Origin of the sequence: Winogradskya humida, from assembly GCF_016862215.1 — a bacterium.
GTDB lineage: Bacteria > Actinomycetota > Actinomycetes > Mycobacteriales > Micromonosporaceae > Actinoplanes > Actinoplanes humidus.
In genome coordinates this window covers 115,344-303,009 of sequence record NZ_BOMN01000013.1, presented here as the reverse complement: position 1 = coordinate 303,009, position 187,666 = coordinate 115,344, and the positions used below count along the sequence as shown (strand labels likewise).

The following is a 187,666-nucleotide window of genomic DNA, read 5'->3' as shown; positions in this document are numbered from 1 at the left end:
GGGCTGGGCTGGGCTGGGCTGGGCTGGGCTGGGCTGGGCTGAGCTGAGCTGAGCTGAGGGCTCGCGTTTTGGATGGCGCTTTCGTTTCGGGTGGGCGCTTGCGTTTCGGGCGGGCGGGCGCGGTGGTGGTGAGCGCGTTGTCAGGCGGTGTCGAGTTCGGCGATCGCGGCGCGGTGGTCGCTGCCGGGGGCGCGGACCACCCATGAACGTTCGGTGGCCATGCCGCGCTGCAGGATGTGGTCCGGCCGGATGAGAGGGATCCTGGACGGCCACGTGAAGCCGAAGCCTGAACCCGCCTCTTCCTGCGTGTCCTTCAGCGGCGCGAGCTCGCGGAACTCCCGGTCGGTGGTCGTCGTGTTCAGATCCCCGGCGAGCAGCAACCGCGGACTGTCATCGGCAGCCACGACCTTGGCGAGCGCGACGAGCGTCCGGTCCCGCGCGCTCGTCGCCGCCGGCCGGGCCGAGGCAAGGTGTGCGGCATAGATCCGCACGGGCCCGTCCGCAGTCGGCACCGTGACCCGCAACGCCCGCGTCCACCCGATCCCGATGTCGACGGGCGCGGCATCGGACAGCGGCACCTTGCTCCACACGCCGACCGTGCCGGACACGGTGTAATGAGGCCACACATGCTTGAGCGCCTTCGTAGCCGCAAGCTCGTTGACCCCGGTCAGCTCCTGCAGCACGAGGACGTCAGGATCCGTCGCCGTAACGGCCAGCAGAGTCTCCTCCGGCTCGACGTTACCCGCCCCGAGGTTCAGCGTCGCGACACGCAGATCGTGGTGATCGGCCCCCGACCTTGGCAGGAGCACCGGCCCGAACATGACCACCCACACCACACAAGGAACGAGGCACACCGCGAGCGTCCGCACCGACCTCCGAACCGCCGACACCGCGATCAGCACCGGAACCGCCACCCCGACCCACGGAAGTCCACTGTCGATGGCCGTACCCAGCCACCCCGGCACCAGCCGGTGCAGCCACAGCACACCGGCCACCCCGACAGCCAGCACAGCGGTAAGTGCACTTCCCGTTCGCCACCGCCGCTCCTTCACCACGAAAGCCTAACGAACCCCCTGTGCGCCTCGCCCGGGCCGCCTCGCCCGGGCCGCCTCGCCCGGGCCGCTTCACCCGGGCCGCTTCACCCAGGCCGCGCCGCACGCCCGGGCTTCTCACCCTGACAGCGCCGCACGCCCGGGCGCCTCACCCTGACAGCGCCGCATATCCGGGCCGCCTCGCCCTGGGGCGGCCTCATCCCGCTTGGTCATGTCGTGCGCCCGTGTCGCACCCGCGCTATGGCCAGAGTTCCTCCCGGGTCCACAGGTTGTTGCCGGTCGCGGTGTAGCGCAGGCGGGTGTGTTTGCGGGCCTTGTCGCCCTGCCAGAACTCGACCGTCTTCGCGTCGAGTGTGAAGAGGGTCCACTCCGGCACCACGTAGCCGGGTGTCGCCTCGATGGTGGCGAGTGCCTGTTTGGTCGCTGTCTCCAGGTCGTTACGGTCGGGGAGGGTCTGGCTCTGCTTGCCGAGGGAGGCCTCTGCCCGGGAACCCGCCGGCCGGGCCAGAAAATCGGCGGCGCTGTGCTCGGCCGGTTCGGGGGTGACCGGACCTCGTACCCGGATCTGGCGGGCCTGCAGCGGCCAGTAGAAGGTCAGCGCCGCCGTGGGGGTCGCGGCCAGGTCGCGGCCCTTGGGGCTGTCCGCGTGGGCGGCGAACTGCCAGCCCCGCGCGTCGAGGTTCTTCAGGATCAGCATCCGGGCGTCCGGTATGCCGTGCGAACCGATGGTCGACACGGTCATCGCGTGGGGCTCCCGGACCCCGGCGTCCAGCGCTGCCGCGAGCCACTCGACGAACAGTTCGCCGGGGCGCTCGGGCGCGCTGTCCACCTCGAACGAAGGGAGATCTCCACCGAAGACCGGGATGCCTCGTAGCAACTGTCTGATGTCTTTCACGGTGTCCTCGCTTGTTGTCACAGGAGCCCGGTCAGGGGCAGCAGGTCGGCAGGTGCGCCGGTCGTCCAGCCGTACTCGAGGATGGCGAGAGCGTCAGCCGCAGCGGCACCGGCAAGACTGGCCGGGCGTGCGCCGGGCACCACGATGACGCGGTCACCTTCTGCCACGACCGGGACGAGCCGTGTCACGCCGGGTGTCATCGGGACGTCACCGATCACGGGCAGCCGGAGAAGGGTGGAACCCCGGTTGCCCAGCACCGGATCTGAGGCGTCGGCGTGACCGGTGGTGGCCGGCCGGGTGGGTGAGCCCGCGTGCTCGATGGCGCAGCCGGTCATCGCGCGTAACAGCGGACGGAGCAGGGTCATGGCGGCGACCAGGCCCGCGAACGGGTTGCCCGGGAGCCCGACCAGCCATCGCCCGCCGGGCAGCGATGCGAGGACCTGCGGGTGCCCGGGGCGGCATGCCACCTGGTCGACCAGCAGACGTGCACCGATCTTGTCGAGGACCGGGCGCAGGTGATCTGCCCGGCCCGCCGAGGACGAGCCGCTGACCGCTATGACCTCGGCGTCCGCGGCCAGGAGCGACTCGGCGAGCAGGGCGGGATCGTCGCGCAGGATCCGGTGGTCGGTGACGTCTCCGCCCATCGCGGCGACGAGGGCCGTGACCATCGGGCCGAACACGTCCCGCACCTCGCCGGCGCCCGGAACGCCTGCCGGAACCACCTCATCGCCCGTGACGAGTAACCGCACCCGGGGCTTCCGGTAGACCGGGACCGTGTCGGCGCCACCCTGGGCGAGAAGGCCACAGGCCGCCGGCGTCAGGAGCCTTCCGGCCGGGACGAGCGGGTCGCCCAGCCGGGAATCCTCGCCGGCGCGCCGGATGTGCGTGCGTGTGCTGACCTGCCCCGACACTGTCCGGTGCGCGGCTCCGTCGACGATGCTCTGCTCGTAAGGGATCACCGCGTCGGCTCCTGCCGGCACGGCTGCTCCGGTCATGATCTCCACGCAGTGCCCGTGGACCAGGTCGGGGGCCCATGCTTCTCCACCGGCCATGACCCTGCCGTCGACGCTCCACGGGCCGGGGCCGGCAACCGCGTACCCGTCCATGGCTGCCGTGTCGAATCCAGGCAGGTCCATGCGCGCGGTGATGGCCGCTGCAGTCACCCGGCCTGCCGCATCACGGAGCGCGACGGTCTCAGGAGGCAGTGGGGCCGCGGCTGCGAAGGCGATCGAGACGGCCTCACGCCAGGGGGTTCCGGATACACGGTTGGCAGACATCTCCGCGAGTGTCACATCCATGCGGCGCTGCCGCCGAGCGGGCCTGCTCCCGCCGAGGCGCCCGAGCGCCCCCGAATGCCCCGCCGGTCTCACGAGCGTCCCCGCGCACGGGTGGTCCGTGACGTGGGACAGGACCCGCGTGCTCATGTCAGAACCCACCGGCGATCTCGCCTCAGAACCCACCGGCGATCTCATTTCAGCGCCCGCCGACGATGAGGCGCAGCGAACCGGTGAACTCCGGCTGGGTCCGCAGGTTTCCATGACGCGCGTCCCACGCCCCGGAGGCGAGATCTGCCCGGAGATCACCGACCGCGCGGGCGATCGCCGTTTCGTCGACAAATCCCCACGCGGACTGAGCGGCGCGGACCGCGGGGTCCAGGAGCTGCTCGGGGCGGCCGTAGTACGCCTCGGTGAACCCGTCCACGCAGTCGAGCGGTATGGGAACCTCGATGACGTCGGCGGGGCTCCCGATCGCGTCGGCGATGTCCGCGATCGCGGGATAGCGGCCGCGCTCCACCGCGATCAGCTCGGGTGCGTACTCCGCGAGCCAGAAACGGTCGAGGGCGTCGCCGTCGAAGGTCAGCACCACGACGCGGCCACGGGCAACCCGGCGTAGCTCGGCGAGGCCTCGGAGGGTGTCGGACCACTGATGCACGGTCACCGTCGCCATCGCGGCATCGAAGGAGTCGTCGTCGAACGGTAGTTGCTCTGCTGTCGCGTCCACGGCCGGTGCCGTGCCTGCCGGGCGTTGCGCACGCATCGTCGCTGACGGTTCGACGGCCAGCACGTAGCGGTCGCCGGGCTCGTAGGAGCCGGCCCCTGCGCCCACGTTGAGCACGGTGCGGGCGTCGCCCAGCGCGGTGTGGACCAGTGCGGCGACACGAGGGTCGGGCCGCCGCCTTGTGGCATATCCGTGGCCGCCGGTCTCGTAGTCGACATCGCCGCCGGGAACAGGCCTGCGAACGGGGGTATGGGTGCTGGTCACTTGGTCTCCTTGCGTCGGACGAGCCAGCGCATCACCTCGAGGGCGTGCGATGCCGGCTCCGCGATCGGGTGGAAGACGTGCTCGATGACGTCGTCGAGCACGATCAGGGTGAGGCGCAGGTAGAGCGTCATGTCTCCGGCGGTGAAGGTGGGCAACCCGATGGCGGCGGCCAGGCTCAGGCGAGGGTCCGGCACCAGTGGATACGGCAGGCGCAGCCGATGCACCAGCTCACGCTGATAGCCGGTCGACTGTGCGGACAGTCCGTAGACCCGGGCGGCGCCTGCCCGGAGCAGCTCGCTGTGGTGATCGCGGAACCAGGAAGCCTGCTCGGTGCTGCCCTGAGCACCCGGGATCTCACTCAGGCCGTTCGGCAGGTCGACGCCGGGCCGTCCGGTCAGCGGGTAGATGAAGATGACGGTGCGGCCACTACCCAGCGCGCCGAGATCCAGTGGCCGGCCGTCACTGCCGTAGAAGTGCAGCGACGGCATGCGGGTGCCGACGAGCTGCCCCGGGTCGCTGACGCCCGCGTCGCCGAGTTTGACGACCTGACTGGCAGCGGCGTCCAGGCGGGCGTCGAGCGCATCCCGCTGGGCGGTGAGGGTCCCGATCCGCTTCTGCAGCTCGGTGATCGCGCTGCGGTAGGTGGCCAGAGCCGCCGGGCACACGTCGGGCTCGGTGTTGCCGTCGGCCAGCGACTCCACGAACGGACGTGTCTCCTCGACGCTGAGACCGAGTGCTGTCAGCTCCCGGATCTGAGCGACCATCCGCTCGGCGATCGGTTCGTACTCCCGGTAGCCGTTGTGCAGCCGCCGGGGCACGACCAGGCCCGCCGCCTCGTAATAACGCAATGCGCGCACGGTCGTCCCGGTCCGTCGCGCCAGCTCTCCCACCCGCATGCCGACGACCATAAACCCGCACCTCAGGGTACGGGTCAAGGTGACGAGGCTCGCCTGTGGACAACGTTTTTTCGATCTCCGCCCGGTGCAAGACTTCCGCCATCGAAGTCGGAACCGGATACAGGAGCCAGCAATGATCACGATCGGGCGGCCGGAACGGGCACGGGCAGGCCAGGAACTTTCAGGCGACACCCTGGCGACGCTTGGCGGAACAGTCCGCGAGGTCGTGGCCGCCACCGCCGGATACAGGCGAGAATCCCCCGGTGCATCGGGCCAACGACTATTACGGCCATTCCGCCGTCCTGGCACGCTACTGCGGCGTGCCGGGCGAGCCGCCTCCCCGGATCCATGGCTACCTGCAGCACGGCTGGAACATCGGGGACGGGATGGCGGCCGACCACGAGTATGTCGCGGGGGTCCCGCTGTTCCTGTGGTCCGAGCGGGTCCGTCGCCGGGCCTGGTCCATGGGCCGGCGCGAGACCTACGTGGTGGGGGCGCCCTGGGCCTACCTGCTCCGGCTCCGGCCCGAGCCGCCGGCGGCCCCGGCGCGGGAGGGCACCATCTGGTATCCGTTTCACGGCTGGGAAGGCCAGCACGTGCGCGGCGATCATGCCCGGCTGATCGACCGGATCAAGCACACCGAGCCCGGTCCGGTCACGGTCTGCCTCTACTGGCAGGAGTTCTTTACGGCGGACGTGCGTCGGCGCTACGAACGCGCCGGTTTCCGGGTGATCTGTCACGGTTACCGTGGGAACGCGCACCAGGCGGGGGACCCGGATTTCCTCGACCGTCAGCTCACCGAGCTGCGGCAGCACCGGCGCGTTGCGTCCAACCGGCTCAGCAGCGCCGTCTGGTACGGGATTCTTGCGGGCTGTGAACCGGCCGTTTACGGCGATCCGATGGTTCTTGAGAACGAGGACCCTACGCACGGGGGACAGGCCAGGATCCGCCGGCAGTGGTCCGGGTTGCACGGCGAGCAGATCGACGTCGCAATTGCCTACACCGCCGCGGTGAACGAGCTCGGCGCCGATCGCATGGCGCCCCCGGCTGAGCTGCGGCAGCTGTTCCGGTGGACGCGGGCGGCGGCCAGGGCGAAGGAACACGCGCTGTGACCGGCAGAGCAATGCAACGAACATCGCAGGCAGACGACGACAAGGAGACATCAGTGGAGACCGCAGGCGTCCGGTTCGTCGGCGACGAGATGCTGGTCTGGTCGGACCTCGACGGCGCCCACGGGCCAGGCCCGGCCCGTGGCGCGGTGCTGGCGCCGTTCCTGGCCGCAGCCAGGGGTCGCACCCTGGTCGCCGGCCCGCACGCGGCTGAGCTTCTTGATGCCTTGCCGGAGGTGACGGTGCTGGTCCGAGGCGTGAAGGACGCCGAGCTTCTGGCAGGAAGGGAAGGCCGCACGGTGCTCTGCGGCAGCCCGGCGACGCTGAGCGCCGAGGGGACCTTCGACACGATCATCGCGCTCGCCGGGCTGGAGGTGCTGGATACCGCGGAGACCGACGGACTCACCTGGGCCGAGATACTCGCCATGCTCAAGAACGTGCTCGAACCCGGAGGTGTCCTCGTCGTCGGCGTCGAGAACCCATTGGGCGTGCACCGCCTGGCCGCGCCCCGCAGCCGCCGGACCGACGCCGAATGGACCCCGGTTCCTGACGAGACCCGTCCGGTGAACCCGGACGCCCTCCGGGCAGCAGCCGGGGCAGTGGGCCGCGTCTACTCCGTCTACCCCGGGCTGGAAGCGCCGGAGCTGATCCTCGACGGGAACGACCGGAGCGGCGTCGCTGAGTCGGCGCTGGCGCGGGCGTTCACGGGCACGGACGACATGACAGCCGACCCGGTGGAGCTGGCGATCGAGAGCCTGCGGTGCGGGGTCGGGCCGGTGCTCGCCCCGGGATGGATCGTGGTGGCGGCCCGTGACGAGGAGTCTCTGCCCGATATCAAGGTCGGCCCGCAGCGGGCGGTCTCCGGGCCGACCCTTGAGCGGTGCCTCGTCCACGCGGCGGCCAGGCAGGACCTGCCGGTGCTGCGGGCGCTGCTCGCAGACTGGCAGAGTGGCGAGAACGCGGGAGTCCCGGCGGACCAGATCATCAGCGGGCTGGGTGGGGCGCTCTCACCGCTGGTGGAGCCGGGCGATCCCGGGCAAGCGCTGCGTGCTCTCGCCGTCCGGCTGCTCCGGGGCGGATTTCCCCACCCGTGGCCCGCGGTCACCGGGGTGGACGACCTGACGCGGACCCTCGCCGGGATGGCGGGACGCGACATTGACCCTGCGTCCGGCGCCGGATCTGCCCCCGGCGATATCGACCCGGCATCTGGTGCCGGATTCGCCCCCGGCGACACCTACCCGGCATCTGGTGCCGGATCCCTACCCGGCGGCCTGGACGCACCGGAGCCGCGCCGCCTGCCGTTCGCGGAGCTCGTGGCCTACCGGGAACGCCTCACCCGGGAGCTCTCCGAGGTGCGAGCTCAGGCGGCGTTCTTCGAGACCGAGCTGACCGCGCGGGAGGCTGACCTGCGAGGCGCTCAGCGCATGGTGGAACTGCTCAGCGGGAAAGGTCCGGCACGGGCGGGGCAGGCGTTCGTGGGTGGCGTCCGCGCCGCCCGGCGGGTGCTGCGCCGGCGTGGCTGATGATGTCGTCGTACAGGGTTTCGAGGCGCGCGGTCTGGGCGGCGAGGTCGAAATGGGCCTCGACATGGGCGCGAGCCTGCCGGCCCATCCGCGCCCGCAGCTCCTCGTCGGTCAGCAGGCTGCGCAGGTGGGCGGCGAGCGCGTTCCGGTCGCCTTCGGCGCTCAGCAGGCCGGTTACACCGTGCGATACGGCTTCGGGGATGCCGCTGTGGCGGGTCGACACCACGGGGACGCCGAGTGCCTGCGCCTCCAGGATCGTCGTCGGAAGCCCCTCGGCGTCACCGTCCGCCGCGGTGCGCGACGGCGAGGCGAAGATCCTGGCACCGGCCATGCTCAGGCATGCGGTCGCATGGTCCTGGGCGCCGGCGAACGTGACGTCGACGCCTGAAGCCTCCACCTGTGCACGCAGAGCCGCCTCGCACGGACCATCGCCCACGATCAGCAGGCGGGGCGCCAGATCCTTGAGGGTGGCCGTCGCCGCGATCAGGTCGTCGAGCCCCTTCTTCTCGACGAGGCGCCCGACGAAGACGATGTCCCAGCGTTTCGGCCCGGCCTCGGGCGAGGGAGGAATGGCGACGCCGGTGTGGTGCACACGTATCTTCGCCGGATCCGCACCCAGCTCGATCGCCCTCTCCCGGACCGGTCCCGAGACAGCGAGGACGGCCGCCGCGCGCCGCAGGACAGTCCGGAGGTTGCGGCGGTGCCGGATACCCTTCAACCCCTTCGCGTACGGCTGGCGTGTCACGTCGTGCCCGTGCAATGTGACGATCAACGGCACCCCCAGAGCAGCGGCCGTCGCGCTGATCAGCCACCCGTCACCGCCGAAATGGGCGTGGACGAGATCCGGGCCCAGGTCACGCAGTGCCCGGAGCAGCCGGGGAGACCGGCCGATCAGCCGCAGCCGCAGGAAGCCCGGCGGGAACACGATGACGTCGTCCTCCCGCGCGAGCACGGAGGAGACGCGGAACGCGCCGAGGAAGCGGGACTCCCAGCGTGTGAGCGCCGCGGCCTGGGCGCGTACGAACGTCTCCGAGGCGGGCAGCATCGCGCTGCGCCAGACGACGACCCTGCTCATGCTCGGTTCTGCACCTTTCCGGTCACCGTCGGCCCAGCACCTTGTCCCGCAGCACGTGACGTACGTGCGGGGGGAGTGCCCAGATCTGCAGGTGGGTGAGGTAGTCGACGGCGCCGGGGCGGCCATGCCCCCTGGCTTCGGCGAGCAGTTCCCGGAAGACCGTCATGCTGCGGGTCGGCGCTGCCATCGAGCTCAGGACACTGAGCGTGAAGGCCGCGTAGGCCCGGGGCGTGAAGAGTTCCCTGCTGGCCCGCAACCAGGCGAGCTGGGATTCGTAGGGCATCTGCAGGCTGATGCGCTCGCGGTCCTCGTCCTGGTGCCAGATGACCAGTGCCTCGTCGGCCATGACCAGGCCCGTTCCGTCGGCGCGAATGGCCCGCAGCGTCCAGTCGAGCTCCTGCTGGCGGCGCAGCCCCACGGTGAAGGGCACCTCGCGCAGCAACTCCGTCGGCGCCAGGATGGTCGAGGTCTGGATGAAGCCCTCGCCGTGGAAGAGCCCCTTACGCACGGTGAAGTACTCGCTCAGGTGCTCGCCCTCGGCCGGCAGCCGGCGTGGCATGACGAACTCCGCCCGGGGTGTGCGGTTGAGCAGGCGCGTAGCCACGATCGGGCGCGGCACGTCGGCGTGGGTCGCGAGCGCGAGCTGGACGGCGAGTTTCTGCGGCAGCCACTCGTCGTCGTCGTCGAGCAACGCGACCCAGGGTGCACTGGCAGCCTGGACACCCATGTTCCGGGCGTTCGGCGCGCCCCCCTTCTCCGCCAGGGGGACCGCGCGGACGCGGGGGTCGCCGATCTCGGCGAGCGCTTTGGTGGTGACCTCATCAGGGCCGTCGATGACGACGACGACCTCAAGCTCCGGAACGGTCTGGGCGAGGACGCTGCGGACGGCACGGGTCAGCAGGTCCGGACGGTTGCGGGTCGGAATGACCACGCTCACCTCGGCGGGGGTGTCCATGACGCGGCAACGGTAGGGGCCGCCGGCGACCGTTCTCTGAACAGCAGGCGGCGGTTGGCATGCGCGACGATAAATGTAAGGTCGCTCGAATTCAGGAGGCTCGTGCGTGCCCCCGGTCTCGGCAAGGGCAGCGTCACGGTCCGCGCGGATCTGGTGTCGTCGTCGGCGGACGGGCCTACCTGCTCAGGGGGACGCCCCGGGAGGGAATTCCGGCGAACTCGTGGATTTCGATCACTATCGGGTTTCCCGCACCGGTTTCACGGGCAAGGCGGCTCCGTGAAAGATCGGTTCCAGCTGCGCGAGCGGCTCGGCGTCGGCGGCACCGCCGTCGTCTGGCGCGCCTACGACGAAATTCTGGCGCGTGACGTAGCGGTAAAGGTGCTCTCCGCTGTCGCTGCCCCCGACCCGGCGCATCTCGAACGGATCCGCCTCGAGGCCCGGGCGGCGGCCGGGTTGCAGCATCCGCACATCGTGGAGATATACGACTACGGCGAGGTGCCGGGGCTGCCCGGTGAGCTACCGGTTCCGTACGTCGTGATGGAGCTGGTGGAGGGCCGGACCCTCACCGAGGTCCTCGCGGACGGACCCCTGCCCTGGAACGCGGCAGTGCTGATCGGTGCCCAGGTCGCTGCGGCCCTCGCCGCCGCGCACGCCAGCAACGTCGTCCATCGTGACGTCAAGCCCGGCAACATCATGGTGACCAGCGACGGCATCAAACTCGTCGATTTCGGAATCTCCGCCGCGGTCGGCTCAGCGGACGAGACCGGGGGCGAGCTCCTGGGCACACCGGCCTACCTGGCCCCCGAGCGGCTCGACGGCGGCCCGGTACGCCCCGCCACAGATGTGTACGGGCTCGGACTGCTGCTCTACCGCGCCCTCGCCGGACGTATGCCGTGGCAGGCCACAACCGTGACCGAGATGGTCAGGGCCCACCTCAACGCAGAGCCCGCACCCCTCCCCGCGATCAGTGGCCTTCCCCGGGTTGTCACCGATGTGCTGCGCCGCTGTCTCGCCAAGCTTCCCGACGACCGGCCCACGGCTGACGAGGTCGCACAGGTTCTGGGCGAAGCATGTGGTCTTCTGCCGCGGGTCCCACGCCAGCCTCCCCGGGGCTCGCGCAAGGGCTCGCCGCCCCGCTTCCGCCGGTGGAAGTCTCAGGACGCCTCCGCTGCGGTCGCGATGCCCCGGAGCACGTACGCGATGCATGCCAGATCCACCACCCAGGCGGTCTCCGTGGAGGCCACCGGCGGCGCCGGATCGACGACCACGGTCATGCCCGTTGCAGCCGCTGCATGCGCGCCATCACAGAGGGGGCATCTCGACGAGCTGGATGGCACTCGCGTTCTGAGGGAGCCGGACGGTTCGGGTCCGCACCGGACGCGCGTGTTGCCCGATGCTGAGGCATCCGGTTCGTATGGGACGCATGCGCTGATAGAAGCTGGCCAGCAGAAGCTTTCCGCGATTCCGGCGAAAGCGGCATCCGTTGACCGCGGCGGGCCGGGCGGCCCAGGTCGACACGGTGGGTCGGGCTGGAGACGCGGGTTGGGTGGGCACGCCGGCCCGGGTGGGCACGCCGGCCCGGGTGGGCACGCCGGCCCGGGTGGGCACGCCGGCCGCGGCGGCCTGCGACAGCACGTCGGCTTGGGCGGGCGCGGCGGCCTGCGACAGCACGCCGGCCTGGGTGGGCGCGGCGGCTCGGGACAGCATGTCGGCCTGGGTGGGCATGGCGGCTCGGACGAGCGTGGCGGGGGCCGGTTGCGGGCGGGTTCGGTTCGGCGGGTGGCTGTGGGTGCGGCTGCTGCGAGTTTGGCGCTGGCTGCGGCGCTTTTGTTTGTGCCGTTGGCGAGTTCTGCGGCGGTGGGTGGGGGTGGCCAGGGTGGAACGGTGGGCGAGCTCGGGTCGGTAGGTCGTGCCGGGCGGGTGGACGGGGCGGGCGACGCCAGCTCATGGGTCCAGGAGCCTCGGTCGGCTGCTTGAACAAAATTGGCCGGCCTTCGGTCGGTTGGTTGAACGAATGTGGCCGGCCCTCGGGTCGGTTGCTTGAACGGATTTGGCTGGGACCCGGTCGGCTGCTTTGAACGGATTTGGCCGGCCCCGGTTGGCTGCTTGAACGGATCTGGCCGGCCCGGGTCCGTTGCTTGAACGAATGTGGCCGGCCCCGGTCGGCTGCGCCATGGTGCCCGACGGCGAGATCACCACGGAGGCGTTTGACGCCGACCCGATCCGCTGCTTGAACGAATGTGGCCGGGTGGAGGCGGCGGGGTGGGGGTGCCTCGGGGCTGCTCGTGGGGACTTTTGTTGGGGGTTGCGGAAAGTTCCTTCTCGCGATGGGGAAAGTTTCTATCGATCGAGGGTTTTCTTTTTCCTGGGGGCTGGGTTAGCGTCGCTTCACGTAACACAGGGGACACAAAGTGTTACGTGACTGTGGACCCCGGGAGGATGCTGTATGCGTACCGGAATCTGGTTCATCGGGGCTCGGGGGTCTGTTGCCGTTACCGCGACGGTGGGGGCGGCGGCGTTGCGGGCTCGGTTGGCGGAGCCGGCTGGGTGTGTCACCGAGCTTCCTCAGATGCGGGGGCCCGCGTTCTCCGGGTGGTCCGACGTTGTTATCGGCGGGCATGATGTGGTCACGTTGCCGCTGGTCAAGAAGGCTGACGCGCTTGCCGCCGCCGGGGTGGTGCCCGGACGACTCGTTGCGGCGCTGGGTGGGGAGCTGGCCGGGATCGAGCGGGAGCTGCGGCCGCTTCCGGGTGGTGCCAGTCAGGCTGACGTCGCAGCGCTGATCGGTGCTGATCTGCGGAGCTTTCGTGAACGGCACTCACTCGACCGTGTGGTGGTGGTTGATGTCGCCACGACGGAGCCGATCCTTGAACCGCACCCCGCGCACGCCACGCTCGAGGCGCTGGAAGCGGCTCTGAGCGGCTCGGAGTGCGTGATCCCGGCGAGTGCGCTGGCTGCGTACGCTGCGTTTCGGGCCGGTTGTTCCTTTGTGGACTTTACGCCGTCGACCGGGGCGCGGATACCGGCGCTGGACGAGTTGGCGCGGCGGGAAGGGATTCCCTATGCGGGTAATGACGGGAAGACCGGGGAGACGCTGGTCAAGTCCGTGCTCGCGCCGATGTTCGCGCTGCGGCATCTGCGGGTGACGAGCTGGTCGGGGATCAACCTGCTCGGCGGGGGCGACGGGGCGAACCTTGCCGATCCGGCTGCGAACGCGGCGAAGGTGGCCAGCAAGCAGCGGGTGCTCGGGGACGCGCTCGGGTACGAACCCGAGGGGACCAGCCGGATCGACTACGTCGCGGAGATCGGGGACTTCAAGACGGCGTGGGATCTGGTGACCTTTTCCGGGTTCCTGGGCACCGCGATGCGGATGGAGTTCACCTGGCACGGATGTGACTCCGCCCTGGCAGCCCCGCTCGTGCTCGACCTGGCCCGGCTCACCGCCGCCGCCCATCACGCCGGGCGCGCAGGGGCGCTGCCGGAACTTGGGTTCTTCTTCAAGGACCCGCTCGGTGACGGGCCGTCCGCCCTCTCCGACCAGTACGCCGCCCTCGCGACGTTCGTAGCGGCCCTCCACGAAGCGGCCGTGAGTAAGACGGCCGCGCCCGAAGCCGCTGTGAGCGAGCCGGCCCCGCATAAAGCTGCGATAAGCGAGGCGGCCCTGCACGGAGCAGCCGTGAGTAAGCCGGCTCCACATGAAGCGCGGGTGAGTAAGGCAGCGCCGCATGGAACGGCGGTGAGCGAGGCGGCTCCACATGAAGCGGCCAGAGCCAGAGCGGGTGAGCGGGAGGTAGTCCGGGGCCAGGGTCGGCTGAGTGATTCCGGGCCGCGCGAATGAGTGCCGTGAAGGCGCGATTGCGGGCGCTGGCTGAGTTGGTTCGGGCGCCGGCGGCGTTGTCGGTGCCGGGGGATGTGGTGGCTGGGGCGGCGGCGGCTGGGGTGGTGGGGCGGGGTAGTGCTGGGCTTGCTTCTGCTTCCGTTCTTCTTTACTGGGCCGGGATGGCGGCGAACGACTGGGCGGACCGGGAGCTTGACGCCGTGGAACGTCCCGAGCGGCCGATTCCCTCCGGGCGGATCTCTTCGAGTGCGGCGCTGGGGGTTGCCGTGGGGCTCACCGTGGCTGGGCTGGCAGTTGCGGGACGGGCCGGGGGTGGGCGCGCACTGTCGGTCGCGGGGCCGCTTGCTGCCGCGGTCTGGGCCTATGACCTGCGGTTGAAGAATACCGCGGCCGGGCCGGTGGGCATGGCCGCGTGCCGCGCACTCGATGTGCTGCTCGGGGCGAGCCCCGGTCGCACCGTACGCGCATTGCCCGCCGCCGCAGCGATAGCAGTCCATACGTACACCGTTACGAGCTTGTCCCGCCGTGAGGTGTCGGGGAGCGTTCCGGCCGCCCTGCCCGCGGCGACGCTCGCCACCACGGCGGGGATCACGGTTGCGGCGACGGCCAGGGGTGGCGCTGTGACAGCGATGCTGGCGGGGGAGTACGCCACCACCTACGGTCGCGCTCAGCTCCGGCTCTTCACCGATCCGTCCGCGCCCCGGGTCCGGGCGGCTGTCGGGGCGGGCATCACCGCGTTGCCCGCGCTCCAGGGAGCCCTGATCGCCCGCTCGGGCCGGACCTTCACCGCCCTTGCCGTAGCCGCCGCAGCCCCCGCCGGCCGGCTCCTCGCCCGCAAGATCTCCCCGACATGACCGCGGGTGGAGAAGGGCCGGCCGCAGTCGTCCGGGAGAGTGGAGTGGCGCCTGGGGAGGGCGGCGGGCTGCGGTTCGGGTACGGGACGAATGGGTTCGCCAATCATCGGCTGCGGGATGCGCTGGCGGTGATCGCTGACCTCGGGTACGCGGGAGTGGCGGTGACGCTTGACCACGATCATCTGGATCCGTACCGGGCGGGGCTGGGCCGGGAGGTCGCTCAGGTCGCCGATTTCCTGCGGGAGCGGGAGCTCGGCGTCGTCATCGAGACGGGGGCCCGGTTCCTGCTGGATCCCTGGCGTAAGCATGCACCGACTCTCCTGCACGACGATCGTGAGCACCGGCTGGAGTTTCTGCGGCGGGCGGTGGCGATCGGGGCGGATCTGGGTGCCGAGGCTGTTTCGTTCTGGTCCGGGATTGTGCCGGGCGGGGTTGATGAGCGTACGGCGTGGGAGCGGCTGGTCGACGGATGTGCGGAGATCACGGCGGTTGCGGGCGCTGCCGGCGTACCTGTGGGGTTTGAGCCTGAGCCGGGGATGCTCGTTGCGGATCTGGCGGGGTGGCGCAGGTTGCGGGAGGCGATGGGGGCGCCGGACGGATTCGGGTTGACGCTGGATATCGGGCATTGCCGGGCGAACGAGCCGGAGCCGGTGGCCGATTGTGTCGCTGCTGCCGCGCCTTATCTGGTCAACGTGCAGATTGACGATATGCGGCGCGGGGTGCACGAGCATCTGGAGTTCGGGACCGGTGAGATCGAGTTCCCGCCGGTGCTGCGGGCGTTGCGCGACGGCGGTTATCGGGGGCTGGTCGCGGTGGAGTTGCCGCGGCATTCCCACGCTGCTCCGACGATTGCCCGCGATTCGCTGGCATTTCTGCGCGGCGCCGAGAAGGAGGGCTGGTGATGACTCCCGAAACGCTGCGGACTCTGCTCGGGGGCGTGCCGGAGAACGGCTGGTTCGCCGAGGCCGAGGCCAGGGTGCGCGCCGATCCGGATGCCATCGGACAGCTTTTCGCCCGGGCCGGGCGGATGCTCGGGCGCCGGCCGTTGCCGGATCATCCGTCGTGGACCGCGGGCCAGGCCGGCCGGGTTCTCCTGCTGCTGGCATTGACAGGTGAGCCGCTGGAAGGCCGGGCGCCTGAGGGGGCGGCGTCGACGGTGACCGTGCGGGGGCGGGTTGCTGAGCTCTATTGGCGGGGCGACCCCGCTGAACGGCTGGCGGTGCTGCACGCGCTGGAGCATCTGGGCCTCGGGGAAGCGGGCGTTCCGCTCATCGAGGACGCCCTGCGGACCAACGACAAACGCCTTGTCGCCGCTGCTCTCGGGCCTTGTGCCGCTCTTCTTGACGATGCGGTGTGGCGGCAGGGAGTGGTGAAGTGCGTGTTCATGGAAGTGCCGCTGAGCGTTGTCGACCGGCTCGGGGAACGGGCCGACCAACCGCTCGCGGAGATGCTCGGCGGTCTGGCCAGGGAGCGGGCCGCGGCGGGGCGGCGGATGCCGGGTGACGCACTTGCCCTGCTCAATCGCCAGTCGCTGGCAAAGGGATGGAAGGCCAAGGAGGGCTGATGCGCGTTTTTGATCCGCACATCCACATGACCTCTCGTACGACCGATGATTATCGGCGGATGGCGGCTGCCGGGGTGCGCTCGGTGGTGGAGCCGGCGTTCTGGCTCGGGCAGCCGCGGACGAATCCCGGGTCGTTCGGTGACTATTTCGATTCGCTGCTGGGGTGGGAGCCGTACCGGGCTTCGCAGTACGGGGTGCGGCATCATGCGACGCTCGCGCTGAATCCCAAGGAGGCCAACGATCCGCGCTGCAAGGGTGTGCTGGATCTGCTTCCGCGCTACCTGGAGAAGGACGGGGTCGTCGCGGTCGGGGAGATCGGGTACGACTCGATGACACCCGCGGAGGACGAGGCTTTCGCCGCGCAGCTGGACCTGGCGCGGGAGTTCGGGTTGCCGGCGCTGGTCCACACGCCGCACCGGGACAAGGCTGCGGGGACGCGGCGGACGCTCGATGTGGTTGCGGCGTCGGGGATCGAGCCCGGACGGGTTGCCGTCGATCATCTCAACGAGGTGACCGTGGCGGTGGTGAAGGACAGCGGGTGCTGGACGGGGTTCTCCATCTATCCGGAGACGAAGATGTCGCCGCCGAGAATGGTGGCGATTCTTCAGGAGTACGGCATCGAGCGGGTGCTGGTGAATTCCGCGGCGGACTGGGGGCATTCCGATCCGTTGCTGACCGTGGCGACCGGGGAGGCGATGCTCGATGCCGGGTTCAGCGCCGATGACGTCGACAAGGTGTTGTGGCGCAATCCGATCGAGTTCTACGCACAGTCGGGGCGCCTTGATCTGTCCGAGTTGCCGGAGCCGGAGGCCACGTTCGCGGGGAGTTCGGTCAAGCGGGGTGGTAGCTGATGCGGTTGCGGCATCCGGATGGTCAGGTCGTGCATCTTTCCTACTGCACGAACGTGCATGCCGCCGAGGATCTGGCGGGCATTCTCGAGCAGCTCGACACGTACGCCGTACCGATCAGGGAACGTCTCGGGGCCGATGTTCTGGGTCTGGGATTGTGGCTGGCCGCTCCGGTCGCCGCGGGGCTCGCCTCGGACGGGGCCGCGCGGCAGCGGTTGCGCAGTGCGCTGACGGCGCGGGGGCTCGAGGTGGTGACCCTGAACGGGTTCCCCTATCAGTCCTTCCAGGCGCCCGTGGTGAAGTACGCGGTGTACCAGCCGGATTGGACGACGCCGCAGCGGTTGGCGTACACGATGGATCTGGCTAAGATTTTGACTGATCTGTTGCCTGCGGATGCCGTGCGGGGATCGGTGTCGACCCTGCCGCTGGCCTGGCGTGATCCGTGGGACGCGGCGCGGGCGTCGGCGTGCCGTCGGGCTCTCGACGAGCTGGCCCGGCAGTTGCACCAGCTGCCGCGGCCGGTGCGGGTGGCGTTCGAGCCGGAGCCGGGATGCATCGTCGAGACGACCGCGGAGGCCGTCGCGCTGCTCGGTGAGGCCGACACCGACGTGCTGGGCGTGTGCCTCGACCTGGCCCATCTCGCCTGCGCGTGGGAGGAGCCCGCCGAGGCGGTGGGCCGGTTGCGCGAGGCCGGCATCCCGATCGTGAAGACCCAGATCTCCGCGGCGCTGGTGAGCGAGGATCCGCACCGCGACGCGGTGGTGCTGAGCCAATACGCCGAGCGCCGGTTCCTGCATCAGACCCGGGGGCCGCACGGCCTGTCGGCCGACGATCTGGACGAAGCCTTGTGTACGCCCGGAGCGGACGAACAGCCGTGGCGAATCCATTACCACGTGCCGCTGCACCAGCCACCCGTTCCCCCGCTGCGCACCACCGTCGGGGTCCTGGCCGACGCGTTACGGGAAATCGCCGGCGGTGACACGGCGCTGTGCGACCACTTCGACGTGGAGACGTACACGTGGAATGTCCTGCCGCCCGCCTCGCGGCCGGACGGACCCGCTGAGCTTGCCAACGGGATCGCGTCCGAGCTGTTCTTCGCCCGCGCGCAGCTCACCGCGCTGGGTCTCGCCGTCACGCAGGGGGTGCCGTCATGAAGCCGGTGGTGGTGCTCGACGTCGTCGGCCTGACGCCGCGGCTGCTGCAGCACATGCCGCGGTTGTCGCGTCTCGGCGGGTTCCGGGCCTCGCTGGGCACGGTGCTGCCCGCGGTGACGTGCTCGGTGCAGTCCACGTTCCTGACCGGGGTGCTGCCCGCCGAGCACGGGATCGTCGGCAACGGCTGGTATTTCCGCGAGCTGGGGGAGGTCTTTCTCTGGCGCCAGCACAACGCGCTGGTCGGCGGGGAGAAACTGTGGGATGCGGCCCGGGCGGTCCGGCCCGGCTACACGGTGGCCAACATCTGCTGGTGGTACGCCATGGGCGCGGCCGTCGACTGGACGGTCACCCCACGGCCGATCTACCACGCGGACGGGCGCAAGGACCCGGACTGCTACACGTACCCACCGTCTCTGCATGATGAACTGGTCTCCCGGCTCGGGCCGTTCCCGCTGTTCAGTTACTGGGGCGCGAACGCGGGGATGCCGTCCTCGGAGTGGATCTGCCGGGCAGCCGTGCAGATCATGCAGGACCACAACCCCGATCTCACCCTCGTGTACGTTCCCCACCTCGACTACGACCTGCAGCGCCACGGCCCGTCAGGTCCCGAGGCCGTGGCGGCCGCCACGGCGCTGGACGTTGTCCTCGCTCCGGTGCTGGACGCGGCCGCCGCTCGTGACGCGACCGTTGTCGTTCTGTCGGAGTACGGGATCACGGATGTCAGCCGGCCGGTGGACATCAACCGTGCCCTGCGGCGGTCGGGTCATCTGGAGGTCTACACGCAGGCGGGGATGGAGTACCTCGATCCGTGGGTCTCGCGGGCGTTCGCCGTGGCTGATCACCAGATTGCACACGTCTACGTTCGCGATAAAACGGATATTCCGGAAATCGCCAAACTGTGCGCTGACCTGCCCGGCGTGGAATCCGTCCTGGACAAGTCGGACCAGGGCGGGCTCGGCCATGAGCGGTCGGGGGACCTCGTCCTGATCGCCGAGCCGGACGCCTGGTTCACGTACTACTACTGGCTCGACGACGCTCGCGCACCCGACTTCGCGCGCCTTGTGGAGATCCACCGCAAACCGGGCTACGACCCCGCGGAACTCTTCTTCGACCCGGCCGGGCCCGGCGCGGCCAAGGGGCGTGCCGGTCTCGCCCTGCTCCGCAAGAAGATCGGCCTGCGCTACACGATGAACGTCGTCGGCCTCGACGCCGGTGCCGCAGCGGTCCGTGGCTCGCACGGCCGCCTCCCGGCCGACCCCCTCGACGCACCCGTCCTGCTCTGCACCGACGCGGCCGCCGCCCGCGACTCGTTCGCTGCGACCGACGTGAAAGACCTGCTCCTGCGGCTGGCGGACCTCGCATGACCGATTGCACCGAGCTACGCCGCCCGTCAGCGGCGGACGGCCGTGAGGGTGAGGGCCATGAGGGCATGCGTAAGGAGAGCACAGCATGACCGATTGCACCGAGCTACGCCGCCCGTCAGCGGCGGACGGCCGTGAGGGTGAGGGCCATGAGGGCATGCGTAGGGAGAGCACAGCATGACGGTCGAGATCGCGCCGGAGACCGACGCGGCGGGGCTGGCGCGGAGATGCGAGGCGGCACTCATCGCGTACCTGGACAAACAGCGACCGCACTGGCCTGACGGCACCCCGCGGGGTGTTCTGGACGCCGTGCGCCGCTTCGTGCTCGCCGACGGCAAACGCCTGCGCCCGATGTTCTGCTACTGGGGCTGGCGCGGCGCGGGCCGCCCCGACGGCCAGCAGATCGTCACCGCCGCGGCCGCCCTCGAACTCTTCCACGCCTTCGCCCTCATCCACGACGACATCATGGACGGCAGCAACCTGCGCCGCGGCCACCCGACCGTCCACCGCCACTTCGCCGACGTCCACACCCGCCACTCCTGGAAAGGCGAAGCCGTCCGTTACGGCAACAGCGCCGCCCTGCTCTGCGGCGACCTCTGCGCGGCGTGGGCGGATCACCTGTTCCACGAGTCCGGCCTGCCCATCGAGGGTATCCACCGCGGCTACAAACTCTTCACCGTCATGCGCACCGAAGTCATCGCCGGCCAGTACCTCGACCTGGTCTCCGGCGTCGGCGACGGCTCGGTGGCAGGCGCCCTCACCGTGATCCGCATGAAAGCCGCCCGCTACACCGTCACCCGCCCCCTGCAGATCGGCGCGGCCCTCGCGGACGCCGGCCCGGCCCTGCACACCGCCCTCCAAGCCTTCGGCGACCCCCTCGGCGACGCCTTCCAGCTACGCGACGACGTCCTCGGCGTCTTCGGCGACCCCGCCCGGACCGGCAAACCGGTCATCGACGACCTCCGCGAGGGCAAACCCACCGTCATGGTGGCCATGGCCCGGGACCGAGCTTCGCGTACGCAGGCCGCCCGCATCCGCGAACTCTTCGGCACAGCGTCCCTCGATGACGCCGGCGCCGCGGAGCTCCGCGACATCATCACCGTCACGGGCGCCCGGGAGGACATCGAGGACCTCATCCGCCGCCGGGCCGCCGAGTCGACCGCTGCGCTGGCCGAGGCGCCGCTCACCGACGAGGCCCGTGCGGCCCTGACCGAGCTGGCCTCGTCGGTCATCGCCCGCGACCACTGAAGCAGGAGTTCTGAGCGGGCGGCTGCTCACCGGGCGCTAACCGGTCGGTGTCCACCAGTTACGCCATGACAAAGCAGTACTAGGAAAGCCAGTGGCGTTTGCGTCTGTCGATCGTGAAACTGATGTGGCCCACGGGATCGGTGATGACTACATCGTTGTCGTGAATGTGATTTCTGACGTGCGCCGAACTCTGCTCTCCTGCCCGGTCCCGGCCACGAAAGTGCAGGAAGACGCTGACGATCGCGACGGCGAGGGCCAGGAGGAACCCACCGACGCTTGCGAATTTGTCCGAGCGATCAAGGCCCTGCAGAGCGAAGAAGACGCCCGAGCCGGCCAGCAGGGCCACAGCAACGACGGCGGCGATCCACTTCATCGGCCTGTCCCTCCCTGAGGAAAGACCCGCGTCGGGTATCCCGGCTGTGATTGCCTGGTCCGGGCGGCCCCGGGCGTGTGGCTAGCCAGCTCGTCCAGCCGTGCGCGCACGGTCGCCCGCTTCTGCTCGGCCAGGCGGGCCTGCTCCGCCACCTGGGTCTGCACCGCCGCTTGGGCCCGCCGCGCCGGGTCGGCCTGCCGCGCCTGGTCGATCTGTCCGGCCCGTTCGGTGGCTCGCGCCGCACGCGTCTCCCGCAGGCAACGGTGGAAACGCGCGAGGTTGCCGTCCCGGGTGCGGCCGCGATCGACCTCGCTGATGCGGGTCAAGTGGTTCCCGGCGCCGATCATCACGGCGGCGGCGAGGTCGACCTTGGTGCCGCGGAATTGCTGTCGCACCATGGTGTCCCCGTCGGTTCGGCCGGTGTGCCGCAGGAGGGTGTCGTCCCCGATCTCGCGCAGGGCCTTCAGGATCGGCTGCTGCATGGCCTCGCGGTCCCGCCGGTCGTTGCTCGCGGGACCCCGTCCGGCCAGAGCCCAGATCAGGTCCTCGCGCTCCAGCAACAACTCGGCCAGTGGCACGTTCACCTGCCGTAAGTGATAACGGGTGGTGCCGTGCAGGTCCGTGCCGTCACCGGCGATCACGACATCGCACTCGGCGACCTCGGTACGGGTCCGCTCCGAGAGCTTCTGCCGATAACGCTGTTGACCCGGCTCGGGCATGTTCGCCGCCGTGATCCGCTTGAGGTGCTTCCGGAGAGCTCTGACCGACTGCTCGGAGGGGTTGTCCAGCACCTCCGCCAGTGCCTCGAGCGCGCCTCGGTCGTCGTAGATGCTTGACGCCTCCACCGACAGCCGGTCGATGCGATAGCGGTCCGTCGCCTCGAACTCGCAGTGGTCGGCGATGACCACGGTCCCGGCTCGGCGGGCATCTACGTAATTGGCGTTGAAGCGGCCCCATTTGCGCTCCGCATCGACTGCACCGTGCGATGGGGACGCCACCTCGAGCCAGCGCGGGCCGCGTGCCCGCTCGGTCAGATCCTCGACGTCGGTTCCCAGGAGACCCGCGATACTGTCGAGCCCGGCTTGCATCCGCTCGTGCTGCCCCTCGTGCAGCACACCCAGAGATTCGAGGACGTCCAGCTCCCGGGCCAGGGCGCGACCGGCGGTGAGCAGCCGGACCGCCTGCACCGGCTGAGGCTCACCGCCACGGGCCACAGTGCGGGACTCGGTCAGTTGATCTCTCAGGCGGGTCGCAGCCCCGTGCACTCGATCGAGCCGGTCCTTCTCGGCGATCGCACAGATCTGGCCGGCCGAGCTGATCGCGTTCTGCCACATCGGCGCGTAGCGGGCCTCGGTCTCCAGGGCCGTCGGCTCCGGCACGGACAGTTGCTCGCGAATCGGCGGCTGCGTCGCCTCTGTGGGCATCGTCGCCTCCGGGGGGCGATCAACGTCCTGTGGGAAGGGAAAAGGTGCGACGAGGCCCGGACCCGAGGTGGGCGGTCGCACCCGCCCGGGCAGAGCCGATGGCATTTGCGCGGGCAGGGCCGGCCGGGGGTACTGCTCGGGGAAACGTGGCATGAACATGGTCGGCACCTCCGCCGGATCCACAGTTTTGCCCGAAGCATGACACGCGCAGCGTTTCACCGGGTACCTCGACGGGCACTGTTCAGCATGCGCTGAACAGGGCCCGTCGCCGGTTTCAGGGGGCCGGCACCGCCGCGGTCACCTCGATCTCGAGCACCGCCCCGGTCAGGAAGAGTCGCCCGACCTCGACGGTGGTACTGGCCGGCGGGGGAGTCGCGGTGAAGAGCCGATTCCGAACCTTTGCGTACGCCGGCAGGTCGTCAAGGTCCGTCATGAACGTCCGGATATGCAGTACGCCGTGCAGCTCGGTGCCGTGCGCAGCTAGTAGTTGTGCGATCAGGTCAAAGATCTGCTCCGCCTGGGCTCCCGCGTCCCCGGGTGCGATGATCGCGCCGGTGTCGTCGACGGCTACTTGACCGGAGAGCATGAGCAGTGCCCCGCCGCCGGGCATGTCGACGCGCGCCACGTGCGCGAAGCGATCCCCGAACGGCGCGGCCACGCCAGCCGGATTGTCCAAATCGGTTTTCACTCGGTCTCCCCGGTCTCGGTGGTGAGGGTTGCGATGTCGGCTGCGGGGTTCAGGGCTGAGCGCAGGGCGTTGGCCGTCGCGGCCAGGAGCGGGGCGGAGGGGAGTGCCGTGAGGGCGAGTGCGGTGTCCTTGGCGGCCAGGGCGAGGGGGAAGTCGGCGCCGGTTGCCCGGGCTCGGGGGACCGCGGCGGCTAGGGCGCTGGAGCCGAGGACGTCCCAGGCTGTTTCCCGGTCGACTCCCACGGCTGCCGCGAGCGCCATGACGTCGGCGAGAGCCGCTATCCCGGTCACCAGTGCGGCATTGAGCACAAGCTTCACGGCCGACCCTGCCCCCACCCCGCCACAACGCCGAACCTCCCCAAGCTCAGCCAGCACCACCTGAGCCTCGCCGCCCAGGCCGGGACCGTCCTCGCCGCCCAGGCCCGATCTGTCCTCGCCGAGCAGGATGGTGAGCGAGCCTGACTCGGCGGCGGGGACGCTGCCTTTGACCGGGGCGTCCCACAGCGGGACCGGGCAGCGGGCGGCCAGTGCGCGCACCTCGTCCGGCGAGATCGTGGACATCTGCAGGACGACGCTGCCCGGTCGCAGGCCCGGTGCGGCGTCACGCAGGACCTCGTCGGCCGCGGCCGCGTCCGTCACCATCACGATGACCACCTGGGCATCGCGGACCGCGTCGGCCGGGGACGTGGCGTTGTGGACCCCCGATCTGTTCCACACCGTCACATCGTGGCCGCGGGTGGTGAGGCGGCGGGTGATGGCGGTGCCCATCCGGCCCGCGCCGAGTACGGCTACCGAGATCATGCGGCGACGGTAGCGAGCGCGGCTGCTATGCCACCAGCGAATGTTCTGCATGGATGACATGCGTGACTAGCATGCGTACGGTGCAGACTGACTCGTTGGATGTGTTTCGGACCGTGGCTCGGACGGGGTCGATCACCGCGGCTGCGCGGGCGCTCGGGTTCACGCAGTCGGCGGTGTCGCGGCAGATCGCAGTGCTGGAGGGCGAGGTCGGGGAGCGGTTGTTCGAGCGGGTGGCGCGTGGGGTGGTGCTGACCGATGCGGGAAACAGTCTGCTGCCGCATGCGAACGCCGTGCTGGACCGGCTGGCGACCGCGCGGGCCGATCTTGCCGCGTTGCGGGGGCTGGGTGGTGGGCGGGTGCGGGTCGGGGCGTTTCCCACGGCGGTGGCGGCGCTCGTGCCCCGGGCTCTGGCGGCTCTGCTCCGGGCGTACCCGAAGGTTGAGGTGCAGTTGATCGAAGGCCGGACGCCCGCGTTGCTGGAGCGGTTGCAGTCGGGTGACGCCGATGTTGTGGTGATCAGCGGGCCGGCGCCGGCCTCCACGCGCCTGACCCTGCGCCACCTGCTCGATGAGGAGCTTCTGGTCGCGGTCCCGGCCGGGCATCGGCTTGCCGGGCGTAGGACCGTGCGGCTCGCGGAGCTGAGCGACGAGGCCTTCATCGCCGGCTCGGCCACCGCGGAGGACGAACTGCTGCGCGCGACCCTGCCCGCCGGCTTCCGGCCCCGGACCGGCATCGTCGCCGCGGAATGGACGGGCAAACTAGGGTGCGTCGCCGCCGGTCTGGGGGTCGCTCTGGTCCCCGCTCTGGCGCTGCGCGCCCGTCCCGGCGACATCTCACTGCTGCGGATCCACCGCGATGATGCATCAGTACGCCGGGTGTACGCCGCCACGACGAGAACACCATCCCCGCCCGTAGCCGCAGTGCTGGACCATCTGTCCGAAACAGCCCAGCAACTCGCCCGCTGAGGAGCCGTCATGCCGTACGGAATCGTCCTGCTCCCCGACCCCGCGACCAGCGCGACCCTCGCCGCCCTCGCCCGGACGATCGGCGCCGCCGCGGGCCCGCTCAACCTGGCCGGCCCGAAGGCCCCGCCGCACGTCTCGATCCTGCACATCGACACCGAGGACCGCGCCCCGCTCGACGCCTGGGTCCGCGCCCACCCCGGCCCGCTCACGGTGAAGATCATCGGGTTGTTGTTCGCCGATGTCCCGGCGGGCGACTACTACGTGCCCACCGGTGGCAGCTATTTTGGGCTGGAGATCGTCCGCCGGCCCGACCTGGACGCCCTGCACAGCAGCGCCCTGGACCTGCCGGCCGGCCCACCGCTCGGCAACGTCGGCCCGGACTTCCGGCCGCACATCACCCTCGGCATGGTCTCGGGCGCGCTCCACCTGCCGGACCTGGCCACGGTCCCCGCGGGGGAGCTGACGCTGACCCCGGCGGTCGGGCGCATCGGCCCGTTCGGCAGCTTCCCCGACCTCGGGGTTTAGTGATCGCGCTGCGTGCCGGTGTCGTTGCGTACACCTCGGCCGTCGAGATTGGTCCGTATGCCGGAGTCTCTGGAGGCTGTCGCGGGCAGCCCGTGGGTGCTCGTCCTCGTCCTCGTCGTGTCGGGGCTGGACGCCGTCCTGCCCTTCATGCCCAGCGAGTCGACCGTCGTCGCGACCGGTGTCATGGCAGCGGCAACCGGCCGGCCCCACCTGGCGGCGCTGATCGCCGCCGCGGCCGCCGGTGCGTACGCGGGGGACTGGTGCGCCTACGCGATCGGCCGCCGTAGCACCGCCGCCGTGACCACCCGGCTGGGGCGTCGCCGGCGTTCCCAGCAGCTGCACGAGTGGGCCCGGCGCCTGCTCCACAGCCGCGGCGGGTTGGTCATCGTCTTCGCCCGATACGTCCCCGGTGGGCGCTCCACCACCGCGTTCGCCGCGGGAGTGGTCGGGTATCCGGTTGCCCGGTTTCGCTGGTACACAGCGCTTGCGGTGTCGCTGTGGGCGTGCGAGGCGGCGTTGCTCGGGTATCTCGGTGGGTCGGTGTTCGCCGGGCAGCCGCTGCTCGGGCTGCTGCTGGGAGGAGCGGGTGCGTTCGTGGTGACCGGGTTCGCTGTCGCGGTGGAGCGGTGGAGAACGCGGCGCGACGACCGGGTTCCGCTATCGGGCGCGACCCATCGACAGGACGAGCGCGCCCGAGTCGGTATCGACCACCAGGAGCGTGCCGATACCCGCGAGACCTGTGAGCTCCGCGTCGAGGAGGACTGATCTCACGAGACGCTCTGTCGCGGGGTCCCAGACGATCAACCTTCGCCCCGCCGTGCACAGAACCACCCGGGTGGACCTGTCGGGTGCTTCGACGATCGTGAGCCCTGTGTAGGCGTGGGTACCGCCGAGCTTCACCAGCCGTGGCGGTGTCGCCAGGCTGCCCAGGTCGTGCAGGTGCATCCCGTAACCGGCGATCGAGATGAGGCAATCGGCCTGTGCACCCGGGAGCCGCAGCACTGACAGGCCGGCCACCGGCGACGCCGTCCCCAGCGGCGGAGCGGCGAGCACACCACTGCGAAGATCCCAGTAACGGATGGTGTTGTCAGCGGCCGCAGTGACGAGCAACGGCATCCCGTCCTGTCCTCGTGCGGTGACCGCCGTGGTCACCGCTGAGGTGTGCCCGGAAAGTCGCCGGATGCTTGCCGCGCCCGCTGCGGGGCCGTCCTCCTCGTCCCACAGCAGCACATCTCCGCCGCCGTCACCGGCTACGACGACATCACTTCCGTTCAGCGTTGCACCGATCACCACGCCGTTGTCGCGGTAGAAGTACCCCGGAACCTTCGTCAGATGGTCCCCGGAGAAAGGGTCGATCAAGTCGATGGAACCGGCCACCGGGTCATGCACCGCGACTACATCACGGCGCCGGTACGACGCGACTCCCACCAAGCGCCCGCGCAGAGGAGCAGTGGAGGGAGTCTGCTGCCCGGTGGCCGCGTCGAGAATTTTCATGCCGTCCGGGGCCTGGCACAGCAGGGCGGGGCCTGTGCCGGGGCCGTAGGGCAGGACCATGGTCCTTCGCGCGAAGGTGTCCACCGGCAGGCGAGTCGCCCCGCCCCGTGCCGCCTCTCGCGTGACGCTCGGATCCATCCACAGTCTCAAGGTTCCGTCTGCCCCGCTGGAGGCGAGTACCCGCCGGCCATCGGGAAGTCTCGACCACTCCATCGCGAGGATGGGTCCGGTGTGCCCCGCCAGAGGCTTACCCAGAAGGGCACCGGTAGCGGTGTGTATCAACAGGATCTGCCCGTTGTGGCCCGCTGCGACCGCTACCACATCGGCGTGGTCCCCGAAGGAAGCGGCGGCGGTGATGGGATCGGATGTGCCGAGCCACCGCTGGCGGCTTTCACGCCGGTCGTACCGGAGCCAGGCGATGCTCAAACAGTCCGCCCAGGAGGAAACGAACGCGGATGAGCCGTTGACGGTTGCTCCGACCAGGAAATCCGCATGCCCGTCGCCTACGTGTTCCTGATAATCACCGGATTCCAGATCCCAAGTGAGCAGCCTGCCGTCGCGCCCCCGGGTGCACATCCCCACCGTGCCGTCGGCACCACGCAGAACGGCGACATCAGCGATCTCACTGTGATGTCCGGTGAACGGCGAACCGAAGGGCTGCTCGCGCTCGATGTCCCAGAACCGGACGGTCCCATCGCTGCCCGTGCTGACAAGAAGGGCACCACGAACGCGGGGAAGGAGCGCCAGAGCGGTGACAGCGTCGACGTGGCCGGTGAGCGGCCCACCCGTGGCACGCCCTGTCCGGGTGTCCCACAGGCGGATACTCTCGTCGTCGCCCGCCGAGATGAGCACGTTGCCGGCTTGGACGAGGGCCCGTACCGAACCCTCGTGAGCCTGGATCCGATGGCCGTACGGCAGGCCGGTGTCCGGACTCCACAACCGTAGCGACCCGTCCGCCCCGCCGGTGGCCACGACCCGGTGCCCGCCGGCCGATGCGAACGCCATGGAGGTGACCGGGCCTTGTCCGCAGCTGATCGGGACATGCAGGGCGTCAGGTTCCATCCGCGTCCAGAGCAGATTCCAGAAATCGTTCCTGGCAGGCAACGGGAGCCCGCCGTAGCGGCCTGACGTGACCGAGCGGATCAGTCGCCGATCCTCGGGGCCGGCAGGGGCCAGCACGTGCCTGGAACGCGACGTGGCGAGAATGGCCGGTGGTAAGGACGCGGGGTCGGCCACCCCCAGTACCTCCGTGGCCACCGAATCGGGGTCGATGTGATCGAGCAGAGCGGTAGCCGCGGCCAGTTCCGGCCAGAGGGAGCCTTCGGCGACGTGCGCGGCCAAGTGCCGGATCACGTAGGGGTTCGGTGCGGATCCGTTGCGGCGCTGCGCATGGGCGATCAGCGCGGAGGCGATCCTCCGGTGCGTATCGGGATCCGCCAACGTCAGGAAATATTCCTGAAAGGTGCGGTGAGCCAGCCGGTACACGCTCTGGCCCTTCTCGGCGTCGAGCATGATGTACGGGGCGGCGCGCAGGACCAGCCGGTCGATGTCTTCCTCGCCGATGCTGTCGTGTGAGGAGAGCGAAGCAGCCATGACGGCCCAGACGCGGTCGGCCCGCGGGACACCGCGGCCACGGGTGAAGGCCAGCGCGGCGAGCAGAGGGAACGTACGGGGTTCCTCGGATCGGAGCCGGGTGATCGCCTCGGCGAACAGGCTCCTGTGGTCGAGGCGGAGAAGGCCGGCCAGCTCGGCGCTGCGGTCCGCGCGCATGAGGTACGGCCGGGCGAGCAGCTCGTGAACGGCCAGCCGGGCAAACAGGAACTGCCTCCGCTGGTCCCGGATCAGCCCCGCAACCGTGGTGATGCCCTCATCTCCCACATCGATGACGCGCACTCTCCGCGCTGCCTGCAGGCGCCGCCGGACATAGGTGCCGATGGCTGCGGGGTCACGATCCACGACGACGTCCGGCGCCCGGTCGTGGCTGAGAAGGACCAGCAGGTCGTCGGAGTTCTCGAGCTTATCCGGGTCGGCGTGCGCCGATGCCCTCGTCCCGATGACGATCCGGCAGTTCGGTAGCGCCGCGATCGGGTTGAGCAGCTGCCGGGCAATCTCGTAAGGCTCCTGCGATTCGTCCAGGGCGTCGGCGAGAATGGCGAACGGACGGGCACGCTCGCGCAGCGCTTGGACGAGCCACGTGCTGCCGGAGGCCGAGGAGTCCGCTTCACGCGAAAGGCCGGCGGCCTCGGCGAGCCGTGCCGTGAGCGCACCCGCGGTCATGCCGGTGAGATGGACGACGAGATCGAACGGGTCCTCCGGCGGTAACTCCCATTCCGGCAACGTTTCCAGCTGGTGCGCGGCGATCAGGAGTTCACGCAGCGCCCGGTTGGTGTAGATGAGCACGTTGCCCAGCAGTGCGGACTTGCCCGAGCCAGCCGGGCCTGTCACCACGAGCATCCCGTTCTGCTGTTCGTGCAACCAGGCGGACACCTGATGACGCTCGGCGTGCCGGCCGACGAAGTACCAGGCGAGCTCTCCCTCCTCGGCTCCCTGCGCCTTGGGGATGAAATGGCGGCGCTCGTCGGCGGGCAGACCGGCGAGGAACCCTTGCAGATCTGCATAGATGTCGAGCGGGGCGGTCACAGGTGTGGTGAGGAGGCGATGCCGCCGCAACGGCGTCGCCTGATGGAGTCCGCGGTCTATGACCTCGCCCGGTTCGATGCGGTCCCGAAGCTGGGACACGAAGTCGTCGACCCGGATCCGGGCACCGTCGTTGTCGGTGTAGGAATCGAGCGTGGCCTGCAGGATCTCGCCGAACCGGCCGAGATTGCCGGCGCTGTCGTCGCCGCCGACCCCGAGCAGGGCCAGCCGCTGTGGCCCGTTGGGTGCGGCCATCAGGGCTGCCCCGACCTTGCGTACGAAGGTGGCCGCTCCGCATGCCTCGATGACCATCATGGCCCAGACGCCGGTTCCGGGATGCCGTCGCCGCCACTGGACCATGAGATGGTCGGCGATGGACTGCGGGTTGACGCCACTGCCGGCGATGACGGCGGGGGTCTCGAAGGTGGCCAGCCAGGCGTCGAGCCCGTCAGACGTGCCGTGCCCGAGCCAGAACACCAGCGAGCTCCGGCCCTCGCGATGGGACGCCCAGTCCGCGAGCTGCCCGCGGACATTTGTCTCGGTGCGCTCGCCCGTGATCTCTCCCGCGGTCAGCGCTCCGTCGAGATTGACCGCCAGCAGGTCGGCGATGTGGTGAGCTACTTTCTTTGCCTGATGGAGCGGGGCGTGATGCAGATAGTTGTCGACCACGATAGGGACGATGTCGAACTGTGGCGCGTCGATGTGATCAGACATCGTCGCGAGCCGAACCACGACGGGGTATCGCCATCAGCAGCTGCGTCACCGGTGAGAAGGACTGGCCCTTGGCCGCGATCCGGTACACACCGGGAACGGTCAGCGTGATCCGGGCCTCAAGGCTCCCGTCAGCGGGAGCCAGCAGAGGATGAGCTACTGAGCGCTCGTCCACGGCATCGGTGATCCGGCAGGCGATCGACGCGGGATCGGGAACTCCGGCAAGAGTGATGCGGAATTCTTCCCCGGCGACCGCTACGTCGGGCAGCTGCAGGGAGACAGCGGCGGATTCGCCGAGCCACGCACCCGGTGGATGATCAGTCAGTACGCCTCGAACATGGTCGATGACCTCCGGCGTCCTCGCCAATGCTCCGTGTGTCTGCGTTACGTAGAACGGGTCGGCAGTGCTCGACGCCGCGTCTCGTGCGACGGTCTCGTCCCCTCCTCGGTCAACAGGGCCTGCGACGCTGCTGTCCGATGGGTATGACCATTGCTGTGCGGTTACCACCCCACCGATCAACGTGAATGTCTGGGCCGTCGGCTGCCACAGACCGACCACCGACTGCAGCGTGGGGTTCGTTGTGGCGGCCAGTCTCTGATGCAGTCTCGCCGACTCCTCGGCAAGCCCTGCGTCACCTCCGATGTCAGCCACCTCGGCCGGGGTGATGGGGCGAGCGCCCGCACCGTCGGCCACGCACCTGTAGGACGGCAGCAGCTCGTGCAGACCGGGCATTGTCGCGGTCATTTGCCGCAACCTGCGGTGCGGCAGGGGCGCCGGCGTGCCCACTCCGCTGTTGAGTATCTGGACCGCCTTGACGCTGCCCCGGAACGGCGTGCCAAGTGTGAGGATGATTCGCACCTCGGAGGATCCGCCCAGGAGGGCGGTGAAGTAGCTTGCGATGAGACCGCCCATCGAATGGGCCACCAGAATCAACTTCGCCGAGGTGCTGCCCCGAGGCGATTGTCGCCAGCGGCGGAGATGATCATCGGCAACTTCGGCCAGCCGGGATGCATTGTGAGCGACGGACAGTCTCCAGTCGTACGGGAAAGGGAGCACCGCTTCCGGGGCGGCGACGGTGCGCCGAATACTGCCGAGCAGAGCGGTGTAGGGCTCGAAGCCGCGCAGGAGGGGTGCCACCACTGGAAACCGCAGCAGACGGGAGGGAATGATGCGCCCGGTATGCCCTGCACGTTCCGCGTCGGACACCCGTAACGCTTCCAGCGAAGACCCGCTCGTCCACGCTCGTAAATACCATCGGGGGTCGGCCAGACCCCATAGTGGCCTGTTCGTGGCCGCCTCGATCAATTCGCTTCCCATGATGCCGGGGATTACGATCACGGCGTCCGGACATTTCGCAGTCCCGGGAATCAACACGACTCCATTCCATGATCAATTCCTGCCGTGGACCAGATATGATTCCACAGCACGAAATCGATCTACATCCCAGTTCCGAACGATGCTTTCCGGCTGATTGGCGCCGGGCCGGTCCGCAGGACGTAAGGCGCCTGCAGCAGCGTGTCCGGCCCGTGTTTTGATCTTGCGATGACCTCTGACGCTCCTGGGTGGGACGCCATCGATGCCCGGCTTGCCGAGTTCTATCCCGGGGTTACGCCGAAGCATTTCGGGACGTTGCAGCCGTTTGCGCTGGGCGGCCCGGACCCGCTCGACGGCGTCAGCTTCTATCCGAGGGACGAGCCGGTGCCGCACTGGCACATCGTCGGGTACGGGATGAGTGAGCTGTACTCCACAGAGGCCGAGGAGTCCGACATCTCCGGGTGGGGTTTCGAGTTCACCTTCCGGGTGAGCCGCGCGGCCGACGACGCCGAGCCGCCCATCTGGGCCGCGAACCTGCTGCAGAACCTGGCCCGCTACGTGGTGTCCAGCGGTAACTGGTTCGAGCCGGGCCACCACATGAACGCCAACGGCCCCATCCGGCAGGAGCACCCGACGGCCATGACGGCGCTGGCGTTCGCCGAGGACCCGGAGCTGGGGACGATCGGCACCCCGCGCGGGCGGGTGCAGTTCCTGCAGGTGGTGGGGCTGACCGGCGAGGAGTACGCCGCGGCGCGGCAATGGGACACCACCGGGGTGCTGGATCTGCTCGCGGAGCGGCAGCCGCTGCTCGTCACCGATCTGGACCGGGCGCCGATCACGGACGACCCGGCGGTGCGGGACGCGATCGATGCCGGGCGGGTGCGGGACGGTTCGTCGACCGGGCTGTTGCTGGTGGCCGGGTTCGGGTGGTCCGATGAGGGGGACGTGGTCCGGTTGACCTTCAAGGCTGTCACGGCCGGCACGGTGGCTCAGGCGGTGCGTGACCGGCTGCATCACGGGCGCGATCTGATCATCGACGGGGACGGTGTCCGGGTGCTGCTGCGTGGTGCCGAGGCGTTCGATGTGCAACGGACCGTCGACGGTGGGCTCGAGGTGGATCTGCCCGCGGCGGCGGTGCTCGCGTTGCCCAGTGCGCTGGTGGCGGGGAGCCGGGCGCTGGCGGGGACGAGCGGGCTGGTCGTCGAGGTGGCGGGGCCGCCAACCCTGCCCAACGAAGGGTCCGGGGCGGGGTGACGGGTGGGTGGACAGGCTTGCGCTTTGCGGATATTCAGGCGTACGCCCATTGCTCGTCCGCCGTGCCAGGGGTGACCATCGTGACACCCTGCAAGCGAAGTTCCGGTGAGCGAGAGGACCCGACACCCACGTGCCGCCCACCCCAGAGCCCGACGACGACGACGGGATCGCCACGGCGGATCTCAGTGGCCGGCGTGTCGGAAGCTCGTACGTGCTGATCTGCCCGGTCGGGCGGGGCGCCACCGGCACCGTGTGGCGGGGGCTGGAGAGCTCGACCGGTGATCAGGTCGCGGTGAAGCTGCTGCACGAGGGTCTGCTGCAGCAGCCGAGGCTGGTCAGCCGGTTCGTGCAGGAACGCTCCATCCTCAAGATGGTGCGTCATGAGCACGTGGTGGGGGTGCGTGACCTGTTCAGTGTGGGGGAGTCGTTGGGCCTGGCCATGGACTTCGTCGCCGGGGGGAGCCTGCGGGAGCGGCTGCGGCGCGAGGGCACCCTGGAACCGGGCGAGGCGGCGCGGCTGCTGGCCCAGGTCGCGGCCGCGCTCGCCGTGGCGCACGGGCTCGGGGTGGTGCACCGCGACGTCAAACCGGACAACATCCTGTTGCAGACCGACGGGGAACGCGAGGATGTGCGGCTGACCGATTTCGGTATCGCCCGGGTGCTGGACAGCCCCGGCGTGACCAGCTCGCACGCGGTGGTCGGCACCCCGCACTACATGGCGCCGGAGGCGATCAGCGGTGGTGAGGCCGCCCCGGCCGCCGACGTGTACGCCCTCGGCATCGTCCTGTTCGAACTGGTCTCGGGCCGCACCCCGTACGCGGGGGAGCCGTTCGCCGTGCTGCGCGGCCACCTCGACGAGCGGCCGCGGCGCCCGGTGGGGATGGCCGACGCCGTCTGGGCGGTGATCGCCCGCTGCCTGGACAAGGATCCGTCGCGGCGGCCCGAGGCGACGGCCCTGCGCGACAGTCTCGTGCGCCTGACCCGCGAGATGGAGGGCGTGCCGGCGATGCCCGCCCCGGGCAAGCGCGAACCGGTCCGGCCGCTGGATCCGAAGGACCAGGCCAAGCGCCGCCCCCAGAACCGCCCGCACGACTGGGCGTGGGGCCGCCGCGGTTTCCTGGTGCTCATCCTGACCTGTGGCCTGCTCACCGCGGGCGTCATCGGCTCCCGCGCCCCGAGTGGGAGGGACGCCGCCGGGCCACCACCCACGGCCCAGCCGGCAGTGGTGCCCCGTGCGAAGAAGATCGCCGAGAATGCCCCGGCCACCTGGCACTGCGGCGACAAGTTCACGAGCTGGGAGCTGGGCCACCCGCTCATCGCCCAGCCGTGTCACGCCCTCGGTGTGGTCGTGCGGGTCGCCGCGCACCTCGACGCCCCACCCGGCGTACGAGCCGATGTGGAGCTCAGCGTCCGGGAGGCAGCGTCCGGCGGCGCGGTGGTGGCCGGCCCGCACACCTGCGAGGACGTGACGTTCACCGGCCTCGACCCGCGCCGGGACTGCGGCCCGGCAACGCTCGACGTGCCGCACGGCGGCCGCTACGTCGTCACGCTGTCCTGGCATTACCGCGGCGGCAGGATCCTGACCGGCGCCGGGGCCGGGGGCAACGGCGGGCACACCGAGGGTGTCCCTTTCGACTGGTAATGATTACCGGGAGATTTCGGTGATGTACCGGTAACCATTGCCAGAGGTATTGCAGGGCATCTATGGTTGGCAACCATCCACCGTCATTACCGAGCCCTGCTACCCGTCCGCTTGTCGAAGCGCTTCGACGGCGCCCCACCTGGTCTTACTGTTCACACCCTTTCCCGATAATTCACGGGGAAAGGGTGATTCCGCATGTCCTGGCGAAGGAAAAGATCATGCGAAAAACCCTGGCCGTTCTCGCCACCGCCCTGCTGGCATTGCCGTTCGTCCCGGGGCAGGCATTGGCCGCCCCGGCATATCCGTTCCAGAATCCGCGGCTCAGCATGGAGAGACGCACCGCCGACCTGGTCGGCCGGCTGACCCTCGACGAGAAGATCTCCCTGCTGCACCAGTACCAGCCCGCGATCCCGCGGCTCGGCATCAAGCTGTTCAAGGCCGGCACCGAGGCGCTGCACGGCGTCGCGTGGTCGAACGACATCGACAACAACGGCGCGGTGGTCACGGCGAACGGCACCTCGTTCCCGCAGCCGGTCGGCCTCGCCAGCACCTGGGACCCGGCGCTGCTCGAACGCGTCGGGGACGTGGTCGCCGACGAGGCCCGCGGCTATCACGCGCAGAACGACCGGGTGTGGGGGCTCAACCTCTGGGCGCCGGTCGTCAACCTGCTGCGCGACCCGCGGTGGGGCCGCAACGAGGAGGGTTACTCCGAGGACCCGCTGCTCACGGGCGCGATCTCCACGGCGTACGGAAAAGGTCTCGAGGGTGACGATCCCCGCTACCTGAAGACCGCCCCGACGCTGAAGCACTACCTTGCCTACAACAACGAGAAGGGCCGCGACGTCACGTCGTCGAACGTCCCGCAGCGGGTGCTCAACGAGTACGACCGCGCGGCGTTCAAGCCCGCCCTCGAGGCCGGCGCCGCGACCGGTGTGATGGCGTCCTACAACCTGATCAACGGCCGTCCCGCCACCGTGGACCCCGATCTCGGCACCCTGGTCCGGTCGTGGAGCGATCAGCCGCTGTTCAACGTCAGCGACGCGTACGCGCCGTACAACCTGACCGGCTCGCAGAAGTACTACGCGACCCAGCCCGAGGCGAACGCGGCCGTGATCAAGGCGGGCCTGGACAGCTTCACGATCGACGACGGCAACGGCACCCCGACCGTGACGTCGATCAAGGCTGCGCTCGCGCAGGGCCTGCTGACCGTCAAGGACATCGACGCCGCGGCGGGGCACGCTCTGAGCATCCGCTTCCGGCTCGGCGAGTTCGACCCCGACGGCGGACCGTACGCGAAGATCGGCGCCGACGTCATCAACGCCCCCGCCCACCAGGCCCTGGCACGCGAGACCGCCGCCGACGCCATGGTCCTGCTCAAGAACGACCGCAAGGCGCTCCCGCTCGCGACCGGCAAGGACGTCGCCGTGGTCGGCCCGCTCGGCGATGTGCTCTACAGCGACTGGTACGGCGCCCACCTGCCCTACCAGGTGACCGCCGCCGACGGCATCCGGGAGCGCGCGAAGAGCGTCACGACCAGCGAGGCGTCCGACCGGATCGCGCTCAAGGACGTCGCGACCGGCCGCTACGTGACGTCCACGGGCAGCACCGACACGACCCCCGTCTCGGTCACCGGCACCACAGCCGACGCCGCCGCGCAGTTCGACGCCGTCGACTGGGGACAGGGCGTGAACACCCTGCGCAACGTCGGGACCGGCCGCTACCTCGGCTACAACTGGGGACCGTTCATCACCCGCGACGAGCAGCCCAACGGCTGGTACGTCCAGCAGCAGTTCAAGCTCGAGGCGCAGCCGGACGGCACGTTCGTCATCCACTACGCCGGGTACGAGACGCAGGAGAGCTGGTTCGGCGCGAACACCTACGTGACGGTCGGCGCCGACGGCGCGCTCACGCTGGGCTCACCGGACGCCGCGGGCGCCGCACACTTCACCAAGGAGATCCTGTCCAGCGGCATCGACCAGGCGGTCGCGGCGGCGAAGAAGGCGGACACCGCGGTGGTCGTGGTCGGCAGCATGCCGTTCATCAACGGCCGCGAGGCGCACGACCGGAGCACGACGGCGCTCGGCGAGGGCCAGGAGGCACTCGTACGCGCGGTGCTGAAGGCGAACCCGAACACCGTGGTCGTGCTGCAGACCAGCTACCCGGACTCGATCACGTGGGAGCAGGAGCACGTCCCGGCGATCGTCTGGACGACCCACGCGGGTGCCGAGACCGGGCACGCGATCGCCGACGTGCTGTTCGGCTCGGTCAACCCGGCCGGACGGCTCACCCAGACCTGGCCGCGTAGCGACTCGACGCTCCCGGCCGACCTCAACCAGTACGACATCATCAAGACCGGGCAGACGTACCTGTACAGCAAGGACAAGCCGCTCTACCCGTTCGGCTTCGGGCTCTCCTACACCGATTTCCGCTACTCGAACCTGCGCGTGAACGGCACCACGGCCACCGTCGAGGTGACCAACACGGGCAAGCGTGCCGGCGACGAGGTCGTGCAGCTCTACACCCACCAGCGCACCTCCCGCGACAAGCAACCCCTCCAGCAGCTGCGCGCTTTCGACCGGGTCACTCTCCAGCCCGGACAGAAACGTACGGTCACCTTGCACTTCGATCGCGCTGACCTCGCGCTCTGGGACGTGACCCGGGAGCGCTGGGTCGTCGAGGACGCCACCCACGACGTCCTCGTCGGCTCGTCCTCAGCGGACATCCGCGCCCGCGGCACGCTGCATGTGAACGGCGAGACGATCCCCGTCCGCGACCTGACCCGCACCACCAGGGCGGAAGCGTTCGACGACTACAGCGGCGCGACGCTCGTCGACGAGTCCAAGGCCCGTGGCACGGCCGTCGGCGCGAACACCGACGGCGACTGGGTCTCCTACAAGCGCGCGACGATCGGGTCCACCTTCACCGCGAAGGTCGCCAAGGAGTCCGCGGGCACCGGCACGATCCAGATCCGGCAGGGCTCGGCGACGGGCAAGCTGCTCGGCACGGTCCAGGTCCCGAGCACAGGCAACCGCTACACGTACGCCACCACGTCGGCAAAGGTGACCGGCGCACGTGGCGACATCTACCTCGTGCTCAGCGCCGGGGTCCGCGTCGCCGAGTTCCGGGGGCGCTGACATGCGCAGACTCTTCGCGATGCTGCTCGTGGCGATCCTGGGCATCACCGGCTTGTCGAGCCCCGCGCACGCCGCCGACAAGCACCGGGTCAGCTATGACAACTACTCGATCACGCTCGACGGGAAGCGGGTGCTGCTGCAGGCCGCGGAGTTCCACTACTTCCGGCTGCCCAGCCCCGACCTGTGGCGCGACGTGCTCGAGAAGTACCGGGCGGCGGGGTTCAACGCCGTGTCGATCTACTTCAACTGGGCGTACCACTCGCCCAAGGACGGCGTGTACGACTTCACGGGCGTGCGCGATGTCGAGCGCTTACTGCGTACCGCCGAAGAAGTTGGCCTTTATGTGATCGCCAGGCCGGGGCCCTACATCAATGCCGAGACCACCGGGGGTGGCTTTCCCGCCTGGCTGAAGCGGGTGCCGGGGCGGGCGCGCACGAGTGCTCCCGGCTACACCCGGGCCTACCGGGACTGGCTGAACCACATCAACCCGATCATCGCCCGGCACCAGGTGACCCGTGGCACCGGCTCGGTCCTGCTCTACAACGTGGAGAACGAGTACCAGGCGAACACCGACGCGCAGTACATGGAGGACCTGCAGACGAAGGCGCGCGAGGACGGCATCACCGTGCCGATCACGACGAACGTCTGCTGCGACGCCGGTGACTGGGCGTCGACGTGGGGATCCGGGCAGGGCGCCGTGCAGATCCCGGGCGTCGACGACTACCCGCAGTCGTTCGACTGCGCCAACCCGGACACCGTGTGGGGGCCGTGGGGCGAGGGTGTCACGGAGCGGATCCGCGCGGACGCACCCGTCTTCGCCGCGGAGTACCAGTCCGGGGCGATCGACCTGAACGACGCCGGGTACGACAAGTGCCGGGAGCTGACCGGGCCCGCGTACATGAAGTACTTCCACAAGAACAACCTGATCGAGAGCGGTGCCACGGCTTTCAACTACTACATGGGTTTCGGCGGCACCAACTGGGGCTGGCTCGCGCAGCCCAACGACGTCTACACCTCCTACGACTATGGCGCGGCGATCACCGAGGCCCGCCAGCTGACCGCGAAGTACGACGAGTTCAAGCGGCAGAACTACTTCCTGCGCGCGCTCACGCCGCTGACCAAGACCGATCCGGCCGCGGGGCCCGCGTCCAGCAACCCGGCGCTGCTCGCGAAGACAAGGACCAATCCCGACACGGGTACGCAGTTCGTGCTGCTCCGGCACACCGACCGCGCGGCGCTGACCGATGACTCGGGCACGCTCGACTGGGCCACGCCGGACGGGCGGTTCGCGGTGCCCGTACGCCTCATCGGCCGCGACGCCAAGGTCCTGGTCGCCGGGTACGACCTGGGCGGGCAGCGGCTCGCGTGGTCCACGTCGGAGATCATGACCCACGAGGCGATCGCGGGCCGTGACGTCGCCGTTCTCTACGGCACGGAGGGTACGGCCGGGGCGACCACCCTGCGCTACTCCTCGAAGCCGCGCGTCACCGTGCTGGACGGCTCGGTGTCGTCCACGTTCGACAACGGGAACCTGACGCTCGGCTACACCCACCGCGGACTGGCCCGGGTGCTGATCACCGGGGGCGGCCGGCGACCGGCGTTGCTGCTCATCGGCACCGACGCGACCGCGGCGACGTTCTGGCGGGCGGACACCTCCGCCGGTCCGGTCCTCGTCCGCGGCACCTCGCTGCTGCGGTCGGCGTCCGTATCCCGTGGCCTGCTTTCCCTGCGGGCTGATACGGCTGCGGCATCCTCCGTGGAGGTATTTTCCGGACTTGCCCGGTTTGCGGTCAATGGGACGGTGGTTCCCGCGCGGCCGACCTCGTCGGGTTCGTTGCTCGGCTCGCTTTCGGGACCGGAAAGGGTCACTCTGCCGGCGCTTCGTGGCTGGACGAGCCGCACCGAGGGGTACGAGGCCCAGCCGGGCTTCGACGACTCGGCGTGGAAGATCGCCGACGCCGGGCTCGCGTCCGACGACTACGGCTTCCACAGCGGCGCCGTCTGGTACCGGGGCAGGTTCACCGCGACCGGCACCGAGACCACGATCGACACCAACGCGATCACGGGGCGCCGGGGCACGTACCTCGTCTGGCTCAACGGCCGGTTCCTCGGCTCGGCGGCCGGCGGTGTCGAGGCCGACGCCGAGGCCCCGCAGAACCCCGATCCCGGGCCCGGGCACTTCGCCGTCCCGGCCGGGGCGCTGAAACCCGGCGCGAAGGCGGTCGTGTCGGTGCTCGTGGAGAACATGGGCAACAACGACGACTGGACCGTCGACGACAACCGGTTCCGCCAGCCCCGCGGCCTGATCCGGGCGTCGGTCGGCGACACGCCGGTCACCTGGCGGATCCAGGGCGCACAGGGCGGCGAGGACCTCGTCGACCCGGCCCGCGGCCCGCTCAACACCGGCGGCCTCTACGGCGAGCGCCACGGCTGGACCCTGCCCGGCCGGCTCGACTGGCCGGCGGCGAACCCGGCGGCCGGCCCGGCGGTCAAGCCGGGCGTCACCTGGTTCCGGACCGGCTTCACGCTGGACCTGCCCCGCAAGCAGGACACCTCGGTCGTGCTGCGTTTCCCGGGCACGCCACCGGCCGGGCAGCGCATCCAGCTGTTCCTCAACGGCTGGAACCTCGGGCACTACGGCGGCAGTATCGGCCCGCAGACCGATTTTGTCCTCCCCGCCGGGGTGCTGCTGGAACACGGCGCCAACACCCTCGCGCTCGCGGTGGTCGCCGACCAGCCGGGGACGATCGCCCCACCGGAACTGGTGACCGCGGGCACGCAGCGTGGTGGAGTCACCGTCGCGGCGGTCACCGGTCGTTAGGATGCGGACGAACGGATGGAGCTACGGGGGAGGGACGATGCCGACGATCAGCGACGTCGCCCGCGCCGCCGGCGTGTCGATGAGCACGGTTTCCTACGTGCTCAGCGGCCGCCGGCCCATCTCCGCCGAGACCAGCGCCCGGGTGCGGGCCGCGATCGCCGAGCTGGGCTATCACCCGCACGCCGGGGCGCGGGCCCTGGCCAGCAGCCGGACCAGCGTCCTGGCCCTGGTGGTGCCGCTGCGGGCCGACGTCAACGTCCCGGTCATCATGCAGTTCGTGACCGCCGTCGTGACCGCGGCCCGCCGCTACCACCACGATGTGCTGCTGCTGACCAAGGACGAGGGCACGGCCGGGCTCGAACGCGTCGCCGGGGCCACGATGGTCGACGCGCTGATCGTCATGGACGTCGAGGGCGACGACGTGCGGATCCCGGCGCTCGGCCGGCTCAAACAGCCCTCGGTGCTGATCGGGCTGCCCGACGACCCCGCCGGGATCGCCTGCGTCGACCTCGACTTCGCCGCGACCGCCCGGGAATGCCTGACACACCTCGCCGGGCACGGGCATCGCCGGGTCGCGCTGGTCGGGCCGTCGCCGTCGGTCTACGAGCGGGGCACGACGTACGCCCAGCGCTTCCTCGACGGGTTCACGGACGCGTCGGCCGAGCTGGGCCTGGAGACGGTCGCGCACTCGTGCGAGCCGGGCGCGGACGGCGTACGAGACTGCCTGGCCTGGATCGACTCCGAGCAGCCGGGCACCACCGCGCTGCTGGTGCACAACGAGGATGCCCTGGTCCCGCTGCTCGACGAGCTGCGGGCGCGGGGCCGGTCGGTGCCGGGGGACCTGTCGATCGTGGCGGTCTGCCCGCGGGACGTCGCGACGTCGCTGCCCGTGAAGCTCACCTCCGCCGACATCCCCGCGCACGATGTCGGCACCCTGGCCGTCGAGACCGCGATGGCTCTGCTCGAGGGCCGCAAGGCACCGGGGACGCGGCTGCTGCCTCCGACGATCATCGAACGGGACAGCTGCGGCCCGCTGTCGTAAAGAAACCTTTCATTTCGGGCTGAGAAATGTCTTCGTCACACTGTTGACATCGACGGGACGTGAAACCTAGCGTCTGCCCCAGCCCCAATCGTCGAAGCGCTTCGACGATCACTTCGCGAAGCGCTCCGACGACCCCGGACGCCACCCCCTGGGAGACACGGCATGTTCAGACCACGATTTCTCAGCGCCGCCGGTGCGCTGCTCCTTACCGCCAGCCTTGCCCTGACCGCCTGCGGAAGCGACGGATCGGGCGATGAGGGCGCCGACGCGAAAACCCTGACCCTCTGGCATTACGAGGGTCCCAACAGCGCCATGGGCGTCGCCTGGAACAAGGCCATCGACCTGTTCAAGGCGAGCCACCCCGGTGTCGAGGTGAAGTTCGAGGAGAAGAGCTTCGAGCAGATCCAGCAGAACGCCGGCATGATCCTCAACTCGGACAGCGCCCCCGACATCCTCGAGTACAACAAGGGCAACGCGACCGCGGGCCTGCTGTCCAAGCAGGGGCTGCTCACGGACCTGACCGAGGAGGCCACGTCGCGCGGCTGGGACAAGAAGCTCTCCGCCAGCCTGCAGACCACCGCCAAGTACGACGAAGACGGCATCATGGGCAGCGGCAAGTTCTACGGCGTGCCCAACTACGGCGAGTACGTGATGGTCTACTACAACAAGGACCTGTTCAAGAAGTACAACATCGCCGTCCCGACCACGTACGCCGAGTTCACGGCCGCGATGGACACATTCGTCAAGAACAAGGTCACCCCGCTGAGCGTGGGCGGCGCCGAGTACCCCGCGCAGCAGATCTTTTACGAGCTCGCGCTCTCCAAGGGCGACCGGGCCTTCGTGGACGACTACCAGCTCTACAAGAACAAGGTCGACTTCCACGGCCCGCAGCTCACCTATGGCGCGCAGACGTTCGCCGACTGGGTGAACAAGGGCTACATCGCCAAGAACTCCGCCGGCATCAAGGCCGAGGACATGGGCGTCGCGTTCGAACAGGGCAAGTTCCCGATCCTGTACTCCGGAAGCTGGTGGTACGGCCGCTTCAACGACGAGATCAAGAACTTCGACTGGGGCACGTTCCTGTTCCCGGGCAACACCCTGCACCCCGGTTCCAGCGGCAACCTCTGGGTCGTCCCGGAGAAGAGCAAGGCCAAGAAGCTCGCGTACGACTTCATCGACATCACGATGCAGCCCGAGGTCCAGAACCTGCTCGGCAACAACGGCGGCGTCCCGGTCGCGGCGGACCCCGCGGCGATCACCGACCCGAAGAACAAGGAACTGATCGACAACTTCAACAAGGTGTCGGCCGCCGACGGTCTCGCGTTCTACCCGGACTGGCCCGCCCCCGGCTACTACGACGTCATGGTCTCCGGCGTCCAGGGCCTGATCAACGGGTCGAAGACCCCGGCCGCGTTCCTCGACGAGGTCGCCAAGCCGTACAACGAGAACCTGGCAGATCTCGGAAAATGAGCGTACGCAAGGGAGGCCGGAACTCCGGCTACGGGCTGTATCTGATCCCGGGGGTGCTGGCCTCCCTCGCGGTGATCGTGGTGCCGCTGGTCATGACCGTCGGCGTCAGCTTCACAAAATGGAACGGCGTCGGCGACCCGAAGTGGATCGGCTTCGACAACTACACCCGGCTGTTCCACGACGACCTGTTCTGGGCGTCGTTCGGGCACATCCTGCTGCTGATCGTGGCGATGGCGGTGATCCCGACGTTCGTCGGCCTGGTCCTCGCCGCGGTGTTGTTCGACTACGTCGCGAAGGTCCTCGGCGACCGCTGGGCCAAGCTGTTCCGCTCGGCCTACTACCTGCCGCAGGTGCTGCCGGTCGCGGTCACCGGCATCATCTGGGTCTGGATCCTGCACCCCAGTTTCGGGGCGCTCAACCAGATCCTGGACACCGTCGGCCTCGGCTCGCTGAGCCGCGACTGGCTCGGTGACCCGAAGTACGCCCTGTTCAGCGTCATGGGCGTGATGATCTGGTTCCAGTTCGGCTACCCGATCGTCATGTTCATGTCCGGCCTGCAGCGCGTCGACCCCGAGCTCTACGAGGCCGCCGACCTGGACGGCGCCGGCTGGTGGCAGCGCTTCCGGCACATCACCGTGAAGATGATCCGCCCCGAGCTCTACGTCGTCCTGGTCACCACCACGATCGCCGCGCTGAAGATCTTCGGCCAGGTCTTCGTCCTCACCGGCGGCGGCCCGAGCAACGCCACCATCGTCCCGTCGTACTTCGCCTACAAGAACTTCTTCGAGAAGGCCCAGGTCGGCTATGGCTCGGCGATCTCCACGGTCCTCACCGTCATGATCATCGTCCTGGCGATCATCTTCCTGCGCCTGCAGAACCGGAGCCGGGTATGAGTGTCATCGCTGCTCCTTCGCAGACCGACAGCACTGTGGAACCGCCGGCGGCCACCGCGAAGAAGCACCGCCGGCCCGGCCGGTGGGTGGTGCTGGCCGTGTTGCTGGCGCTGTTGCTGCTGGTCGTCGCGCCGATGCTCGTCATCATGGTGAACGCGTTCAAGACGCCGTCCGATTATGCGAGCAACGGCCCCCTCGCGCTGCCCGAGTCGATCAGCTTCCAGGGCATCATCGATTTCTGGAACCGGATCGACTTCAGCCGCAAACTGCTCAACAGCCTCGTGACGAGCCTGTCGGTCGCGGTGCTCGGCGTGCTGCTGTCGGTGCTCAATGCCTACGCGCTGGGCATCGGGCGGGTCCGCGGCCGGATCTGGTTCCTGGTGTTCTTCCTGGTGGCGAACCTGTTGCCGCAGGAGGTGCTGGTCTACCCGCTCTACTACATCTCCAAGGAGCTGCACCTCTACGACAGCCCGATCTCGGTCATCATCATCTTCACGGTGATCCAGAGCGCGTTCGGCACCTACCTGCTCACCTCGGTGTACGAGGAATTCCCCCGGGAGCTCCTCGACGCCGCCGAGGTCGACGGCGCCGGCCGGTGGCGCACCCTGTGGCGTGTCGTCGTCCCGGTCAGCCGTCCCACGCTCGCCGTGCTGTTCACGTTCTTCTTCATCTGGACGTGGAACGAGTTCTTCCTGCCGCTGATCTTCCTGGTGTCCAACGAGAACCAGACCGTGCCCGTGGCCCTCGGGGTCCTGCAGGGCGACAGGCTGATGGACGCGACCGCCACGAGCGCGTCCGCCCTGGTCGGCATCCTGCCCGCCCTGCTGTTCTTCCTGATCTTCCAGCGCACGCTGACCCGCGGCATCACCGCCGGCGCCATCAAGTAAAGGACCCCCACCTCGATGAAATTCACCGATGGTTACTGGCGTAAGCGGGACGGGCTGACCGTCCTGCACCCGGCCCAGCTGCAGGACTCCCGGGCCGACGGCTCGTCCCTCACCGTTTTCGCCTCGGCCAGACGGGTGCAGACCCGCAGCGACACCCTCGACGCCCCGGTCATCACGATCACCTGCACCGCCCCCGCCCCGGACGTCATCCGCGTGACCATCAACCACTTCGCCGGCGAACGCCCCAAGCTGCCCAACTTCGAGATCGCCTCGATCGACGTCTCGCCCGTCGTCGACGAGAGCTCGTTCACCTCGGGAGCCCTCACCGCGCGGTTCACTCCGGGTGACAAGTGGGGCCTGGACTTCGTCGCGGACGGCAAGCGGCTCACCGGCTCCGGCTGGAAGGGCATGGGCATCGTCGACACCGCTGACGGCGAGCACTATGTGCACGAACAGCTCGACCTGGGCGTCGGTGAGGCGGTCTACGGGCTGGGCGAGCGGTTCGGCCCGCTCGTCAAGAACGGCCAGAGCATCGACATCTGGAACGAGGACGGCGGCACCAGCAGCGAGCAGGCCTACAAGAGCGTCCCGTTCTACCTGACCAACCGTGGGTACGGCGTGCTGGTCGACAACCCGGGCCGGGTCTCCTTCGAGGTCGCCTCCGAGGTCGTGTCCCGCACCCAGTTCAGCGTCGAGGGCCAGTCCCTGTCGTACCTGATCATCTATGGCCCGACCCCGGCCGACGTCCTGCGCAAGTACACCGCGCTCACCGGCCGCCCCGCCCTGCCCCCGTCCTGGTCCTTCGGTCTCTGGCTGACCACGTCGTTCACCACGTCCTACGACGAGGAGACGGTCACCGGCTTCGTCGACGGCATGGCCGAGCGCGACCTGCCCCTGAGCGTCTTCCACTTCGACACGTTCTGGATGCGCGAGTTCAGCTGGTGCGACTTCGAGTGGGACCCGCGGATCTTCCCGGACCCGCCGGGCATGCTCAAGCGCCTCGCCGACCGAGGCCTGCGCACCTGCGTCTGGATCAACCCCTACATCGCCCAGCGCTCGTCGCTGTTCGCCGAGGGCATGGCCAACGGCTACCTGGTCAAGCGCGCCGACGGCGACGTCTGGCAGTGGGACCGCTGGCAGGCCGGCATGGCCCTGGTCGACTTCACCAACCCCGAAGCAGCAGCCTGGTACGCCGGCAAGCTCAGGACCCTGCTCGAGATGGGCGTCGACGCGTTCAAGTCCGACTTCGGCGAACGCATCCCGACGGACGTCGTCTGGCACGACGGTTCGGACCCCTCGCGGATGCACAACTTCTACACGCAGCTCTACAACAAGTGCGTCTTCGATGTGGTCAAGGAGCATCGAGGCGAGGGCGAGGCGGTCCTCTACGCCCGCTCCGCCACGGTCGGCGGCCAGCAGTTCCCGGTCCACTGGGGTGGCGACAACTCCGCCACGTACGAGTCGATGGCCGAGACCCTCCGCGGCGGCCTGTCGCTGGCGGCATCCGGTTTCGGCTTCTGGAGCCACGACATCGGCGGCTTCGAGGGCCTGCCCGACCCGGCCGTCTTCAAGCGCTGGATCCCCTTCGGCCTGCTCTCGTCACACTCCCGCCTGCACGGCAACCACTCCTACCGGGTGCCGTGGCTCTTCGACGAGCAGTCGGTCGACGTCCTGCGCGAATTCACCCACCTCAAGCTCACCCTCATGCCCTACCTCTTCGCCGCCGCCCACCAGGCGCACGAGGAAGGCCTGCCGGTGCTGCGCCCGATGGTCCTCGCCTTCCCGGACGACCCGGCCGCCACCCACCTGGACCGGCAGTACCTGCTCGGCGGTGACCTGCTGGTCGCGCCGGTGTTCAGCACCGAGGGCGACGTGAGCTACTACGTCCCGTCCGGCCGCTGGACGAAATACCTCACCGGCGAGGTGATCGAGGGCCCCCGCTGGGTCCACGAGACCCACGACTTCCACAGCGTGCCGCTCCTCGTCCGCCCGGGCGCGGTGCTGCCCGTCGGCTCCCGCACCGACAAACCCGACTACGACTACCGCGACGGCGTGACCCTGCGCCTCTTCGAACCCGAGAACGGCACTCACCGCGTACGCGTGCCGGGATCTGACGCCACCGAATTCACGGTGACGGTCACGGACGACTCGGTCCACGTCGAAAGATCGGGGGAGTCCCTGCCCTGGGCGATCCAGCTCGGCACCGCCGCCCCGGTCACGGCCGAAGCCGCCACATCATCGCTCGACCTGGCCCGCTGACCGGCTGGCCCGCTGAAAGGCTGACGTGCTGGCCCGCTGACGTGCTGGCCCGCTGACGTGCTGGCCCGCTGGCCGTGGGGAGTGTTGCATCGCGCTCCCCACGGCCGCGGCGCGCTCGGCCGGAACGGTGCTGGGAAGACCACTCCGCTGCGGCATCTTTCGTGTCAGAGCCCGTTCAGGACACGAGCGAGTGCGGACCGGCCGACCGGCCCCCAGTTCGGCTTGCCGCCGGGCAGGCCGCGGTCGCCGTTCTGGCCCATCAGCATCAGGAACAGGCACTTCATGACGGCCAGCCCGCGCGCCCGCCGGATTGTCGCCTCATCCGCGTGGGCGTAGCCGTCGAAGAACCGTGAAGCGCCTCCCCCGGGCAGCAGCAGCCAGGCGGCCCCGAGATCCCACGCGGGATCGCCGGCGAAGAGCGCGCCGAAGTCGACGATGCCCGCCAGCGTGCCACCAGTGACGACGACGTTCGCGGGATGCAGGTCACCGTGCACCCACACCGGCGGTCCCGGCCACTCGGGGGTCGCCGCTGCGTCGTCCCACACGGCCCGGACGTCGTCCTCCGCGAAGCCGTCGAGATCCACGGCCCCCAGGAAATGCTCGAACCCGCCCCGGGAGTCCTTCGGATGGGTGCCGAAGTCCGAGGGGCCCGGCGCGCCGGCGGGAGCCTCCACGTGCAGCGCCCTGAGAAACGCCGCCAGCAGGTCAGCCGCATGGTCACCGCGCACGATCGCGGCGTGGTCCAGGGGTGTGCCCTCGACCCAGGTCATCACCGTCCACATCTTGGGGAAGCGTTCGGAGGGCGCACCACTGCGCACCGGAACCGGGATCGGAAGCGGCAGGCGTGGGGCCAGCACAGGCAGCCAGCGGCGCTCCTTGAGCTGCGGCTCGGGGCTGGTGTCCATCCGCTGCATCCGGACGGCCAGGTCGTCCCCGAGGCGCCACATCTGGTTTCCCCAGCCGCCCGCCACCTCGCGGAGGGGCAGATCAGCCAGGTCCGGATGCTGCTCCCGGAGAACGTCGCGAACCAGATCCTCGCCGACCTCGACGCTCATCATGCTCTCCTCCCGTGCGGGCCGGCCGTCGCGGCGCCTGGTTCCACCTTGCCGTCTCCCCTAAGGGGAGAGTCAAGCCGTCTGGCCAGGGTGGGGATCATCACCGCCGCGGGGACGAGGTGCAGCCCCAGCAGAGCGGTGACGGTCGGGGCGGCCGCCCCGGAGATCAGGGGTGGGACCAGCGATATCACGGTCAGCGACACCGCCGTCCACACGAACCGCGAGGCGGGGCGCGCGCTCCACCGGAGGAACGCGGCGGCGAGGACGACGCCCACGAGTGAGAAGAAGGCGGTCACCACGGCGAACCCGCCCAGCGGGATCGTCTCGCCTCCGTCGGGGATCTCGAAGTCGACGCCGGCGGCCCCGGTGAGCGCGGCGGCGAGGGTGGTGGCGGCCACTGCGGCAAGCGTGGCGACGAGTCCGGTGACGGCGAGTCTCACTTCGTACCGTCCGCGGGCAGGCGGTCCGGCAGGCCCAGGACCGGGAACCGGTCGTTGTGGAAGATGAAAACCTCGGTGATCGCTCCGCCGGAGATGCGCAGGACGTCGATGGTCAGTGGCAGGAAAGCGCCCGACTCTTCCTGCCACAGGTAGAAGGCGACGGCGGGTTGCCGGTTCACCGACGTGGCGACGGCGCGCAGGCGTCCGAGGTCTTCGAAGCCGTCCCCGACCCAGTCGCTGATCACCGCATCGCGGCCGAGGTGCAGGCCCGGCGTCGGTGGCATGGCGGAACGGGCGTCGTCGCGCAGCAGTGCGGTGAGCCCGGCGATGTCCGTTGCCACGCTGGCGTCGGTGAAGCGGCGCACCAGCTCGCGCGTACCGGAGTCCTCGCCGCCGGTCCAGTCCTGGCGCTCGGCGGGCAGGTGTTCGCGCATGCCGGCGCGGGCCCGTTGCAGCGCGCTGTTCACGGAGTTGACGGTGTCGCCGAGCAGGTCCGCGACGTCCTTCGCCGGCCAGCCGAGCACGTCACGCAGGATCAGCACGGCCCGGGGGCGCGGCGCGAGGTGCTGGACCGCGACCACGTACGCCAGCTCGATCGTCTCCCGCGCGACGGCCATGGTCTCCGGCTCGTCCGCGTCCGCCGCGGGCAGCTCGTCGAGCAGGCGGTCCGGGTAGGGCTGCAGCCACAGCACCTCGCCACCGGTCGCGGGTTCCGGGCGCGATCTGGCGAGCAGGTCCAGGCAGGCGTTGGTGGCGATCCGGTACAGCCAGGCCCGCACCGTCGACCGGCCCTCGTACGTCTCCCGCCGCCGCCAGGCCCGCAGGAACGTCTCCTGCACGGTGTCCTCGGCGTCCTCGAACGATCCGAGCATCCGGTAGCAGTGCACGTGCAACTCCCGCCGGTGCCGTTCCGCCAGCCCCGCGAAGGCGGGTTCCTCCAGCAGCATGTCCGCACTCATCACGTCATCCTCGCGTCTCGTCGTGTCCCGTCCCAGGTAAGACGGGCGACGGCGCGAAAACTCATCGGATGCTCCGGGCCAGGCGGCGGACTGCTTCGTCCATGCGGTCGGGTGGGGATGCCGCGTAGGTGAGGCGCAGGTGCGGGGCCGGGGGCTCCGCGGCGTACCAGGGGCGGCCGGGGAAGACCGACACGCCCTCGGTGGCGGCGGTTGTGGCCAGGGCGACGTCGTCCGTGCCGTCGGGGAGCTGAACCCACAGGTGGAGGCCGCCGCGGGGGATCAGCTGCGGGACCAGATCAGGCAGGTGGCGGTGCAGGGCGGTGAGGAGGGCGTCGCGGCGGTCGCGCAGAGCAATCCGGAGGGTACGCAGGTGACGTGCCCAGGCGGGAGCGGTCACGAGTTCCAGGGTGGCCTGTTGCAGGGGGCCGGAGACGTACAGGTCGTCGAGCAGCCGGGCGGAGCGGAGCCGGGCACCCGCCGGGCCGCGTGCGCCGATCGCCGCGATGCGCAGGCCGGGCGCCGCGGACTTGGTCAGCGATCGCAGGTAGATGACGTGGCCGTCCGGGTCGGCGGCGGCCAGCGGGGCGGGGGCGGCGCCGTCGATGGTGAGGTCACGGGCGTAGTCGTCTTCGATCACAAAGGCGCCTGCTTCGCGTACGGTATCCGCGATCTGAATCCGGCGGTGAGCCGCCAGGGTCGCGCCCGTCGGGTTGGCGTGCAGCGGCTGGCAGTAGAAGAGCCGTGCTCCGGTGCGAGTGAAGGCGGCGGCGAGCTGATCCGGGCGTACCCCATCGTGGTCGGCGGGAACCGGGACGACCCGCAGGCCGGCGGCCCGTGCCGTGGCCAGCGCCCCCAGATAGGTCGGGGACTCCACGAGAAGCGTGTCACCGGGGGAGGCGAGCGCCCGCAACGCCGAGGAGAGCGCGGCCTGCCCACCCGGGCAGATCACCATGTCATCGGCCCGCAGCCCGGACCCGGTCTCCCGTGCGAACCAGGCACGCAGGTCGTCGCGGCCCTCAGCCGGCCCACGCTGCCAGGCGCTCGGCTGCCGGGCGGCCCGGGCCAGTGCGGCACCGAGCGCGGCGGTGGGCTGCAGGTCGGCGTCCAGGTAGCCACCGGTCAGCGGAATTGCGCCCGGACGCGGTAACGCCAGTAACGCCTGCATCTCGTCCTCGCCCGGCTTGCGGGCGCCGAGCGCGACGGTCTGCCACGACAGATCGGGGGCGTCACCGGTCGCGGGGCGATCCGCCACGAACGTGCCTCTGCCCGGGCGTGCCTCCACCAGGTCTTGCGCCACGAGCTGCCGGATCGCCTCGGCGACGGTGACCGGCGAGGCGTGATGCCGGGCGGTCAGCTCCCGCACCGAGGGCAGCCGCGCACCAGGAGCCGCCGCGGCCACGAGCCTGCGCAGATCTTGGATAACGCGATCGGCTGCGTTACCGTCATTCATGAGAAGTAAGAGTAGCGCTACAGGCCGGAAAGCGATAACGCTCGGGGCGCTGGGAGTGCTCGCTTTCAGCCTGACGCTCCCCGCCACCCGGGTCGCCGTGCACGACCTCGACCCCTGGTTCGTGGCGTTCGGCAGAGCTGTCGGCGCGGCGGTGCTCGCGGGGGCGTACCTGTATCTCACCCGCGCCCCGCTCCCTCGGCACTGGAGGCGCCTGGCGATTGTCGCGCTGGGTGTCATCATCGGGTTCCCACTGTTCACGTCGCTCGCGCTGACCACCCAGACCGCCGCCCACGGCGCGGTCGTCGTCACCGTCCTGCCCGCCATGACCGCTGTCTTCGCCGTCCTGCGCGCCGGGGAACGCCCGCCGCCGCTCTTCTGGGTCGCCGGCCTGAGCGGTCTCCTGCTGGTGCTCACGTTCCTGATCGCCACCGGCACCGTCCACGGCGGCCTCAACCCCGCGGATTTCTTCCTCCTGGCGGCGGTCGTCCTGTGCGGACTCGGGTACGCCGAGGGTGGCGCCCTCGCCCGTGACCTCGGCGGTGCCCGGACGATCTGCTGGGCGCTGCTCCTCGCCCTCCCGGTCACACTGCCCGTCACCGTTGTCGCCGCGGTGTCCCATCCGCCGCACACGGGTGCCGCGGGGTGGTCGGCGTTCGCGTACCTGACGACGGTCTCGATGTTCCTGGGCTTCTTCGCCTGGTACGCCGGCCTGGCCCTCGGTGGCATCGCCCGCGTCGGCCAGCTCCAACTCGCCCAGCCGATCCTCACCCTGCTCTGGTCGGCATTGCTCCTCGCCGAACCCGTCACCCCGGCCACGATCGCCACGGCGGTGCTGGTCCTCGCCTGCGTGGTCGCGATTCAGCGCGCCCGCACCCGGCGCGTCCTGACAGACTCGCTGCCGTGACGGCGCTGGTATTGCCCGAGGGGCAGTGGTGGGACTGGGAGATCATGACGTGGACGGCGGGGACGCTGACGCTGGCCGCGAGCACGGATCTCACGTACCACCATGGGCTTGAGGTCATCGTCAGTGACGTGGGGTTCGTGCAGTGCCCGTCTTTGTTTCATCACGCGGTGTTCCGGGAGCCCACCGCCGCCGAGCGGGACTTCGTGCTGCGGCAGTCGGCCGGGGACGCACCGCTGATCGTCGCGTTCGACCACAACGAGCACGACGCCGCAGGGCGGGCGATGTCCGGGCTCATCGGTGCTGCGGACGTGCGGGTCGTGACGGGTACTGCGTACCGTTATCTCAGGCCCGGCCTTCGGCCAGGGGAACGCCTGGCGAGCGAGGTCATCGGCGGTGGTGGAAACGAGTGATGGCGGCTGCCACAAGGGCGGCGAGCAGTGCCCAGACCGCCGTGCTGAGCAAGTTGTTGGACATGCTCGCGCGATCGATGCCGAGCACGCGGCCGGCACGTACCACGAATCTGAGCGTGACCGGCAGCAGTTCCCTGGCGACCAGGATCCCCAGCACGATCACGACCGCGTTCCGGCGAAAAAGGGTGAAGCCGTGCGCGAGCGTCTCGCTGAGTTGGCGGCCCGGTGACCGCGAATCATGCTGAGCCCAGGTACGCCTCCACGAGTGCAGCGCCACCACAATCTGAGCGGTCAGCCATACGTGGCGGTTGCTTTCGTAGTCCTCGAATCGCCAGGCACCGTCGGCTGACTGCATGTCGACAAGATGGCGCACCGCCTGGCGGCACGCACGGCGGGCAGCTGGGTCATGGCCCGCGGAATGCATAAGGGCAAGCAGTGCCCGCCAGGCCGAGTAATTGAGGCAACGTTGCGGCCTTCGAGGGCTGCCGACCGTGAACCACTCGTCGTAACTGTTCGGCCAGCTGCCGTTATCGCTCTGCCGCGAAATGATGAAGGCGGTGGCCCCACGGACCACGTCCTCGCGTGGTGAGACCCCCGCTTCACAGAGCGCGAACACTACCTGAGCGGTGGTGGCCACATTGGGCACGGCGCCGTGCGACACGCCCCACGCCCGGCTGTCCGGATCCTGTGCCAGCTTCAGATGCTCGACGATCTTTTCGATGACACCTTCCTCGCCGCGACGACGCAGGCTCTCCCGGTATTTTGCGAACGCCCAGAGCGCGAGCGCCGTCGGCATTGTCCGCTGATCCTGGATGTCCGCCGGCGTGGTCATGACCCCGCCGCCGGGCGCGACGCAATCGAGCAGATAGGTGAGTGCACCCTTGACAGTGGGGTCGGACCCGTCGAGACCGAGCTCGCCAAAAGCGACGAGCGCCCACGCTGTTGCCTCCGCAGAGGGGTATTCGACCTCGCACGAGTCGAAACCGCCGGATTCCACCTGCTGTGTGCGCACCCATATGAGGGCATCTCGAAGGCGGTCATTGAGCGGCCGTCCCGTGTGCTCGAGGTATTGAGCGCGAATGCCGTCGACGGTCCCGCCCCAGACAGTCAATTCCGTAGTGCCCGGAAACTGGGGCCACCCGGCTCCTGCGCCGCCGCGCGGCTCCGGAATGTAGGAACTCCAGAGCCATGCGTGGCCCCTGGCGATCGCGGCGTCAAGGGCCGTACCGCTCTGCTGTGGCACTTCTCGTTGCATACGGTCCACCAGGAGTTGGAGCGGACGTTGCCTTATTCGCGTCGACTCTCCCAAAGCCGAACCATTTATGCCATCTGGGCCAACATTCGACAAATAGATACACGATGGAGTGAATTGTGTTTCTTGAAATCGAGGGAAAGGTGGCCCTCTTTCCAGTGAGCGGTGAGCAGACGTGCCCGGTCGCTCTGCCAGTCGAGGTGGGCATGGCCAGAGCCGGCCGCCTGGGTCCAGTATGGAGTGGCTGACGGGTTACGACGGGAGGAGACCGACGTGGCGAAGCCGACGATTGTTCTTGTGCACGGGGCGTGGGCTGATGCGTCCAGCTGGAATGCTGTCGCGGCTGAGCTGCGAGGGCAGGGGTTCACCGTGCTCGCGCCGCCGAACCTGTTGCGGGGGCCGGCGGGGGATGCCGCGTACATTTCGTCGTTCCTGGCTCAGCGGACCAGCGGGCCGGTGGTGCTGGCCGGGCATTCGTACGGGGGATTTGTGATCACCAATGCCGCGACCGGTGGCGGTGACGTGCGGGCCCTGGTCTACGTCGACGCGTTCATCCCGGACGAGGGGGAGTTCGTCTTCCAGATCCTGGGCGGGTCGGGGTCGGCGCTCGATGTGCCCGACCCGACGACCGTTCTCGACATCGCCGGGTATCCGGGCGCGCCGGAGGGTGACGCCGAGGCGTTCCTGAAGCCCGGCACCGTGCACAACTCCTTCGCCCAGGACCTGCCCGAGGCGGACCGGTGGCTGATCGCCGCGGGACAGCGGCCGATCACACTGAGCGCCAACACCACCCCGTCGGTCACCGCCGCGTGGAAGACCCTGCCGAGCTGGGCCGTGGTCGGCACCGAGGACAAGGTCATCCCGCCGGCGGTGCAGCGTTCGATGGCCGAGCGTGCCGGCGCGAAGATCATCGAGGTGGACGGGTCACACGTGTCGATGGTGTCGCAGCCGCGGACCACGATCGACACCATTCTGGCCGCCGCCGCCCACGTCGGCGACTGACTTCCCCGGCTGGGACGCGAACCGCGCGACGCTCAAGGCTCTCAGGCCCCGTCGGCCATTCTCCAGTGAGGGTCGCGGCCGATGAAGCCGAGCAGCCGGGTCTGGGCGTCGGCGTCGTCCTTCACGGGTACGCGGGGACCGTACTGCCCGGATCCGCGCATGATGTCCTCGATCGGTTCCATGCCGGCCAGCATCTCGGCGCAGAAGGTGGGGTCGAGGTGGTCGTCCTGGCCGGTGGCGCGGGCGAGGTCCCAGGTGTGCATGAAGACGTCGGCCGTGTAGAACTGGTTGATCGCCCGGTCGAGGGGGATCTCGCCGATGTGGGGGTTGCTCAGGACGAGGCCGGCGGTTGCCGGGTCGTCGAGCAGGGCCTGGACGGCGTCGACCTGGGTCTGCCACGCGGCGGCCGGGTCGTCGTCGACGCTCGGGCCGGCCGGGAGCTTGATGCCGCTGCCGCCGGCCAGGAACGGCGGGAACCAGTCCGTGAGGTGGCGTACGACGTCGCGGGCGGTCCATTCGGCGACCGGCGAGGGAACGTCCCACGACCGGGTGCCCCGGACCCGGTCGGTGAAGGCGCGGCCGATCTCGCGGTGGCGTTCGGCGGGCTGGTCAGACAGTGCCATCGGTGAGCATCCTCTCGAGTGTGGCGTAGCCCTCGTTGACCCCGGTCTCCATGCCGCTGCGCAGCCACGCGTCGCGGCTCTCGAAGCTGTCCACGAGGGACTGGGTGCGCAGGCGGGTGCGGCCGTTGCCGAGGTCGTCGAACCACAGCGTTTCCAGGGCGACGCCGTCCGGCTCGCCCTCGAACGTGAACGTCTGCACGATGCGGTCCGGCCGGACGTCGTGGAAGCAGCCCCGGAACGCGTACTCCTCATCGCCGCGGGTGGACACGAAACGCCAGCTGCCGCCGGAGCGCGCGTCCCACTGCTCGATGCGGGTCGTCAGGGAGCTCGGGCCGACCCACTGGGCGAACATCTCCGGGTCGGTGTGCGCCCGGAACAGCTGCTCGGGCGTGCCCGCGAACTCGCGGGTCATGCGGATGGCGGGCACGTTCGGGTCGGCTTCGATCGTGGTCTCGGTGACGGTGCTCATGCCGCGCTTCCGTTCTGCTCGTCGGTGCCGGTCTCAGTGTCGTTCAGTTGTGCCAGGAGCGTGTCCAGACGGCGGTAACGCTGCTCCGCCTGACGCCGGTAGCGCTCGATCCACTTGTCCATCAGGTCGAAGACCTCCGCTTCCAGCCGGACCGGCCGGGGCTGAGGGCCCGCCGGCCGGGTCACCACGCCGGCGTCCTCCAGCACCTTCAGATGCTTGTAAACCGCCTGGAGGGACATCTCGTACGGCTCGGCGAGCTGATTCGCCGTCGCATCGCCCGCCGCCAGCCGGGTCACCATGTCGCGCCTGGTCGGATCAGCAAGAGCCGCGAACACGCGGGACAGCTCGTCCACGCCCACTCCTTTCAACCCGTCAGTTGAAAGTAAAGGTAGGCCGCCGTTCGAAACTTGTCAACCGGCGGGTTGAAAGCAGGCGGCTGGGACGTGACGAGGCCGACGCCGGCGACCTGGTGTACGCCGAACGCGAGCGGGTAGCCCTGGCCTGCGGATCGACGGCGAGGTGCTCGCGGGGACCATCTCCTACAGCGTGTAGGTTTGACCGAGTTCGCTGTCGAGAGGATCGCTCATGCCGTCGTTCCTGGATCCGGAATGGCTCATCTCCACGTTCGGCCTTGTGGGCATCCTGGCGCTGGTGTTCGCGGAGTCCGGCCTGCTGATCGGGTTCTTCCTGCCCGGCGACTCGCTGCTGTTCACCGCGGGCCTGCTGGTCGCCGGTGGCACCTACCTGCACCAGCCGCTGTGGCTGATGTGCCTGCTGATCCCGGTCGCGGCGGTGGCCGGCGACCAGTTCGGTTACCTGTTCGGGCGGCGCTTCGGCCCGGCCCTGTTCCGCCGTCCCGACTCGCGGCTGTTCAAGCAGGAAAACCTGACCAGAGCCAAGGACTTCTTTCAGCGGTACGGTGCCCGCTCGATCGTCCTCGCCCGGTTCGTGCCGATCGTGCGTACGTTCACCCCGATCGTCGCCGGCGCCAGCCACATGCACTACCGCACGTTCCTGATCTACAACATCGTCGGCGGCACATTGTGGGGCTGCGGCGTGACGATCCTCGGCTACTTCCTCGGCCAGATCGCGTTCGTGAAGAACAACATCGAGCTCATCCTGATCGGCATCGTCCTGGTCTCCGTGATCCCGGTCGCGATCGAGCTCCTGCGCAGCCGCAACCGCAGCCGGGTGCGCTGACCGTTACGCGGGGCGCCTGCGCTCGGCGTCGGCCAGCAGCTGCCGCAGCACCTTCGCGTCGGAATCGTCGAGCGAGGCGGCGAACTGCTGCAGCACCGCGTGCCGGTCGGCCCGGTCGGCGAGCGCGGCCCGCATCTGCGACGCGGCCGCGGTGGCAGCGTCCTCGACCGGCCAGTAGGCGTGGCCCCGCCCAGCCTTGCGCCGCTCGACGACCTTCTTCTCGTGCAGGCGGATCAGGATCGTCTGCACGGTGTTGTAGGCGAGCTCACCACCGACCTCACGCTGCACCTCCGCCGCGGTCAGGGGCTCGGCTGCGGCCCACAGGACCTCCATCACCCCGGCCTCGAGGGTGCCGGGCGCGCGGCGCCCGTCCTTCGTCGTCACAGTCACCGACCTCCGCCGCCACGATACCGTCTCAGGAAACCTACAGCATGTAGGAGCTAGGGTCGGCGAATGACCTCACGCCTGCTCTGGTTTCCGGCGGCGGGCTTCGTCCTGCTGACGCTGGCCGTCTCGCGCTTCGACATCTGGATCAGCGCGGGTGCTCACACGGCCGCGCTGGCGCATCCGGCGTGGCGTGCCGTGATGGACGCCGTGACGCTGACCGGCGGGACGCCGATGATCGGCCCGCTGGTCGCGTTCGGCTGTCTGCTCCTGCTGATGCGCGGCCACTGGCGGCAGGCCCTGTTCGCCGCCACCGCGATGGTCGTCACGCTCACCGTCCGGCTCGGCATCCTCGGGCTCGTCGCGCGGCCCCGGCCCGTGGACCGGCTCGCGCCCGCGTCGAACTACTCGTTCCCGTCGGGGCACAGCACGGCGTCCGCGGCGGCCGCGCTGATCCTGGTGATCGTCTGCCTGCCCTCGCTGCGGCACCGGTGGAGCCGGGCGGCGCTCGTGATCATGGCGGGGCTGTGGGCCCTCGCGGTCGGTGTCAGCCGGGTGGCGCTGGTCGTGCACTGGCCCACCGACGTGCTCGGGGCGTGGCTGCTCGTACTGGTCGTGGTCCCCGCGACCGGCCTACTGCTGGACAAGCTCCCGGGCCCGCGCCGGGCGGAAGAACACGATCAGGACCCCGATGGCGTACGCGACCCGGACGGCGATTTCGAGCGCCGTCGCGCTGGGCGTGAGGTTGACGGTCGCCGTGAGTAGCGTGCCGCACCACGAGGCCGGCGCGACCGTGCCGGAGAAGTCGTACGCGATCGTGCCCGCCGCCAGCCTCGGCGGTCTCGGCCCAGGGCCGCTCGGTGGTCACGGCGTCCCTGCGGGCGGTCCTGCAGCTGCTGGTCCCGGTCGCCCTGCTCGCCGCGTTCGAACTGCTCAACGCCCACGCCGGGCACCTCGATGCCCTGGACGACGTGATGGAGTTCGCCGCGACGTGGCTGATCTACCTGATCTTCGCCGCCGTCGCCGCCCTCGTCGCCGGGAACCGCTGGCGCGTGGCGGCCACGGTCCAAGTCTGAGATCGTGGGGTACGGAAGGGGGTCCGATGCTCGATCATTTCCTGTGGTCGGTGATCCTGGCGCCGGCGCTGATCGTCGCGGTCGCCCTGCCGGCCGTCGACCGGATGCCCCCGGCCCGGGCCGCCGCCGTGCTGAGCTGGTCCGCCGTGGGCGTCGCCGTCGCGAGCACGATCAACCTCACCCTCTTCACGATCAAGGCGTTCGCGCAGCCGCCCGCCACGGAGTCCCGGCTCGACGCGTCGGTGTCGTGGCTGGCCGTGGCCCTTCTCGCCGCCTCGGTGGTCGCCGTGGTGCGCGCGTTCCGTGGTTACCGGGTGGCGCTCGCGACGGCGTCCGGGTTCGCGGTGCTGCCCGCCGATCGGCAGGTCGTGGTGGTCGACGACGCGCTGCCGGAGGCGTATAGCATCGAGGGGCCGCCCGCGCGGATCGTGGTCACCACCGGCATGCGGGACCTCCTTGACCCGCGGCAGTACCAGGCGCTGCTCGCCCACGAGCGCGAGCACCTGCAGGGCCGGCACCACCGTCTCGTCCGCATGGCCGGGCTGGCCGCGGCGGCGCATCCACTGCTGCGGGTCCTCGCCGCCCGGGTCGGCTACCTGGTCGAACGGGCCGCCGACGAACGGGCCGCGGCCCACGTGGGCGACCGGCACTCGGTGGCGTTCGCGATCGGCGCCGCCGCGCTCGCCGGCGCCGGCCGGGGGAGCGGCCTGCACCTCGCGGCCCGCCAGGGTGTGGTCCCGCGCCGGGTCCGCGAACTCCTCCAGCCCCGCACCCACCGCCTCCGCCGCGGCTACCTGCTCCTGCCGGTCATCCCGGCCGTCGCGTCCCTGATCTGGACCGTCGAGGCCACCCGGGATCTGGTCGAGGTGCTCCACGTCGCCGGGTGAGCCGGCCCCCTTACGAACGAAGTGCGTCCGCCCCCGGATGTCGGATCCGGGGCGGGCCGTTCGTTGAGGAGGTGAGAGACCGCGAGAGAGAAGGATCTGCCATGACCGCTGAATACACCTGGGACGTGTTCTCCACCCTTGACGGGTACGGGTCGTTCGGTGAGGGCGCCGGCTGGGGTGGCTACTGGGACAAGCAGGGCCCTGAGCTGCTCGACCACCGCGCCGGCCTGTTCGCCACCGAGCAGCGGATGGTGTTCGGGGCGACGACGTTCCGGGAGAACGCGGAGATCATGACGTCGGGCCTCGACCCGGACGCGCTCGACGAGTGGAACGTGCGGACGATGCGGATGCCGGCGACGGTGATCTCGTCGACGTTGCGGGACACCCTCGGGTGGCCGGACGCAACGATCGTGAGCGGGGACGCCGTCGAGATCGTCACGCGGCTCAAGAAGGAGTCGGACGTTCCGTTGCGGTCGCAGGCCAGCCTGTCGCTGAACTGGGCTCTGATGGCTGCCGACCGGGTGCAGGTGACGATCTTCCCCGTCATCTCCGGGCGGAGCGGGACCAGCCCGATCCTCGGCGGGGCGGGCGACTTCGACCTCGAACTGCTCGAGAGCCGGACGCTCGACGGCCGCACCCAGGAGCTCGTCTACCGGCCCATCGCGCGCTGACGGGCGACGAGGAACTTCGGGGCCATCTCGGCGTAGCTGTCGGTCAGGATCTCGGCGATCTCGGTCCAGTCGGTGTGATCGCCGAGCAGGACCCCGGCGACGTTGCTGCCCCAGGCGGCGCGGAAGAACGGGAAGCCGCTGCCGGTCAGTCCGAGGAACTCGCCGGCCGGCGCGCGGAACGTCATCACGGTCGGCGGCTCACCGTTGACCGCGAACTGGGCGTAGAACGGCTGGCGCGAAGGGTCGGGCGTGTAGACGTGGGCGACCGTGCGGGCCCGGATGCGCCAGCGGATGCCGATCCAGGCGGGTTCCTCGTACGTCTCCGGCAGTGCGCGGCAGATCGGGCGCAGCCGTTCCAGGATCTCCGGGGGCACGTCTCCAGGGCCGGACATGGGCCGACAATACCGGCCGCCGCGAATGTATCGGCTCTCCCGGGGTATCAGCGGGACCGGAAGCGATCATGGGGAACGGGAGCAGCACGTGGGAAGCCAAGCCGTACCCGAGCAGCTGAGCGGCGTGATCGGGTCCGCTGAGCCGTGGGTGGTCCGTGAGATCGGCCTGCCGGACGGCGCTACCGCCACGCGGCAGTCCGAGTCGGTGTTCGCCCTGGCCAACGGGCATATCGGGCTGCGCGGGAACGTCGAGGAGCCGTATCCGGACGGGATGCCGGGCACGTATCTCAACTCGCTCTTCGAGGAACGCGATCTGACCTACCCCGAGGCCGGGTACGCGTTTCCGCAGCGTACGCAGACCGTCGTCAACGCCCCGAACGGCAAACCGGTCGCGTTGTTCGTCGGCGCCGAGCCGTTCGACCTGCGCACGGGGACGCTGCGGCGGCACGAGCGGGTCCTCGACCTGCGGGCGGGCACGCTGACCCGCGAGGTGGAGTGGACGTCACCCTCCGGCGTCGACGTGTGGCTGCGTACGGTGCGGCTTGTCTCTTTTCAGCGACCCTCCGTGGCCGTGATGCGTTACTCGGTGCGAGCGGACGCTGAGCTGCGGGTCGAGTCGGATCTCGTGGTGAACGAGGAGCTTCCGGGGGCCCGGGACGATCCGCGGGCCAGTGCGGTGATTCCCCGGCCGTTCCGCGCGGTGTCCCACAACCGGGATGTGCTCGTCCATCGCACCGGGCGCAGTGGCATCGAGGTCGCGTCCGCAGTCGTGCACGCCGGCGCCGACGGCAAGGTCGACGTCGGACCGGACCGGATCCGGTGGAGCGCTGCGGGCCGTGGGGAGCTGGGCTTCGACAAGCTGGTGGCGTACGCGTGGAATGCGGTTGATTGTGAAGCGACCGCGGTGCGGGAGCGGGACGCCGCCGCGACTGCCGGATTTGATGTCCTCGCCGCGGAGCAGCGTGAATACCTCGACGACTTCTGGTCGACCGCGGACGTGGAACTGGACGGTGACCCGGAGGTCCAGCAGGGAGTGCGGTTCGGGATGTTCCACGTCCTGCAGGCCGGGGCGCAGGCGGGCCCGCACCCGATCGCGGCGAAGGGGCTGACCGGGAACGGCTACGACGGGCACACGCTGTGGGACACCGAGGCGTTCGTGCTGCCGGTGCTGACGTACACCCATCCGGCCTGTGCCGGGCTGGCCCTGCGCTGGCGGCACAGCACCCTGGACGCGGCGCGGGAACGGGCCCGTGAGCTGGGGCTGGCCGGGGCGAGCTTCCCGTGGCGCACGATCACCGGGCCGGAGTGCTCCGGCTACTGGCCCGCGGGGACGGCGGCGCTGCACGTCAACGGGGACATCGCGGCGGCGGTGCTGCGGTACCACGCGGCCAGCGGCGATGACGACTTCATGCGTACGGCCGGCCGGGAGATGGTTACCGAAACGGCCCGGATGTGGCAGGACCTCGTCTTCGCCGACGACAGCGGGACCGCCCACATCGCCGGCGTTACCGGCCCGGACGAGTACAGCGCGCTGATGGACGACAACATCTACACCAATCTCGTGGCCCAGCAGAATCTGCGGGCCGCCGCGCTCGACGACGAACCGGTGGAGCTGGCGCTGCCCGTCGACCGGTCACGCGGGGTGCATCAGCAGGCGGAGGGCTTCACGCGGTTACCGGAGTGGGACTACGAGGGGGAGCAGTACCCGCTGATGCTGCACCACCCGTACCTGAATCTGTATCGCAAGCAGGTGGTCAAGCAGGCCGATCTGGTGCTGGCGATGATGGTGTACGGCGAGTCGTTCACCCTCGACGAGAAGCGCCGCAACTTCGCCTACTACGAGGCCCGCACGGTCCGCGACTCGTCACTGTCCGCGCCCGTGCAGGCGGTCCTCGCCGCCGAGACCGGGCACCTGTCGCTCGCCCATGACTATCTCGCCGAGGCGGCGCTGCTCGACCTGCGTGGCGGCGGTGAGTCCGGTGGGGACGGCCTGCACATCGCGGCCTGTGCCGGCTCGTGGATCGCCCTGGTCATGGGCTTCGGCGGCCTGCGCGACGAGGGCGGCAGGTTGTCGTTCACCCCGCGCCTGCCGGCCCACCTGCCGCGGCTGTGCTTCCATCTCCGCTGGCGGGAAAGCGTCCTGCGGGTCACGGTCACGCCGGTCGACGTCACCTACGAGGTCACCGGCGACCCGATCACTTTCCGCCACTACGGCAAAGAGGTGACGGTCGCCGCCGATCAGGCCTTCTCCGTCGGGATCGAACCCGAGCAGGACCGTCCGGCACCGCCGTCACCTCGTCCGCCGAAGCGGCGCGCTCACTCCTGAGCGCGCCGCTGACCTGCTCATACCAGGGGGGTCGTGCCCACATCGGGGGTGGTGACGACCGGCTTGCGGCGCGGCGGGCGGGGAACGGCCGTGTCGCTCAGGTCGGTGGTGGTGGGCTCCGGGTTGACGGACGCCAGCTTCTGCGTCACCGCGTCGGTGCCCGTACCCACGAACTCCTTCGCCTTCTCCTGCGCCTGCACCACACGCGGGTGGCTGCTCGCCTTACGGGCGCCCGCCACGATCTGCTCGTACTTCTCCCGGCCGGCGCGGGTCCCGAGCACGTAGCCGACGGCCAGTCCGGCAGCCAATGTCACAACCTTCATCGCGTACTCCTCATGTCGTCGGTAGTTGGCTGAGGTGCCCCAGCAGCGCCCGGCGAAACATCGATTGCCTTGACACCGGCGTCAAGGCCTACCGTGACCTGCGGCAAAGGGGGTCATCATCAAGTTCGCCGTCAGTTACAGCCCGCCGTTCCACGGCGTCGATCCGGACACCATCGTGGGGTACGCCCAGCACGCCGAACAGTGCGGCTTCGAGGCGATCTATGTGCCGGAGCACATCGTCCTGCACCCCGGCGCCCGGCTCGGCACGTTCGAGTTGCCACCCGACCTGCCCTACCTCGATCCGCTCGACTGCCTGAGCTTCATCGCCGCCGCCACCAGCCGGATCCTGCTCGGCACGGCGGTGCTGCTCCTGCCGTACCACCATCCGGTCACGCTCGCGAAACGCCTCGCGACGGTCGACGTGCTCTCGAAGGGCCGGATGCGGCTGCTCACGGTGGGTCTGGGCGCGCTCCCGGGCGAGGCGGCGGCGGTCGGTGTGGACTATGCGAGCCGGGGGCGACGCGCTGACGAGGCGATCGACGTGCTGCGATCGTTGTGGGCGGGCGACGAGCGGGGTGTCAGCTTCCACGGGGAGTTCTTCGACTTCGACGGGCTGTGCAGCTTCCCCAAGCCGTACCAAGCGGCCACACTGCCGATTCACGTCGGCGGGTCCAGCCGGGCGGCCGCGCGCCGGGCCGCACTGCGTGGGGACGGGTTCTACCCCGGCGGCATGCTCACGCCCGACGAGCGGGCGGCCCAGTGGGAGCTCGCCGGTCGTCCGCAGGAATACACCCGCCCGGCCGCACTGGACATCACCGCCGAGCGGGTCGCGGAACTGGCCGCCCAGGGCGTCACCCGGCTGGTGGTGAGCAGCACCAGCCTCGACGATCTGACGGCGTTCGCTTCCCGGTTCGTCTGACGCTCATCGGGGGATTCCGCGCTCTGGAACGCCTTGGAGCGTTAGCACCCGCGACAGCTCGGCGACCGTGTCGCGCGCTTCAGCGGCGTCCGTGTCGGTGGTCCAACCCTGATGCCACGGGCCCCGGGGGCCGGCGACGAACATCAAGGCTTCGAGCGCGACGGTCGCCAGGCCGGGCGCCGGTGCGGTCAGCCGGACATCAGGGGCGAGGTCATGCTCCACCAGCGATTCGAGAAGTTCCTCGAATCGCCGGCCGCCTGGCAGAGCCGCCGCGACGATCGCCGCGGCGGCAACGACCTGATCGAGAAAGGGCCGGTCCCGAACGTCCCCATCGCCCGTGCCCGCTCAACCGATGCGGCGGGTTGCCGACGTGCCGAAACGTGCCGCCACCGCGGTTTTGTAGCCGCCGGGCTGAGCTTTGGCGGTGCGTTCGGCTGTGAGCACAGCACGCTGCGCGGCCGCGTCGCGGTCCCAGGCGGCAAGGCATTCCTCGGGTACGAGGTTGGCGGCCGCGACGATCGCACCCGTGGCACCGAGCCAGCCCGCGTACCCGAGCAGCGCCGACGAGCCGGTGTAGACCACGCCGCCGAGGTCGAGCTCGTGACCGAGGCGGACCGGGTCGCCGCTGGAGTCCTTGATGCCGCTCACCGGCAGCGTGGCCAGCGCGGGCACGGGCACCGGGCCGCCCGCGACCGGCGGATAGTGGTAGGCCAGCACGGGCACGTCCCCCGCGGCCGCGGCGACCGCCTCGAAATACCGGTCAAGATCCCCACCGAACCGGGGCGGAGCCACGAGTACGCCGTCCGCGCCCGCCTTCACCGCCGCCTCCACCCGCGCCACGGCCTGCCCGGCCCACTCACCGGACGCGCCCGCGATCACCGGCACGTCCGGGCACGACGCACGCACGGCCGCGACCAGCGCCACCCGTTCGTCGTCGGTCAGTGCCGACGCCTCGCCCGTGCTCCCGTTGACCAGCACACCCCGGATGCCGGCACCCACCACCCGGGCCGCGAGGGCCGCGGTCGCCGGGGCGTCGACGCTTCCGTCGGCGGTGAACAGGTTGAGCAGCGCCACGGCCGGGCCGTGCCAGAGCGGATCCGTCATGCCCGGAAGCCTATTGCGCCGGCGCGCGGGCGGCCATCTCCCGGGCCGTTACCGTTGCGGCCGGCTTTGTGCGGTCAGGAGCTCCTGGCTGCCATTTCCTGGATGCCGATGGCTGCCAGGAGGTCGAGTTTGCTGCGGGCGTCGGTGCCGGGGCGCGGGGTGTGGACGACGAGGCGCAGGTTGGTGCCCTGGGTGGTGAGGACGCTGGTGTCGAGGGCGATCTCGCCGACCTCGGGGTGCAGGGCGATCTTGTTCGCGCCGTGGTGGCCTTCGACCGAGCCCAGCGCCCACAGCTCCCGGAACCGGGGACTGCGGTTCAGCCGGGCGACCACGGCGGCGACGTCGGGGTCGTCCGGGTAGCGGCTGGTGGTGGCGCGCAGATCGGAGACCAGGGACGCCTCGAAGGCGTCGCGCTCCGCGGGGGTCTGCCGGATCCGGGCCGAGCCGTTCTCGAAGTGCGCGATCAGGGCGTTGCGGTTCTCGGTGTTGCGCCGGGTCGGGTCGCCGAAGGTCGCCGCGAAAAGCGGGTTCCAGTGCACCAACTGCCAGGTCGCGTCGTACACAGCGACCGGGCTCGCGGCCAGTTGCTCCACGATCCGGTGCACGCTGGCCGGGATCAGCCGCGGGATGCGGGCCGGGTCCGCGGCGTGACCGGCGAGCCGCAGCAGGTGGGCCTGCTCGTCGTCGGAAAGCTGCAGCGCGCGGGCGAGCGCCGAGCAGACCTGCGCCGACGGGGTCGCGGCCCGGCCCTGCTCGAGACGCACGACGTACTCGACGGAGATGCCCGCCAACTGCGCCAGCTCGCCGCGCCGCAGACCCGCCACCCGGCGTAGCGACAGCTGCGGCAACCCGACAGTGGCGGGATCCAGCCGGTCCCGCCACGCTCGCAGCGCGTCACCCAGATGGTTCATGTCTCCCATGCTGCCCCACCGGCGGGGCCGGCGCGTGGTACCAGCTGTACCAGGGAGACGCCGGCTGACAGACTACGACCAGGGTGGATACGTCAGCGGTGATCGTGACGACGTTCGGCGGCGCTTTCTCGGCGACGCTGGGTGTCATGGTGGGCGGGATCGTCACGCGCAGGGTGCAGGAGCGGCATTGGCTGCGGGACAAGCAGCTGCAGGCGTACGAGGAGCTGTTCGCGCAGTACGCCCGCTTCATGATGACGTTGCGGCAGGCCCACCTGAGCCGCACCCCCGTCACCGTTGACTGGGCCGCGTGGAGCGTTGCCCTCGTGTCGGCGAGCCTCGTCGCGCCGCTGCGGGTGGCGCGGGCGATCGACGGCTTCGGGCAGGCCGTCGCGGTCTACCTCGCCGCGGTCACAACCCGGGATCCCGTCGACGACCCGGTCGACGAGGGTACGCTCACCGAGGCCTCCCGCCCGGCCGCCGCCGCCCATCTCGTACTGCTGAACGAGATCCGGCGGTCGATGGGCCGAACCCTTGAGGACCTGCCGTTCTATCTCGGCGGCACCCTCGGCCGTCACCCCGAGGGCACCGGGTCGACCCTGGAACAACCCGGGGAATGATCAGGCCGGGCCGGTCAGGGTGGTGAAGCCCAGGCGGCTGCGTTCCGGTTCGGGGCGGGTGAGGACGGCCAGCTCCGGTGGGTGGTCGCCGGTGTCGCGTACGGCCGTGACGTACGCCTTCGCCTGCGTGACGGTGAGCGCGGGGCATTCGCGGCGCAGGTGGCGCATGGCGGGCAGGGTGCCGTCGCGGTGGACGATCGTGGCGACGTCGTCGCGCAGCGGGTCGGGGTCGGGGACGCCCTTGATCTCGCGCAGGTAGCGACCCTCCCAGCCGTTCAACTCGGCGACGGGGATCTGGTGGACGCTGCCGTCGTCGCCGTCGACCAGATAGGGGCCCATGCCGACAGCCATGTCGTAGATGCTGCCGGTGCGCAGGAACGCCGGTGTCTGCCAGGAGATCAGCCAGCCGAGCGGGTGCTCCTCCACCGCGGCGACGACGAGCAGCGGGTCGCTCACGGGCAGCGCGGCCTCGGCGAGCTCGACGGCGCGCTCCCGGGGGATCATGACGGGCGCCGGGCGAGCAGGGAGAAACTGTTCGGCAGGCGGCCGTCCCACGCCGCGGCCTCCACGCCGCCCATGCGCCAGAAAGGCTCCGAGTGTTCGGCCAGGTGACGGATCTCGAGACCGGCGGTGATCAGCGCGGTGACGATCCCGCCGAGGGTGCACTGCCATTCGACCGCGCCGTTCGCGGGAAAGTCGTAGTTGACGAAGGAACGGCCGAAATAGCTGCGGTCCGGGCGGATCCGGGCGACGTCGGGGTCCCAGGTCCACAACGGATTCGCGGGATGCTGCTCGTAGACGAAGAAGTGGCCCCCGGGGCGGAGCAGCCGGGCGACCTCCCCGGCCCACGCGGTCATGTCCGGCATCCAGATCAGCGCGCCCTTGCCGGTGTAGACGAGGTCGGCGCTCCCGGAACGCACCGGCACGTGGGGCAGCGCCGCGACTACGTAGTTGCAGGGAATGCCGAGATCGATCGCGCGACGGCGGGCGGTCGCGACCGCCACGGCGCTGAAGTCGACGCCGAGGACCGAGTGCGCTCCGGCGCGTACGAGATCGGGGTCGTCCATGGCGTCACCGCTCTGCAGATGAACGACCCGCGGATGGTTGTCCAGCACGTCCCGCAGCAGCTCGAGCTCGAACGGGTGCAGCGAACCACCGGCCACGGCCTGGGCGAGCAGATCGTCGCGTTCAAGCACGTACTTCTCGCCCGCCGTCTCCCACGCCGTCCTGTTGGTACGCGTCACCGGGTCCATACCGCGATGGTGGTGGTCCGGTGACGGCGGGTCAATCGGGTTTTGACAGGCTGGGACCATGCGAATCGCGATCTGGCCCGGCGCCGCCAAGCCGTACGGTGAAATCCTGGAAGTGGCGCAGCACGCCGCCGCCACGGGCTGGGACGGCGTCTACATCGCCGACCATTTCATGCCGAACGAAGGCCCCGGCACCGATGTACGCCACCCGGTTCTCGAATGCGGGTCGCTGGTCGCCGCGCTCGGGGCGGCCGTTCCGCGCGTACAAATCGGGACCCTGGTTTATGGAAACACCTATCGGCACCCGGCCGTGCTCGCCAATATGGCAGCGACCGTCGATCAGATCAGCGGGGGCCGGTTCACGCTCGGCGTCGGCGCGGGCTGGCAGAAGAACGAGCATCAACAGTACGGAATCGAGCTGCCCGGGGTGAAGCAGCTGCTCGACCGTTTCGTCGAGGCCCTGCAGGTGCTGACCGGCCTGCTCCGGACCCCGACCACCACGGTCAACGGGGAGTACTACCAGCTCACCGATGCCATCTGCGAGCCGAAGCCCGTCCAGGACCCGCTGCCGCTGATGATCGGCGGCAAGGGCGAGAAGCGGATGCTGCGCATCGTCGCCGAGTACGCCGACCTGTGGAACAGCTGGGGCCTGCCGGACATCATCGAACACCGGATGAACGTCCTCGACGATCACTGCGCGGCGGTGGGGCGAGACCCCAAGGCCATCGCGCGTACGGCACAGGCGCTCGTCGTCGTTGACGGCCCGGTCCCCGGCGACCTGACACCGCCGGTCATCGGCGGCACGATCGACCAGCTCAAGGCGGACATCGAGGGGTACCGCGCGATCGGCCTCGACGAGCTGATCATCCCGGACGGGCTGCTCGGCGACGGAGCCGACCGGCTCCGCGCGATGGACACCGTGCTCAGCCTCGTGCGCGCCTGACGGATCGGCTCAGGCGGAGCCCGGGTGGGTCCGGAAGACCCGGTCGGCGGCGTCGCGGGTCTGCTGGTCGAACACGACGATGCGGGCCACCTCGACCTCGGTGGGGTGGCCGCGCAGCGCGGTGAGGGCCTGCGCGACGGCGTCCTCCTTCGGCCAGCGGTAGACCCCGGAGGAGATCAGCGGAAACGCGACCGTACGCGCTCCGAGCCCGTCGGCGATGGTCAGCGAGTTGGTGTAGCAGTCCCGCAGCAGCCCCGACCGGTCCACATCGGCGCTGTACACCGGCCCGACCGTGTGGATCACCCACCGCGCGGGCAACCGGCCGGCGGTGGTCGCCACGGCCTGCCCGACCCCGAGCCCCCGCCCGTAGTGACCGGCCCGCAACGCCCGGCACGCCGCCAGAATCTCCGGCCCGCCCTTGCGGTGAATCGCCCCGTCCACCCCGCCCCCACCGAGCAGCGACGAATTCGCCGCGTTGACAACGGCATCGACCGCCTCGGCCGTGATGTCGCCCGTGACCAGCTCGATCCGCATCCGTCCGCTCCCTCTCCTGTGATCACCGACCGCGATCGCCTGCCCCGGCTCCCATTGTGTGACCGGGCTGCGAACAGCTGGGCCCGGGTTCCATTGTGGGACCGGGCCGCGACCATCCGGGCCCGGGTTCCATCGTGGGACCCGGCTGCGATCACCCGCGTCCCGGCTGTCCATCAGTCGAGGTCGGCGAAGAGGTCGGGGCCGGTTTCCTCGGGGGAGCGGCGTGGGGTCAGGGCGCGGCCGGCGTGGTCCGGGACGACGATCTGTTCCAGGGTGCGGCCTGCCCAGAGCATGAGGGACAGGTCGACCCCCGGGGCCGGGGCGGGCGCCCGGGAGATGATCCAGACCGCGGCGGCCGGGACCTGGGCGGCCGCGACCAGCGGGGCCGGGCCCGCGAGCAGGAAGTCGAGGTCGAAGTCGACGAGAAGGCGCAGCATCGTCGCGCGGTTGCCGGGGTCGACGCCCTCGAAGGCCTCGTCGAGCCACAGCGGTCGCGGCGAGTCGGGGGATTCCGTGTAGAGCGCGACCAACGTGGCCAGCAGCGGCTGGAGCAGGGTGACCACCTTGCCGCCGCCCGAGTCGACGCCGTGGACCTGCTTGGTGAGGGGTTTGAAGTCGCTGCCCTCGACGCGGAACTCGGCGACCACGTCGAACCAGTTGCGATAGTCGAGCAGGCCGGCGAGGTGCTCCGTCCAGTCCTGGGTGCTGCCCTGGCCGGCCTCCTGGGCCTCGCGGACCCGGTCGCCGAGGAACGCGCGGATGTCGTCCTGGGAGGAGTCGATCGTGCCGTTCTCGAGGGCGCGCAGGATGGTGTAGCCGGCGCGCTGGCCCTCGGCGGGGTGGCGGCGCAGGCGCAGGGTGGTCCGGTTGGCGCCGGTGGGGTGGCGTTCGAGGACCTGGTTGACGAGTTTGAGCAGGCTCTGGACCTTTTTCACGCGGTCGCTGAGGTGGTCGATGAAGGTCGACGAGAGCAGCTCGGTGTAGATCTGGTCGAGTTTCTCGTTGTGCGCGGTGGCCAGCTCGGCGACCAGGTCGTCGAGGTGGCGGATCGCGTCGGCGGGGGCGTGCTGGGTGCCGGACGCGTCGACCAGGATGCGCACGGCGGGCAGGCCCGCGTCGTCGTCCTCCGGGGTGGCGGTGAGGACCGATCGGCCGCCGCTGGCCTCCAGCACCGTACGCAGCTCAGCAGCCGGATTGCCCACCACCTTCGCCAGGGCCGCCTGGGCCCGGCGCGCCTTCTCCTGCGCGGTGTCGGGCCAGTTGAGCGGTCGCAGCGTCTGCGCGGCGACCCGTGCCTGCTCCAGCGCGGACCCCAGACTCCGGTCGGCCGGTGCGGGCAGCTCGCGGGCCGCGGCGAGCCCCGAGCCGACGGGCACCCACCACGCGTCCAGGGCCGACGCCCGGCGCTGCCCGGCGCCGGTTTCCTCCCGTTTGCGCTGCTCGACCTCCCCGGCGACCTTGGCGGCGATCTCCGCGAGGCGTACGCCGGCCTTCCGGCTGGCATCGACCCGCACGTCGATCTCCGCCCGCTCGGCGTCGAGGCTGCGGGCCAGCTCGAGCTGCTCCTCGTCGTCGCGCGCGACCGAAGCCTCGGCGGCGCGCAGCTCGGCCGTCTGTGCCTCCGACGCGGCCTCGGTCGCGGCGTGCGCGGCCTCGTCGGCGGCTGTTTCTGCCGACGCCGCAGCTTCGGCGCTGGAGGTCAGGTCGCGTTCGGCGGAGGTGCGCCCGGCGAGGGCGAGGCTGAGGTCGGCGACCGCCTGCGCGGCCTGGTCCAGCTCGCCGGCGACCACGTCGAGCAGGTCGTCGGTGACCGGCAGACCTTCGCCGGTGGCGTGCGCCGACAGGTCGCTCGTGGCTTCCGAGGAGGCGACCCCGGCCTTGGCGGCGGCGTCCTCGGCGCGGGCGAGGATCTCCTCGGCCCGGTCCCGTTCGGCGTTCGCGGCGGTGACGGCCGTGCCCGCGGCGATCGCGTCGGCGTCCTCCGGTGCCTGCGCCGCAAGATCCCTCAGCTGCGAGACCCGCTCACTCAACCCGGTGGCCTCGGCCCGCAACTCCTCAGCGGTACGCCGTGACTCCTCAGCCTGCGCCGCCAGCTCCTCGATCCGCCGGTGCCGCGCGGCAACCCGGGCCGCGACACCGAGCAGTTCGGCACCGTTCACCGCTCTGCCGGCCCGTCCGGCGGCGACCGGGGTCACCCACCGTCCGTCGTCCGACACCGCCACGTCCCCGCCAAGCTCCTGACCCGCCGCCGCGTATCCGATCCCGGCGAGAATGCGCCCGATCGCCGCCCCCAGCTCCCCGGCATCCTCCGCCGGCCGCAGCACCTCGGCAAGACTCCCCGCGCCCGATTCGGCGAGAGCGGAACCGGCGGCGGCAGAACGAGCAGAGTCGGGAGAGGCAGCGGCGGCAGGGCGCCCGGAGTCGGGAGAGGCAGCGGCGGCAGGGCGAGCAGAGTCGGGGGTGGCAACGGCGGCTGGGCGAGCGGAGTCGGGTGGGCCGGACGCGGTGGGCAGGGTGATGACGGTGTCGTGGCCGTCGCGGGTGGGGGACCAGGTGCTGTCGGGGGTGACCCAGGCGTCGAGGAGCCCGGCGGCGTCGAGCGCCGCCTCCAGCCCGTCCACATCACACCCGGTGACCGGGTCGACCAGCCGCCACAGTGGAGCGCCGTCCGCCGACGGGGAGACGGGCCGCTCCCGGCGTGTCCACCGTTGCGGGCCGGCCGGGGCAGGATCGTGGTCCTGGGACAACCGCTCGACCAGAGCGAGAGCGTCGGCGGCCGAACGGTCGGCGGCGACGGCCTGAGTGCGCAGCGTCCCGATCTGCTCGGTCAGCGGGGTGACGGCGGGCTCGAGCCATTCCCCGGTGACCAGCCCGCGCAGCACCGCGCGGGGCCGCCTGGTGCCGACCACGCCGGTGACCTGGCCCAGCCAGCGTTCCCTCGTGGCGACGTCCGGCGCGGCGGGCCCGGCCTGCACGGCCCAGCGCTCCAGATCGTCGGACAGCTGCTGCAACGCCGACGACAACAGCTCCGCGGAACCGTCGGCAGCTTCGTCGCGCGACGCGAATTCCCGCCGTGCCGCAGCGGCCTTCTCGTCGGCGGCTTCCCAGAGCGTGACCGCCTTCGCAGCGGCGCGCAGCAGTTTGCGCAGCACCGCGACGCTGCCCCGGCGCCCCGAGATCGCCGCGGTCAGCCGGTCGGCGTCGCCGCGCCCGATCCAGTCGGAAGCACCATCCCCGAGGCCGGCCCGGGACACGCTCTGCACGGCGTGATCGGCGATCGCCTGGGCGCGGCCCCGCGCGGCCTCCACGCTCTGCTCCGCCTCCCGCAGCCGCCCGGCCCGTCGGGAGCTCTCCGCGAGGGTCCGCCCGGCGTGGTCGGCGGCGACCCGGGCGTGCCGGCGCGCGCCCTCCGCCTCCTTGCGCAGCGTCTCGGCGTGATCGGCCCGTCCCGCCGCATCCAGGTACGCCTTGGAGCGCAGCAATTCCTCATAACGCGTCTGTGCGGCCCGCCCGGCCTGCAGCAACTCGTCCGTGCGCCCTGACTCGGCGTCGAGCTCGTGGCGCGCTTTCGCCAGCCGCCCGTCGGCCCCGGCGACCTCCCGCCCGGCCCGCGCGACCGCGGCGTCCGCGTCAAGCAGCTCGTCGGCGTGCAGGCGCAGCACGGAATCGGCCCACGGTTTCCATGCCCGGTTCACGTAGACGGCGATCGCGTCGCGGGCCTCCCGTGCGGAATCCCGGTCGCGGCGCAGCTGCTCGAGCTGCTGCCAGCCCTCGGCGAGCTCTTCCACCTCGGAGCGGGCGATCGGGGGCAGCGCGGAGCGGATCTGCCGGGTGAACCAGTCGGGGTTGAGGCGCTGGCCGAGGTGCGGCGTGCGCAGGACCTTCAGCATCTCCAGGACGGTGGCGTAGCGGTCGGTGTCGGTGAACCCGAACAGCTCGGTGGCCAGGCGCTGGGCGTAGCGGCGGCCGCTGTCGAAGACCGAGATGCCCGCGACGTCGTGCAGCTCCTTGGGCTCGACGACCGCCTGACCGGTGGCCAGCTCGAGGCCGTCGCGGACGCGGGCGCTGCCCCGGCAGATCATCCAGGTCGGGGGCATGGCGGCGACGCCGCGCTTGGCTTGGGCGTACAGCAGAGTGGTGTAGAACTCGGGTCCGTCGGCGCCGAGCCGGCCGTACTCCACCCAGGCCCAGCCCCGGTTGGTGGCGGCGGTGGCGTCGCGGCGGTCGCGGGCGTCGTCGGTCGGCTCGACGTAGTAGCGGAACGCCTTGTCGGACTGGCCGAACGTGTCGACGTACTGCCGGTCGAGGTCACCGGCGAGCATGATCAGGGTGGTGAGCGCCATCAGCGTCGACTTGCCGGACTGGTTGGCGCCGACGAACTGGCCGCGGCCGTCGGCGAACCAGTACTCAGCGACGTCGAACTCCCACAGGTTGACCACGCCGCCGCGCAGCACCTGCCACCGCTCCCGGGCGGGTGCGGGCAGGTCGTGGCCGGTCATGGCGTCGCGCCACGCGGCCAGCTGACGGTCGGTGGCGGCCGGTCCCAGGGGTGTCATGCTCGGCTTCCCGTGTTGTCGGTGATGGTGACGCCGGGTGCGCGGTAGCGGCCGGCGGTGGGCAGCAGGGTCCAGCTCCCGTCGGGGGAGATCCGGAGCAGGCCCAGCTCGGCGAGGCGGTTCTCGGCGTCGGCCCGTACGGTGCCGGGCACGGTTTTCTGGGCCTTGTTCATGTATTCGCCGCGCCATGCGGTGAGGTCGGCGACGACCTCGTCCACCTGCCCGCTGGTGAGCCGGACCGTGCCGCCGGGTGCGGGCGTGCCGTGCTGCCCGGCGAGGTCGGCCATGAGCAGGGCGACCCAGTCCGCGGCGCGGGCGCGGGGCCACTCCGCGACGGTCGCCTGCTGCTCGTCGTCGGTCAGGACCACGACCAGCCCTTCCGCCCGCGTCTCGACGTAACCGCCCGTCAGCTGGGTCACCTCACCGGCCCGCCGCGCCCGGGTGGCCCGCAGCTCGTCGGCCTCCTCGCCGGGCAGATCCGCGTAGAGCACGGCCGGTGTCTCGATCAGCGCGCGCAGCTGCCGGACCCCGAGCGCCTCGTGCCGGCGCTCCTGCGGGTTCAGCGCCAGGTCGAGCACGTCCGGGCTGGTCATCAGCAGCAGCGCGTCGCGGTCGACGTCGTAGCCCGCGCCCGGCCCGGACCCGCGCTCGGTCCACTCGTCGAGCATCGAGTCGTCGCTGGTGCGCCGGTGCAGCACACCCCACGTGTCGAGGACCTTCGCGGCGTCCCGCAGGGCCTTGCGCTGGGCGCGCTCGTCCGGGTCGTACCCGGTGACGCTCAGCCGGGTGGCGCTCAGGCCGGGAGCCGCGAGCAGGTCGCGGACCATGTCGGAGAGCCGCTGCAGGGTGACCGTCTCGGAGATCTCCTCGCAGCACGCGGCGAGACAGCAGACCAGGGCCAGGACCCGCCGCGAGGGGGCGTCGGCAGGGCGCGGCGGTGCGGTCACCGTGCCGTCGATCGGGACCCTGATCATGCGTACGGCGCGGCCGACGCGTTGCACCCGGTAGCCGAGGCGCCGCGCGCTGTCGCTGACCGCCTGCAGGTGACGCAGCACGAGCCGCAGCAGCTCCGGATCGGTGGCCGGAGTGACCAGGGGCCGATCGAGCAGCCCGACGAACGCCCGCTGGGCCTCCCTGTTCACGCGAACCTCCCCGCGGCGGTGATGTGCAGGCGGATGTCGGGGTGCACGAGCCGCCCGTCCGGGGTGTGCACGACGGCGGCCGGGGCACCCTCGGGTGCGGGCTCGGCGCGCAGCTCCCACCGGTCGTCGCCCGTGCGGGCCCTGCGCATGCCGTCCTTGCCCGCGCGTGCCCCGGCGACGACCGCCAGCATGACCAGGACAAGATCCAATTCGGGTCCGCTGAGCTTGCGCCACTGCGACAGTCGCTGCCCGGACCGGGCGACAACCGCGGCTTCCGTACGCGCGGCAGCTGACTGGATCTCCGATGCCCGCGCCTTCGCCGCCCGCCGCCCCTCCGACCTGTCCTGGATGCGCGCAGCCGACCCGCCGGTCGCCTTGTGCCCGTGCTTGCGCAGCCGCGCCTCGACCGGGACCGGCTCGGCCTCCCAGAACGACGTCGCGGCGGGGTTCCCGGCCGGGTCGGGGGCGACCCCGGGCAGGTGCCGCGCCTCGAAGAGCCCGGTCGCCGCGCACCACAGCGCCCAGCCCTGCTCGTCATCGCCGGTCGCCTCGATCCGCCCCGCGAGCGCCAGCAGCTCGGCGCGCCGGGACACGTGCCCGCCGACCGCTGCGAGAGTGCGCTGGCCGCGTACCAAAGGAGAGATTGTGTCCCTCATCTGCCGGCGCAGGCGGCGGGCCTGGCATTGTGGCCCGTCGAACCAGCCGGCCAGCGCGTCGAGCGTGCGCTCGTAGGACGCGGTCAGGTCGTCGACCGCGGTGTCGTCGGCGCTCGCGCCCAGCGAATGCACGGCGATCCGGCGCCAGTCGACCCCTGCCAGGCTTCTCACCAGGCCCGTGATGGTCTCCGAGTGGGTGTCGACGCCGGCGCCCCACATCTCGACGTAGCGCCGCAGCGTCTCCTGGACCTGCACCAGCTTGCCCGGGTCGGGCGCGCCGGCCTGGGCGCCGGCCAGCCGGGCCTGCCACCCGGCTGCGGCGTCGGCCATCGCCCGGTGCGTCGTCTGGATGACCGACCATGCCCCGGCAGCCGCGGCGGGATCGCTGCTCACGGTGTCACGCAGCGTGCTCAGGTGGGCGGTCAGGACGCTGGGCGCCAGGGTGGCCGCAGCCTCGTCGACGATGTCGTCACCCATGCTCCGCACGGCCCGGTGCAGGTCGGCGGCGCCGGGGGTGAGCTGGTAGCGGTCGAGGTTGCGCAGGAAGTCCTCATCGCGGCGGGCGCGGTCCTGCCAGATGTCGACGACCCCCCAGGCGCGCAACCGGCGCATCCGGGCGTCGAGGTTGAACCGGGGGTCGTCGACGATCGCGGGGTCGGCGCGCCTCGCCTGCAGGTGCTCACGCAGCAGCTCGGGCAGGTCGGCGGCGGCGACGCCGGTCAGGGTGAACTCCTGCTGGGCGAGCAGCACGTCGACGATCAGCCGGTATTGCGCCGCGAGCGGCCCGACCAGGTAGGCGGCCTGCGGGAGCCCGCCGGGCAGCCCCGCGAACTGCCAGAGGCCCTCGTCCTCGTCGTCGATCGTGATCGTGGGTTCCACCGCTGCCCTCCCGTCCCTGAATGAACTGCGAGCATAGGGTCGGGGTACGACGGGTTTCCGCCCCGCCGAGCCCGCAGTGGCGTGTGCCATGCCTTCTGCGGTTAGGGACGGCCTTTTGCTTTTAGAGACGGCCTTGTGTGACGACGATCACTTTCCAGCGAGAACCGATCGGGAGGACGCGTCGTCTTGCCTGATGTGAGACGAAGCCTGGATTCGGCCGACGACGAGGAAGCCGACGACGAGGAACTGGTGCGGCGCACCGCCGGTGGTGACCGGCTCGCGTTCGACGAGTTCTACCGCCGCACCTCGCCGTGGCTCGCCGTGCGCCTGCGCCGGCGGTGCGCCGACGAGGACGTGGTCGCCGACGTGCTGCAGGAGACCTACCTGGCGGTGTGGCGGGCCGCCGGGACCTTCGCGGGCACGGTCACGGCAGGCAGCGCCGTGGGCTGGGTGTGGACCATCGCCGCCAACCGCCTCGTCGACGCGTTCCGGCGCCGGGCCCGCCAGCAGCAGGTGCCGCCCGTCCCGATGACGGAGACCACGGCGCCCGCCGCGGAGGACGAGGTGATGGCGGGCCGGGTCGGGCAGGACCTCGAGCAGGCGCTGCTGGTCCTGCCGGCGGAGCTGCGGCTGGTGCTGCGGGCGATGGTCCTCGACGGCCTCTCGGTCCGGGAGACGTCGGTTCTGCTGGGCGTGCCGGAAGGCACCGTGAAAACCCGCGCGCGGCGAGCGCGGATGGCGTTGCGGGAGGCACTGTCATGACCACACACCCCACCCCCGAGGTCATCGCCGCGTATGCGGATGGCGGCCCCGGCCTCGACGACGCCGCCGTCTGGTCCGTCGAGGCCCACCTCGAGACCTGCCCGCGGTGCCGCGACGAGCTCTCCCGCTCCGCGAGCGCCGGCACCCGCTCACTGCTCGACCTCGTCGCCGCCGGGATCGACCGCGGCATCGCCGAGGGCCCCGCCCCGGCACCGGCACCACGACCCTGGTCAGCGGTCCGGCGTCGCTGGTTCGCGTGGGCCCTGGTGCCCTGGCTCACGATGACGGTGGCGCTGGTCGGCTGTGCGTACATCCTCGATCAGCTCGCGCCGGAGCTGCCGTCCCTGGTCCTGCTGCTCGCGCCCGTCCTGCCGCTGCCCGGCGTCGCCGTGGCCTGGAGCCGGCGTGCCGACCCGGCCTGGGAGCTGGTCGCCAGCACCCCGGCCGCGGGCCTGACGATGCTGCTGCGCCGCACGGCGGCGGTGCTGGCCGTCGTCATCCCCGTCCTCGCTCTGGCCGGTGCCGTCACGCAGTCCTCGACAGCGCTGGTCCTGCTGCCATCGCTGGCCTGCACCGCCGCGACCATCGCGCTGGGCGGCCGGATCGGCGTCCAGCTCGCCGCCATGAGCGTGGGCACGGCCTGGCTGATCCTGGTCGTGGTCCCCAGCGTGCTGACCCAGAACCTGCCGGTGCTCCTGCACGCGGGCAGCATCCCGGCCTGGGCTCTGGCCACCGTCGGCCTGCTCGCGTTCGCGTTGACGCGCGCCGGCGACTATCGCCGCCTCGCCAGCCGCAACTGACCCGTAGATTCAGCGGGTGGCTGATGCGAGGGCGCTGCTCATTACCGGCACCGTCGGTGCGGGCAAGACAACCGTGGCGGAAGCGCTGGGCGATCTGCTGATCCAGGACGGGATCCCGTCGGCGATCATCGATGTCGACTGGCTGCGCCGGTCCTGGCCGGCCCCGCCCGGCGATCCCTTCAACGGAAAGATCACCCTGCGCAACCTGCACGCGGTCGCCGCCACCTACCTCGAGGCGGGAGCGCGGCGCCTGGTCCTGGCCGGTGTGGCGGAAAGCGCCGCGGAACGTGACGCCTATCAGGTTGCGCTGGGGGTCCCGCTCACCGTCTGCCGCCTCCGGGTGGATCTGCCGACCGTCCGGCAACGCCTCACCCGGCGGCAGGCGAACGACGCCGCCGGCCTGGGCTGGTTCCTGAAACGCTCCGGCGAGCTGGACCAGATCCTCGATCAGGCCCGCATCGAGGACGTGACCGTCGACGCGGGTACCGGCCCTCCGCGCCAGGTCGCCGAGCTGGTGATGACCGCAATCGACTGGTAGAGGCTCAGGCATCGAGGCTGTGCCACCGGAATTGCCCGTAGTCGGGGCTGTGGCAGCGGAATTGCTCGTCGTCGGGTTCGTCGCGGCGGTCGAGGACGCCCGCCTGCACGAGGGCCAGCAGGGCCTCGTGCAGGCCGTCGTCCGGCGGGTTGGTTGTCCAGAAGACCCGTTTGGATTTGGTGAAAACCTTGTCCGTGAACAGGCCCAGGGCCCTGCCCAGCTGGAACTCGGCGCCTTCCCAGTCGGTCCAGTCGGATAGATCGTCCTCGAAAGCCATTCGGCATTATGGTGGGCGGCCGGAGCGGGATGGGGTGGCAGTGGCCGGGGCGTTGAGATTGATCGGGTACTGGGACGGGCCGGGGGTCGAGGACGAGCTGCCCGACGTTTGTGGCTTCGTCCACGCCGGCGTCGACCTTGACGTGCAGCGGGCGGTCGCCGCGTATCTGCGGTCAGGGACGTGTTTCGTCGCCACGGCGGGGTGGTCGGTGTGCCGGTTGTGTGGCGCTGCCAACGGGACCACGGAGCTGACCGACGGCAAGCACTTCGTGTGGCCGGAGGGGCTCGCGCATTACGTCGAGGAGCATGGCGTGGTGCTTCCGGAGGAGGTTGTCGCTGTGGCTTTACGGGGTCCGGCTGCGGTCGTGGCGGATGACCTGCTCGAGAGCGGTGACGTGGAGATCGACGCGGCGTGGTGGCGTGGTGAGGGAGGTGCTGCGGCGCGGCATTTTCCAGGGTGCAGGCGGAGCGGAACGACAGACGCGTGGAATCTGCCTGCTGTCGCGGACATCTACGTCGACGGGGTGCCGCCGGGTTCGGTTGCTGTTCTTGGGCGGCTGAGGGAACTGCTCGGCGCCGCGTGGCCGTATTCAGGGCTGCGCGATCTGCTCGGCGCGCAGCCCGTTCTGGCTGTGGCCGCTGGGGCGCCCAAGGAATTGGATCGCGCGCTGGTCGCGTACCCGGAGCTTCGGCCTTATTTGTTTTATGGCACTGAGGGTGGGCTCATGCCGTTTGCGTCGCTGTCCTCCTGACGGGTCCAGGTGCCGCCGACGTGGCTTCGGGTCGCGCTGTGGCCGGGTGGCAGGGCGAGGACGTCGAGCAGGGTCCGGTCGTGGTCCACGGCGTGGTGCAGGTGGCCGATCCTGCCGGTGCTGACGGATGCGGATGTGGTCCCGATGAGCTGCCACATGCCGTCGTCGGCGTCGTGGGAGATCAGGAGGACGGGCTCGCGGCGCTCGGAGACCTCCAGGGTTTGGATGACGCTGGTGCCCAGGACCCAGTGCCGCATCCATTGTGCGCGGCGGTCGCGTTCCATGACCTGGTCGGCGACCCACCACACGAAGGGTAGATCCTCGTGCGCGCGGGCCTGCTCCGCGGTCAGGTCCGGGCCGCCCTGGGGCACCCGCTCGAACGGCTCGTCGGTGAGCGAGAGCCCGCGTTCGGAGAGAACGGCGTGGAACGTGCCGCCGCCCGGATTGCCCGCGCCGATCCCGATGGTCAGGGTGGCAACGCGTGGCTCGTCGCCGGTGGTCCAGCCGAACGCGTACGAGGCGAGCTCGCCGTGCGGGCCGGCGAACTCGCCGAAGGCACGTCGTTGCGTACCGGAGGTCTCGGCGAGCCGGCCCTCCACGATCTCGATGTTCACGGGTAGAACCTACTGTCGACGGTATGGAATCGCGTGGGGTGCAGGCGACGGCAGATCCTTTCGCAGCTGAGGAGGCGCTCGCGGCGCAGCCGATCGGGTATTGGAGTGGGGCGCTGCACAAGGCGGTGGTGAATCACTTGCGGGATGCCATGGCCGGCATCGATGTCACGCAGCCGCAGTGGTGGACCCTGACCCGGGTGGATCTGGGGGGTGGTCTCACCCGCGAGGAGGTCACCGCGCAGCTCGCCGATGTCGCGGACACCCCGTATGACGTGCCGCGGGCCGTGGACCAGCTGCTCGCGCGGGGATGGGTCACGGTGGATGAGGGCGGGCGGTTGTCGCTGACGGGGGCGGGGCGGGACGGGCAGGCGCGGATCAAGGAGTTGGTGACCGGGGTGCGCGTGCGGGTTCATGAGGGTGTGTCCGATGAGGAGTACGTTGCCGCGCTCAGGGTGATGCGGCGGATGATCGGCAACGTCACGGCGCGGTGAGGGTTGCCGGGTGGCGGTCTCGCAGGACCGTGAACGCGATGAGGGCCGCGGCGAGCAGGAGTGCGGCGCTGAGGGTGAACGCGAAGGCGTACCCGTCGGTGAGGGTCTGCGGGGTGGGGGTGGTGCCCGTGCGGTGCTGGGCGGCGGTGCTGAGAGCGGCGAGTCCCAGGGAGGCGCCGATCTGGCGGGAGCTGTTGAGCAGGCTGGAGGCCGCGCCGGCTTCGTGGGGTGCGACGCCGGCGGTGGCGGTGGCGACGACCGTGCCGAGGCAGATGCCGAAGCCGATGCCGGCCAGGATCGACGGGCCGAGGATGTCGGTGGTGAACGTGCCGCCGGGGCTGATCAGGCTGAACCAGGCGAATCCGGCGGCGGCCAGCAGGGCTCCGGCGATCAGCAGGGCCCGGGGTGTGTGGCGGGCGCCGAGCTTGACGGCGAGGACGGCGCCGGCGATGACGCCGAGGGCGAACGGCAGAAACATGAGACCGGTCCGTGCGGGGCCGATCTCCAGGACGCGCTGCAGGTAGAGCGAGGCGAAGTAGAACGCCGCTGTCATGGCGGCGCCGAGCAGCAGGTTGTAGGCGTTGGCGCCGGCGACCGAACGGCCCGCGAGCAGGCCGGGCCGGATCAGTGGGTCGCGCGTGGTCCGGCGTTCGACGAGGAGGAACGCGGTCAGCAGGGCGGCGGCGATCGCCAGCGTGAGCAGGGTGACCGGGGAGGTCCAGGCGTACCGGTCGGTGCGCACTGTGCCGAACACCAGCAGACCCATCCCGGCCGTGGCGAGGATCGCGCCCCATACGTCCGGGCGGCCGTCCGGGGCCACGGGCCGGTCGGCGGTGACGCCGCGTGCGGTGAGGGCCAGGGCCGTGGCGGCCATCGGGACGCTGACGAACATCACCCAGCGCCAGCCGGCGTACTCGGTGAGGACGCCGCCGATCAGGACACCGAGGGCGCCCCCGGCCGCGTTCATCGCACTCCACACGCCGAACGCGCGCAGCCGGGGCTTGCCGGTGGGGAACGTGGCGGTCAGCAGGGCCAGAGCGGCGGGTGCCAGGGCGGCGGCCCCGATGCCCTGGGCGGCGCGGGCCGCCACGAGCTGGCCGGGGTTCTGGGCGAATCCGCCGGCGAGAGAGGCGACGCCGAACGCCGCCAGCCCGGCGAGCAGGACGCGCTTGCGGCCGTACCTGTCGGCTGCTTTGCCCCCGAGCAGGAGCAGGCCGCCGAAGGCCAGGGCATAGGCGTGGATCACCCAGGTCAGTCCGGCCGTGCTGAAGCCGAGGCCGGTGGCGATGCGGGGGAGTCCGACGTTCACGACCGAGAGGTCCACGGAGATCATGAACTGCACGACGGCCACCGCGGCGAGAGTGGTGCCTGACGACTTTAGGAACATGTTCCGAAACTAGCGACGGGGCTGCCCGCTGTCGAGCGCACGAAAAAAGCGACAATGTGCCGGTGCCTCGATCAGACTCCCCGCAGGGCCGCACCGGCCGGCCGCCCGTGACCTCCCGGGCGCAGATCCTGGCCGCCACGCGCCGGCTGATCGACCGGGACGGCTGGGAGAAGCTGACCGTGCGCGGGCTGGCCGCCGAGCTGGGCATCGGGTCGACGACCCTCTACCACCACGTGCGGGACAAGGAGGATCTGCTGCTTCAGCTGCTCAACGCGTACGCGGAAGAGCTCCCGCAGTGGGATCTGCCCGACGATCCGCGGGAGCGCATCCTCGCGGCGGCGACCGCGATGCACGACGCGCTCGCCGCCTGGCCCTGGGTCACCGGAATCCTCACCACCGACGGCTTCGTCGGCCTGCTCGGCCTGCCCGCCCTGCGTCTCGTCGAGGCCATCGTGGCAGGTGCCGTCGACCATGGATGTACGCCGTCCCAGGCCGTCGGCGTCTTCCGCAGCATCTGGTACTACACGGTCGGCGAGATCCTCGTCCGCTCCGCCCGGCGCCGCGACGACGGCGACTTCACCGCCTTCGACGCCGCCGAGCTCCCGCACCTGGCAGCCATCGGCCCCCAATGGCCCGCCCTGGCCGCCCGCGACACCTACCCCGAGGGGCTCCGCGCCCTCGTCGACGGTCTGCTCGCAGCCTGAGCGTCAGGCGGGACCGAGGAGGTCCCAGGGGTTGCCGGCGATGTCGCGGAAGACGACGACCTTGCCGTACGCCTCCGAGCGCGGCTCCTCCAGGAACGTGACCCCGGCCCTGAGCATCCGCTGGTACGCCTCGTCGAAGTCGTCGACGTTGAGGAAGAACCCGACCCGCCCGGCGAGCTGGTTGCCGATCGCCGCGCGCTGCTCCTCGCCGTCGGCCTGGGCGAGCAGGATGCCCGTCTCCGCCCCCGGCGGGCGCACCACGACCCAGCGCTTGGGGCGGCCGTCGTTGGTCAGCGACGCGGAGTCCTCGACGAGGTCGAAGCCGAGCGCCTGGGTGAAGAACTCGATCGCGGGGTCGTACGCCTCGACGATCAGGGACACGAGGTTGATCTGCACCGGGCCAGCATAGGCGGCTGAGGCATTCGTTTGGGTGACGGTTATATCGTGCTATATCGGACCACCTTTTCGGGAGGTGGCCGAAGAGAATGGACAATGCATGAGGCGATCGGCACCCGCTTCCGAAGAATGCGTTCCGCCGGTGCGGCGTCGCTGGGCGATGCCGCGATTCCGGTCGGCCGTGAGCCTGACGTTGCTGATCACGCTTCTCATCGTGGCGGCGTGCGAGAACGCTACTCACGTTCCGCCGCCGTCGGTCGAGGACAAGATGGTCGAGGCCGGGCTCCGGGATCCGAACCGGTCCCCGAAGCTGCGGATCGGCGTCTACACCTGGCAGCGGACCATGGGCTACACGGAGCGCGGCGTCAACAAGGGATTCGACGTCGAGGTGGCGCGCTACATCGCGAGGAACCTGGGGTACGAGGGCGACGACAAAATCGACTGGGTGCCGCTGAGCAGCATCGCCGACCGGATGAAGGTGCTGGAGGCGAAAACCGTTGACATGGTCGTCGCGAGTTTCTCCATCAACGCGGATCGGGCCAAGAGCATCGGGTTCGCCGGCCCGTACCTGCTCACCGAGCAGAGCGTGCTCATCCCGGCCGCGTTGAAAGGCCGTATCGCGACGATCGGGGATCTGAAGAAGCCCGCCTATGAGGTCTGCACGTCGACCGGTTCCACGTCCGAGGCATTGCTGAACGAGAGGCGGATCCCGGTTACCCCGCTCAACAGCGACCGCGACTGCTTCAAGGGGCTCAGGGACGGAACATTCCAGGCCATGAGCAGTGACCGTACGGTCCTCGCGGGGTTCGCCGCTGAGTATCCCCGTAAGTTCGAGCTGCCCGCCATCCAGTTGACGACCCTGGGCAATCCCGGGATCGAGGAGCTCGGCATCGGTGTCGCCAAGGACAACGTCGCGCTGCGTGAGCTGATCGACTACTTCCTCTACAAGAGCTACCGTGACCAGCAGGCGGGGCGGTCCACCGAGTGGCAGCGGGCGTACAGGCAGTATCTGAGCCATCTCGGCCCGGCCTCGCAGCCCGCGCCGGCGCAGGTGCCCGACCTGCTGGACTACGACGCCAAGTCGCCGGGCCGATGACGACGCCCGAACCGCGTAGCAGGCCCCACGGTGGCCAGGCTTTCTGGACCGTCGTGGTGGCGGGGCCGGCGGCGCTCTCGTTGCTGCGGCTCTGGATCGAGGCAGGCGGGGAGCTGCAGACCACGTTGCTCATCGTGGCGAACGTCAACACGGTGAACCTCTTCGCGTCCATGTTTCTCATCGGTACGCGTACGGTCACGATGGTTCTGGTCGTGATCTTCGCCCTGGGAACGCTGCTGGGCGTGAGCGCCGCGGACGCCCGGACCGCCGGCCGGCCCTTGCGGCGTGAGCCGCTGTTCGCGCGCTGGGCCGCCGCGACACCGCTGTGGCTGCTCGTCGCCACGTTCGTGCTGGCCGGTGCTACGTGGCAGATCCTGTATCTGCCGCTGCTCCTGCCGGCATTCGTCATGGCCTTCCAGACGGTCCCGGCCTATCGTGGCTTCGATCGCGCGGAACGTCTCGGCGTCTACGCGATCCTGCTGATCGGCTATTACTGGCTGGTCCGGCCGGTGCTGTCGGAGGACGGGTTCATCGTCGCCATGTTCGCGATTCCTCCGCTGCTCGCCTCGCTGGCACCCGGGCCGGTCCCGGTCCCGGTCGCGCGGGTTCTGGCCCGGGTGGGCCAACCGGCGGTCCTGGCGCTGGCGGTCTGGTCGGCGGTCCCCGTGCTGACCGTGCCCGTCCTGCCGCTGACCGTCACCACGGTCAGCCACGACGGGGGACCGCAGGAGACCGTACGCGGTTACGTCATCACCTCGGACGACCAGCTGACCGCGGTACTGCGAGAGGAGGGTGGCATCCGTTACCTCCCCAACGACGATATCGAGGGGCGCGTCCTGTGCCCGTCCGCGGAGCAGCTGCCGATCTACCGCGTCCGGGTCCGCGACCTGCACATCGAGGACTCCCTGCTGGAGGCCTGGGGCCGGCGGCGGCGCCCGGCGGCGCCCACCGACGCGGCCTGCCGCACCGCGACCACGCCCGATCCCGCGGCGGCGCTATCGTCGTCGGATGCCTGAGCTCGTCGCGCCCACCGTCCGTCTGCACGCGGCCTGGCTGGAGGCGCATCGGGAGTGGGGGCCGGGGCGTCACGAGGACGGTTTCGGGCTGCACGACGGTGACGAGGTCGAGTCCGATGCGGGGTTCGCCGCCTGGACGGCGCGGCTGGCGGCATCGCCGGCGCTGTTCCGGTGGATCGTCGAGGACGGCCGGGTGCAGGGCGGGATCGCGCTCCGGCAGGAACCGGACGGGTCGGCTCCGCCGATGGGGCATCTGGGGTACGGCATCCGGCCGGGTGCGCGGCGACGGGGGCTGGCGAGCTGGGCGCTGGGCGCGATGCTCGGGGAGGCCCGGGAGCTGGGGCTGGAGCGGGTTCTGGTGCTGTGCGCGGACGGGAACGAGGCGTCGGCGCGGACGATCGAGAGCCAGGGCGGCGTACTCGACGATGTCCGTAAGGGTGCGCGGCGTTACTGGATTCTTCTCGGCGCGAAGCGGTAGAGCACCGCCGCGGCAGCGAGGCCGACGAGGCCGGAGACCGCGATGCCGCTGGCGAGGCCCGCGAGGCCGGTCACCGCGGAGAGCAGCAGCGGGCCGAGCGCCGCGCCGCCGTCGGCCAGCTCGCGCCAGACGCCGAGGAAGGTCGGGCGGCCGAGCGCGGGGGCGCTGTCGGCGCCCAGCGTGTTGATGATGCCCGAGCCGATCCCGTTGCCCAGGCCCATCACGACCGCGACCACGCCGAGGGTGACCGCCGCGTGGGTGAACGGCATGATCAAAAAAGACACGCCCATGATCAGGGTGCAGGGGACCGCGACGGCGCGCCGGCCCCAGCGGTCCATGACCAGCCCGGCCGGGTAGAAGGCCAGCGCCTCGATCGCGCCGGAGACGCCGAACAGGACCGATGACGTGCTGGGGCTCAGGTGCAGGTGCTCGGCCCAGAGCGGGACCACCACCTGACGGGTCTGCCGGATCGCGGAGAGCAGCAGGACCCCGGCGCCGAGCGTGGCCAGCGTACCCCGATGATCCTTGATGATCGACCACGTCGAGACCGTGCCCCTCCCCGCGGGAGAGGCGTCGCGTTCGGTCAGATCCGGCACCGCATAGGTGATCACTCCGGCGCCGGCCATGGCGATCAGGGCCAGCACGTACGCGCTGTCCAGCCCCCACAGCGTGATCGCCCCCGCTCCCGCGAAAGCACCCACGAACGAGCCGATCCGCACCACACCGCCGAGCGTGGACATCGCCCGTGCCCGCATACCGAAGGGCACCACTTCCGTCAGGTACGACTGCCGCGCCAGCTGGAACACGGCGCCCGCCACGCCCACCGCCAGCACCCCGCCGGCGAACGGCCACAGCCCCACGTCGATCACGCAGAGCCCCAGCCCCACCGCCGTGAGGACGGAGGCGCCGATCATCGCGAGGCGTTCGCCGTACCGCGTGGTGAGCACGCCCGCGGGGATGTTCGCCACGAGCGAGCCGATCCCCATCAGCGCCACGATCAGCCCGGCAACGGCCACGGAAGCCCCGCGGTGGATCGCGGTGAGCGCGATCACCGGCGCGGTCAGACCGGACGAAAACCCATAGAGCAACGACGGACCGTACGCGGGGAGCGCGACCGACCGGAGCGTGAAGTCAGCCGACATGATCATGATTCTGCGCCCGGGGCCTCCGGACGGTTGCCGGGGGCCCCGGCGTTCTCACGCGATCTTGGAGCGGGCCCACTCGTGGAACTCGGAGATGTGGTGCTCGCTGGGGACCAGGACACCGCCCTGCGCGTACGAGCGGGAGGCCATGCCCGGCTGGCAGCTCTCGCAGGCCTCGAAGTCCTGACGGTTGACGAGGTCGAAGAGCTCGACCGAGCGGGAGAGGTCGACGCCCGACTCCACCACCGACGGCAGGTAGAGCCAGTCGCACTCCACGATCGTGCGGTCCACGGCGAGCGGGAACATACGGTGGATGATGACGTGGTCGGGGACGAGGTTGATGAAGACCTGCGGTTTGATCGTGACGGCGAAGTAGCGGCGGTCCTGGGACTCGTCGATGCCGGCGATGGTCTGCACCCCGGCGCTGCCGTCGACGGTGAAGCCCTGGACGTCCGGGCCGAATTCCGCGCCGTGCCCGACGTACGACTGCGCCGCGTAGCCACCGGCGAACTCCGGCAGGACGTGGGTCAGCTCGGGGTGGATCGTCGCGCAGTGGTAGCACTCCATGAAGTTCTCGATGATGAGCTTCCAGTTGGCCTTCACGTCGTAGCGGATGCGCCTGCCGACGGCGAGATCGGCTATGCCGTACCGCTCGACCGAGGCCAGATCGCCCAGCCGCTCCACGCAGGCGCCCTGCACCTCGTCCTCGAACGACGGTGGTTCGTCGGCCAGGCAGACCCAGACGTAGCCGAGCCATTCCCGCACGTGGACCTGCCGGAGACCGTATTCGACACGGTCGATGTCGGGCATCTTGACCAGGTTGGGTGCCGCCACCAGCCTGCCGTCCAGGTCGTACGCCCAGGCGTGATACGCGCAACGGAAAGTGCGCTTGACACTCCCCTCAGGGGAGGCACAAAGCTGGGCTCCACGATGACGGCACACATTGAGGAAGGCCCGGGCCGCTCCGGCGGAGTTGCGGGTCACCAGCACCGACTCGCCCCCGACCGGCACCGTGCGGAAGGCGCCGGGGGTGGCGATGTCCGACGAGCGCACCACGCAGAACCACATGGCGGAGAAGATGCGGTCCTGTTCGACCGCGAAGAGGGAAGGGTCGGTGTAGTAGTGGCCTGGCAGCGTCGGAAGAAGACTGCTCATGTGCACTCACCCCTGGGTCAGGTGCGACGCGAAACGGTGCGGGTCGAACAGGGCGATCGGGTGCGCCGTCGCGCCCGTGGTCGCCAGGTCGGCGAGGATCTCGCCGACCACCGGGACGAATTTGAAGCCGTGCCCGGAGAAACCGCAGGCCACCGTCACCGACGGGGAGCCCGGGTGCGGGGCGATGACGAAATGCTCGTCGGGTGTGTTGCTGTAGAGACAGGTCTTCGCGCGCAGGAATGTGCCGGGCATGTCCGGGAAGTGGCGCCGGGTGCGGTCGGCCATGGCGTCGATCTCGTCCTGATGCACCTCGCGGTCGATGGTCGCGGGGGTGGTCGGCACGCCCCGGCGGAAGAACGCGATCTTCGCGCCGCCGTCCGGGCCGTCGATAGCCGGGAAGCCGTAGACCTGGCTCCCGTCGGCGTCCTCCCAGATGTAGATCGGGAAGTTCGCCGGCTCGAAGGCGGCGACCCCGCCGCCCGGCTGGAACCAGTACTGCACCTGCCGCTCGATCAGGAACGGCACACCGAGCTCGGCGAGCAGCTCCGGCGCCCACGGCCCGGGCGTGACGACCAGGTGCCCGGCGGTGTAGCTCCCCGACGCCGTCTCGACCCGCACGCCGCCGTCAGCGGTGGTCTCCCAGCTCGTCATCGGCTCGTGAAAGTGCAGGTCCGCGCCGTGCTTCGCCGCCAGCTCCAGGTGGGCCGAGACGGTCTCCTCCGGGCGCACGAAACCGGCCTTCGCCTCGTAGAGTGCGACCTCCTCCGGCCCCGGCGCCATGGCCGGGAAACGGCGGCGCAGCTGCGTGGCGTCGAGCATCTCGTGCTCCAGGCCCCACTGCTGGGCGCTGCGCAGGCTGCCGGCGACGGTCAGGCTCTCCGGGCGCCCGACCATGACCCCGCCGGTCAGGCTGATCACGTCGCGGCCGGAGTCCTGCTTCAGGCCGTCCCACAGCTCGTAGGCCCGCAGCAGCAGCGGCACGTATTCAGGGCTCTCGAAGTAGGACTGCCGCGTGATCCGGGAGCCGCCGTGGCTGGCGCCCTGATCGTGGGCGGGGCCGAACTTCTCCAGGCCGAGGACCCGTTCGCCGCGGGCGGCGAGATGATAGGCGGCCGAGCTGCCCATGCCGCCCAGCCCCACCACGATGACGTCGTAAGTCGCCAAGTCAGTGAACCCCTATCGCCGGATGCGTTCGTGTTTCGGGTCGACCAGCGGCTCCGCTGCCACGGTCGCGTCGAGGAGACGGTCGAAGTAGCCGATCCGCACGGTGTCACCCACGGTCAGCCCGGCCGGCAGCCACGCGTAGGCGATCGGCGCCCCCACGGTGTGACCGTAGGCCGCGCTGGTGACGTAACCGGCCGGAACACCTCGAACATAGACCGGTTCGCGGCCCATGGGCACGTCCCCGGTGTCGTTGAGCAGCAGGCAGGTGAGTGTGCGTCGCGGCGGCGGCCGGTCGGTGAGAGCGGCCCGGCCGGTGAAGTCACCGCGGTCGAGGCGCACCGCGAAGCCCAGCCCGGCCTCGTAGGGGTCGTGCTCGGCGGTCATGTCGACTCCCCACGCCCGGTAGCCCTTCTCCAGGCGCAGGCTGGTGAAGGCCGCCCGGCCGGCCGCGATCACGCCGTGCGCGGCACCGGCTGCCCAGAGCGTGTCCCACAGCCGCCGTCCGAGGTCGGCGCGGGTGTAGACCTCCCAGCCGAGTTCGCCCACGTAGGAGACGCGCAGCATGGTGACCGGGACGTCGCCGAGATGTCCCTCGCGGGCCTTGAAGTAGCCGAAGCCCTGGTGCGACACGTCGATGTCGGCGAGCGGCGCGACCAGCTCCCGGGCGAGGGGGCCCCAGACGCCGAGGCAGCAGGTGCCGCCGGTGATGTCGCGGACGGTGACACCGGGTGGGGCGAGCCGCAGCAGGCGGTCCAGGTCGAGGGGGCCGTTGACGCCGACCTGGAAACGGTCCTCGGCGAGCCGGGCGACGGTGATGTCGCTCAGGATGCCGCCGGTGTCGTCGAGCAGCAGGGTGTAGACGACCGCGCCGACGGGCCGGTCCACGTCGTTGCTGGTCAGGCCCTGCAGGAACGACACCGGGCCGAGGACCTCGAGCCGTGTCAGCGGTGTCATGTCGTAGAGAGCGACCCCGTTACGCGTCGCGTGCGCCTCGGCCGCCGCGATCGGCGACCAGTGCCGGGAGGACCACTCGTCCCGGGGCGTGGTGACGGTCGCCAGCGCGGCGTTGGACTCGTACCAGAGCGGGCGTTCCCAGCCGCCGGCCTCGCCGAAGACGGCGCCGAGGGCTTCCTGGCGTTCCTGGAAGGGGCTGACCCGCAGTCCGCGCACCGACGGCGGGTCGAGCGGGTGCACGATGTCGTAGACCTCGATGAAGCTGCGGATGGAGCGTTCCCGCACGTAGGAGGCGGACAGCTGCGCCGCGTCGAAGCGGTTGAGGTCGCACTCGTGCAGGTCGACGGCGGGCCGCCCGTCGACGAGCCATTCGGCCATCGCCCGGGCCACGCCGGCGGAGTGGGTGACCCAGACGGCCTCGGCGGTCCAGAAGCCGCGCAGGCTCCGGGCCTCGCCGAGCAGCGGGAAACCGTCGGGGGTGAAGGAGAAGACGCCGTTGAAGCCGCGGTCCACCTGCCCGTCCGCCAGCACCGGGAGCAGCTCGGTGGCCGCCTGCCAGGATTCGGCGAAGTCCGCCGGGGTGAAGGCCATGATCGAGCCGTCAAGGGTGGCGACGTCGACCGGCATCGGGCGGTGCAGGTAGGAGCCGATGCCGAGCTGCGCGCCGTGGGAGCGGAAGTACAGGTCGCGGTCCTGGTGACGCAGGATGGTCTCGGGCAGTTCGGCGGGCGTGGACGAGTAGGCGTACTGATGGGCCATGGGCAGCAGCGGGATCGTCACCCCCGCCAGCGCGCCGATGACCGGCCCCCAGAATCCGGCGCAGCTGACCACGACGTCCGCGGGGTGGAACGCGTCGGGGGTGCGGACACCGGTCACCCGGCCGTCCTGCTGCGCGATCTCGACGACCCGCTGGCCGCCGAGGAAACGGGCGCCCCGGTCGATCGCGAGCTGGGCCTGGAAGTGGCAGGCGGCGGAGGCGCGGGCCAGGCCGTCCCCGGGCACGAGCAGGCCGCCCAGCACGGTGTCACCCAGCAGCGGGTATCGCTCGGCGCACTCCTCGGGGCCCAGCAGCGACGCCTCGATACCCCACGACGTGGCGAAACCGTGCCGGCGGTGCAGGTCGGCGAGGCGCTCGGGGGTGGTGGCGACCTCGAGGCTGCCGACGGCGTCGAAGCAGCCCAGTTCGGCGTACTTCTCCACGGTGTATCGGGCGAGCTCCGCCATGGTCTTGGAGGGGTTGGTCTGGAAGACCAGGCCGGGCGCGTGGAAGCTGGAGCCGCCGGTGTCCTCGAGGGGGCCCTGCTCGAGGACGGTCACGTCGGTCTCGCCGCGGCGGGTGAGCTCGTCCGCCAGCCCGCACCCGACGATCCCCGCCCCGATGATCACGATCTTGCGCGCCGACCGGTCTGTCATGAGTGTCCCTTCGCGGGGGTCCGGGAGAGTCCCTGGGTGAGACGGTCGAGCAGGACGCCGAGCAGCACGATCGCGAAGCCCGCGGCGAGGCCCTTGCCGAAGTCCTCGCGCTGGGCGAAACCGGCCACGACGTCGTATCCGAGCGCGCCTGCGCCGACCAGGCCACCGACCACGACCATGGCGAGGACCATGACGATGCCCTGGTTGGCGGCGAGCAGCAGACCGGAGCGGGCCATCGGCAGCTGGACCTTCCAGAGCAGCTGCCGGGGCGTCGAGCCGGCCGAGAGCGCGGCCTCGACGACGGTGGCCGGGACGTCGCGGATGCCGCGTTCGACCAGCCGGACGACCGGGGGGACGGCGTAGATGACGGCGGCGACGATCGCGGTGAACCGGGTGGCGCCGAAGAGCGCCAGTGCGGGCAGCAGATACACGAACGACGGCATGGTCTGCGCGGCGTCGAGCAGGGGACGCAACCCGGCGGCGAAGCGGTCATGACGGGCGCAGAGCACCCCGAGCAGGACGCCGAGCGCCATGGTGACCAGCGTGGCGACCAGCACCGTGGCGAGGGTCTGCATGGCGTGCAGCCAGAGGCCGAGCCCCGCGATGCCTGCGGCGGCCAGGGCGGCGATCACCGCGGAGCGCCAGCCGCTGATCAGCGTGCCGAAGACCGCGACGACCAGGACGAAGAACCACCAGGGGGTGGTGGTCAGCACGGATTCGAGCGGGTTGAGCAGGGCGGCGCTGACGGCGTTCTTGATCGCCTCGGTCGCGTCGTACCAGTGGAGCTCGACCCAGTGGGACAGGTCGTTGACCGGCTTCGCGAAGGAGAACGCCGGGAAGGAGTCGCCCCACGGGATCAGCGCGACCACGACGGCGGCGGCCACGGCCGCGGCGGTGACCCGGATCCCGCGGCGGCGGTAGGTCGCGGCGCGGGTGGTGACCCGGTCCAGGACGATGGCGAGGATCACGATGGCGAGACCGGCGTCGAAGGCCGCACCCACGTTGACCCGTTCCAGGGCCTGGATGATGTTCTCGCCGAGACCCGGCGCGTCGATCAGCGCGGTGACGACCACCATGGACAGCGCCATCATGATCGTCTGGTTGACGGCCAGGACGATCGCGGGCGCGGCCATCGGCAGCCGCACCTTGCGCAGCACCTGCCAGCGCGTCGAGCCGAGCGCGGTGGCGGCCTCGACGGTGGTGGGGGAGACCTCGCGGATGCCCAGCTCGGTGATCCGGATCGTCACCGGCAGCGCGTAGATCAGCGTGGCGATCACCGCGGCGGGCGAGCCGATCAGGAACAGCAGCGTCATCGGGGCGAGGTAGGCGAACGTCGGCATGATTTGCATGACGTCCAGCACCGGGCGCAGCACGGCACCGACCGCGCGGACCCTCGCGGCGAGCACTCCGATGGGCACCCCGATCAGCACCGACAGCAGCACCGCGGAGAGCGTCAGGACCAGCGTGTCGACACTCTCGTCCCACAACCCGAGCACACCGAGGCTGCAGAACCCGGCGACGGCGAGCACGGCGGCCCGCCACCCGGCCAGCACGAACGAGAGCGCCCCGGCCGCGGCGACCAGCCCGGCGCCGCCGAGCGCGTAGAGCAGCGACTGCACCGCGCCGACCAGCTCGACCACGCCCAGCCGCACGTAGTTGATGCCGTAGAGGAACACCGGGCTGGTGTCCCGGTTGTCGTCGACCCAGGTGCGCACGTCGGTGAAGAAGCGGAACGCCGCACTGCTGTCACTGTCCGCGGCCCCCGTCGTGCGCACCCCCAGATAGGCGACCACGGTCACCAGGGCCAGCACCCCGACATAGGTACGTCTCCCGGGGCGGGGCAGGCGCGAGATCCGGCCCGTCCACGACGCGGAAGCGGCGGTCACGCGGGCACCCGGTCGCCGTGCCCCGCGATGACGGGCAGCAACTCCTCAACCCCGACAACCAGGTCCGCGCCCGAGCCGTCTGCCCGCGCCCCGGCCACGCCTGTCCCGGATCTGCCCGGTCCAGCCGCCCGCGACCCGCCTGCCCGCGACCCGCCTGCCCGCGCCCCGCCCGCGCCTGGCCCGCCAGCGCCTGCCCCTCCCGCGCCTGCCCCGCCTGCGCCTGGGCTGGGGACAATTCGGACCGGGCCGTTGGCGCGGAGGATGCGGGGTATGGCGTCGCGGATGAGGGTGCCTTCCGGCAGGGGTTCGCCGTCGGGGGTCTCGTCGGCGCGGCGAGGGCGGGCGATCCAGCGCAGCGTGAGGACGTCGGCGCGGGGGACGTCGCGGACGAAATCGGTGACGTAGTCGTCGGCGGGGGCGCCGACGAGTTCTTCGGGCGTACCGACCTGGACGAGGGCGCCGTCTCTCATGACGGCGATGCGGTCGCCCAGGGTGAGGGCTTCGGAAAGGTCGTGGGTGATGAAGACGAGGGTCTTGCCGACCTCGGCGTGCAGCCGGCGCACCTCGGCCTGCATGTCGCGGCGGATGAGCGGGTCGAGGGCGCTGAACGGCTCGTCGAAGAGCAGGACGGCCGGGTCGGTGGCCAGCGCCCGGGCCAGGCCGACGCGCTGCTGCATGCCGCCGGAGAGCTGGTCGGGGAACTGGTGTTCATGCCCGGTCAGCCCGACGAGGTCGAGGACCTCGCCGGCCCGTTTGTGGCGCGCCGCGCGGGAGGTGCCCTGGATCTCCAGGCCGTATGCCACGTTGTCGATCACTTCGCGGTGCGGGAGGAGGCCGAAGTGCTGGAAGACCATGGCGACGCCGTGGCGGCGCAGGTCGCGCAGCTGTCTGGGGTTCATCTCGCGAACTGCCCGGCCGTCGATGCGGACCTCGCCGGCGGTGGGTTCGATCAGGCGGGTGAGACAGCGGACCAGGGTGGACTTGCCACTGCCGGACAGTCCCATGACGACGAAGACCTCGCCCTGTTCGACGGCGAAGCTGACGTCGTGCACGGCGACGACGTTGCCGGTTTTCGTACGCAGTTCCGGGCGGGAGAGGTCGGCGAGTGGCGAGCCGGGGACGCGGTCGGGCCGGGGGCCGAACACTTTCCACAGGTGGTCCACGTCGATGGTGGTGGGCATGTCCGGTCCCTCGGGTTGGCTGTCAGGTGGTGGTGTCGTGGCCCGCGATGAGGTCCGCTGCCTTCTCGCCGACCATGAGGACGGCGACGACGGGGTTGACCGAGGTCATCGCCGGGAAGACCGAGGCGTCCGCGATGCGGACGTTGGTGAAGCCGCGCAGCCGCAGCTCCGGGTCGGTCACGGCGAGTTCGTCGGTGGCCGCGCCCATCCGGCACGTCCCGACCGGGTGGTAGACGGTGTGGTGGGCGGCCCTTCCGTACGCGGAGAGCTCCTCGTCGGTCTGCAGGTCCGGCCCGGGCGCGATCTCCCGGGTGATCCAGCTCGCGAACGGTTCGGTGGCGGCGACCTCGCGGGCCAGCCGCAGCCCGTCGACGATGGTCTGCTCGTCGTAGCCGTCCGGGTCGGTGAAGTAGCCGAAGTCCAGCGCCGGCTTGGTGTGCGGGTCCGCGCTGGTCAGCCACATGCGGCCCCGGCTGCGCGGGCGTGGCACGTTGGGGGTCATCCCGAAACCGTGCATCGGCACGTCGTAACCGAGGCGTTCGGTATTGGTGGTGAACGGGATCTGATAGAGGTGGAACATCAGGTCCGGGCGGGTGCCCTGCGGGTCGCGGCGGATGAAGAGCCCCGCGTCGGAGTCCATCGCGGTCTCCGGGGGAACCGGGCGCGACGCCTCCCAGAGGATCAGCGACTCCGGGTGGTCGAGCAGGTGCTCGCCCACGCCGGGGACGTCCGCCACCACGTCGATGCCGAGCGCGGTGAGCTGCTCGGCCGGCCCGATGCCCGACAGGAGCAGCAGTCTCGGGGTGTCGATCGCGCCGGCGCTCAGGACGTACTCTCCGCCCCTGATGATCTCGGTCTTGTCCCCGCTCTGGACGTGCACGCCGGTGACCTGGTCGCCGCTGGTCTCCAGCTTGTACGCCCACGTGTCGGTGAGCACGGTCAGGTTCGACCGGTCCAGGACCGGATGCAGGTAGGCGACCGAGGACGACGACCGCATGCCCGAGTCGGGGTAGTACGCGACGGGGAAGAAGCCGGTGCCGTCGGAGAACGGCTGCGCGTTGAAGTCCGGGCGCACGGGCACGCCCAGCGCCTTGGTGCAACTGCTGATGAAGTCGACGGCCAGGGCGTTGCGTTCCCGGACCGGGACGATGTTGATCGCCAGCCGCTCCCAGTAGGGCAGCATCTCCCCGTACGACCAGCCGGACGCCCCCGCGGCCACCCAGTCGGCGAAATCCTCCGCCGGGGGCAGAAAGCTGATCATGGTGTTGTGCGAGGAGCACCCGCCGAGCACTTTCGCCCGAGAGTGCACGATGTGCGAGTTCCCCCGTGGCTGCGGCACGGTCGGATACTGGTAATCGAACTCCGATTCGAGCAGGTTCAGCCAGTTGCGCAGGTGCAGGATGCGAGGGTCGCCCACATCGGACGGGCCGCCCTCGATCAGGCAGACCCGGACGCCCGGATCGGCCGACAACCTGGCAGCCACCACCGCACCGGCGGTTCCGCCCCCCACGATCACCACGTCGTACTCGGCCGTTTCCAGCTGTCGCCACCACCTTGTGTCGCTGTGTGGTCACAGCTTCGGGTGATCCACTATCGAGGGTCAATGGTCAACGCAGACTTTTACCTATGCGCAACAAACCCTCGGATCCTGCCCCGGCCCTCTCGTAGGATGCCAACCATGCTGGCCGTCTCCTGGCGCGATGTGGTTCTCGCGGTGCTGCCGTCCGCCCAGCTCACCGAGGGCGCGCCACCAGGCGCGCTGTCGGTGGCGGGTGACCTGCTCGGTGCCCCCCTGCCCGACGACCTGGTGGCGATGCTCGCCGAGACCGACGGCATCCGGGCCCCCGACGGCCAGGACCTCGTATGGCCGATCGCGCGCATCGTGCACGACAACACCGAACTCCGCCAGCTGCCGGAGTTCAAGGAACGCGAAACCCTGGTCGTCTTCGGCGACAGCGGAGGCGGCAACGACCGGGTCGCGTACGACGCGATGAGCCCGGCGCACATCCTCGTCTGGGACCGCGACACCGACGAGCGCCGCCCGGTGGCCGTCGACCTAGCCGACTACTTCACCCGCGTACTGATCGAGGACTATTTCTAGGAGCCGTGGCCGCGCCCCACGGGGCACGCCGGTGCGCCGCGGTTCCCCCTACGGGGGCACCAGGCCGGTCGGGTCACCCGTGCCGCGTGGAGCCCGGAGCGCGGAGGCCGGTCGGGGCTGGGGGTCGCGAAGGCCGGTCAGGGTTCACCAAGCCGGTGCCCAGGCCGAGCTTGCCCAGGCCGAGCTTGCCCAGGCCGAGCTTGCCCAGGCCGAGTTTGCCCAGGATGCGGGCGACGTGGGTTTTCACCCAGGCCGGTCGTCAGGGGGTCACCAGGCCGGTGCGGTAGGCCGCCACGACCGCCTGGACCCGGTCGCGCAGGCCGAGTTTGCCCAGGATGCGGGCGACGTGGGTCTTCACCGTGGCCTCGGACAGGTACAGCCGCGCGGCCAGCTCGGCGTTGCTCAGACCCTGGGCCAGCAGGGCGAGCACCTCGAGCTCCCGTTTGGTCAGGCCCGCCAGGTCGGGCGGCGGCTCGGTCTCGCCGCGGGCGAACCGTTCGACCAGGCGCCGGGTGATAGACGGCGCGAGCAGGGCATCGCCGTCGCGGACCAGCCGCACGGCGCCGACGAGGTGCTCCGGGGTGACATCCTTGAGCAGGAAGCCACTCGCCCCGGCGGTCAGCGCCGCGTAGACGTAATGGTCCAGATCGAACGTCGTCAGGATGATGATCCGGGGCGTCGCGTCAGCACCCGCCATGATCTGCCGGGTCGCCGCCAGACCGTCCGTCCCGGGCATCCGGATGTCCATCAGCACCACGTCGGGCCGGTGCCGCCTGACCGCATCGACGGCCTCGGCGCCGTTGGTCGCCTCGGCCACCACGTCGATGCCGTCAGCCGTGAGAATCATCCGGAACCCGGCCCGCACCAGCGCCTGATCGTCAGCGACCACCACCCGGGGCCCCGCGCCCACGCCGGCTGGCCCGTAGTCCGTGATCACACCAGGACTCTGACCCTGGCCGCGCGGCGGTGAGGCCGTGGTCATGCCGGGACTCTCACCCTGGCCGCGCGGCGGTGAGGCCGTGGTCATGCCGGGACTCTCGCTCGGACCGCTCGGGCCGGGCACTGTGGTCATGCCGGGGCTCTCGCTCGGACCGCTCGGATCGGGCACTGTGGTCGTGCCGGGACTCTCGCCCGGACCGCTCGGATCGGGCACTGTGGTCATGCCGGGACTCTCGCTCGGACCGCGCAGACTGGGGGCCGTGGTCATGGCAGGGCTTTCGCTCGGACCCATGAGCGTCCTCCTGCCACCGGCCCGGGACCAGCGCGTTGAGTGCTGTGGCGGCGTCGCGGACGGACCGTTCGGGGCGGGGGCCGTGGTCATGCCGGGATCCTGGCGTGGACGGACCAGCCGCCGTTGGGGGACGGGCCCGCTTGCAGGGCCGCGTCGTAGACGGCGAGGCGTTCGCGGAGTCCGATGAGGCCTCGCCCGGTGCCGGTCGTGGTGGTTGCGCGGCCGCCGGTGTCGGCGACCTCGACGTCCAGGCCGTCGGCGCCGTAGCCGATGCGGACCAGGACGCGGGCGCCGGCGGCGTGCTTGACGACGTTGGTGAGGGCCTCCTGGACCAGCCGGTAGACGGTGAGTTCCACCCCGGCGGGCACCTCACGCCGGTCGCCGGTCACTGCCAGGTCGATGGGTACGCCCGCAGCCCGCGTCCGCCGCACGATTTCGTCCAGCCCGTCGAGGCCCGGTTGCGGGGTGAGCTCGTCCTCGTCGTCGCCGGGCATCGTGAGCAGGCCCATCACCTGGCGTAGCTCGGTCATCGCCGACCGGCCACCGGCCTCGACCGCGAGCAGTGCCTCCCGGGCCTGATCGGGGGCGGCGTCCATGACCTTGCGTGCCGCTCCGGCCTGGATCACCATCACGCTCACGTTGTGGGTGACCACGTCGTGCAGCTCCCGGGCGATCCGGGCTCGTTCGTGCTCGGTGGCACGCCGCACCGCCTCGATCCGCTCGTGCTCCATCGTCGACATTTTCTCCCGGCTCTCGTCGGCCCGGGTCCGCCAGCGGCGCAGACCGTATGCCGCGACCGCGATCGGCAGCATGATCAGGAAGGGGATAGCGCCGTCGGACACCGAGCTGGCGTCGGTCTGCAGCGCGGTGTGCAGGATCGCGGCGACCGGGAGGCTCGCCAGCGCGGGCAGCCGGTAGGGGCTGAACACCGCGGCGCCGTACCCCGCGACGACGCACGCGAAGAACGACAACCGCAGCGCGGCGGGATTGTCCTGGACCGTGACCGCCAGGACCAGCACGGCCCACAGCGAGCCCAGCGGATATCGGCGCCGGAACGCCAGTGGCGCCACGACGAGCAGCAGCAGCGCGACCGTCCCGCTGGTCATGTGCTCCTCGACCGGCAGCAGCGGTGGCCAGACGCGCTGCCCCGGCCCGGGCGGTGCGACCGGTGCGACCGGCATGCCGCCCTGCCCGTCCGGGATGGTGACCGGCCAGGGCGCCGGGGCGTCCCCGTAGCTCGAGTCGCCGGCCTGGATCGCGATCAGGCCCATGCCGAGCGCCAGCGCGGCGTCGAAGAACCAGCCCCGGCGGGACAGCGGCGGGGGCAGCCCGGGGTCCTTCACGAGACGCGGCTTCACCGCTCCATTCTGGCCGTCCGCCCGCGCCGGCGGTATCCGTCTCAGGTCGGGGCCGCGTACATCGCAGGGATGACGACTCAGTGCTGACGCGCGCGGCCGCGCCTCTCTCCTAGCGTCGGGATCCTCTTCCACCTTGGAGTTTCCATGATCGAACTGTGTGATGTGACCCGCCGCTACGACGAGGGTCCGCCGGCGCTGGACGACATCTGCGTGAGCGTCGCCCCGGGCGAGGCGGTGGCGATCCTCGGCCCGTCCGGCAGCGGCAAGTCCACGCTGCTGAACCTCGTCGCCGGCCTGGACCACCCGACCACCGGCACGGTCACCGTCGACGGGGTGCGGGTCGACCGCCTAGGCGAAGCAGCCTCGGCGCGCTACCGCCGGGCCCGGATCGGCCTGGTCTTCCAGTTCTTCAACCTTCTGGATGACCTGACCGTGTCCGACAACGTGATGCTCCCGGCCCAGCTCGCCGGCACCGCCCGTGCCGACGCCGAACGCCGCGCCGCTGACCTGCTCGCCCGCCTCGGCGTCTCGAGGCACTCGGACGCCTACCCGGGCAGGCTCTCCGGCGGGGAACGCCAGCGGGTCGCGGTCGCCCGCGCCCTGATGAACAACCCCGCGCTGCTCCTGGCCGACGAGCCGACCGGCGCCCTGGACACCGCCTCGGGCGAGGAGGTCCGCAAACTCCTCACCGAGCTGCACGCCGACGGCCAGACGATCATCCTGGTCACCCACGACCTCACCCTGGCCACCGCCTGCGCCACCCGCACCATCCGCCTCCTCGACGGCCGCATCACCCCATCCGCCGCCGAGGGCCGCGCAGGCGCCCGGGTCACCCCGTCCGGCGCGGAGGGCCGCGCAGGCGCCCGGGTCACCCCGTCCGGGGCCGAGGGCCGGAACCGCGCCACCGGCGACGACGCGGCGGGACGTGACCGATGAGTGCGCTCGGGAAGGTGGTGCGGTCGGGTGTGGCGCGGCGGCGGGTGCCGACGATCGTCACCGGGCTCGTGGTGATGGTCGCTGTGACGTCGGCGGTGCTCGGGGCTTCGTTGAGCGTGGCGTCGCGGGGGCCGTTCGAGCGGGCGTTCCAACAGCATCACGGTGCGCATCTCGCTGTGCGGATCGACCCCGCGAAGGCGACTCCGGCGCAGCTGGACGCGACCGCCACGGCCGCCGGGGTCGCCGCCGTGGCCGGGCCGTTCCCGCTGGCGACGGTCAGTGCGGGCAGCGGGCAGTTCCGGATGCCGCCGATGGAAGTGGCCGGGCGCGGCACCCCGGACAGCGCGGTTGACGAGCTCACCCTGACCCGGGGGCGGTGGGCCACCGGTCCTGCAGAGATCGTCCTGGCCGCGAACGGCCGGTTCAACGGTCCGCTGCTGGCGACCGGGACGGAGCTGACACTCGACAACGTGCCCGGCAACCCCGTGGTCACCGTCGTGGGCTTCGCCCGGTCGATCACCCGCACCGCCGACGCCTGGGCCCCGCCCGACCAGGTCACCGCCTGGCAGACCGCCCAAAACCAAAACCAAAACCAAAGCCAGAACCAGAACCAAACCGCGAGCCAGCCCGGCTACCAGATGCTCTACCGCCTCACGACCGCCGGGACGCAGGCACAGGTCGAGGCGGCCAACGAGGCGATCGCCGCCGCACTGCCCGCCGGGTCGCTGACCAGCGCGACGTCCTGGCTGGCCGTGCGCCGTGACGTTGTCGGGGACACGGTGCTGCTGATCCCGTTCCTGATCGCGTTCGGGCTGCTCGGCATCGTGATGGCGGTCCTGATCGTCGGGAACGTGATCGCCGGGGCGGTGGCCTCCGCGACCCGCCGGATCGGGATTCTGAAGGCGCTGGGGTTCACGCCGGGGCAGGTCGTCCGGGCGTACGTGACGCAGGCGCTGATCCCGGCAGCGGCCGGTGCCGTCCTGGGTCTCGGCACCGGATATCTGAGCACTCTGCCGGTCATCACCAAGACCAACGATCTTTACGGTACGACGGACCGCGGCACAGCTCCCTGGATCGGTGTCCTGGTCGTGGCCGGAATCCTCGCCGTCGTGGCGCTGACCGCGTGGGCGGCGTCGGCGCGGGCGGGCCGGCTCCGCACGGTCGACGCGCTCGCGGTGGGCCGCACCCCGCATGCCGGTCGTGGCCGGTGGGCGTCCCGGCTGACCAGCCGGATCCCGCTGCTGAGTCGTCCGGTCAGCCTCGGCCTGGCGTACCCGTTCACCCGCCCGATGCGCTCGGCCGGGATGATCGCCGCGATCGCGTTCGGCGCCGCGTCCGTCACGTTCGCGGTGGGCCTGGCGACGTCGCTGAGCCGCATCGACGAGGTGGAGGACATCGCCGCGGTCCAGATAACCGCCCCCATGGAGGGACCCCGGCCAAGCCGGATAACCGACCCCGACAAGGTCGTCGCCGCCATCACCGCGCAATCCGGCACCAGCGGCTACCTGGGGACGGCCCGCACCGAGGTGACCACCCCGGGCGCGACCGGGCAGCTGACCGCGATGGGACTCACCGGCCCGGATGCGTCGCGCTACTACCGGATGGTCTCCGGGAGATGGCTCCGCGGACCGGGCGAGATCGTCGTCGCGACCCCGTTCCTCACGGCGACCGGCACGAAGGTCGGCGACCAGGTGACCCTGACCAGCGAAGGCAGGGACATCCCGGTGCGCATCGTCGGGGAGGCCTTCAACATCGATGAGGACGGCATGCAGATCCTCACCGACCAGGCGACCCTCGGCCTCACCCCCGAGATCTACTACATCACGGTCAAGGACGGAACAGACATCGGCACGTACGCCGCGGCGCTGAGCACCGCCCTCGAACCCCTCGGCGCCGTGGCGGACACGGTGGATCACTCCCCGCCGGAGATGCTGGTCCTCATCGACGCCCTGACAGCGCTGCTCACCGTCCTGCTGGTGGTCGTCGCGGGCCTGGGCGTGCTCAACACGGTCGTCCTGGAGACCCGGGACCGCGTCCACGACCTCGGCGTGCACAAGGCGCTGGGCATGACTCCCCGGCAGACCATCGCGATGGTCATCGCCTCGGTGGTGCTCACCGGCCTGGCGGGCGGCGCGGCGGGAGTGGCCGTCGGCGTCCTGGTCCAGCGCGCGGTCCTCGCCGCGATGGGCCGCGGCACGGGCTTCACCCTGCCCGCGTCGGTCGTCGACGCGTACGGCCCCGGCGTGGTGCTCCTGCTCGCCGTGGGCGGCCTGGTCATCGCGGTGGCGGGCGCGCTGCTCCCGGCCGGCTGGGCGGCCCGCACCCGCACGGTGACGGCCCTGCGCACGGAGTAGCCACCGTCGACTCTGGATGTGGGGTACGACAGTTTTCCCGGTTCGCCCTTGCGCTATTCCTATTTCGGCTATAGGAAATAGGTATGCCCGCCCCGATGCTCCTGACCCGCCGGCTCAGCATTGACCTGTGCCGGCGGGCCGGCCTGTCCTGTCGCCGCTGACCAGCCGCCTCCCGAGAGGCTGACCCGAGTCCTCCAGTGAGTAAAGACGCAGCGACAGGAGATTTCCCCGTGCGCAGAACCCGTACCATCGCCGCCCTCATAGCCACCCTCTCCCTCGCCCTCGCCGCCTGCGACTCCGGCAGCGCCACCACCTCCGCCGAGGCGGGTCAGCCCGTTGATGGTGGCTCGCTGACCTGGGGTGTCGAGACCGAGCCGATCACGTTCAACCCGCATCAGTACGCCCAGGCGAAGGCCCGCCTGCTGGTCTGGAACTCGTTCGAGGGGCTGCTCACCCACGACGACAAGGGCGGTTACGTGCCCCTGCTCGCGACCGGCTACGAGGCTTCACCCGACGGCAAGGCGTACACGTTCACACTGCGTACCGGCGTGAAGTTCAGTGACGGCACGGCTTTCGACGCCGCCGCGGTCAAGGCCAACATCGATCAACTGCGAGCCGCCGGGTACGCCCCGGCGGTAGCCGCCGTCCAGCTGCACAGCCTGAAGGACGTCGAGGTCCCGGACCCGGCAACGGTCGTGTTCCGGCTGACCGCGCCGGACGTGCTGTTCCTCGACTTCCTCTCGTCGCCGCAGGGCGCGATCGTGTCGCCGGCGTCGCTGAGGGCTGCGAAGAACCTCAAGGCGGGCGGCCCCGAGCTCGCGGGGACCGGCCCGTTCATCCTCGACCGGTACACCGCGGGCCAGGAGGTCCACTTCAAGCGCAACCCGGCGTACTGGGGGAGCCGCCCCGCGTACCTGGACGAGGTCACGTACCGGTTCCTGAAGGAGCCGTCGGTACGGGTCGGGGCGCTGACCTCCGGGCAGGTGCAGGTGATCGAGGGGGTGCCCGCGACCGATCAGGCCGTGATCACCGGGGATCTGACGCTGAGCAAGGGACTGAACTCCGGTTCCGCGTACAGCTACTACCTCAACGCCGCGCACGCGCCGTTCGACGACGTGAAGGTCCGGCAGGCGTTCCGGGACGCCCTCGACGTGAACACCGTGCTCGACGCCGTCTACCGCGGGACCGCCACCCGGGCGTGGAGCGTGATCAGCCCGACCAGCCCGTTCTACGACAAGAGCCTGGAGAACGCGTACGGCAACAACCCGGCGCGGGCCAACCAGCTGCTCGACGAGGCCGGCTGGACCCAGCGCGACGCGGACGGCTTCCGGATCAAGGACGGCAAACGGCTGACCGTACGCCTGGTGCAGAGCGCGCCGTTCGTCCGTGACCGCCGCGACATCCTGGCCCAGACCGTGCAGGCCGCCGTCAGGAAGAGCGCCGGCATCGACCTGAACGTCGCCGTCGTCGACCAGGGCACGGCGACGAAGGCACTGGCCGACGGCGCGTACGAGGTGTTCGACAACTCGCGGGCCGACACCGACGCGGGTGCGGCACTGAACCTGCTGCTGAGCTCCGGCGGGGCCATCAACCGGACCGGCGTCACGGACCCCGAGGTCGACAAGCTGCTGGCACAGGCGGACGCGGGAACCGACCGGCTCGGCGCGTACACCAAGATCCAGCAGAAGGTGGTCACCCAGCAGGCGCTGGTCCTGCCGCTCTACGCGCCCGCCGACCAGATCGCGGCGAGCAGGAGCGTCGGCGGGCTCGGGTTCGAACCCACGGCGGGTGTGCCGGTCAGCGCGTACGGTGTCTGGCTGGCGAAGTGAGGGCGGTGCTGCGCCGGATCGGCACCGGGCTCGTCGTGCTCTGGGTCGCCGCGACCGCCGCCTACCTGGCGCTGCTCGCGGCCCCGGGCAGCACCGTCGACACGATCGTCGGGGACGGCGCGGACACCCCGGCGATCCGCTCGCAGATCATCACCGAGTGGGGTCTCGACCGCCCGGCCGTCCTGCAGTACCTCGACTACCTGTGGCGGGCCGCGCACGGTGACCTCGGCCGCTCGTACCTGCTGCAGCGGCCGGTGAGCGCGATCGTCGGCGAGCAGGTGTGGCCCACGCTCAAGCTCGCGCTGTCCGCCGCGGTGCTCGGCATCCTGCTCGCGCTGGTCCTGGCGCTGACCACCCGGCGGCCCTGGGCGCGGCGGGTCAGCTCGACCGCCGAGCTGGTCGTGGTGTCGACGCCGCCGTTCCTGATCGGGATCGTGCTGCTCAGCATCTTCTCGTTCCGCTTCGGGCTGTTCCCGGTCTCCGGGGACCATGGCGTCGCCGCGCTGGTGCTGCCCGCCGTCACGCTCGCGCTGCCCATCGCCGGGGTGCTCACCCAGGTGCTGCGCGACGGCCTCGACCGGGCCCTCGACGAGCCGTTCACGGTCACCGCCCGGGCCCGGGGGCTGCGCGAGAGTGCGGTGCTGGTCCGGCATGCGCTGCGCCATGCCCTGCTCCCGGCGGTCACGCTGCTCGGCTGGCTGTTCGGGGTGCTGCTCGGCGGCGCGGTGATCATCGAGCAGGTGTTCGGGCGTCCCGGCCTCGGGCAGGTCACGCTGACCGCCGTGAACAGCAAGGACATGCCGGTCGTGCTCGCCGTCGTGGTGCTGTCCGCGCTGGTCTACGTCGTGCTGAACACCGTGGCCGACCTGGCGTACCTGCTCGTCGACCCGCGTCTGCGGAGGAGCTGACATGGCGATACGACCCGGTGTTCTCGCCGCCGCGGCGTTCCTGGGGCTGGCCGCCGTCGCCGCGGCGGTGCCGTCGCTGCTGAGCGGTGACCCCCTCGCCGCCGACCCGCTGCACGTCCTGCAGGCCCCGAGCGCCGCGCACTGGTTCGGCACCGATCAGCTCGGCCGGGATGTCTTCGACCGGGTCGTGCACGGCGCCCGGCACAGCCTCGCGATCGGCCTGGCCGCGACCACGATCGCCGTGACAGCGGGGGTCCTGCTGGGCGTGCTTGCCGGCCTCTCCCACAGGTACGCCGACGAGGCCATCACCCGCGGCTTCGACGCGCTGTCCGCGTTCCCGCTGCTCCTGCTGGCGTTGCTGTTCATCGCGATCGCCGGGCCGGGCACCGTCAGCCTGATCATCGCGATCGGGATCGCCACCCTGCCGCACTACGCCCGGGTCGTGCGCGCGCAGACGTTCGTCGTGCGGCGAGCCGGGTACGTCACACAGGCCGTGGCGTACGGTGGATCACGGGCCCGGCTCGTCGTGCGGCACGTGCTGCCCAACGTGCTCGGCCCGGTCCCGGTGCTCGCGATGATCGGGCTCGGCGAGGCGGTGCTGGCCGCCGCCGGGCTCAGCTTCCTGGGCATGGGACCGCAACCGCCGTCACCCGAGTGGGGCGCGATGCTCTCCGACGGCCGCGGCTACCTCCGGATCGCCTGGTGGGCGTCGGTGCTGCCGGGCCTGATCGTCACCCTGACCGTCATCAGCCTGACCGTCACCGGCCGGCACCTGCAGCATCGCTTCGAGGGACGGGACCCCCGATGAGCGCTCTGGTAACCGTCGAGGACCTGCACGTGAGCTTTGGCGACGTGCACGCGGTCCGCGGGATCGGCTTCACCGTCGAGCCGGGCGAATGCGTGGCGATCGTGGGGGAGTCCGGGTCCGGTAAGAGCGTCACCGCCCGGACGCTTGTCGGGCTGGCCGGTCCCGGTGCGCAGGTCCGCGCTGCCCGGCTGGAGCTGGCGGGGCGTGACGCCCGGCGGCACAGCGAGCGCGACTGGCGTACGGTCCGCGGTGGTTTTGCGGGTCTGGTCCTGCAGGACGCGCTGGGCTCGCTCGACCCGCTGCGCACGGTCGGCGCCGAGATCGGTGAGGTGCTGCGCGTGCACCGCAAGCGTGACACCCCGGAGCGGCTGCTCGCGGAGGTGCACGTGCCCGAGCCGGAACGCCGCGCCCGGCAGTACCCGCACCAGCTCTCCGGCGGGCTGCGCCAGCGGGCCCTGATCGCCTCGGCCATCGCCGCCCGCCCGCCGCTGCTGATCGCCGACGAGCCCACGACGGCGCTCGACGTCACCGTGCAGGCCCAGATCCTCGAGCTGCTCGCCGAACGTAAGAGCCCGGAAACCGCGCTGCTGCTGATCAGTCACGACCTGGCGGTGGTGTCCCGGCTCGCCGACCGGGTGCTGGTGATGAAGGACGGCGAGATCGTGGAGTCGGGGCCGACGCGCGAGCTGCTGGCGGGGGCGCGGCATCCGTACACGAAGAAACTTGTCGCGGCAGCCACCCTGACCCGTCGCCCACCGGTGGTGCCGCGCGAGGGGGTGGTGCTGCGGGCCGAGGGGCTGAGCAAGGCCTACGGCAAGCAGACCGTGGTCGAGGAGGTCGGGCTGACCATCGGCCGGGGTGAGATCGTCGGGCTGGTCGGCGAGTCGGGGTCGGGCAAGACGACCGTCGCGCAGCTGCTCTTCGGCCTCGCCGAGCCCACCGCCGGGACGGTGACCTTCGAGGACCAGCCGTGGAGCAACGTCCGCGAGAGGAAACGCCGGCTGCTGCGCCGGCACCTGCAGCTGATCTCGCAGGACCCCCTGGCATCGTTCGATCCGCGCTGGACCGTACGCCGTGTCGTCGCCGAGGCGCTGCCGCCGGGCGAGTCCCCGCTGCCGCTGCTCGAACGTGTCGGCCTGGACGCGCGGATCCTCGACCGTTACCCGCGGCAGCTCTCCGGCGGGCAGCGCCAGCGGGTCGCCATCGCCCGCGCGCTCGCCCCCCGCCCCAGCCTGATCATCTGCGACGAGCCGGTCTCCGCGCTCGACGTCTCCGTGCAGGCCCAGGTGCTCGACCTGCTCGCGGACATCCGCGAGGCCGACGGCACCGCGCTGCTGTTCATCTCGCACGACCTGGGTGTCGTGCACCACCTCGCCGACCGGCTGCTCGTGATGCGCGGCGGCCGCGTGGTCGAGCAGGGACCCGTCGACGAGGTCTTCGCCCGGCCCGCCCACGACTACACCCGCGCGCTGCTCGCCGCGGTACCGACGCTGGAGGTCTCCTCATGACATCGCCGCTGCACCTGGCCGTCGCGCTGGACGGGCTCGGATGGCATCCCGCCGCGTGGCGCACCTCGACGCACGACGCCGCCGACGTGTTCCGCGGGGACTACTGGGTCCGGCTGGTCCAGGAGGCCGAGGCGGGGCTGCTCGATCTGGTGACGTTCGAGGACACGTTCGGGCCGCCCACCGACGCACCGGGCGAGCTCAACGGGCGGCTCGACGCGGTGCTCGTGGCGTCGCGCGTCGCCCCGGTGACCGAGCACATCGGGCTCGTGCCGGTCGCCACCACCACGCTCACCGAGCCGTTCCACCTGTCCACCGCGATCGCCACCCTCGACTACCTCAGTTCCGGGCGGGCCGGCTGGCAGGCGCGGGTCTCGGCCCGGCCCGGTGAGGCGGCGCTGCTCGGGCGCCCGGCCGCGAGCGAGCTGTCCGAGCTTTTCGACGAGGCCGCCGACGCGGTGGAGGTGGTGCGGCGGCTCTGGGACAGCTGGGAGGACGACGCGATCATCCGGGACGTCGCCACCGGCCGGTACATCGACCGGGACAGGCTGCACTACATCGACTTCGCCGGGGAGTTCTTCACGGTCAAGGGCCCGTCGATCGTGCCGCGGTCCCCGCAGGGCCAGCCGGTGGTCGCCGCGCTCGCACACGCCGCCGTGCCGTACGAGTTCGCGTCACGCAGTGCCGACCTCGTGTTCGTGACACCTTCGGACGCGCAGGACGCCGCTGAGATCGTACGCAGAGTCCCCGGTCCCAAGGTTTTCGCCGATCTTGTGGTGTTCCTCGACGACCACGCCCCGGCCGCGCACGAGCGCCGGGGCCGCCTCGACGCCCTGCTCACCGAGCCGTGGCAGTCCGACGCGCTGATCTTCGCCGGCACCCCGGAGCAGCTCGCCGACCTGCTGCTGTCGTGGCGCGACGCCGGGGTGGACGGATTCCGGTTACGGCCCGGCGCGCTGCCGTACGACCTCGAGGCGATCACCCGCCTGCTCGTCCCCGTCCTGCAGGACCGCGGCGTCTTCCGCACCACGCAGCCCACCGGCTCGCTGCGGTCGAGGCTCGGCCTGCCACCCGCCGTCAACCGTTACGCGACCCCGGAAGGAGCCCCCGTTGCCTAAGCAGATCATCCTCGCCGCGCACTTCCCGGGCGTGAACAACACGACCGTGTGGAGCGACCCCGAGGCGGGCAGCCAGATCGACTTCGCCTCCTTCAAGCACCTCGCCCGCACCGCCGAGCGCGGCAAGTTCGACTTCTTCTTCCTCGCCGAGGGGCTGCGGCTGCGCGAGCAGCGGGGCCTCATCCACGACCTCGACGTCGTCGGGCGCCCGGACACGCTGACAGTGCTGGCCGGGCTCGCCGCCGTCACCACGCATCTCGGGCTGGCCGGGACGCTCAACGCCACGTTCCACGAGCCGTACGAGCTGGCCCGTCAGCTCGCCACCCTGGACCACCTGTCCGGCGGCCGCGCGGCGTGGAACGTCGTCACCTCGTCCGGCCCCTTCTTCGGCGAGAATTTCCGCAAGGGCGGCTTCCTCGACTACGCCGACCGGTACACGCGGGCCGGCGAGTTCATCGACACCGCTCGCGAGCTGTGGGACTCGTGGGAGCCCCTCGCCCCGGATCGCGACGCCGGCTTCTTCGCCGACACCGGGACGTTCCGGCACGCCGGGCCGCAGTTCGACATCGGGGGGCGGTTCGGCGTACCGAAATCACCGCAGGGTCATCCCGTCATCCTGCAGGCGGGTGACTCCGACGGCGGCCGGGAGCTCGCGGCCGCCAAGGCCGACGCGATCTTCTCCCGCCACCACCAGCTCGAGGACGGCCGCGAGTTCTACCGCGACGTCAAGGCCCGCCTTTCCCGGTACGGCCGGGAGCCGGACAGCTTGAAGATCATTCCGGGGGTGTCGTTTGTCCTCGGTGACACCCTCGCCGACGCGCAGGAGAAGGCCCACCACATCCGGCGTCAGCAGGTCAGCCCGCAGACCGCGATCCTGCTGCTGGAGCAGGTGTGGAACACGGACCTGTCGGCGTACGACGCCGAGGGCCCGCTGCCGGAGATCGACCCGCAGGTGGACGCGGAGTCGATCATCCAGGGCCGCGCCGCGCAGCACGCCGACCGGCTGGCCACCGCCGCCGAGTGGCGCGGGATCGCCGAGCAGAAGAGCCTCAGCATCCGCGAGCTGATCATCGAGGTCACCGGCCGGCAGTCCTTCATCGGTACGCCCGCCACCGTCGCCGCCGAGCTCGACGAATACGTCCAGACCGACGCCTGCGACGGGTTCATCCTGGTCCCGCACCTGACCCCGGGCGGCCTCGACGACTTCGTCGACGGCGTGGTTCCTTTGCTGCAGGAGCGGGGCGTGTTCCGGACCGAATACGAGTCCACGACCCTTCGCGGCAACCTGGGGCTCGCATGAAGTTCCTGCTGATCACCCTCATCACGCACACCGACCCCGGCACGAGCACCCAGGCGCGGTTCCGCGAGGTCGTCGACAACGCCGTCCTCGGCGAAGAGCTCGGCTTCGACGGGTACGGCGTGGGCGAACGCCACGAGCGCCCGTTCATCTCCTCCTCGCCACCCGTCGTGCTCAGCCACATCGCTGCGCGGACCTCCCGCATCCGGCTGTTCACGGCGGTCACCACGCTCAGCCTGCTCGACCCGGTCCGCGCGTACGAGGACTACGCCACCCTGGACAACCTCTCCGGCGGCCGGCTCGAGCTCATCATCGGCAAGGGCAACGGCGCCGCGCAGGCCAAACTGTTCCACGTCACCGCCGACGACCAGTGGGACCGCAACCGCGAGAGCTACGAGCTGTTCCGCCGGCTCTGGCGCGAGCCCAAGGTCACCTGGGCGGGCCGCTTCCGCCCGCCCCTCGAGGACGCCGAGACCTGGCCGCGGCCGCTGCAACAGCCGATCCGGGTCTGGCACGGCAGCGCCACCAGCCAGGCGTCGGTCGACCTCGCCGCCCGCTACGGCGACCCGCTGTTCTCCGCCAACGTGACCAACCCGATCGAACCGTACGCCGAACTGATCCGCTACTACCGCGAACGCTGGCAGCACTACGGCCACAACCCGGCGGACGCCCTCGTCGGCGCGGGTTCCGCCGGCTACTACGCCGCGAAGACCTCCCAGGAGGCGATCGACACGTACCGCCCGATCTTCGACGCCCGCATCGCGACCTTCCGCCGGCTCGGCCTCGAACCGGTGTTCACCACCCTCGAGGACGCGATCGACCGCAGCTCCATCCTCGTCGGCAGCCCGCAGCAGATCGCCGAGAAGGTCCTGCGCTACCACGCCGAGTTCGGCCACGAGGTCATGCATCTGCATGCGGACGGCGACGGCCTGACCGACAAGCAGCACCGTACGACGCTGGAGCTCTTCCAGAGCGAGATCGCACCGGTCCTGCGCCGCGAGATCCCGAGCCGGCCGTTAGGGGAGTCGTCATGAGCGTCCCGCTGTCCATCCTCGACCTTTCCCCGATCATCGCCGGCGGCACCGCGGGCGACGCCCTGCACCGCACCCTGGACCTCGCCCGGCACGCGGAACAGTCCGGCTACGCCCGCTACTGGGTCGCCGAGCACCACTTCACCCCCGGCGTGGCCAGCTCCCAGCCCGCACTCCTGCTCGGCCAGATCGCCGCGGCGACCTCCCGCATCCGCCTCGGCTCCGGCGCGGTCCAGACAGGCCACCAGACCCCGCTGTCGATCGTCGAGCAGTTCGGCCTCCTCGACGCCCTCTACCCGGGCCGCTTCGACCTGGGCCTGGGCCGCTCCGGCCAGCGCGCCAAGGAAGCGGTCAAGGAACTCGCCACCCCGCCCCCACCCGCCGAGGAACGCGTCGTCGACGGCCTCCTCATCCCGAAACCGTTCTCCTTCGCCCCGATCCTCGCCTCGGCCCGCTCCGCGCTGTTCCGCAAGCTGCTGCACCTGCCCGGCTCCCAGCCCCCCGCCTTCACCGAGGTCCTCGACCAGATCGAAGCCCTGCTGGCCGGCCCGGTCACCGACGACGAGGGCAACGAGGCCCGAGCCGTCCCCGGCGAAGGCGCCGACCTCCAGATCTGGCTCCTCGGCAGCAGCGGCGGCGAAAGCGCCCAGGTCGCCGGCGCCCGCGGCCTCCCGTTCGCCGCCAACTACCACGTAGCCCCGGCAAAGGTCCTCGAGGCTGTCGAGGCCTACCGCGCCGCATTCCGCCCGTCCGCAACCCTCACTCAGCCACACGTCATGGTGTCGGCCGACGTCGTGGTCGCCCCGGACGACGCCACAGCCCGAGAAATCGCCGAACCGTTCGGCCTCTGGGTCCACAGCATCCGCACGGGCGCCGGCGCAATCCCCTTCCCCTCCCCACACCAGTCCGCCGCCCACGCCTGGACACCCGCAGAACGTGACCTCGTGGCGGACCGGCTGGCGACGCAGTTCGTCGGCTCGCCGCAGACCGTAGCCACCCAGCTCCGGACCCTGCAACGCGTCACGGGGGCCGACGAACTGCTCGTCACCACCATGACCTACGACCACACCGACCGCGTCCGCTCCTTCGAACTCCTAGCCAAGGAATGGCACGGCTAACCCCATTTCCACCCCGGGCTGGATGTTGCCTCGCGGCCCGGAATGCCGCAACTTCCTGCGGCGCGAGCTGTCAAACACGGGCCGATCACGTCGGGCCGGGAATCTGCTAAGACGCGATTGTCTGGACTTGACGCGTAGCGCCGCAGAAAATTGTGCTGTCGCTGGGGTTGGCGCAATATCGGGGATCAGGGGCGGCGGACCAGGAGCCTCTGCCGGCTCCAAGTGGCGGTGCAGGGCTGGATGCGCCCAGTGCCACAGGTGCCGCGCCCTCCCTCATCGATCGACCAGGTTTCGATGTCGGCGACGCCCGATCACAGGGGCCTGCTGATCATGCGAGGGGGAGGGGTGTCAGGAGGGTGGGTCGATGCCTCGGGTGAGGTGGGTGCGCTGGCCTTCCTGGTCGAGGATGGTGAGGATTTCGGCGGGGCCGTCGTGGGCGCCGAAGACGTGCGGGACCATGGTCGAGAATTCTGCGGCCTCGCCCGTGCGGACGATGATCGTGCGGTCGCCGAGCAGGAGCTCGATCGTGCCGGAGAGGACCATGAACCAGTCGCGGCCGGGGTGGACGCGCTGGGTGATGGTCTCGCGGGAGGGGGCCGGGCGGGTGATGCGCATCTTGGCGACGGTGACGCCGCCGGGGCCGTGCTCGCGGGACAGCAGCCAGGTTGTCACGCCGCGGCCGTCGTCGCGGTGGGGGCGGATGACCACGTCGGCGTCGTCGGCGGGCTCGACGAGCTGGTCGAGGGTGGTGCCGAGGGCGCGGGCGATCGGGGTGAGCTGGTCGAGGGCGATGCGGCGGTGGCCGGTTTCGATGCGGCTGAGGGTGGAGGGGCTCAGGTAGCAGCGCGCGGCCAGCTCGTCGAGGGACCAGCCGCGGGCCACCCGTAACCCGCGGATCCGCATCCGGACCAGACCGTCGAGATCTCCGTCTTGCTTCATACGCAAGATGCTATGTCGTACGCGCAAAGCCCCGCTACCGTTCGTGTCATGGCCCACGAACACAAGCACGACCAGCCGCACGACCACGACCAGAAGCATGACCACAAGCACCAGCACGAGACCGACCCGTTCGCCGAGATGCTCGACCTCGACGCCGAAGTCCTCCACGAGTATCACGCCGACCTGCTGGGCAGGGTCCACGCCGCCGTCCCCGGCGCCCGCCGCATCGTCGACGTCGGCAGCGGCACGGGCACCGGCTCGCTCGCCCTGGCCCGGCGCTTCCCGCAGGCCGAGGTTCTCGCGCTGGACCTCTCCGAGCAGCTCCTGGCCCACCTCGCGCACCGCGCCCACGGCCTCAACATTCGCACCCAGCAGGCCGATCTGGACGAGGGGCTGCCCGCCCTGGAGCCGGTCGATCTGGCGTGGGCGTCGGCGTCGATGCACCACATGGCCGACCCGGACCGCGTGGTGGCCGAGATCCTGACCGCGCTGCGTCCCGGTGGCGTGTTCGCCGTCGTCGAGCTGACCGGCTTTCCCCGGTTCGTGCGCGGTGACGACAACGTCGAGGCCCGGTTGCACACCCTGCTCAAGGCCCAGCACGAGGAGCACGTGCCGCACATGGGTGACGACTGGGGTGCCCGCCTGGCGAAGGCCGGCTTCACGGTCGAGACCGAGCAGCACTTCCCGATCGCGCTGACCGCCCCGCTGCCCCGGGCCACCGCCCGGTACGCCGAGGTGTCGCTGCTGCGCCTGCGGGAGAAGTTCGAGGCGGACCTCGGTGCCGCCGACCTGGCGGAGCTCGACACGCTGATCGGGGACCTGCCGAACCGTGGGGACCTCACCGTGCGTACCGATCGCAGTCTATGGCTGGCCCGCCGCCCGCTCTGAGTTTGCCGAATACTGCAAGATCAACTTATTGGCCCTTCCCCTGAGGTCTCCACAGTGGTCTGCTGTCCTGGTCGCACGGGGCGGGAGGATCGCGGATGGGGACGGTCGTGCCGGTGCTGACCCGGTGGGGCGTGAGTGCCGACGCCGACCTCGTCTACCGCACGCTGCTGCAGCCCGTTCCCCGCGACGCCGCCGGCCTGGCCCGGGATCTCGGGATGAGCCGGCGGCGGATCGGCGCCGCGGTCGACGAGCTGGTGGCGATCGGTGCGGCGGCGCCCGAGGCGGGTGTCCTGTCCGCGGCCGACGCCGCGGGGGTGGTCGAGCGGCTGCGCTCGCGCCGGCAGCGGCGGCTGGCCGACGATCCGAGGAACCGCTGGCGGGGGCATGTCGCGGCGGTGGAAGGGCTCGGCCCGCTCGCGGCGACGGCCGTGCGGCTGTGGCCCCGGCGGGAGGATGCGCGGCGCCGGGCCGCCCAGCTCGTCGAGGCTGAGAAGTACGAGCATCTCGCGCTGAACACCGAGGACCAGTTCACCGCCGAGTCGCTCTCCGCGGCCCGTCCCCTGGACCGGGCGCTGCTGGACCGGGGGATCCGCGTGCTCGTCGTCGAGCGGCCACCCCGCGACGGCGATCTTGGAGTGCCGGCGCGCAGCGTCGCGTCGATCCCGCCCGGGCACTACCGCCAGACCGGTGACGTGCCGCTCAAGCTGATGGTGTTCGACCGGAGGGTGGCGTTCTTCCCGGCGGACCCGCTCGACCTGGAACAGGGGTACGTGGAGATCACCGATCCGGCCGGGATCGAACGGTGCTGCGAGCTGTTCTTCCGGCTCTGGTCCGGCGGCCGGGACCCGTACGAACAGGGTGTCGCCCCCATCGAGCTCTCCCGGCGGGAACACGCCCTGGTGATCCTGCTGGCCGCCGGGCACACCGACATCACCGCGGCCGCCGAGCTCGCGATCAGCCCTCGGTCGGTCTCCTACACGATGCGCGCGCTCATGGACCGCGCCGGCGTCGACAACCGTTTCCAGCTCGGCCTGCTCCTGGGCTCGACCGGAACGATCCATCCCGCACTACCGGAAAACGGGGAACCATCATGACCGTACGCACGAAGACCTTCCTCATCGCCCTCGCGCTGGCCCTGGGTCTCGGCGCAACCGCGTTCGCGGGCGCGCAGACCGAGACCGAGGCCCTGCCCAGCCCGTTCTGCGCGACCTGCCTGGCGCTCCCCGAGTAAGACGCGTCTATCTAGTCGATAGGATATGTGGGTAGCCTGGAGGTCATGACCTCCCTGGACTTCCACTGGTTCCTGCCGACGAACGGCGACAGCCGGGACATCGTCGGTGGCGGGCACGGCACCCCGGTCGGCTCGGCCGGGGGCCTGCGGCCGCTGACCATCGGCTACCTCGGGCAGATCGCCCGCAGTGCCGAGCAGCTCGGTTTTGTCGGCGCCCTGACCCCCACCGGGGCCTGGTGCGAGGACGCCTGGCTGGCCACCGCGATGCTCGCCGAGACCACCGAGCGGCTGAAGTTCCTGGTCGCGTTCCGCCCCGGGCTGATCTCGCCGACCCTGGCGGCGCAGATGGCGTCGACGTTCCAGCGGCTGTCGGGCAACCGGTTGCTGCTCAACGTCGTGACCGGCGGGGAGTCGTCGGAGCAGCGCTCGTACGGTGACTTCCTCGACAAGGACGCCCGCTACGAGCGCACCGCGGAGTTCCTCGGCATCATCCGCGCGCTGTGGCGTGGCGAGACGGTCGACCACAACGGCAAGCACCTGCACGTCGAGGGCGCGAAGCTGGCCCGGCTGCCCGACCCGGTCCCCGAGATCTACTTCGGCGGCTCGTCGAAGGCGGCCGGCCCGGTCGCGGCCGAGCACAGCGACGTCTACCTCACCTGGGGTGAGCCGCCGGCGCAGGTCAAGGAGAAGCTCGACTGGATCCGTGGCCTCAACCCGGACCTGCGGTTCGGCATCCGGTTGCACGTGATCGCCCGCGACACGTCCGAGGCGGCCTGGGCGGAGGCGGACCGGCTGCTGAAGCACGTCTCCCCGGCCGACATCGCCGTGGTGCAGGAGGGGCTGCGCCGCAGCGAGTCGGAGGGTCAGCGCCGCATGCTCGACCTGCACGGCGGCAGCCGCGACGGGCTGGTCGTCTCGCCGAACCTGTGGGCGGGTGTCGGCCTGGTCCGCGGTGGCGCCGGCACGGCCCTGGTGGGCAGCCACCTGGAGATCGCCGACCGGATCGCCGAGTACGCCGACCTGGGCATCACGGAGTTCATCCTGTCCGGCTACCCGCACCTCGAGGAGGCGTACTGGTTCGGCGAGGGTGTCCTGCCCGAGCTGCGCCGCCGCGGCCTGTGGAACCACCCGGCGGGCGACACCCGGCACGAGGCGGCCAGCATCCCGTTCGCGGGTGTGGCGCGGTGACCCTGGGTGTGGTCGTGGTCGACACGTCGTCGCTGGGTGACCGCACGTACCTGCTGCACGACGGGGTGGCCGGCGTGGTCGTCGACCCGCAGCGCGACATCCACGGCCGTGGCCACACCCGGTCACACCTTCCACCACTTTGCGTACGCCGTGAGCTACGCCGGCGAGTTCGCGGGGGTGTGCACGGGCGGCTCGCTCCTGTTCGGCACCACGGGCCGCACGGATCTGCTCGGCACCGGGCACGCCCGGGAGCTGGCAGCCCACCAGCACGCCTCGGCGCACAAACTGGCCACGCTGCTCCCGGACGAGGCGCTGGTCTGGCCTACGCACGGGTTCGGCAGCTTCTGCTCGGCGGGCCCGCCGTCGGAGTCGGACGCGTCGACCATCGGCCGGGAGAAGGGCACCAACCCGGCCCTGCGGCTGCCCGTCGACGCGTTCGCCGACCAGTCGCTGGCGGGGCTGAACGCGTACCCGGCGTACTACGCGCACATGGGTGACCGCAACGCCGCCGGCGCGGACCTCATCGACCTCACCCCGGTGACGCAGGCGGACCCTGCCGAGCTGGCCCTGCGCATCGCCGCCGGGGAGTGGGTGGTCGACCTGCGCACCCGCAAGGCGTACGCGTACCAGCATCTCGCCGGCACGCTGAGCTTCGGCCTCGACGGTTCCCTGGCGACCTGGCTCGGCTGGACGCTGCCACACGGCACGCCGCTGACCCTGCTCGGTGAGTCGCTGCAGCAGGTGGCGGACGCCCGGCGCGAACTCGCCCGGATCGGCATCGACCGTCCCGCGGCCTCGGCGACGGGTGCGCCGCAGGACTGGTCGCGTACCCCTCAGGATCTGGTCCCGGGCCGGAGTGCGACGTTCCGTGACCTGGTCACGGCCTCGCCCGAGGTCGTGCTGGACGTGCGCGCGGACCACGAGTGGCGCTCGGGTCACCTGCCGGACGCGATCCACATCCCGCTGCCGCAACTGCTCGTCCGGCTCGGCGAGGTCCCGCCGGGCACGGTGTGGGTGCACTGCGCGGCGGGCTACCGGGCGGCAGCGGCGGCGAGCCTGCTCACCCGGGCCGGCCGCGACGTGGTCGCGATCGACGACGATTGGCATCCCGCCCTGGCCGGGTAGCTCCTGGCGGATTTCCCGAAGAGGGTCGCGACGACGCGGCCCTCTTTTCGCCGTGCCCGACGCCATTTTGCTTCATGTTAGAGTCACTTGAAAATCAAGCTACCTCTGATCCTGGAGCACCGGTGACGCACGTTCTGGAAGAAAGAAAGACCGCGAAGGGGCTGATCCTCGCGACCATCGCGATCGCCCAGCTGCTGCTCGTGCTGGACGCGACGATCGTGAGCATCGCGCTGCCGACCGCGCAGGTCGACCTCGCCATCTCCGACTCGGGACGCCAGTGGGTCGTGACCGCGTACACCCTCGCGTTCGGCGGGCTGTTGCTCCTGGGCGGGCGGATCTCGGACTACGCGGGGCGCAAGCGGTCGTTCCTCATCGGGCTGATCGGATTCGCGCTCGCCTCGGCGCTGGGTGGCTTCGCCGTCAACCAGGGAATGCTCTTCGCCGCGCGGGGTCTGCAGGGTGCGTTCGCGGCCCTCATGGCACCCGCCGCCCTGTCACTTCTCGCGGTGACGTTCACCGGTGAGCGCGAACGGGCGCGGGCGTTCGCGATCTTCGGCGGGATCGCCGCCGGCGGGGGCGCGCTGGGTCTGCTGCTCGGCGGCCTGCTCACGCAGTACGTGTCGTGGCGCTGGTGCCTCGGCGTCGGCACCCCGATCGCCCTGGTCACCGCGATCGTCGCCGCGGTCGTGCTCACGGAGAGCCGGGCGGCCGGGCGTACGCGCTACGACGTCACCGGCGCGGTGACCGTCACCGCCGCCCTGGTCGCCCTCGTCTACGGCCTGTCCAACGCCAGCTCGCAGGGCTGGTCCGCGGGCCTGACGATCGGGCTCATCGCCGCCGGCGTCGTGCTGCTCGTGGCGTTCTGGATCGTCGAGCACCGCTCCGCGAACCCGCTGCTGCCGCCCCGCGTCCTGCAGGAGCGCAACCGCGGTGGCTCGTACCTGGTCGGACTGATGCTCGGGACGGCGCTGCTGGCGTTCTTCCTGTTCCTGACGTTCTACCTGCAGCTGATCCTGGGCTACTCGGCGCTGCGGTCGGGTCTGGCGTTCCTGCCGTTCACGCTCGGCATCGGTGTCGGGGTCGGCGTGGGGGCGAAGTTCGCCACCCTCGTACGCCCCGGCGTGCTGATCGCGTCGGGACTGCTCGTCGCGGCGGCCGGTCTCGCGTTGCTGACCCGGATCGGCGTCGACACGAGCTACTGGACACACGTCCTGCCCCCGGTCGTGCTCATCAGCCTGGGGCTCGGCCTGACCTTCGGCCCGGTGCAGAGCACGGCGCTCGTCGGCATCGGGGCCGCCGACGCCGGGGTGGCCAGCGCGATGGTCAACACGACGCAGCAGATCGGCGGGTCCATCGGCACCGCCCTGCTCAACACCATCTTCGCCAACGCCGTCACGGGATACGTGGCGGACCACGGCACCGGGGCAGCCGCGCTCGCGACCATCCACGGGTATGCCGTCACGTTCTGGGTGGGTGCCGGGATCCTGGTCGTGAGCGCCGTCGTCGCGATCGTGTTCATCACGGCGACCCGCGCGGAAGCGGCCGAGGCGGCGGGCCGCGCGGGACCGGCTTAGTCCGGTGCCGGCTTCGCCGCGGACTTCGAGGCCTTGCCCTGCAGGCTCTGGATCGCGCCGCCGAGTACGGTGTGCAGGTGGTCGAGCAGCGACTCGACCTCCTGCAGGAACTCGGGCGAATACTCGTCCATCATGGCGTCGACCCGCTCGGCGACCGGATCGAAGACGGCTGCGGCGTCGCGGCCGACGTCGGGTGTGGAGCGCAGTGTCACCATCCGGCGGTCACTGTGCTCCCGGGAGCGCACGATCAGCCCGGCGTCCTCGAGGCGGTTCAGCAGTGACGTGGTCGCCCCGGAGGTCAGCCCGATCCGTTTGGACAGCTTGATCGGGCTGAGCGGCTCGCTCGACTCCTGGGCGTAGACGATCTCCGAGAACGCGGCGGCGTCCGCGGTGTGGACGCCCAGCCACCGGGCCAGCTGATGGGTCAGTTCGGAGTAGTCCGCGGAGTAGACACGCAGCGCGTCGACGACCCGGTCACCCTGCGACATGCCATCGCGATGTGTCGCGTCGGTCAACGAAAGTCCTTTCCACGCCAGGTCACCGATTTTACGGCACGCCCCGAGGAGGATCGCCGTGCAGGTGCGTACGCACGCCCGCAGGGTCCTCGAGGCGCCGCTGCTCGCCGAGCGGGCCCGGGCCCGCCGGGTCCTCGAGCTCCGCCGGGCCGGCCGGACCGTCGTCGACGGAGGCCTGAGGTCGGCCACCCGCTGGGAGCTGCGCGACCGGCTGACCGGCGCGGTGGTCGCCCGCGGGGACGACGGTCCGGCCGGGCTGGAAGCAGCCCTGGCCGATTTCTACCACTCCGATGACCTCTACGCCGAGATCCCCGGCGCCGACCCGGTGACCCCGGGGATCCCGCCGTCGCTGGCCCGGGCGATCGGGGAGTGGGTCGCCGATCCCGGCACCCCGGACGAGGAGATCGCCGGGTTCGTGGGGTGGCCGGTGGCCCGCGTACGCGAATGTCGTTGACGCCGTTGCGATCATGGGTGCGTGCAGAAGATTCCCACGGTGTTTCTCCGGGACCCCGCCGACCGCAAGCGGACCACCCGTGACGTCAACCCCGGCTGCGAGTGGGTGCTCGCCGGTGAGGGTGTGGCGACCCGCAAGTACGACGGCACCTGCGTGCTGCTCGACGAGCACGGGGTCTGGTGGGCCCGCCGCGAGGTCCGCCCGGGCCGCACCCGCCCGCCCGGCTACCGTCCTGTCACGACGGACGAGGTCACCGGCAAGACGCAGGGCTGGGAGCCGATTGCGCAGTCCGCGTACGCCGCATGTCATGTCGAGGCCGTGTCCTCGGGCTCCTTCTCGCCGGGTACCCACGAGCTCATCGGCCCTAAGATCAACGGCAATCCCGAGAGCGTGGGTACGCACCAGCTCGTCGCGCACGCCGACGCCGAGGTGTTCGACGTGCCGCGTGATTACGACGGGCTGCGGGAGTGGCTGCTGGCGCACCCGCAGTACGAGGGGATCGTCTGGCACGCGGCCGGTGGGCGGATGGCGAAATTGAAGCACCGTGACTTCGCCCTTAACGGACGTTAAGCTAACGGGGTGACGGTTGAGCGGATCTTGCCCACCGAAGAGTCCTACGAGCTGCTCGGCCTTGCCCGGGAGATAGCGCGGGGTGAGCTGGCACCACGGGTCGACGACTACGAGGCCCGTGGGGAGTTCCCCCGGGACGTGCTGCGCACGCTGGGGCGCGCGGGCCTGCTAGGGCTGCCGTATCCGGAGGCCGACGGCGGGGGCGGGCAGCCCTACGAGGTCTACCTTCAAGTGCTCGAGACGCTCGCGTCGTCGTGGCTCGCCATCGCCGAGGCGGTGAGCGTGCACGCGCTGTCGTGCTTCCCCGTCGCGGCGTACGGCACCGAGCGGCAGCGCAAGTCCCTGCCCGACATGCTCGGCGGGGACCTGCTCGGGGCGTACTGTCTCTCCGAACCGCAGGGCGGCAGCGACGCCGGCGCGCTCACCACCCGCGCCGACCGTGACGGCGACTACTACCGGCTCACCGGCACCAAGGCGTGGATCACCCACGGCGGCAAGGCCGACTTCTACACGGTCTTCTGCCGCACCGGCGGCCCCGGCCCCGAGGGCATCTCCTGCGTGGTCGCCGAGGCAGGCACCCCCGGGCTGTTGCCCCAGACCCCGGAACGCCTGATGGGCCTGCGCTCGTCCCCGCCCGCGCAGATCGTCTTCGACGACGCCCGGGTCAGCACCGACCGGCTCGTCGGCGAGGAGGGGTCCGGTTTCCGGATCGCGATGACCGCCCTCGACTCGGGACGGCTCGGGATCGCCGCGTGTGCGGTGGGGCTCGCTCAGGCGGCTGTCGACTACGCCGCCGCGTACGCGAAGGAGAGAGAGCAGTTCGGTCGCAAGATCGGCAGCTTCCAGGGCCTGGGTTTCATGCTCGCCGACATGGCCACGCAGGTGTCGGCGGCTCGGGCCCTGACCCTGGCCGCCGCCCGCCTCAAGGACGCCGGCCGCCCGTTCTCCGTGGAGGCCGCCAAGGCGAAACTCTTCGCGACGGACACCGCGATGAAGGTGACCACCGACGCGGTCCAGGTGCTCGGCGGCTACGGGTTCGTCGCCGACCACCCCGTCGAGCGCTGGTTCCGCGAGGCCAAGCTCCTGCAGATCGTCGAGGGCACCAACCAGATCCAGCGCCTGGTCATCGCCCGGTCCCTGGTCCGCTGATCCTCCCGGGCGGCGTTCCGCTGATCCTCCCGGGCGACATTGCGTCGGTCGCCCGGGAACACGAGGCGGAAACGGGTTCGTTACGGCGGGGCCCCGCCCGGTATCTTGACGCGGTGGAAGAGATCGACAGGGCGATCGTGGGCGCCCTCACCGAGGATGGCCGCCTGTCGTACACCGACCTCGCGGAGCGCGTGGGCCTGAGCGTCTCGGCGGTGCACCAGCGGGTGCGCCGCCTCGAGCAGCGCGGCGTCATCGCCGGATACACGGCGAAGGTGTCGTACGAGGCGCTCCAGCTCCCGCTGACCGCCTTCGTCGCGATCCGCCCCTTCGACCCGTCCCAGCCCGACGACGCCCCGGAGAAACTCGCCCACCTGGCCGAGATCGACTCCTGCTACTCGGTCGCGGGGGAGGACTTCTACCTCCTGCTGGTGCGCGTGGGCAGCCCGGCGGATCTCGAACGTCTCCTCCAGGAGATCCGCACCGCCGCCAACGTCACCACCCGCACAACAGTGGTTCTCAGCACGCCCTACGAGAACCGCCCGCCCCGCATGCCCGGCCCCGACCCGCTCCCATAGCCCTCGCCCCGCGCCGTGCCCCTTCCCGCGCTGTGGTCAGTGCGCGTGGTGGTACCGGTGCACGACCGCATGGCCCTTGCCGCGGCTGATCAGCCACCGGTTCACCGGGGTGGTCAGCAGGAAGGCCACCGCCAGCGACCCGGCCAGGGACGCCCAGAACAGCACGCTGGTCAGCCCGGCGTTCATCGCCCCCGGCACCGCGACGATGAACGCGTCCCGGCGACCATGCCGAGCACCTCCCCGATCGCGCACCCGGTCAGGCAGTGCACCGTGGCCGCCGCGGCGGTTCTCCAGCTCGCGTTGCTCACGCCGCCCCCTCCGGTGACAGGTACCCCCTGGGGGTACCCGATCCCAAGGTTAGCCGCGGTTCGCCTTCCCGTCGAGATGCAGGGTGTTGCTGTCGTCCCGGTGGGTGCCGGTGCTGCCGACGTGCTTGTCGCCGATCACCGGCCCGTTCTTGATCACGTGGACGAGGGCCATCGCGTGCCCCCGGCCGAGCTCGTAGTCGTCCTTGAGCCACTGCACGACCTCACCCGCGCGGGTGTCGGGGCCGTAACCGCGCTCGCGGGCCTCGGCGAGGAGCTCGGCGGGAGTCTTACCCGTCTTGACCTCGATAGCGTCGAGGTAGGCCTGGAACGACATGGTGTTCTCCTCAGCTCTGCTCGGCGCGGCCGAGCAGCAGATCCCGTTCCCGGGTGTTGGTGGCGAGTCCGGCGGCGAGCCGGAACTCCTGGCGGGCTTCGGCGTGCCGGTCGAGCCGGGTCAGCAGCTCGGCGCGCACGCTGGGCAGCAGGTGGTGGTTGCGCAGGCCCGGGGCCGCGGCGAGCTCGTCCACGAGGTCCAGCCCGGCCTGCGGCCCGGAATGCATGGAGTGGGCGACGGCACGGTTGAGCAGCACGATGGGTGAGGCGTTCAGATGGGCCAGGGCGTCGTAGAGACCGGCGATCGTGGCCCAGTCGGTGTCGTGCACGCCGGTGGCTCGGGCGTGACAGGCCGCGATGGCGGCTTGCAGGGTGTACGGGCCGGGCGGTCCGGCGGACAGGGCGCGTCCGAGCGCCTCGGTGCCCCGGTGGATGGCGAGCTGGTCGTAGCGGCGCCGGTCCTGGTGCTCCAGCAGCAGGGCGGCACCGGTCTCGTCGGTGCGTGCGTCGATCCGGGAGGCCTGCAGCCACATGAGGGCCAGCAGCCCGTACGCCTCCGGCTGGTCCGGGAAGGCGGTGGTCACGAGGTGGCCGACGCGGAGGGCTTCGTCGCACAGCGCCGGGCGCATCCAGTCGTCGCCGGCGGTCGCGGCGTATCCCTCGGTGAAGACGAGGTAGACGACGTTCAGCACCGCGGGCAGCCGCTGCTGACGCCCTACGTGCCCCGGCAGGTCGAACGGCTCCTCGTCACCGGTCGTGCCGGTACGCGTGACCTGCGCCAAGGTGCTCTTGGCCCGGGTGATGCGCCGGACGATGGTGTCCTCCGGCACGAGGTACGCGCGGGCGATCTCGCGGGAGGTGAGCCCGGCGACCAGCCGCAGGGTGAGGGCGACCTGGGACTCGACGGTCAGCGCCGGATGGCAGGTCAGCAGCATCAGGTGCAGGGTGTCGTCCTCCATCGGCTCGGGCACGTCCTCCTCCTCCCGTTGTGCGGCGTGAAGCTCGTGGGCGATCCGGGTCTCGGCGCGGGTGTGGCGCTCGGCGCGGCGGAAGTGGTCGATCGCGCGGCGCTTGGCGATGGCCATGAGCCAGGCGGCCGGGTTGTCCGGGACACCGGTGACCGGCCACTGCTCCAGCGCCGCCACCATGGCGTCGTGGGCGAGGTCCTGCGCCAGGTCGATGTCGCGGGTCAGCCGGAGCAGCCCGCCGACGAGTCGTGCGGACTGCTCCCGCCAGGCCGCCACGACGGCCTCGTTCGCGCTGCTCACCGACTGATCTCAGCAGAGCCCCCGCACGCGGGCAAGGCACGCCGCGCGCCCGCGGTCACATGATCTGGCGGACCTCCGAGGCGCCTTCCCAGCCGGGCCAGTGGTCCACGTGCAACTGCACGAACTCGGTCGCCATCGCGATGGCCTCGTCGCGGGAATCCACCTCGAAGATGGCGTAGCCGCCGACCAGCTCGGTCGCCTCGGTGAACGGCCCGTGGGTGACGACGACCTTGCCGTCGGTGGCCCGCACCTCCGCACCCGTCGAGCTGGGCAGCAGGCCTCCGGTGGTGATGAGTTTGCCGCCCGCCGCGACACCGGCGATGTAGGCACCCATCGCCTCGAAGAAGTCCGGCGGCGGCGCTCCGGCGTCCTCACGTGCCTTCAGCATGGTCATGAACTGCATGGTCTTTCTCCTGTTCAACGGATTACCGATGGTCTCAACATGACGGTGCCGGTGCGCGCAGGGCCTTCGCGCAGAGCAGCGCCAGGGCGGCCAGCTGGACGCCGGACACCACGAGGGCACGCAGCCCGAACGATCCGAGCACCGGCACTGTGGCGACGCCCGCCGCGATGACCAGCGCGGTCACGCAGACAGCGGCCCGCGCCCGATCGCCGCGAGCCAGGACGATCATCGCCGCCGTCCACGACACCATGGCCACCGTGAAGCCCGCGGTGTGCAGGACGCCGTGCCAGCTGATCGAGCCCGGCCCGCCCGGCGTCCCCACCGGGAACCCGAACGCGGGGTCGGCAACGAACACACCCGCGACGAGCATCCCGGCCCCGAAACCGGCCAGCAGCCGTGGCCCCCACACCGCCCCCGGCACGCCACGCAGCCTCCGGGCCGCCGCGATCACCAGGGCACCGGTCACCAGGAAGTTGGCGATCTGCACGAACCCCCACGGCCCCAGCGACAGCTGACTCAGCGCATGCCGGTCCAGATCGAACCCGTCCCGCGTGACCACCTGCACCATCCCCACGCCGAGCAGCACCGGACCTGCGATGAGGCCGCACGCCAGCCGCCGTCTGTCCCTCGGTGCCGGCGGTGCGATAGCGGTGGCTGCATGGCTGGTTATGGTCTGCTCCCTGGTGAGCGGCTGCGGGGCGCCTGTCACGTATGCGTCGCGTTGACTACACCGATCCGGACATGGGCCTGAAGAAATTTTTTGACTCGGTCCGCATTCCCGCAAACTAGCCTCCTAGGATGCCTTACGGGGTGTGCGTGGCGCCGCTGGGTTTAGGCAGGTCAGAACGTTCAACGCCGCCTGACGGCGACTGCACCGACGAACAACAAATTTGTGTGTGGCCGGCAGCGTCTGGTGGACCTCGGGCGGCGCGGTGACGTGCAGGCTGTAGCCAGCCAGATCTTCACCGCCCGGCGTCAAATGCCAAGGCAGGTGCAGGGAGGGGTGATGGCGGCGAGGGTCAGGTCGACGATGCCATCGGCGTAGTCGTCGGTCAGGGGGCCGTTGCGGAGCAGCCAGCGGTGGTAGAGCGGGCCGAACAGCAGCTCCACCACCTGGTCCAAGGGGGCGTCGGGGCGGACCTGGCCGGCCTCGCGGGCGACTTCCAGGCGGGTGCGGACCGCGTTCAACTGGGGACGGAGCAGGCGGTCGCGCACCTGGTCGGCCAGCTCGTCGTCGGCGAGGGTCTCGATGGTGATGGCGCGGGTGGTGGCGGACAGCCGTGGATCGGCGAACTCGGCGACCGTGGCCCGGAGAACCTGACGCAGGTCGGCCCGCAGGTCGCCGGTGTCGGGCAGGGCGAGGACCTCCGGCACGTTGTCTGCGAGCGCGTCCAGGATGACCGCGCCCTTGCCGCGCCACCAGCGGTAGATGGTCTGCTTGCCGACCCCGGCGCGGGCGGCGATCGCCTCGATGGTCACGGCGGAGTAGCCGGCCTCGGTCAACAGCTCCAGGGCGGCCGTGAGGATCGCGCGGCGGGACTGCTCGTTGCGACGGGCGGGCTGTGGGGTCACGCCATCACCTTACAGCGAGACGAAACGTCTCGTCTTGACGCGTTCCGGGTCGCATGGTCTCCTGGTTCGAGACGCAACGTCTCGTCTCATCCAGCCTCAGGAGATCACCGTGTCGCACATCGCCATGGTCAGCATTCCGTTCCACGGCCACGTCAACCCGAGCTTGGAGATCATCCGGACCCTGGTGCGGCGTGGCCACCGGGTCACCTACGCCAATGACCCCGCCTTCGCCGATGTCCTCGAGGGCACCGGGGCCGAGCTGAGACCGTATGAATCACAGCTTCCCAGCGACGGTGGTTCCGGAACCGACGACCCGATCGAGCAGCTCACGCTTTTCCTCGACGATGCCATCGCCATGCTGCCGCAGCTGCGGGCCGCCTATGCCGGCGATCGCCCGGACCTGTTCCTCTACGACATCGCCGGCGCGCCGGCTCGGCTGCTCGGCGAGCAGTGGGGGATTCCGGCCATTCAGCTGTCGTCGACGTTCGTGGCCTGGGACGGCTACGAGCAAGAGATGGCGCCGGTCGTCGAGGCGATGCGGGCTGATCCGCGTGGCGCCGGCTACTACCAGCGGTTCGAGAGGTGGCTGACCGCGGAGGGTTCGTCGGTCACCGACAGCATGGCGTTCCAAGGCCGGCCGGTGCGCAGCCTCGTTCTGCCGCCGGAGGCACTCCAGCCGAACGCCGACCGGGTGGACCGGTCCGTCTACAGCTTCGTCGGCCCGGTCCTGGGCGACCGCTCTCACCAGGGGCACTGGGTCCGTCCGGACGGCGTCGAGAAAATGCTGCTGGTCTCCCTCGGCTCCGCCTTCACCCGGCAGACCGACTTCTACCGCCGCTGCATCGCCGCGTTCGGTTACCTGCCCGGCTGGTACACCGTTCTGCAGATAGGCAGCCACGTCGATCCCGCCGAGCTCGGTCCCGTCCCGGACAGCGTCGAGGTCTCCCCATGGGTGCCGCAGCTCGCCGTGCTGGAGCAGGCAGACGCCTTCGTCACCCACGCCGGCATGGGTGGCAGCAGCGAAGGCCTCTACTGCGGAACCCCGATGATCGCCGTTCCGCAGGCGGCCGACCAGTTCGCGAACGCCGAGCAGCTGGCCACCCTCGGCGTCGCCCGGGTCGTCGCCTCCGCCACCGTCACCGCCGCGGAGCTCCGCGAGACGTTGCTCGCTCTCACCGGCGACCCCGCCGTGGTGACCCGTAGCGCCGACCTGAAGCGGCAGGCCCGCGAGGCCGGAGGTGCCGACCGGGCCGCCGATCTGATCGAGGCCGAACTCACCGCGGCGCGCGGCCGTGCCGGGCAGCGTTCCGCGAGCGGAGGCCGTGCCTGAGGGCTCAGGCGGCGTGGTCTGCCCCTGCACCGCTGGTGGAGCTCAGGGGGTGAAGCGGTAGCCGATGCCGGGTTCGGTGATGAGGTAGCGGGGGCGGCTGGGGTCGGGTTCGATTTTGCGGCGCAGGTTGGCGAGGTGGACGCGGAGGTAGCCGGTTTCGGTTTCGTAGGCGGGGCCCCAGACCTCGCGGAGGAGTTGTTTCTGGGCGACGAGTTTGTCGGCGTGGCGGGTGAGGACCTCGAGCATGCGCCATTCGATGGGGGTGAGGCGGATGTCCTGGCCGGTGGGGGTGGTGAGGCGTTTGGCGGCGAGGTCGACGGTGAAGTCGGGGGTGGTGATGGTGGCTGTTTCGGGCTGGGGGGTGGCGCGGCGCAGGGCGGCGCGGATGCGGGCTAGGAGTTCGTCCATGCCGAAGGGTTTGGTGACGTAGTCGTCGGCGCCGGCGTCGAGGGCTTCGACCTTGCCTGTCTGGTCGTCGCGGGCGGAGAGCACGATGATCGGGATGGCGGTCCAGCCGCGCAGGCCGCGGACGACGTCGACGCCGTCCATGTCGGGTAGGCCGAGGTCGACGATGGCGAGGTCGGGTGGGGTGTGGCCGGCGGCGGTGAGGGCCTGGGTGCCGTCGGGGGCGGTGATGACCTCGTATTTGCGGGCGGTGAGGTTGATGCGCAGGGCCCGGCGTAGCTGGTCGTCGTCGTCCACGACAAGGATGCGGCTCACGGCGCCGATTGTGCAGCATGCCGGCTGGTCGGCGGGGCCGGTCGGGACCAGGATCACGTATCCTAGGATGCTTTAGAGGGTGTGCGCTGCGCCGCACATGACAAAAGGCAAGTTTCAAATAGGAGCCCTTCGGGCACTCCGTTCACCGACAAGAACAAAGACGTTTCGAGTCGTGAGTGAGAAGGGTGTTGACGATGAGCTTCACTGACAAGGTCAAGAACAAGGCCGATGAGCTGACCGGTAAGGCGAAGCAGGGCATCGGCGACATGCGCGACGACGAGCAGCTGGTCGCGGACGGTCAGCGCCAGGAGGCTGCGGCCCGGGCGCGCCAGGCCGGCGAGCACGTCAAGGACGCCGGTCGCGATGTGCGCGACGCGCTCAGCTGACCTTTTCTTTTAACGGCGAATGGCCCCGGACCACACGGTCCGGGGCCATTTCTCGTTGAGTGCTAGGCGATCTGTTTGCGCCACCAGTCCTGGCCGGATTGGGGCAGGGTGTCGATCGGGTCGTAGTACGCGTGGAGCTTGCTGAGGGCTTCGGTGTCGTCGGCCTCGATGCTGGTGCGGTAGTTCTTCGTCCAGTACGAGATGCCGTGTTCGCGGTCGTATTCGCTGACCATGTGGACCCAGCGTTTGCCGACGAACGGGACGTCGCAGACGATGCGCGGGGTGGCGTATCCGGGGAGGTAGCCCATCATGTCGTGCTGGAGTTGCTGGGCGTACCAGACGGGGACGCGCCAGTGTTCGGCGTGCGGGATCATGTCGCACATGTAGAAGTAGTACGGCAGGATGCCGGCTTCTCCCTGCAGGCCGAAGCAGAGGTCGAGCAGGTCCTTGGTGGTGGCGTTGACGCCGCGCATGAGGACGCCCTGGTTGCGGACGTCGCGGACGCCGACTTCGAGGAGCATGCGGGCGGCGCGGGCGACCAGTGGTGTGAGGGAGTTGACGTGGTTGACGTGGGTGTGGACGGCGAGGTTGACGCCGCGTCGTTCCGCGGTGATGGCGACGCGGTTGAGGCCTTCGACGACGTCTGCTTGTAGCCAGTGCTGGGGGAGTCCCATGAGGGCTTTGGTGGCGAGGCGGATGTCGCGGACGGTGGGGACGTTGAGGAGTCCCATGAGGTAGGTCTCGAGTTGTTTCCAGGGGACGTTGGCGACGTCGCCTCCGGAGACGACGACGTCGCGGACGCCGGGGTGTTCCTTCAGGTATTTCAGGTGGGCGTCGTACCTGTCGACCGGTTTGAGGGTGAGTTTGAGTTTGTCGACGGTGGGGGTGCTGTTGCCGACGAGGTCCATGCGGGTGCAGTGGCCGCAGTATTGAGGGCAGGTGCTGAGCAGTTCGGCGAGGACCTTGGTGGGGTAGCGGTGGGTGAGGCCTTCGGCGACCCACATGTCGTGTTCGTGGAGGCTGTCGCGGGTGGCGTGGGGGTGTGACGGCCAGTCGAGGTGGCGGTCGGTGGCGACGGGGATCATGTAGCGGCGGATCGGGTCGGCGTAGAACGCCTCCGTGGTGATCTCGCTGTCGGGCACCATGGTGTTGAGCATCTGGGGTGTGACCAGCATCGACATGGTGGCGAGGCGTTGCTGGTCGGTGTCGAGGTCGGCGTAGAACGCTTCGTCGAGCAGGTCACCCATGAGGGCGCGCAGTTGTTTGATGTTTTTGACGCAGTTCACGCGTTGCCATTGGGCGGATTCCCATTGGGCGGTGGTGACGTCGCGCCATCCGGGGAAGCGGGTCCAGTCCGGTTCGGTGAGGGGGCGGCGCTGGTAGTCGTAGGGCTGGCCGGCGGCTTGGGTCACCGATGCCTCCTGGGTCGAGGTGTGATCGACTCTGACCGTACTGGAGGATCTGTGGTCTGGTAACCGTCTGCCGGGAGGATTTACGGTTTGATGGCGGCCTGACAGTCTTTTCGTATGACGTCTGGGGTGGTGGGTGTGACCTCTGGGGTGGGTTTGCCGCGGGTGCTGGAGCCGGTGGGGGTGTTGCCGCAGGCTGCTTGGCGTCTTGATGCGCGTGCGGAGCTGGCGGCTGATGAGGTGCGGGTGCGGGTGTCGCGGCTGAATCTGGATGCGGCGAGTTTCCGGCAGTTGTCGGTGAAGCACGGTGGTGATGGTGCGGCGGTGCGGGCTGAGGTTCTGGAGATCGTCGGTACGCGCGGGAAGATGCACAATCCGGTCACGGGGTCGGGTGGGATGCTGATCGGTGTGGTGGAGGAGGTCGGTCCGGAGTCGTTGTTGCCGGTGAAGGCCGGTGACCGGGTGGCGACGCTGGTGTCGCTGACGTTGACGCCTCTGGTCATCGATGACGGCCTGGCGGGCTGGGACGGGTTGAGTGAGCAGGTCCCGGCGTCGGGGCATGCGATTCTGTTCGGGCGTTCCGTGGTGGCGGTGCTGCCGGATGATCTGTCTCCGGAGCTGGCCCTGGCGGTGTTCGACGTGTGTGGCGCGCCGGCCCTGGTGGATCGGGTGGTGCGCGGCTATTCCGGTGATGTGTCGGTGACGGTGCTGGGTGGAGCCGGTAAGAGTGGTTCCCTGGCGTTGACCGCGGCGAGGCTGGCGGGGGCGCGGACTCGTGCTGTGGTGGTTTCCGAGGCTGAGCGTTCGATGGTCATCGACCATGGTCTTGCGGATCGGGTCGCGGTTGTTGATGCCCGGGACCCGGTCGCGGTCGCGGAGGCGTTCGAGACGCCGGCGACGGTGACGGTCGTGTGTGTGGATGTGCCGGGGTGTGAGCACGGGGCGATCCTGGCGACGGCGGCGGGTGGCACGGTGATCTTCTTCTCGATGGCGACAAGTTTCTCCGCGGCTGCTCTGGGGGCGGAGGGCCTGGCGGCGGATGTGACGATGCTGGTGGGGAACGGTTTTGTGCCGGGGCATGCGGCGTTCGCGTTGGATGTGGTGCGGCGCACTCCTGCGGTGCGGGCGTTGTTCGAGGCGCGGGTTTCGGCACACTGACGGTCATGACTTCGGTGGTGCTGTTCAAGGGCGGGCGTTTCTACTCGGCGGCGGATCCGCGGGCGACCGCGATGCTGGTGCGTGACGGCCGGATCGTGTGGCTCGGGGCGGACGGTGATGTGCCGGCCGCGGACCGGGTGGTGGATCTTGGTGGTGGGTTGGTGACGCCGGCGTTCGTGGATGCGCACATCCATGCGACGGATACGGGTCTGGCGGCTGATGGCCTGGATCTGTCGGGTGTGCGGTCGGCGGGTGAGGTGCTGGACGCGGTGGCGGCGTTCGCGGCGGGTAAGGCGTCGGACGCGGTGGTGCTGGGTCATGGCTGGGACGAGTCGACGTGGCCCGTGCAGACCCCGCCCAGCGCGGAGGAACTCGACAAGGCCGCGGGTGGCCGGCGGGTGTATCTGTCGCAGGCGTCGGTGCATTCCGCGCTGGTGTCGTCATCGATGCTCGCGGCGTGCCCGCAGATCAACCCCACGTCCAATTGGGTACGCGAGAACGAGCATCACGCCGTGCGTGAGGTGGCTCTTGGTTCGCTGACGATGCAGCAGCGCGCGGATGCGCAGCGGACGGCGTTGCGTCTTGCGGCGTCGCGGGGTGTGGCGTCGGTGCACGAGTGTGGCGGGCCGGGGACGTCGTCGGAGGCGGATTTCCAGTCGGTGCTGCGTCTGTCGGGTGATGGTCTGCCGCGGGTGTTCGGGTACTGGGGTGAGCTCGGTGGGGCGGTCCGGGCGCGGGATCTGGGTGCGGTCGGTGCGGGTGGGGATTTGTACGCGGACGGGGCGCTGGGGTCGCGGACGGCTTCGGTGCGGTCGGCGTACGTGGATGGTCCTGGGTGTGGTGAGGCTTTTGTGACCGCGGGGCAGGCGGGTGCGCACCTCCTCGAATGTGTGGAGCTGGGGGTGCAGGGCGGGTTCCATGCCATCGGGGACGCGGCGATCGAGGCTGTCCTGGAGGGTTTTGCGATCGCGGCGCGGGCGGTGGGTGTGGATCGGGTGCGAGAGGGCCGGCATCGGATCGAGCACGTGGAGCTCGCGGACAAGGCGATGATCGCGCGGATGGTCGAGTTCGGGGTGGTGGCGAGTGTGCAGCCGGTGTTCGACGCGTTGTGGGGTGGCCCGGATCGGATGTACGCGCAGCGTCTCGGTGTGGAGCGGGCGTTGGCGACGAATCCGATCGGGGCGATGTACGCGACGGGGGTGACCCTGGCGTTCGGGTCGGATTCGCCGGTGACGCCGCTGGATCCGTGGGCGGCGGTGGTGGCTGCTGCGGCGCCGCGGAACCCGGTGTATCGGATGGGTGTTCGTTCGGCGTTCGGTGCGTCGACGCGGGGTGGGTGGCGTGCCGTGGGGGTGGACGACGCGGGGGTGCTCGCTCCGGGGGCGCAGGCGACGTTCGCGGTGTGGGAGACGCCGTCGGGGCTCGACGGTGGCCTGCCGGCGTTGCTGCCCGACGTCGACGATGTGGTTCCTGAGCGGCCGGTGTGCCGCCGGACGGTGTTGTCCGGCGAGACGATCTTCGAGGAGTAGGTGCGTGGAGAAGCTGGGTCTGGATCCCGGGGTGGTCGCGCGGGCGCGGGCACTGGCCGCTGAGGCGGGGGCGCCGGTGGTGGAGCTGGCACGGTCGCATACGACGGTGTCGGTGGAGCGGGCGGTGCTGCGCCTGGCCGGGGTGCGGGGTGCGGACTCGGACGGGATCCCCTGGGTGAACCGTCTCGTTGACGCTGTCCGGGCGGATGTGGGCCTGGGTCACGGGGTGTCGGTGCCGGTGTTCGCGGCGATGGCGCGGGAGGGGATCGACGATGTCACGGTTCTCGCGCAGAAGGCGGCGGCGGGGGCGGTGACGTTCGGCGTACCCGCAAAGAAGGTGGAACTGGTCGCGGCCCGGCGCGCCGCGACCAGGGCCGCCAACGTGGGGTTGAAGGTCGTGGACCGGCGCCGGGTCGAGCGGGAGCGGCTGATCAAGCGGTTCGGGGATGCGCCGCGGCGGCCGTGGATCTATCTGATCGTGGCGACCGGGGACATCTACGAGGACATCCCGCAGGCGCAGGCGGCGGCGCGGGCGGGTGCGGATGTGATCGCGGTGATCCGGTCGACGGGTCAGTCGCTGCTCGACTACGTGCCCGAGGGTGCGACCCGGGAAGGGTTCGCGGGCACGTACGCGACGCAGGAGAACTTCCGGTTGATGCGGGCGGCCCTGGATGAGACGTCGAAGGAGCTCGGCCGGTATGTGCGGCTGACGAACTATGCGTCGGGGTTGTGCATGCCGGAGATGGCGGCGATGGCGGGCATGGAACGTCTCGACATGATGCTCAACGACTCGATGTACGGGATCCTGTTCCGCGACATCAACCCGATCCGCACGTTCGTGGATCAGCGGTTCTCGCGGCAGGTCCATGCCCGGGCCGGGATCATCATCAACACCGGTGAGGACAACTATCTGACGACGGCGGACGCGGTCGAGGCAGCGCATACGGTGACGGTGTCGCAGCTGATGAACGAGTTCTTCGCCCACGAGGCGGGTCTGGAGGACTGGCAGCTGGGTTTGGGGCACGCGTTCGAGATCAACCCGGAGGTCCCGGAGTCGTTCCGTCTCGAACTCGCCCACGCGCTGCTGGCCCGGGAGTTGTTCCCGGACGCGCCGCTGAAGTGGATGCCGCCGACGAAACACATGACCGGTGACGTGTTCCGCGGGAACCTCCTCGACGGGTTCTTCAACCTCGTCGGCGCGCTGACCGGGCAGGGGATTCTGCTGGTCGGGATGATGACGGAGGCGGTCGTGACGCCGTGGCTGTCGGACCGTGACATCGCTTTGCAGAACGTCCGCTATGTGCTCAACGGTGCCGGAAACCTGCACGAGGACTTCGTGCCCGCCCCCGGCGGGTTCATCCAGCGCCGCGCCCACGAAGTCCTCGGTGAGGCTGTCGAGCTACTGGAACGCATCGTCGCCGATTCGATGCTGACGGCGATCGCGGACGGCACGTTCGGGATCATGAAACGGCCCGCCGACCGTGGCAAGGGCCTCGACGGGGTCGCCCGCCACGACGGCGACTACTTCAACCCCGTCACGAACGCCCTGGAAGGACTGCGATGAGCATCGTGCGCCCGTACGGGGACACCACCGGTGACGGGATGGTGCAGGTGTCGTTCACGCTGCCCGTCACCCACGACAAACGCGCCGAGGGCGCCGCGATCCAGCTGGCGAACAAGATGGGTCTCGACCCGGCGATGCTCGTGCACGCCAAACCGATGGGTGAGGGGTTCACGTTCTTCGTCGTCTACGGCCGGGTCACGCACCTCGTCGACACCGAGAAGGTGCAGGTCGTCGAGCGGGACTATCCGCTGCTGTCGGCGAAGGACGTCAACGCGGTCATCAAACGTAAACTGCGGCGGCGGCTGTCGGTGGTCGGGGCGTGCATCGGCACCGACGCGCACACCGTCGGGATCGACGCGATCCTCAACGTCAAAGGCATCGCCGGGGAGAAAGGTCTCGAGTACTACCGGGAACTCGCCGTCACGAACATGGGTGCGCAGGTGTCGGTCCCGGAACTCGTCGAGACCGCCCGCGCGCAGAAAGCCGACGCCGTCCTGGTGTCGCAGGTCGTGACGCAACGCGACGCGCACCTGCAGAACACCCGGGCGATGACGGCGGCGTTCCGGGAGGCTATGCCGGCGGGGAAACGGCCGCTGCTGATCGTCGGCGGGCCCCGCTTCGACGAGCTGATGGCCGCGGAGCTCGGCGTCGACCGGATCTTCGGCCGCGGCACCACCCCCCGCGAAGTCGCCTCCTACCTCGTCCACGCCCTGCTCGGAGACCAAAAATGATCACTGTCACGCACCGCAGGTATGTGCCGTACTCCCATGCCCACTACGCGGGGAACCTCGTCGACGGGGCGTATTCGCTGGGGCTGTTCGGTGATGTCGCCACGGAGGTGTGCATCCAGCTCGACGGGGACGAGGGGCTGTTCGCGTCGTACTCCGATGTGCAGTTCAAGGCCCCCGTCAAAGCCGGCGACGTCCTTGAGGTCACGGCGACGGTCGTGCACATGGGTACGCGGTCCCGGCGCATCGAGTTCACGTCAGCCGTGGTGTGCCGGGGCACGGACGGGTCCGCGGCCGCGGTGCTCGCCGAGCCGATCGTGGCGGTGACCGCTGTCGGCACCGTGGTCGTGCCCCCGAAGCCGTGAGTTTCGCGGTCTGTGTCGACGTCGGGTCCACGTACACCAAGGCCTGCCGGATAGACCTGGCCGACGGTACCCTGACCGGTCGCGCCGAGATCCCGACCACCGCCGGCACCGATGTGCTGCACGGCCTCGACCGGGCGGTCGCGCAGGTCGGGGCGGGGGAGTTGTACGTGTGCTCGTCCGCCGGCGGGGGGCTGCGCCTCGCTGTCATCGGGTACGAGGCCCTCGTCACCGCCGAGGCCGGGCACCGCGTCGGGTTGTCCGCCGGGGCGCAGGTCGTCCACGTGCACGCCGGGCTCCTCGACGGGTCCGCTCTCCTCGAAGTGCGGGCGGCGCGGCCCGATGTGATCCTGCTCGTGGGCGGGACCGACGGCGGTGACGGTGACACCCTCGCGCACAACGCGCGCCGCCTGGCGACGTCCCGGATGCGTGTCCCGGTCGTCGTCGCCGGAAATGCGGACGTCCGGGAGTACGCCGAGACGGTCCTCACAGAGCGGCGGGTGCCGGTGACCGTGACCGGAAACGTTCTGCCCCGCATCGGGGTTCTCGACCCGGGGCCGGCGCGGGCGGCGATCCGTGAGGTGTTCCTGCGGCACGTCATCGGCGGGAAACGGCTGTCACGGGGCAGCAGGTTCGCGCGGTTCGTGCGGGCCGCGACCCCGGACGCGGTCCTCGCCGGGGTGTCCGTGCTCGCCGACACCCTCGGTGCGGGAGTTCTCGTCGTCGACGTGGGTGGGGCGACGACGGACGTGTATTCGGCGCTGATCCCCGACGCTGAACTGTCCACGGGGCCGCAGCGGGATGTCGCCGGGACGTTGTGGCGGTCCCGGACCGTTGAGGGTGATCTCGGGGTGGGTGTCGGGGCGCCCGGAGTTGTTGCGGCCGCCGGTGTCGAGAAACTGGATTTTCCGAACATTTTGCTCGGTACGGTCGCCGCGGACCGGGTTCTCGCGTCGACCGCCGCCATGATCGCGCTGCGCAGGCACGCCCGCGGGCACTCGCCCGGGCCCGGGATGCCCCGCACCGGGGGGCGGGACCTGCGCGACGTACGCCTCGTGGTCGGGTCCGGCGGGGTCCTGCGCCATGGCGGTGGTGACACCGTCCTCGACGCCGTGCTGACCGACACCGCCGGCGGGTGGGCGCCCCCGCGCACCGCCCGGCGCACCGTCGACAGCCAGTACGTGCTGGCCGCCGCGGGTCTGCTCGCCGCCGAGCACCCCGGCGCCGCGCACGCCTTGGTGAACGCCCTGTGACACGCCGGGAAACGCGACACGCCCACGCACGGGTGTGGCGGTTGACAACCCTCCGGGGCGAGGACGTACCGTCGACGGGTCCCATTCCCGGGTATACGGCTTTGTTCGCTCCAACTCTTTCGCCCACTGGCCACGCGGCAGACCCGAACGGCGCGTGCACCAGGTCCAGGGGGTGGGGGTCGTGCGGGGCGGCGCGGACCAGCCGAATGCTCGCGGGACGGGTCGACGGGGGAAGACAGGCCAGTAGACAACGGCACGACGCGGGCAGCCGGCCCGTAGCGCTCCGGTCCGAAGGCCTGGCGACACCCGCACGACCCCTCGACCCGGGACGAGGACACCAGGAAGCACCCAGGGGCGCGGTCCGGCGGGCCGCGCCCCTGCTCCTTGCCATTTCGTACTGTGCGGTTTTCGTTATGGTCGCCGGGTAGCCTCTCGCGAGTGGATTTATTGACGCTTCAGCCAACACCCGCGCCGGCGCAGCCGAGCGCCGCGGGTGGGCCAGGCACACCCCGGCCGTTGCCGCTGTGGGTGGCGGTGCTGCTCGCCCTGGCCTCCGGCGCCGCGCTGCTGCTGTCACTGCCCCCGTACGGCCTGTGGTGGCTCGCACCCGCCGGGATCGCCGGGCTCGCCGCCGCCACCCACCGCCGCCGGTTCCGCGGCGCTCTCGGCGTCGGCTTCCTCGCCGGTGTCGTGCTGTTCGTGCCGTTGCTCGACTGGACCCGCATCGCCGCCGGCTGGCTGCCCTGGATGCTGCTCTCGCTGGCGCAGGCGTTCTACCTCGGGCTGCTCGGCATGGCCTCGGCGTGGCTGTCCCCGCTCACCGACAGGTTCCGCGCGCTGTGGCCGCTGCTGACCGGGCTGCTGTGGGTCGCGCAGGAAGCCCTGCGCGACCGGGCCCCGTTCGGCGGGTTCCCGTGGGGCCGGGTCGCGTTCAGCCAGGGTGACGCCCCCGCGCTGCGCGTCGCCGTGCTCGGCGGGGCACCGCTGGTCACGTTCATCGCCGCCGCCGCCGGGGGAGCCCTCGTCGCCCTCGCCTGGCGCACCTGGAAACCCCGCACCCTGGTGCCCGCCGCCGGGTTCGCCGTCGCCCTGGCCGTGCTGGTGTTCGGGCCGGCGCTCGTACCCACCGCGAAACCGGCCACCGCCACCCAGACGATCGCGATCGTGCAGGGCAACGTGCCCCGGCTCGGACTGGACTTCAACGCCCAGCGCGCCGCGGTGCTGCTCAACCACGTCCACGCCACCGAAGCACTCGCCTCGGAAGTCAAACTCGGCCGTAAACCGCAACCCGACCTCGTCGTGTGGCCGGAGAACTCCAGCGACATCGACCCGCTGAAGAACCAGGACGCCGCCCAGCAGATCGCGCAGGCCGCCGACGCGATCGGCGTACCCATCCTGCTCGGCACCGTCCTGCGCGGTGACGTGCCCGGCGAGATCCGCAACGCCAGCCTGCTCTGGCAGCCTGCGACCGGGCCGGACCTCGACCAGGCGTACGTGAAACGCCACCCCGTCCCGTTCGCCGAGTACATGCCGATGCGGTCCGTCGCGCGCCTGGTGTCCGACAAGGTCGACCTCGTCCAGAACATGGTCGCCGGGACCACCCCGGGCATCGTGAAAACCCCCATCGGGGTCGTCGGTGACGTCATCTGCTTCGAGGTCGCCTACGACAGCATCGTGCGCGACACCGTCGTCGGCGGCGCGCAGATCCTCGCGACCCAGACCAACAACGCCACGTTCAACGAGGCCGAAGCCCGCCAGCAGCTCGCCATGGTGCAGCTGCGCTCGGTCGAACACGGCCGCGAAGGCCTCATGGTGTCCACCGTCGGGGTGTCCGCGTTCACCGGCACCGACGGCACGGTCATCGCCGCCACCGGCTTCAATGTGGACGCCGTGGTCCTGCATGACATGCACATCGGGGGACCGCGTACGCTGGCGACTCGCCTGGGACACTGGCCGGAGCTGACCATGGTCGCCCTGGCCCTTTTCGCCCTGCTCGCGGCGGCGCCCCTGCGCCGCCGCAGGACCCGCGGCATACCGGCCGCAGAGTGAACGACGGAGGAACGGTGAGCGACGCGAACGCGACGGCGGCGGGCTCGGAGGGATACCCGGGGGTCGGGCGCGTCCTCGTGGTCATCCCCACGTACAACGAGGCCGACAACGTCCGCCTGATCACGGGGCGGGTGCGTAAAGCCGTACCCCAGGTCGACATCCTCGTCGCTGACGACAACTCGCCCGACGGCACCGGCGCGATCGCCGACGAGATCGCCGCCGGCGACGACCAGATCTTCGTCCTGCACCGCGCCGGCAAGGAAGGCCTCGGCGCCGCGTACGTCGCCGGGTTCGCCTGGGCGAAGGACAAAGGCTACGACGCCGTCGTCGAGATGGACGCCGACGGCTCCCACGCCCCCGAAGAGCTGCACAAGCTCCTCGACGCCCTCGGCGACACCGACGCCGTGCTCGGCACCCGCTACATCCCCGGCGGCAGCGTCCACAACTGGCCCATGCACCGGCTGCTGCTGTCGCGCGGCGGCAACATCTACATCCGCATGGCCCTCGGCATGCCGTTCAAGGACGCCACCGGCGGCTACCGCGCCTACCGCATGGACGTCATCGACAAGATCGACGTCGCAACGATCGCGTCGCAGGGCTACTCGTTCCAGGTCGAGATGACCTGGCGCACCTACCGCAACGGTTTCCGCATGGCTGAGGTGCCCATCACGTTCACCGAGCGCGAACACGGCGTCAGCAAGATGAGCGGCAACATTTTCAAGGAACAGCTGCTCAGGGTCACCGTGTGGGGTGCCGCCGCCCGTAAGGAAGCCGTGCTGACCAAGCTCGGCCGCAAACCGAAGCAGCCTTCCACCTGGCCGTGAACGGGCACGTGCGTGTCATGCTGGAACCCGGACCGGTGACCACCCGGAAAGGGTGACAGTTTGATGCGACTCCCACGAAGCCTGGCCTTGCTACCCCTGGCACTGCTGGTGCTCGCGGTGGCCGAGATCGCCGTGTTCGTCACGGCCGTGCACACCATCGGCGCGCTCTGGTCGATCCTGCTCCTCGGCGCCGCGAGCATCACCGGCCTCGCCCTGCTCCGCCGCGAAGGCATCCGCGGCTGGCGGGCCTTCCGCGCCGCCGCCGAAACCGGCCGCCCGCCCGGCGCCCAGGTCAGCAACTCCCTGATCGGCCTGCTCGGCGCGCTGCTGCTCGCCGTCCCCGGCTTCATCTCCGCGGTCGCCGGGCTGCTGCTGATCGTCCCCCCGGGCCGCATCCTGGCCCGCAAGGCCGTCGAGCACTACACCGAACGCCGCGTCTCCGCGACAGTCGCCAGCGACCTGTTCGGCCCCCGCCACGTCAAGGTCAAACAGTCCGCCCCCGTCGACGACACCCCACCCACCACGACCGGCCCGACCGGTCACACCCCGCCGGCGGAGGTCCTGCAGGGCGAAGTCGTCGAAGGCGAAATCGTCCGCTGAAAGCTTTTCCCGGCAGAAAGCCGCAGCAGCCCCGCTCCGGGCCGCTGCGGCTTTCTCACATCCCGCACCCCGCCGCCCTCCGGCCCGCCCACAATTCTGGCAGCCATGCGTCGGGCCCGTTCTGACCTATGGCCGGGCACAGCAAATCGCCGCCCCGCCCCTGAAGCTGGGCGGAACGGCGACCGTGGTGTCCTGCGGTCAGCGACCCCGGCGGGTGCGGACCTCCTGCAGGCGCTCGTTGAGGATGTCCTCCAGCTCCGAGATCGACCGGCGCTCGAGCAGCATGTCCCAGTGGGTACGGGGCGGCTTGGCCTTCTTCTGCTCCGGCTCGTTCCCGTCGACCAGTCGCGCGACGCTGCCGTCGAACTTGCATTCCCAGGTGATCGGCACCTCGGCGTCGACGGCGAACGGCACCTCGAACTGGTGACCCTTCACGCACAGGTACTCGCGGGTCTGCCGGGGCGCCAGCTCCGTGTTGCGGTCGGACTCGTAGCTGACTGCGCCAAGACGGCTGCCGCGCAGCATGCGTTCGCCCATGATCGGCTATCCCCTCGCTCGTGGTGCTACTTGCCGTTGGTGTAACGAAACGGACGGTCGCGAGATTCCTGGCGACCGCCGTATGTCGGCGGTGTTAACGCTTCGAGCGTAACCGGCAGGAACCCCTATCGGCCGACTCAGGCCCACCCTGACGTGGACCTTGGTCCACTTTACGGGATATTGCGAGATCTGCAGATACCGCTACGCCGGACACCGACCCCGATAACCCACAAACCACCCACCTCCAGCACAGCGGAAGATTACCGTCCCACCCCCGCAACCCCCGACATCGTCCCCCATCGGTGTCGCCGTGGCACCCCCACAGCCCGTTGTATGACACTCAGCGCCGTTTCCGCACCCCCGCGAAGAGACTTCGGTCACCCCGCACCGCCCCGCTCCCGCCCAGCTCCGACAAACCACCCACCGGACCACACATCCGGCACCAGAGACGGCCGCCGAGCCAGGCCGCGTGCTCTACTTGCCCGTGGAGCCGCCGGGCCGCGACGACCCCAGCGACGCCAGCGCGGACGCCAGATCACCCACCTGGGCCGACAGCTGACCCACCCGGGCATGCGCGGCGTCAGCGTCGGCGCGGGCCTTCTCGACCGTACGCCGCAGCTCCGTCACCTCCGCCGCCAAACGCTCACCGTCCGCCCTGACCCGGCCGGCCTCCGCCTGAGCCGCCGCGAGCCGCGCGGCATCGGCACCGGCAGCCTCGGTCAGCTCCGCCACCCGGGCCCGCACCCCCACCGTCTCCGCCCGCGCAGCCCCGGCCTCGCCCTGCGCGGCCACCACCTGACGCCGCGACTCCGCCCGCACCTGCTCCACGTCACGAACCGCATCAGCAGCCGCCCGCGCGGCATCAGCCAGCGCCGTCTCGAGCGCACGCGCAGCGTCTCCCGCCTCCCGCGCGGACCTGACCGCCTCGGCACGCGCGGTGTCCCGGTCGGCCAGCGCACTGTCACGGTCCCGCAGGGCGGCGTCACGCGCCGCACCGGCCGACTGTGCATCCGCGGCTGCTTGCGCCAGATCACGGGCAGCGGCATCGAGGTCGCGGCGGGCGGCGGTGAGCTCGACGCGGACCGATCCGGTTTCCCGGCGGGCCGAGTCACGGTCGGTCTCGGCCTGCACCCGCAACGCCGCCGCCGCACTCGCCGCGGCCTGCGCCTCATCGCGGGCCGCGAGCGCCTGCCGCGAATCCACCGCGGCGGCCTCCGCCAGCCGCCGCGCCGTGTCAGCCTCCTGCCGGGCGTCATCCCGGTCGGCGCGGGCGACCAGCGCCTCCTGCACCGCCGTACCCGCCGCGTCCGCGGCCCGGTCGGCGTCGCGGCGGGCATCATCGCGTTCGGTGTGCGCGGCGGCCACCTGACGCGACGTCTCCGCGCGTACCTCGGCGACCTGCCGCTCCACCCCGGACGGCGACATCTCCGCGTGCAGGGACTCGCTCAGCGTCCCCACAAGCTGATCCAGGCGCTCGACGACCTCCCACGTCCGCGCGACCTGCCCCGCCAGCCCCGGCGACGCGCGGTGACGCATCCGGACGTTGCGCGACGCCCGCTGGCACTCCCCGTCGTTGTCGCGGCAATACCGGAACGGCCGCCCCGCCGAAGCCCGCTGCGGCACCGGCCGCCCGCAATGAGCACAGGGCCGCGTCTCCACCGGCACCCCGTCCTCATCAAGCCCCGGCCCGCCCCCGTCAGCCCCACCGGCCGCCACCGCCACCGACCGGTAAGCGGCCCGGTCCCCGGAACCACCCGGCCCGGAATCGTCAGGGACAGCAGCGGTCAGGACCGGCTGTTTCGGAACCTGCCGCGGAGCGTGGAAATCATCGTCATCTGCCATAGCGACCCGACCCTAACCCCACCCACCGACACTTCCGCGCCACAACCCGCCGAGGCGGAGAGTCAGTGCGCGAGGACCAGATGCAGGCGGCGTTCGACCCAGCGCAGTTCCTCCTCCAGGCGCAGCAGGTCACCGTCGAGGGAGCCCGGGAGGCTGCCGGCGCGGGCGGTCTCCTCCAGGCCGTCGCAGATGTCGGCGACCACGGTCGCGCCGATGTTGCCGGCGGCGCCCTTGAACGTGTGGGCCTCCTCCTCGAAGGTCGTCACGTCACCTGCGGCCAGGGCGGAGCGCAGCACCGTCAGATGCGCGGGGGCGCGCCGCAGGAACGACTGGACGAGCCGGTCGACCAGGGCCATCTCGGGGTCGGTGTGGTCGCCGGCGAGTTCGTCGAGGCGGCGCCCGACCGGGTCGTCGGCGTGGCCGGCGGCGGCGGGTAGTGCCGGGACGGCCGGGGTGCCCTGGATCCAGCGTTCCAGGGCGTGGCCGAGCTCGTTCGGGTTGACCGGTTTCGACAGGTAGTCGTCCATGCCGGCGGCCAGGCAGCGTTCCCGGTCGGCGACCAGGGCGCTGGCCGTCATCGCGATGATCGGGGTGCGGGGCCCGCCGTCGGCCTCGCGGCGGCGCAGCTGCGCGGTCGCGGTGAAACCGTCCATGCGGGGCATCCGGCAGTCCATCAGGATCGCGTCGTAGTGCCGGGCCGCGGCCATCTCGAGCGCGCGTACGCCGTCGCCGGCCACGTCCGCCTCGTAGCCGAGCGTCGTCAGGACCCCCACGGCGACCATCTGGTTGATGTCGTTGTCCTCGACCAGCAGCACCGTGCCCAGAATCCGCGGGGGAGCAGCGGCGGGTACGGGCACCGCGGGGCACTGCGCGAGCACGTCGTACAGGTCGGAGCGGTGCACGGGTTTCGGCAGATACGTGGCACCACCCCCCTCGGGGGCATCCACCGGCGGTGCCGCGCCGAGGACGATCACGTGCGCGGCCGGGATGGCGGCGTCCGCGGCGACGACCCGGGTAAGCCCGGCGGTGTCGACGTCACCGGCGTCCGCGTCGAGCAGCAGCACATCGAACGGGCGGCCGTGCTCGGCGGCGTCGCGCAGCGCGTGCATCGCCGCCGGGCCGGTGTCCGCCGCGGCGACCTTCAGATGCCAGCGCCGCAGGTCGGCCTCCAGAGCCGGCCGGTCCGGGCCGGTGCCGACCACCAGGACGCGCAGGCCGGCGTTGTCCGGTGCGGCCGCGACGACATCACTGGTCGCCGGTTCGAACGGGATCGAGCACCAGAACGTCGAACCCTGACCCGGTTCGCTGTCCACCCCGATCGTGCCGCCCATGGCCTCGGTGAGCTGCTTACTGATCGCCAGGCCCAGCCCCGTGCCGCCGTACGTGCGGGTCGTCGACGCGTCGGCCTGGGTGAACGGCTCGAACAGCCGGGCCGCGTCCGACGCCGTGATCCCGATGCCGGTGTCGGTGACCTCGAACCGCACCACCGGCCCGTCCGCCGACGACGACACCAGATCCGCGCGGACCGTGACGCTGCCCTTGCCGGTGAACTTCACCGCGTTGCCCGCCAGATTGATCAGCACCTGACGGACCCGGCCGCCGTCACCGCGTACGGTGCGGGGAAGACCCGGACCGCGGCGGGTGACCACCGTCAGGCCCTTGTCCTGCGCCGTCGGCGCGACCAGCGCGGCCGTCTCCGCGAGCAACGCGCCCAGATCGAAGTCGTCCGGGTCGAGGACCACCTTGCCGGCCTCGATCTTCGAGAAGTCGAGGATGTCGTTGATGACCCCGAGCAGCGCGTTGCCCGCCGAATGGATCCCCGCGGCGTAACGGCGCTGCGCCGGGTCCAGGTCGGTGCCCATCAGCAGCGACGCGAGACCCAGGACCCCGTTCATCGGCGTACGGATCTCGTGGCTCATCGTCGCCAGGAACTCCGTCTTGATCTTCGACTGCTCGACGGCCTCGTCCCGGGCGAGCTCGGCGTTCTGCGTCGCCTTGCGCAGATCGGTCACGTCCAGCGACACCCCGCAGATCCCGTACAGCTCACCGAACGGGTCGAACAGCGGGAACTTGTTCGACTCGAACAACCGCCGCTCCCCGGTCGCCGACTCCAGGAACTCCTCCATGTGCACCGCCCCGGCCAGGGCAAGCTTGTCGTTGGCCTGCCAGACCGGGGCCAGTTCCGGATCCAGATCATGATCGGTACGCCCGAGGATCTGCGCCTCGCTGAGCCCGAACGCCTTCTGGAACGTCTCGTTCGCGAGCAGGTACCGCCCGTCGAGGTCCTTCACATAGATCGCCGACTGACTGTTCGTGATCACCGCGAGCAGCATCGCGGTCTGCGCGTCACGTTCCGCCTCGGCCTGCGCGCGGCCCACCGCGACCTGCTCGCGCATCTCGATGGCGTGCCGGCGCTGCTGCTCGTGCGGCTCCTCGAACAACGCCCCGCGCCCGGCGAGCAGCACCCCGTACCCGCGGCGCAGCGTCCAGTAGTAGACCCCGACCGCCGCGGTCAGCACGTCCCACGCCGCGGTCGGCCACAACGACCAGCTCTGATGCATCCCCGCCATGGTCGTCGACGACGCCCACGCCGCCTGCCAGTACGTCGCCGCGTGCAGCGCGTGCCCGACCGCGCAGCTGAAGAAGATCATCGCGGTGGCGACCGCGAGCCGGTTCGTGCGCAACTGCCCCGCGCGCACCACCGGCACCACGATCGCAACGGTGATCGCGGCGTACGCGCACGCGATGACGATGTTGCCGACCAGTGCCCACTGCTGCGCCACACAGACCTGATCGGCCGCAACCCGGTGTGCGCTTAGAGGAACTCCTTCACCGCCGGCGCGAGCACCGACGCCTTCACGATGTGGGTCTGCCCGGGCAGCGTCCGGTACCGCGCGTCCGGCAACGCCGCGCTCAGCGCCGCCGCCGCGTTACGCATGTACTGGGGACTCTTCCCGCCATCCATCACCAGCGCCGGGGCCTTGATGCGAGCCCACCGCGACGCGTCCAGCGGCTGCCCGCGGCCGGTGTCGCCGAGGACGCGCAGGTCGTACGGCAGGGTCGGCGCCGTGGCCCGCATCTTCCTGAACGGCGGCAGGACCGACATGATCGTCACCGCGAAACCGGGCATGCCGACACTGCGCAGGAACTTCTTCACCGCCCCACCGGTGTCCCCGGCCGCGACCAGCGCCTCCATCTCCGGCAGAAACGCCTCCGGGCGCGGCGCGTGGGTCCCGTCGACGATGAACGGCGGCTCATACAGCGCCAGCTTCGTCACCCCCGGCAGCGCGTCCGCGGCGTCGGCGGCCAGCACCGCCCCGGACGACACCCCCACCAGCGCCGCGGACCCACCGGCCGCCTGCAGCAGCGCCGCCAGATCCTCGACCTCCCGCCGCGGCTCGTACGGCGCCGTGTCACCGCTCTCCCCGCGCCCGCGCCGGTCGTAGCGGTAGACGGTGAACGCATCCGACAGCGCCGCCGCCAGGTCACCCGACGGCCCGAACCCGCGATGTGTCATCGCCCCGTCGACCAGGATCACCGCAGGCCCGGACCCGGACGTCTCGAACCCGATCCGCGTCCCGTCCGCCGAAGTCACCGCACTCATGAACCACTCTTCTCCAGTAGAAGCCGCCAACGATCAGAATCAACGGGCCCGAACGCGGCATGACTCGCGATCATCGCGCCGTGCATCCCCCGCAGAACCCGCCACAACCCGTCCGCCGTCCGCACACCCAGGCTGTGCGCGTTGGTGAAGTAGACGACGCCGCCGCCGGGCACCGGGTCACCTGCCCGGACAGCACCCCGCAGCCCCAGCGCCTCGTGCACCCGCCCCCACGCGCGCGGCCAGTCATCAACCGGGGGACCGAAAATGGTCACCGGCGTCGCCGCCCGCCCGGGGAAGAACCGCAGATACTCCACCAGCGTGCGGAAGAACATCTCGGTGCCGGACCGCATCGCCTCGTACTCCCCGGCCCAGTCCTCGCCCGGAAGAAACCCGCTGGTCACGGCCCGCACCACGGTCGAGCCACGATCAACACCCTCGACCAGATATTCGTACGCGACAAAGCGGCCGTCCGGGCCGGGGGCACTGGAGTACGCGAACCGCCGCCCCGGCTCCACGACGCTGACCGTCCCCGCGGGCATCCAGTCGTCGCCGAACGAGGTCCGCACGGTGTCCCCGTCAACCTCCGTGCGCCCCACGAACCAGCTACTGATCCCCGGCCCGGTCGCGATCGCCTGCCACACCTGCTCCGGACCGGCCGGAACCTCCGCCTCCAGGCGCGTCTCGAACTCTTTCCCCACCCCTCAGCCCTCCGTCGCGTCGCCGGCCCGCACGCCACCGGCCCGGGCGCCTCCGGGACCGGGGTCGCTCACGTCAGGCCGGGTCACGCTGGGGTGCACGGCGACGACGATCCGGTGCCGGCGGCCGCCCGGCGTGCTGTCGTCGTGGTACCGGCCGGCCAGGTGCGTGACGGCCGCGGTGAGATCCTCGGCGAACGCGGCCCGGTCAGCCGCGGTCGCGAACGTGATCTCCCCGTCGATCGCGAACGTGGCGACGCGCTTGTTCACCCTCGCCGACCCGGTGATCAGCTCCCCGACATCGCGGACCAGCCGGGCCGCGACCGCCAGCAGCCACCGCGCCGACAACCGGTCCGGCGCCCGGGAAGTGTCCGGGGCGACGGCGGCCATCGCGCTGGGGGAGATGACATAACTGGCGGCGGTGGCGCGCATCATCCGCTCGGTCATGTTGCCCTTGCGGCGCTGCTCGACAAGCTCGATCAGCCCATGCTGCTCCAACGTGCGCAGGTGATAGTTGACCTTCTGCCGGGGCAGCCCCACCCGCCCGGCGAGCATCGCCGCCGACGCCGGCTCGGCCAGCGCAGCCAGCAGCCGGGACCGGATCGGATCCAGACTGACCTCGGCCGCCGCCGCATCCTCGATCACCGCCACGTCATCCATGCCGCCCACCCTCCCACCGACAACAAAATTTGTCCAGTGACGTGAGCGGGATGTCGCAGGTCACCGACCTGCGGGAACGCACCACGAGCGAACGCCACAGGAAAATGGGGTCGACACCACGCCGATGATGACCACGTGACAGACGCAGAGAACTTTGTGCTGGCCGGCTTCGTGGCAGGCTTCCGCTGGGTGCCGCCGGCGAAGAAGTGGGCCACCGGCCTCCCACGCGCGATTCCCACCGTCAGTGACTGTCTCACCGATTTCCTCCCGGCCGGACCGGACATCGAGGCGTGGCAGCGGCCGCTGTTCGAACCATGGCAGCGGTCCTTCGCCGACGCGGCCGCCGCCGCCGGGCACGCCCCGCCCAGCCCCGGAACCGCGCATGTTCTGAGCATGAGCGTGACGGCAGCACAGGGCACCGTGCTGACGGCCCTGATTGAGGGGTGGCTCGGCGACCTTCCCCATCCGATCCGGCTGAACCTCACCCGGCCCGCGGCCGCCCCACCGGGCGCGGTGCTCGGATTCGAGGTTCTCGGCTTCGACACCGGCCGCTTCCACAGCTGGCTCTGCCACCGGCACGACACCACCGCATACGACGAGCTCGGGATCCGGCCGGGGAAGTCCGGCATGCTGACCACCTTCAGCGACGCTGAGCACGTCGTCGACCTGCTCAGCACCGACCAGGACGACACCACCTGGTTTCCCGCGCTGATCGCCGAACACGACATCGACCGGGGTGCGGTAGAAACGAGCACGTGACGACGACCGAAGAGTTGCAGCACAACACCATGAACGGGGCCACCGGCGGCATCTGGCGGGTCCGGGGTGACGACGGCGTCAGCAGGGTCCTGAAAGTCGCCACCCCGGGGCGCGACGACGCGGTTGCGCACTTCCAGGCCTCCGACGAGCCCGGTCACTGGAACTACTGGCGGCGCGAGCTGTTCGCGTACCAATCGGGACTTGCCGGCACTGCCTTCGCCGACGCGGGCGTGCGGGCACCGCAGCTGCTCTCCACCGCGCAGCGTGCCGACGGATCGGTCGAGCTGTGGCTCGAAGACGTCGCGGGCACCGCCGGGACAGCGTGCGGCAGTACCGAGCTCGGTGACGTCGCCTACCGCATCGGGGTGGCGCAGGCCCGCTGGCTGGGCAGACCCCCGGCCGAGACCTGGCTGGCCCGGGACTTCCTGCGCGACTACACGACGTCGCAGTCACTGGCCGTCGACCTCGACTGGGACCACCCGATCGCCGCGGCGGCATGGTCGCCGGCGTTGCGCGCGGAGCTGCGTACGTTGTGGGAGCGCCGCCACGACGTGCTCGCGGCCGCGGACAGGTTGCCGCGCACGTTGTGCCACCACGACCTGTGGCCGATGAACCTGATCGTCGCGGACAGCGGGCCGGTGCTGCTGGACTGGGCGTTCGTCGGGCCCGGCGCGATCGGGGAGGACGTCGCCAACCTGACCCTGGACACGTTCTTCGACGGGCTCATCGACATCGCCCTGATGGACGACGTGATCGCCGCGGTCGGGGACGGATACCGCCGCGGACTCACCGGGGTAGACGCCGCCCTGGTCGACGCCGCGCTGATCGACCGGGCGATCAAGGTGACCGGGGCGGCGAAGTACTACTGGCTCGCGCCGCGGATGCTGATGGGCCTCACCACAACACCCCGCAAGGGTTCCTACGACAGCCGGGACACCGAGGCCGTCTTCGCGGGGCGTGCTCCCGTGCTCGACGTCGTGGCGGCCTGGGCCCGGGAGACACTCGCCACCAGCTAGCTAGGGGACCAGGACGTGCCGGCCCCGGGAGCCGCCCCGGTCCACAGCCTCGTGTGCCTCGGCGGCCTGTTCCAGAGGGTAGGTTGCCGCGACGCGCAGCGTCAGCCGGCCCGCCTCGGCCAGCGCGGACAGCTCGGCGAGCCGGCCGCCGTCGACGGTCCACGCGACGTTCACCGAGCGGATGCCCCGGCGGGCCATCGGCGCGTTGTCGAGCAGCGCGGCGAACGCGCCACCGTGCCGGACAGCGTCCATCGCGGCCACGCCGACGTTCGCGGCGTCGAGCACACCGTCGACCCCGTCGGGGATCAGCGCCCGGACGGCCGGGGCCAGCGGCACGCCGCGGGCTACGACGAGTTCCGCACCGAAGCCCCGGACCAGCCTTTCGTCGGCCGGCGCGACCTGGGCGATCACCCGCAGCCCGCGCAGCCGGGCCAGCTCCACGGCGAAACCCCCACCGCACCGGCCGCGCCGGTGACCAGCAGCCACTGCCCGTGACTCAGACCCAGGGCGGTCAGCGACTGATCCGCCGTGATCGCGTTCAGCGGCAGCGTCGCCGCCAGCACCGGGGGGACGCCGCGCGGGGCCGGGGCCACGGCCCACTGCGGCAGGACCACGTACTCCGCATGAACGCCGTACGGCAGGTCGAGCCGTTCCTCCAGGCCGACTATCTCGTCACCGGCAGCGACCCGGAAGACACCGGCACCGACCGCCTCGACCGTGCCGGCGACGTCAAGACCGAACGACGCCACCTCTGCCCGGACCGCCACGCCGAAGGCGACCATCGCCCCGGTCCGCACCATCGTGTCCGCCGGCTGCACCGCGGCGGCCGCCACCCGCACCAGCACCTCCCCGGGCCCGGGCACCGGCACCGGTGCCTCCACCACCTCCAGCACCTCGGGGCCACCGAACCGCTTCACCACGAGTGCACGCATCTCCGTGTTCCTCCCTGCCACCGGCACCTCGCCGGCATCGGGGAAATACTCGCCGCGTCGCCGGGGCCGGCCAGGGTTCAGCCGGTGGGTAGGTCCGGCAGACACACCTTCGGCCGGTTCTAGACTCGGTGCGGTGAGCGAGGGGATCGGAGCGTTTCTGCAGTCGCGGCGAGGCCGGGCCGGCCCGCCGCCGGCCGGGGTCTTCCCCGGTGCGCAGTCGCGCCGGGTTCCGGGCCTCCGGCGCGAAGAGGTGGCACACCTCGCCGGAGTCAGCGCCGATTACTACGTGCGTCTCGAACAGGGCCGCGCCGTCAACGTCTCGGATTCCGTGCTCGACGCCGTCGCCCGGGTGCTGCGGCTCAGCCCGGCCGAACACGAGCACCTGCGTAACCTGGCCCGGCCGGGCGGCGGCGACGAGCACCGGCCCGAGGCCGACCCGGGCACGCTACGACTGATCGAGCTGATGCGTGACGTACCCGCGATGATCTTCGGCCCGGACACCACGATCCTCGCCACGAACGCGCTGGCCGACACCGTCTTCGGGTTCACCCCGGGCGTGCCGATGAACGGCGCCCGCTACCTCTTCCTCAATCCTCGGGTGCACGCCCTGTTCCCCGGCTGGCGGGACCTGGCCGATGAGGTGGTCGCCCACCTGCGCCTGCAGGCCGGACGGCGGCCCGGCGACACCCCGCTGGCCGGGCTGATCGCGGAACTCCGGGCGACGAGCACCGACTTCACCCGACGGTGGGAACGGCAGGACGTGCTCCGCAAGATCTCCGGGCCGGTGCTGATCGCCCACCCCGCGCTGGGCGAGCTGGAGCTGACCTACCAGCTCTACCCGGTGCCGGGCTCCGGCGGCCAGCACCTCGCGGCCTACGGCTACGAGGAGGGCTCGACCACCGGGAAACGACTGCGGGAACGCTAGGCCCTACGTCCGTGCTCGCTGGCGCGCTGTTCGTCCGGACAGCCGCTGACACGCCTCAAGCTGCGGGGAAGTGCAGGTTCCAGCGGCCCGAACGCCACATCAGCCGGGTCAGCGACAACGGCGCGACGTCCAGGCTCCACAACCGCTCGTCGGGCAGCCCCAGCGCGTGGGTCAGCGCCGCCCGCACGACGATCGGGTGCGCGACCGCGACGACCCGGTGCCGGGCCATCGAGTCGACCCACTCGCCCGCGCGGTGGCGGATCTGGACCAGGGACTCACCGCCGTGGGGGGCCGCACCCGGGTCGGTCAGCCACTGTTTCAGGGCATCCGGGTCGGCGAGCGCTACCTCGTCCAGGCTCTTACCGTTCCAGCGGCCGAAGTCCGGGTCGGCGAGGTCCGGCTCGGTCGCCGCGGTGTGACCCAGGGCCTGGGCCGTCTCGCACGACGCACGGGACGGCGCGCAGACCCACATGTCGCCGCGGCCGAACGCGGACAGAGCGAGGGCGGCCTTGCGGCCGCCCTCGTCAAGATCCTCGTCGCCGCCGAACCGCGCACCCCGCAGGGCCGCCGTCGGCGCGCAGGCGAGCAAACGCAGCCCGCTCACACCGGCACTGACTCCGCTTCGGGCACTTCCGCGGCAGCCGCACGCCGCGACCCGAGCCGCGACAGCAGCGCCGTGAACGCGATCCCCAGCGACAGCCACAGCGTCGCCTGCGTGCCCAGCGACGTGACCCGGAAGTTCCACAGCAGGCTCGCCGGGAACGTGTCGGACACCTCGTCGATGTTCGGCAACAGGACGTACCCGATGACCACGACCACCAGGAAACCGGCCAGGCCCGCGGTGAGCCGCAGCCACTCGGGTGCACCGGCACGCAGCGACCGCGACGCGAGGACGCCGGCCCAGACCGCCACGAGACCGATCACCAGGATCGACAGGTAGCTGATCGTGCGCTGGTTGATCGTCGACGGGTCACCGACCGCGGGCGGGTTCGGCGGATACTTCACCCACGGCACCAGCACCAGGCCGACGAACGCCGCGGCGGCCAGCCCGAGCGCGGCCCGGGAGTCGTCCGAGGTCCGCAACCGGCGGCGCAACAAGGTGTACGCAGTGGCGAGCAGCCCGCCCATCACGACGCCGTACAGGGCGGTGGCCAGGAACAGCCCGCCCTTCTGACCGTCGCGCGACACGAGGGGATCTTCCTCGTCGTGGGAGTGCCCGTCAGCCGCGGGTGCCGCCGCGGCCTGGGAGTTGGCTTCCTCGATGGCGATCGCCGCATCCACCTTGGGCTCACCCAGCGAATACGCGAACACACCGGACAGCAGCCCGGCGATCAGACCCGCGAGCAACCCCCGCAGCAGAATGGCGCCGTAGGTGGGCGCCGCGGACCGGCCCGTCAGTGACACGGAACGCCGAGCAGGTGGCGCCCGTCGTGCATGAGCTCGTGCAGGAACATGCCGCTCTGCGACACCGCACCCTGGTCGAACGCGACCAGGTAGGCCAGCAGGAGCAGACCGGCCACCACAGCGGCGGCGGTCCACAGGACCCGGACGGAGACCGCCGGTACGTTGAGCGGGCGAACCGCCTGAACCTTGGACATAACTATCAGACCCTTCCTTGCGGGATGACGCGTCCCGATCGACAGGCCTGCGACGCATGAGTGTCCTGACTCACGAGCCCCGTGTGAAGGGCCCGTTCACAGTGGCGCGACCGCACCGGATTCACACCGGTTTCCCTCACGACGCCGCAGAAATGGTGTCCTCAACCTAGCTGTGCCCCGGTGAGCCGGTCAATCGCGGCGGAGGTCACCACCACCGGGTCCCCGCGCCCGCCGCCACGCCGGTACCATCCAGACCGGTCGTTGTACGGGGGTTCGACATGGTCATGAGCAGGGCAGCGGTCGCCGTGACCGCGCTGGTCGCCGGGGTGCTGATCCCGGCCGGGCCGGCACAGGCGAAGGGCGGGCCGGCACAGGCAAAAGCGTTCGTGTGCCAGCAGCAGGTCCAGGCCGGTCAGAACAGCAAAGCCGTGCCGTACGAGACCGCGCTGTTCGCCCCGGACCGGCTCGCGCCGTTCGCCACCGGCAAGGGCATCCGCGTCGCCGTGCTCGACTCCGGCGTCGACGACAGCAACCCGCAGCTCGACGGTCAGGTCGACCGGGGCAAGGACTTCCTGCACAACAACAGCGACGCCCGGCAGGACTGCATCGGGCACGGCACGGAAGTGGCGAGCATCATCGCCGCGAAACCCAGCGCCGCGGCGGGCCTGCGCGGTCTCGCCCCGGACGCCACCATCGTCCCGGTGCGCGTCAGCGAGCAGACCGACACCGCGAACGGCGGCACCAGCGGCGAGCCGGCCAGCCCGGCGGTGTTCGCCCAGGCCATCCGCTGGGCGGCCAGCCCGTCCGGTGGCGACGCCGACGTCATCAACATGTCCCTGGTCATGACGGGCAAGAGTGACGCGGTCATGGCCGCCGTCAGCGACGTCATCGCCCAGGGCGTCGTCGTGGTCGCCGCGGTCGGTAACCACGCCACCGACGGCAACCCGGACCCGTACCCCGCCGCGCTGCCCGGCGTCATCGGTGTCGGCTCGATCGACGCGACCGGTGTGAAGAGCGACTTCTCCCAGCACGGCACCTACGTCGATGTGATGGCCCCCGGCCGCGACGTCACCGTCGCCACCCCGCGCACCGGGCAGCGTTCCGACAGCGGGACCAGCTTCGCCACCCCGTACGTCTCGGCGACCGCGGCGCTGGTCAAGCAGCGCTTCCCGGCGCTGAGCCCGGCGCAGATCTCCCGGCGCATCCTGGCCACCGCCGACGCCGCCCCCGGCGGTGCGAAAAGCGACGAGTACGGCGCCGGCATCCTCAACCCGTACCGTGCGCTGACCGAAACTCTCGGCCCGGACACCCCGCCCACCCCACCGGCCAAGGTCATGATCATTCAGGACCCGGCCGCGCTGGCACTGGCTCAGCGCCGCGCCGACGCCCAGGACCGGGCCATGCTGTTCGCCGCGATCGGCGCGGGCTCTGTCGTGCTGGTCGTCCTGATCGCCGCCGCGATCCGCAAGGGCCGCCGCCGCGGCTGGCGTCCCGGTGACCCCACGGCCCCGGCCGAGGAGAACCCGTTCGACTCCCGCACCCTGGAGTCCACCCGATGACCGCGCACGACGTCGCCCGCGCCCTGCCCGACCCCGCCACCCTGCGGGAACGCTGCCGGGTGTTCGCGATGGCCGACGCGATCCTGAGCCCCGAACGGGACTACCGCTACTTCTCGTTCAACCAGCACGTACGGTAACAACGGCAAGCTGTGGCCCGGCCTGGTCGACACCGTCCCCGCGGCGTTGCGGCTCGGAATGGCTGTTCGAGCTGCTGCTGGGCGGCACAGCGGCGGTGTACCAGGATTTCGCCAAGGACTACTACGAGATGCCCGTCGACCTGGACGCGGTCATCGAGATCTTCACGCAACGCCCCCTGACCCCGGAGCTGGTCCGCCGCCTCAACCCCGACGTCACGCTGAACGACCTCGCCGAGGACATCGCGCAGATCGGCTACGCGGCGCTCTGATCACCCAGGAACGCCGCGGTGCTGTCACGCAGGGCGGCCGTGCAGGCGGCGACCGCCGGGTGGGTGAGCGCACCGCGACGGCAGGCGACCCGGGTCCTCCGCCGGGTGGGCAGGGGGATCAGATCAACCCCCGGCGGTGGGTACGCAGCCGCGAGCCGCGGCACCACCGACACGCCCTGCCCCGCCGCGACCAGCGCCAGCACGGTCGTGAAGTCGTCGGCGTAGTGACGCGGGCGCGGCGCGAACCCGGCCGCACGGCACACGTGGACCGTCATCGTGTGGCACAACGTGCCCGGGCTCGCCAGGATCCACCGGCTGTCCCGCACGTCGTCCAGCCCGGCTGCACCCGCGCCCTCGGGGACGGCGAGGAAGACCCGCTCGTCGAGCAGCGGCACCGTGTCGAGGGTGCTGTCGTCCGGGGACGGGACCACGTCGTAGTCGTTGAGCAGGCCCACGTCGAGACGCCGGTCGCGCAGTGCGTCCGGGACCTGCGCCGGGTCGAGCTCGGTCACGAGCAGTTCCAGCCCGGGATGCTCGCGGCCCAGCGTCACCAGGGCCGGTGGGAGCAGGGTCCGGACCGCTGACGGGTACGCCCCGATGCGCAGTGGCCCGCTCAGCCCCGTGGCGACCGCGGCGAGGGCCGCATCGGCCTGCTCCAGGGCGGCGAGGACCGTGCGGGCCTGCTCGGCGAGGACCCGCCCGGCCGGGGTGAACGTGACGCTGCGCCCGGTGCGGCGCAGCAGCGGCACGCCGGCCTCGCGTTCCAGGGCGGCGAGCTGCTGGGACACCGCGGACGGCGTGTACGTGTGGGCCTGCGCGACCGCAGCGATCGTGCCGAGGCGGGACAGGTCGTGGAGCAGGTGGAGGCGGCGCACATCGAGCATCAGGTCAGCTTACGTTCGGGCGTACCAATCGGAACTGGACCTTAAGGTCGCAGGGGTTGAAAGTAGTCGTATGACTTTCGCCGGTGTGTACGTGCCGCTGATCACCCCGTTCGACGCCGCCGGCGCGGTGGCGTTCGGCGCGCTGGAACGCCTCGCGCACGACGTCCTCGACGGCGGGGCGGCCGGGCTGGTGGCGCTCGGGACCACGGGGGAGCCGGGTTCACTCGACGACAAGGAACGCGACGGGGTCCTCGACGTGATCGCCGGGGTGTGCCGTGACCGCCGGGCGCAGCTGATCGTCGGCGCCAACCGGATCGGCGACGCCGCAGCCGTGCCGTCGCATGCTGTCGCCGTCCTGACCCTGGTCCCACCGTTTCTGCGGCCGGGTGAGGACGGCGTGGTCGCATATTTCGAGGATTTCGCGGCCCGCAGCCCCGTCCCGGTCCTGGCCTACCACGTGCCCTACCGCACCGGGCAGACCCTGAGCGCCGGGGCGCTGCGCCGGATCGCCGCGATCGACGGGGTCGCCGGCATGAAACTCGCCGCCGGCGGCATCGACACCACGGTCGTTGATCTGCTCAGCGACCCGCCCGCGGATTTCGCGATCCTCTGCGGCGACGACGCGTTCCTGGCCCCGTTGCTCAGCATGGGTGTCCCGGGCGCGATCATCGCCTCCGCCCACCTGGACACCGCGGCGTTCACGACGCTGGTCCGTGACCGGCAGCCCCAGCCCCACCTCGCCCAGCCCCACCTCGCCCAGCCCCACCTCGCCCAGCCCCACCTCGCCCAGCCCCGGCTCGCCCGGCTCGCCCTGGCCCTGTTCGCCGAACCCAACCCGACCGTCATCAAAGCCGTCCTGCACGCCCGGGGCCGCATCCCCACCCCGGACGTCCGCCTGCCGCTGCTGCCCGCCTCCGCGGCGAGCCTGCACATGGCACTGTCCGTTTAAGGTCGTCCTGGTGGATATCCGAGAGCTCACGATCACCGGGCCGGACGCCGGACCGTATTCCCTCACCACCGGCCCCGACGGGACGCTGTGGGTGACGTGCGCGCACAGCGGCGAGCTCGTCAGAATCAGCCCCGGCGGTGACGTCACCACGATCGGCCTGGACGCCCCGCAGAGCCAGCCGGCCGTGATCGTCGCCGGCCCCGACGACGCCGTGTGGTTCACCCGCACCCGCGACGATACGATCAGCCGCCTCGGCACCGACCTGCGCTCGTTCCCGCTGCCGACGGGCTCCGGAGCGTACGGCCTGGCGGCCGGCCCCGACGGCGCGCTGTGGTTCACCGCGATGACCACCAGCCGCATCGGCCGGCTCGCACCCGACGGCACGGTCACGGAGTTCCCCCTGCCCGACGCGGCGTTCCCGGCGATGATCACCGCGGGGCCCGACGGTGCGCTGTGGTTCACCCTCAACCAGGCCAATGCGATCGGCCGGATCACCACCGGCGGTGACGTGCGCCTGCACGAGCTGCCCACCCCCGATGCAGCACCGGTCGGTATCACCAGCGACGGCGTGGACCTGTGGTTCGTGGAGATCGGCGCCGGGCAGCTCGGCCGGATCACCACCGGCGGGACGATCACGGAGTTCCCGCTGAGCGACCGGACGGCCCGGCCGCACGCGATCGCCGCCGCCGGCGTGGGGGACCTGTGGTTCACCGAGTGGGGCGCGAACAGGATCGGCCATCGCACCCCCGACGGCACACTCACCGCTCATGACCTGCCCACCGAGAAGTCCGAGCCGCACGGCATCACCGTCGACGCCACCGGCGGGGTGTGGGCGGCCCTGGAAATCGGTCGCCTAACGCATATCGTGTCGTAGATGGACGACGTCAGGAAATGGCTGCGGGCGCGGGGGACCGAGACGGTCGAACACCCCGGCGGGACCCTCTACGCGCATCTCAACCGGGTGCAGGAACGGCTCGGTGCGCTGGGACACGATCGGGAGGTGCAGGTGGCGGGGCTGACGCATGCGGCGTACAGCACCGACGGGTTCGATCTGGCCCTGCTGGACCACACCGACCGCGGGCCGCTGCAGGCTCTGATCGGGGACCGGGCCGAAGACCTGGTCCATCGGTACGGGTCGTGTGAACGTTCCCGCACGTGGAAAATGCTCCCCGAAACCCGGCAGGTCTGGGACCGCTGGACGGACACCGCGGTGGCGCTGCCCGATGATGTCGTGACGCCGTTCGCGGACCTCAGTGTGATCAACGAGCTGGACGTGCTCGAGCAGGACCCGGCGATCGCCGCGCGGTACGGCGGCTACTTCCGGGACCTGTTCGCGTCCTGGGCACCCCTGCTGTCCCCGCCGGTGTCGGCCGAGGTGCGGCGGGTGCTGGCGTAAGATCTTGGGTGATGAACATGCGGTCGATCTACCAGCACGGTTTCGCCCGGGTCGCCGCCTGCACCGGCCACACCGCCCTCGCGGATCCGCCGGTCAACGCCGCCGCGGTCCTGCAGCAGGCACGCCGCTGCGCCGACGAGGGTGTCGCCGTGGCGGTGTTCCCCGAGCTGACGCTGTCCGGCTATTCGATCGAGGACCTGCTGCTGCAGGACGTCCTGCTCGACGACGTCGAAACGGCGCTGCAGACCGTGGTCGCCGGGACGAGCGACCTGTTGAGCGTGCTCGTGGTCGGGGCGCCGCTGCGGCACCGCAACCGCATCTACAACTGCGCAGTCGTCATCCACCGCGGGCGGGTCCTCGGGGTGGCCCCGAAGTCGTACCTGCCGAACTACCGCGAGTTCTACGAGCAACGCCAGCTCGCCGCCGGTGACGACGAGCGCAGTTCGACGATCCGGGTCGGCGCGGTGGACGTACCGTTCGGGGTGAACCTGCTGTTCACCGCCGAGGACGTGCCCGGCCTGGTCCTGCACGCCGAGATCTGCGAGGACATGTGGATGCCGGTGCCGCCCAGCGCCGAAGCCGCCCTCGCCGGAGCGACCCTGCTGGTCAACCTGTCGGGCAGCCCGATCACCGTCGGCCGCGCCGAGGACCGCCGGTTGCTGGTCCGCTCGGCGTCGTCGCGGTGCCTGGCCGCCTATGTGTACGCCGCTGCCGGCGCCGGGGAGTCGACCACGGACCTGTCCTGGGACGGCCAGACCATGATCTACGAGAACGGGGCCCTGCTCGCCGAGACCGAGCGCTTCCCCCCCGACGACCGCACGGCGATCGCGGACATCGACCTGGACCTGCTGCGCCAGGAACGCCAGCGCCAGGGCACGTTCGACGACAACCGCCGCACCCACGCCGCCCGCACCGGCGACTTCCAGCAGATCGCGTTCCGGCTCGACCCGCCCGCCACCGACCTGGGCCTGCGCCGCCGCGTGGAACGGTTCCCGTTCGTGCCCGCCGACGCGCAACGGCTCGCGCAGGACTGTTACGAGGCGTACAACATCCAGGTCGCCGGGCTGACCCAGCGCCTCGCCGCGATCGGCGGCCCGAAAGTCGTCATCGGTGTGTCCGGTGGTCTCGACTCCACCCACGCCCTGATCGTCGCGGCCCAGGCGATGGACCGCGCCGGGCGGCCCCGCAGCGACATCCTCGCGTTCACGATGCCAGGCTTCGCGACCAGCGACCACACCAAGGCCAACGCCCACGCGCTGATGCGGTCGCTCGGGGTCACCGCCGCGGAGCTCGACATCAAACCGGCCGCGCGGATCATGCTGGAGGAGATGGGACACCCGTTCTCCGCCGGGGAGCCGGTCTACGACGTCACCTTCGAGAACGTGCAGGCCGGGCTGCGCACGGACTATCTGTTCCGGCTCGCCAACCAGCGCGGCGGGATCGTCCTCGGCACCGGTGACCTGTCCGAGCTGGCCCTGGGCTGGTGCACGTACGGCGTCGGCGACCAGATGAGCCACTACAACGTCAACTCCGGCGTCCCCAAAACCCTGATGCAGCACCTGATCCGCTGGGTCGTCGCCAGCGACCAGTTCGACGCCGGCACCGCCGCGACCCTGACCGCGATCCTCGGCACGGAGATCAGCCCCGAACTCGTCCCCGGCGACACCCCGCAGTCCACGGAGTCGACGATCGGCCCGTACGCGCTGCACGATTTCACCCTGTTCCACGTGCTGCGCTACGGCTTCCGCCCGTCGAAGATCGCGTTCCTGGCCTGGCACGCCTGGCACGATGCTGCCGCCGGTGCCTGGCCGCCCGGCTTCCCGGAGGCCGACCGCGGGGAGTACGACCTGCCGGAGATCCGCAAGTGGCTGGAGTACTTCTGCCGCCGCTTCTTCCAGTTCGCCCAGTTCAAACGTTCCGCCATGCCGAACGGCCCGAAGGTGTCCGCCGGCGGCTCCCTCTCCCCGCGCGGCGACTGGCGAGCCCCCTCGGACGGCACCGCCTACGCCTGGCTGCGCGACCTCGCCCGCTGGGAGTCCTGACCCGCTACCCCAGCGCGACGTAGGGGTGCTCGGCGCCTTCGCGTTCGGTATGGATGCTCCAGTAGTGCTCGGCGATGGTGTCCGGCTGCGTCTCCGGGCCGCCGTGCCCGATCCAGACCGACAGCGGGACATGCGCGACGTAGACGCCCCGGTCGGCAACGGCGGCATGCAACGACAACGCATACGTGCGCAGCGCGCCCGCACCGACCGCGATGTTGCCGAACGCGGGCATCATGCCGGGGTTGGCGGAGGTCCCGCCGGTGCTGAACAGGATCGTGCCGCTGCCCCGCCCGGTCATCGCCGGCAGGACCTGCTGCGCGGCGGCGAGCCCCCCACCCAGGTAGAAGTCCACCTGCGGGCGGACCGACTCCAGCGTGAGGTCGGTGACAGCGACCGGCGCGAGTGCACTGTCGCCACCCGCGTTGGGGGAGAAGCTGAGCACATCGATCGGCCCGAACCGCTCGGTGACCTTCGCGACGGCACCGGCGAGCGCGACCGGATCGGTGACGTCCGCGGCGTACCCGGCTGCTTCGATGCCCTTTGATCCGAGCTCGACAACAAGTGCATCCAGGTTCTTCCGGGTACGCGAGACGAGCCCGACGCTGAAGCCTTCGCGCCCGAACCGTGTGGCGATGGACAGGCCGAGACCGGGTCCGGCACCGATGATGGCGATAGTGGGCATGTCTGATTCCTCCCTGGCCCCGTAAGTGGAGCCGTTCCTTCATTTACGCTAGCAGATAAGTGGCGGCATGGCTCCACTTGTGCGAGCATGTGGGGTGTGACCAGCCCGACGTCTCCCGAGCGGCCCCTGCGCACCGACGCCGCGCGTAACCGGACCGCGATCGTGGCGGCCGCGCAACGCGCGTTCGCCGAAGCCGGGCTGCAGGTGCCGTTCGACGAGATCGCCCGGCGGGCCGGGGTCGGGGAAGCCACTGTGCACCGCCGTTTCCCCGACCGGGCCTCGCTGATCGCTGCCGCGTTCGGCGACAAGATGACCGCCTACGCGGAGGCCGCCGCGCAGGCGCTGGCAGAGCCGGATCCGTGGCAGGGGTTCTGCGGCTACGTGCGCCGCGTGTGTGCCATGCAGTCCGGTGACCGTGGCTTCGCCGACCTGCTCACCGTCACGTTCGCCGCGGTCAATCCGGCCGTCGCGCAGCTGGAGGAACACCGCGGCTCCGCCCTGCGCGACTGGCTCACCATCGTGCGTAAGGCCAAGGCGTCCGGCGGCCTGCGTAAGGACTTCCACCCCGACGACATGATCGTCCTGCTGATCGCCAACGCCGGCGTGGTCGCCGCGACCGCCGCCACGGCACCTGATGCGTGGCAGCGCCACATCGAGTACATGCTGCAGGCCTTCGCCGCCGACAACAGCCGCCCGCTGCCGGCGCCACCGGCCCACGACGCCCTGCTGCGGACCATGCGGCGGACGCAGAGCAGCTCCACGCCGTAATTCGCTGTCGGTGCGCGGGGTGTGATGGTAGACATCCGCGGTGGACACCACTCTTGACTTCACCGACCTGCTGCGCCTGATCGACGAGCGGTCAACGGCTTTCCGCGCCGCGATCGCCGCCGCGCCCAGCCTTGACACGCCGGTGCCGACCTGTCCCGGGTGGACGCTGTCCGACCTGGCGAAGCACATCGGTGAAGGCCGTTACGCCTGGGCCGCGACCGTTGCCGCAGGTCCCGACGCCACCGCCAAGGCCACCGGGAACGGCCCCGCCGTACCCAGCGACCGGGAGCAGCTGCTCGCCTGGCTGGCCGACGCCACCGAGCAGCTGCTGGACGCGCTGCGGGAAGCCGGCCCGGACCGTGGCTGCTGGGTGTGGTGGGGCGGATCGCAGTCCCCGAAGACCTGCTTCGCCGTCGCCCGGCACCAGTTGCAGGAGATCTCCGTCCACACGTACGACGCGCAGCTGACCGTGGGCGCCCCGCAGCCGCTACCCGACGACGTGGCCCTCGACGGGATCGAGGAGTTCCAGTTCACCTGCGTCGCCACGCCGAGCCCCTGGCCCCACAAGCCCGCCATCCTCGACTACCACGCCACCGAGGGCCGCTCCTGGCGCCTGCACTTCTCCGCCGACGGCGCCAGGGCCACCATCGGGACCGAGCCGGCCCCCGCGGACGTCTCCGCCCGCGGCACCGCCAGTGACCTGGTCCTGTTCTGCTACGGCCGCAACTCCATCGACGACGTCGAGATCACCGGCGACCGGACCGTCTTCGAGCAGCTCATCGCGTGGGACCCGTCGGTATAGAGCTCACAGCCGGATCAGCTCAGCGACCCGGCCCGGCAGGCCGGGCGAGAAATACACATGCCCCATCCCGGGTACGACGTGCAGGTCCGCACCCGCGATCGCCGCAGCCAATGCCTCGCCGTGCTCGAGCGGGAAGATCGGGTCCTGATCACCGTGGACGACCGTGGTCGGCGCGACGATCGACGACAGCGGGGCGAGCAGGCCAGGGGTGAGCGCCCTCGCCGCCCGGTTGTGGTTCGCCGCCGCGGCCGGGTCGGTGGCCCGCGACAACGCCCGCTCGAGCATCACGCGCAAGGCCGGTTCGTCGAACGGGCGGACCGGCCCGTTGAAGATGCGGAACAGCGCCACGTCGGTCTCCACTCCCTGCGGCAGTCCGGCGGCGAAATGCGCCAGCAGCTGGGGTGACGGCTTCGGCAGGTCCGGGTGGTGGCCCATCGGTGTGCTGCTCAGCAGCGTCAGGGACCGTACGCGGGCCGGCTCGTGCACGGCCAGCCACTGCGCGATCACCCCGCCCATCGACCCCCCGGCCAGGTGCGCGGCATCGAGGCCGTAGCCGTCGAGCACGGCGAGGCAGTCGGCGGCCATGCCGTCGAGCGTGTACGGGTGGGTGTCGAAGTCGATGACGCTGGAACGGCCGGTGTCGCGGTGGTCGAACCGGATGACCTGCACGCCGCGGTCGACGAGCCCGGTGACCAGCGCGTCCGGGCAGCTGATGCCCTGCGCCGCCGACCCCATGATCAGCAGCACGGCGGGGTGACCGGGGTCCCCCGCACGCTCGGTCCACAACCGCACCGGCCCGGACGTCACGAACCGTTCCCGTGTCTCCATCAGGGAATCCTATTGAGGGGCGACGCCCGGCCGCCCCTCAATAAGTCACTCGCAGAACACCGCTCTGACGAGGGTGTCCAGTGCCTGCGGGAACACCTCGGCCGGGTTGATCGGGGCGTCGCCCATGGTCAGTCCGGCGGTCAGGGTCCTGGTGCCGTCGGGGGTGCTGTACATCAGGGCTCCGTAGCCGCCGGGTGCGCCGCCGTTGTGGTGGTAGACGATGCCGCCGCAGTCCGGGCCGAGGTCCTGCACGAACAGGCCCATGCCGTAGTCGATCGGGCCCTGCGGCGTACGCATCTCCGCCAGCAGCGCCGCCGGGAGCAGCGTGCCGCCGTTGAGTGCGGCGAAGAACGTGTGCAGGTCCCGGGTCGTCGTGATCGCGCCACCGGCGCCGGGCATCATCGACAGGTTCTGGCGCGAGACGTCGGCGACCGTCCAGTCGCCGGCGTCCTCGTAGCGGTAGTAGCCGTGGGCGTACGGGTGGGGCAGGTCCGTGGTCGTGCCCGCCAGCTGGGTGTCGTGCAGTCCGAGCGGCCGCAGGATCCGGTGGTGCAGCTGCTCGCCGTACGAGCTGCCGGTGACCGCCCCGATCAGCAGGGTGGCCAGCGTGTAGTTGGTGTTGGAGTAGCTCCAGTCGGTGCCCGGGTCGAAGCGCGCCGGTTTCGACAACGCCAGCTCCACCAGGGCCTGCGCGTCGTAGGTCTGCAGGCGTGTGTCGACCCATTCCTTGCCGGTCGCGGGGATTCCCGGTGCGAAGGTTCCGTCGGCGTAGTACTCGCCGGTGTAGTTGAACAGGCCGCTGGTGTGCTGCAGCAGCATGCGTACGGTGATCCGCTCGTCGAGCCCCAGGCTCGGCAGATGCTGCGCCACCGGGCTGTCCAGGCCGAGTTTCTCCTCGCCCACCAGTTGCAGGACCACGGTGGCGGTGAAGGGCTTGGCGACGCTGCCCGCCCAGAAGCGGCCGTCGGTCGGTGGCGGGGCACTCTCGCCCAGCTTGCGTACGCCGGCGCTGCCGACCCATTCACCCTGCTCGTCGTGCACGCGCAGCTGTAGTCCGGCGAAGCCGGCGTCGACGAACGCTTCGGTGGCTTTCTGCAGGTCCTTGGTCATGACGGTTCTCCTTGTCGGGAATGGCTCAGAGGGTGCGGGCGGTGATGTCGCCGTGGGCGGTCGTCGCGTGAATGCTCAGCGCGGTGCCGCCGCCGGTGGTCGCGAGGGCGTTGTGGACGCGGCCGAAGGAGGTGCCGGCGTCGAGGGACGCGGCGGTTCCGGGTGCGGCGCCGACCGAGATGCTGCCGTGCCCGGTGTTCAGCTCGACGGTGCCGCCGGTGGCCTCGGTGACGCTCAGGTCGCCCTTCTGGGTGCTGAGCTGCGCGGAGCCACCGAGCCGGCCGACCGTGATCCCGCCGTTCTGCAGGGTCAGGTGCGCATTCGCGGTCTCGTCGAGCTGGACCGAGCCGCCCGCGGCCTCGACGGTGACGTCGCCGAGACGTCCGACGCCGCGTAGTTCGGCGCTGGCAGCCTTCGCCTCGACCGACGACCCAGCGGGCAGCTGCACGGTCACTTCGACGTATCCGGACGAGCCGAGCAGTGCGTTTGCCGGCTTCGCTGCCTCGATCCGCAGGACGCCGTCGCCGTAGGAGACCGTGATGCGTTCCGCGGCTTTCACGTCGCGGCCCTTGGCGGCGTCGAACGGCAGGACCTCGACGGTGGTGTCGGCGCGGTTGGCGGCGATGACCTGGATGCGGCCGGCGGGGATGTCGAGGACGGCGGTGACGGGGGTGGGGGTGGTGAACGTCTGCATGATGTGCTCCTTCTTTCTGATACGAGAAACGCTACGTTGCCTTCACGGTTCCCTCAACGCTTTCGTTGCGCACTGACGACGTTCTAGCAGCTCAGAGGCGTACATTCATTGCATTGGTTCTGAATTTAACGCAACACTCCGGGCATGTACGTTGCAATGGTTTGAAATTGAACGCTACTGTGGACAGAACAGCGACGACGAAGGAGACCGCGATGCCGGGAGGCAGGCTCACCCAGCAGGAACGCCAGCAGATCACCACGGGCCTGGCCGGCGGGCTGCCCTATGCGGAGATCGCCCGGCGCCTCGACCGCCCGACCTCGACCGTGACCCGCGAGGTCATGCGTAACGGCGGCCCCACGGCCTACCGCGCCGACCTGGCCGGCCTTGCCACGGAACGCCGCGCCCGGCAGCGCAAGAAGACCACCACCCCCGGCGCACCCCCGCAGCCCGGCGAGCGTGACACGCAGGCCGTGCAGGACTACGAGGAGACGTTCGCGGCGGTCTTCGTTCAGGGCGGCCTGCCCAAGATGACGGCCCGGATCGTCGCCGCGATCTACATGACCGACACCGGCGGCCTCACCGCCGCCGAGCTGGCCGGGCGCCTGCGGATCAGCCCGGCATCGGTGTCCAAGGCGGTCGCGTTCCTCGAAGCCCAGGGCCTCGTCCGCCGCGAACGCGACGACCGCCGCCGGGAACGCTATGTCGTCGACGACGACGTCCTCTACCAGTCCACCATGGCCAGCGCCCGCGCCACCGCCCACCTCGGCGTGATCGCCCGCCAGGGTGTGGGCGTCGTCGGCGCCGGCACCCCCGTTGCGGAGCGGCTGGAGAACATCGCCCGCTTCGTCGACTTCGTCTCCGAAGCCATCGTCCGCGCCGCCGACCAGGCCCGCGACATCCTGCACCCCAAAGGCTAGGGTGACGCCATGGGTTGCATGGAGATCGGTTCCGCCGCTTAGCCGGCGGCCTCTTCCTACCGCCGGATCGGTGTCCCGACCATCCCGCGTGATCCGTGGAGCAACCCTTGTCGCACCTCTTCCTGATCGTCGGCCTGCCCGGTGCCGGTAAAACCACCACGGCCGCCCAGCTCGCGGCGTCGCACCAGGCCCTGAGACTGACCCCGGACGAATGGATGATCGCCCTGTACGACGGCGTCCAGCCCGACGGCAAACGGGACCTGCTCGAAGGCCGGCTCATCATGGTCGCCCTGCAGGCCCTTCGCATCGGCACGAACGTCGTCCTCGATTTCGGCCTCTGGGGCCGCGACGAACGCTCCGCCCTGCGCTGGCTGGCAGCCACGGCCGACGCGTCCTGCACGGTGGTGTACCTGCCCGTCGAGCCGGACGTCCAACGCGCCCGGGTCGCCCACCGCCAGGCCACCGCACCTCACACGACGTTCCCGATGTCGGACGCCGACCTGGTCACGTGGCGCGCCCAGTTCCAGGCACCCGACGACGCCGAACTCGACAGCACCAGTCCCGTGCCCGGCCCACCGCCGGGCTGGTCCGGCTGGCCGCAATGGGCTACCGACCGCTGGCCGTCGCTCACCCCGGCCCAGTCAGATCCCTGATGCTCAGTCAGATCCCTGACGTCAGGCGCCTCGTGCTCTGTGGCGTCGTCGTAGGGTGGCTCGCATGCGTCGGTTCTGCGCTATCGCGGTTCTGGTTCTGCTCATCCTCACGCCCACCCCGGCCCGCGCTGCCACCCCATCGTTGTACGGGGTCAGTGCGCTGCAGAACCTGACCGTGACCATGGACGACGGTGTCGTGATCGCCGCGCAGGTGATCTATCCGACGGACCTCACGACCGGCGCTCGTGCCCCCGGGACGTTCCCGGTGCTGCTCAGCCAGGATCCGTACGGTATCGCCGGGCCGTTCCCGTCGGTCATGGCCGGAAGGTACTTCGTCCAGCACGGCTACATCTACATCGCGACGTCAGTACGCGGAACCGGCTCCTCCGGTGGCCGGCTCGACTGGTTCGGCGCCCGCCAGGGCCGCGACGGTGCCGAGCTCGTCGACTGGGCCGCGCACGCCCTGCCCGGCTCGGACGGCACGGTGGGGCTGGACGGCTGCTCGTACCTGGGCATCAACCAGTGGTTCACCGCGGCCGCGGTCGGCCCGCATTCCCCGTTGAAAGTCATCGCGCCGTTCTGCACCGACTCGGACTTCTACAACGACTTCGCCGCCCTCGGTGGCATCCCGACCACGGCCGTAGCCGACACCGGTGACCTCGAACCCCGCGGCCCGCAGGACAACCCGGCCACGGACCCGCAGTCCGAAACCGTCAACGACCTGGCGACCGGCGGCCCGCGCTCGTACAACAACCGCTACTGGCAGGACCGCAGCGTCATCCGCCTGATGCCGGCGGTCGTCGCCAACAACATCCCGGCCCTGACCGAAGCCGGCTGGCACGACCTGTTCCCCGGCGGCAACCTCGGCGCCTACACCGCCGCCCAGAACGCCTACTTCCACCGCCCCCTGACCGCCCCGGTCCGCCCCGGCGACCGGGTCACCGCCCGCTACCAGGCCATCGTCGGCCCCTGGGAACACCAGCAGAACGTCGACAGTCCCACCATGCAGGCCATCCGCCTGGCCTGGTTCGACACCTGGCTCAAACACACCCCCACCGCCATGGCCACCACCCGTACGCCGCTGCACCTGTTCCAGACCGGCGCGAACCGCTGGGTCGACGTAGCAGCCTGGCCCCCGTCCCCGGCAACCGCCACCTTCGACTTCGGCGCCGACACGAAGACTCTGGCCTGGGCTCCGTCCAGCGCGCTTACCTACACCAGCGCCCCACTGACCCACGCCGCCGTCCTCGACGGACCGAGCACCGTCACGGTCCACGCCAGCTCCACCACCACCGACGTCCAGCTAACCGCCACCCTCACCGCCCTCACCCCGGACGGTTCGGTGGTCAAGCAGGCGGAGGGCGTCCTGATCGGCAGCCAGCGCAAGCTCGACCCCCGAATCAGCTGGTACGGGTCAAGCCACGCCCTCCTGCAACCCAGCCACCCCTTCACCAAGGCCAGCCGCCAACCCGTCACCCCCGGTGTCACCACCCGCTACGACATCGCATTGCTGGCCACCTTCGCCCTGCTCCCCGCCGGCACCCGGCTGCAGCTCACCCTCACCAGCCAGGCCCCGGCCACGTTCCACCTGACCCTCGCCCCCACCCCGCAGCAACTTTCCAACCTGGCGGGCGGCATATACACCATCGAACAGTCGATCCTCAACGTGCCACTGGCCGACCCAGCCCTCTTCCACACCAGCACCACCGACTGGGGACCGTCCTCATGACCACGGCAGCGTGATGACCTCATACTCACCCGACGCTGAGATGACGGTCTTCGTCTCACCCGGCGTGAGCCGGACAATGTAGCCGTCAATCCGCACCGAAACGGCACCCCCGAAACGAACGGTCCGTGGTGGCCGGCCCGCCGGATCCGAGTCGATGATTCTGAGCTTGCACACCGCCTCAACGCTCACCCCGGTGCCGTCGGCGTCATCAAGGTACGCAGCAGCAGCGCGCAACACGTCCGGCCGATCCCGGGCCTGACCGATCATCGCGTTGCAGTGAGCACACAGAAGCCCCCGCACCTGCCCGCTTCGGTGACAGTGATCCACCACGAGCCGGAACGCCTCCGCCGCCGGCTTCCCATCCAGCCGCGGCCGCCCCCGCGACACTGCGGTGATGTCGTCCTCGTGGATCCCGCAGATCCTGCACCGGAACCCCTGCGCGGAGCGCAACGCGTCGTACTGCTCCGGGGTAATGCGGTACTTCTGCCAGAGGTTGTCCGCCCGGACCCTGGCAGACCCGATCCGCGCCCGCACCGCCCGGCTCTGCGCCCGCGCATACTGCAGGCACTCACGGCACCGAGCGGTAGCCCGTCCGGCGGTTGTCTGGAAGTTCCCCTCTGGACGCACCTTCCGGCACGCCTGACAAACCTTCTCGCCCACCCGCCGAACCTAAACCGAGAGTCTGACACTTTCCTCATCCCGGCGCGGCAGGACGGCAAAACTGTCGTAGGTGAGTCCTAGCGTCGCTCCATGGCGAACTTGGACGACCCCGCTCCTCCCGACCAATCCGCGCCCCAGTGGTGCTCCCGTTGCCGGCGTACGGCTCCGCCGGAGGCATTTGTCGACACGTCAGGAAAACTCCGGTTGAGCTGTCAGTCGTGCCGAGCCCGTTCCGTGGTGACCAACCGGAGGTCTCGGGAACGCCTCGGCGCGGACCGGGTACGAGCCGTGAACCTGAGAGCCAAGTACGGCATCTCCGTCGCCGAGTACGACTCGCTGCGTGCAAAGCAGGGGTACCGATGCGCAATCTGTCAGCGACACGAGGATGACATCCCCGTCGTCGCCAGTGGACGGCCTCGGCGGGATGGCAGCCCGTCGGCGCCAGCCTTCAAGCTCACTGTTGATCATTGTCACACCTCGCTCCGGGTTCGTGGCCTGCTCTGCAGCGGGTGCAACGCCGGCTTGGGCAGCTTCCGCGAAAGCGTCCCTGCTCTCCTGGCCGCGGTCTCGTACCTCCACCAGACCTAACGTTCGCGTTGATACAACATAGTCGTCATTATGGGCGGCTCTAGATTTGTCCGTTTTTGCTTTACTGGATTGCTGTTAATCGCAATACGATAATTACGGGTCGAGCGATGCCGCGAGAAGTGTCTGCGAGGCCGGCCGTCCGGTGGTACCGAAATCTTGAGAGAACGCCGCTGAGGGAAGCCGGTCATCAAGCTGTAGCTCTCGCCCTGGACGACGCGACCCGCGCCTGCGGCACCGGCACGGCCGCCGGTGCCGTGCGCCGGATCCTTGACGAGCTAGTCCGGCGACCCTCGAAGGGAAGGGTTGGCAGCGCCGTCGCCAACGCTGCGCGACACGCAGGCCATGGTCGGCCGTCATAGCGGGCCCGGCCACGCCTGTCAGCGTCGTGTCAGTGGGGTGTCAGTGATGCGGCTCAGCCTGTGGTCGCTGAAGCGTTATCAACTGAGCTGACCACGGAGGGCACCCTGATGGCCGTTACCGAATCAGAAAGCCGCGGCACCGCGGCAAACCAGCCTGAGCAACGCCGGACCGCAGGCGCGTTGCTCGTTGCAGGGCCGGCGATCTACCTGGTTGCGGAGTTTGTTGCGGCGGCGGCGTGGACGGATCCGGGGTACAGCTACACCCATCACTTCATTAGTGACCTGGGGGTTCGCGGGCCGTCGACGTTGTTCGGGCAGTACATGTATTCGCCGCTGGCGTGGGTGATGAATACCGGGTTCTTCTTGTTCGGCATTGTCATCCTTGCCGGGGTGGCGATGCTGCGCGGGCTGAACGGCGCGCGGCGGTGGGCGGCGCTTGTTCCTGCGGGGATGTTGGCCGTCGGGGGTGTTCTGCTCGCGTTGTTTCATGGGTCGGGGGAGGCGTTGACCGATGGCACCGGGGAGTTTCACAGCCTGGGGGCGTTTGCGGGTTTTACCGGGGCGAACGTGCTGGCCATGGGGCTCGGGAGGATGTGGCGGCGGATCGGGGTGTCGCGTGACGCTGGGCGGGGGATGGTGGTCGCTGGGGTGGTTGGTCTGGTGTCGACGGTGGCTTATCTCGCGGCGATCATGGCCGGGGGTGACAGTCCGATCGGCGTCATCGGGCTGATCGAGCGGGGCGCCGCTGAGCCGTTCCTGGTCGGGTTGCTGTGTGCGGGAGTGTCGATGATCAAGCGGGCTGGAAGCTGAGCAGGGAACGCTCGGCGATTGTGGTGGTGCCGGTGTGGGTGAGGCCGGCTTCGTGGGCCAGGGCGATCAGGTGGGTGTGCGTACGGTCCTGGCCCTGGAGGTAGCAGAGCATGCGCAGGTCGCCCGTGGTGTTCGGGGGTTCGATGCCGGTGCCGTCTTCCAGGACGAGGACGGTGCCTGCCGGGGCGGCTGCGGTCGCGCAGCGGTGCAGGATGTGGGTGCCGTGGGGGTCGTCCCAGTCGTGCAGGACGCCGCTGAGCAGGTAGCCGCCGGCGCCGGCGGGGAGCGGGTCGAAGAAGCTGCCCGGGTGGGTACCGGCGCGGTCGGTGAGGTTCGCCGCGGCGATGGCCTGGGCGGCGCGGGCGGCGGGGCCCTGCAGGTCGAGGACGGTGCCGCGCAGGGTGGGGTGGGCTTGCAGGATGGCGATGAGCAGGGTGGCGTTGCCGCCGCCGACGTCGATGAGGTGGCCCAGGCCGGACCAGGGGTACGCCGCGGCGATGGCGGGGGCGTCGGTGGACAGGCGGGAGGCCATCAGAGCGTCGAAGGACGCGGCGCGGGCGGGGTCGGCGGTCAGGTCGTCCCAGAACGGGGTGCCGTAGAGCTGGGGGTACGCGGGTTCGCCGGTGCGGACGGTGTGGAGCAGGTGGATGAAGGACAGTTCGGCGTGGCCGATGGCGCCGGTGAGGTCGAGCCAGGCCCGGGCGTTCGACGGGTGGTCGGCGCGTAGCTGGTCGCCGAGGGGTGTCAGGGAGTAGAGGTCGTCGTCGCGGGTGAGGACCTGGGCGGTGACCAGGTGATTCAGCAGGCGTTGCAGGGCGCCCGGGTCGGCGTCGACCGCGGTGGCCAGGGCGGTGGTGGTGCGGGTGCCGGCGGTGAGGTGGTCGGCCAGGCGCAGGGTTGCCGCGACGCGGATCGCCATCGGGGTCAGCAGGTCGGCGGCTGCCCAGAGGTTCATGGACTGACGCTAACCCGTGGGGAAAGCAAGAAAGCGGCCCGTGGGGAAAGTAATGAACCGGATGTGGCCGGGAGGCGTGTCCAGACAGCAGGAGTAACCTCCTGCCGTTCGCTGTCGTCTCGTCTAAGGATCTCCCGTTTTGTCTCGCAAGCGTCGTGCCGCAGGGTGGGCCCTCACCGGGTTCGCCGCCGTGATTGTCTTCCTTGCCCTTGTTGTCCCGGATCAGGTGACCCGGTTGCCGGCGGGGACGCCGGTGTGGCGGGCGTTCGTGCGGGTGCCGATCGAGGCGCTGGTCGCGTTCGCGGTGCTGCTGGTGCTGCCGCGGCGGGCACGGATGATCGTCGCGGGGGTGCTCGGGGGTGTGCTGGGGCTGCTGACCGTGCTCAAGGTGATCGACATCGGGTTCTTCGCGGTGCTGGCGCGGGCGTTCGACCCGGTGCTGGACTGGCCGTTGTTCGCCGACGGGTACCGGTTCGTGCAGGACTCGTTCGGTGAGCTGGGCGCTGTCGGGGCGGCGGCCGGTGCGGTTCTGGTTGCTCTGGGCGTACTCATAGGCATGGTTTTGGCAGTAAGGCGGTTGGCCGCCGTCGCGGGGCGGCATGAGACGGCCTCGCGCAGGGGGTTGGCCGGCGGGGCGGTCGTGTGGGTGGCGGTGGCGTTGCTGGGGACCTCGTTCGTGCCGGGGGTGTATGTGGCGTCCGACAGTGCGGTGGCGCTGGCGCGCGACGGGATCGGGACGGTGCCGGCGGCGATCCGGGACAAGAAGGCGTTCGCGGATGAGGCGGCGACCGACGCGTTCAAGGACACCGCGGGCGATCAGTTGCTGACCGGGCTGCGGGGCAAGGATGTGGTGTTCACGTTCATCGAGAGCTACGGGCGTTCCGCGGTGCAGGACCCGACGCTCGACACGATCGTGCATGCGGCGCTGACGAAGGGGACCGCGGATCTGAAGACCCGCGGGTTCGCGGCGAAGTCCGGGTTCCTGACCTCACCGACGGCCGGTGGCGGGAGCTGGCTGGCGCATTCGACGTTCCAGTCGGGGGTGACGATCGGGAACCAGCAGCGCTACCGGAGCCTGGTGTCGGGGGACCGGCTGACGCTGACCAGCGCGTTCAAGAAGACCGGGGCGTGGCGTACGGTCGGCGTCGAGCCCGGTGTCACGTACGCGTGGCCGGAAGGCACTTTTTACGGCTACGACCAGGTGTACGACTCCCACACCCTGGGTTATCACGGGCCGGCGTTCTCGTGGGCGACGATGCCGGACCAGTTCACGCTGAAGTCGTTCACCGACCAGGAGTACGCCAAGCCCGGCCGGGGTCCGTTGATGGCCGAGATGACGTTCGTGTCGAGTCACACGCCGTGGGCGCCGATCCCGTCGAAGATCGGCTGGGACCAGGTCGGCGACGGCTCGGTCTACACGCAGCAGAAGGCGCAGGCGAAGACGACCGGTGAGGTGTGGAAGGACAAGGACCTGATCCGCGCCGAGTACGCCAAGTCGATCGTGTACTCGGTCGGTGCGCTCGTGTCCTGGGTGCAGAAGTACGGCGACGACAACCTCGTCCTGGTGTTCCTCGGCGACCATCAGCCCGCCCCGATCGTCGTGGGTGAGGGCGCCAGCCACGACGTGCCGATCACGATCGTCGCCCATGACCCGAAGGTCCTCGACCGGGTCAGCGACTGGGGCTGGACCGACGGCCTGGAGCCGCAGCCCGCCGCGCCGGTGTGGCCGATGGCGGAGTTCCGCGACCGGTTCCTGACGGCGTTCGGTCCCACCGACGACACCAGCCGCCCCCTGTCCCCGCCTCGATAAATTCGGTGGCGGCGGCTGCGAGAATCGACTGCGTGAAAACGATCCGGGTGACCGTCAAGGGCGCGTTCGACGTGCTGACCGCCGACCAGCGTGCCGCACTGCTCGCCGACGCCGCGCAGCACGATGTGGCGTTCGCGGCGTTCACCGCGGCCGGGTCGCTGACCTATGACATCGCGACCCGGCCGTTCTTCACGTTCCGCTACGAGGGCACCGCCGAGCAGGACAGCGACATCGCCAAGGTCACCGCCGCCGCCGAGACCGCGGCCGCGCAGTGGATGAACGCGCGCGGGTATGCGTACAAAAATCTGACCTCGCAGACCACGGACATGTCACTGGTCCCGCTCGGCCCCCGCGGTCGCCGTTTACAGGGCTAGCGCACCGGCGGCGATGTTCTGTTCCAGGTGCTCGACGCTGCCGGTGCCGGGGATCGCGAGGACGTGCGGTCCCTGGTGCAGCGTCCACGCGAGCCGCTGCTGATGGTCGCGCACCGTGGCCGGGGTGCCTTTCTCACGGTCGGTGCCGGCGAGGGAGAAGAACGGCACGAACGCGATCTGTCGCTGACCGCAGGCGTCGAGCATCGTACGGTCCGGGTAGTCCAGGCCGAACGCGTTCTGCACGCACACCACGGGCGCGATCGTCTGCGCCTCGTCGAGGTGCGCGACGGTCACGTTGGAGATGCCCAGGTCACGGATCAGGCCTTCGTCGCGCATTCGGGCCAGCTCTGCGAACGGCTCGGCGAGGGACCCGGCGTTGTCGGCGAGACGCAGGTTCACCACGTCGAGGCGTTCCACTCCGAGTAACTGCAGGTTCGCTTCGATGCGCTCCCGCAGGGGCTTCCCGCTGCGGGTTCCGACCTTGGTCGCGATGACGATCTCTGAGGGGTACGGGCTGAGCGCGGCCCGCAGAAGCTCCGCGGCATACCGCTTCTCCCCGGTCCCGACCCCGAGCGTCCCGCCGGGTGACACGTAGAACGCGGCCGTGTCGAAGTGGTTGACGCCCAGCTCGTACGCGCGGCGCAGCACCCGGATCGCCAGGTCACGGTCCGGGTTCGCGGTGATCCGCATCGTCCCGAAGCCCATGCGGTTGACGACGCGGTCTCCCAGTGGTGCTGTCCCGGCTGCCTCGGCGGTGATCGTCACAATGTCCTCTCCAGGGCGTGCAGGTGCCCGGTCTGCGGATACGGATGGGCGGCGGCGAGCGTGGCCTCGTACGCGTAGCCGCATTTGACCGCGACCCGGCACGACGCCGTGTTGTCACTCTGATGTCTGAGCTCGATGCGGGTCAGTTCGGGGAACCGGGTGAACGACCACGTCGTGAGGATCGTGACCGCTCGTGGGGCGACGCCCCGGCCGCGGGCGGGTCCCGCGACCCAGTAGCCGACCTCGGCGAGGTTCTCCGGGCGTTCCCCGCGTTTGAGGACGACCTGGCCGAGCAGGTCCTGCCCGTCGCCGACGACGGCGAACGTGTAGCGGCTGCCGTCGGCGAGCCCGGCGTGCTGCACGGCCAGCCACCGCAACGCCTCGGTGGTGTCAGCGGCGCGCACCCCGGTCCAGCGGTGCAGGGCGGGGTCACCGGCGACCGCTACCAGCGCGGCCGCGTCGTTGTCGTGCCACGGGCGCAGGGTGAGCCCGTGCGACGGTTCAGGGGATGTGGACACGACCGGGAATCGTACGCTCCGGGTGGTTATTCGGTGGACCGTCGCAACTGCCCAGGCCAGGATGGCCGTATGCGTGCCACGACTGAGTTCCCTTCCGCCCTGCCGGTTTCGTCGAAGGACTCTGTTCGTGGCATTGCTCAATCTCGGCATTCTCGCTCACGTCGACGCTGGTAAGACCAGCCTGACCGAACGCCTGCTGTACGACGCGGGTGAGCTCGGCACCCTCGGCAGCGTCGACGCGGGCAGCACCCGCACCGACTCCCTGGACATGGAACGCCGCCGCGGCATCACCATCCGGGCCGCGGTCGCGTCGTTCCGGCTGCCCGGCGTCACCGTCAATCTGATCGACACACCGGGGCACCCGGATTTCATCGCCGAGGTCGAACGGGCCCTGTCGGTCCTCGACGGCGCGATCCTGGTCGTCTCCGCCGTCGAAGGCGTCCAGGCGCACACCCATGTCCTGCTGCGCACGCTGCGCCGGCTGGGGTTGCCGACGCTGTTCTTCATCAACAAGACCGACCGCAGTGGTGCCCGCCCCGACGAGGTCCGCGCGCAGCTCAGCGAGCTGTGGGACAGGCCGGTGCGGTGCGGGTCGGCGATCACCGGTGACGGCATCGACGGACTCACCCACGCGATCACGACCCTGCTGCCGTACGCGCCTGAGCAGAGCGACGCGCCCCTGAACGCCCGCGTGTTCAAGATCGAGCGGGTAAACGGGGAGCGGATTGCGTACGCGAGGATCCACGCCGGCACGCTGCACGTGCGTGACCGGCTCGCCCAGGGCCGCGTCACCGGTCTGCGGGTCTTCGATCGTGTGGTGCGCTCCGCGACGGCCGGGCACATCGCCGTGATCCGTGGGCTGCGCACCGTCCGGGTCGGGGACCAGCTCGGCGACACCACCGGGGACGCCCCGGCGTACTTCGCCCCGCCCACCCTGGAATCCGTGGTCGTCGCCGAGGACCGGGGCGCCGTCTATGCCGCGCTGGCCCAGCTCGCCGAGCAGGATCCGCTGATCGGGCTGCGCCGCGACCCGCTGTCGGTCACCCTCTACGGCGAGGTCCAGCAGGAAGTCATCGCCGGGACCCTGGCCGAGGAGTACGGACTGCACGTGCGGTTCTCGAAACCCCGCATCATCAGCGTCGAGCGGGTGACCGGCGTCGGCGAGCACACCGAGGTCATCGGCGCCGGCCCGTTCCTCGCCACCATCGGCCTGCGCGTCGAACCGGGCAGCGGCTTCGGCATCGAGGTCGAGCCAGGGTCGATGCCGGCCGCGTTCTTCACCGCCGTCGAGCAGTCCGTGCGGGAAGGCCTGTCAGCAGGCCCGCACGGCTGGCAGGTCCTCGACGCCCGGGTCACCCTGATCCGCAACGGCTACCTGGCCCGGCAGAGCCACTCGCACGGCACGTTCGACAAGAGCATGTCCAGCACCGCCGGGGACTTCCGGCAGCTGACCCGGCTCGTGCTCGCCGCCGCACTGGCCCGCGCCGGCACCCGGGTCTGCGAACCCGTGCACCACCTGGAGCTGGAACTACCCGCCGACACGCTCCCCGCGGTGCTGCCGGTGCTCGCCGCGCTGGGCGGGACCGTCCTGGACACCCACGTGCCGGGCCGCCGCGCCACCCTGTCCGCTGAGCTCCCCGCCGCACGCATCCAGGAGCTGCGGCGCCGGCTACCCGGCCTCACCCACGGCGAGGGCATTGTCGAGGCGACGTTCGACCGCTACTCCTCCAGGTAGGTCTCGATGGCTTCCACGACCAGGGCGTGGTCGTCGGCCTGGGGGAGACCCGACACGGTCACGACACCGATAACCCCCACACCTTCCACGCGTACGGGGAAAGCTCCGCCGTGGGTTGCGAAATCGGCCGGGTCCACGCCGTACTTGGCGTCCAGGGCCTCACCCTTCGCCGCCAGGCGCCGGCCCACCAGGAACGACGACGCCCCGAACCGCTCCACGACCCGCACCTTGCGCACGATCCAGTGATCGTTGTCCGCGGTGCTGCCCGGCAGCGCCGCGTGGAACAACTGCTGCGTCCCGCGCCGGATGTCGACCGCCACCGGCAGGTCCCGGCTCGTCGCCAGATCCACCAGCAGACTCCCCAGATGCCACGCGTCGGCATGGTCGAACCGGGAGAACACCAGCCGGCGTTCCTGCTCCTCGAGCCGGGTAATCAGATCGTCGTCGCTCATCCGCCCATTCTCGGCCATGATCACATCCCCCGGCGACGCCGCAGCCAGATTCCCGCCGACCCGAGGATGACAAACACCACGACCAAGCAGCACACCGCCTTGAACACAGCACCCCCTCCCGCCCGGCGCTAAGGTCACTTCCGTGCGCCTGGCCACCTTCAACCTGCTGCACGGCAGGTCCCTGTCCGACGGAAACGTACACGCCGACCGGGTCGCCGCGGCAGTCGCCGACCTCGACGCCGACATCCTGGGCCTGCAGGAGGTGGACCGCGCCCAGCCCCGCAGCGGCCACCTCGACCTCACCGCCATCGCCGCCGACGCCCTCGGCGCCCCCGCCCACCGCTTCGCCGCCGCCGTCGTCGGCACCCCGGGGGAGACCTGGCACCCCTGGAAATCCGAGGCCGACAACGACCACCCGCTCTACGGCATCGCCCTGATCAGCCGCTGGCCCGTCCTGCGCTGGCAGATCACCCAGCTACCCGCCGCCCCGATCCGCTCCCCGGTCTGGGTCCCCGGCCCCGACGGCGGCCTGCTGCTGCTCAAGGACGAACCCCGCATCCTCATCGCCGCGGTCATCGACACGCCTACGGGGCCGATGACCGTCGCGAATACGCACCTGTCGTTCGTACCCGGATGGAACGTACGCCAGCTGCGCCACGCGGTGCGGGCCCTGCGCGCGCTGCCGGCACCGCGCATCCTGATGGGTGATCTCAACATGCCGTCCGGGCCGGTGCGGGCGTTCACCGGGTGGCGCAGCCTCGCCCGCGGCCACGCCACCTACCCGAGCCCCGCCCCGAAAGCCCAGCTCGACCACATCCTCACCGACCCCCGCGGCGCCGGCACCCTCGGCCGGGTCGTGCAGGTCCGCACGCCCGCGGTGGGTGTCTCCGACCACCGGCCCCTGGTCGTCCACCTCGATCAATGATGGAAACGCGTCGTCTGCTCCAGCGGCTCACGGCCCACGGACACGGCGTTCACCCTGGCCGCGGGATCGGCATAGCCGAACGCCACGCCGAGCAGCAACTTGCCACCTGAGACACCGAGCGTCTCGCGGACCGTGTCGGCGTAGAAGCTCAGCAGCGCCTGGGGGCAGCTGTCCACACCGTGGGCCCGCATGGCCAGCAACAGGGTCTGCGCGTACATGCCGACGTCGGCAGTCAGCCGGGGATCACCGGAGTCCGGGGCGAACAGCAACGCGACGTGCGGCGCCCCGTAGAACCGCAGGCTCGCCGTGTTGTAGGCGGCCAGCATCTCGCGGGCGTCCCGCACCTGGCCCCCGTCGCCCGTTCGCCGGGCGTCGCGGCTGATGCCGAGGGCACCGTAGAGCGCCTGACCGAACGCCGCCCGGCGCTGGTTGTGCTCCGGCGCGTAGATGGCCTCGCTGTAGGGGAAGTCGACAGTGCGCCGCCCCTCACCGTCGGCGTCGACCAGCGCGTCGGCGAGCCGGTCCTTCGTCGCCCCGCTGACCACCTCGACCCGCCACGGCTGCACATTGGAGTTCGACGGCGCTGCGCCGGCCAGCTCAAAAACGGCCCGCACCGTCTTCTCCGGCACAGCGTCACCCAGAAACGCCCGGGTCGCCCGCCGCCCCCGAATGATCCGTTCCGCCGCCTCGCTCAAAGCCATACCCACTCCTCAAGTACACGGACACGTTTACATCGGCGACCGTAACAGCCGCCGCCCTCCAAGTAAACGCCGTCGTATACTTTGCCCATGGACACTCCAGGCGGAGACACCCGAGCCACGAACACCTCAGCCGTGGACTCTCGCGCTGGGGACTCTCGCGCTGGGGGCGAGCAACCGGGACGACGAGCGGGACGCGGTGGCAGGGAACGCGTACTGACCGCCGCAGTCCGCCTCTTCGCCACCCGAGGCATCGCCGCAACCACGATGGAAGACATCGCCGCCGCCGCCCCGGTCTCGAAACGAACCCTCTACGCCCACTTCCCGGCCAAAGAAGACCTTGTACTCGCCCAGCTGAACTACCTACTGAACACCGGGCAAACCATGCTCGACGCCCTGCAACGCACCGACGTCCCACCCCGCGACCGCATCCTCGCCATGTTCACGACCCAGCCATGGCCCGACGGCATCGTCCATGGCTGCCCGTTCCTGCAAGCCGCCACCGAACACCCCGACCCGGCCAGTCCGGTCCACGCCTTCGCACGCGACAAGAAACGCCTCATGCTCACCCTGGTCACCGCCCTCGTCACCGACCTGGGCATCGCCAACCCGGAACCCCTCGCCGAACAACTGGTCACCCTCTCCGACGGCGCCACCACCCGAGCCATGGTCCTCAACGACCCCACCTACGGCCGCCACGCCCGAGCCGCCGCCGAACTCCTCCTCAACCACGCCCCACAGACGTAACCGAACCCATCGAGGCTGCGACGTCCTCGGCGCTGACACCCGCCCGGTCGAGCTGACCTTCCGGCGCCGAGCACACAACCCTCGCTCCGGCACACGTCCACGGGCGGCGGTACAGCAACCGAGGCGGAGCGGGTGGCCGGCACGTACCTTGCGGCCCCCCAAGGGCGCCTTCGGTTATCGCCCGCCACCCTTTGGACCACAACGGCCCGGTCAGCGTCGTCTGCGAATGAACCGCAGGCTACCGGCACGGCCCGGGCGCCTTCCCGCCTGATATCACGGCGGCTGTTCGGCACTGCTGTAGTTGCAATCCCTGCGCGCCCGCTCGCCCAGCAGTCCCTGAAGAGCCCACCACCCACGCGAACTCGATCCGAGCGTCTTCCCGCCGAATCCCCGGCACGCCAGGTCCAGCCCCGCGCAGCAACCGCCCCGTCTGGCGTTCGGGCCCCGCCGGCGCCACCCGATGCCCTCAGCGGCTCGCCCGAGCTTGTGTTCACCCTCACCGTTAGGTTGTGCACAATTTAATTGTGCACAACTAAGTTGTGCACTACCTTTCTCCTCATGGACGAGGCCACCGGACTAGAAGCGATGCTCTGCTTCGAGCTCTACACCGCCTCCCGCGCGATGACGGGCCTCTACCGGCCGGCCCTCGACGCGGCAGGCATCACCTACCCGCAATACGTCGCCCTGCGCGTGATCTGGCAACGCGGCAGCGTCAAGGTCACCGACCTCGGCGCGACCCTGCACCTCGACAGCGGCACCCTGTCGCCGCTGCTCAAACGCCTCGAAGGCCAGAACCTCGTCCATCGCACCCGCGGTGAGGACGACAAACGCACCGTCTGGGTGTCGGCCACCCCCGAGGGAATGCTGCTCGAGCAGCAACTCGCCGACCTGCCCGAACGGCTCGCCTGCGCCCTCGACCTCAGCGTCGAGGATTTCACCACCCTCTACCACCTGCTCGGCCGCGTCCGCGGCACAGCAACCGCCAGCAATCTCTGAGGAGCACCCCCCATGACCGCTGTCTACACCGCCTCCGCGACCGCCACCGGTGACGGACGGGGCGGACACACCCGCTCCAGCGACGGCGTCCTCGACCTCGACCTGGCCGTGCCGAAGGAGATGGGCGGCCCCGGCGGCGCCCTCACCAACCCCGAGCAGCTGTTCGCCGCCGGCTACGCCGCCTGCTTCCACAGCGCCCTCAAGCTCGTCGCCGGCAAGCAGAAGATCCAGCTCACCGACACCGCGATCACCGTCGACGTCGGCATCGGCCCCAACGGCCAGGGCGGATTCGGCCTGAACATCACCATCGAGGCCGAGCTTCCCAGCGTCGACGAAGCCACCGCCCAGCAGTTGCTCGAGGCAGCTCACCAGGTTTGCCCCTACAGCAACGCCACCCGTGGGAACGTCGACGTGAAGCTTGCCCTCGCCTGAAAGGCACTAGCACCATGCCCACACTGAGCGTCAACAACGGCGTCGAGCTCTACTACGAGGACTTCGGCACCGGCGACCCCGTCGTGCTCATCCACGGCTGGCCACTGTCCGGACGCAGCTGGGAAGCCCAGATCCCCGCACTCATCGCCGCCGGCAAACGCGTCATCACGTACGACCGCCGCGGCTTCGGCAAGAGCAGCCAGCCCTGGGACGGCTACGACTACGACACCTTCGCCGCCGACCTCGACGCCCTGCTGCGCCACCTCGACCTCACCGGCGTCACCCTCGTCGGCTTCTCCATGGGCGGGGGAGAGGTGGCCCGCTACCTCGGCAACTACGGCAGCGACCGGATCGCCAAAGCCGTCTTCGCCGGCGCCGTCCCGCCCTACCTGCACAAAGGCCCCGAAAACCCGGACGGCGCCCTCGACGACGCCACCATCAAGGGCTTCCAGGACGGCATCAACCAGGACCGCATCGCGTTCGTCGACGGGTTCGCCACCAACTTCTTCACCGCCGGCAGCACCCTCAAAGTCAGCGACGCCCAGGTCCGCTACGCCCAGGAACTCGCCCACGTCGCCTCGGCGAAAGGCACCCTGGACTGCGTCGCCGCCTTCGGCACCACCGACTTCCGCGGCGACCTGCAGAAGATCAGCATCCCGACACTGGTCATCCACGGCGACAGCGACGCCGTCGTCCCCTTCGAGAACAGCGGCAAAATCACCGCCGAGATCGTCGCCGGGGCGAAGGTCCACGTCATCAAGGACGGCCCGCACGGCATCAACGCCTCACACCCCGGCGAATTCAACGAAGCCCTGATCGGCTTCCTGAACAGCTGACCCGCACTACAGCTTCCCCAGCGCGCGGTTCGTCCGGTTCGCCCGGACAGCCGCGCGCTGCTGTGCCGCCGTCACCTCGATGTACCCCTGCGACGTCGTCAACGACGCATGCCCCAGCAACCGCATGATCTCCGACGCGTTCGCCCCGTCCTCCGCCAGCCGCGTCGCGAACGTATGCCGCAACGCATGCAACTGCGCACCCCGCGGCACCCGGTCCGACACCCCGGCCCGCTTGAAACAGGACTCCACCAGATACTGCAGCCCACCCCGGCGCAACGGCAGCCCCTTACGATCCACGAGCAACGTCTCATCCGGCCGCACCCGCCCGAACCTCACCCGCCGGCTCTCCACATAACGGTCCACCACCCCATCGAGCTCCGGCTCGATCGGCACACTGCGCGGCCGCCCACCCTTACCGGCAACCTCCACCCGGCGCTCACCCGGGCGCCCCAGGAACGACCCGGCCCGCAACGACAGCAACTCCGACAGCCGCAGCCCCGCACACAACGCCAGAGCCAGCACCATCACGTCCCGCTCCGGCCACGGATCCCGCTGCCGCTCGTCCACCTGGCTGACCGCCTCGAGCAACTGCTCCGGAGTGTCCTCACCCCGCAACGGCTTGGGGGAGGGCGCCATGAACCGCGGCTTCCCCACGGCCGACATCGGATTCCCCGCGAGCACACCCTCGACCACCAGGAACCCGAAGAACGAATTCCAGCTCGACCACGCCCGCGACACGGAGGAGGGGGCACGCCCACCGGCGAAGATCGCAAAAGCCGCCCGCAAAGCCTTGGGGGACAGGTCACCCAGAGTGACATCCTCACCCACAAGACGCAGAACAGCAGTCAGATCCCGCCGGTACGCGAGCAGCGTGTGCTCGGACGGCTTCCGCACAGCCCGAGCCCCGAGAAACTCGCCAACCAGCGTCTCCACCGCGATATCGCCACTGTGCTGCATAAGGCATATTATGCAGCACTTAGACGGTTATCGACAGGTCTGGGGTGATACTGATCAGCTGGGCGTTTTTGCAGTCTCCGCAGTACGTCGCGCACTGGCCGCGCGGGTGTCGCCAGGCCCTGCTCGCGCCGGGGTAGGAGCCTGGCCAGATTGCCCGAGCCCGTGTGCGGAGAGGCGGGATGGGTGCCGCCTCGGCCAAGCGGTGCGGTCGCGGCGATCCTGCGGTCACGTCCGGTGTGCTCGCCGGCGCGGGCCGCCGACACTGATGGATACGCAGGTTGGGCAGTTCTGTGGGGCGGATTCTCCTGAGATTCGGGTCAGGGGTTCCGAGTCGTTTTTGTTTCCGTACCCATGAGGTGATGGGGTTTTTGTCCTCTTCCGGGTCCGCTCTGCGCTCAGGTTTACATAATGTCAATTATCGACCAACGGGTAACGCGGCAGCCAGGGAACAATTCGGACATGCCCCGGCTGCCGGCGTGAGGCAGGTTGGAAGGCTAGGTCGCTGTCGCGCGTACCGCTGTTGAGGACGTTCTTGCCAGTTCCGCGCGGGCAGGCATGAACAAAGTTGTCACGCCGAGGGTCTCGTTCATCGCCGCCAGCTGAAATTCGCGCTCCGCGTCGCTGGCGTTGCGGACGCCACGGATGATCACCGCTGCCCCGTGCTGGCGGCAGTAGGCCGCTGTCAGTCCGCTCCAGGCGGCGACGGTGACGTTTGCCCAGTCCGCCGGGAGGATGGCGCGGATGTCCCGGGCGCGTTGCGTGCCGTTGCTGGTGGGCTGCTTGTCGTTGTTGACGGCGACCAGGATCGTCACGTGGTCGAACAAGTGCCGCGCCCGGTCGGCGAGATCACGGTGGCCGGCGGTGAACGGGTCGAACGTTCCGGGATAGGCGGCTCGGGAGTTGCCTGTCTGGTTGCGCGGCATCGGCAGATGGTATCCGCCGATGCGCGTCCGGGTGCGGCTCTCCCCCGACGGTGCGGGTTACTTGATCTCGTTGATGCGGACGAGGTTGCCGGCGGGGTCGCGGAACGCGCAGTCGCGGATGCCGTACGGCTGGTCGGTGGGTTCCTGGACGACGTCGGCGCCGCTGGCCTGGATCTTTTCGAAGGTGGTGTCGAGGTCCGGGGTGGCGAGGACGATGCGGGCGTAGGTGCCCTTGGCCATGAGTTCGAGGATGGTGCGGCGTTCGGGGTCGGTGAGGCCGGGGTCGAGGGCCGGGGGTTCCAGGACGATCGAGGTCTGCGGCTGGTCGGGCGGGCCGACGGTGATCCAGCGCATGCCGCCGTAGGCGACGTCGTTGCGTACCTCGAAGCCGAGGGTGTCGCGGTAGAAGGTGAGGGCCTTCTCGGGGTCGTCGGCGGACAGGAAGCTCTGGTGGATGCTGAGGTTCATGGGTTTCAGGCTAGGTCGGTGCGGGTGGGGCCCGCTTCTCGATTCCTGATCGGTCGTCTGATCTGTTTGGCGACGCAGGCGGGGATGCCGTTGCCCTCCCCCGCTGCCAGGCGGCGGTAGGCGCTGGGTGACATGCCGACGAGTTCGGAGAAGCGGGTGCTGAAGGTGCCCAGTGAGGAGCAGCCGACGGCGAAGCAGGTGTCGGTGACGGACATGTCGCCGCGTAGCAGCAGGGTCATGGCGCGTTCGATGCGGCGGGTCATGAGGTAGCTGTAGGGCGATTCGCCGTAGGCGGCGCGGAATTCGCGGCTGAGGTGCCCGGCGGAGAGGTGTACGCCGCGGGCGAGTGCTTCGACGTCGAGGGGTTGGGCGTAGTCGCGGTCGATCCGGTCCCGGACGCGGCGCAGCAGGACGAGTTCGCGCAGGTGTGGGTCGGGTCTGTCGCTCACGGTGTTCAGGGTGCCCGACGGGGTGGGTGGTTGCCTAGTCGGCGGTGTGGGCTGTGCGGTGGTTGCGGGCGTGGGGGGCGTACGGGTGGAGTGGTGGGTGTCTGGTTTTGCGGGGTGGGTGGGGGCGCGGGAGGATCTTGAGCGCTCCCCCGGCGGGTGATGGGTGGGTTGGTGGTGGTTTTGTCGGTGGGGCCTGGTAGAACTTACGTCGTTGGAACATGTGTTCGATGCTGAGGAGGGTTGATCGATGGTGGTGGCGCGGACCGGTGTGCGAGGGCTGGGCACGGAGGAGTTGCAGGCGATCCGCGACGGGCTGGCGGCGGGGCGTAAGCCTCGGGTGATGTTCACGGAGTCGGCGGGTCAGATCGCGGGTCAGGTGGGCCAGGTGGTGGCGCTGACGGATCCGGCGGAGTCCGATGAGTGGGTGGTGGTGAAGTTCGGGCGTGACGAGTTGCCGTTCGCCCCGGCGGATCTGGAGGTGGCGCCGAAGGGTCCGGTGAAGAAGGTTGCCGCTCCCCCGGCGCCGGCTGAGCCGGAGAAGGTGGAGCCGGAGTTCGTGCTGGATTCGCCGCCGCCGGTGGCGGCTCCCGCAAAGGTGGCGGAGGAGACCGCGGCTCCGGCGCCGGCCCCGGCTCAGCGCACCAAGACTCCGGCGCGGGCGGCTAAGCCCAAGCCGCCGTCGGGCCTGACGGTGACGTTGTCGTACACCGATGGTGAGTGGACGATCGCGGCGAATCAGGGTTCGAAGGCGTTGGCGAAGCCGTATGTGGTGCGTCCGGCGGAGGCTATGCGGATGGTGGCGCTGGTCGACGTGCCGGGTGTGCAGGAGGCCGTGGAGCAGATCGTGTCGTCGGAGCGTGCCGAGGCGGAGCAGCAGGCGGAGCGGTTGCGGGCGGAGCTGGCGGAGATCGAGGCTCGGTTGCAGGAGTTGAACGACGCGAGCTGAGGGCCGGCCACTCCCCCGGCGGTGAGCACGCGGCTGTGAGAGAGCAGCTGTGTGATGACGGCTGCCGGAATGCTGCGGTGGGCGATCGGCTGTGGCAGGGATCGGCTGTGGCAGGGATCAGTGGTGGCAGGGATCGGCTGTGGGAAAGCCCGGCTCGTGGCAGGCGGGCTTTCCGGTGGTCAGCGGCGGCCGCTTGCCGGTCGGCTGGGTGGTGCTCGGCGAGGGTGACCGTTTGCCGGCTGAGGCTGGGTGGGGCTGGCTGGTACCCAGCGTGGCCGGGTGGTGCTCAGCGTGCTCAGCGTGGCTGGGTGGTGGCGGTGGATACTTGCTGGTGGGGGTGGGTGTTCCTGTCGGTGGGGATTCGGACGGTGATGGTGGTGCCGGGTGGGTTGTCGTCGGTGGTGGCGATGATGGTGCCGCCGTGTTGTTCGATGATGGTGCGGGCCAGGGAGAGTCCGAGGCCGGTGCCGGGGACGGCGTTGGTGATGGCGTGCTGGGTGCGGAAGAAGCGCTGAAAGAGCCGTTCGCGTTCGGCGGCGGGGATGATCTGGCCGGTGTTGGCGACGGTGAGTTGGATGATGGGCCCGTCGGTGGTGATGGTGGCGGTGATGCGGCTGCCGGTGTCGGCCCAGTTGGTGGCGTTGGTGAACAGTTCGTCGATGACCTGGGTGAGGCGGTGGGGGTCGCCCCACAGGATTGTCTCGCCGGGCAGGGTGATGTCGAAGTCGATGCCGGGGGCGGTGTGGCGGGCGGCGGCGTTCTGCACGATGGTGGTCAGGTCGGTGCGGTGGATGTCCATGGCGAGGTGGCCGGACTGCAGGCCGGCGATGTCGAGGAGTTTGTCGATGATGATGTGCAGGCGTCCGGTGTTGCGCTGGACGACCTGGAGCATCTCGGCGCGGTCGTCGGCGGGCAGGCCGGGGTCGTCGATCATGAGTGCGGTGTAGGACTCGATGCTGGTCAGTGGGGTGCGGATCTCATGGCCGACCAGGGCGATGTATTCGTCGCGGCTGTGCCCGAGCTCGGTGGTGAGGTCCCAGCCGCGGCGGCGTTCGAGGAATTGGCCGATGTGGGCGGCGATGCCGGTCATGACGGCGGTGCGGACGTCGTCGGGGTGTTCGGTGTAGGCGCTGTAGCAGGCGAGGACGCCGCGGGTGACGGATCCGATGGGTACGGGGACGGCTACCGCTGAGCGCAGGCTTCCCCAGTCGAGGGCTTGTGCGCGGGCGTCGGGGTCGGTGTTCAGGTCGGTGGCCCAGGTGACTTCGGAGCTTTGCCAGGCTCGTCCGGGCGTACCTTGGCCGTGGTTGAGGTGGTCCGGTAGGCCGGGTGGCAGCTGGTGGCGGTTGTCGGTCCAGTGCAGGTGGCGGCGCAGGACGTTGCCGACCTCGTCGATGGCCCAGAATTCGGTGGCGGCCCAGTCGAGCATCCGGCCGATGGTGGCGATGGCTTCGAGCAGGAGTTCGTCGGCGGGGCTGGTGTCGGAGCCGGAGAGTTGGCGCCGGATGGTGAGTTCGCAGTCTTTGAGCATGGCGGCGGAGTGCCGGTGGGTGACGTCCTGCAGTGTGACCACGGCGCCCAGTGGGTCGCCGGCGGCGTTGGTGATGGGCTGGGCGTCGGCGAGCAGCAGGGACGGTCGTTGTTGTGGTCGTTCGACTTCGATCTCGGTGTCGTGGAGCCGTTCGCCGGCGAGGGCGCGGATGAGTGGTTCGACGGCGGGTGGTGGGGTGGCGGCGGGGTGTCGTTTCCAGGTGCGCAGGTCGGTGCCGCCGGGTAGCCGGCCGTTGAGGTCTTCGTTGGCTTTGTTCGAGAACACGAGCCGTCCGTGGGCGTCGCAGGCGGCTACTCCGGTCTGCAGGCTGTCGAGCAGGGCGGCGAGCAGTCGCCGGGCGTCGTCGGCGTGTGCGGCGGAGCGTTGTTCGATGACGAAGGCGGTGCAGGTCTGCGCGGCGAGGTCGACGGCGGTGAGGTGTTCGGGTAGCCATTGGCGTGGCTGGTGGTCCAGGACGGCGCAGACCCCGGTGACGGCGCCTTCGACGTCGCGGATGGGGTATCCGACGTAGGCGCGTCCCCCGTCCGCGGGTACGCCGACGGGGTCGGTGGTTTCGGCGGTGACGTCGCTGATGACCAGGGGTGTTCCCTGCGCGATGACGAGTCCGGCGAGCGTCGAG

General features: G+C 70.5%; 183 protein-coding genes, 2 pseudogenes and 1 riboswitch (1 of these 186 running past the window's edge). Of the genes and pseudogenes, 102 read left to right on the top strand and 83 right to left on the bottom strand.

Annotated elements, in window-relative coordinates; genetic code table 11:
- Positions 1-140: 140 nt before the first annotated feature.
- The 5 genes from Ahu01nite_RS06130 to Ahu01nite_RS06110 form a co-directional block, all read right to left on the bottom strand.
- A complete protein-coding gene (locus tag Ahu01nite_RS06130) occupies positions 141-1,010 on the bottom strand; it encodes an endonuclease/exonuclease/phosphatase family protein (protein ID WP_203835392.1) in 870 nt (289 codons plus the stop codon).
- Between the two features lie 280 nt (positions 1,011-1,290).
- Positions 1,291-1,947 (bottom strand): pyridoxine/pyridoxamine 5'-phosphate oxidase, encoded by a 657-nt coding sequence (locus Ahu01nite_RS06125; protein WP_239158651.1) that lies wholly within the window; start codon positions 1,945-1,947, stop codon positions 1,291-1,293.
- 17 nt (positions 1,948-1,964) lie between these two features.
- A complete protein-coding gene (locus Ahu01nite_RS06120) occupies positions 1,965-3,224 on the bottom strand; it encodes a molybdopterin molybdotransferase MoeA (RefSeq protein WP_203835390.1) in 1,260 nt (419 codons plus the stop codon).
- Positions 3,225-3,420: 196 nt separating this feature from the next.
- Positions 3,421-4,209 carry a class I SAM-dependent methyltransferase gene (locus tag Ahu01nite_RS06115; RefSeq protein WP_203835389.1) on the bottom strand — a complete coding sequence of 263 codons (789 nt, stop codon included), beginning with the start codon at positions 4,207-4,209 and terminating at the stop codon, positions 3,421-3,423.
- Positions 4,206-5,105 (bottom strand): MerR family transcriptional regulator, encoded by a 900-nt coding sequence (locus Ahu01nite_RS06110; protein WP_203835388.1) that lies wholly within the window; start codon positions 5,103-5,105, stop codon positions 4,206-4,208. The genes Ahu01nite_RS06115 and Ahu01nite_RS06110 overlap by 4 nt, the downstream gene beginning before the upstream one ends.
- A gap of 263 nt (positions 5,106-5,368) precedes the next feature.
- Between Ahu01nite_RS06110 and Ahu01nite_RS06105 the strand changes: the two genes are divergently transcribed.
- Both Ahu01nite_RS06105 and Ahu01nite_RS06100 read left to right on the top strand, forming a co-directional pair.
- On the top strand, positions 5,369-6,217 hold the full coding sequence (locus Ahu01nite_RS06105) for a hypothetical protein (protein ID WP_203835387.1): 849 nt from the start codon (positions 5,369-5,371) through the stop codon (positions 6,215-6,217).
- 53 nt (positions 6,218-6,270) lie between these two features.
- A complete protein-coding gene (locus Ahu01nite_RS06100) occupies positions 6,271-7,737 on the top strand; it encodes a class I SAM-dependent methyltransferase (protein WP_203835386.1) in 1,467 nt (488 codons plus the stop codon).
- Here Ahu01nite_RS06100 and Ahu01nite_RS06095 read toward each other — a convergent pair.
- Both Ahu01nite_RS06095 and Ahu01nite_RS06090 read right to left on the bottom strand, forming a co-directional pair.
- Positions 7,652-8,812: a glycosyltransferase gene (locus tag Ahu01nite_RS06095; protein WP_239158650.1), complete on the bottom strand. Its 1,161-nt coding sequence runs from the start codon at positions 8,810-8,812 to the stop codon at positions 7,652-7,654. The two genes, Ahu01nite_RS06100 and Ahu01nite_RS06095, sit on opposite strands and share 86 nt — an antisense overlap.
- Positions 8,813-8,834: 22 nt before the next feature.
- A complete protein-coding gene (locus Ahu01nite_RS06090) occupies positions 8,835-9,767 on the bottom strand; it encodes a glycosyltransferase family 2 protein (RefSeq protein ID WP_203835384.1) in 933 nt (310 codons plus the stop codon).
- A gap of 276 nt (positions 9,768-10,043) precedes the next feature.
- Here Ahu01nite_RS06090 and Ahu01nite_RS50210 point away from each other — a divergent pair, with 276 nt between their 5' ends.
- From Ahu01nite_RS50210 to Ahu01nite_RS06045, 9 genes are all read left to right on the top strand, one after another.
- A complete protein-coding gene (locus Ahu01nite_RS50210) occupies positions 10,044-11,744 on the top strand; it encodes a serine/threonine-protein kinase (protein WP_239158649.1) in 1,701 nt (566 codons plus the stop codon).
- A 469-nt stretch (positions 11,745-12,213) separates the two neighbouring features.
- Positions 12,214-13,605, top strand: coding sequence for an inositol-3-phosphate synthase (locus Ahu01nite_RS06080; protein WP_203835383.1), 1,392 nt, complete (start codon positions 12,214-12,216; stop codon positions 13,603-13,605).
- A gap of 5 nt (positions 13,606-13,610) precedes the next feature.
- Complete coding sequence (locus tag Ahu01nite_RS06075) at positions 13,611-14,459, top strand: SCO3242 family prenyltransferase (RefSeq protein ID WP_239158648.1); 849 nt, start codon at positions 13,611-13,613, stop codon at positions 14,457-14,459.
- A gap of 44 nt (positions 14,460-14,503) precedes the next feature.
- Positions 14,504-15,361, top strand: a complete 858-nt coding sequence (locus Ahu01nite_RS06070) for a sugar phosphate isomerase/epimerase family protein (RefSeq protein WP_239158647.1) — start codon at positions 14,504-14,506, stop codon at positions 15,359-15,361.
- The gene (locus tag Ahu01nite_RS06065; protein WP_203835419.1) at positions 15,361-16,023 is read left to right on the top strand and encodes an EboA domain-containing protein; all 663 of its coding nucleotides are present in this window, start codon (positions 15,361-15,363) and stop codon (positions 16,021-16,023) included. Before Ahu01nite_RS06070 ends, Ahu01nite_RS06065 begins: the two co-directional genes overlap by 1 nt.
- Positions 16,023-16,874 carry a TatD family hydrolase gene (locus tag Ahu01nite_RS06060; RefSeq protein ID WP_203835380.1) on the top strand — a complete coding sequence of 284 codons (852 nt, stop codon included), beginning with the start codon at positions 16,023-16,025 and terminating at the stop codon, positions 16,872-16,874. Before Ahu01nite_RS06065 ends, Ahu01nite_RS06060 begins: the two co-directional genes overlap by 1 nt.
- A complete protein-coding gene (gene eboE / locus Ahu01nite_RS06055; RefSeq protein ID WP_203835379.1) occupies positions 16,874-18,025 on the top strand; it encodes a metabolite traffic protein EboE in 1,152 nt (383 codons plus the stop codon). The genes Ahu01nite_RS06060 and eboE overlap by 1 nt, the downstream gene beginning before the upstream one ends.
- Positions 18,022-19,389, top strand: a complete 1,368-nt coding sequence (locus Ahu01nite_RS06050; protein ID WP_203835378.1) for an alkaline phosphatase family protein — start codon at positions 18,022-18,024, stop codon at positions 19,387-19,389. The genes eboE and Ahu01nite_RS06050 overlap by 4 nt, the downstream gene beginning before the upstream one ends.
- Positions 19,390-19,563: 174 nt before the next feature.
- Entirely contained in the window at positions 19,564-20,634 is a 1,071-nt protein-coding gene (locus Ahu01nite_RS06045; protein WP_203835377.1) for a polyprenyl synthetase family protein, read from the top strand.
- A 79-nt stretch (positions 20,635-20,713) separates the two neighbouring features.
- Here the strand turns inward: Ahu01nite_RS06045 and Ahu01nite_RS06040 are convergent, their stop codons facing one another.
- From Ahu01nite_RS06040 to Ahu01nite_RS06025, 4 genes are all read right to left on the bottom strand, one after another.
- Positions 20,714-21,007 carry a hypothetical protein gene (locus tag Ahu01nite_RS06040; RefSeq protein ID WP_203835376.1) on the bottom strand — a complete coding sequence of 98 codons (294 nt, stop codon included), beginning with the start codon at positions 21,005-21,007 and terminating at the stop codon, positions 20,714-20,716.
- On the bottom strand, positions 21,004-22,431 hold the full coding sequence (locus Ahu01nite_RS06035) for a hypothetical protein (RefSeq protein WP_203835375.1): 1,428 nt from the start codon (positions 22,429-22,431) through the stop codon (positions 21,004-21,006). The genes Ahu01nite_RS06040 and Ahu01nite_RS06035 overlap by 4 nt, the downstream gene beginning before the upstream one ends.
- A gap of 274 nt (positions 22,432-22,705) precedes the next feature.
- The gene (locus Ahu01nite_RS06030) at positions 22,706-23,119 is read right to left on the bottom strand and encodes a RidA family protein (RefSeq protein ID WP_239158646.1); all 414 of its coding nucleotides are present in this window, start codon (positions 23,117-23,119) and stop codon (positions 22,706-22,708) included.
- Entirely contained in the window at positions 23,116-23,919 is an 804-nt protein-coding gene (locus tag Ahu01nite_RS06025; RefSeq protein WP_203835374.1) for an NAD(P)-dependent oxidoreductase, read from the bottom strand. Before Ahu01nite_RS06025 ends, Ahu01nite_RS06030 begins: the two co-directional genes overlap by 4 nt.
- Positions 23,920-24,020: 101 nt before the next feature.
- Between Ahu01nite_RS06025 and Ahu01nite_RS06020 the strand changes: the two genes are divergently transcribed.
- From Ahu01nite_RS06020 to Ahu01nite_RS06010, 3 genes are read left to right on the top strand one after another with little or no spacing between them, the layout of a single operon-like run.
- Positions 24,021-24,884, top strand: a complete 864-nt coding sequence (locus Ahu01nite_RS06020; RefSeq protein WP_239158656.1) for a LysR family transcriptional regulator — start codon at positions 24,021-24,023, stop codon at positions 24,882-24,884.
- A 9-nt stretch (positions 24,885-24,893) separates the two neighbouring features.
- Positions 24,894-25,409 (top strand): hypothetical protein, encoded by a 516-nt coding sequence (locus tag Ahu01nite_RS06015; protein WP_203835372.1) that lies wholly within the window; start codon positions 24,894-24,896, stop codon positions 25,407-25,409.
- A gap of 57 nt (positions 25,410-25,466) precedes the next feature.
- Positions 25,467-26,174 carry a DedA family protein gene (locus tag Ahu01nite_RS06010; RefSeq protein ID WP_203835371.1) on the top strand — a complete coding sequence of 236 codons (708 nt, stop codon included), beginning with the start codon at positions 25,467-25,469 and terminating at the stop codon, positions 26,172-26,174.
- On the opposite strand, the gene Ahu01nite_RS06005 is transcribed toward Ahu01nite_RS06010, so the two are convergent.
- Complete coding sequence (locus tag Ahu01nite_RS06005; protein WP_203835370.1) at positions 26,067-30,254, bottom strand: NACHT and WD40 repeat domain-containing protein; 4,188 nt, start codon at positions 30,252-30,254, stop codon at positions 26,067-26,069. The two genes, Ahu01nite_RS06010 and Ahu01nite_RS06005, sit on opposite strands and share 108 nt — an antisense overlap.
- Positions 30,247-31,590, bottom strand: a complete 1,344-nt coding sequence (locus Ahu01nite_RS06000) for a lipase/acyltransferase domain-containing protein (RefSeq protein ID WP_203835369.1) — start codon at positions 31,588-31,590, stop codon at positions 30,247-30,249. Before Ahu01nite_RS06000 ends, Ahu01nite_RS06005 begins: the two co-directional genes overlap by 8 nt.
- Positions 31,591-31,794: 204 nt before the next feature.
- On the opposite strand from Ahu01nite_RS06000, the gene Ahu01nite_RS05995 reads away from it, so the two are divergent.
- The 9 genes from Ahu01nite_RS05995 to yicI all read left to right on the top strand — a co-directional run bounded on the left by Ahu01nite_RS05995 (position 31,795) and on the right by yicI (position 46,968).
- A complete protein-coding gene (locus tag Ahu01nite_RS05995; RefSeq protein WP_203835368.1) occupies positions 31,795-32,820 on the top strand; it encodes a suppressor of fused domain protein in 1,026 nt (341 codons plus the stop codon).
- 130 nt (positions 32,821-32,950) lie between these two features.
- Complete coding sequence (locus Ahu01nite_RS05990) at positions 32,951-34,462, top strand: serine/threonine-protein kinase (protein WP_203835367.1); 1,512 nt, start codon at positions 32,951-32,953, stop codon at positions 34,460-34,462.
- Between the two features lie 218 nt (positions 34,463-34,680).
- Positions 34,681-37,596, top strand: coding sequence for a glycoside hydrolase family 3 protein (locus tag Ahu01nite_RS05985; protein WP_203835366.1), 2,916 nt, complete (start codon positions 34,681-34,683; stop codon positions 37,594-37,596).
- 1 nt (position 37,597) lies between these two features.
- On the top strand, positions 37,598-40,417 hold the full coding sequence (locus Ahu01nite_RS05980; protein ID WP_203835365.1) for a beta-galactosidase: 2,820 nt from the start codon (positions 37,598-37,600) through the stop codon (positions 40,415-40,417).
- 37 nt (positions 40,418-40,454) lie between these two features.
- Complete coding sequence (locus Ahu01nite_RS05975; protein ID WP_203835364.1) at positions 40,455-41,459, top strand: LacI family DNA-binding transcriptional regulator; 1,005 nt, start codon at positions 40,455-40,457, stop codon at positions 41,457-41,459.
- 162 nt (positions 41,460-41,621) lie between these two features.
- Entirely contained in the window at positions 41,622-42,929 is a 1,308-nt protein-coding gene (locus tag Ahu01nite_RS05970) for an extracellular solute-binding protein (RefSeq protein ID WP_203835363.1), read from the top strand.
- Complete coding sequence (locus tag Ahu01nite_RS05965) at positions 42,926-43,822, top strand: carbohydrate ABC transporter permease (protein WP_203835362.1); 897 nt, start codon at positions 42,926-42,928, stop codon at positions 43,820-43,822. The genes Ahu01nite_RS05970 and Ahu01nite_RS05965 overlap by 4 nt, the downstream gene beginning before the upstream one ends.
- Complete coding sequence (locus Ahu01nite_RS05960) at positions 43,819-44,709, top strand: carbohydrate ABC transporter permease (protein WP_203835361.1); 891 nt, start codon at positions 43,819-43,821, stop codon at positions 44,707-44,709. The genes Ahu01nite_RS05965 and Ahu01nite_RS05960 overlap by 4 nt, the downstream gene beginning before the upstream one ends.
- 15 nt (positions 44,710-44,724) lie before the next feature.
- Entirely contained in the window at positions 44,725-46,968 is a 2,244-nt protein-coding gene (gene yicI / locus Ahu01nite_RS05955) for an alpha-xylosidase (RefSeq protein WP_203835360.1), read from the top strand.
- A 164-nt stretch (positions 46,969-47,132) separates the two neighbouring features.
- Here yicI and Ahu01nite_RS05950 read toward each other — a convergent pair whose 3' ends face one another.
- The 4 genes from Ahu01nite_RS05950 to Ahu01nite_RS05935 form a co-directional block, all read right to left on the bottom strand.
- The gene (locus Ahu01nite_RS05950) at positions 47,133-48,023 is read right to left on the bottom strand and encodes an aminoglycoside phosphotransferase family protein (protein WP_307794512.1); all 891 of its coding nucleotides are present in this window, start codon (positions 48,021-48,023) and stop codon (positions 47,133-47,135) included.
- Complete coding sequence (locus Ahu01nite_RS05945; RefSeq protein ID WP_203835358.1) at positions 48,023-48,463, bottom strand: DUF6069 family protein; 441 nt, start codon at positions 48,461-48,463, stop codon at positions 48,023-48,025. The genes Ahu01nite_RS05950 and Ahu01nite_RS05945 overlap by 1 nt, the downstream gene beginning before the upstream one ends.
- A complete protein-coding gene (locus tag Ahu01nite_RS05940; protein WP_203835357.1) occupies positions 48,460-49,422 on the bottom strand; it encodes an RNA polymerase subunit sigma-70 in 963 nt (320 codons plus the stop codon). Before Ahu01nite_RS05940 ends, Ahu01nite_RS05945 begins: the two co-directional genes overlap by 4 nt.
- Positions 49,423-49,483: 61 nt before the next feature.
- A complete protein-coding gene (locus Ahu01nite_RS05935; protein WP_203835356.1) occupies positions 49,484-50,872 on the bottom strand; it encodes an aminotransferase-like domain-containing protein in 1,389 nt (462 codons plus the stop codon).
- On the opposite strand from Ahu01nite_RS05935, the gene Ahu01nite_RS05930 reads away from it, so the two are divergent.
- Both Ahu01nite_RS05930 and Ahu01nite_RS05925 read left to right on the top strand, forming a co-directional pair.
- Positions 50,871-51,776 carry a DMT family transporter gene (locus Ahu01nite_RS05930; RefSeq protein ID WP_203835355.1) on the top strand — a complete coding sequence of 302 codons (906 nt, stop codon included), beginning with the start codon at positions 50,871-50,873 and terminating at the stop codon, positions 51,774-51,776. The two genes, Ahu01nite_RS05935 and Ahu01nite_RS05930, sit on opposite strands and share 2 nt — an antisense overlap.
- On the top strand, positions 51,773-52,186 hold the full coding sequence (locus Ahu01nite_RS05925) for a hypothetical protein (protein WP_203835354.1): 414 nt from the start codon (positions 51,773-51,775) through the stop codon (positions 52,184-52,186). Before Ahu01nite_RS05930 ends, Ahu01nite_RS05925 begins: the two co-directional genes overlap by 4 nt.
- Here Ahu01nite_RS05925 and Ahu01nite_RS05920 read toward each other — a convergent pair.
- The gene (locus Ahu01nite_RS05920; protein ID WP_438874758.1) at positions 52,161-53,441 is read right to left on the bottom strand and encodes a prenyltransferase/squalene oxidase repeat-containing protein; all 1,281 of its coding nucleotides are present in this window, start codon (positions 53,439-53,441) and stop codon (positions 52,161-52,163) included. The two genes, Ahu01nite_RS05925 and Ahu01nite_RS05920, sit on opposite strands and share 26 nt — an antisense overlap.
- A gap of 270 nt (positions 53,442-53,711) precedes the next feature.
- Between Ahu01nite_RS05920 and Ahu01nite_RS05915 the strand changes: the two genes are divergently transcribed.
- Complete coding sequence (locus Ahu01nite_RS05915; protein ID WP_203835352.1) at positions 53,712-54,440, top strand: alpha/beta fold hydrolase; 729 nt, start codon at positions 53,712-53,714, stop codon at positions 54,438-54,440.
- Between the two features lie 41 nt (positions 54,441-54,481).
- Here Ahu01nite_RS05915 and Ahu01nite_RS05910 read toward each other — a convergent pair whose 3' ends face one another.
- From Ahu01nite_RS05910 to Ahu01nite_RS05900, 3 genes are read right to left on the bottom strand one after another with little or no spacing between them, the layout of a single operon-like run.
- Entirely contained in the window at positions 54,482-55,063 is a 582-nt protein-coding gene (locus tag Ahu01nite_RS05910) for a TIGR03086 family metal-binding protein (protein ID WP_203835351.1), read from the bottom strand.
- Complete coding sequence (locus tag Ahu01nite_RS05905; RefSeq protein ID WP_203835350.1) at positions 55,050-55,532, bottom strand: SRPBCC family protein; 483 nt, start codon at positions 55,530-55,532, stop codon at positions 55,050-55,052. Before Ahu01nite_RS05905 ends, Ahu01nite_RS05910 begins: the two co-directional genes overlap by 14 nt.
- Positions 55,529-55,885: an ArsR/SmtB family transcription factor gene (locus Ahu01nite_RS05900; RefSeq protein ID WP_438874757.1), complete on the bottom strand. Its 357-nt coding sequence runs from the start codon at positions 55,883-55,885 to the stop codon at positions 55,529-55,531. Before Ahu01nite_RS05900 ends, Ahu01nite_RS05905 begins: the two co-directional genes overlap by 4 nt.
- A gap of 232 nt (positions 55,886-56,117) precedes the next feature.
- Here Ahu01nite_RS05900 and Ahu01nite_RS05895 point away from each other — a divergent pair, with 232 nt between their 5' ends.
- Entirely contained in the window at positions 56,118-56,732 is a 615-nt protein-coding gene (locus Ahu01nite_RS05895; RefSeq protein ID WP_203835348.1) for a DedA family protein, read from the top strand.
- Positions 56,733-56,735: 3 nt separating this feature from the next.
- Here Ahu01nite_RS05895 and Ahu01nite_RS05890 read toward each other — a convergent pair whose 3' ends face one another.
- Positions 56,736-57,122 carry a BlaI/MecI/CopY family transcriptional regulator gene (locus tag Ahu01nite_RS05890; RefSeq protein ID WP_239158645.1) on the bottom strand — a complete coding sequence of 129 codons (387 nt, stop codon included), beginning with the start codon at positions 57,120-57,122 and terminating at the stop codon, positions 56,736-56,738.
- A 63-nt stretch (positions 57,123-57,185) separates the two neighbouring features.
- On the opposite strand from Ahu01nite_RS05890, the gene Ahu01nite_RS05885 reads away from it, so the two are divergent.
- The 4 genes from Ahu01nite_RS05885 (at position 57,186) to Ahu01nite_RS05870 (ending at position 59,750) form a co-directional block, all read left to right on the top strand.
- Positions 57,186-57,881: a phosphatase PAP2 family protein gene (locus tag Ahu01nite_RS05885; RefSeq protein ID WP_203835347.1), complete on the top strand. Its 696-nt coding sequence runs from the start codon at positions 57,186-57,188 to the stop codon at positions 57,879-57,881.
- A gap of 95 nt (positions 57,882-57,976) precedes the next feature.
- Positions 57,977-58,192 carry a hypothetical protein gene (locus tag Ahu01nite_RS05880; RefSeq protein WP_203835346.1) on the top strand — a complete coding sequence of 72 codons (216 nt, stop codon included), beginning with the start codon at positions 57,977-57,979 and terminating at the stop codon, positions 58,190-58,192.
- A 26-nt stretch (positions 58,193-58,218) separates the two neighbouring features.
- Positions 58,219-59,079: a M48 family metalloprotease gene (locus Ahu01nite_RS05875; RefSeq protein ID WP_203835345.1), complete on the top strand. Its 861-nt coding sequence runs from the start codon at positions 58,219-58,221 to the stop codon at positions 59,077-59,079.
- A 101-nt stretch (positions 59,080-59,180) separates the two neighbouring features.
- On the top strand, positions 59,181-59,750 hold the full coding sequence (locus Ahu01nite_RS05870; RefSeq protein ID WP_203835344.1) for a dihydrofolate reductase family protein: 570 nt from the start codon (positions 59,181-59,183) through the stop codon (positions 59,748-59,750).
- Here the strand turns inward: Ahu01nite_RS05870 and Ahu01nite_RS05865 are convergent.
- Positions 59,729-60,142 carry an MmcQ/YjbR family DNA-binding protein gene (locus Ahu01nite_RS05865; RefSeq protein WP_203835343.1) on the bottom strand — a complete coding sequence of 138 codons (414 nt, stop codon included), beginning with the start codon at positions 60,140-60,142 and terminating at the stop codon, positions 59,729-59,731. The genes Ahu01nite_RS05870 and Ahu01nite_RS05865 overlap by 22 nt on opposite strands.
- 88 nt (positions 60,143-60,230) lie before the next feature.
- Here Ahu01nite_RS05865 and Ahu01nite_RS05860 point away from each other — a divergent pair, with 88 nt between their 5' ends.
- Positions 60,231-62,468, top strand: coding sequence for a glycoside hydrolase family 65 protein (locus tag Ahu01nite_RS05860; RefSeq protein ID WP_239158644.1), 2,238 nt, complete (start codon positions 60,231-60,233; stop codon positions 62,466-62,468).
- 17 nt (positions 62,469-62,485) lie between these two features.
- On the opposite strand, the gene Ahu01nite_RS05855 is transcribed toward Ahu01nite_RS05860, so the two are convergent.
- Positions 62,486-62,791: a hypothetical protein gene (locus tag Ahu01nite_RS05855; protein WP_203835341.1), complete on the bottom strand. Its 306-nt coding sequence runs from the start codon at positions 62,789-62,791 to the stop codon at positions 62,486-62,488.
- Between the two features lie 115 nt (positions 62,792-62,906).
- Here Ahu01nite_RS05855 and Ahu01nite_RS05850 point away from each other — a divergent pair, with 115 nt between their 5' ends.
- A complete protein-coding gene (locus tag Ahu01nite_RS05850; RefSeq protein WP_307794513.1) occupies positions 62,907-63,710 on the top strand; it encodes a TIGR03619 family F420-dependent LLM class oxidoreductase in 804 nt (267 codons plus the stop codon).
- A 345-nt stretch (positions 63,711-64,055) separates the two neighbouring features.
- Here Ahu01nite_RS05850 and Ahu01nite_RS05845 read toward each other — a convergent pair whose 3' ends face one another.
- A complete protein-coding gene (locus tag Ahu01nite_RS05845; RefSeq protein ID WP_203835339.1) occupies positions 64,056-64,814 on the bottom strand; it encodes a dihydrodipicolinate synthase family protein in 759 nt (252 codons plus the stop codon).
- A gap of 74 nt (positions 64,815-64,888) precedes the next feature.
- The gene (locus tag Ahu01nite_RS05840) at positions 64,889-65,725 is read right to left on the bottom strand and encodes a helix-turn-helix domain-containing protein (protein ID WP_239158643.1); all 837 of its coding nucleotides are present in this window, start codon (positions 65,723-65,725) and stop codon (positions 64,889-64,891) included.
- Positions 65,726-65,808: 83 nt separating this feature from the next.
- Between Ahu01nite_RS05840 and Ahu01nite_RS05835 the strand changes: the two genes are divergently transcribed.
- Complete coding sequence (locus tag Ahu01nite_RS05835; RefSeq protein WP_203835337.1) at positions 65,809-66,342, top strand: hypothetical protein; 534 nt, start codon at positions 65,809-65,811, stop codon at positions 66,340-66,342.
- Here Ahu01nite_RS05835 and Ahu01nite_RS05830 read toward each other — a convergent pair whose 3' ends face one another.
- Together Ahu01nite_RS05830 and Ahu01nite_RS05825 are read right to left on the bottom strand one after the other, a co-directional pair.
- Positions 66,343-66,846, bottom strand: a complete 504-nt coding sequence (locus Ahu01nite_RS05830; protein WP_203835336.1) for a YrhB domain-containing protein — start codon at positions 66,844-66,846, stop codon at positions 66,343-66,345.
- Complete coding sequence (locus Ahu01nite_RS05825) at positions 66,843-67,595, bottom strand: class I SAM-dependent methyltransferase (RefSeq protein ID WP_203835335.1); 753 nt, start codon at positions 67,593-67,595, stop codon at positions 66,843-66,845. The genes Ahu01nite_RS05830 and Ahu01nite_RS05825 overlap by 4 nt, the downstream gene beginning before the upstream one ends.
- A 58-nt stretch (positions 67,596-67,653) precedes the next feature.
- On the opposite strand from Ahu01nite_RS05825, the gene Ahu01nite_RS05820 reads away from it, so the two are divergent.
- On the top strand, positions 67,654-68,535 hold the full coding sequence (locus tag Ahu01nite_RS05820; protein WP_203835334.1) for a TIGR03560 family F420-dependent LLM class oxidoreductase: 882 nt from the start codon (positions 67,654-67,656) through the stop codon (positions 68,533-68,535).
- Positions 68,536-68,544: 9 nt separating this feature from the next.
- On the opposite strand, the gene Ahu01nite_RS05815 is transcribed toward Ahu01nite_RS05820, so the two are convergent.
- From Ahu01nite_RS05815 to Ahu01nite_RS05800, 4 genes are all read right to left on the bottom strand, one after another.
- Entirely contained in the window at positions 68,545-69,069 is a 525-nt protein-coding gene (locus tag Ahu01nite_RS05815; RefSeq protein WP_203835333.1) for an O-acetyl-ADP-ribose deacetylase, read from the bottom strand.
- A 173-nt stretch (positions 69,070-69,242) separates the two neighbouring features.
- Positions 69,243-73,625 (bottom strand): SbcC/MukB-like Walker B domain-containing protein, encoded by a 4,383-nt coding sequence (locus Ahu01nite_RS05810; RefSeq protein WP_203835332.1) that lies wholly within the window; start codon positions 73,623-73,625, stop codon positions 69,243-69,245.
- Positions 73,622-74,767 carry a TIGR02678 family protein gene (locus tag Ahu01nite_RS05805; protein ID WP_203835331.1) on the bottom strand — a complete coding sequence of 382 codons (1,146 nt, stop codon included), beginning with the start codon at positions 74,765-74,767 and terminating at the stop codon, positions 73,622-73,624. The genes Ahu01nite_RS05810 and Ahu01nite_RS05805 overlap by 4 nt, the downstream gene beginning before the upstream one ends.
- Complete coding sequence (locus Ahu01nite_RS05800) at positions 74,764-76,302, bottom strand: DUF2397 domain-containing protein (RefSeq protein ID WP_239158642.1); 1,539 nt, start codon at positions 76,300-76,302, stop codon at positions 74,764-74,766. The genes Ahu01nite_RS05805 and Ahu01nite_RS05800 overlap by 4 nt, the downstream gene beginning before the upstream one ends.
- Before the next feature lie 195 nt (positions 76,303-76,497).
- On the opposite strand from Ahu01nite_RS05800, the gene Ahu01nite_RS05795 reads away from it, so the two are divergent.
- Genes Ahu01nite_RS05795 through Ahu01nite_RS05785 form a run of 3 tightly spaced genes read left to right on the top strand, consistent with a single transcriptional unit; the run spans position 76,498 to position 78,402 of the window.
- Positions 76,498-77,064 (top strand): RNA polymerase sigma factor, encoded by a 567-nt coding sequence (locus Ahu01nite_RS05795; protein ID WP_203835416.1) that lies wholly within the window; start codon positions 76,498-76,500, stop codon positions 77,062-77,064.
- Positions 77,061-77,864, top strand: coding sequence for a zf-HC2 domain-containing protein (locus Ahu01nite_RS05790; RefSeq protein ID WP_203835329.1), 804 nt, complete (start codon positions 77,061-77,063; stop codon positions 77,862-77,864). Before Ahu01nite_RS05795 ends, Ahu01nite_RS05790 begins: the two co-directional genes overlap by 4 nt.
- Before the next feature lie 16 nt (positions 77,865-77,880).
- Positions 77,881-78,402 (top strand): P-loop nucleotide/nucleoside kinase family protein, encoded by a 522-nt coding sequence (locus Ahu01nite_RS05785; RefSeq protein WP_203835328.1) that lies wholly within the window; start codon positions 77,881-77,883, stop codon positions 78,400-78,402.
- Between the two features lie 4 nt (positions 78,403-78,406).
- On the opposite strand, the gene Ahu01nite_RS05780 is transcribed toward Ahu01nite_RS05785, so the two are convergent.
- Positions 78,407-78,679: a hypothetical protein gene (locus tag Ahu01nite_RS05780; RefSeq protein ID WP_203835327.1), complete on the bottom strand. Its 273-nt coding sequence runs from the start codon at positions 78,677-78,679 to the stop codon at positions 78,407-78,409.
- 52 nt (positions 78,680-78,731) lie between these two features.
- On the opposite strand from Ahu01nite_RS05780, the gene Ahu01nite_RS05775 reads away from it, so the two are divergent.
- The gene (locus Ahu01nite_RS05775; protein WP_203835326.1) at positions 78,732-79,430 is read left to right on the top strand and encodes a hypothetical protein; all 699 of its coding nucleotides are present in this window, start codon (positions 78,732-78,734) and stop codon (positions 79,428-79,430) included.
- Here Ahu01nite_RS05775 and Ahu01nite_RS05770 read toward each other — a convergent pair.
- Positions 79,382-80,044: a hypothetical protein gene (locus tag Ahu01nite_RS05770; RefSeq protein WP_203835325.1), complete on the bottom strand. Its 663-nt coding sequence runs from the start codon at positions 80,042-80,044 to the stop codon at positions 79,382-79,384. The two genes, Ahu01nite_RS05775 and Ahu01nite_RS05770, sit on opposite strands and share 49 nt — an antisense overlap.
- 23 nt (positions 80,045-80,067) lie before the next feature.
- Here Ahu01nite_RS05770 and Ahu01nite_RS05765 point away from each other — a divergent pair, with 23 nt between their 5' ends.
- Positions 80,068-80,535 carry a MarR family winged helix-turn-helix transcriptional regulator gene (locus Ahu01nite_RS05765; protein WP_203835324.1) on the top strand — a complete coding sequence of 156 codons (468 nt, stop codon included), beginning with the start codon at positions 80,068-80,070 and terminating at the stop codon, positions 80,533-80,535.
- Here Ahu01nite_RS05765 and Ahu01nite_RS05760 read toward each other — a convergent pair.
- Entirely contained in the window at positions 80,522-81,922 is a 1,401-nt protein-coding gene (locus Ahu01nite_RS05760) for an MFS transporter (protein ID WP_203835323.1), read from the bottom strand. The two genes, Ahu01nite_RS05765 and Ahu01nite_RS05760, sit on opposite strands and share 14 nt — an antisense overlap.
- A 62-nt stretch (positions 81,923-81,984) precedes the next feature.
- On the opposite strand from Ahu01nite_RS05760, the gene Ahu01nite_RS05755 reads away from it, so the two are divergent.
- Positions 81,985-82,626 carry a TetR/AcrR family transcriptional regulator gene (locus Ahu01nite_RS05755; RefSeq protein ID WP_203835322.1) on the top strand — a complete coding sequence of 214 codons (642 nt, stop codon included), beginning with the start codon at positions 81,985-81,987 and terminating at the stop codon, positions 82,624-82,626.
- A 3-nt stretch (positions 82,627-82,629) separates the two neighbouring features.
- Here Ahu01nite_RS05755 and Ahu01nite_RS05750 read toward each other — a convergent pair whose 3' ends face one another.
- Positions 82,630-83,022, bottom strand: coding sequence for a VOC family protein (locus tag Ahu01nite_RS05750; protein ID WP_203835321.1), 393 nt, complete (start codon positions 83,020-83,022; stop codon positions 82,630-82,632).
- Positions 83,023-83,203: 181 nt separating this feature from the next.
- On the opposite strand from Ahu01nite_RS05750, the gene Ahu01nite_RS05745 reads away from it, so the two are divergent.
- The 3 genes from Ahu01nite_RS05745 to Ahu01nite_RS05735 are packed head-to-tail and all read left to right on the top strand — an operon-like array spanning position 83,204 to position 85,612.
- Positions 83,204-84,118, top strand: a complete 915-nt coding sequence (locus Ahu01nite_RS05745; RefSeq protein ID WP_203835320.1) for a transporter substrate-binding domain-containing protein — start codon at positions 83,204-83,206, stop codon at positions 84,116-84,118.
- Positions 84,115-85,134 carry a hypothetical protein gene (locus Ahu01nite_RS05740; RefSeq protein WP_203835319.1) on the top strand — a complete coding sequence of 340 codons (1,020 nt, stop codon included), beginning with the start codon at positions 84,115-84,117 and terminating at the stop codon, positions 85,132-85,134. Before Ahu01nite_RS05745 ends, Ahu01nite_RS05740 begins: the two co-directional genes overlap by 4 nt.
- Entirely contained in the window at positions 85,127-85,612 is a 486-nt protein-coding gene (locus tag Ahu01nite_RS05735; RefSeq protein ID WP_203835318.1) for a GNAT family N-acetyltransferase, read from the top strand. The genes Ahu01nite_RS05740 and Ahu01nite_RS05735 overlap by 8 nt, the downstream gene beginning before the upstream one ends.
- Here Ahu01nite_RS05735 and Ahu01nite_RS05730 read toward each other — a convergent pair.
- From Ahu01nite_RS05730 to Ahu01nite_RS05700, 7 genes and pseudogenes are all read right to left on the bottom strand, one after another.
- Entirely contained in the window at positions 85,582-86,754 is a 1,173-nt protein-coding gene (locus tag Ahu01nite_RS05730; RefSeq protein ID WP_203835317.1) for an MFS transporter, read from the bottom strand. The genes Ahu01nite_RS05735 and Ahu01nite_RS05730 overlap by 31 nt on opposite strands.
- 54 nt (positions 86,755-86,808) lie before the next feature.
- Positions 86,809-87,909 (bottom strand): aromatic ring-hydroxylating oxygenase subunit alpha, encoded by a 1,101-nt coding sequence (locus Ahu01nite_RS05725; protein WP_203835316.1) that lies wholly within the window; start codon positions 87,907-87,909, stop codon positions 86,809-86,811.
- 6 nt (positions 87,910-87,915) lie between these two features.
- Positions 87,916-89,073, bottom strand: coding sequence for an N-methyl-L-tryptophan oxidase (solA, locus tag Ahu01nite_RS05720; protein WP_203835315.1), 1,158 nt, complete (start codon positions 89,071-89,073; stop codon positions 87,916-87,918).
- 12 nt (positions 89,074-89,085) lie between these two features.
- On the bottom strand, positions 89,086-91,440 hold the full coding sequence (locus Ahu01nite_RS05715) for a GcvT family protein (RefSeq protein ID WP_203835314.1): 2,355 nt from the start codon (positions 91,438-91,440) through the stop codon (positions 89,086-89,088).
- A complete protein-coding gene (locus Ahu01nite_RS05710) occupies positions 91,437-93,326 on the bottom strand; it encodes an ABC transporter permease (protein ID WP_203835313.1) in 1,890 nt (629 codons plus the stop codon). The genes Ahu01nite_RS05715 and Ahu01nite_RS05710 overlap by 4 nt, the downstream gene beginning before the upstream one ends.
- Before the next feature lie 230 nt (positions 93,327-93,556).
- Positions 93,557-94,507 (bottom strand): annotated as a pseudogene (locus Ahu01nite_RS05705) (quaternary amine ABC transporter ATP-binding protein); the annotation flags it as partial.
- 22 nt (positions 94,508-94,529) lie between these two features.
- The gene (locus tag Ahu01nite_RS05700; RefSeq protein ID WP_203835312.1) at positions 94,530-96,026 is read right to left on the bottom strand and encodes a GMC family oxidoreductase; all 1,497 of its coding nucleotides are present in this window, start codon (positions 96,024-96,026) and stop codon (positions 94,530-94,532) included.
- A 159-nt stretch (positions 96,027-96,185) separates the two neighbouring features.
- Here Ahu01nite_RS05700 and Ahu01nite_RS05695 point away from each other — a divergent pair, with 159 nt between their 5' ends.
- The gene (locus tag Ahu01nite_RS05695) at positions 96,186-96,608 is read left to right on the top strand and encodes an SMI1/KNR4 family protein (RefSeq protein WP_203835311.1); all 423 of its coding nucleotides are present in this window, start codon (positions 96,186-96,188) and stop codon (positions 96,606-96,608) included.
- A gap of 73 nt (positions 96,609-96,681) precedes the next feature.
- On the opposite strand, the gene Ahu01nite_RS05690 is transcribed toward Ahu01nite_RS05695, so the two are convergent.
- The 3 genes from Ahu01nite_RS05690 to Ahu01nite_RS05680 all read right to left on the bottom strand — a co-directional run bounded on the left by Ahu01nite_RS05690 (position 96,682) and on the right by Ahu01nite_RS05680 (position 99,197).
- Positions 96,682-96,855 carry a hypothetical protein gene (locus Ahu01nite_RS05690; RefSeq protein WP_203835310.1) on the bottom strand — a complete coding sequence of 58 codons (174 nt, stop codon included), beginning with the start codon at positions 96,853-96,855 and terminating at the stop codon, positions 96,682-96,684.
- 12 nt (positions 96,856-96,867) lie between these two features.
- Positions 96,868-97,518 (bottom strand): response regulator, encoded by a 651-nt coding sequence (locus Ahu01nite_RS05685; protein WP_275411709.1) that lies wholly within the window; start codon positions 97,516-97,518, stop codon positions 96,868-96,870.
- 407 nt (positions 97,519-97,925) lie between these two features.
- Complete coding sequence (locus Ahu01nite_RS05680; protein ID WP_239158641.1) at positions 97,926-99,197, bottom strand: sensor histidine kinase; 1,272 nt, start codon at positions 99,195-99,197, stop codon at positions 97,926-97,928.
- Positions 99,198-99,341: 144 nt separating this feature from the next.
- On the opposite strand from Ahu01nite_RS05680, the gene Ahu01nite_RS05675 reads away from it, so the two are divergent.
- From Ahu01nite_RS05675 to Ahu01nite_RS05630, 10 genes are all read left to right on the top strand, one after another.
- Positions 99,342-100,133, top strand: coding sequence for an ABC transporter ATP-binding protein (locus Ahu01nite_RS05675; protein WP_203835309.1), 792 nt, complete (start codon positions 99,342-99,344; stop codon positions 100,131-100,133).
- Positions 100,130-102,487 carry an ABC transporter permease gene (locus Ahu01nite_RS05670; protein ID WP_203835308.1) on the top strand — a complete coding sequence of 786 codons (2,358 nt, stop codon included), beginning with the start codon at positions 100,130-100,132 and terminating at the stop codon, positions 102,485-102,487. The genes Ahu01nite_RS05675 and Ahu01nite_RS05670 overlap by 4 nt, the downstream gene beginning before the upstream one ends.
- 230 nt (positions 102,488-102,717) lie before the next feature.
- The gene (locus tag Ahu01nite_RS05665) at positions 102,718-104,316 is read left to right on the top strand and encodes an ABC transporter substrate-binding protein (protein WP_203835307.1); all 1,599 of its coding nucleotides are present in this window, start codon (positions 102,718-102,720) and stop codon (positions 104,314-104,316) included.
- 5 nt (positions 104,317-104,321) lie between these two features.
- On the top strand, positions 104,322-105,224 hold the full coding sequence (locus tag Ahu01nite_RS05660; RefSeq protein ID WP_203835306.1) for an ABC transporter permease: 903 nt from the start codon (positions 104,322-104,324) through the stop codon (positions 105,222-105,224).
- A 1-nt stretch (position 105,225) separates the two neighbouring features.
- The gene (locus Ahu01nite_RS05655) at positions 105,226-106,032 is read left to right on the top strand and encodes an ABC transporter permease (protein WP_203835305.1); all 807 of its coding nucleotides are present in this window, start codon (positions 105,226-105,228) and stop codon (positions 106,030-106,032) included.
- Complete coding sequence (locus Ahu01nite_RS05650; protein ID WP_203835304.1) at positions 106,029-107,540, top strand: ATP-binding cassette domain-containing protein; 1,512 nt, start codon at positions 106,029-106,031, stop codon at positions 107,538-107,540. The genes Ahu01nite_RS05655 and Ahu01nite_RS05650 overlap by 4 nt, the downstream gene beginning before the upstream one ends.
- The gene (locus tag Ahu01nite_RS05645) at positions 107,537-108,655 is read left to right on the top strand and encodes an LLM class flavin-dependent oxidoreductase (protein WP_203835303.1); all 1,119 of its coding nucleotides are present in this window, start codon (positions 107,537-107,539) and stop codon (positions 108,653-108,655) included. The genes Ahu01nite_RS05650 and Ahu01nite_RS05645 overlap by 4 nt, the downstream gene beginning before the upstream one ends.
- Positions 108,648-109,955, top strand: coding sequence for an NtaA/DmoA family FMN-dependent monooxygenase (locus Ahu01nite_RS05640; RefSeq protein WP_203835302.1), 1,308 nt, complete (start codon positions 108,648-108,650; stop codon positions 109,953-109,955). Before Ahu01nite_RS05645 ends, Ahu01nite_RS05640 begins: the two co-directional genes overlap by 8 nt.
- A complete protein-coding gene (locus Ahu01nite_RS05635) occupies positions 109,952-110,986 on the top strand; it encodes an LLM class flavin-dependent oxidoreductase (protein WP_203835301.1) in 1,035 nt (344 codons plus the stop codon). The genes Ahu01nite_RS05640 and Ahu01nite_RS05635 overlap by 4 nt, the downstream gene beginning before the upstream one ends.
- Positions 110,983-112,101 carry an LLM class flavin-dependent oxidoreductase gene (locus Ahu01nite_RS05630; RefSeq protein WP_203835300.1) on the top strand — a complete coding sequence of 373 codons (1,119 nt, stop codon included), beginning with the start codon at positions 110,983-110,985 and terminating at the stop codon, positions 112,099-112,101. The genes Ahu01nite_RS05635 and Ahu01nite_RS05630 overlap by 4 nt, the downstream gene beginning before the upstream one ends.
- A 348-nt stretch (positions 112,102-112,449) precedes the next feature.
- Here the strand turns inward: Ahu01nite_RS05630 and Ahu01nite_RS05625 are convergent, their stop codons facing one another.
- Complete coding sequence (locus tag Ahu01nite_RS05625; protein ID WP_203835299.1) at positions 112,450-113,040, bottom strand: helix-turn-helix domain-containing protein; 591 nt, start codon at positions 113,038-113,040, stop codon at positions 112,450-112,452.
- Between the two features lie 48 nt (positions 113,041-113,088).
- On the opposite strand from Ahu01nite_RS05625, the gene Ahu01nite_RS05620 reads away from it, so the two are divergent.
- From Ahu01nite_RS05620 to Ahu01nite_RS05595, 6 genes and pseudogenes are all read left to right on the top strand, one after another.
- Entirely contained in the window at positions 113,089-113,928 is an 840-nt protein-coding gene (locus Ahu01nite_RS05620) for a class I SAM-dependent methyltransferase (RefSeq protein ID WP_203835298.1), read from the top strand.
- A gap of 95 nt (positions 113,929-114,023) precedes the next feature.
- On the top strand, positions 114,024-115,022 hold the full coding sequence (locus Ahu01nite_RS50205; RefSeq protein ID WP_239158640.1) for a LuxR C-terminal-related transcriptional regulator: 999 nt from the start codon (positions 114,024-114,026) through the stop codon (positions 115,020-115,022).
- Complete coding sequence (locus tag Ahu01nite_RS05610) at positions 115,019-115,159, top strand: hypothetical protein (protein ID WP_203835297.1); 141 nt, start codon at positions 115,019-115,021, stop codon at positions 115,157-115,159. The genes Ahu01nite_RS50205 and Ahu01nite_RS05610 overlap by 4 nt, the downstream gene beginning before the upstream one ends.
- A 45-nt stretch (positions 115,160-115,204) precedes the next feature.
- Positions 115,205-116,347 (top strand): LLM class flavin-dependent oxidoreductase, encoded by a 1,143-nt coding sequence (locus Ahu01nite_RS05605; RefSeq protein ID WP_203835296.1) that lies wholly within the window; start codon positions 115,205-115,207, stop codon positions 116,345-116,347.
- A pseudogene (locus Ahu01nite_RS05600) lies at positions 116,344-117,472 on the top strand (rhodanese-like domain-containing protein). Before Ahu01nite_RS05605 ends, Ahu01nite_RS05600 begins: the two are co-directional and overlap by 4 nt.
- Before the next feature lie 122 nt (positions 117,473-117,594).
- A complete protein-coding gene (locus Ahu01nite_RS05595; RefSeq protein WP_239158639.1) occupies positions 117,595-119,046 on the top strand; it encodes an MFS transporter in 1,452 nt (483 codons plus the stop codon).
- Here Ahu01nite_RS05595 and Ahu01nite_RS05590 read toward each other — a convergent pair.
- A complete protein-coding gene (locus Ahu01nite_RS05590) occupies positions 119,043-119,561 on the bottom strand; it encodes a MarR family winged helix-turn-helix transcriptional regulator (RefSeq protein WP_203835294.1) in 519 nt (172 codons plus the stop codon). The two genes, Ahu01nite_RS05595 and Ahu01nite_RS05590, sit on opposite strands and share 4 nt — an antisense overlap.
- Before the next feature lie 58 nt (positions 119,562-119,619).
- Here Ahu01nite_RS05590 and Ahu01nite_RS05585 point away from each other — a divergent pair, with 58 nt between their 5' ends.
- From Ahu01nite_RS05585 to Ahu01nite_RS05570, 4 genes are all read left to right on the top strand, one after another.
- Entirely contained in the window at positions 119,620-120,015 is a 396-nt protein-coding gene (locus tag Ahu01nite_RS05585; RefSeq protein WP_203835293.1) for a hypothetical protein, read from the top strand.
- A gap of 21 nt (positions 120,016-120,036) precedes the next feature.
- Positions 120,037-120,585 (top strand): RNA ligase 1 family protein, encoded by a 549-nt coding sequence (locus Ahu01nite_RS05580; RefSeq protein ID WP_203835292.1) that lies wholly within the window; start codon positions 120,037-120,039, stop codon positions 120,583-120,585.
- Between the two features lie 9 nt (positions 120,586-120,594).
- Positions 120,595-121,734: an acyl-CoA dehydrogenase family protein gene (locus tag Ahu01nite_RS05575; protein WP_203835291.1), complete on the top strand. Its 1,140-nt coding sequence runs from the start codon at positions 120,595-120,597 to the stop codon at positions 121,732-121,734.
- A gap of 113 nt (positions 121,735-121,847) precedes the next feature.
- The gene (locus Ahu01nite_RS05570; RefSeq protein ID WP_203835290.1) at positions 121,848-122,309 is read left to right on the top strand and encodes an Lrp/AsnC family transcriptional regulator; all 462 of its coding nucleotides are present in this window, start codon (positions 121,848-121,850) and stop codon (positions 122,307-122,309) included.
- Positions 122,310-122,345: 36 nt separating this feature from the next.
- Here the strand turns inward: Ahu01nite_RS05570 and Ahu01nite_RS05565 are convergent, their stop codons facing one another.
- The 6 genes from Ahu01nite_RS05565 to Ahu01nite_RS05540 all read right to left on the bottom strand — a co-directional run bounded on the left by Ahu01nite_RS05565 (position 122,346) and on the right by Ahu01nite_RS05540 (position 126,193).
- Positions 122,346-122,561 (bottom strand): DUF4396 domain-containing protein, encoded by a 216-nt coding sequence (locus Ahu01nite_RS05565; RefSeq protein ID WP_239158638.1) that lies wholly within the window; start codon positions 122,559-122,561, stop codon positions 122,346-122,348.
- A 105-nt stretch (positions 122,562-122,666) separates the two neighbouring features.
- Positions 122,667-122,951 (bottom strand): DUF4287 domain-containing protein, encoded by a 285-nt coding sequence (locus Ahu01nite_RS05560; protein ID WP_203835289.1) that lies wholly within the window; start codon positions 122,949-122,951, stop codon positions 122,667-122,669.
- Positions 122,952-122,961: 10 nt separating this feature from the next.
- Positions 122,962-124,218 (bottom strand): RNA polymerase sigma factor, encoded by a 1,257-nt coding sequence (locus tag Ahu01nite_RS05555; RefSeq protein ID WP_203835288.1) that lies wholly within the window; start codon positions 124,216-124,218, stop codon positions 122,962-122,964.
- A gap of 55 nt (positions 124,219-124,273) precedes the next feature.
- Complete coding sequence (locus Ahu01nite_RS05550; protein ID WP_203835287.1) at positions 124,274-124,612, bottom strand: YciI family protein; 339 nt, start codon at positions 124,610-124,612, stop codon at positions 124,274-124,276.
- A gap of 43 nt (positions 124,613-124,655) precedes the next feature.
- Positions 124,656-125,207 carry a DUF998 domain-containing protein gene (locus Ahu01nite_RS05545; RefSeq protein ID WP_203835286.1) on the bottom strand — a complete coding sequence of 184 codons (552 nt, stop codon included), beginning with the start codon at positions 125,205-125,207 and terminating at the stop codon, positions 124,656-124,658.
- A gap of 389 nt (positions 125,208-125,596) precedes the next feature.
- The gene (locus tag Ahu01nite_RS05540; protein ID WP_203835285.1) at positions 125,597-126,193 is read right to left on the bottom strand and encodes a TetR/AcrR family transcriptional regulator; all 597 of its coding nucleotides are present in this window, start codon (positions 126,191-126,193) and stop codon (positions 125,597-125,599) included.
- A gap of 124 nt (positions 126,194-126,317) precedes the next feature.
- Between Ahu01nite_RS05540 and Ahu01nite_RS05535 the strand changes: the two genes are divergently transcribed.
- Positions 126,318-127,523: a macrolide family glycosyltransferase gene (locus Ahu01nite_RS05535; protein WP_438874759.1), complete on the top strand. Its 1,206-nt coding sequence runs from the start codon at positions 126,318-126,320 to the stop codon at positions 127,521-127,523.
- Between the two features lie 42 nt (positions 127,524-127,565).
- Here the strand turns inward: Ahu01nite_RS05535 and Ahu01nite_RS05530 are convergent, their stop codons facing one another.
- Positions 127,566-128,243, bottom strand: a complete 678-nt coding sequence (locus Ahu01nite_RS05530) for a response regulator (protein ID WP_203835283.1) — start codon at positions 128,241-128,243, stop codon at positions 127,566-127,568.
- A 194-nt stretch (positions 128,244-128,437) separates the two neighbouring features.
- Here Ahu01nite_RS05530 and Ahu01nite_RS05525 point away from each other — a divergent pair, with 194 nt between their 5' ends.
- Positions 128,438-128,629 (top strand): CsbD family protein, encoded by a 192-nt coding sequence (locus Ahu01nite_RS05525; protein ID WP_203835282.1) that lies wholly within the window; start codon positions 128,438-128,440, stop codon positions 128,627-128,629.
- A 62-nt stretch (positions 128,630-128,691) separates the two neighbouring features.
- Here Ahu01nite_RS05525 and Ahu01nite_RS05520 read toward each other — a convergent pair whose 3' ends face one another.
- Positions 128,692-130,041, bottom strand: coding sequence for a KamA family radical SAM protein (locus Ahu01nite_RS05520; RefSeq protein ID WP_203835281.1), 1,350 nt, complete (start codon positions 130,039-130,041; stop codon positions 128,692-128,694).
- 135 nt (positions 130,042-130,176) lie between these two features.
- Between Ahu01nite_RS05520 and kdd the strand changes: the two genes are divergently transcribed.
- The 9 genes from kdd (at position 130,177) to Ahu01nite_RS05475 (ending at position 140,105) form a co-directional block, all read left to right on the top strand.
- On the top strand, positions 130,177-131,196 hold the full coding sequence (gene kdd / locus Ahu01nite_RS05515) for an L-erythro-3,5-diaminohexanoate dehydrogenase (RefSeq protein WP_203835280.1): 1,020 nt from the start codon (positions 130,177-130,179) through the stop codon (positions 131,194-131,196).
- A 5-nt stretch (positions 131,197-131,201) separates the two neighbouring features.
- On the top strand, positions 131,202-132,725 hold the full coding sequence (locus tag Ahu01nite_RS05510) for an amidohydrolase (protein WP_203835279.1): 1,524 nt from the start codon (positions 131,202-131,204) through the stop codon (positions 132,723-132,725).
- 4 nt (positions 132,726-132,729) lie between these two features.
- The gene (gene kamD, locus Ahu01nite_RS05505; protein ID WP_239158637.1) at positions 132,730-134,289 is read left to right on the top strand and encodes a lysine 5,6-aminomutase subunit alpha; all 1,560 of its coding nucleotides are present in this window, start codon (positions 132,730-132,732) and stop codon (positions 134,287-134,289) included.
- The gene (gene kamE, locus Ahu01nite_RS05500; RefSeq protein ID WP_203835277.1) at positions 134,286-135,020 is read left to right on the top strand and encodes a lysine 5,6-aminomutase subunit beta; all 735 of its coding nucleotides are present in this window, start codon (positions 134,286-134,288) and stop codon (positions 135,018-135,020) included. The genes kamD and kamE overlap by 4 nt, the downstream gene beginning before the upstream one ends.
- Complete coding sequence (gene kal / locus Ahu01nite_RS05495) at positions 135,017-135,382, top strand: 3-aminobutyryl-CoA ammonia lyase (RefSeq protein ID WP_203835276.1); 366 nt, start codon at positions 135,017-135,019, stop codon at positions 135,380-135,382. Before kamE ends, kal begins: the two co-directional genes overlap by 4 nt.
- A complete protein-coding gene (locus Ahu01nite_RS05490; protein WP_203835275.1) occupies positions 135,379-136,632 on the top strand; it encodes a glutamate mutase L in 1,254 nt (417 codons plus the stop codon). Before kal ends, Ahu01nite_RS05490 begins: the two co-directional genes overlap by 4 nt.
- Before the next feature lie 438 nt (positions 136,633-137,070).
- Positions 137,071-138,681 (top strand): apolipoprotein N-acyltransferase, encoded by a 1,611-nt coding sequence (gene lnt / locus Ahu01nite_RS05485; protein ID WP_438874756.1) that lies wholly within the window; start codon positions 137,071-137,073, stop codon positions 138,679-138,681.
- Between the two features lie 14 nt (positions 138,682-138,695).
- Positions 138,696-139,505: a polyprenol monophosphomannose synthase gene (locus Ahu01nite_RS05480; protein ID WP_203835274.1), complete on the top strand. Its 810-nt coding sequence runs from the start codon at positions 138,696-138,698 to the stop codon at positions 139,503-139,505.
- A gap of 63 nt (positions 139,506-139,568) precedes the next feature.
- A complete protein-coding gene (locus tag Ahu01nite_RS05475; protein WP_203835273.1) occupies positions 139,569-140,105 on the top strand; it encodes an FxsA family protein in 537 nt (178 codons plus the stop codon).
- 198 nt (positions 140,106-140,303) lie between these two features.
- On the opposite strand, the gene Ahu01nite_RS05470 is transcribed toward Ahu01nite_RS05475, so the two are convergent.
- The 6 genes from Ahu01nite_RS05470 to Ahu01nite_RS05445 all read right to left on the bottom strand — a co-directional run bounded on the left by Ahu01nite_RS05470 (position 140,304) and on the right by Ahu01nite_RS05445 (position 147,443).
- Entirely contained in the window at positions 140,304-140,642 is a 339-nt protein-coding gene (locus Ahu01nite_RS05470; protein ID WP_015622005.1) for an RNA polymerase-binding protein RbpA, read from the bottom strand.
- 474 nt (positions 140,643-141,116) lie between these two features.
- Positions 141,117-142,484 (bottom strand): serine/threonine protein kinase, encoded by a 1,368-nt coding sequence (locus Ahu01nite_RS05465; protein ID WP_239158635.1) that lies wholly within the window; start codon positions 142,482-142,484, stop codon positions 141,117-141,119.
- Positions 142,485-142,546: 62 nt separating this feature from the next.
- Positions 142,547-145,267: a hybrid sensor histidine kinase/response regulator gene (locus tag Ahu01nite_RS05460; RefSeq protein WP_203835272.1), complete on the bottom strand. Its 2,721-nt coding sequence runs from the start codon at positions 145,265-145,267 to the stop codon at positions 142,547-142,549.
- 32 nt (positions 145,268-145,299) lie between these two features.
- Positions 145,300-146,088 carry an alpha/beta fold hydrolase gene (locus tag Ahu01nite_RS05455; RefSeq protein ID WP_203835271.1) on the bottom strand — a complete coding sequence of 263 codons (789 nt, stop codon included), beginning with the start codon at positions 146,086-146,088 and terminating at the stop codon, positions 145,300-145,302.
- Positions 146,085-146,786, bottom strand: coding sequence for an SRPBCC family protein (locus Ahu01nite_RS05450; protein WP_203835270.1), 702 nt, complete (start codon positions 146,784-146,786; stop codon positions 146,085-146,087). Before Ahu01nite_RS05450 ends, Ahu01nite_RS05455 begins: the two co-directional genes overlap by 4 nt.
- A 3-nt stretch (positions 146,787-146,789) precedes the next feature.
- A complete protein-coding gene (locus Ahu01nite_RS05445) occupies positions 146,790-147,443 on the bottom strand; it encodes a winged helix-turn-helix domain-containing protein (RefSeq protein WP_203835269.1) in 654 nt (217 codons plus the stop codon).
- A 135-nt stretch (positions 147,444-147,578) separates the two neighbouring features.
- Here Ahu01nite_RS05445 and Ahu01nite_RS05440 point away from each other — a divergent pair, with 135 nt between their 5' ends.
- Positions 147,579-148,202, top strand: a complete 624-nt coding sequence (locus tag Ahu01nite_RS05440) for a hypothetical protein (RefSeq protein WP_203835268.1) — start codon at positions 147,579-147,581, stop codon at positions 148,200-148,202.
- Positions 148,199-149,218, top strand: a complete 1,020-nt coding sequence (locus Ahu01nite_RS05435) for a phosphotransferase (RefSeq protein WP_239158634.1) — start codon at positions 148,199-148,201, stop codon at positions 149,216-149,218. Before Ahu01nite_RS05440 ends, Ahu01nite_RS05435 begins: the two co-directional genes overlap by 4 nt.
- On the opposite strand, the gene Ahu01nite_RS05430 is transcribed toward Ahu01nite_RS05435, so the two are convergent.
- Entirely contained in the window at positions 149,219-149,659 is a 441-nt protein-coding gene (locus Ahu01nite_RS05430) for a zinc-binding dehydrogenase (protein WP_203835267.1), read from the bottom strand.
- Positions 149,626-150,150: an alcohol dehydrogenase catalytic domain-containing protein gene (locus tag Ahu01nite_RS05425; protein WP_203835266.1), complete on the bottom strand. Its 525-nt coding sequence runs from the start codon at positions 150,148-150,150 to the stop codon at positions 149,626-149,628. The genes Ahu01nite_RS05430 and Ahu01nite_RS05425 overlap by 34 nt, the downstream gene beginning before the upstream one ends.
- A gap of 133 nt (positions 150,151-150,283) precedes the next feature.
- On the opposite strand from Ahu01nite_RS05425, the gene Ahu01nite_RS05420 reads away from it, so the two are divergent.
- Positions 150,284-151,075, top strand: a complete 792-nt coding sequence (locus Ahu01nite_RS05420; RefSeq protein WP_203835265.1) for a helix-turn-helix transcriptional regulator — start codon at positions 150,284-150,286, stop codon at positions 151,073-151,075.
- Positions 151,076-151,130: 55 nt separating this feature from the next.
- On the opposite strand, the gene Ahu01nite_RS05415 is transcribed toward Ahu01nite_RS05420, so the two are convergent.
- The 3 genes from Ahu01nite_RS05415 to Ahu01nite_RS05405 are packed head-to-tail and all read right to left on the bottom strand — an operon-like array spanning position 151,131 to position 152,673.
- Positions 151,131-151,679 carry a histidine phosphatase family protein gene (locus Ahu01nite_RS05415; RefSeq protein ID WP_203835264.1) on the bottom strand — a complete coding sequence of 183 codons (549 nt, stop codon included), beginning with the start codon at positions 151,677-151,679 and terminating at the stop codon, positions 151,131-151,133.
- Entirely contained in the window at positions 151,676-152,479 is an 804-nt protein-coding gene (locus Ahu01nite_RS05410) for a CbtA family protein (RefSeq protein WP_203835263.1), read from the bottom strand. The genes Ahu01nite_RS05415 and Ahu01nite_RS05410 overlap by 4 nt, the downstream gene beginning before the upstream one ends.
- Entirely contained in the window at positions 152,470-152,673 is a 204-nt protein-coding gene (locus tag Ahu01nite_RS05405) for a CbtB domain-containing protein (protein ID WP_203835262.1), read from the bottom strand. Before Ahu01nite_RS05405 ends, Ahu01nite_RS05410 begins: the two co-directional genes overlap by 10 nt.
- Before the next feature lie 60 nt (positions 152,674-152,733).
- Positions 152,734-152,808: riboswitch (cobalamin riboswitch) on the bottom strand.
- 149 nt (positions 152,809-152,957) lie between these two features.
- On the opposite strand from Ahu01nite_RS05405, the gene mycP reads away from it, so the two are divergent.
- The 3 genes from mycP (at position 152,958) to Ahu01nite_RS50190 (ending at position 154,638) form a co-directional block, all read left to right on the top strand.
- Positions 152,958-154,232, top strand: coding sequence for a type VII secretion-associated serine protease mycosin (gene mycP, locus Ahu01nite_RS05400; RefSeq protein WP_239158633.1), 1,275 nt, complete (start codon positions 152,958-152,960; stop codon positions 154,230-154,232).
- Positions 154,229-154,369 (top strand): hypothetical protein, encoded by a 141-nt coding sequence (locus tag Ahu01nite_RS50195; RefSeq protein WP_239158632.1) that lies wholly within the window; start codon positions 154,229-154,231, stop codon positions 154,367-154,369. Before mycP ends, Ahu01nite_RS50195 begins: the two co-directional genes overlap by 4 nt.
- A 95-nt stretch (positions 154,370-154,464) precedes the next feature.
- Positions 154,465-154,638, top strand: a complete 174-nt coding sequence (locus Ahu01nite_RS50190; RefSeq protein WP_239158631.1) for a hypothetical protein — start codon at positions 154,465-154,467, stop codon at positions 154,636-154,638.
- Here Ahu01nite_RS50190 and Ahu01nite_RS05390 read toward each other — a convergent pair.
- Entirely contained in the window at positions 154,623-155,522 is a 900-nt protein-coding gene (locus tag Ahu01nite_RS05390; protein ID WP_203835260.1) for a LysR family transcriptional regulator, read from the bottom strand. The genes Ahu01nite_RS50190 and Ahu01nite_RS05390 overlap by 16 nt on opposite strands.
- 70 nt (positions 155,523-155,592) lie before the next feature.
- Between Ahu01nite_RS05390 and Ahu01nite_RS05385 the strand changes: the two genes are divergently transcribed.
- From Ahu01nite_RS05385 to Ahu01nite_RS05370, 4 genes are read left to right on the top strand one after another with little or no spacing between them, the layout of a single operon-like run.
- Positions 155,593-156,471, top strand: coding sequence for a dihydrodipicolinate synthase family protein (locus tag Ahu01nite_RS05385; RefSeq protein ID WP_203835259.1), 879 nt, complete (start codon positions 155,593-155,595; stop codon positions 156,469-156,471).
- A 10-nt stretch (positions 156,472-156,481) separates the two neighbouring features.
- Positions 156,482-157,345 (top strand): Vgb family protein, encoded by an 864-nt coding sequence (locus Ahu01nite_RS05380; protein ID WP_203835258.1) that lies wholly within the window; start codon positions 156,482-156,484, stop codon positions 157,343-157,345.
- Positions 157,346-157,867: a DUF6817 domain-containing protein gene (locus tag Ahu01nite_RS05375; protein ID WP_203835257.1), complete on the top strand. Its 522-nt coding sequence runs from the start codon at positions 157,346-157,348 to the stop codon at positions 157,865-157,867.
- Between the two features lie 11 nt (positions 157,868-157,878).
- Positions 157,879-159,909 (top strand): NAD(+) synthase, encoded by a 2,031-nt coding sequence (locus Ahu01nite_RS05370; RefSeq protein WP_203835256.1) that lies wholly within the window; start codon positions 157,879-157,881, stop codon positions 159,907-159,909.
- 4 nt (positions 159,910-159,913) lie between these two features.
- Here the strand turns inward: Ahu01nite_RS05370 and Ahu01nite_RS05365 are convergent, their stop codons facing one another.
- Positions 159,914-160,591, bottom strand: a complete 678-nt coding sequence (locus tag Ahu01nite_RS05365) for an SDR family NAD(P)-dependent oxidoreductase (protein WP_203835255.1) — start codon at positions 160,589-160,591, stop codon at positions 159,914-159,916.
- A 96-nt stretch (positions 160,592-160,687) separates the two neighbouring features.
- Between Ahu01nite_RS05365 and Ahu01nite_RS05360 the strand changes: the two genes are divergently transcribed.
- Positions 160,688-161,359, top strand: a complete 672-nt coding sequence (locus tag Ahu01nite_RS05360; RefSeq protein WP_203835254.1) for a TetR/AcrR family transcriptional regulator — start codon at positions 160,688-160,690, stop codon at positions 161,357-161,359.
- Positions 161,360-161,399: 40 nt separating this feature from the next.
- Complete coding sequence (locus tag Ahu01nite_RS05355) at positions 161,400-162,161, top strand: maleylpyruvate isomerase family mycothiol-dependent enzyme (protein WP_203835253.1); 762 nt, start codon at positions 161,400-161,402, stop codon at positions 162,159-162,161.
- 3 nt (positions 162,162-162,164) lie between these two features.
- Here Ahu01nite_RS05355 and Ahu01nite_RS05350 read toward each other — a convergent pair whose 3' ends face one another.
- The 3 genes from Ahu01nite_RS05350 to Ahu01nite_RS05340 are packed head-to-tail and all read right to left on the bottom strand — an operon-like array spanning position 162,165 to position 164,793.
- Positions 162,165-162,989: an alpha/beta fold hydrolase gene (locus Ahu01nite_RS05350; RefSeq protein WP_239158630.1), complete on the bottom strand. Its 825-nt coding sequence runs from the start codon at positions 162,987-162,989 to the stop codon at positions 162,165-162,167.
- Between the two features lie 45 nt (positions 162,990-163,034).
- Positions 163,035-164,099: a serine hydrolase domain-containing protein gene (locus Ahu01nite_RS05345; protein WP_203835252.1), complete on the bottom strand. Its 1,065-nt coding sequence runs from the start codon at positions 164,097-164,099 to the stop codon at positions 163,035-163,037.
- A 25-nt stretch (positions 164,100-164,124) separates the two neighbouring features.
- A complete protein-coding gene (locus Ahu01nite_RS05340) occupies positions 164,125-164,793 on the bottom strand; it encodes a DUF4097 family beta strand repeat-containing protein (protein ID WP_203835251.1) in 669 nt (222 codons plus the stop codon).
- Positions 164,794-165,005: 212 nt separating this feature from the next.
- Between Ahu01nite_RS05340 and Ahu01nite_RS05335 the strand changes: the two genes are divergently transcribed.
- The 3 genes from Ahu01nite_RS05335 (at position 165,006) to Ahu01nite_RS05325 (ending at position 168,092) form a co-directional block, all read left to right on the top strand.
- A complete protein-coding gene (locus tag Ahu01nite_RS05335) occupies positions 165,006-165,710 on the top strand; it encodes a GbsR/MarR family transcriptional regulator (protein ID WP_203835250.1) in 705 nt (234 codons plus the stop codon).
- A 107-nt stretch (positions 165,711-165,817) separates the two neighbouring features.
- Positions 165,818-166,363, top strand: coding sequence for a P-loop nucleotide/nucleoside kinase family protein (locus Ahu01nite_RS05330; protein WP_203835249.1), 546 nt, complete (start codon positions 165,818-165,820; stop codon positions 166,361-166,363).
- Between the two features lie 64 nt (positions 166,364-166,427).
- Positions 166,428-168,092 (top strand): CocE/NonD family hydrolase, encoded by a 1,665-nt coding sequence (locus Ahu01nite_RS05325; protein WP_203835248.1) that lies wholly within the window; start codon positions 166,428-166,430, stop codon positions 168,090-168,092.
- Here Ahu01nite_RS05325 and Ahu01nite_RS05320 read toward each other — a convergent pair.
- Entirely contained in the window at positions 168,087-168,626 is a 540-nt protein-coding gene (locus Ahu01nite_RS05320; RefSeq protein WP_203835247.1) for an endonuclease VII domain-containing protein, read from the bottom strand. The genes Ahu01nite_RS05325 and Ahu01nite_RS05320 overlap by 6 nt on opposite strands.
- Before the next feature lie 216 nt (positions 168,627-168,842).
- On the opposite strand from Ahu01nite_RS05320, the gene Ahu01nite_RS51765 reads away from it, so the two are divergent.
- Together Ahu01nite_RS51765 and Ahu01nite_RS05310 are read left to right on the top strand one after the other, a co-directional pair.
- Positions 168,843-169,340, top strand: coding sequence for an endonuclease VII domain-containing protein (locus Ahu01nite_RS51765; protein WP_369076626.1), 498 nt, complete (start codon positions 168,843-168,845; stop codon positions 169,338-169,340).
- 467 nt (positions 169,341-169,807) lie between these two features.
- Entirely contained in the window at positions 169,808-170,509 is a 702-nt protein-coding gene (locus tag Ahu01nite_RS05310) for a DUF998 domain-containing protein (protein ID WP_203835245.1), read from the top strand.
- Here Ahu01nite_RS05310 and Ahu01nite_RS05305 read toward each other — a convergent pair.
- On the bottom strand, positions 170,490-171,464 hold the full coding sequence (locus Ahu01nite_RS05305; RefSeq protein ID WP_203835244.1) for a methyltransferase: 975 nt from the start codon (positions 171,462-171,464) through the stop codon (positions 170,490-170,492). The genes Ahu01nite_RS05310 and Ahu01nite_RS05305 overlap by 20 nt on opposite strands.
- A gap of 139 nt (positions 171,465-171,603) precedes the next feature.
- On the opposite strand from Ahu01nite_RS05305, the gene Ahu01nite_RS05300 reads away from it, so the two are divergent.
- Together Ahu01nite_RS05300 and Ahu01nite_RS05295 are read left to right on the top strand one after the other, a co-directional pair.
- Positions 171,604-173,274 carry an alkaline phosphatase family protein gene (locus tag Ahu01nite_RS05300; RefSeq protein ID WP_203835243.1) on the top strand — a complete coding sequence of 557 codons (1,671 nt, stop codon included), beginning with the start codon at positions 171,604-171,606 and terminating at the stop codon, positions 173,272-173,274.
- Positions 173,275-173,306: 32 nt separating this feature from the next.
- Positions 173,307-173,648 (top strand): DUF6204 family protein, encoded by a 342-nt coding sequence (locus Ahu01nite_RS05295; RefSeq protein ID WP_239158629.1) that lies wholly within the window; start codon positions 173,307-173,309, stop codon positions 173,646-173,648.
- Here the strand turns inward: Ahu01nite_RS05295 and Ahu01nite_RS05290 are convergent.
- Together Ahu01nite_RS05290 and Ahu01nite_RS05285 are read right to left on the bottom strand one after the other, a co-directional pair.
- The gene (locus Ahu01nite_RS05290) at positions 173,637-174,353 is read right to left on the bottom strand and encodes an aldo/keto reductase (protein ID WP_203835407.1); all 717 of its coding nucleotides are present in this window, start codon (positions 174,351-174,353) and stop codon (positions 173,637-173,639) included. The genes Ahu01nite_RS05295 and Ahu01nite_RS05290 overlap by 12 nt on opposite strands.
- A 56-nt stretch (positions 174,354-174,409) precedes the next feature.
- Positions 174,410-174,931, bottom strand: a complete 522-nt coding sequence (locus Ahu01nite_RS05285) for a GNAT family N-acetyltransferase (RefSeq protein ID WP_239158628.1) — start codon at positions 174,929-174,931, stop codon at positions 174,410-174,412.
- A 127-nt stretch (positions 174,932-175,058) separates the two neighbouring features.
- Between Ahu01nite_RS05285 and Ahu01nite_RS05280 the strand changes: the two genes are divergently transcribed.
- The gene (locus Ahu01nite_RS05280) at positions 175,059-176,666 is read left to right on the top strand and encodes a GTP-binding protein (RefSeq protein WP_203835241.1); all 1,608 of its coding nucleotides are present in this window, start codon (positions 175,059-175,061) and stop codon (positions 176,664-176,666) included.
- On the opposite strand, the gene Ahu01nite_RS05275 is transcribed toward Ahu01nite_RS05280, so the two are convergent.
- Complete coding sequence (locus tag Ahu01nite_RS05275; protein ID WP_203835240.1) at positions 176,651-177,118, bottom strand: heme-degrading domain-containing protein; 468 nt, start codon at positions 177,116-177,118, stop codon at positions 176,651-176,653. The two genes, Ahu01nite_RS05280 and Ahu01nite_RS05275, sit on opposite strands and share 16 nt — an antisense overlap.
- 142 nt (positions 177,119-177,260) lie before the next feature.
- Between Ahu01nite_RS05275 and Ahu01nite_RS05270 the strand changes: the two genes are divergently transcribed.
- Complete coding sequence (locus Ahu01nite_RS05270) at positions 177,261-178,043, top strand: endonuclease/exonuclease/phosphatase family protein (protein ID WP_203835239.1); 783 nt, start codon at positions 177,261-177,263, stop codon at positions 178,041-178,043.
- Here Ahu01nite_RS05270 and Ahu01nite_RS05265 read toward each other — a convergent pair.
- Positions 178,037-178,744, bottom strand: a complete 708-nt coding sequence (locus Ahu01nite_RS05265; protein ID WP_203835238.1) for a nitroreductase — start codon at positions 178,742-178,744, stop codon at positions 178,037-178,039. The two genes, Ahu01nite_RS05270 and Ahu01nite_RS05265, sit on opposite strands and share 7 nt — an antisense overlap.
- 87 nt (positions 178,745-178,831) lie before the next feature.
- On the opposite strand from Ahu01nite_RS05265, the gene Ahu01nite_RS51295 reads away from it, so the two are divergent.
- The 4 genes from Ahu01nite_RS51295 to Ahu01nite_RS05245 all read left to right on the top strand — a co-directional run bounded on the left by Ahu01nite_RS51295 (position 178,832) and on the right by Ahu01nite_RS05245 (position 181,752).
- Entirely contained in the window at positions 178,832-179,488 is a 657-nt protein-coding gene (locus Ahu01nite_RS51295; RefSeq protein ID WP_203835237.1) for a TetR/AcrR family transcriptional regulator, read from the top strand.
- Between the two features lie 558 nt (positions 179,489-180,046).
- Entirely contained in the window at positions 180,047-180,484 is a 438-nt protein-coding gene (locus Ahu01nite_RS05255) for a MarR family winged helix-turn-helix transcriptional regulator (protein WP_239158627.1), read from the top strand.
- A gap of 12 nt (positions 180,485-180,496) precedes the next feature.
- Positions 180,497-180,916: an organic hydroperoxide resistance protein gene (locus Ahu01nite_RS05250; protein WP_203835236.1), complete on the top strand. Its 420-nt coding sequence runs from the start codon at positions 180,497-180,499 to the stop codon at positions 180,914-180,916.
- Positions 180,917-180,930: 14 nt separating this feature from the next.
- Complete coding sequence (locus Ahu01nite_RS05245; protein ID WP_203835235.1) at positions 180,931-181,752, top strand: alpha/beta fold hydrolase; 822 nt, start codon at positions 180,931-180,933, stop codon at positions 181,750-181,752.
- A 6-nt stretch (positions 181,753-181,758) separates the two neighbouring features.
- Here the strand turns inward: Ahu01nite_RS05245 and Ahu01nite_RS05240 are convergent, their stop codons facing one another.
- The 4 genes from Ahu01nite_RS05240 to Ahu01nite_RS05225 all read right to left on the bottom strand — a co-directional run bounded on the left by Ahu01nite_RS05240 (position 181,759) and on the right by Ahu01nite_RS05225 (position 184,549).
- Positions 181,759-182,709 (bottom strand): tyrosine-type recombinase/integrase, encoded by a 951-nt coding sequence (locus tag Ahu01nite_RS05240; protein WP_203835234.1) that lies wholly within the window; start codon positions 182,707-182,709, stop codon positions 181,759-181,761.
- A 494-nt stretch (positions 182,710-183,203) separates the two neighbouring features.
- Positions 183,204-183,632 (bottom strand): pantetheine-phosphate adenylyltransferase, encoded by a 429-nt coding sequence (gene coaD / locus Ahu01nite_RS05235; RefSeq protein WP_203835233.1) that lies wholly within the window; start codon positions 183,630-183,632, stop codon positions 183,204-183,206.
- A gap of 57 nt (positions 183,633-183,689) precedes the next feature.
- Complete coding sequence (locus Ahu01nite_RS05230) at positions 183,690-184,100, bottom strand: VOC family protein (protein WP_203835232.1); 411 nt, start codon at positions 184,098-184,100, stop codon at positions 183,690-183,692.
- A 5-nt stretch (positions 184,101-184,105) separates the two neighbouring features.
- Entirely contained in the window at positions 184,106-184,549 is a 444-nt protein-coding gene (locus Ahu01nite_RS05225; RefSeq protein WP_239158626.1) for a helix-turn-helix transcriptional regulator, read from the bottom strand.
- A gap of 247 nt (positions 184,550-184,796) precedes the next feature.
- Here Ahu01nite_RS05225 and Ahu01nite_RS05220 point away from each other — a divergent pair, with 247 nt between their 5' ends.
- Positions 184,797-185,495 carry a hypothetical protein gene (locus Ahu01nite_RS05220; protein WP_203835231.1) on the top strand — a complete coding sequence of 233 codons (699 nt, stop codon included), beginning with the start codon at positions 184,797-184,799 and terminating at the stop codon, positions 185,493-185,495.
- A 295-nt stretch (positions 185,496-185,790) separates the two neighbouring features.
- On the opposite strand, the gene Ahu01nite_RS05215 is transcribed toward Ahu01nite_RS05220, so the two are convergent.
- Positions 185,791-187,666, bottom strand: partial view of a sensor histidine kinase gene (locus tag Ahu01nite_RS05215; protein WP_239158654.1) — the 3' portion only. 215 nt of this gene lie beyond the right edge of the window; only the last 1,876 of its 2,091 coding nucleotides appear in the window; its start codon lies beyond the right edge, outside the window; its stop codon occupies positions 185,791-185,793.

Coding starts and splice junctions, on each gene's coding strand:
- Ahu01nite_RS06120 (WP_203835390.1), bottom strand. CDS start 3,224: ATGTCTGCCAACCGTGTATCCGGAACCCCCTGGCGTGAGGCCGTCTCG.
- Ahu01nite_RS06110 (WP_203835388.1), bottom strand. CDS start 5,105: ATGCGGGTGGGAGAGCTGGCGCGACGGACCGGGACGACCGTGCGCGCA.
- Ahu01nite_RS06095 (WP_239158650.1), bottom strand. CDS start 8,812: ATGAGCAGGGTCGTCGTCTGGCGCAGCGCGATGCTGCCCGCCTCGGAG.
- Ahu01nite_RS06090 (WP_203835384.1), bottom strand. CDS start 9,767: ATGGACACCCCCGCCGAGGTGAGCGTGGTCATTCCGACCCGCAACCGT.
- Ahu01nite_RS06080 (WP_203835383.1), top strand. CDS start 12,214: ATGCGTACCGGAATCTGGTTCATCGGGGCTCGGGGGTCTGTTGCCGTT.
- Ahu01nite_RS06065 (WP_203835419.1), top strand. CDS start 15,361: ATGACTCCCGAAACGCTGCGGACTCTGCTCGGGGGCGTGCCGGAGAAC.
- Ahu01nite_RS06060 (WP_203835380.1), top strand. CDS start 16,023: ATGCGCGTTTTTGATCCGCACATCCACATGACCTCTCGTACGACCGAT.
- eboE (WP_203835379.1), top strand. CDS start 16,874: ATGCGGTTGCGGCATCCGGATGGTCAGGTCGTGCATCTTTCCTACTGC.
- Ahu01nite_RS06050 (WP_203835378.1), top strand. CDS start 18,022: ATGAAGCCGGTGGTGGTGCTCGACGTCGTCGGCCTGACGCCGCGGCTG.
- Ahu01nite_RS06045 (WP_203835377.1), top strand. CDS start 19,564: ATGACGGTCGAGATCGCGCCGGAGACCGACGCGGCGGGGCTGGCGCGG.
- Ahu01nite_RS06040 (WP_203835376.1), bottom strand. CDS start 21,007: ATGAAGTGGATCGCCGCCGTCGTTGCTGTGGCCCTGCTGGCCGGCTCG.
- Ahu01nite_RS06035 (WP_203835375.1), bottom strand. CDS start 22,431: ATGCCCACAGAGGCGACGCAGCCGCCGATTCGCGAGCAACTGTCCGTG.
- Ahu01nite_RS06025 (WP_203835374.1), bottom strand. CDS start 23,919: ATGATCTCGGTAGCCGTACTCGGCGCGGGCCGGATGGGCACCGCCATC.
- Ahu01nite_RS06015 (WP_203835372.1), top strand. CDS start 24,894: ATGCCGTACGGAATCGTCCTGCTCCCCGACCCCGCGACCAGCGCGACC.
- Ahu01nite_RS06010 (WP_203835371.1), top strand. CDS start 25,467: ATGCCGGAGTCTCTGGAGGCTGTCGCGGGCAGCCCGTGGGTGCTCGTC.
- Ahu01nite_RS06005 (WP_203835370.1), bottom strand. CDS start 30,254: ATGTCTGATCACATCGACGCGCCACAGTTCGACATCGTCCCTATCGTG.
- Ahu01nite_RS05995 (WP_203835368.1), top strand. CDS start 31,795: ATGACCTCTGACGCTCCTGGGTGGGACGCCATCGATGCCCGGCTTGCC.
- Ahu01nite_RS05985 (WP_203835366.1), top strand. CDS start 34,681: ATGCGAAAAACCCTGGCCGTTCTCGCCACCGCCCTGCTGGCATTGCCG.
- Ahu01nite_RS05980 (WP_203835365.1), top strand. CDS start 37,598: ATGCGCAGACTCTTCGCGATGCTGCTCGTGGCGATCCTGGGCATCACC.
- Ahu01nite_RS05975 (WP_203835364.1), top strand. CDS start 40,455: ATGCCGACGATCAGCGACGTCGCCCGCGCCGCCGGCGTGTCGATGAGC.
- Ahu01nite_RS05970 (WP_203835363.1), top strand. CDS start 41,622: ATGTTCAGACCACGATTTCTCAGCGCCGCCGGTGCGCTGCTCCTTACC.
- Ahu01nite_RS05965 (WP_203835362.1), top strand. CDS start 42,926: ATGAGCGTACGCAAGGGAGGCCGGAACTCCGGCTACGGGCTGTATCTG.
- Ahu01nite_RS05960 (WP_203835361.1), top strand. CDS start 43,819: ATGAGTGTCATCGCTGCTCCTTCGCAGACCGACAGCACTGTGGAACCG.
- yicI (WP_203835360.1), top strand. CDS start 44,725: ATGAAATTCACCGATGGTTACTGGCGTAAGCGGGACGGGCTGACCGTC.
- Ahu01nite_RS05950 (WP_307794512.1), bottom strand. CDS start 48,023: ATGAGCGTCGAGGTCGGCGAGGATCTGGTTCGCGACGTTCTCCGGGAG.
- Ahu01nite_RS05940 (WP_203835357.1), bottom strand. CDS start 49,422: ATGAGTGCGGACATGCTGCTGGAGGAACCCGCCTTCGCGGGGCTGGCG.
- Ahu01nite_RS05930 (WP_203835355.1), top strand. CDS start 50,871: ATGAGAAGTAAGAGTAGCGCTACAGGCCGGAAAGCGATAACGCTCGGG.
- Ahu01nite_RS05935 (WP_203835356.1), bottom strand. CDS start 50,872: ATGAATGACGGTAACGCAGCCGATCGCGTTATCCAAGATCTGCGCAGG.
- Ahu01nite_RS05920 (WP_438874758.1), bottom strand. CDS start 53,441: ATGCAACGAGAAGTGCCACAGCAGAGCGGTACGGCCCTTGACGCCGCG.
- Ahu01nite_RS05910 (WP_203835351.1), bottom strand. CDS start 55,063: ATGGCACTGTCTGACCAGCCCGCCGAACGCCACCGCGAGATCGGCCGC.
- Ahu01nite_RS05905 (WP_203835350.1), bottom strand. CDS start 55,532: ATGAGCACCGTCACCGAGACCACGATCGAAGCCGACCCGAACGTGCCC.
- Ahu01nite_RS05895 (WP_203835348.1), top strand. CDS start 56,118: ATGCCGTCGTTCCTGGATCCGGAATGGCTCATCTCCACGTTCGGCCTT.
- Ahu01nite_RS05885 (WP_203835347.1), top strand. CDS start 57,186: ATGACCTCACGCCTGCTCTGGTTTCCGGCGGCGGGCTTCGTCCTGCTG.
- Ahu01nite_RS05875 (WP_203835345.1), top strand. CDS start 58,219: ATGCTCGATCATTTCCTGTGGTCGGTGATCCTGGCGCCGGCGCTGATC.
- Ahu01nite_RS05870 (WP_203835344.1), top strand. CDS start 59,181: ATGACCGCTGAATACACCTGGGACGTGTTCTCCACCCTTGACGGGTAC.
- Ahu01nite_RS05865 (WP_203835343.1), bottom strand. CDS start 60,142: ATGTCCGGCCCTGGAGACGTGCCCCCGGAGATCCTGGAACGGCTGCGC.
- Ahu01nite_RS05855 (WP_203835341.1), bottom strand. CDS start 62,791: ATGAAGGTTGTGACATTGGCTGCCGGACTGGCCGTCGGCTACGTGCTC.
- Ahu01nite_RS05845 (WP_203835339.1), bottom strand. CDS start 64,814: ATGACGGATCCGCTCTGGCACGGCCCGGCCGTGGCGCTGCTCAACCTG.
- Ahu01nite_RS05840 (WP_239158643.1), bottom strand. CDS start 65,725: ATGAACCATCTGGGTGACGCGCTGCGAGCGTGGCGGGACCGGCTGGAT.
- Ahu01nite_RS05830 (WP_203835336.1), bottom strand. CDS start 66,846: ATGATCCCCCGGGAGCGCGCCGTCGAGCTCGCCGAGGCCGCGCTGCCC.
- Ahu01nite_RS05825 (WP_203835335.1), bottom strand. CDS start 67,595: ATGGACCCGGTGACGCGTACCAACAGGACGGCGTGGGAGACGGCGGGC.
- Ahu01nite_RS05820 (WP_203835334.1), top strand. CDS start 67,654: ATGCGAATCGCGATCTGGCCCGGCGCCGCCAAGCCGTACGGTGAAATC.
- Ahu01nite_RS05815 (WP_203835333.1), bottom strand. CDS start 69,069: ATGCGGATCGAGCTGGTCACGGGCGACATCACGGCCGAGGCGGTCGAT.
- Ahu01nite_RS05810 (WP_203835332.1), bottom strand. CDS start 73,625: ATGACACCCCTGGGACCGGCCGCCACCGACCGTCAGCTGGCCGCGTGG.
- Ahu01nite_RS05790 (WP_203835329.1), top strand. CDS start 77,061: ATGACCACACACCCCACCCCCGAGGTCATCGCCGCGTATGCGGATGGC.
- Ahu01nite_RS05780 (WP_203835327.1), bottom strand. CDS start 78,679: ATGGCTTTCGAGGACGATCTATCCGACTGGACCGACTGGGAAGGCGCC.
- Ahu01nite_RS05765 (WP_203835324.1), top strand. CDS start 80,068: ATGGAATCGCGTGGGGTGCAGGCGACGGCAGATCCTTTCGCAGCTGAG.
- Ahu01nite_RS05760 (WP_203835323.1), bottom strand. CDS start 81,922: ATGTTCCTAAAGTCGTCAGGCACCACTCTCGCCGCGGTGGCCGTCGTG.
- Ahu01nite_RS05740 (WP_203835319.1), top strand. CDS start 84,115: ATGACGACGCCCGAACCGCGTAGCAGGCCCCACGGTGGCCAGGCTTTC.
- Ahu01nite_RS05735 (WP_203835318.1), top strand. CDS start 85,127: ATGCCTGAGCTCGTCGCGCCCACCGTCCGTCTGCACGCGGCCTGGCTG.
- Ahu01nite_RS05730 (WP_203835317.1), bottom strand. CDS start 86,754: ATGTCGGCTGACTTCACGCTCCGGTCGGTCGCGCTCCCCGCGTACGGT.
- Ahu01nite_RS05725 (WP_203835316.1), bottom strand. CDS start 87,909: ATGAGCAGTCTTCTTCCGACGCTGCCAGGCCACTACTACACCGACCCT.
- Ahu01nite_RS05715 (WP_203835314.1), bottom strand. CDS start 91,440: ATGACAGACCGGTCGGCGCGCAAGATCGTGATCATCGGGGCGGGGATC.
- Ahu01nite_RS05695 (WP_203835311.1), top strand. CDS start 96,186: ATGCTGGCCGTCTCCTGGCGCGATGTGGTTCTCGCGGTGCTGCCGTCC.
- Ahu01nite_RS05675 (WP_203835309.1), top strand. CDS start 99,342: ATGATCGAACTGTGTGATGTGACCCGCCGCTACGACGAGGGTCCGCCG.
- Ahu01nite_RS05670 (WP_203835308.1), top strand. CDS start 100,130: ATGAGTGCGCTCGGGAAGGTGGTGCGGTCGGGTGTGGCGCGGCGGCGG.
- Ahu01nite_RS05655 (WP_203835305.1), top strand. CDS start 105,226: ATGGCGATACGACCCGGTGTTCTCGCCGCCGCGGCGTTCCTGGGGCTG.
- Ahu01nite_RS05650 (WP_203835304.1), top strand. CDS start 106,029: ATGAGCGCTCTGGTAACCGTCGAGGACCTGCACGTGAGCTTTGGCGAC.
- Ahu01nite_RS05645 (WP_203835303.1), top strand. CDS start 107,537: ATGACATCGCCGCTGCACCTGGCCGTCGCGCTGGACGGGCTCGGATGG.
- Ahu01nite_RS05635 (WP_203835301.1), top strand. CDS start 109,952: ATGAAGTTCCTGCTGATCACCCTCATCACGCACACCGACCCCGGCACG.
- Ahu01nite_RS05630 (WP_203835300.1), top strand. CDS start 110,983: ATGAGCGTCCCGCTGTCCATCCTCGACCTTTCCCCGATCATCGCCGGC.
- Ahu01nite_RS05625 (WP_203835299.1), bottom strand. CDS start 113,040: ATGAAGCAAGACGGAGATCTCGACGGTCTGGTCCGGATGCGGATCCGC.
- Ahu01nite_RS05620 (WP_203835298.1), top strand. CDS start 113,089: ATGGCCCACGAACACAAGCACGACCAGCCGCACGACCACGACCAGAAG.
- Ahu01nite_RS50205 (WP_239158640.1), top strand. CDS start 114,024: ATGGGGACGGTCGTGCCGGTGCTGACCCGGTGGGGCGTGAGTGCCGAC.
- Ahu01nite_RS05610 (WP_203835297.1), top strand. CDS start 115,019: ATGACCGTACGCACGAAGACCTTCCTCATCGCCCTCGCGCTGGCCCTG.
- Ahu01nite_RS05605 (WP_203835296.1), top strand. CDS start 115,205: ATGACCTCCCTGGACTTCCACTGGTTCCTGCCGACGAACGGCGACAGC.
- Ahu01nite_RS05560 (WP_203835289.1), bottom strand. CDS start 122,951: ATGTCGTTCCAGGCCTACCTCGACGCTATCGAGGTCAAGACGGGTAAG.
- Ahu01nite_RS05550 (WP_203835287.1), bottom strand. CDS start 124,612: ATGACCATGCTGAAGGCACGTGAGGACGCCGGAGCGCCGCCGCCGGAC.
- Ahu01nite_RS05535 (WP_438874759.1), top strand. CDS start 126,318: ATGGTCAGCATTCCGTTCCACGGCCACGTCAACCCGAGCTTGGAGATC.
- Ahu01nite_RS05525 (WP_203835282.1), top strand. CDS start 128,438: ATGAGCTTCACTGACAAGGTCAAGAACAAGGCCGATGAGCTGACCGGT.
- Ahu01nite_RS05510 (WP_203835279.1), top strand. CDS start 131,202: ATGACTTCGGTGGTGCTGTTCAAGGGCGGGCGTTTCTACTCGGCGGCG.
- kamE (WP_203835277.1), top strand. CDS start 134,286: ATGAGCATCGTGCGCCCGTACGGGGACACCACCGGTGACGGGATGGTG.
- kal (WP_203835276.1), top strand. CDS start 135,017: ATGATCACTGTCACGCACCGCAGGTATGTGCCGTACTCCCATGCCCAC.
- Ahu01nite_RS05475 (WP_203835273.1), top strand. CDS start 139,569: ATGCGACTCCCACGAAGCCTGGCCTTGCTACCCCTGGCACTGCTGGTG.
- Ahu01nite_RS05470 (WP_015622005.1), bottom strand. CDS start 140,642: ATGGGCGAACGCATGCTGCGCGGCAGCCGTCTTGGCGCAGTCAGCTAC.
- Ahu01nite_RS05465 (WP_239158635.1), bottom strand. CDS start 142,484: ATGGCAGATGACGATGATTTCCACGCTCCGCGGCAGGTTCCGAAACAG.
- Ahu01nite_RS05455 (WP_203835271.1), bottom strand. CDS start 146,088: ATGAGTGCGGTGACTTCGGCGGACGGGACGCGGATCGGGTTCGAGACG.
- Ahu01nite_RS05445 (WP_203835269.1), bottom strand. CDS start 147,443: ATGGATGACGTGGCGGTGATCGAGGATGCGGCGGCGGCCGAGGTCAGT.
- Ahu01nite_RS05425 (WP_203835266.1), bottom strand. CDS start 150,150: ATGCGTGCACTCGTGGTGAAGCGGTTCGGTGGCCCCGAGGTGCTGGAG.
- Ahu01nite_RS05405 (WP_203835262.1), bottom strand. CDS start 152,673: ATGTCCAAGGTTCAGGCGGTTCGCCCGCTCAACGTACCGGCGGTCTCC.
- mycP (WP_239158633.1), top strand. CDS start 152,958: ATGAGCAGGGCAGCGGTCGCCGTGACCGCGCTGGTCGCCGGGGTGCTG.
- Ahu01nite_RS50195 (WP_239158632.1), top strand. CDS start 154,229: ATGACCGCGCACGACGTCGCCCGCGCCCTGCCCGACCCCGCCACCCTG.
- Ahu01nite_RS05390 (WP_203835260.1), bottom strand. CDS start 155,522: ATGCTCGATGTGCGCCGCCTCCACCTGCTCCACGACCTGTCCCGCCTC.
- Ahu01nite_RS05385 (WP_203835259.1), top strand. CDS start 155,593: ATGACTTTCGCCGGTGTGTACGTGCCGCTGATCACCCCGTTCGACGCC.
- Ahu01nite_RS05375 (WP_203835257.1), top strand. CDS start 157,346: ATGGACGACGTCAGGAAATGGCTGCGGGCGCGGGGGACCGAGACGGTC.
- Ahu01nite_RS05370 (WP_203835256.1), top strand. CDS start 157,879: ATGAACATGCGGTCGATCTACCAGCACGGTTTCGCCCGGGTCGCCGCC.
- Ahu01nite_RS05365 (WP_203835255.1), bottom strand. CDS start 160,591: ATGCCCACTATCGCCATCATCGGTGCCGGACCCGGTCTCGGCCTGTCC.
- Ahu01nite_RS05350 (WP_239158630.1), bottom strand. CDS start 162,989: ATGGAGACACGGGAACGGTTCGTGACGTCCGGGCCGGTGCGGTTGTGG.
- Ahu01nite_RS05345 (WP_203835252.1), bottom strand. CDS start 164,099: ATGACCAAGGACCTGCAGAAAGCCACCGAAGCGTTCGTCGACGCCGGC.
- Ahu01nite_RS05340 (WP_203835251.1), bottom strand. CDS start 164,793: ATGCAGACGTTCACCACCCCCACCCCCGTCACCGCCGTCCTCGACATC.
- Ahu01nite_RS05335 (WP_203835250.1), top strand. CDS start 165,006: ATGCCGGGAGGCAGGCTCACCCAGCAGGAACGCCAGCAGATCACCACG.
- Ahu01nite_RS05325 (WP_203835248.1), top strand. CDS start 166,428: ATGCGTCGGTTCTGCGCTATCGCGGTTCTGGTTCTGCTCATCCTCACG.
- Ahu01nite_RS51765 (WP_369076626.1), top strand. CDS start 168,843: ATGGCGAACTTGGACGACCCCGCTCCTCCCGACCAATCCGCGCCCCAG.
- Ahu01nite_RS05310 (WP_203835245.1), top strand. CDS start 169,808: ATGGCCGTTACCGAATCAGAAAGCCGCGGCACCGCGGCAAACCAGCCT.
- Ahu01nite_RS05305 (WP_203835244.1), bottom strand. CDS start 171,464: ATGAACCTCTGGGCAGCCGCCGACCTGCTGACCCCGATGGCGATCCGC.
- Ahu01nite_RS05290 (WP_203835407.1), bottom strand. CDS start 174,353: ATGGGCTTCGGGACGATGCGGATCACCGCGAACCCGGACCGTGACCTG.
- Ahu01nite_RS05275 (WP_203835240.1), bottom strand. CDS start 177,118: ATGAGCGACGACGATCTGATTACCCGGCTCGAGGAGCAGGAACGCCGG.
- Ahu01nite_RS05265 (WP_203835238.1), bottom strand. CDS start 178,744: ATGGCTTTGAGCGAGGCGGCGGAACGGATCATTCGGGGGCGGCGGGCG.
- Ahu01nite_RS51295 (WP_203835237.1), top strand. CDS start 178,832: ATGGACACTCCAGGCGGAGACACCCGAGCCACGAACACCTCAGCCGTG.
- Ahu01nite_RS05255 (WP_239158627.1), top strand. CDS start 180,047: ATGGACGAGGCCACCGGACTAGAAGCGATGCTCTGCTTCGAGCTCTAC.
- Ahu01nite_RS05250 (WP_203835236.1), top strand. CDS start 180,497: ATGACCGCTGTCTACACCGCCTCCGCGACCGCCACCGGTGACGGACGG.
- Ahu01nite_RS05245 (WP_203835235.1), top strand. CDS start 180,931: ATGCCCACACTGAGCGTCAACAACGGCGTCGAGCTCTACTACGAGGAC.
- Ahu01nite_RS05240 (WP_203835234.1), bottom strand. CDS start 182,709: ATGCAGCACAGTGGCGATATCGCGGTGGAGACGCTGGTTGGCGAGTTT.
- coaD (WP_203835233.1), bottom strand. CDS start 183,632: ATGCCGCGCAACCAGACAGGCAACTCCCGAGCCGCCTATCCCGGAACG.
- Ahu01nite_RS05230 (WP_203835232.1), bottom strand. CDS start 184,100: ATGAACCTCAGCATCCACCAGAGCTTCCTGTCCGCCGACGACCCCGAG.
- Ahu01nite_RS05220 (WP_203835231.1), top strand. CDS start 184,797: ATGGTGGTGGCGCGGACCGGTGTGCGAGGGCTGGGCACGGAGGAGTTG.